Origin of the sequence: Leeuwenhoekiella nanhaiensis (assembly GCF_002744755.1) — a bacterium.
In the GTDB taxonomy this organism is placed as follows: Bacteria; Bacteroidota; Bacteroidia; order Flavobacteriales; family Flavobacteriaceae; genus Leeuwenhoekiella; species Leeuwenhoekiella nanhaiensis.
Window position 1 is genome coordinate 1 of sequence record NZ_KZ319287.1, and the last position, 230,686, is coordinate 230,686.

Sequence of the window (230,686 nt, forward strand, 5' to 3'; positions counted from 1 at the left end):
GGATTTTTTGTTCCTACAACCTTTCAACAGTCATTTTGTGTATTTCATCGATTATCAGCCAAAATTTAACAGTAATTATCCAAAAATTTAACACTTTTCAGCTATTTAAAGTGTCTTTTGTCGTTATTTGATTTTTTAGCACTAAATCGTTTAATTGAGGTTTTGTGCACTTTATCGATCGTTTTATGTATAAAAACGTCTTTTATCGATGTTTTTGATACGATGTAAGAAATTGAAGCGATGAATTAGTTTAGATTGATCACCTAATGCTTTTGATATCAGCAGGTTTAAACTCAATCACTTTTCTAAAGCACATTTCAGAAACCTCTATGCGGTCTAAAAAACGTATTTTACCTTTACGTATTTCGAGTTAAAAAACGCCCGCTGTCTATTCTTATATACGCTTTCTATGAACCGCCTTATCAAACTCCTTGTTCTTTTTACAGGCTTACTCCTCACCAGTTGTCATCAGAATCAAAAAGACGACGACAATATTTTTAAATTCAAGGAGCATATCGCCTTTAACACTTTTGGGCGCGTGTCTGTTGCAGCACCTATAAAAATTGAACTCGCAAAACCGGCGACTCAGTTTGACAGCAATCAAAACATCCCATCAGAATACCTGGTTGTTTACCCAAAGACTGAAGGCGAATTACGTCTTCAAAACGGAACCTCTCTGATTTTTATTCCGGAAGAACCCCTCCTTCCCGATACCGAATACACCGTAACACTCAAGCTGAGCCGCTTCTTTGAAGACCTCGCCCCTGAGTTTCACAGCTATACCTTCAGTTTTAAAACCATTACGCCCAACTTTAAAATCAATTTTGGCAATTTACAGTCGTACAGCAAAGAGTGGCAGTACCTTAACGGCTCAATCGAAACGGCTGACCTTTCTACCATAGACGCGGTTAAAAAATTGATAGAAGCAAGCCAGGAAGGCAAGACGCTTCCTATTGACTGGCCCGTAGATACCGCAAAAGCTTCGTTCTTCAATTTTACCATAGACAGTATTCACCGGAAAAAGGAGAATTCACAAATACGCATCAGCTGGGACGGCAAAGCCATAAAAAGCAAAAATCAGGGACAGAGTACCTTAAACATTCCCGCGCAATCGCGTTTTACGGTTGTAGATGTGACCACAGCTCTTACTCCGGAAACTTCGGTGAGTGTAAACTTTTCAGATCCGCTTGAGATGGAACAAAATTTTGAGGGCCTGGTTCAATTAGACAGCCTTCAAAACCTAAGGTACGAGGTTCAGGGCAACGTACTTACCGTTTACCCGGGACGCGCACTTACGGGTAGTGTTCAGCTTACCTTAAATAAAGGAATACGAAATGCTTACGGCTCCGTTTTAAAAGAAGATGCAATCCAGCAAATTTCATTCGAACAGCTTAAGCCGCAGGTGCGCCTCATCTCTAGCGGAAGCATTCTGCCCGGCTCTATGAAAACCCCTTTATACTTCGAAGCGGTCAACCTTTCTGCCGTTGACGTACGTGTGATAAAGGTCTATCAAAACAATATGCTTCAATATTTACAGTCGGCCTCTCTAAACAGCACAGACAGCTACGATCTCAACCGTGTGGGCCGCCGTATTGCAAAAAAGACCATTCCGCTCATAGACAACAGCATTGCACAAAACGGTCTGTGGCGTGCCTATGCCCTCGATCTTTCCGAATTCTTTAAGGCAGACCCCGGCGCATTGTACCGCGTAGAATTCAGTTTTGAACCCGGCTATAGCCTGTATCCCTGCTCTGATGCTGCTTCGGGCGATGCCCAAACCAAAAAAGAAGCCTACCTCGAAGAAGCGTACGAAGAATATTATGACACCCAAGACGATGCAGATGTGCGCGAGATGCAATATTGGGACAACCAGCGCTACTACTGGCGCAACCGTGTTTACAATTGGGAAGAGGAAGACAATCCCTGTCACCCCGCGTATTATAACGAAGACCGCTTTGCGAAAACCAACGTACTGGGATCTGATCTGGGACTTATTGTAAAAGAAAGCGAGAACGGTAGCTATGATTTTGCTACATCTAATCTCATCACCGCCCAGCCTGAAATGGGGGTCGAAATACGCCTTTACAACTATCAGCAGCAGCTTATAAAAAGCCTGAAGACTGATCTTGACGGACTCGCCAGCTACACCAGTGAGAAGCCGGTTGCTTTTGCCATTGCGCAGCAACGCACCAATTATGCCTACGCTAATCTTCAGGATGGTAATGCGCTTTCCCTAAGTAATTTTGACATCAGCGGAACCCGTTTAGAGAAAGGCCTTCAGGGCTATATTTATACGGAACGTGGGGTGCACAGACCCGGCGACAGCATTCACCTCACTTTTGTACTCAACGATCTGGCAAACCCGCTGCCGGCAGAACACCCGGTAAAACTTGAAGTAACTGATGCCCGGGGCAAACTCGTTTTGCGCAATGTGATCAGTTCGTCCTTATCTGATAAAGGAATGCCCGGTGACCGAAATCACGGGTTTTACTACTTTCCTATTGCCACTAATGACACAGACCCCACGGGTAACTGGACTGCTACCATTACCGTGGGCGGGGTTAAGTTTACCAAAAGATTACGGGTTGCGACCGTAAAGCCCAACCGGCTTAAAATCAAACTTGACTTTGAAGAGGAATACCTGTCTGCCACAGAACCGGTAAGCGGAAAACTCAATGCCTCATGGCTGCACGGTGCTCCCGCCCGCAACCTGAAAGCCGATCTGACCGCAACCTTGAGCAGTACCTCAGCAGATTTTAAAGCATTTAAAAAGTACACCTTTACAGACCCGGTACGCAGTTTTAATGAAGTTGAAATACCCATTCTTGAACAAAAAGACCTCAATGCCGAAGGCAGCCTCGATTTTAGCAAAAAACTGGAGCTTAGCAACAAAGCGCCGGGGATGCTGCAAGCTACATTCCTGACCAAAGTCTATGAAGGTGGCGGAGATTTTTCGGTAGATGTGTTTTCAAAAAAACTGGCTCCGTACACCCATTTTGCAGGAATTCGTGCGCCGGAAACCCGCGAATACGACTCCTATTTTACGGATGAACCGGTCACTTTTGATCTTGCCAGTGTCACCGAAGCCGGTAAACCCGCTCCCGGGCGGGTATTGCAGGTACAGCTCTTTAAGATTGAATGGCGCTGGTGGTTTAGCCGCTCTTCAGACAATCTTTCGCGTTACGAGAATACTTCGGTTTATAAGCCGGCGCAAAATTTTGATGTAACGACTGATGCTTCGGGCAAAGCTATAGCCAAAATTACCGTTCCTGAAGCCGAAAGCGGCCGCTATCTGCTGCGGGTAATCGACAAGAATTCAGGTCACGCAACCGGTCTTACCACCTACTTTTTCCACAACTGGAGCAATCTTCCGGCAGGTAACGGAGACAGCGCAAAAATGCTGGTTTTTTCTTCCGATAAAGAAACTTATCAGGTAGGTGATGAAGCAGTCGTGAAGTTTCCATCTCAAAAAGCCGGAAAAGCCCTGCTGAGTATCGAAAACGGCACACAGGTCCTTTCTAAAAAGTGGGTAGACACGCAGGCTGAAGAAACGGTGGTACGCATTCCGGTAACCAAAGCCATGGCGCCTAATGTCTATGTACACATCAGTTTGTTGCAACCCCACGCGCAAACATTGAATGACAGACCCTTGCGCCTTTACGGGATAATCCCGTTGCTGGTAGAAGATCCTTCGACTGTACTTCAGCCCAAAATACAAATGCCCGCTGAGCTTAAGCCGGAGCAAAATTTTAGTGTTAAAATAAGCGAAGCCGGCGGTAAGGCGATGACTTATACCCTTGCGGTTGTTGATGAGGGACTGCTTGATCTGACGCGCTACGAAACCCCAAAAATTCATAATGCTTTTTACGCACGCCAGGCACTGGGTGTAAAGACCTTTGATATCTATGATGATGTGATTGGCGCGTTCTCGGGTAGTGTTGATAATATTTTTGCCATAGGTGGTGGTGATATGGCTGCGGGAGCAAAAAACCGAAAGGCTGATCGTTTTAAACCGGTGGTTAAGTTTTTGGGTCCCTTTTATCTGGAAGCCGGAAAAACAGCCAGTCATCAGCTCCAGATGCCTAATTATGTGGGGTCTGTACGCACCATGGTAATTGCCGGAAACACCAAAACCGGAGCTTATGGCACTACCGAGGCGACCACACCCGTACGCAAACCGCTTATGGTTTTGGCTTCGCTTCCGCGAAAACTGGCTCCGGGTGAGCAACTTACGCTTCCGGTGACCGTGTTTGCAATGGATAAAAAAGTGCGTGAGGTTACCGTAAGCATCAAAACCTCTGAAGCCCTTTCGCCCAAAAACGGAAGTACGAAATCCATCCGCTTTGCGACAACCGGAGAACAATTGGTAAATTTTGACTTTGATGTCAAGCGTACCGATGCCATTCAGAAGTTTGAGATTACCGCTACCGGTGGAGGCGAGCGCGCCAGCTACTCGGTAGAAATTGACGTGGAAAACCCAAATCCCATCTCGCAACGCAGCAAACATTACACCTTAGAACCGGGCGAGACTTTAGACCTGACTTACGCCAATTTTGGAGTTCCCGGGACTAATAAAGCGGTTTTAGAGTTTTCGACGCTGCCACAAATTGATTTTACCAAACGTTTACAATACCTCATCGGTTATCCGTATGGCTGCGCAGAGCAAACCACCTCAAGCGGCTTTCCGCAGCTCTACCTCAGTTCCATTTTTGACCTGAACGCTTCGCAGCAAAAGGAAACCCAGAAAAACATCAAGGCGACCATAGATCGTCTGGGTATGCTGCAAAGACCGGAAGGTGGTGTGAGTTACTGGCCGGGAGAACGGGAAGCCGATGCCTGGGCAACCTCATACGCGGGCCATTTTATGCTCGAAGCTCAAAAACAGGGCTACACACTACCCGTTACCTTTTTATCAAACTGGCTCAGTTATCAGAAAAACGCGGCCCGCCAATGGCGTAACGGTGCCACGTCTTACAACAGCAGCCTTACGCAGGCCTATCGCCTGTATACTTTGGCTCTTGCCGGGCAACCCGAACTGGCGGCGATGAACCGCCTGCGCGAGTCGGGCGAACTCACAAACAGTTCGCGCTGGCGCCTGGCAGCAGCCTACGCCCTGGCCGGTAAAAAACAGGTAGCAACGCAACTGGCGGTAAAATCAAGTCTCGAATTTAACGATCGCCGCGAACTGCGTTATTCGTATGGTTCTATGCTGCGCAACAAGGCGATGGCTTTGGAAACAATGATTTTACTGGACGATAAACGCGAACAGCAACTGGCCGAGTCTATAGCAAAAGACCTTTCTTCCGGAAGCTGGTACAGCACCCAGACAACCGCTTTCTCCCTACTGAGTTTGAGTAAAATGCTTATCGCAAACGGCGGAAAAAGCATCGCTGTACAGGCCGGAAATCAAAAAATAAATACCGAAAAGAGCTTTGTTACCACAGACCTGCCCGTTTCGGAACAAGAGCAAAAGCTCAATCTTAAAAACCTTAAGCAAAACCGGGTTTATGTAAGTCTGGTGCAACAAGGTAAACTGCCGGTGGGTGAAGAGCTTGCAGAGCAACGCAACCTTAGCGTAAAAACCAGCTTTACAGATCAGGCAGGCAAGGTGTTAACTGTAGACCGCATACGTCAGGGAACCGGCTTTAAAGCACGGGTTACGGTCACCAACACCTCGCTTAACCCTGTAGATCATATCGCCCTGTCACAACTAATTCCAGGCGGCTGGGAGATTGTAAACACCAGTTTTACTGCACTGGGCGGCGGAGCATGCGGTAAAGCCCGTTATACCGACATACGCGATGACCGGGTGTATTTTTACTTCGATCTGAAATCAAAAGAATCCCGCACTTTTGAAATTGACCTCAATGCTTCGTTTTTAGGACAATATTACTTACCGGGTACACAGGCCGAAGCGATGTATGATAACGACTACTTCGCCCGAAACAAAGGGAGTTGGATTACGGTTTTTCAGTAATTGAAAGCGCAGTTAAAATCAAAACTTTATGCAGCTAAAACGCAAACACCTTGTAGTTACAGGCATTGCTATCGTTTTGCTGCTTTGGTATTTCTGCCTGCCTAAACCGCTTTTTAAAAATCCTACCGCCACGGTAGTTACCAGCAAAGAAGGCCATTTGCTGGGCGCACGTATTGCCGATGACGGGCAGTGGCGGTTTCCGGCGGGTGACTCGGTTCCCTTTCGGTTTAAAACGGCGATCCTGCAGTTTGAAGACGCTTATTTTTACCGGCATCCCGGCTTTAATCCGGTTTCGATGACCAAAGCCTTGTGGTCTAACCTGACTTCAGAAAACCGCCGGGGTGGTAGCACGCTTACCCAGCAGGTGATTCGGCTTTCGCGCAATAACCCGAAGCGCACCTATCTGGAGAAACTTCTGGAAACCTTTATGGCGACCCGGCTTGAAGCGGGTTATTCTAAAGACGAAATCTTAAGCCTGTATGCTTCACACGCGCCTTTTGGCGGAAACGTGGTAGGACTGGAAAGTGCTTCCTGGCGGTATTTTGGGATTCCGGCAACGCAGTTAAGCTGGGGACAGGCGGCCGCTTTGGCCGTATTGCCTAATGCCCCGGCGCTGGTCTTTCCCGGAAGAAACGAAGGCATTTTTAAAGCAAAGCGCGATCGCTTGCTGCTTAAACTTAAAACGGAAGACATCATTGACGAGACCACCTACAACCTGGCGCTCGCTGAAGACTTACCCGGTGCACCGCAGGAACTGCCCGATCTGGCTCCCCATTTTACCGAGCGTCTGGCTCAGGAACAGCGGGGTAAAAACAGTCAAACTACGATAGATTACAGCCTGCAGCAGCGACTCAACGGCATTGCCCATGAGACCCATTACCGCCTCAGTCAAAATCAAATTCACAATCTGGCCATTTTGGTTCTTGACGTAAAAACCCGCGAAGTTTTGGGCTACGTGGGCAATGCGCCTACAACCCGCGAACACGCCAGTTATGTGGACCTCATCACCAGCAACCGCAGTACCGGGAGTACACTCAAGCCTTTTTTGTACAGCGGTATGCTGAGTGCCGGCGAACTCCTGCCAAACGAACTGGTCGCTGATGTTCCCACGAGTATCAATGGTTATAATCCGCAGAATTTTGACAAAACCCATCAGGGTGCGGTACCCGCTTCGCAGGCTCTGGCCCGGTCACTCAATGTGCCTGCTGTTAACTTGTTGCGCAGCCACGGCCTAAACCGGTTTTACAACGAGCTGCATAAAATGGGCTTTACGAGTATTAATAAACCTGCAGATTATTACGGACTTTCCCTTATTCTTGGCGGTGCCGAAAGCAGTCTCTGGCAACTCACCAACAGCTATGCAGGGATGGCAGCGACGCTGAATTATTTCAATTCAACCTCGAGTGAATATCCTGCTCAGGCGTATAATCAGCCTGTTTATTTAAAGAATACAGCTTATGATTTGGGCGAAAAACAAAAACATGCCGAACTCTTTGATGCCGGGGCTATTTATCAAACCTTGCAAAGTTTACGCGAAGTCAACCGGCCCGAGGGTTCAGAAAACTGGGAGTTTTTTAGCGATGCGCAACCCCTTGCCTGGAAAACCGGCACCAGCTATGGCTTTAAAGATGCCTGGGCGGTAGGCGTAACACCGCGTTATGCCATTGGCGTCTGGGTGGGCAATGCAGACGGCGAGGGCCGGCCGGGCATAACAGGCATTCAGGCGGCGGCACCCGTACTTTTTGAGGTGCTTGATCTTTTACCGGCTTCGGGCTGGTTTAAAATGCCTTTTGATGAGCTGGTCGAAGCTGAAATTTGCCCGCAAAGCGGAAAGCTAGCCGGTTTGTACTGTCCCGAAATCCAATTGCAATGGATCCCGAAAAGAGGAATACGTACCGAAGCATGCAGCTTTCACCGGCAAATTTTCCTTAATTCAGAAAGAACCCATCAGGTAACCGCAGATTGTTATCCTTTAGGTCAAATGATTTCTCAATCCTGGTTTAGCCTTCCACCGCTGTGGGAATATTATTATGCCCCCCTGCATCCCGAATATCAATCTCTGCCTGACTTTTTACCGGGATGTTTCCGCGAAAGCGAAAAAACTATGGAGTTTATCTATCCCAAAGCCGGTGAAGCCATCCTGATACCTAAAGATTTTGAGGGCGTTGAACAGGAAACCGTTTTTAAACTGGCACATCGCGATCCTGATACGACGGTCTACTGGTATTTAGATAAGATTTATAAAGGTCAGACCAAAACCTTTCACGAGCTCAGCCTCTCCCTGCAACCCGGGACCTACACCCTTACTGTTACCGACAGCCGCGGAAACAGCCTGAGCAGAAAACTCCTGATCGACTACGCTTCAGAAGATTAAGGGTACTACAACGATGTCTTTGATTTAACAAAGGATTAAGTTTCTTTAGTTCGGTATTTTCCGAACTAATTAGAAATTTGCACTCAAGAATTAAATTATGGCAACAGAGATTGAAAAACAACGGGAGGCTCTTGTAGAACGACTGGGTGTTTTCGTGGAACAAAAAGATCAAATACCCCCTCTGGCCGCACGCATTATTGCCACATTGATCTTAAGCGGTAAAAAGGGATGTACTTTTGATGATTTGGTTACCAGCCTGCAGGCGAGTAAAAGCACCATCTCTACCCACCTCAACTCTTTACAACAGGCCGAACGCATCACCTACTTTACGGTTTGTGGCGATCGCAAAAAATACTTTGTGACCAACCCCAAGAGTCTTTTGATCAACCTTGATGAGCGTTTAAAAACCTGGGAACGCGAGCAACAGCTTCACAAAGAGGTGATGGATTATAAAAAGACCTACAATGAGCTGCATTCAGACCGGGAGGACGAGATTTTCGATTTAGAATTTCATCTCGATTACATTGATTATCTGGAACAGGCTCAGAATTCCATCAAAAAAATACGCGAAAAAGTAACCGAAAAGCTTAAACACGAATAAATCAACATGAAAAAGAAAATCTATCACTTACTTACAGTCACCCTCCTGGTGGCAATGCTTACCGGTTTAAGCTCTTGCGGAGAGGGCAAGGCAGATCAACAGGCGGGTGCATCTCAAACACCTACACTTCCTGTGATTGAGCTTCCGGTAAAAACGCTTACCGGTTTTCAATCCTATCCGGCTCGAATAGAGGGTGTGGTTAATGCTCAGGTTTTTGCAAAAATTTCGGGCTATATAACCGATGTTGCGGTTGACGAAGGTCAAAAAGTGCGCAAGGGTCAGGTGCTCTTCCGCCTGGAAACTCAGTCGCTCAATCAGGATGCTGCAGCTGCAAAAGCGAATGTAAATGCCGCTCAGGTAGAAGTTGATAAACTGAAACCTTTGGTGGAGAAAAACATCATCAGCGAAGTGCAGCTCGAGACTGCGAGAGCCAAACTAAAACAGGCTCAAAGTGCCTATAACAGTATTGCTGCAAACATAGGCTACGGTACTATTAAAAGTCCGGTAGATGGTTATGTAGGTGCGATTAATCTGCGCGCCGGTTCGTTGGTGAGTCCATCAAGCCAAACCCCGCTTACTACCGTTTCTGAAATTGACAAGGTGTATGCCTATTTTGCGATGAATGAAAAGGAATACCTCGATTTTATCATGGCAGCCACGGGTGGCGTACGTGATGAGAAAATCAAGAATCTTCCTAAGGTTACACTGACACTTGCAAATGGAGAAGAATTTCCGCAGGAAGGTACTATTGAGACTGTTAACTCTCAGGTAAATGAAAATACGGGAAGTGTAAACTTCAGAGCAGTATTTGACAATCCGCAGCGCCTGCTTACCAACGGTAGCAGTGCTACGCTGCAAATACCAAAAACCTACACTGATGTTGTTGTGGTACCAATTGAATCAACAATAGACCGGCAGGGTAGTATTTATGTCTATCAGGTAAATGAAAATAACGAGGCCACTGCCACCGAAATCAAAGTCAAAGATGAGATTCAAAATCTTTATATCGTAGATTCCGGAATCTCAGAAGGAGATCGCATCGTAGCCAAAGGTACTCAAAACCTGAAGGGAACCACTACCATTAAACCGCAGCAAACCCCGTTTGACAGTATTGCAGCCCCTATCAAAAAATCATTCAGATAAATCAAGCACCATGCTTAAGACATTTATAGACAGACCGGTACTCTCTACCGTAATCTCGGTCATTATAGTAATCCTGGGAGTTTTGGGACTTACCCAGCTGCCCATCACCCAATATCCTGATATTGCCCCACCTACCATTAGTGTAAGTGCCAGCTATCCCGGGGCCAATGCGGAAACCATACTCGAAAGTGTGATCATTCCCATTGAAGAGCAAATCAACGGGGTTGAAGGGATGACCTACATTACCTCAACTGCAAACAATAACGGTACTGCTGAAATAACAGTATTTTTTGATCAGGAAGTTGATCCGGATATCGCAGCGGTAAACGTACAAAACCGTGTGGCACGAGCCAATTCCCTGCTGCCTCAGGCGGTAATTCAAACCGGGGTAACGACTCAAAAGCAACAAACCAGTGCATTGATGTACATGTCGTTTTACAGTGAAAATCCTGATTATGACGACACCTTCATTCAAAACTACCTTAAGATTAATGTTATCCCTTCCCTACAACGTATAGATGGGGTGGGTGCTGTTAATGTGCTGGGAAGTAAAGACTATGCCATGCGTATCTGGTTAAATCCTGATAAGCTTGCAGCCTATAACCTGATTCCTTCAGATGTTTCTGCGGCGCTTAATGAGCAAAGTCTTGAGGCTGCGACAGGTTCACTTGGTGAAAATGACGGCGAGGCTTTCAGCTATGTGATTAAATACGGCGGGCGTTTTAAGACCGAAGAACAATACAGCGATATTGTAATCAAAGCCTTGGGCAATGGTCAATACCTGAGACTTAGTGATGTTGCCGATATCGAACTGGGTGCGCAATCCTATGCGGGAAGGTCGGTTACTTCCGGAAATCCTGCAGTAAATCTGGGTGTTTTCCAGACTAAAGGCTCTAATGCCCGTGATATTATCAACGAAATTGAAACCTGCTTGGACGAGGTGCGCTCAGAACTGCCTGATGGTATCAGTATTTTTGTACCCTACAACACAAACAGCTTCCTGAATGCTTCCATAGAAAAAGTGGTACACACGCTTATTGAAGCTTTCATTCTGGTATTTATCGTGGTATTTATCTTCCTTCAGGATTTTAGATCAACGCTCATCCCTGCGATTGCAGTACCGGTTTCTATTGTGGGAACCTTTTTCTTCCTGAGTCTTTTTGGGTATTCGGTTAATTTATTAACGCTGTTTGCACTGGTTCTGGCTATTGGTATCGTGGTTGATGACGCGATTGTGGTGGTTGAAGCGGTACACGCCAAGATTGATGAGGGCGAAAATAACGTGCGCAACGCTACTGTAAATGCGATGAGCGAAATTTCTGGAGCGATCATATCGATTACCCTGGTTATGGCTGCGGTATTTATTCCCGTGACTTTTGTGACCGGACCTACCGGAGTATTTTACGAGCAGTTTGGGGTAACGCTTATTGTGGCGATTATCATTTCGGCCGTAAACGCCCTTACGTTGAGTCCTGCACTTTGTGCATTATTTCTGAAAAGCCACGAAGAAAAAGTAGGCAAGAAAAAAGGAAATTACCTGCAACGCTTTTTTGCGGCATTCAATCGCGGTTTTAAAGCGACCATTAATAAATACGGTAAATCCCTAAACTTTTTATACCGTCATAAATGGGTAACTGGTGCACTTTTAGTTGTTGCCGCTGTGGGAATCTGGTGGTCTTCTTCTCAGGTAAAGACTGGTTTTGTACCCGATGAAGACCGTGGCATTGTATTCCTGAATATACAGTTGCCAGCCGGTTCATCATTAGACCGTACCGAAGAAGTGAACAAGGCCGTTTATGCTAAAATTGCCGAAATTCCCGGGGTTCAACAAGGTTCTGTAGTAAGTGGACGTAGTTTTCTAGGAGGTTCAGGAAGTAACCAAAGTTTAGGTTTTATACGTCTGGATGACTGGGAAGATCGCGAGGCAGACTCGCTTTCTATCGAAGCGATTACGGCCAAGATGTTTGGGGTAGCGGCTCAGTTTCCGGGTGCACAGATTGTATTTTTCGCACCGCCCAGTATTCCCGGTTTTGGTTCTTCGGCAGGAGTTGAAGTAAACCTGCTTGACCGTTCCGGAGGAAGTTTTATTGAGTTGGACAAAGTGAATCAGGAATTTATAGGCAAGCTTTCGCAGCGCCCTGAAATTCAATACGCACAGTCTTCGTTTAACACCAATTACCCGCAGTATAAACTGGATGTGAATGTGCCCTTGGCGAAAGAAATGGGTGTACCTATTTCCAGTATTTTCAGCACACTGCAGGGTTATATCGGTGGAATATTTGCTGCTGACTTCTCCCGTTTTGGTAAACAATACCGGGTATACATACAGGCGCTTCCCAGAGACCGGGCCAACAAAGAGGACCTTAGCGAATTGTATGTGCGCACCGGTAGCGGCGAGATGACTCCCATTACGCAGTTTGTAAATCTGGACCGGGTTTATGGCCCGCAGTCGGTTACGCGTTTCAACCTGTTCAATTCAACAAAAGTAACTGCGGCTACCAATCCCGGTTACTCTTCAGGTGACGCGATTGCCGCTGTTGAAGAGGTAGCAAAAACCTTACCCGCAAACTACAGCACGGCTTATTCCGGTCTTACGCGAGAAGAGGTAAATGCAGGAGATCAGACCACGGTGATTTTTATACTTTCATTGGTCTTTGTGTACTTCCTGCTGGCAGCACAGTATGAAAGTTATTTGCTGCCACTAAGCATCATTTTCTCCCTGCCGTTTGGGGTATTTGGAGCCTATTTCACCACTCAGCTATTGGGCTTACAGAACAATATCTATTTTCAGATTGCACTCATAATGTTATTAGGTCTGCTGGCTAAAAATGCCATTCTGATCGTGGAGTTTGCCTTGCAGCGCAGGCGAGCCGGTGAATCTCTGGTAGATGCTGCCATTGACGGTGCAGAAGCCCGACTCAGACCTATTTTAATGACCTCATTTGCCTTTATTATGGGTCTCTTGCCTCTGGTTTTTGCCAGCGGAGTAGGTGCAGCCGGTAACCGATCAATTGGTACCGGGGCCGTGGGAGGTTTGCTGATAGGTACCTTAATCGGGGTGTTTGTAATCCCCGTACTATTCATGCTTTTTCAATGGTTGCAGGAAAAAATTTCTGGAGCTCCTGAACCTAAATCTGAAGAAACGCACTAACTATGAAACGATTTACAATTTATAGAGCCCTAATGTTAATTGGCGTGCCGTTGCTTTTGGCATCGTGTTTTGCAGCCAAAGAATACGAGCGTCCTGAGGCGGTTGTTGAAGATCTCAATTACCGAACTGATAATTTACCTATAGACAGCACCAATGTCGCTCTGATCAGCTGGGACGAGCTATTCTCAGACCCAATGTTGAAAAATTTAATCGCGGAAGGGCTGGAGGAAAACATCGATATCCGGGTGGCTCTTGAAAATATCAACGCGGCCGAAGCCTATTTCAAACAGGGTAAGCTGGCGTATTTTCCAACATTAAACGGAACCGCACAGTACACCCGGCAGGAATTGTCTTCAAACAGTCAGTTTGGGGGTCAGTTTTCAACGCTTGATGTGTATCAGGTTAGCGCGGGGCTCTCGTGGGAAGCAGATATCTGGGGGAAAATACGCAGCAATAAACGTGCGTTTGCTGCATCCTACTTACAATCGGTTGAAGCGCATCGAGCGGTAAAAACGCAGTTGATCGCTTCCATCGCATCGGCATACTTTCAGCTTTTGGCTCTGGATGAGCAGTTGCGGGTGACTCAGGCCACCATCGAAACGCGAAGCAGCAGTCTCGAGACGACCAAAGCGCTTAAAGAAGCCGGTAATGTTACCGAAGTAGGCGTAAAGCAAACCGAGGCTCAGTTGTACACGGCGCAAGCCCTTAATCTGGATATTCTAAAAGAAATACGACTGCAGGAGAACAGTCTTTCGATCTTGTTAGGCCGCGAACCCGGTCCCATCAACCGAAGTGAACTGGCAGCACAAACCATAAATACCCCGCTTAAAACCGGTGTACCTGCAGAACTCCTGAGCAACCGCCCTGATGTGCGCGCGGCAGAGTTTGGACTTATTAATGCTTTTGAGCTTACAAATGTCGCCCGAAGTAATTTTTACCCTTCCCTGACGCTTAATGCGACGGGAGGTTTTCAAAGTCTTGATTTCTCTAAACTTTTTGATACCACTTCACTGTTTGCAACCATTGTGGGTGGCCTTACCCAGCCTATTTTTAATGGAAGGCAAATACGCACGCAATACGAAGTCGCACAGGCACAGCAGGAACAGGCTAAACTCCAGTTTAGACAGGCCCTTCTAAATGCAACCCGTGAAGTATCAGATGCGTTGTACAGTTATGAGATCGCTACCGAAAAACTGGAAGTAAAGCAAAACGAGTTTGACGCCTATGAACTTGCTACCGGTTATTCCGAAGAATTATTAGATAATGGTCTGGCTAACTATCTCGAAGTATTAACAGCTCGTGAAAATGCGTTGAACTCCAGCTTAGACCTCATCAATACCCGCTACAGTCAATTACAGGCTATCGTAGACCTGTATACCGCGCTGGGCGGAGGCTGGTGATAAATCAAGGCGCCTTTTTCCCCTAAAAGCAATGCCTTTAAAGCCTGTAGCCAAGTGTTACAGGCTTTTCCTATAATTTATAAACCCTCACATCCCTCATTTGAAAAGCCACTTTACTTTAATTTTACCAGGATGTGTACGGATTTTTACTCAGTTGCGAATTATAATACCGGTTATCGCCGGTAACTTCCTCCCCCAGCCAGTCTGGTTTATCAAAATGCTGATCTGCAGTTTCGAGTTCTATTTCAGCCAGCACGAGGCCCTCATTGTCGCCATAAAACTCATCAACTTCATAGGTATGCTTACCGGCCTTTACATAATATCGCGTTTTATGTATGCTTCCGGGTTCACACAGTTTAAAAAGTTCGCGGGCTTCATCAACTGAAATTTCCTTCTCCCACTCAAAACGGGTGGTCCCGCCGGCATCTGAAGCTCCTTTTATGGTCAGAAAGGCCTGGTCACCCGTGATACGCACGCGTACCGCACGAGCCGGATTGCTGCTGAGATAGCCCTGCCTGATTTCGCTTTGCGAAAAAGCCTCTGCCTTAAAACCGGGGTTATTCACCAAAAATTTACGTTCGATTTCAAGCATCGCCATAGGCAAGTTCTTTTATTTTATCAGATTCAATTCGTGCATCGGGATAGGTGCTAACCGCAAGTTTTTTCATTGCGATTACCAGTGCTTCCGGCTTAATGCTTTGGTATTTCTTAAGCGGTCCTACCAGAAACCAATTAAAAACCTTAAAGGCTTTGATGGCCAGTTTCTCCGCGGTTCGTTTTTCCTCCCGTTCTGCAGCAAGCAATGCCGGTTCCAGAAAATAGGCTTCGGGAAGATTTAAAGCTAAAATATCGCGCTCCATTTCGCCCTTAACCTGATTGTAAAACACCCGGCTATCAGGATCTGCACCCAAAGCCGAGATCACGATAAACTTTGTGATTCCGTTTTCTTTACACAGCCTGGCCGCAGCTAGAGGAATACCATAATCTATGGCTTTATACTGCTCTTTATCTTCCGTTTTAGATTGGGTAGTGCCAATGCAGCAAAAAACTACATCTGCCTTAAAAATTTCCCGGTGCTTTTTAAGCTCAAAGAGATCTATAACCTGCTCCTCAAGCTTGGGATGCTCAATGCCCGACTTCCGCCGGTGAAAACTGATGAGTTTATCGTAAGCGGCGTCAGCGAGGATAGATTGTGCCAAAAGGTTACCGGTTACTCCGGTAATTCCTAAAATGATTGCTGTTTTTCCCAAACTAAATATTTTAGTCTAAAATACAACAAGCATGTCAAACCTCAACTTGTGCGTATTTTTGTAGCGCTATGGAAGAATTCCCCGCAGACCGAAAAATCATACACGTTGATATGGACGCGTTTTACGCCTCTGTAGAACAGCTTGACAACCCCGAGTTACGTGGCAAGCCTGTAGCCGTAGGTGGCGGTTCAGAGCGTGGCGTGGTGAGTGCAGCCAGTTATGAAGCACGCAAATTTGGCGTACGCAGTGCCATGGCGGGAGGTCTGGCGCGAAGGCTATGTCCTGATCTTATTTTTGTAAAAACCCGTTTTGACCGCTATCGCGAAATAAGCGCGCAAATACGGGAGATTTTTTATGAATATACAGATCTGGTTGAGCCCCTTTCTCTTGATGAAGCTTATCTGGATGTTACCGAAAACAAAAAAGGCAATCCCAGCGCCACGAAGATCGCCCGCGAAATCCGTAAAAAAATAAAAGAGAAAACGGGCCTGAATGCTTCCGCAGGAATTTCAATCAATAAGTTTATCGCTAAAGTGGCCAGCGATATCAACAAGCCTAACGGACAAAAAACCATTCCGCCGGAAGAAGTGATTTCGTTTTTAGAAGACCTGGATATCCGTAAATTTTACGGGGTAGGCAAGGTCACCGCAGAGAAGATGTACCAGCTGGGTATTTTTACCGGAGCTGATCTCAAGCAGAAGTCACAGGAATATCTGACACAACATTTTGGTAAGAGCGGAAACCATTACTACAATGTCGTACGCGGTATTCACCGCAGTCTGGTAAAACCCGATCGCATTCGGAAATCGCTGGGTGCCGAGCGTACCTTCAGTGAAAACATTTCCTCTGAAATTTTTATGCTCGAAAGGTTAAACAATATCGCCGAGGAAATTGAGCGACGGCTGAAAAAATCTGATGTGGCGGGTAAGACAATCACCTTAAAAATCAAGTACAGTGACTTTACCCTCAAAACCCGAAGCAAAACCCTACCCTATTTTGTACGTTCTAAAGATGTGATCTTAGAAACCGCTAAAGAGCTCCTGTTTCAGGAAAAAATGGAAAACAGCGTGCGCCTGCTGGGGATTACGCTGGCCAATTTAAACACGGAAGAACACAAACAGCCCGCTAAAAAGGATTCGGAAATCGCGGTACAGCTAAAATTTGAGTTCTAGAGCATAAAAAAAGCCCTTTTGACAGAATCAAAAGGGCCTTGATCGTATTTAAATGACCTTTTTAGGTTCCTTGTATTTCGCGTACTCTCAAGGTATTTACCATACCTTTCTCGCTGATAGGCATAGCCGCCAGGCTGATTACCATATCACCCACGTTTAAGTAACCACTATCGCGTGCAATACGGTTGATGTCACGCACAGTCTCATCTGTCGAAACAAATTTATCGTAGAAGAACGCTTTTACACCCCACAATAAATTCAACTGACTTAAGATAACCCGGTTTGAAGTAAAAACCAGAATGTGTGAACTGGGTCTCCATGCCGAAATTTGGAATGCAGTATAACCGGAGTTAGTAAGCGTTGTGATCGCTTTGGCATCTATTTCATTAGCCATAAGAGCGGCATGATAGCAAATCGCCTTGGTTATGTAACGACGTGTGCGAATGTGTGGCGGTGTATGCGGTACTTTAATGAGTTTAGAATCTTCAACCTTTTTACAGATCGAAGCCATACGCTCTATTACCTGCACCGGGTATTTACCTACCGAAGTCTCCCCGCTCAACATCACCGCGTCAGCACCGTCCATTACCGAGTTGGCAACGTCATTTACCTCTGCACGGGTTGGAGTAAGACTGTCTATCATCGTTTCCATCATCTGGGTGGCGATGATCACAGGAATTCGGGCTTTTTTAGCTGAAAGCACCAATTCCTTCTGAATAAGAGGTACTTCTTCCGCTGGAATTTCAACTCCCAAATCCCCACGCGCTACCATCAAACCATCGCTATAAGCAACGATTTTCTCAATGTTTTTAACCGCTTCGGGCTTTTCGATTTTAGAAATAATAGGAATTTTATGCTCAGAATGTTCTTTGATCAGATCCTGAAGCTGAATCAAATCACCCTCGTGTCTTACGAAAGATAACGCGATCCAGTCTACTTTTTGGCTGATGGCGAAGATGGCATCTTCAATATCTTTTTCGGTCAATGCCGGAAGCGAAATATTGGTATTAGGCAGGTTTACCCCTTTTCTCGACTTAAGCGGACCTCCCTGAATAACTACAGTTTCCACTTCATTTTCATTATCGGTTTTTAAAACCTCAAAAATCAGCTTACCATCATCAAGCAGGATGCGCTCTCCTTTGTTTACGTCTCTTGGAAAATGCTGGTAATTCATATAGACACGCTCTTTGGTGCCTTCAAACTCTTCTTTTGTAGAAAAAATGATCTTATCGCCGGGCTCAACCACAACTTCGTCTTTCATCACACCAACCCGAAGTTTTGGTCCCTGTAAGTCTGCAAGAATTGCCGTGTTGTAGCCAAACTCTTCACTCAGGCTTCTGATCATCTGGATACGCTCTTTTACTGCATCGTAATCTGCGTGAGAAAAGTTGATACGGAAAACATCTACCCCTGCTTTTATCATATCGTGTAAAACTTCCCGTTTACTCGTAGCAGGGCCCAATGTGGCAACAATTTTAGTCTTTTTTGTGTCTGACATTATTCAAAAATTAAATTCTGTTTCGATTTTAAAGCGCTTACCTCTATTTGGTAAGCGGTTATAATATGGGGAATTCGGTTTAATTGCCCCAAAAGTTTTGTGCAAGGCGTGTGATCATCATCACTTTCTACCTTCAGCAGGAAATCAGCATTTTTTACCTCAGGAACCAGGTTGAAGGTTTTAGAATGCTCAGATTCTGCAAAAAGTCCGCTTTCTGCAAGCACCTGCGAATATCTTAATTTAAAATGATTTGAGATCAAGGTATAATTAAGATAATTTTTAGAATCCTCATACCTCATCGTCCCAAAGCTATACTTCAATTTTTTGGCATAAAAGTTCACATCGTCTGAACTTGCCAGTCGCAACCCCGCATATTTGTTTATCAAAAAGGCCAATCTATACTGTTCTAAAGAACAGTGAATTGCGATCAGATTGAAGTCAAAATCAAAAGCCTCGTCAAGCAAGAGTTTATAGGATCCCATAGGTATCTTCAAAGATAAGCCAACTGTGTTTCAATAAGAAGGCTTTTGCTTTATCAAACTGTAAACCTTCTTAATAAAAGGATTTAATTGAATTGTTGCAAATCTATTTTGTTCTGAAACACATAATACGCCCGTTTTGCCGCCTTTTCTTCAGCCTTTTTCTTTGAAGTTGCCCGTGCTTTAGCCACCTGCTTGCCATCTATACTCAGTTTTACTGAAAAATGACGAATGACATCCTGGCCAGAATCTTCATAGGTATTAAAATTGAATGATTTCTTTTCTTTCTGGCACCATTCAATCAAAAGGCTTTTATAGCTAATTACGCGGCCCTCCAGCTTTTCAATATCTACATACGGATCAATCACCCGGGTATTGATAAACTTTCGGGCATATTTATATCCCCGATCTTTATAAATAGCTCCCACCAGTGCTTCAAAAAGATTGCCGTGTATATTAACACCAAAGTTCTCTTTTGGAATTGCAGCCCGTATCAGATTAAGCAGTCCTAGATCGCGGCCCAGCTCATTCAGATGCTCTCTACTCACCACCTTAGAACGCATTTTAGTCAAATAGCCTTCATCCCCTCGACCTACCTCATCAAACAGATGCGCGGCGATAACGGCACCAAGCATCGCGTCTCCTAAAAACTCAAGCCGCTCGTAATTAAAGGGATGCCCTTTTTTGTTCTGAAGCCCTAAAGACCGATGCGTAAAGGCCTCTTCATAACATTTTAAATTCTTGGGCTTGAATCCGGTAATTTTTTGAATTAACCCAAAAAAATTCCCGTCCTTTTCAGAACGGGAAGTAAATATGTTGCGAATAGCACCCATAGGTGATTAATCGCTTAACTTTTTAAATAAGATACAAGCATTATGACCTCCAAAACCAAAAGTGTTGCTCATCGCCACATTAACCTCACGCTTTTGTGCATTGTTTAAGGTTAAATTAAGTGACCCGTCAATATTTTCATCAACTGTAGTATGATTAATTGTTGGAGGAACCAGACTGTGTTGCATTGCCAAAATAGAGGCGATGGCTTCGATAGCTCCTGCAGCTCCCAGTAAATGACCGGTCATTGACTTGGTTGAATTGATATTGATGTCTTTTGCGTGATCACCAAAAACTTTGGTAATCGCTTTTAGTTCTGCAACGTCTCCCAGAGGAGTTGAAGTACCGTGCGTGTTTATCGCATCTACTTCTTCGGGTTTTACGTTAGCATCGCGCAGGCAATTAAGCATTACACGCTCTACACCTATCCCGTCAGGATGTGGTGCAGTCATGTGATACGCGTCGCTAGACATTCCGCCGCCCACAACTTCTGCGTAAATTTTTGCGCCTCGTGCTTTTGCGTGCTCATATTCTTCAAGAATAAGAGCTCCTGCACCTTCACCTAAGACAAATCCGTCACGAGTTGCATCAAAAGGTCTTGATGCAGTCTCCGGACTGTCATTACGGGTGGAAAGGGCGTGCATCGCATTAAAACCGCCCATACCCGCTTTAGTAACTGCCGCCTCACTACCGCCGGTAACAATGATATCACAATGCCCTAAACGAATGTAGTTTAGCGCATCAATCATTGCATTGGCTGATGAAGCACAAGCTGAAACCGTGGTATAGTTAGGCCCCATAAAACCGTGCTTGATCGAGATATTACCGGGGGCGATATCTGCAATCATTTTAGGTATAAAAAACGGATTGAAACGCGGCGTGCCGTCACCTTCAGCGAAGTTGATCACCTCGTCTTGAAAAGTTTCCAGACCACCTATGCCGGCTCCCCAGATTACACCTATCCTAAATTTATCAACCTCATCAAGATTTATTCCGGCATCTGTTATTGCCTGATCTGAAGACACCAATGCGTATTGCGCAAAACGGTCCAGTTTTCGGGCTTCCTTTCTGTCGAAATATTCTAGAGGATCGAAATTTTTGAGCTCACAAGCGAATTTTGTTTTAAACTTCTCTGTATCAAAATACGTGATTGGCGCACAGCCACTCTTACCCGTACTCAATCCTTCCCAATACTCTTCAATATTGTTCCCGATTGGGGTAAGCGCACCTAGACCTGTTACAACGACTCGCTTTAACTCCATAAGGTAATTTGCTTTCTTCTTACTTTGCTTCTTCTATATAGGAAATAGCTTGACCTACAGTAGCTATATTTTCTGCCTGGTCGTCTGGAATCTGAATGTCAAATTCTTTTTCAAACTCCATAATTAGCTCAACTGTATCTAATGAGTCTGCTCCCAGGTCATTAGTGAAGCTTGCTTCAGCTACAACCTCGTTCTCATCAACGCCTAATTTATCTACGATGATGGCTTTTACTCTTGATGCAATGTCTGACATAATATTTAATTTTAAATTTTAATTAGGAGGCAAAAATAGCAAACTTTACCGTTTTACCACATTACCAGTCTAAAATGTGTCGTTAATTTAAGTATTTAGTTTTTAAGTATAGGCCAAAAGAGGCTTTTTAAACAAAATATTATCCGTTGTTTTGCAGCCTTACAACACTACATTTCTTATGAAACGAATTGTACTATTTGCCTCCGGAAGTGGCACAAACGCCCAGCGCATTATCGAATATTTTAAAGATCATACTGATATAGAAGTCGTTTTGGTACTTAGTAATAAGCCCAAAGCTCAGGTGCTGGAGCGCGCCACCAGACTAAAGGTTAGTGCGTTTAGTTTTAACCGAACGGCTTTTTACGACAGCAGTCAGGTTTTAGATTTACTCAAGCTCAACAAACCAGATCTTATTGTACTCGCGGGCTTTTTATGGCTGATGCCTGAATCTATCATAAAAGCTTTTTCCGGTAAAATCATCAACATTCACCCGGCATTGCTTCCGGCGTATGGTGGTAAAGGTATGTATGGCTCGCACGTTCACGAGGCTGTTGTTGCCGCAGGCGAAAAGGAATCGGGTATCACCATACACGAGGTCACCGAAGAATACGACAGGGGCAGCATCCTGTTTCAGGCTAAAACAGCACTCACAAAGGAAGAGACTCCGGTAAGCCTGGCAGCAAAGATTCACGAATTGGAATACGAGCATTTTCCGCAGGTGATCGAAACGTTTTTGAATAAATAGTGAAGATTTCCGTCGAAGCCTGTACTGAAGAATCGAAGTACACAGATAAAAGCGATTGCAGTAAGAGATTTCCGCCGAAGCCTGTGCTGAGGAATCGAAGTGCGGAAATGAAAAAAAGTTTTTAATGGGTAAGAAAGAAAAGTTTTACGTTGTTTGGCAAGGCAAAAAGCCGGGTATTTATACCACCTGGAAAGATTGCAAGGCTATGATAGACGGGTATGCCGGAGCTCAGTACAAATCGTTCTCCAGTTTTCCGGAAGCCAAAGCTGCCTACAACAAAGACTATAATGACGTAAAAGGAAGTTCGAAATCCAAAAAAGTACTTTCCGCCGCCGAAAAGGAAAAATATGGCGAACCTAATTTGTATTCCATCGCAGTAGACGCGGCCAGCTCAGGCAATCCCGGCAAAATGGAATACCGAGGGGTTGATACGCAGACCGGAAAACAGCTTTTTCATCAGGGTCCATTTATGCAGGGCACTAACAATATAGGTGAGTTTTTGGCACTGGTGCACGGGCTTGCCTACCTCAAGAAAAAAAACAGCGACCGTATTATTTATTCCGATTCCCGAATTGCAATAGGCTGGGTAAAAAAGAAGAAATGCAATACCAAGCTCACCGAAAATTCTAAAAACAAGGACGTTTACGATTTGGTACGCCGTGCAGAGCTTTGGCTTCAGAACAATACCTATAAAACGGTAATCGTAAAATGGGAAACTAAAGCCTGGGGTGAAATCCCGGCAGACTTTGGCCGTAAATAACCTGCTCAGAGTATCTTTTTGAGCCCTCAATCCCCACCAAACCTGTTGTTTTACAACGTATCAAGTTATTGACCTGGTCTTGAGGTAAGTTTAACGTCTATCTACCGACCATTGTTTACGAAAGCGCAAGCAAAACTGTATATTTGCAAAAAATTTTTTAATGCAAAAAATGGTAATTGTAGGCACCTGTGCCTTTGATGAGATCGAATCCCCTTTTGGTAAAACCGGAAAAATTCTGGGTGGTGCCGGTACCTTTATTGGTCTGGCCGCCTCAAATTTTGAAGTCGACCAGGCTATCGTGTCTGTTGTTGGTTCCGATTTTCCGCAGGAATATATTGATCTTCTAAAAAACAGAGGTATCAATATGGAAGGGCTTGAGGTAGTAAAAAACGGAAAAACTTTTTTCTGGAAAGGCCGCTATCATAACGACCTGAATTCACGAGATACCTTAATTACCGAACTCAATACGCTTGCAGATTTTAATCCCGTAGTGCCCGAAGGGTATCGCGATGCTGAAGTGGTGGTATTGGGTAATTTGCACCCACTGGTTCAGCTTTCGGTTTTAGAACAGATGAATCAAAAGCCTAAGCTTGCCATTCTGGACACCATGAATTTCTGGATGGACAGTGCTTTGGAAGATCTTAAAAAAGTAATTGCCCGAGTAGATGTGATTACCATAAATGATGAAGAAGCCCGTCAACTAAGCGGGGAATATTCTCTGGTTGTTGCAGCGCAAAAAATTTCGGCAATGGGCCCGCGCTATGTAGTGATCAAAAAAGGAGAGCACGGCGCTTTGTTATTTGAAGGCAAAAAAATCTTCTTTGCACCCGCTCTTCCCCTGGAGGAAGTTTTTGACCCTACCGGAGCAGGAGACACCTTTGCGGGTGGCTTTGCAGGCCATTTAGCCAGCAGCGGGGATTACTCATTTGAAAACATGAAACGTGCGATTATTTACGGCTCCAATCTGGCTTCGTTCTGTGTAGAAAAATTTGGTACAGAGCGCATGCAGCAGCTTAGGCCCGAAGAAATCGAGACACGCCTGCATAAATTTAAAGCCTTAACGCAATTTAATTTAGACCTATAAAAACCCGCGCCCTCTTCTTAACCGAAGGGGGCGCAAACATTACACTAAGCTATGAGTGACGCCATTAAGCATGAATGCGGAATTTCATTAATACGCCTCCTAAAACCTCTTGAGTATTACAAGGAAAAATACGGGACCGCATTTTATGGAGTAAATAAAATGTACCTGATGATGGAAAAGCAGCACAACCGCGGTCAGGACGGTGCCGGCTTTGCCAGCATAAAGCTCAATATGGCTCCGGGTGAGCGCTACATTAGCAGACAGCGCTCTGTTGCCCAGCAGCCCATACAGGATATTTTCGCTCAGATAAACACCCGTATCAACGAGGTGATGCGCGAAAACCCGGAATATGCAGAGGATGTTGCGCTACAGAAAAGACACGTCCCTTATATTGGCGAGTTACTTTTGGGTCACGTGCGCTACGGTACTTTCGGTAAAAACAGTGTTGAGAGTGTTCACCCGTTTTTAAGACAAAACAACTGGATGCACCGCAACCTTATTGTTGCCGGTAACTTTAATATGACCAATGTTTTTCAGCTTTTTAATAAGTTGGTAGAACTGGGTCAGCATCCAAAGGAAAAGGCAGATACCATCACCGTGATGGAAAAAATAGGTCACTTTCTGGATGACGCGGTTGCGAAAGTTTACAAAAAGCTCAAAAAGGAAGGCTATTCCAAATTTGAAGCCTCACCACAAATTGCAGAGCGTCTTAACGTCGCTAAAATCCTGAAGAAAGCCTCCAAAGACTGGGATGGTGGTTATGCAATGGCCGGTCTTCTGGGGCACGGAGATTCATTTGTATTGCGCGATCCTTCGGGGATACGTCCTGCCTATTACTATAAAGATGATGAAGTAGTAGTAATCGCCAGCGAGCGCCCCGTTATTCAAACGGTTTTCAATGCAAAATTTGAAGACGTGCACGAGCTTGATCCGGGTCACGCCATGATCATTAAAAAAAGTGGATCGACCTCTATTGAAAAAATTCAGGAGCCTCACGAGCGTAAAGCCTGCTCTTTTGAACGCATTTATTTCTCAAGAGGAAGCGATGCTGAGATTTATCAGGAACGAAAGGAACTGGGACGTTTGCTCATGCCCGAAGTTTTGAAGCACATTGACCACGATACACAAAACACAGTATTCAGCTATATACCTAACACCGCCGAAACTTCATTTTACGGTATGGTTGAGGCTGCACAGGCAGAGCTCGATAAGCAAAAGGCAGATGAGATTTTGTCGCGCAGAAATGAACTCGATAAAGCCGGACTCGAAGAAATTCTTTCTAAAAAACTACGCACCGAGAAGATTGCGATTAAAGATGTAAAACTGCGCACCTTCATAACCGAAGATAGTAGCCGAGATGATTTGGTTGCCCACGTCTATGATGTGACTTATGGTGTGGTTAAAGAAACTGATAATCTGGTTATCATTGACGACAGTATCGTACGCGGAACGACCTTAAAGAAGAGTATCATAAAGATGCTTTCTCGACTCAATCCAAAAAAGATTGTGGTGGTATCTTCTGCTCCGCAAATACGCTACCCGGATTGCTATGGTATTGATATGGCCAAGCTACAGGACTTTATTGCCTTTAGAGCCGCTGTTGACTTGCTTAAAGAAAACGGAAAAGAACACATTATTGATGACGTTTATCAAAAATGCCTGAGTCAGGTTGACTTTGAGGACAAAGAGGTGATCAATTATGTAAAAGAAGTGTATGAGCCCTTTACAGACGAGGAAATTTCTGAGAGGATCGCTCAATTGTTAAAAGACGAAACTATTAAACCCGAGGTAAGTGTTATTTATCAAAAAGTTGATAATCTGCACAAGGCATGTCCTAAAAACCTGGGAGACTGGTACTTTACAGGAGACTACCCAACTGCAGGAGGTAATCGCGTGGTAAACCGTGCTTTTATCAATTATGTAGAGGGAAATTTAAAAAGAGCGTATTAAAAGCACTCTTCAACTGATAATAACGCATTTGGTCTAAAAGTTTTGGTAGCTAGACCTTCATTGTAATACTTTAGTATCTGCCATAACATAAGTAGGTTAAGTTCATGGTAGATTTGGGGCAAAAAAGGTGGATTTCTTCCACCTTTTTTATTTGCACCAAATCGGCGTGGCGAGCTTACCACGACTGTATTTAGGATTAAAAGGCCCTTAAGAAAGCTCCTGAAAATCAAAAACACCAACACAAGGCAGCGAGCCGTTTCCCACTCCTGTAATTTTCCATCTTTTTTATTTGTACCAAATCGGGGTGGAGAGCTTAGCAAGACTGTATTTAGGATTATAAAGCCCATAAGAACCCTCTAGAAAACCAAAAGCCCCAGAACAAGGCAGCGAGCCGTTCCCCAATCCAGTGTTCTTCCTCCTTTTTTATTTGGCCCAAGTTGGGGTGGCGAGCAAATCGAAATCTTAATAAACTTCTTCAATTTTAACCGCAAAACAAATCTGAAACGAGAGCGAACCTTTACGGTATACCTTGATTTCTTTCTACTTGTATAAGTTATTCCCGATTTTAAAAATGCGTGAGGGATAGTAGCGGAAAGCCCGCAGCCCTCTTGAGGGGCGAGGAATTGCAGCGCATAGCCTGCCTTTACCGGCAGGCAGGCCCGACCTGAAAGGGCACGCCCTATAAAAAGAGACTTCACCAAAACTTTAATTTTGACATAAAAAAACCCGGTCATTCAACCGGGTTTTCCAAATCAGTTAGTTCTGATTATTTATTTTGAGCATAACGACTGGAAACTTCTTTCCAGTTGATTACATTAAAGAATGCTTCAACATACTCAGGTCTTTTGTTTTGATATTTTAGGTAATACGCATGCTCCCAAACATCAAGTCCAAGAATTGGAGTACCTCCACAGCCTACGCCCGGCATAAGTGGGTTATCCTGATTTGGAGTAGAGCATACTTCTACCTTTCCGCCTTCGTGAACACATAACCAGGCCCATCCTGAACCAAACTGTCCACCTGCGGCTGATGAAAATTTATCTTTAAACGCTTCAAATGAACCAAAAGCTGCGTTGATTGCATCTGCAAGTTCACCACTAGGCTCCCCACCGCCGTCTGGAGACATTACATCCCAGAACAGGCTGTGATTGTAAAAACCACCTCCATTGTTGCGTACTGCGCTATTTGACATATCCAGGTTGATCAGGATATTTTCAATGGTTTTACCTTCAAGGTCTGTACCTTCGATAGCAGCATTTAATTTGCTGGTATACCCGGCGTGGTGTTTATCGTGATGAATTTCCATAGTTTGAGCATCAATATGAGGCTCTAATGCGTCTTTTGCATATTTTAATTTCGGAAGTTGAAATGACATATGTATGATTTTTTCGTTAATATATAGTTCTAGCTCAAAGATAACAATAACAGGAGCGTATCGAAAGTTCACGATGTTATAATACTCTTAAGGTTTAGGCCCTTAGAGCCTGCAGGCTATATTTGGGTTGAGATGGCTGCAAGAATTAGTATCTTCATCCTATGGAAAATGAAGCAGCCTTTTTGATTTACAATGCTTCGGCAGGTGCCGGAAAAACATTTACGCTCGTTAAGAATTATCTGGTAATTCTGTTTAAAAGCCCCAATGAATTTAAGTACCGTCGTATTCTGGCCATCACCTTTACAAATAAGGCAGTAGCCGAAATGAAGACGCGTATCGTAGCAAGCCTTCAGGAATTTAGTGAAGATTCAATTCTTGAAAGTCCCACTCCGCTTCTACTGGCTGTTGAAGAAGAAACCGGTCTGGAGCGCCAGTTTATTCAACAGAAAGCAAAACGTTTCCTTAAAAATATCATTCAGGATTTTGCCTCTTTTGACGTGGTCACTATAGATACATTTACGCATCGCATCATTCGCACGTTTGCTTACGATTTAAAAATTCCACAAAACTTTGAAGTCGAACTCAATACTCAGGAGGTGCTTGAGCAGGCCGTAGACCGGCTTATTGATAAAACCGGGAATGATGAACAGATCACCAATATTCTTATTGACTACGCTCTTGAAAAAACCGATGATGATAAAAGCTGGGATATTACCCGCGACTTTTATGAAATCAGCAAACTGCTGCTTCGTGAAAACGACCTGAATTATCTAAAGCTGCTGGAGTCGAAAAGCCTGGAAGATTTTACAGCACTAAAGAAAAGCATCAAAAAAAGACTTAAAACCCTGGAAGAAAAAATAAGCAGCTCTGCACAAGCGATGCTTGATTTCTTCGCTCGTGAGGGCCTGGAAGACGCTCATTTTACGCGAAAATCCCTTCCTAATGCCCTGCACAAACTGGCATCTGGTGACCTCACTATAAACTTAAATACCAAGTGGGTTGAAAACCTGGGGACAGAGCCCTTATATACCAAAGCCCAAAAAGAACCTATTAAAGCTATTTTAGATGGAATAAGCGGTGAAATCGCTTCGCAGTTTGCCAGCATAAAATCTTACATTCTAAAGTATGGTCTAAATGCAGAAATCTACAAGAAAATTACCCAGCTTTCGGTTCTACAGGCCATTAATAAAGAAGTTCAACAAATAAAAGAGGAAAATAATCTTGTGCTGATTTCAGATTTTAATCAGCTTATTAACAGCCAGATTATCAATCAACCTACACCTTTTATTTATGAACGTTTGGGCGAACGCTACGAAAATTACTTTATTGACGAGTTTCAGGATACTTCTCGTTTGCAATGGCAAAATCTGGTTCCTCTGATTGATAATGCCCTAAGCACCTTTACGCAGGAAAAAAATTTAAACAGCCTGATGCTTGTGGGAGATCCCAAACAGGCTATTTACCGGTGGCGTGGTGGTGACGCCGACCAGTTTATTGCACTGGCCGGTGGAGTCAATCCTTTTCAGAATGAAAACAAAAAAGTTTTTAACCTGCCGCGTAATTACAGGAGCTATTCTGAAATCATCTCCTTTAATAACGCCCTGTTTACAGAGCTTGCTAAACTCTTTGAAAACCCCGACTACCAGACGATCTATCAAACCGGCAATGCCCAGGAAGTCAATTCACGCACAGGTGGCTTTGTTTCAATAACCTTTGTGGAAAGTGGTACAAAATCTGAGACAACTCCGCAGTATTTAGATCAGGTTGTCGCTACCATCACAAACTGTCTTGAAAACGGATTTCAACTTCGTGACCTGTGTATTTTGGTAAGACGCAATAGCGAAGGGGTCGAAATTGCTCAAAAGCTACAGGAGGAAAACATTCCTGTGATTTCAAGTGAAAGTTTATTGCTGTCTCAGTCGCCTGAGGTGGCTTTTATCACCAACGTATTACATTACATTGTAGAGCCTGCTTCCAATGCGATTGCAATTAAAATTCTAGATTATATCGCTGCAAACTATTATGATCTGGAAGACACCCACGGCTTCTATTCAAAATATATAAATCTAAAAGGACAAGATTTATTCAAAGACGCGCTGCCCGAAGATTTAAATTTTGATATGAACTTTTGCAGTTCTTTACCCTTATACGAATCTGCAGAATACATCGTAAGATCTTTCGGTCTTCAAAAACAGGGTGGCTCTTATATTCAATTCTTCCTGGATGCCATTTTCGACTTCTCTCAAAAGCACACCGGTGGTCTACCCGAATTTCTACATTGGTGGGAACTTAAAAAAGAGCGCCTGAGCATCAGCACACCTCCGGGAGCCGAAGCTGTTCAGATTATGACCATTCATAAATCAAAAGGTCTTGAATTTCCGGTAGTAATTTATCCTTTTGCAGATACTGCATTGTATCCCAATAACGCTGACAACTACAACTGGTACTTACCGGAAGAAACCGAATTTGAAGGTTTTGATGCATTACTTATAAATCAAAACGCAAAACTGAAAGATTTCAACAAGCAAACCGCCCGTTTGTATGACATTAGACGTAGCGAACAACAACTTGACAGCCTAAATATTTTATACGTTGCGCTGACCCGAAGCATCGAGCAATTACATATTATAAGTAGTACATCAAAAAACTCTGATTCCTTAAATACGTTTGCTGACTTGTTGTACAATTACGCCTCAGGACATTCTCAATTTGATCAGGAGAAATGCCGCTTAAGTTTGGGCTCTGCCAAACGTATTTCTAAGATTGAATATAAAGAAACTGATTCACAGCAATTGAGCTTAATTTCATCAGCCAAGGAAGACCATAACATTGCGATGGTGATTCAGGAGTTGAGGAATACAGAATCAGACAGAGCGGCAGCTGTAGATTATGGAAATGTTATGCATAATTTATTAGCAGAAATTATTGAGCCAAAAGATGTTGATCTGGTATTACGCAAAGCTCAAAGCAAAGGCATTATTACATCTGAAACACTTCCCAATTTAAAAATCCAAATTGAAGATTTAATAAATAAGGTGCAGCCGGAAGGCTATTTCAATACCAAAAATTTAATCCTGAACGAAAGAGATATTCAATTAGATCATCAGATTATAAGACCAGACCGCATTGAAATTAATGCCAATAAAGAAGTATTTCTGCTGGATTATAAAACGGGCCTCTCTAACGAAACACATCATCAGCAACTCGCTTTTTATGCAAAAAGTCTGGAAAAACTGGGCTATAAAGTAGTTAAGAAGGGACTTTATTATCTGAATAGCGATGCCAGATTGCTTTTAATTTAACACAGTGTTAATTGTTGTTCGGGCAAAATATCATTGAAAGGTAATAGAATTCCAAAAATTACATTTATCTCATTTTCAATAATTTAAATAGATTGTTGTATAAATAAAATATTTCATTTTAGAATTAAAATCAATTCTATTAATGCAAAGTGTGAGGTAAATGTTTAATAAAACTTTATCAAAAGCGGCTTTGCCGTGTTTTTTTAACAAACTACTTTTACCCTGAACTAACTATACTACTATGATTAAAAGAATTTTCTTACCCATTCTATTTTTTACAGCTCTTCTGGTTCCAGATCATTCATTTGGTCAAGATAAAAATAATCCCTGGTATATAAGTATTGGTGTTAATGCAGTAGACACCTACCCTGTAGATGAGGATAACAGACCTCTTACCGGAGGGTTTCTTAATGAAATGTACAATTTTGAAGATCACTGGAATATTATTCCATCTTTATCTACGATATACGTTGGGCATTACATAGGCAGTGGTTTTAGCCTCGGTGTTCGAGGTTCACTTAATAAAATAGATAAACTTGGTGATGTTTCGGTAGATGATCTTGCCTACTATGCAGTTGATGGAATGTTTACATACAGTTTCCGCGATGCAATAAATGGTGAAGGCGGCTGGTTTGACCCTTACCTGGGATTAGGTGGTGGTTATAACTTTGTAGGTGATCAACCTAGTTTTGGTACAGCAAATGGTACAGTCGGCTTAAAATTATGGTTAGGAGAATCTGTAAATCTAAATCTCTCTTCTACTTATAAACATGCATTCGAAGATAAATATGTAAAGCATATGCAGCATACTGCCGGTATTGGTTTTGTTTTTGGCGGAACGGATAGTGATGGTGATGGTATTTTCGATAAAGACGATGAATGTCCTGATACCCCAGGTCTTGAGGAATTTAATGGATGCCCAGATACGGATGGTGACGGTATAAAAGACAGCGAAGATGCCTGTCCTGAAGTTGCCGGTTTACCTGAGTTTAATGGATGTCCGGATACGGATGGTGATGGAATTGCTGATCCCAATGATGAATGCCCAAACACAGCCGGTATAGCAGCACTTAATGGTTGCCCTGATGCTGACGGTGATGGTGTTAAAGATTCTGAAGATGAATGTCCTAATGAGGCTGGTCCGGAAGAAAACAATGGCTGTCCTTATAAAGACCAAGACAATGATGGCGTTTTAGATAAAGACGACGAATGTCCTACTGTTCTTGGTACTGTTGCAAATAACGGTTGTCCTGAAGTTACTGTTGCTGTTCTGGAAGAAATTAATGTTCAGGTTAGAACGGTATTATTCGACTTAGATAAGGCAACCATCCGTAAGGAGTCTTATGAAACCCTGAACAGTGTAGCTGAAATTATGAAAGAGTATCCAAATACTCAGTTTTTAATTGAAGGGCACACCGATAGTCAGGGTTCTGATGCCTATAATATGAATCTTTCTAAGGAACGTGCTGCTTCAGTAAAAGAATATTTGGAGGGGCAAGGCTTACCTTCAAGCAGACTTTCGTCACAAGGTTTTGGAGAAACTAGACCGGTTGCAACTAATGCTACTGCTGCCGGAAGACAGAAAAACAGAAGGGTAGAAATATCTCTAATTGATTAAAACCCCTAAAAATATTGAGTAGTAAAGTCAATAGCAAATAGAATTTATTTAACACTCTTAACTGAATTTTATTAATTTTGGCTTTGCTGCTTAATTTTAACAAATTACATTTGCTTCGATTAACACTTAATTTTTACTTACTTAACATGAAAACTCTTACTAAATTATTTCTTTTTGCGGCTTTTACTCTGGCGAGTTTAAGTACTGCAAATGCGCAAGACAAGAACAATCCTTGGGGTGTTCGTATTGGGGTTAATGCTGTGGATACTTATCCCGTAAGCCCTGATAACAGACCATTCACCGGAGGATTCATTAATGAATTCTTTAACCAAAGAGATCACTGGAATATTCTTCCTTCTGTTTCTACCTTATATGTAGGTCGTTACATTGGTGGAGGTTTCGCTCTTGGTGTACAAGGTTCTATCAATAAAATTGACAAGTTAGGAGATGCTCCGGCTGATGACTTAGCTTATTACGCTATTGATGGTATGTTCAGCTACAGCCTACGTGACCTAATCAATGGTGAAGGTGGTTGGTTTGATCCTTACCTGGGTGCAGGTGGTGGTTATGTATTTGTTGGTGATATGCCAAGCCACGGTACTGCTAACGGTACTTTAGGTATCAAATTTTGGTTGAGCGACAACATTAACCTTGATTTCTCTTCAACCTATAAGCACGCATTTGAAGATCGCTATACAAAACACATGCAGCACGTAGTTGGTGTAGGTTTCGTATTTGGCGGAACTGATACTGACGGTGATGGTATCTATGACAAAGATGATGAGTGTCCTGAAACTCCAGGTTTAGCTGAGTTTAACGGATGTCCTGATACTGACGGTGATGGTATCAAAGACTCTGAAGATGCTTGCCCTGAAGTTGCTGGTCTTCCAGAATTTAACGGATGTCCTGATACTGACGGTGACGGAATCCCTGATAATGAAGATGCTTGTCCAGATGTTGCTGGTCCTGCTGCTACTAACGGATGCCCTGATGCTGATGGTGATGGCGTAATTGATTCTGAAGATGAGTGTCCTAACGAAGCTGGTCCTGCTGCTAACAACGGATGTCCTTACGCTGACAGAGATGGTGATGGTGTTCTTGATAAAGATGATAAATGTCCAGATGTTGCTGGTACTGCAGATAACGACGGATGTCCTGGTGTAGATGCTAGCGTTCTTGAAACTCTTAATGGTGAGGCTGGTCGTATCTTATTTGATACAGACAAAGCAACTATCAGAAGAAGTTCTTATGAGACTCTTGATCGTATTGCTGATATCGTGAAGCAATATCCTAACGCTCAATTTGAAGTTGAAGGTCACGCTGACAGCCGTGCAAGTAACGCATACAACATGGATCTTTCTGAAAGAAGAGCTCAATCTGTTGTAGATTACTTAACCAGCAAAGAAGGTGTTAATGGTAGTCAATTGACCATTAAAGCTTACGGTGAAGAGCAGCCTATCGCTCCTAACACTACAGCTGCTGGTATGCAACTTAACAGACGTGTAAAGCTTACCTTAAAGTAAGAAGCATTCAGATGTGAAATCTGATTAATAAATACGGAAAACGCCCTGATTCATCGGGGCGTTTTTTATTTTAGACCTATGACAACATTTATAGACGAGGTAATTGCAGACATTTTGAGTAAACACGCTCAAAACCTTGTGAATACAGTTATCGTTCTACCTTCAAAGCGGGCAGGCGCGTTCTTCAACAAACGACTTCGCGCACAACTTGAAGGAAGCTTTACATTTCTACCTAAAACCCTGAGTATTGAAGAGCTTATTGAAGATGTATCTGGGTTGACTGCTGCTTCATCGACGCAACTTCAGGTTGAACTGTATCAAATTTATCTGCAGGAATGTACCGAAACAGAACCCGATAGCTTTTTAAGCTTTCTGGGCTGGGCCCAAATTTTAATTGGGGATTTTAATGAGATAGACCGTCACCTTATTTCTCAGGAATCCTTTTTCGATTATCTGAGCGCGGTTAAAGAATTAAATCAATGGTCTGCTGATCAACCAACAGAGCTAATTTCTAATTATCTGAAATTTTGGAGATCAGTTAAGCAATACTACACGGCTTTTGCTGAGCATCTAAAAAGCAAGGGCATGGGCTATCAGGGTATGCTTTATCGGGAATCGGTATCAAACCTCGATTCGTATCTCGATAATACAAATAACACGTACATTTTTTGTGGTTTTAATGCCTTAAACCGGGCTGAGCAGCACTTAATAAAATCGTTTCTAGAAAGACGGGATACGCATATTTACTGGGATTTAGATCCTTATTTTACAGAAGACCAAAGCCATATCACTTCGCGCTTTATCAGTCAGTACCTTCATGAGTGGTCAGAATTGAAGGAAAAGAGCACCGTTTTTCCAAAAGCGAAGAGCAATTTTAATACTCCAAAAAACATAACAGCTACCGGAATTGCTCAAAATATTGGCCAGGTTAAATACGTGGGTCAAATTTTAGAAGGTTTTGCTCCCGAAGAGCTCAATGATACTGCGATCATCCTTGGAGATGAGAATCTACTCCTGCCTTTACTCAATTCACTTCCACCGCAGGTGAATGCAGTAAATGTAACCATGGGACTTGCTCTCAATCAAATTACTCAAGCTGCTTTTTTTGAGACGTGGTTTCAACTTCAAATTAACAAACGCGGATCTGAATACTATTATAAAGATGTTCTTTCACTTCTGGACCAGCCTTATACAATAGCGTTATTAGGTTCCACCCGTTCAAAGCTTAAAGCAAAAATTACCTCAGAAAATCTGATTTATGTAACTCCCCAGGAATTAATTAATAATACTGATGCCATTAATTTGCTTTTTGAAGACTGGCAGGATTCAACAGATACAGCTCTGGCAAGATCGTTAAAACTGATTTCGCTTCTAAAGGAGCAGATGCAAAATGAGCAAAAATGGCTCGAACTTGAGTTTCTGGCTGCTTTTGAACGACTCTTTAATCAATTAAGTGATCTTAACGCGCAATACCCCTATTTCAATTCGGTTAAGACGCTCAGACAATTTTACCGTGACCTGCTTCAAAAGGAAACACTTGATTTTAAAGGAGACCCCTATCAGGGGCTTCAAATTATGGGAGTTTTGGAGTCTCGCGTGATTGATTTTAAACACATAATCATCACTTCACTTAATGAAGGCACGCTCCCGTCGGGAAAAAGTCAGAACAGTTTTATTCCTTTCGATCTCAAAATCGAATACAACCTGCCCACCTACCGGGAGAAAGATGCTATTTACGCCTATCACTTTTTTAGATTGCTGCAGCGCGCCGAAACAGCACATTTACTTTTCAACAACGAAGCTTCCGGACTTAATAGTGGCGAAAAGAGTCGCTTTTTATTACAACTTGCGACAGATTCTAATGCGCAATACCGGTATTCTGAAACTACAGCTTCCGCTTCCGTAAAAATTAAACCCTCAGAACTCAAAACAGTCTTAAAAACTCCGCAGCTTATTGAGAGTCTGAAAAAACATGCACAATCCGGTTTTTCGCCATCGGCGCTTACCACCTACATCAGAAACCCAATCGATTTTTATTATAAGTACGTACTGGGGATTGAAGAGCTTGAAGAGGTAGAAGACACGATTGCCCATAATACGCTGGGTACGGTAGTACACGAAAGCTTAGAACAGCTCTATAAGCCTTACCTGAATGAGATACTTTCACCAGCTATTCTCAAAACCCTTTTAAAACAATGCGATGCCGAAGTATCCCATCAATTTGAGCTTTGTTATAATATAGGAAACATAAAAACCGGTAAAAACCTCATCATTTTTAATGTTGCCAAGCAATTTGTTCGCAATTTTTTACAGACCGAACTTAAACAAATCGAAGCCGGCTCAGAAGTTCTGATTACGGGACTTGAACTTAAGTTTGAAACTCAGATCAGACCAGATGTAAAATTAAAAGGTACGGTAGACCGAATGGATCGTGTAAATGGCACATTACGCATTCTCGACTACAAAACAGGTAGGGTTGAAGCCGGTGAGCTGGTCATTAAAGACTGGGAAACCCTAATTAGCGATTATAAGAAACAATCCAAGGCTTTTCAGGTATTGTGCTATGCGTTAATGCTAGCAAGAGAAAAAGGCATTCCTGAGCAGGCTGAGGCGGGTATTATTTCATTTAAAAATCTAGGAAGGGGCTTTCTCAAACTCAGTGAATCTAAAGAAACCTTGATTACCCCAGAACTGCTGGCTACTTTTGAAACCTACTTAAACAAGCTTATTGATGAAATTCTGGATATAAACATTCCGTTTACGGAAAAAGAGGTCTAAAACATTAAATCTTTAAGGTTGTCTTTATACCCGCGGCTCACATGAACTACAGTTCCGTTTTGGAGTGTCACATCATAGGATTTTCCGTATTTATGAATCTCTTTTACCTTTTTAATATTTATCATAGAAGAACGATGTACCCGAATAAAATGTTTCGGATCTAATTTTTCATCTAAAATGGAAATGCCGTAGTTACTTAAGAAATTATCGCTTTCCGTATGAAGCTTAGAATAATCACCATAAGCTTCAATCCAATAAATGGTGTCAAGTTCTATCGCAATAAGCTTTTTATTATGCTGAACCAAAATACGCTCAGGGTATGTGGTTCTATTCAACATCAGGCTTTCGGCCAGTGGAGCTACCGAATTAGTCTCCTGAGATGCAGGGAGACGTTCCACGGCTTTTTTAAAGCGCTCTTTAGTGTAGGGTTTCAACAAATAGTCAACTGCGTGCACCTCAAATGCCTGTAAAGCGTAGGCATCATAGGCGGTTGAGAAGATAATCTGCGGTATTTCATCTAAACGCGTAAGCACATCAAATCCCGTAAGTCCAGGCATTTGAATATCCAAAAAAACCAAATCGGGTTTAAATTCATTGATTACACGTACCGCATCTACGCCATTATTGGCTTCGGCGAGTAAAATCAAATCGGGGTAATCTTCGAGATATTCCCGAATTAGAGACCTTCCGGCACGCTCGTCATCTACAATAATTACTTTTTTCATTTTAATCAGATTGCAAATGCCACTTTAGTTCCCCGGGGTTGATTGTCTGAAATATGCAAAGAGCTGTGGTACATTTTCTCTAAACGCAAGTTGGTGTTGGTAAGTCCAACGCCTTTATCAAATAGCAGGGATTTGTCTGCGATACCTACACCGGTATCAGCCACCTCAAAATAAAGTTTATTTTCCTCTTTATAAATTTTAATCCTGATTTCTCCACCTTCCACAAGATCTGCCAGGCCGTGTTTCAGGCTATTTTCAACAAGAGGCTGAAGCAACATAGGCGGGATCTTCACATCGTACAGTGCTTGAGGAACTTCTATTTTGACAGTAAGTCGGTTTTCAAAACGCGCCTTTTCCAAGTCGAGATACGATTTTACAAAATCAAGCTCTTCCCGAAGCGGCACGAGTTCTTCTTTTGAAGCCTTAAGCTGATACCTGAATAAGTCAGAAAGCTGGGCTATCATCATACGGGTTTTTTCATTTTCGGGAGGAAGCGATGCATTGATTGTGTTAAACACATTGTATAAAAAATGCGGATTTAACTGAGCTTTTATAGCCGAGAGTTCGCTTTTTAGAGCAGCCTGTCGCAGTTCTGCTTCCAGCTTCAATTTACGCTGGTTTTCAACAAAATAGCGGTAACCAAAAATACAACCAAACTGAACCATCAGGAAAAGGGAGGGAATATACCAGTCCCAAATTTCTCCCGTACCTACCAGTCTTCCCATTTTATTGTAATCCAGATAAATATACCGCAGCTCACGAATGAAATAGGTGAATATCAGAATTAGAAAAAATGTCACTATGAGCTGTACGAGCATCCTTTTTCTTTTTAAAGAATAAACGCCAATGCTATAAATCACCAGGGATTCAATGAGGTAACAGCTGTACTGCATACCCGCTGTATACCAATAGCTACTAAAACTAAAAACTCCGTCAAGATTGCCATTGCCATTGTATCTTAAAACCACATAATACAAAACCGAAAAAAAGAGGTAAAGGCTCAAAATGGCCACTAGTTCCAAGGGAGAAATGCCCAATACGTGTTTCCGTGTCCAGTTCATATTCTAGTATTTAGGGCATTAGAAGGCCTCTCGTTTAATGTAAAATCAGCCAAAGGATTAAAATACATTAATTCTATAAGTTAAGTTATATTTCAAAAACCCACCACGTCTCCCCGGTTTTCGGTTCAAAAGAGAGTTTTAATAAACCTTCCAAAGTTTGCACCAAATAGTTGCCCTTTACATTAAGTGTTTTACCATTTTGCCAGGCTGAAATTTTTCCGGAATCATACCTTACAATCAGATTATTAGAGAATACTAGTGAAAGATTATAGGTTCCCGGGTTTAGATCTGATTTGGTAATTGTTTTTTTAACCGCAACAGGCTTTGCAGCCATTGCAGCATCAAGCGCTTCAGGATTTGCATACGTTTTACCATTATAGGTGACTTCCTCGCTTTTCCGGGTTTCATACCAGGCATTTCTACGCTGTTGTTCTGCTTCCGGTAAAATGAAAAGCTCAAGTCGGCCACCGTCGCTTTTTACGATCTCGGGACCATCTTTCCAGGGTAGTTCAATCTCCACAGTGTAATCGCCTGTGACATCAAAGGCATCATCTTTAGAAATAGGGCGCCGGTTTCCTTCTGCATCTATCAGCGTTATCGAAACATTAGACGGATAATTATAGGTAATCTGGTCGTTCTTCTTGATTAGGGCAAAATAATCCTGACCATGACCTATCAAACCAGATAAAAGTAAAAAAAGAGTAGCTATACTTTTCATAACTGTAGTTTTTTGATTCAATCAAAGCTAGATACTTCAGGATCTCTTCTCCAATACTATTCGCCGAGTGGTTCTATAACCCGCTAAATTGACCCCTCCCATTCAACCCGTTAAAAGACCGGTTATCGGAAACTGATTTTTTACACTTCTAATTACAGTCACCTTTGTCCAAAACAATCGAGATATGAAGTATTTAAAAGTCATTACAATTCTATTCTTACTGATAGGAAATTTTACAGGCTACTCTCAGGACTATACCATTACGGCCAGGGTTGTAGATCAGCAGGCACAGGCAATTCCGTATGCTACGGTTACCTTATCTCGATTAAGCGATAGCTTACTTATTAAAACCGGAATCACCAATGAAGCCGGATATTTTCAGCTTAAAAATGTGAGAAACGCTGATTACCTGCTTCGGGTTTCTTATATAGGATTACAGGCATTTACTACTCAAATAAACAATCTGAACGCTGATTTAGATTTAGAAACGCTTGTCTTGGCACCTGCAACAGAAGCGCTTGATGAGGTAAAACTGATTTCAAAAAAACCATTGGTACAGGTTCTTGCAGATAAAACGGTTTTTAATGTTGAAAGCAGTCTTACAGCAACCGGAAGCAACTCCTGGGAACTTTTAAGAATGGCTCCGGGCCTAATCATTGATAACAATGGCGGGATTATTCTTGAAGGTAAAACCGGTGTACAATTTTACTTTGACGGTAAACCTTCTCAATTGAGTGGAGATGACCTTAAAATGTATTTAGAAAGCCTGCAGAGCAATAGTATCTCGAGTATTGAAATCATCACACAACCTTCCTCTAAATACGATGCCGCGGGCAGTGCAGGCATCATCAACATTATTTTTAAGAAAGATAAAAATCTGGGCACAAATGCTTCAGTATCCGGGTCTTTTACCTACGGAGATCGCGCACGTTACAGCAGTTCGGCCTTATTTAATAATCGCAATAAAACCGGAAATCTGTATGGTAATTACAGCAACGGTTTTGGCGATTATGTTAGTTTTCTATACCTCTTTCGCACACAAAACAACACGCAATTTGACGCGCGTACCGAAACGATTTATAACTATAATAACAACAATCTCAGATTGGGCTATGACTGGTTTATAAATTCAAAAAACACCTTAGGTATTCTTGTTAACGGCAATACTGCAAATACATTTACAAATAATGATTCCCGAACCCCAATCAGAGATCTGAATTCAGCAAGCAATGACAGTATTCTAATCGCTCAAAACCGAAACCAAAGCAAGACCACAAATTACAATGCAAACCTCAATTATAAATATCAAGATACGCTGGGAACTCTTCTAAATATTGATGCAGATTACGGAAACTATGAAAATACACGAGACGCCTTTCAACCCAACTTTTACTTTGACCCCTCTGAAAGCAATATTCTCAATCAATCGATCACGCGACAACTCACACCAAAAAATATCGAAATAGCATCCTTTAAAACCGATTATGAGCAAAATCTGGCCGGTGGAGTTGCTGCAACAGGATTTAAGATTTCAAGAGTTGAAACTGATAATATTTTTGACTTTTTCGATAAAATCAACGGTCAATTTATTCTTAATCAAGAGCAAAGCAATACGTTTTCCTATACTGAAATTATACGCGCCGCCTATATCAATTACAATCGCCGGTGGGAAAAATGGAACCTGCGGTTGGGCTTAAGGGTTGAAAACACCCGTTCTGACGGAAAACTTGAAAGCGCTCAAAATAATGTAAACAACCGGGTAAAACGGAATTATACCAATTGGTTTCCAAGCGGTGGACTGACCTATCAATTCAATTCTAAAAATCAATTTGCCATTACGTACAGTAAACGCATTCAAAGACCTGATTATGCCTCGCTCAATCCTTTTGAATATAAAATAGACGAACTTTCTTCAAGCCGCGGTAATCCGTTTCTGCAACCTCAATACACAGATAACCTCAAGCTGAGCCATACCCATAACTATACCTTGACCACGGCTCTAAGCTACAGCTATGTGACCGATTTCTTTGCCCAGGTCACCCAGGCAGATGGGGAGAATAAAAATTTCATAAGTCCGCAAAACATTGCCAATCAAGAGGTCATTAATCTGAGTATTTCCTATCCTAAAAAAATCAAAGACTGGTGGAATCTGTATTTAAGTCTCAATGCCTACACCAGCAGTTATAAAGCTACCAATGAAGATTTTGTCTCCATTAATCAGGAAACTTTAAGCCTTTATGCTCAAAATACATTTAACCTGCCTGCCGACATTCAGATGGAAGTGAGTGGCTGGTACAGTTCACCTTCTGTCTGGGCTGGCACGTATAATACAAGATCTTTAGGCTCTTTAAATGTGGCTTTTCAGAAAAAGTTTTTAAATGAAAACCTCAACGCCAGACTGGCTTTTAATGATATTTTATACACTTCACCCTGGCAGGGAACCACGCGATACGGAGTGGTTTTCATAGAAGGTCGTGGGGGTAGTGACAGTCGTACCGTGACTTTTAGTCTCAATTATAAGTTTGGCAATCAAAATGTAAAAAATGCGCGTAAGCGGGATACGGGGCTTGATGAAGAAGCCGCGCGGGTTTCAAACTAGATCGTGTAACAATTTGTACCAAAGTATCACTTATAGGTATAAATCTAATAGAATCTGAAAAATGGAAACACAACCTAACAACCTGAATACACTAAAAATCCTTTTTATAGTCAAAGCGGTTCTAAATCTTCTCGCTGCACTTTTCTTTGCCGGCTATGGCTTCTTTGTCAATATGATTTTAACTGATGTGGCTCACGGGCCGCACGATACGCCTTTTGATGTGACAACATTTGTTGGTGTTATATCAGGAGTGGGCTTTGCATCCTTTTTGATTCTGGCAATTCTTACTTTTCTCGCAGGTAAATATCTGGGTGAAACCCGAAATCACACCTTTATTCTGGTGGTTTCAATACTCAATTTCTTTACCGGAATTCTGGGCATACTTCTCGGTATTTTTACACTCATTGAGATCAATAAACCCCACGTCAAACCTATGTTTGAAACTAAATAAACTCATAACGTTTTACTGGTTGAATCTAAAAGCCCCCTGTAATCACAGGGGGCTTTCTATTTAAATTGAAAATTTAAAAAACCATTCCGATTCAATTTTTAACCTCCCCAGCGTAAAAAATAATCTTCGGCGTCTGGGAAGTATAGCTTCTGTTTGATTTAAACATTCTTCTTCAGCACTGAAGGCTGAATAACTCGGAAAACCACAATACGCTAACAGCGCATCAATGATTTCTATTTGGGGTATCCGCAGTTCCCTTTGATTTTGCTTCAATGCTGTATTGTAGTAATTCAAAAGACTTTTTTCTCCGAAGGCAAAACCCGTTCGGTTCTCTACTTCTATTGATAATCTGGCGGCAAGCCGTGATTTTGATGGTTTTACATAACCTCTTTTTTCTTCCTGATTTCTCGCTTTTTCAAAGGCAAAACAAATCAATCTGCTGTGACTCATATCCTGATAGTATTAGTTATGCGCTTCAGCACATTGGGAAATCACACAGCTGTTTTTCTGAAAACTTTCCGAAGCTTTTCCATAGAATTTCTCACTTCTCCTGGCAAGGCTCCTTTCATTTGTCCCGGTAATCGTCACAGCTGCGAACTATCAGGGATTAGCACAACTGTGATTTAAAAGTGTACCAGACTGTAGGATCAGAACACCATTGAGAAGTACATGTTCTGATAACTACAGTCTCCTCTTCTCAAAAACCGGCGTTCTGCCGGAATCAGATTACTGAGTAAACACCTCGGACAGCCCTGATCATGTCCCAACATAAACAGTACAAAATGAAAAAATCAGTTTTTGCCATCCTTACGGTTTTCCTCATTCTCAGCACATTTGGGTGCAATCCGGAAAAACTTGAAGAAGAAATCGCTATACCTCAGGCGTGTTGTGGGGAAGATCCTGTAGATCCTCCGCCACCGCCTCCTCCATCAAATGACACGATTCAGAAGAATTAGAGAATTAAAATAAAACCTATTTTAGGGGGATGAAATCAAATTGCTTTTCATCCCCTTTTTTAATGTTGGTACTACTGATCACAATGGGTGTTCAGGCTCAAAAACCTGTAGAAAAGCCTATAGACAGTGCGCTTTATTTTTATGAGATTATTGTAAACCCTGATGACGCCCAAAGCTTTAGAAAAGCTGAGGACTACTATACCGGAATGTACGAGCAAAGTATGGCCAGGTCTGACTATAAAAAGGCTGCTATGTACCTGGAGCTGATTGGGTTTGGTAAAAATCAAATTGGAGATTACACCGCAAGCGAATTCAATCTCGTAAAATCTTTGGAACTGATCGAACCCTATACTGATACTGAAGCGATTGACCTGAAATTACGCCTATACAACCTTTTGGGAGTACTATATAAAAATTTGAATAATTACCCCAAAAGTCTGGAGTACTATCAAAAAAGTCTTGCTTTTGCTAATAGTACCAAAGATAGCATCAGCTTTTTTTTACGTGTAGGCAATGTACTCCGTGAAGAAGGTGAGTTTGAGCGCGCTATTGACACTTTAAAGTATGCCCTCAAGCTGACTCAGAAAAATGAACTTGAAGTACTCAAGAGTTATATATTAGACAACCTGGGCTATACACAACTTACAAATGGAGATGATTCAGGAATTTATAATCTGAATAAATCGGTTGATATTCGTAAAAAATTGGGAAATACGACAGCTTTATTTTCAAGTTACAGGCACCTAACCCAATATTATATTCAAATTGATGATACTTTGAATGCCCTCAAATATGTGCAAAAAGCTTTATCATTAACCCCAAATATAAAAGACCCAACCTTTGAACTAGAAGCCCTTAGTCTTCTGGCACAATTAGATGATGACCCACGCATCAAACGATATAACTTTTTAAACGACAGCATAAAAGAGGCCAATTTAGCAAAGCAAAATAAATACGCTGCCTTAAAATATGATGTTGCCCGCGAACAACGCCAGACCAAACTGGCCCTCGATGAACGCGATCGTCAAAAGCGGTTAAAAACCATTTATGTCCTGGCATTGTTACTGGGAGTTCTGGTGGTAATGGGATTCAGTATTTTTCTTCATTTAAAACGAAAACAAAAACAGCTGGAGGTTATACGTAAAACAGAGGCGAGTATTTCAAAAAAAGTTCACGATGGCCTGGCTAACGATACGTTTCAGGTAATTTCTGAACTGCAAAATCTTGAAAACATTCCCGATCATATCTTAAATAAACTGGACAAAATCTATCTGGAAACCCGCGACATTTCTAAAAATCACAGTCCGTTGATTGACGGTACCAATTTCAAAGATCAGCTGGTCAGCAGACTCAATTCGTATAAATCAGAAAACTTCAGTGTTATTATCCGCAACCTCAACGGTATTAATTGGGAAAAATTTAGCAGAAATAAAAAAGATGCAATTTATATGGTTTTGGGAGAATTGATGACCAATACCCGAAAACACAGTCAGGCCAGCGTTGCTCTGGTTTCTTTTGAGCAAAAAGGCAAAAAATTAGCCATTACATTCAAAGATAACGGGTTAGGAAACGAAATAAAAAAAGGAAATGGTATCCAAAATATGGAATTCCGTATTTTTTCATTAAATGGAACCATTAGCTTTGAGCCAGAGTCCGGTAAAGGTCTTAAAGTTCAAATACTGGTGTAATATGTTTAAAAAAGTTTTAATCGCCGAAGATTTGGGTTGGAATACCCAGAGAATTGAGCAACAACTCCTTGAAACAGGAGCTGAAGAAATTGTTATTGCAGAATACTGCGACGATGCCTATGTGAAATATGTTAGAGCTATTAAGGATGATGCACCGTTTGATTTACTAGTCGCTGACCTCTCATTTAAACAAGACCATAGGGAACAAAAGCTAAATAGCGGTGATGAGCTTATCGCAGCCATACGTGGGCTTCATAGACCTCTAAAAATAATTGTTTTTTCGATGGAAGAGCGCCTGCAACGCATACGCATGCTTTTTGACGAACAAAAGATTGATGCCTATGTGTTTAAAAGCCGCCGAAGCCTTGAAGATATGGCCGAAGCTTTAACTGCAGTTGCTCAACACAAACGCTATATCTCTCCGCAGGTCGCAGCAGCCTTAGGCAGCCAGAAAAATCTGGATATTGAAGAATACGATATTCTTTTATTGGAAGAAATCGCTAAAGGCCGTTCTAATCGCGAAATAAGCGAGCGTTTCAAAGCGCTTACTATCAAACCGCACGGCATCAGCTCTATCGAAAAACGCCTAAGCAAGTTGCGCATTGATTTTAAAGCTTCTAATGCCACCCAGCTTATCGCTGTTGTAAAAGATTTAGGTCTTATTTAAAACTAAGTTTTTTACCATAAAAAAACCCGAAACATTTAATGCATCGGGTTTTGACTAGGTGGAGAAGATCGGGCTCGAACCGACGACCTTTTGACTGCCAGTCAAACGCTCTAGCCAACTGAGCTACATCCCCATTTTGTTACGCCAGCGTCTGCCCGCGGCGGTTTTCAGATATTTTTCACGCTTACGTGCTTCAATCTGCGTTTCTTTCCCTCAGAATAAATAATCTTCCAAGGTCTAAACGGTTTTGTAGAAGTTACATTTCCTCGGTTATGTTGTTCCAACCGGGAATTTAAATCTTGAGTGAAACCTACATAATTCCTTCCGCAACTTAAACTCTCCAATATATAAACAAAATACATTGCCAGTCAAATATCACGCTACCCGCCCGTACCGAAAAGGTACGTTCGGGCGGGTAGCCAACTGAGCGACATCCCCGTTTAGTGGCGCAAATATAATTAAAGTTCGCTAAAATCACTTATTGTTTTTTGTTTTAAAACTTCGGCCTAAAACTTACTGATATAGATAGTGACCTGAAGCCTTTCTTCTTAATTTTCAATGCAAACAACACTTAATAGCTTTGAATAAAATGATCAAAGTCGTAGTATCTTTGCCAATAAACCTTCCATTCGTCTAAAAATTAGGTAATCAATGATAAAAAAGGCAAATAAGGATCAGCTTGATGAAATACTTGCTCTTACCCGCGCCTGTGCTGCAAAAATGATTAACGCAGGCATATTCCAATGGAATGAGCATTATCCCTCACGGGCTGCCTTTGAAGAAGATCTAAATCGCGACGAACTTTATATAATTACGCAGAGCGGAAAAATTGCAGGTACTATTGTTATCTCAGATCTAAAAGATGAAGTGTACCAACCCGTAACCTGGCTCACCCCGGCTGATACAAAAAGCATCTATATACACCGGCTGGCCGTGCATCCTGATTTTCAGGGTCAGGGCATCGCACAGCAGTTAATGGATTTTGCAGAGGATTTTGCCCGTAGAAACGGCTACGTTTCGGTACGTCTGGACACCTTTAGTCAAAATCCACGCAACAACCTTTTCTACCAAAAACGCGGTTATGCAAAGCTTGAAGAAATCTTTTTTCCTAAGCAAAGCGAATATCCCTTTTACTGCTACGAACTCGTTTTATAGTCTTTTGATCTTTAGAAAAGCTATTTTCGCAAGAAGACTGAGCTTATGTCAAAAACAAACCCGCTTTCGTTTAAAAACATCAACCGCCTGGCGGTACCGGCTTTGCTGGCCGGTATTGCTGAACCCATACTCTCTGCGACCGATGCGGCAGTGGTGGGTAATGTTCAGGTAAATGCCACAGAAGTCCTGGCCGCAGTAGGTATTGTGGGTTCGTTTTTATCTGCCCTTATCTGGGTCTTAGGCCAAACCCGAAGTGCCCTTCAGGCCATCATTGCTCAATATTACGGCGCTGATAAAATTGATGAAATCAGCACGCTTCCGGCGCAGGCTATCTACTTCAATGTTTTTCTGAGCATCGTGATTTTGGCGGGTACGCTTCCGTTTATTGAAGGTATTTTTTCGCTTTACAATGCATCGGGACTCATTTTGGACTATTGTGTGCAGTACTACTCTATCCGGGTTTGGGGCTTTCCGCTTACCTTATTCACCTTTGCCGTTTTTGGTATTTTCAGAGGACTTCAAAATACCTTTTGGCCAATGGTTGTTGCCTTAATAGGTGCCGGGGTAAACATTGTACTTGACTTTATTTTGGTGTACGGGATTGAAGGCTATATCCCGGCGATGCAGATTGAAGGTGCAGCTTACGCCAGTCTCGGGGCTCAGGGATTAATGGCGGTACTTTCGTTAATTCTGGTCCTGATCAAAACCAATGTAAGCCTGAGACTCAGATTCCCCATTCATCCGGAATTGTGGAGACTTGTGGGGATGGCACTCAACCTTTTTGTTCGCACCATCGCGCTTAATGTCGCGCTTTATTTAGCCAACTCGTTTGCGACAGATTACGGCGCTTCCTACATCGCCGCACAAACCATTTTGATCAACATCTGGCTGTTTTCGGCATTTTTTATTGATGGATATGCAGCTGCGGGAAATATTCTCGCCGGTCGTTTTCTGGGAGCCAAGGATTATGACAGTCTGTGGCAATTAAGTAAAAAACTTACCCGTTACAGTCTCTTTATTGCCGGGGCTTTGATGCTCATTTCGGCCTTACTTTATACCAGACTGGGTTTGCTTTTCACCAAAGAGCCCGAAGTCATCCTGCGCTTTACGGCTCTGTTTTTTGTGGTGATCCTGATGCAGCCGCTTAATGCGCTTGCCTTTATTTTTGATGGAATTTATAAAGGAATGGGCGAAATGAAATACCTGCGCAACGTACTGATGATAGCGACCTTTTTGGGTTTTGTACCTGCTATTTTTATAGGCGACTATTTTGGGCTGAAACTTTACGCGGTATGGATCGCCTTTTCCGTCTGGATGCTCATACGCAGCGGCGCCCTGATTCTTAATTTCAGAAAACGCTTCAGGCCCAAAGTAGCAGACAGTTAAGCTGTATTACTAGTTACTGCTAACTGCGACTGCCAGCTGATTAGCGTGTCTTCAGCCAACCTGTAATACTCAGGCGTTCTGAAGCCAGTACAGGCTTTACCTCGTGCTCCAGCACCTGACTTTCAAAAATCACCACCCGCCCCGGTCTGGGGATGATATCTAAAACCTCTTCCCGGGATTCGTTAGGTAAATAAATGGTGAGTTCACCCCCGTTACCGGCCAGCCAGGTTTCATCGTTGAGATAGCAAACTATGGAAAGCTTACGGCGATCATCGTTTTGAAAAGTGTCCAGATGGCGTTTATAAAAAGTTCCGGTGGGATAAACCGCATAATGAAATTCCTTCTGAAGGATCCCCAAAAAACAGGTGCGGTTTAGGTATGCTACCAGATCATTAATCTTGGCAAAAAACCGGCGTTCTACCGCGCGGCCTTCGGCCTCGTTGATCCAGTAAATGTAATCACCACGTATTTTTTTATCGATCTCCTCATTAAGCCTGTTGCCTATGGCTGCCTTCTTAAAGAGATCGGTTTCATAAACGGTTTTTAGAGAGTCGCGCAATTCTGCGATCTCGTCTGCATCAAAAAAGTCGTCGATGATGCTGTAATTTTGACCAAGCAAATCAGAAATAACCTGCTCATAAACAGGGTTTTCTACAAAATCAAGTTGCTCAAAAAGCTGTGTTTTCATGCGCGCAAAATAAATGAAAAAATAAATAGCATTTTCATAATTATTCTGTGTTGCCAAACACGGGTTTCACGGGTATACTTTTTATACTTTTGTTGCATTAATTTGAAACAAAATGGAATTCTTAGAGTTTTTGAGCGGCACCGGCATTTATGTGATCTTTGCAATTGCTCTAATCGTTGTGGTTCTGTACCGAAAATTTAAAGGTTAATTATGAGTAACATACGTATTACCAAGCAATTTTCATTTGAAACGGGTCACGCCCTGTACGGTTATGATGGCAAATGCCGCAATGTACATGGGCACAGTTATAAGCTTTCGGTAACGGTTATTGGTACGCCTATTTCGCAAAGCGAAAACGTGAAGTTTGGAATGGTGATCGACTTTGGAGACCTCAAGAAAATAGTCAAAAATGAAATTGTAGATGTTTTTGACCACGCTACCGTTTTCAACAAAAACACGCCACACGTAGAGCTGGCCAAAGAACTTTCAGACCGCGGTCACAATGTGCTGTTGGTAGATTACCAGCCTACCAGCGAAATGATGGTCATTGACTTTGCACGGAAAATTCAAAAACACCTGCCCCAAAATATAAAGCTATTTTCGCTTAAACTTCAGGAAACCGATACCAGTTTTGCAGAGTGGTATGCTTCTGATAATGAAGCCGATTTATCCTAAATTTAAACCATGAAGCAACCTGTTGAGCAGCTTACCATTCCACCGGGTAAAAAGGCCTATTTCTCGAGTGATAATCACCTGGGTGCGCCTAACGCTGAAGCGAGCAAGCCCAGGGAGCTCAAGTTTCTTGCCTGGCTCAACACCATTGAGCGCGATGCCGCGGCTATTTTTTTGCTGGGTGATCTCTTTGACTTTTGGTTTGAGTATAAAACGGTTGTTCCAAAAGGTTTTGTTCGGGTTTTAGGAAAGTTGGCTCAGTTGCGCGACAGCGGGATTCCCATCTATTTTTTTGTGGGTAATCACGATCTCTGGATGCAGGACTACTTTGAAACCGAACTCAACATCCCTGTTTTTCACAAACCTCAGCTTTTTCAGCTGAATGATAAACGCCTGTTTATTGGCCATGGTGATGGTCTGGGCCCCGGAGACAAAGGTTATAAGCGTATGAAAAAGGTGTTTAAATCACCTGTTTTTCAGTGGCTGTTTCGCTGGGTTCATCCGGATATTGGGGTAAGGGTGGCACAATACCTTTCCGTTAAAAATAAATTGATTTCCGGGGACGATGACCATGTTTTTTTAGGTGAAGAAAATGAGTGGCTGGCTACTTACGCAAAGCGAAAACTGGAAAGTGCGCATTACGATTACTTTATTTTTGGCCACCGCCACTTACCTATGCGCATTGAGGTAGGCGAGCAATCCAGCTATTTTAATCTGGGTGACTGGATCATACATTACACCTACGGCGTATTTGACGGAAGCGATTTTGAACTGAAAGAATTCCATACCTAGTTTAAGGCGGTTTGCATAAACTGTTGCGTTTCCATCTTTAAGATAGTTTGATCCAGTAAATCCTGAAGCCCTTCTAATTCTTCGCGGCTTACCGCAAGATCTACCGTTTCTGCCGGAGTTTTTAAAAGCAGCGATCTGCACGAAGCCGGTGCAGGACAGTCTTTACAGGTTATTTGATTGCGGGTATCCTGAGTCTGGTAGGCAAAACGCTTCAATTGATCTAGCGTAAAATAAAAACCCGTATCCCTAAAAACCAACTGCGCTTTTAATTCTTCCTGAGGTACCGATTTCCAGTAAAAGGAAATGCCGGTGTCGTTTCGATAAATAATGCTGATATGCTTCATAAACCCGATTTTACACAAATATAAAACCTTGTTTAGAATAAATCTAAATAGAATGTGGTTTTGTGAACAGTAATTTCTTGATGTATGTAAAAAAGTTATATTTAATCTCGAAATACCATACTCATTAGTATTACTATGTTATACGAAATTTATCAATATCAAAAAATTGTTGACAGTCTTGAAGAGCGCATCAATAAAAGCAAATTCAAGAAGGACTATTTAATTGATGTTTTAGGCATTTCAAGAGCTACATTTTACAAGAAAATCAAGCAGAAATCGTTCAGCACTTCAGAGCTTATTCAACTGGGAAAATTACTTGCTCCCGAAGAAGCACAGGCTCTTGAAATCAAAAGAGCTTTACAGCGCAGTGAAGCTGATTTTGAGGCCGGAAATGTACAGGATCACACAACGGTCATGAGTGATGCTTACCGCAAACTCAAACAATGAAAACGGTCTGGACGCGGGAAGCCGTAAATTCCTTCAATGCTATATTAGATTACCTCCTATTTGTATGGACCACAAAGGAGGCTCAACATTTTATTGAGCTTACTGATCGTATTGTAAAGCAGATTGAAAAGAATCCCGTTCAGTTTCCGGTTTACGAATTGCAACCTGAATACCGTAAAGTGGTTATAACAAAACAAACAAGTTTATTCTACCGACAGCAGAAAGACGTACTCGTAATTGCTTATTTCTGGAATAGTTTTCAAAACCCTGAAAAGCTATCGGTCAAATTAAAACCCTGACGTCACTCCTGAATATCCCGCAGTTTTAACTGAATACTCACATTTCCGTTCCACTCATTCAGATCGAGGGAATAGGCGGCTTTAAAGCGTTTCTTATGGGTAATCAAATCGCATTTTTCGCCCAAATTAAAACCAATAGCACCTATTTGAACGGTTGTTCCGGGCTGGGTAACGGTACATTTTAAATGCAGCTCATCTGCCCCCACGCATTTCCCGTAACCCGTATCTATGAGGTTTTTGCTCATAAAAACCGGGGTCATATTACCCGGCCCAAAAGGTGCAAACTGACGTAGAATACGGTAGAATTTTGGCGTAATATCTTCCAGATTCAATTCGGCATCAATCGAAATTTCGGGAATGAGCAGGCGCTCATCAATGCTGTTGCTAACCACCTCTTCAAATTTCGACTTAAAATCGTCATACTGGTGTTCGCCAAGCGTTAGTCCGGCAGCATATTTATGTCCGCCAAATTGTTCTATGTGCTCGCTACAGGCTTCAAGGGCTTCGTATACATCAAAACCTTTTACAGAGCGTGCACTGGCGGCTAGTTTTTCCCCGCTTTTGGTAAAGACAAGGGTTGGCCGGTAATAGGTTTCGGTAAGGCGTGAAGCCACAATGCCTATTACGCCCTTATGCCAGTTTTCCTGATAGACCACGGTGGTTTTGCGGTGTTCTTCCCGGTTTTGCTGTATTTGCTCCAGGGCTTCCTCGGTTATGGTTTTATCGAGATCTTTCCGCTCTGCGTTAAAGGCTTCAATAGCAGCGGCCATCTGTTGGGCCTGTTCTTTGTTTTGCTCGGTAAGCAATTCTACTGCGTGTAAACCGTGCTTGATGCGCCCGGCAGCGTTAATGCGCGGCGCAATGATAAACACCACATCAGTAATGGTAAGGATCTCCTTTTTTACATTTTCGATCAGCGCCTGAATGCCCGTGCGTGGCAGGGTATTGATGACATCGAGACCAAAAAAAGCCAGCACGCGGTTTTCGCCGGTAATAGGCACAATATCGGCTCCAATCGCAGTAGCAACCAGATCGAGATAAGGCACCAGGGTTTTAACGGGCAATCCTTTTTGCTGCTCCAGCGCCTGAATCAGTTTAAAGCCCACACCACAGCCGCATAGTTCGTCATAAGGATAGGTGCAATCTTCACGCTTAGGGTCAAGCACAGCCGCTGCATCGGGAAGTTCGGGACCCGGCCTGTGGTGATCGCAGATGATAAAATCGATACCCAGCTTTTTGGCATAAGCGACCTTTTCTACCGCTTTGACCCCACAATCGAGCGCGATGATGAGCGTAATGTCATTATCGTGGGCATAATCAATACCTGCATACGAAACCCCATAACCTTCGGTATAACGATCGGGGATATACGTAGCCACTTGCGGATAATGACTTAGCAAATAACTGCTCATCAGGGCCACACTGGTGGTTCCGTCTACATCATAATCCCCGTAAACCAGAATATTTTCGCCCTGCTGCATCGCCAGGTTCACGCGTGCCACTGCACGGTCCATATCTTTCATCAGAAAGGGGTCGTGCAAATCATCTAGCGAAGGCCTGAAAAAGGTCTTTGCCTTCTCATAGGTATCTATACCCCGCTGAAGGAGTAATAGGGCAACTTTTTCGGGTACTTTAAGCTGATTAGCAAAATCTTTTATGTGTTCTACTTTTGGAGTAGGCTTGAGCGTCCAGCGCATGTTAGTCTAAATTAACTTTAAGAATCCAGGCTTTTTCTAAATCTTCCATTTTACGATAACCCTGAAGGCGGCCGTAAAGCGCGTCAGGATCCTGACTAAAATCGATATAGATATAGTGATAATCGTTTTCCGGATTTACAAAATTCTTGGGGGCAAAGCCCAAATTTTCCATCTTACGAGCCCATTTGGAAGCGTTTGAAGCATTTGAAAACACGTGATTAACCACGTAATAGCCTTCCGGTTGTCCTTCTACCGTAATAGAAGCAGCACTTAGCATATTCTGAAGGTTAGGATCCCGATTTTCGGTTTTGTCAGGCTGGGTATCTGTTGGTGCTTCATCTTCAATAGTGCCGTCTTTTTCATAAGCAACGAGCTCGGGAGTTTCGGGAGCGGGTTCTGCTTCCTCTTTCGCCGGAAGCCGATCTTCTTTCCCTTCTACCACCACCCGCTGGTAATAGTCTGAACTGATTTCGGTTTGAAAAGCAGTAAAAAACACAAACAGGCGGTCTTCTTCGGTCTTAAACCGCAAGGTTACTCCGGTCGCATCATTGTCAATCAGGCTGTTGTTTGCATTAGGTATTTGAAGCTTCGCCAAGTCAAAACCCAATGTGTTATTGCTTGCGGGATTGCGGGCGAGGTATTTTCGGTCATCAAAAGTGATGCTGCTGTTGAAGAAATTGTTTGCATAACGCACTTGGGTTTTAAGCGGAACATACTCCTGATTTTTTTCGCCATAAATAAATACTGCATCTTTAGCCAGCAACAAATCCCCCTCTAAAGCTGCCAGAGTGAGTGAAGCCTTTACTTCTCCGGTTTCGGGCACTCTAAAATTTGAGAAGCGAAGCTCCTCGGGTTCATCAAGACTGATGTATCTAAAACCCTGGTAACTGGTCATATACTGCAACGGGGCTTCAGGCTGCTCATAAACCAGATACAGCATCCAGCCTGCAGAACTCCCGCCAAACATAATACCCTCGAGAGCCGTAACGTTTGCCAGGGTATAAGTCCCTGAACCTGCATTCTTGGAAGTGAGTAAATCGGTAATATCACTGTAGCAGACGTAGGGAGCCGCATTTTTCAGGTCGGTATTGGTGTCGAGAACCCCGTCGTAAACCAGCTCGCCCTGCACATCGGTATAAGCCGCACTGCCGGGTAATTTAAGACGTACGAGATCAAAAGCACGGTTTCTCTTCTTCTTAATGTCATAAACCATTCGGTCGTTACGCACTTTCTGTTTCCCTTCGGCCCCGGGATAAGTCGCAGCCCAATAAAGACCGGCATAGACGATTTTAGCATCAGCAGGAATATCGAGATTTGCACTGCTTGAGCTGAAGGTATCTGAATCGTCATCTATATCAACATATTGCATTTCGGTGCGGTCATTGAGCGATTTGGGTTTGTTGTTTACCCGCGTAGGATGATCGCTTAGGATTGAATTACCAATTACCCGTGTATCGCCGTTGATGTAAAACTCTTTTACCTTTTGAAATGAAACGCCGCCCTGGCTAAACAAAGCCCCGGAGGCTCCTAAAAAAACTAAAAACAGAAACATCTTGCGCATACCAAAAGGGATTAAGGTTTAGGTAAAAATAGGGATAAGCCGAAGTTACAAATAAGATGCAGTTTCTGCAGGACCTCGCCGATAATTTGGATCAAAATGTTCAATTTTATCTCTAAATTATTGCTCTTTCAGCGATTTAAATCATTTGTATCATTTAAACAATCAGGTTATGCCCTTAGTAACTCCTTTAGACCCCAATCACGATACTAAAACCCGGGAGCTTGCAGCTTTCTTTAATGAAACCCTGGGCTTTTGCCCCAACAGCGTGCTTACTATGCAACACCGTCCCGCGATTTCGCAGGCTTTTATCAACCTCAATAAGGCAGTGATGGCTAACGAAGGTAGAGTTACCTCTGCTTTAAAACGAATGATTGCCTGGGTAAGCAGTAACGCTACCGGCTGTCGCTATTGCCAGGCTCATGCTATACGCGCCGCCGAACGCTATGGAGCAGAGCAGGAGCAGCTTGACAACATTTGGGAATACCGCTCACACCCCGCATTTTCTGAAGCTGAACGTGCAGCGCTTGACTTTTCGCTGGCGGCAAGCCGGGTGCCCAATGCTGTTGATGAAAAGATCAAAACAGAACTTTATAAATACTGGAATGAAGGTGAAATTGTGGAAATGCTTGGTGTTATTTCACTATTTGGTTATCTTAACCGCTGGAATGACTCTATGGGCACCACCCTCGAAGAACCGGCAATAGAAAGTGGTACAACCTATTTGGGTAAGCACGGCTTTGAAGTTGGGAAACATCTTTAGTTTTGAAAAATAGAATTGATCATAAAATGGCTTCAACACGTAAAACAAACCTCACCTTCATAAATCAAAATAGCCCCTGGCGTTTGATCGTTCCTGCAATTGGATTGGTGGCTTTTTTTACCGGTGTGTTGGTATTTGAAGACACAAGCTTTGGTAAGTTATTGCAGCCTGCAGGTATGCTGCTTACCTTTCTTCCGTATTTTATACCCTTTAAATTTAAAAATACAGTCCGCTATTCTAAAAAGGGGCTTCATGTTAAACTAGATCGAGGAAGTACCAAGGCCTTTCGCTTTTCACAAATAAAATACCTGGAAGCCTTTGACAAGTACCTACTCGTTTGGAAAAACAAAAAGAAATCGGTTAAACTAGATGTGAGCGCTTACAACAAGGAAGATGTAAACCGACTTATAGACCTGATGCAGCCAGCAGCCGTACCTGCTGCGCAGGAAACATACTAATCCTTTGTCTTTCCGGCGACTACAATGACGATTTCTCCCTTAGGAGGTTTGTTTTCGTAATGCTTTAAAACCTCAGCTGCGGTGCCGCGTACGGTGTCTTCATGAAGTTTTGAATTTTCCCGCGGATTATTTTTCGTTTTCCGTGGCTATTTTGACAACCCGGTTGAAAAGAATTTCAGCCAGATTCCATTCATATCCATTAAAATTTGCTGTATTGTTGAATTGAACAACAACCAGGTCTTTATCTTTAAAGTATTTAGCAATACTTTGGTAACCCGGAAGAAGACCGGTATGCTCATAAACGTAGATCGAAGAATAAATTTCCTGTTCCCCTTCATTAAAAACCGTACCCTCGTTCAAAGCTCTGATGAATTTACCTACATCTTCTGCTGTTGCCAACATTAAGCCGGTATTTTCGTACTTAAAATCGGTTTCAAGACCCACGTAATAACCGCTCATCACATCATCCATATTTACTTCACTAATTGAACCAAAAGTATGATTTAATCCAAGTGGAATCAATATCCGCTCTTTTATAAATTGCTGATGCGAATAGCCTAAAGTTTTATCTATGAGATCTTCCAACAGCATATAATTGGTATTTGAATACCCATAATCTTCGTCAGGCTTAAAATCGGCCGGTAGATCTAAAGCATACTCAAGCGTTTCCCGTCTGTTTTTAGGCGGTGATTTCCAATAATCCGGGTGATCAACAAAATTTGGGATGCCACTACGATGTTGCACCATCATTCTCAAAGTAATTTTATCTGAATAGGCAATTCTTTCTGCCAGTTCCGGAAAGTAAAAAGCAAGTGTGTTATCTAATGACAATTGGCCTTCTTTAACCAATTTTGTTATGGCTACCGCAATATATAATTTGGTAATACTGGCAATTTTGAACAAAGCCTGTGGGTAAGCAGGTATTTTTTTATCGCGGTCGTGCCAGCCGGCAGCATAGGACTCAGGTTGCCTTCCTGCCTGATCTACATACACAATCATTCCATCAAAACCATAATCAATTCCTTCCTGAAGTTGTTCCTGAATGGTATCGGGTAGTGGAATTATCCACGATCGCACTAAAATCCACGGTACGAAATACAACGAGCCGATGCTGGCTGCAATAAATAGAATCCTGAATAGTCGTTTTACCTGTCTTTTTTTCATAACATCAATCCTTTGAGGGTGATGATTTTTATGAAGTCGCAACCCATCGAAAGGTTCAAGCTCCCTTTTTTGCTATTGATCCTTCGACTTTCCGGCGACTACAATGACGATTTCACCCTTAGGGGGTTTGTTTTCGTAATGCTTTAAAACCTCAGCTGCAGTACCGCGTACGGTCTCTTCATGAAGTTTTGAAATTTCCCGCGAAACGGAAACTTTTCGCGCTGCGCCAAAAAACTCAACCATATTATTGAGCGTCTTCAACAACTTGTGCGGACTTTCGTAAAAAATCATGGTTCGGTCTTCTTCTGCGAGGATTTGAAAACGTGTTTGCCTGCCTTTCTTGACCGGCAAAAAACCTTCAAAAACAAATTTATCATTGGGCAGACCGCTGTTTACCAGGGCCGGAACAAAAGCTGTAGCTCCGGGCAGACAATCTACCTCAAGACCGGCTTCTACACAGGCTCGGGTCAATAAAAAACCTGGGTCTGAGATCGCCGGAGTCCCGGCATCACTGATTAAAGCTATGGTTTGACCGTTTTTAATACGGTCTACAATGCCTTCGACCGTCTTATGCTCGTTGTGCATATGATGCGAATGCATCTGGGTCGTGATTTCAAAATGCTTGAGTAATTTACCACTGGTACGGGTGTCCTCTGCGAGAATAAGGTCTGCTTCCTGCAACACCTTAATCGCTCTAAAGGTCATATCGTCCAGATTGCCAATGGGCGTGGGTACAAGATAGAGTTTACCCATGATGATTAGTCAAATTTTCGGGCAACCAGCTCTTTAAAGCGGGCTTCGTAGACTTCCTTACCTTCCCAATAGTTATAATCGGGCTTTACCATCTGGTCGATGAGATTAAAGGCCTCTTCCTGAGAATTTGCTGTGTTGAGCTGAGACAACACCCGGTTATAATCGGCCGTACTGCCGTTAAATAAATGCTTGATAAAAGCGATGCGATCGTTTAAGCCAAATGAAAGTCCACGTGTAGCCCGGTCATTCAGGGTTTTGGGCTTGTCTGTCGCAGGTTTTTCCTGTTCTTCAAACTCTGCCAGACGGCCATACTCGCCAATATCATCCTTATCGTTTTTTACAGGTTGCGGTTGGGCGGTTATTTGCTGAAACATATTCTCGATGGCATCCGCTTCGGGAGGCATCTGCGCGACAATGTCTTTTATTTTTTCCATCACCGGCTCGTGTAACGAAGCCTGATTGATTTTTTCTTCGGGCTCTGCAGATTTAGATTCTGTTTTAAAAGTAGCAGGCGCCTCTTCAGATTTGCGCAGGCGTTCAAAGAGTTCCTGATTTTGTGCAGCGATACGTGCAATACGCTCCAGATCGCTTTCTTCGGCTTGGGCTTGAGAATTGGACTGAACTACCGGTGTTTCAACAACAGATTCTTCAGCTTTTGGGGCATTCTCAGTTTTTGGTGTCTCGGGTTTTGCAAGCTCTGGTTCTTCTGAAGATTCATAGCTCGCTTCAACGTAGGCCATCACTGCAAGAGCCTCATAAATTTTCTGAGCTTTTAATTTTAATGCCGTGTAATCGCTATCGGAATCAAGGTTTAAAATCTGGTTTGCAAGATGCTCCAGGTCAGATTTTAATTTCTTCTTCATAAGTTTTTAGTTTGCTCTGTTTATTGCCGGGCGTTTTTAATAAATTTGCTCAGCCCTCAAAATAGCGCGGCTTTGCCCTTTAAGAGGTTGAAAAGTACAAAATGTTTCTCGAAAATACCGTAAATCATAAAGAGCAATTTGGATGGATCGAAGTGATCTGCGGTTCTATGTTCTCCGGAAAAACCGAAGAACTCATCCGCCGTTTAAAGCGTGCCCAGTTTGCCAAACAAAAGGTTGAAATCTTTAAGCCCTCAATAGATACGCGGTATGATGACGAACTGGTTATCTCTCACGATGCCAACGAAATCCGGTCTACACCGGTGCCTGCCGCAGCTAATATTCCCATTCTGGCTGACGGCTGTGATGTGGTAGGTATTGATGAAGCTCAGTTTTTTGATAATGAAATCGTGAAAGTCTGTAACGATCTGGCCAACCGCGGTGTTCGCGTCATTGTTGCCGGTCTTGATATGGATTTTAAAGGAAATCCTTTTGGCCCTATGCCTGCTTTGATGGCCACAGCCGAATACGTAACCAAAGTACACGCGGTCTGCACCCGTACCGGAAACCTGGCGCAATTCAGTTATCGCAAAGCTGCAAGTGATAATCTGGTATTACTGGGCGAGACCGAAGAGTATGAACCCTTAAGCCGCGGAGCCTATTATAAAGCGATGCTTCGGGAGCGGCTTAAAACCCTGAATGTTCAGGATCCTGAAGAAGTTAAAACCCCTAAGAAAAAAGACTAAAACAGATGTCACATACCGTTCTTGAAATAGACCTTAACGCACTTGCACACAACTACAACTACCTGAGGTCTAAATTAAGACCCGGGGTAAAAATGCTGGCTGTTGTTAAGGCTTATGCCTACGGAAGTGAGTCGGTCGCCGTAGCTAAAAAGCTTGAAGAACTGGGCGTTGATTATTTCGCCGTAGCTTACGCTTCTGAAGGAATAAGGCTGCGGGAAGCCGGTATAGAAACCCCGATTCTGGTTTTACATCCTCAAATTGAAAGCTTTGCCTCTATTATTGAGCACTGCCTGGAGCCAAGTATGTACAGTTTCCGGGTACTTAAAGCTTTTATAGAGCTTGCTGAAGCACAAAATCTAAAAGGTTATCCGGTACACATTAAATTCAACACCGGTTTAAACCGTTTGGGCTTTAAAGATGTTAATGAGGCTGAAATCCTTCAGTATTTAAAAGAAACCGAAGCGATAAAGGTAAAATCGCTCTTTTCACATCTGGTTGCCAGCGAAGATTTAAATGAAAAACGTTTTACGCTGCAGCAGATTGAAGATTTTAAAAGCCACGCTACTCATATGACCCAAGGTTTGGGCTACAAGCCATGGTTACACCAAAGCAATACTTCGGCAATTATAAACTATCCCGACGCTCAATTTGATATGGTACGCAGTGGGATTGGCCTTTATGGATATGGCAACACCCCTGAAGAGGATCTCCAATTAAAACCGGTCGCAACCTTAAAAACAATCATTTCCCAGATTCACGAAATCGCAGTGGGCGAAACCGTAGGTTATAACAGAGCACATACAGCAGCGCGCAAAGAGCGCACGGCAACCCTGCCTTTGGGTCATGCTGACGGTATTTCGCGGGCTTACGGTAAAGGCCGCGGTTATGTGATGATCAATGGGAAAAAAGCTCCCATTATAGGAAATGTATGCATGGATATGATCATGGTAAACGTCACCAAAATTGATTGTGAAGAAGGTGATGAGGTACTTATTTTTGGTAAAGGAGCTTCGGCAGTTGCACTTTCGGCACGCATCAAAAGTATCCCCTATGAGTTGATCACTGCAGTATCACAACGGGTTGCCCGAAAAATTGTAGATCAGCCGACAAAAGAATCTTAAATTTTTTAAGAATTTAATTATCTTAGTCAGACATTAACCTTAAACCAACTAAATCATGGGATTTTTTAAAGATTTTAAAGCCTTTTTAATGAAAGGCGACATTGTTGCTCTGGCCACCGCGGTAATCATTGGTGGGGCTTTTAATAAAATTGTAGGCTCTTTAGTAAAAGACGTTATTATGCCGGTCATAGGTGTTTTAATGGGTGGTAAAAACGTCAACAACCTGTTCTTTTCACTGGACGGCGGCGAATATGAAACGGTTGAGGCCGCAGTAGAGGCCGGAGGTGCCATTTTAACCTACGGTAATTTTTTACAAGCTGTTATCGACTTCATCATCATTGGTTTTGTGATCTTCTGGCTTTTAAAGGGCTATGAAAAAACCAAGAAAAAAGAAGAAGCAGCTCCTGCGGCTCCAAAAGGTCCAACTCAGGAAGAATTGCTTATCGAGATTCGTGACGAATTGAGAAAGAAATAAACTACCTCTTTACAAGCCCACGAGGCATTCGTCAGGAACAAATTTGTAATTTAGAGGCAAGCATCGAGATATTATACCCTTTGGCGATGCCACTAAGATAAACGTGCCAAAAGGCACAGACCGCTGCACTGCAGAATTTGTTTAACTAAACCCCCGAAGCTTTCGGGGGTTCTTTTTGTTATATATTGAACAAATTGTTTTCAAAACGTACAGAATGTCACTTTTAAAACAAATGTGTATAATTTTAAGGAGAAGGGCTGCATTCTAATAAAGTGTTGCTACTTTTGGCGCCCTAATACAAGCTTAATTAATTATGAAAGTAGCTGTTGTAGGCGCTACCGGGATGGTAGGCCATGTGATGTTGCAGGTTTTAGCAGAGCGCAACTTCCCCATAACCGAATTAATACCTGTTGCCAGCGAGCGCTCAGTAGGTAAAACCGTTACCTATAAAGGTAAAGATTATACTATCAGCTCGATGGAAGATGCTATTGCAGCAAGACCTGATATTGCAATCTTTTCAGCCGGTGGAGGTACTTCTTTAGAATTTGCGCCTAAGTTTGCCGCTGTTGGTACTACCGTGGTTGACAACTCTTCAGCCTGGAGAATGGACCCCGATAAAAAACTCGTGGTTCCTGAAATTAATGCTTCAAGCCTTACAAACGAGGATAAAATCATTGCAAACCCCAACTGCTCTACCATTCAAATGGTTTTGGCACTTGCTCCATTGCATAAAAAATACAAAATTAAGCGTCTGGTAATCTCAACCTACCAGTCTATCACCGGTACCGGTGTTAAAGCTGTGCAGCAGCTTGAAAACGAGTATAAGGGCGAAAAAGGTGAAATGGCTTACCACTACCCCATTCACCGCAACGCCATCCCGGCTTGTGACGTGTTTACCGAAAACGGGTACACCAAAGAAGAGATGAAACTTGTAAACGAAACCCAGAAAATTCTTGGTGATAAAACCATCGCGGTTACCGCTACTGCAGTGCGTATACCTGTTGTAGGAGGTCATTCTGAAGCGATCAACGTGCAGTTTGAAAACGACTTTGATCTTGCTGAAGTACGTGAGTTGCTTCAGGCCCAGGAAGGCGTAACGGTACAGGACAATCCCGATACCAACACCTACCCAATGCCTATTTATGCCGAAGGTAAAAACGATGTATTCGTAGGCCGTATTCGTCGTGATTATTCACAACCCAACACGTTAAATATGTGGGTTGTTGCCGATAACCTCCGTAAAGGTGCTGCTACAAACGCCGTACAAATCGCTGAATATTTAGCCGCAAAAAAATTGGTTTAAAACCAATACACTTTTTATAAAGACATAAACCTCTGAAGCTTCGTGTTTCAGAGGTTTTTTAATTGGAGTATATTTGAAGGAATTCAATTTCCTTCATATGAAAAAAATAGCTTATCTGGGCGCCTTTACTATACTCTTCAGCGCCTGCGAAAATCAAGAAAAAAAAGAATCTGATATGGCCATGACCTATCCTGAAACTAAAAAGGTAGACACTGTAGACACGTATTTCGGCACCGAAGTTCCTGATCCGTATCGCTGGCTCGAAGACGACCGCAGTGCCGAGACCGAAGCCTGGGTAAAGGCTGAAAATGAAGTCACCCAAGCCTATTTGTCTAAAATTCCGTTTAAAGACGCGATTAAAGAAAAGCTAGAAAAAATCTGGAATTACGAGAAAATAGGTGCTCCGTTTAAAGAAGGCGATTACACCTACTATTATAAAAACGACGGACTCCAGAACCAGTATGTGATCTACCGCTATAAAACCGATGCCGATCCTTCAACTGCCGAAGTCTTTTTAGATCCCAATACATTTTCGGAAGATGGAACGGTATCGCTGGGTGGACTCAGCTTTTCGGATAATGGGAAACTGGCTGCTTACAGCATTTCAGAAGGCGGAAGTGACTGGCGTAAGGTACTGGTGATGGACGCAGAAACCAAGGAGATCACCGAAGATACTTTAGTTGATATTAAATTCAGCGGTATCTCTTGGAGGGAAAATGATGGTTTCTATTACTCCAGCTACGACAAGCCCGAAGGAAGCGAGCTCTCTGCAAAGACCGATCAGCATAAAGTATATTATCACAAGCTGAATACCCCTCAAAAAAGCGACGAACTCATCTTCGGCGGTACGCCAGAGCAAAAACACCGCTATATTGGTGCCGGTACAACTGAAGATAACAAATACCTCATCTTAAGCGCCAGCAACGCGACTTCAGGTAACAAACTGTTCATTAAGGATCTAACTAAGCCTAATGTCGATTTTGTAGCGATTGTGGATAACGAAGACACCAACACTTCCGTGATTGAAAACGTAGGTTCTAAACTGTACATTGTTACTGATAAAGACGCGCCAAACAAGAAAATTGTTACCGTTGACGCTTCAAACCCGACCCCTGAAAATTGGGTAGATTTTATCCCGGAAACCGAAAACGTGCTCTCCCCCTCAACCGGAGGAGGCTACTTTTTCACCGAATATATGGTTGACGCCGTTTCGCAGATCAAGCAATACGATTATGACGGAAAATTAGTGCGTGAAGTAGAACTTCCGGGTATAGGTAGCGCCGGTGGTTTTGGGGCGAAAAAAGACGAAAAAGAACTGTACTACAGCTTTACCAATTATACGACTCCCGGAAGCATCTACAAATACGATATCGCTTCAGGCGCGTCTGAATTATTCCGCAAACCGGCTATTAATTTTAATCCCGAAAATTACGAGAGTAAGCAGGTGTTTTACACTTCAAAAGACGGTACCAAAGTACCGATGATCATTACCTTTAAAAAAGGTCTTGAACTCAATGGGAAAAACCCGACCATCTTGTATGGCTATGGGGGTTTTAATATTTCGCTTACCCCTTCTTTCAGCATTACCAATGCGATCTGGATGGAAATGGGTGGCGTTTATGCCGTGCCTAACCTACGCGGTGGCGGTGAGTACGGTAAAGAATGGCACGATGCCGGGACCAAAATGCAAAAGCAAAACGTATTTGACGACTTTATCGCTGCAGCAGAATACCTGATTGCCGAAAACTATACCTCCAGCGATTACCTGGCCATTCGCGGCGGTTCTAACGGCGGTTTGCTGGTGGGTGCCACAATGACTCAACGACCCGATTTGATGAAGGTAGCACTCCCCGCTGTTGGCGTGATGGATATGCTGCGTTATCATACGTTTACCGCCGGAGCCGGTTGGGCGTACGATTACGGAACTTCAGAAGACAGCAAAGAGATGTTTGAGTATATCAAAGGGTATTCACCCGTACACAACGTAAAAGCCGGCGTAAGCTATCTGGCAACGCTTGTCACTACCGGGGATCACGACGATCGTGTGGTACCTGCACACAGCTTTAAATTTGCTGCCGAATTGCAGGAGAAACAGGCCGGTGACGCACCGGTACTCATTCGCATAGAGACCGATGCTGGTCACGGAGCCGGTACACCCGTAAGCAAGCAAATTGAGCAAACGGCAGATATTTTTGCCTTCACGCTTTACAATATGGGCTTTAAAGTACTTCCCGAAGAAACAAAAACTGAAATTAAAGGCTAGTTGCGGAGCCCGCAGTGGCAAAAATTAAAAATCTAGACCTCACCGGATAAAAACCTGTGAGGTCTTTATCTTTACTTTATAATCGGAATTAAACAGTTCAAAGATTTGAGTCGACAAGAAAAATTCTAAGAAGATTCAGAGGCCTTTACCTAGATTAATTAATAGTATGCTGCACGTAACAATTGATTCTTTTGCCTATGCCGAAAATCCGGTTTTAAAAGATCTTGATTTTAAAATCGAAGAAGGACAGCATATTTCTATTTTGGGCGAAAGCGGTTGCGGTAAAAGCACCCTGCTTCAAATCATTTACGGTTTACTTCACGTAGAGCACGGAAGCATTTTCTGGAAAAATCAGGAACTTTTGGGCCCTAACTTCAATCTGGTTCCCGGAGAAGCTTTTATCAAATATCTGGCTCAGGATTTTGACCTGATGCCGTTTATTTCGGTGGCCGATAATATAGGCAAACACCTCTCCCGCCGCTTTATGCAGCAGCGTCAGGAGCGTATAGATGAGTTACTCGAAGTGGTAGATATGACGGTTTATGCAGACCAGCACGTAAAAAACCTGAGCGGGGGTCAAAAACAACGCGTTGCCCTGGCACGGGCTTTTGCCAAGGAACCCGAACTGCTCCTGCTTGACGAACCTTTTAGCCATATTGATAATTTCAGGCGGAATGCTCTGCGGCGAAAACTCTACGCCTATTTAAAAAAGGAAGGGATTACCTGTATCACCGCCACTCACGATAGTGAGGAAGCGCTTTCGTTTTCTGACGAAATTAAAATGATGCGCGAAGGTACTTTTATACAAACCGACACGCCCGAAGCCTTATTTGAAAATCCTAAAGATGCGTATGTAGCTTCATTTTTTGGAGATATCAACTCTTTAGAAATCGATGACAAAATTGAGCTTTTGATGCCGCATCAAATTCTGGTTTCTGAATCTGAAACCGAGTTAAAAGCCACTGTAATTAATTCCTACTTTAAGGGAAGCTATTATTTGATTGAAGCTTTTTCTGACAAACGAGCGATTTACTTCAATCATAACACAAATCTAACGGCAAATTCAACGGTTTTTTTAAAAACTAAATGATTCAAATTGTATTGATAGCACAAATTATATTATTTTTAATATTTAAGTTATTGTCGATCAATATATATGGAGCTTATTTACAATTCGCGGTTTCTTACCATTCATCTCGAAGATGAAATATTGATTCAGGAATGGACTAATTTTCCACTCACTGAAGCTGACTTTAAAAATGAACTGAAAAACTTTCTGGAGCTGTTTAAAACACACAAACCGCAAGGGGCCTTATGGATTTTAGACAATCTTGATTTAGAAATTTCTGAGCGCCTGTATAAATGGGTTGAAGAAAATATTTTGAAAGCCCTGTATCAGGCCGGTCTGCGCAAACTCCCATCTACCGTACCTAAAGAAAAATTGATTTATTTGTCAATCATAAACTCTGTTCAGAATGTAGGACTCGTTTTAAGACCAAACTTTTTCTCCTGTAGAAAAGAAGCTCTAAATTTTATCAAACAGCCTAAAACCTCAGAAAATAACGCCTTTAATTATCAGGTAAACGAATCTAACCAAAGTGATGAGATTATTTTAGAAATGGATTACGATCAGCTGCCCAAAGTAATTAAACATCTTGATAAGCTTAACCTTGAATTGAAATTTAATAAAATCTATCAAAGCTATTTTGATCAACTGAGTTTTAGAGAAGTTGAAATTTTTAAAAGTATTGCTCAGGGTAAATCAAACAGGGAAATCGCAGAAAATTTATGCCTTTCTGAAAGCACCATTGCTACACATCGCAAATCAATAATTAAGAAGTTGAATATCAAATCTGTAAAGGACTGGCAACATTATGCCGATGCATTTCTGTAAAAATTAGTGTTTGACTAAACCGGCAAGCTTCTTCCCTACCAGACTACCTATGGCTATACCCATACCACCCAGGCGTACACCACAAAATATGTTAGCTGACAGCGGTTTTAACACAGGCTGCTTTTGATCGCCAACCCCAAGAATACCACTCCAGCGGTGCTCAATTTCCACACGGGTATCTGGTAAGATTGTCTCTGCAAGTATACGTTCTAAATACTGCTGAATTTGTGTTGTTGTGCCAAAAGAATCGGTTTGCTCGCCTTTGCGGTCCAGATTACGGCCTCCTCCCAGTAAAATGCGATTGTCTATGGTTCTAAAATAGGTATAGCCTTCATCCAAGTGATACGTTCCGGTAAGGTTTAAATTTTTAATGGGGCCGGTAATCAATACCTGATTGCGGGCGGGTTGTACCGTTGAAATTCCTAATTTTTGTGCGAAACCATTTGTGGCTATAAACAATTGTCGGGTTTTGAATTCGGCTAAAGACGTCTTAAGCACTACCGTATCGCCAAGATCCGTGTAGTTTTCTACCGTGCAGTTGTTGAGTATTTGAATAGTATGATGTTGTGCCAAATTGACCAGTGCCCGCATCATTTTTCCGGTGTCGAGTTCGCCCTCTTCTTTATTAAAAAACAATTTCGGTTGAATGTTTCCGAAGTTTTGCGCATTCGATTTTATGCTGAAAATCGCATCATTAAAGAGCGGCTGCAGTAAGCGGTTAACGTGCTCCACCGAATCTAAACAGGTTTCATACAACTCCTGCTGACTCTGGAAAAACAGTTCATAACCCCCGTATTTTTTAAAGCCTATGGCCTGCTCCCCTAATCGGTTTTTAAGCACCTCAAGGCCTTTAATACGCATTTCTACCAGATTGAGCAGTTCGTCTTCGGTATGTGTTTTAAGATCTGACAGAAGCTCTGAAACGCTCCCGAAACAGGCAAAGCCCGCGTTTTTGGTACTCGCACCCTGAGGCATAGCTCCACGCTCAAGAATGAGTATTTTGGCTTTGGGATAGATCTCACGAAGTTCTAATGCACAACTCAGGCCGGAGATGCCACTGCCCACAATAGTAAAATCAATATCAGTAAACCAGGTTTTGTATTCCCAATACGAAAGTGCCACGCAGGTAATTTTAAAAGATTACATCCAAAGATAGTTTAAACCGGTAAAGCCTGTAAGAACTTCCTTTGCTTCTGCTTTACGAGATTTCCTGCGTTAGGGATAGTAGTGGAAATCCTGTCCCGCCTTAAGCGGGGCAGATTGCAACGGATAGCCCGACCCCGCTTTTTGGCGGGGTAACGCCCTTAAAAAAGAAAACCCCAAACTTGAGTTTGAGGTTTTTCTTAGGCTTAATTTTTTATCTATTCTTCTTCAGGGGGATCCATCACAAAATCGTTCATAAACGCAGTGGTGTAATTTCCTGCGATATAATCGGGATGATCCATCAACTGGCGATGAAATGGGATGGTGGTTTTAATACCCTCAATCACAAACTCATCTAGCGCACGTTTCATTTTATTGATCGCTTCTTCACGGGTTTGAGCCGTAGTAATAAGCTTGGCGATCATCGAGTCGTAGTTAGGTACAATCGAATAACCGCTATACACGTGGGTGTCTATACGTACCCCGTGACCTCCCGGCGCGTGCAGGTTGGTAATCTTGCCCGGAGATGGTCTAAAGTTATTGTAGGGATCTTCGGCATTGATACGACACTCAATAGAATGTAGCTGTGGATAGTAGTTTTTACCTGAAATCGCCACACCTGCAGCAACCAATATTTGCTCGCGAATCAAATCGTAATCTACCACCTGTTCTGTAATGGGATGCTCTACCTGAATACGGGTATTCATCTCCATAAAGTAGAAGTTACGGTGTTTATCTACCAAAAATTCTACGGTACCGGCTCCTTCATATTTAATATACTCGGCTGCACGAACGGCTGCAGCTCCCATCTTTTCCCGAAGTTCATCGGTCATAAAAGGCGAAGGAGTTTCTTCGGTTAATTTTTGGTGACGGCGCTGTACAGAGCAATCACGTTCTGAAAGGTGACAGGCTTTACCGTTGCTGTCTCCCACAATCTGAATTTCGATGTGACGGGGTTCTTCGATTAACTTTTCCATATACATAGCGTCGTTACCGAATGCTGCGGCAGACTCCTGACGGGCAGAATCCCAGGCTTTTTGAAGTTCTTCTTCTTTCCACACTGCACGCATACCTTTACCTCCACCACCGGCAGAAGCTTTAAGCATTACCGGGTAACCGGTTTCTTTAGCGATGCGTTTGCAGTCTTCAAACGTTTCGATAATACCATCTGAACCGGGTACACAAGGTACTCCCGCTGCTTTCATCGTCGCCTTTGCCGTAGCTTTATCTCCCATTTTGGCGATCATATCAGGTGATGCGCCAATAAATTTCACTCCGTGTTCTTCACATATTCTGGAAAACTTCGCGTTCTCAGAAAGGAAACCGTATCCCGGATGAATGGCATCTGCATTGGTAATCTCTGCAGCAGCCATGATATTTGACATTTTAAGATAAGACTCGCTACTGGGCGCAGGGCCTATACAAACCGCCTCGTCTGCAAATCGAACGTGCAAACTTTCGGCATCTACAGTAGAATATACCGCAACGGTTTTAATGCCCATCTCTTTACAGGTTCTAATCACACGCAGTGCAATCTCTCCCCTGTTTGCTATAAGTATCTTTTTAAACATATCTCTGGTATTAATGGCAAACTTTGGTTGCCTAGAGCGTTTTAATCGGGTTTACAACTCGAGTCGTCTGGTAGTACAACTCTGCTGCAATCCATTACGAAGGATCAACCAGGAATAAAGGTTGGTCAAATTCTACCGGTGACGAATCGTCAACAAGGATTTTTACGATCTTACCTTTTACTTCACTTTCGATTTCGTTAAAAAGCTTCATCGCTTCGATCACACACAATACATCACCTTCTTTTACTGTAGAACCTACCTCCACAAAAACAGGCTTATCGGGTGCCGGTTTGCGGTAGAACGTACCGATGATTGGAGATTTTACGGTTATGTATTTATCATTGGCATCAGCAGGCTTTTCTGCTGGCTCTGCTGCAGGTGCAGGTTGTGGTGCAGCGGCAGGCTGAGCAGCAGGAGCGGCCTGTTGTGGTATCGCACTGCCCATCATAGGCACTTGCTGTACGATTGTAGTTTCTCCCTTACCTTCTTCGGTTGTCTTGATGGTGATTTTAAAATCATCCATCTCAAGCTTAACCTCACTTGCTCCAGACTTGGCTACAAACTTGATAAGGTTTTGAATTTCTTTTAAATCCATAATGAATAAACGTTAGTTAGATTAAAAATTAAGCATTGTAGGCCCATTTCAGGTAGATGGAGCCCCAGGTAAAACCGCCACCAAAGGCAGCGAAAATTAAATTATCCCCTTTCTTAAACTGTTTTTCAAAATCGCTTAAGAGCAGAGGTAGTGTTGCAGATGTGGTATTTCCATAACGCTGAATATTCATAAGTACCTTACTATCTTCAACCTGCATACGTCGTGCAGTAGCGTCAATTATGCGTTTATTGGCCTGGTGTGCTACAAGCCAATTAACGTCATCATTGGTAAGATTGTTGCGCTGCATAATGCGCTCGCTTACATCTGCCATATTTGAAACGGCAAATTTGAATACCGTTTTACCATCCTGATAAACAAAATGTTTTTTATTAGCCACCGTTTCCTGAGAAGCAGGCATCAAAGACCCGCCGGCCTCGATACGCAAAAAGTCACGCCCCACTCCATCAGTACGTAAATATTCATCCTGAAGACCCAGGCCTTCCTCATTGGGTTCAAACAATACAGCTCCCCCGCCATCACCAAAAATGATACAAGTGGTGCGATCTGTATAGTCAATTATTGATGACATTTTATCTGCTCCTATGAGTAATACTTTCTTGTATTTTCCCGAAGCTACATAAGCCGAAGCTGTAGACATTCCATATAAAAAGCTAGAACATGCCGCTTGTAAATCGTATGAAAAGGCATTAACTGCTCCTATTGAGGTTGCAACAAAGGCAGCTGTTGATGCTACCGGAAGATCTGGGGTTGCAGTGGCCATTATGACCATATCTATTTCTGAAGGATCTACACCGCTTTTTGCGATAAGATCTTCGGCTGCTTTAATTCCTAAAAAAGAAGTTCCTTTTGAAGGGTCTTTTAAAATGCGGCGTTCTTTTATTCCTGTTCTGGTTGTGATCCATTCATCATTGGTCTCAACCATAGTTTCCAAAATTTCGTTGGTAAGCACATATTCTGGCACATAAGCGCCAACAGCAGTTATGGCTGCAGTGATTTTACTCATATAAATCTGGTTTCTGCGAAAAAATTGCGTTTTCGCGTAAAAATGGAAGGAAAAGTACTAAAAATCGATTAATTAGCGTGGATAATTAACTTTTTTTGATACTCCTGAAAAATAAAAAAACTCCCGAAAAATCGGGAGTTTGTTAGGTTTTACAAGCTGCCGTTAAGCCACTTCTTCGTTAGAAGTCGCGTCAATTACAACCTGCCCTCTGTAATACAATTTACCTTCGTGCCAGTGTGCACGGTGGTATAAATGTGCTTCACCAGTAGTGGCGTCTACACCAATTTTAGGCATTGCAGCTTTGTAATGCGTTCTTCTCTTATCTCTTCTGGTTTTCGAGGTTTTTCTCTTAGGATGTGCCATTACCGTATTCTATTTATCTGTTAAAAAATCTTTCAATTTATCCCAACGGGGATCTGTTTCCTTAGGCGTTTGAGTTTCAGTCTCATCTGCCTCTTTATTTTTTATACTTAATTCTTCAAGTTTATCGAGTATGTCTGATTCTAAGCTACCATCTTCAACACCGGGATGTACCCGCTTTAATGGCATTGCTAAAACTATGAGCTCATAAATGTATTGCGCGATGTTAACTTCATACTCACCGTGAGGCAAGATCAAAATATCATCGATCTCATCATTGAACTCCTGACCAAACTTCACTACAAGCTTATATGTAGCTTCAATAGGATGATCATAAGGTTCATTTGTGAGGTCACAATTTACATTTACATAACCCTGAGCGTCAAAGTAAAACTCCATCAATGTGGTCTTTTTACTTAAAACTATCTTTAAATCTACGTCTATAGAATTAAAGTCGTCATACTCAAAATGCTCAAAGAACGTGTTATCAATCTTATATTGAAAATCGTGCTCCCCTTGTTTTAAACCAACAAACTGGATGGTATACGTTTTCAAATGCTTCATTACCTTCTCTTTCCTTATTCAAATCTTTCCGCAAAAGGCGGGTGCAAAGATATAAATTTTTATTTAGCTGTTAATTAAGTGTGGATAAATTTTTTATTTACCTTTCTTTCTTGCGTGAACGCCCGCCCGATTGCTTTTTACGAGGCTGCTTTTTGAGCACATTTTGGGTTAATTCTGCGTATTCTTCCCGCTTTTTGAAAATATCTAACGCCATAAACACCGCTTCTTTAAAAGAGCCGGTATCTGCAACTCCTTTTCCGGCAATCTCAAAAGCGGTCCCATGATCTGGAGACGTACGTACTTTATTGAGCCCGGCAGTATAATTTACCCCTTTTCCAAAAGCCAGCGTTTTAAAGGGAACAAGACCCTGGTCGTGATAGGCAGCAATAATAGCATCAAAGTTTTTGTAATTACCACTGCCAAAGAAACTATCTGCCGCATACGGTCCGTAAGTTATCTTCCCTTTTGATCGAAGTTCAGCCAGTGTAGGGATCAAAACCGTATCGTCTTCTTTGCCAATAACTCCGTTATCACCTACGTGGGGGTTAATTCCCAAAAACGCGATTTTAGGTTTTTCAACACCAAAATCCTGAACCAGACTATGGTGTATCGTTTCAAACTTCTTTCGAATGAGATCAGCAGTTATGGTAACAGACACATCACTTACCGGAACATGATCAGTAAGCAGACCTACTTTGAGCTCTTCAGTTACCATAAACATAAGGCTATTGCCTTCCAACTCCTGATTTAAATAATCTGTATGTCCTGGGAACTTAAAATCTTCTGCCTGTATAGATGACTTATTAATAGGAGCCGTTACCAATGTATCGATATCCCCATTTTTTAAAGCTGCAACTGCTGCTTTAAGTGATTTAATAGCATAGGCACCTGCTTCAGGTTCTTCTTTCCCAAAATGAATCATTGGGTTTTCACTCCAAACATTAACCACATTGATTTTACCTTCAATTGCTTGAGATGCGTGCTTAACTCCTTGAAAATTAATATCAAGTTCAAAGTGTTTGAGAATATAGCTTACTGTTTTTGCCGAAGCGAAAATAACAGGTGTACAAAAATCTAACATTAGGGGATCTGCAAAAGTTCGGAATACAATCTCACCGCCAATTCCATTTAAATCCCCTATACTGATACCTAATTTTATACTTTGTTCTTTCATAGTAAACCCTTTTTTGGTTTTCCTTTGTAATCAAATTGTAAAAGTAGTCAAGTAAACATCCACCTGACACATTCGCATTAATTTTATTTATACAGTCGTAAATTCAATACTACTAAATCCATTCAGTTTAAAAAAATAATACAAATGTTTACCGGAATAATTGAGAACCTTGGGATTGTAAAGTCCTTAGTACGTGAAGAGGGAAATCTACACATTACTGTAGAAAGTCATCTAACACCAGAATTAAAGATTGACCAAAGCGTAGCTCACAATGGGGTATGCCTTACAGTTGTTGAACTAAATGGAGATTCCTATACTGTTACGGCGATTGATGAAACTCTAAAGAAAACCAATCTTAACCAACTTAAAGAAGGTGATTATGTAAATCTCGAACGTGCAATGATTTTAGGATCACGTTTAGATGGCCATATCGTTCAGGGCCATGTTGACCAGACAGCGACTTGCACTTCGATTGAAGAAGAAGAAGGGAGTTGGATTTTTACCTTTGAATATGACTCAAGTCTTCAAAATGTAACTATTGAAAAAGGATCAATAACCATCAATGGTGTAAGCCTGACAGTAGTAAACTCAAAGCTCAATCAATTCAGTGTAGCAATTATACCTTATACTTACAACCACACTACATTTAAAACCTTTAAAAAAAGAACTGTAGTAAATCTTGAGTTTGATGTAATAGGCAAATACGTTAAGCGTCTGCTGGAGATTCGCTCTTAGAATTTTCAAGGTGTCCTAGAAAACAAACACCCAGAACAAGACCGATAGGAATCAAATAAGCAACGTAATCATCAATTGGAAGTGGAAGACCTACTGGTGGACTATCATCTTTGGTAGGTTGTGGGGGCTCCTTTTGAGCAAAAGCCGCACTAACATATAAAAATGCGAATAGCAGAAATAGGATAATTCTGATTTTCATAGCTAATTGACGTGGGACTTCTAGTTAACTCGCGACGAAAATACTAAAAGTTATCAACTTTTGCGGCATATTTAGCGCATATAATCGAATAAATATTATTCTTTGAAGATATTTTTATCGGAAATATTTTATCCTAATCGAATGATCCACTCGTAATTAGCTGTATTTACAAGGCATTCGAAATATACAATGTAGCTTAATTCTTACTGTGTTAATAATTTTACTAAAAGATGCTAGCAGCAAAAAGCTTACAGAAAGTATGTTATTTGCTTCATTTAATTAAAATAGATTACTTTAAAATAAACGACAGGAAAAATCTAATTACGGCATAAACAACACCTCTAGAATAAAAAAACCCCTACAAACGTACTGTTTATAGGGGTTTACAAGGACTTTATGTGGTCCCACCTGGGCTCGAACCAGGGACCACCTGATTATGAGTCAGGTGCTCTAACCAACTGAGCTATAGGACCAGCTTTTAAGGTGTATTACATCTTAAAGCGGGCGCAAAAATAGTATTAATTTTCATTTAGCGCAAGGTTTTCATTTTTCTTCTGTTCCTATTCCCGGTCCTGACACAACTCAACCAAAACCCCTTTGGTGCTTTTGGGATGTAAAAACGCAACCCATTTATGGTCTGCCCCGGCTTTAGGCTCTTCATTAATCAGCTCAAATCCTTCAACTTTCAGACGTTTTAACTCAGCTTTGATATCTGTAACCGCATAGGCAATATGATGAATCCCTTCTCCCCGCTTCTCAATGAATTTAGCTATAGCACTATCAGCATTTGTTGCTTCTAATAATTCTATTTTGCTTTCACCCATTTTAAAAAAAGAAGTGTTTACCCCTTCCGAATCAACGCTTTCTGTTTTGTAAGGAGGAATCCCAAATAACGTTTCATAAAGGCTATTAGCCTCATCCAGGTTTTTAACTGCGATTCCTATATGTTCTATCTTATTCATATTTCAAATCAGGATTTTGTAGGTCACCTCAACAGATTTTTGATTGATGAAGAAATTAGATGATAACACATCAAATCCCCCAAACAAAATGAAAATGATCTCAGGGTAAACTGTGCCAGAATTAATCTCGATTATAGAGTAAAGGTAATGCAAATTTATTGACGTATTTTTGCACCATGGAAACGAACAGACAGAAGAAAGTAGCCGGTGTTTTGCAGCGCGATCTGGTTGATGTGATTCAAAAAGCGTTAATGCAGGCCGGTGTTAAAAATATTATTGTATCGGTAAGTAAGGTAAACGTAACCACCGATTTATCTCAGGCTAAAGTCTACATCAGTATATTTCCGCACGCTAAGGCAGACGAGATTCTTAAAGAAGTTAAAGCGGTAAAGCCTTTTATCAAGCACGAAATTGCACAGCGTACGCGTCATCAATTGCGTCGTATGCCCGAGCTTCAGTTTTATGTTGATGATTCTTTGGAGTACATTGATGGTATAGACAAATCCCTAAAAGGCACCGAAGATCCTATAGAAAATCCCGATTTGCTACCTCGTCGCAAAAAATCGTAAACCGGTCTTGAAATTTTCAGTATTTATCGCAAAACGTTACCTGTTTACTAAAAGCAGCAACAATGCTATAAATATCATCACCCTCATTTCTGCTTTAAGTATTGTGGCCGGCTCGGCTGCTCTGTTTATTGTGCTTTCGGGGTTTTCAGGGCTGAAGGATTTCAGCCTTTCGTTTTCTTCACTATTCGACCCGGATATAAAGGTGATTCCCGCGCAGGGAAAAGCCATCACTTTTGATAATGATACTGCCGAAGCTTTACAAAACATAGAAGATGTAGCTTATTACACCAAGATCATCGAAGAACGTGCTTTTCTTGAATTTAGGGGGAAAAATCACATCGCCTACATTAAAGGGGTAGATGAAAATTACCTAAAGGTCAACCCTATTGATAGCACTTTACTCTACGGAAGCTGGTTAGCTCAGGACGAGCCGGTAGCTGTTATTGGTTTCGGTATTTCGAGAATTCTCTCTCTGGGCGTCAACAATTACAATGATTTGCTGCGCGTGATGGTCCCCAAGCCGGGAAGCGGCCAGATTACCGACCCGTTGCAGGCCTTTAACAGTTCGCAGCTCGTGGTTTCTGATATTTTTCAGGTGAATGAAGAACTTGACCAGAAGTATATTTTTGTGAACTTCAACTACGCACAACAGCTGCTCAAGTATGCAGATACTACGTTAAGCGCGCTTGAAGTGCGTCTTAAGCCGGAAGCAGATCCTATAAGTGCACAGGAAGAAATACAAAGGCTTTTTGGTGATCAGGCCGAGGTTAAAACCCGCTTTCAGCTGAATGATAAGCTCTATAAAATGCTTAATGCCGAAAACCTGGCAGTTTATCTCATTTTTACTTTAGTCTTGATCATTGCGTTATTTAATCTTGTAGGAAGCATCATCATGATCATTATAGACAAGAAATCTAATATCAAGACCATGCACAGTATGGGAGCTTCGCTGAAAGAAATCAAGAAAATCTTCTTCCTTCAGGGAGCGATGATGACCGTCTTTGGAGGTCTATTGGGTCTGATTATAGGCACTCTAGTTGTTGGGGCGCAATTGCTCTTTGAACTCAAAATGATTACCCCCACACTGCCCTATCCTATGCAGTTTACGATTATGAATTTCGTAGCGGTATTTTTGACCATAAGTATTTTGGGAGTTTTAGCATCCTACCTGGCATCTTCGTCAATAAGACCGAAGTTGCTGGAAGACTAAATCATTGCCTGTGTGGCAAAGTCGAAATCTGCAAAGCGCTCCTCCACCTCATCAAAGGCAGCGAAAACATCTGCTGCATCATCACTGGTTACCATTTTCATGCGATAAGGCTTAAAGTCTGGAATACCCTTGAAATAGTTAGTATAATGCCTACGGGTTTCAAACACTCCAAGCTTCTCGCCTTTCCAGTCTATAGACATCTGCAGGTGTCTGCGCGCGGCTTCAATACGCTCCTGCATTGTAGGTGGTGCCATATGCTCACCGATCTTAAAAAAGTGCTTCACCTCTCTAAAAAACCAGGGATAGCCGATACTCGCCCGGCCGATCATCGCACCGTCAAGTCCGTACTCATCGCGCATGGCTACAGCACGCTCGGGTGTGTCTACATCGCCATTGCCGAAAACAGGAATATGCATCCGTGGATTGTTCTTTACTTCGGCAATAGGACGCCAATCAGCACTGCCTTTATACATCTGGGCGCGGGTTCTTCCGTGAATGGAAATCGCCTTACAGCCCACATCCTGCAAACGTTCTGCGACCTCAACAATCTTAATGGAATCGTGATCCCAACCCAAGCGGGTTTTTACGGTAATGGGCAGGTTAGTGTGCTTCACCATCGCTTCGGTGAGCGAAACCATCAAATCTATATCTTTTAAAATACCGGCTCCGGCGCCTTTAGAAACCACTTTTTTCACCGGACAGCCAAAGTTAATGTCAATAATATCGGGCTTTGAAGCTTCAACAATTTCCACACTTTGCAACATAGATTCCAGATTTGCGCCAAAAATCTGAATACCTACAGGACGTTCCTTTTCGTAGATATCTAGCTTCATCACGCTCTTTGCAGCATCACGTATAAGGCCTTCGCTCGAGATAAACTCGGTAAACACCACATCTGCACCCTGCTCTTTGCACAATGCGCGAAAAGGTGGATCACTCACATCTTCCATAGGTGCTAAAAGCAACGGGAAGTCTCCTACATCTATATCTCCTATTTTCGCCAAATCTTTGAATTTTAGGTCAATACCGCTGAAAAACTCTAAACGCTATCGGATCTCGATTATCGCGCAAAATTAAGCAATGTTTAGTAAAGTATAGCAGAACTGAAGTTGGCAGTAAGAAATCTAGTCTTTTGCTTCTAAACGGCTTTGCTCTTCGGCATTTACTGCTCTGCTGTTATCTCTGAGCTTAAAGTTTCCGAATTTATACCGAAGGCCTACGCGTATTTTTCGGGATTCGGGCATCGCAAAAAAGGAATTGTTTTGATTTAAATAGCGTGACGTAAGCGGAATGTTATTTGTATTGAAAATATCTTCCGAGCTCAGATTAAAAATCAATCTTCCATCCATAAAAGTTTTCTGAATATCAATATTCAAAGCATACTGCGGCCTGTCGTATTGATAGGAACCTGATAAAATATTTGAAATGTATGTGTTTGACACAGTTGCGGTAAGAGTCCGTTCCTGATCAATAATAAAGTAATTCTGCGTTTGGGCATAAAAACCGGTAATACTTTGCCGATAATCCTGACCGTCACTTTCTAATGCCTGAAACTCATTTTGCATTCTAAAAAGCGATGTGTTAGCACTCATCCACATCCAATTGGTCACAAATTCAGAATAAATCAAATCCAGGCTATATTGTTGCTCGTAATTGAGATTGGTATTTACACCGCGTATTGTAAGGTTTTCATTATCCTGAAAAGGTAATCTGTTCATTATATTATCTACCCGATCCCAATATAAATTAATGAAAAGCTTACTTTTAAAGATATAGCTCAACTCCAGGTGGTTGTTTATTGCAGGCTGAATATTAGGATTTCCTTCCTGAAAGTTATTTTCGTTCAAAAAATATCGGAACGGATTTAAGCTCTGAAAACGCGGCCTTTCAATCCTGCGGCTGTACGTGAGTCCAAAAGAATGATTTTCTGAAGGATTATTCATCAAGTAAATAGTTGGAAAAAGCTCCAGATATTCCTGAGTATTTACTACTCCTAACGTACGTGAATTCCCATTGGATTCGGTATATTCCCCACGTAGACCGGCCTGAATACTCCATTTTTCCCAATCTTTTGAAAAGCTGAAATACGATGCGTAAATACTTTCGGTGTAATCAAAATTGTCATTTAGAATTGCATTGCCGGCATTGATATCCCCATTACCGTCAAAAAATTCCTGCCTGCTGTTTGAATTGATCCCCGAATATTTAGCGCCGGCTTCAAAAGCCCAGCTTCCTAAATTGCCGGTATAATCAAGCTGCCCGGTATAAATTTGTGAGTCCTGAGTAGGTAAGGTATTGAATGAATTTGCATTTAAAAGAGTGCCTTGCGGCGAAAAATACCTGGTAGCTACCGCTTGTGATTGATCGTTCGTAAAATCTATATAATTGGCATTTGCAGTAAGTGTCGCACCGTTTTCGCCAAGCTGTCGCTCATAATTCAAATTGAAAAGCAAATTATCATTTTGATTCTCGAGCCTGCTTTGTGTGGTATAAAGGGAGTCAAGTCGTCCTTGAGGATCGTAAATTTCGGTTCTACCGCTGATGTCTGAGTCGGCTTTTGGCGTGTGCAGCACATTGGCGCTCAGACTTAACATGTCTTTTTCGCTCAGCATAAAATCTAAAATGGTGTTGAAGCTGTGCGAAATTGTGCGTGTATCTTTTAAAAACAAATCATCCCAGGTTGCTTTAGTGCTTCCGTTGGGATTGAAGAATTCGATAAAGCCTTCATCGGTTTTGGTATCAAAGCGAGAATTGAAAGTATATCCGGCATAGGCATTGAGCCAGTCGGTTTTATAATACTGACTGGTTCCAGCCGCGTATTTGGGTAAAATCCCTACGGTTGCTGAAGCGTCAACGCTTCCTTTATAACCGATAGAAAGATTCTTTGAAGTTACGATATTCAAAATCGCTCCGCCTTCCGCATCATATTTGGCCGGTGGTGTGGTGATGACTTCAACCGATTTAACGTTAACCCCTGCAAAACCTTCCAGCAGTTGCTGCAGCTCATCATTGGTTAAGTATACCTTACGATCATTGATGTAAACCTGCGCCGGGCGATTTCTAACCAGGATTGTTCCCTGATTGACAATGACTCCAGGAGTGCGTTTTAAAATATCAAAAGTAGTTCCGGAAGAAATCGCTGTGTTTTCCACGTCAAACACCAGACGATCTACCCTGCGCTGTATAATCGGCCTGCGCGCAGTGACTGTAACTTCATTTAAAAACTGAGCCGATTCTCTAAGTACAATAACCGGTATGCTTAAGCTTTCCTGAAGTTCAAAAGGCTTACTATACGCATCTTCGTAGCCCACAAAGCTGGCTTTTAGCAGGTAGTTTCCGGTATTCAAATCTTCAAATTTGAACAGACCTTCTTCATTGGATACAGATCCACTTACAAAAGTAGAATCAGTGGCTTTTAAAAGTAACACATTAGTAAATGGGACGGGGTTTTGTTCAATATCCTGAACGAGCCCGTCAAGGACTAGACTTTGAGCTGATAGAAATAGGGGGGCGAAAACAAAGACGTTAAATAGTAATTTTGATCGCATAGGGCTCAAATCTAAATTAATTTTTAGGTTAATTAATTGTGTTCTTAAACATTTTCGATGATTGACAGACAATCCTTGAGGTACAGTAGATTTATTAGAAAATGCTTAACCTAAACCGTATATTTGCCCATTAAAGTTGACCCTGTTTACTTACAATAGTAAAATGCTTTTCGATTAACAGCTTTTTCAACGGCAAAAAACTGTATACAAATCGAACGAATAAGCTGTAAACCTGGCAACGCTGATGAAGAACGTCTATGAAGAACATTCGCAATTTTTGCATTATCGCTCACATTGATCACGGGAAAAGTACGCTTGCAGACCGTCTGCTAGACTCTACAGGTTCTGTTACCGATCGTGAAAAACAGGAGCAATTACTCGATAATATGGATCTGGAGCGCGAGCGTGGTATTACCATTAAATCACACGCCATCCAGATGAATTATATACACAACGGTGAGCCTTATATTCTAAATCTCATCGACACTCCGGGACACGTGGATTTCTCTTATGAAGTGTCACGAAGTATTGCTGCCTGTGAAGGTGCGCTGCTTGTAGTAGATGCCGCACAGAGCATTCAGGCACAGACCATTTCTAATCTGTATCTGGCCCTTGAAAACGATCTGGAAATCATTCCGGTGTTGAATAAGGTTGATTTGCCCAGTGCAAACCCCGAGGAGGTAACTGATGATATTGTAGATCTTTTGGGTTGCGACCCCGAAGACGTCATCCCGGCCAGTGCCAAGACCGGCATTGGTATCACCGAAATCCTCACTGCGATTATTGAGCGTATTCCGGCACCAAAAGGAAATCCTGACGAGCCTTTGCAAGCCTTGATTTTTGACTCGGTTTACAACCCGTTTAGAGGGGTTGAAACCTATTTTAGGGTATTGAATGGTGAGATTACCAAAGGGCAGAACATCAAGTTTATGGCCACCGGTAAAACGTATTTTGCAGACGAGGTAGGAACGCTCAACCTAAAACAAACACCTAAAAAAGTTATCAAAACCGGGGATGTGGGGTACCTCATCACGGGTATAAAGGAGGCTAAAGAGGTAAAAGTGGGGGATACTATCACCGATGCTAAAACGCCTACGACGAATATGATCGAAGGTTTTGAGGATGTAAAACCGATGGTATTTGCAGGAATTTATCCGGTAGACACCGAAGATTACGAAGATCTGCGTTCTTCAATGGAAAAACTGCAGCTTAACGATGCATCTTTAGTGTTTCAGCCTGAAAGTTCAGCGGCGCTGGGCTTCGGTTTTCGTTGTGGATTCCTGGGGATGTTGCACCTCGAGATCATTCAGGAACGTCTGGAACGGGAGTTTGATATGACTGTGATCACTACGGTACCTAACGTATCGTATCACGCGTACACCATAAAAGAGAAAGATACCGCAATACTGGTTAATAACCCTTCTGATTTACCTGATCCTTCAGGGATGGACCGGGTTGAGGAGCCTTATATAAAAGCTACGATTATTACAAAATCAGATTTTGTAGGTCCGGTAATGTCTCTTTGTATTGAAAAACGTGGTGAAATAACCAATCAGACGTATTTGACAACAGAGCGCGTAGAACTGTCTTTTGATATGCCTTTGGCTGAAATTGTATTTGACTTTTACGACCGCTTAAAAACGGTTTCTAAGGGCTATGCTTCGTTTGACTATTCGCCAATAGGTATGCGGGCTTCACATCTGGTAAAAGTAGATGTTCTCTTAAATGGAAATACCGTAGATGCGCTTTCAGCCTTGCTGCACCGCGATAATGCCTACGACATTGGTAAAAAGATGTGTGAGAAACTGAAAGAATTGATTCCGCGTCAGCAGTTTGATATTCCTATTCAGGCGGCGATTGGTGCTAAAATCATCGCACGTGAGACCGTAAAAGCGCTGCGTAAGGACGTTACCGCAAAATGTTATGGTGGTGATATTTCGCGTAAGCGAAAACTACTCGAAAAACAGAAAAAGGGTAAGAAACGTATGCGTCAGGTGGGTAACGTGGAAATCCCTCAGGAGGCATTTATGGCCGTACTGAAGCTTAACGATTAAGATGAAACGTATACAGCTAATTGGTCTTGGACTTATTGTGCTTTGTGGCCTTATTAGCCAATATACCAATGCCACTCAAAATCAATTTATGGTTTGGCTACTCGCTATTGGTGCGGTAGCCGGTATTTTGATGGTAATTTCTGAATACTTCAGCCGCCGGTAAACCGGAATTAAAGAAATAAAAAGCTTCCTGAAAACGGAAGCTTTTTTGTTTGGTATTCATTCGGGTATTAATACTGTTCCAGTTGAATGCGCTCGCTGTTGTTATAGCCCGACTTAAGGGCCGCCTCCACAATTTGAATATCCCGCAAACCTTCATTGCCGGGTGCAATAACAGGCGTATCGTTTAAGATCGCAAGTGCATCATCATCCATTTGCAGGGCTTGCTGATTACAATTACAGGGCGGTAACTTCTTACCGTCACTGGTGCTTCCCTGAACGCCATTATAACTCTGAAATGGAGATAACTCGTAGTTTCCATCAGCGCAGTTTACCTTTAGAAAATTGACATTATCGGCATAAGTGACCCGTGCTGTGGTTTTCAAGCCGCCGGGAAATTCCACATCCAGCCATGTAATTTCAGGTGCCTTATTGATAAACAAATCCGGTCTTTGAGTCTCGTGACGTGCGGTAAGCAATAGCGGCTCAAGCCCCGTCGCATAACGCAAGCCATTGATATTGTAAACACCCATATCGTAAATGGCGCCTCCGCCTTTAGAACCATCCAGGCGCCAACCGCCACCCGGGCCTATGCGCCAGCCTACTTCGGTGTCTACACTTTGGATGCTTCCGTAGGGCTTTGTTTTTGCCCACTTCATTATGGTTTGGGTATTTTCTTCGTGCTGCATGCGATAGCCGATGGCTAATTTGACTCCGTTTTTATCGCAGGCCTCTATGATTTCCCGGCATTCTTCAACCGTCATGGCCATGGGTTTTTCACAAAAAACATGCTTTCCGGCGTTAGCCGCCATCACACTGTATTTTTTATGTAAAAAGGTAGGCGTTACGATGTAGACTACATCTATATCCGGATTGTTTGCGATCTCAGGCAATGTCTCATAACTGTAGACATTTTCGTCCTTTATACCGTATTTCTGCTGCCATTGCGGAATTTTCTCGGGACTTCCCGTTACAATACCGCGCAGTTCGATATGTTTAGTCTGTTGCAGAGCAGGAGCCAGATTGTTAGTCGCATAACTTCCCAGTCCCAGTAAAGCCACACCGAGTTTCTTCTCGGGTTTTGAACAGGCGTAATAAGGTAAAGGCAAGGTGGATGCTGCGAGAACAAGACCTGATTTCTTCAAAAAACTTCTGCGGGAGCTCATAACTTTTTTATTTTCAAGTTAATAAATACCCTATCAATACAGAAGCGCTTTTTAAAAGCTTAGCAAAATTTTAAAGTTCGTTTTCTTCGATCTTCGGTTTGACCGGCATTTTCTCAGGATCAAAAGGTTTACCCAGATAAACAAGCTTTGTGTTTTCAAAACTGTCGATTTCAAGTTCGTTGATATTCGATTTTAAAATCTCGAGTTCGCCAGATTCCTGCTTTAAAAAGATAGGTACCATGTTTTGGTCTTCACGGGTACTCTTCACCAGCTTCTCAAAGTCCTCTTTCGTATTCACCTCAACCTCCTGAATGGTAGGATGCGCACGCGCCACCTCAGTAAGTCTAATAAAGTCATCTGTAGGCGAGAAAAGACCCTCATTTGGAGCGTCTGGTCCACGCATCTCATCAGGAGTAATGAGTCTAAACGAGCCGTTTTCACCAAAAATATCTTTAAAGCGCTTGATGGCATAGTCGTTAATGTCTCCGTTTCCGGTAAGTGCCATCAAATACCCCACATCGTTCAGTTCGATATTATTCATCAAACTATCTGAATAAATACTTTCTTCAATAGCCTCGAGACCGCGCTCCTTGGCTTTTTCAATATTATAACTGTTGCTGTCTACCAGTACCACATGGCGACCATTTTTCATCAGGTATTCACCAATGATACGCGAAGCTTTAGAAGCGCCAATGATCACGATTCCTTTAGATTCGGTAAGGAAAACTCCAACAATTTTAGCGAAAAGACGGGCTGTGGTTGCATTCAGCAATACCGTACCCAGTACGATCATAAATACCAGCGGTGTGATGTATTCTGCCCCTTCAACGCCTTCACTTACCAGCTGTAAACCAAAAAGGGAAGCAATACCCGCAGCTACAATACCACGCGGACCTACCCAGCTTACAAAGAGTTTTTCGTTAAACTTTAAACCGGAGCCCTTCGCACTTAAGAACACTCCAACCGGTCTTAGAATGAAAACCACTACAGCAAAAAGCAAGGCTGCCTTCCAGGTATACACCAAATACAGATCCTGCATTTCGATATTTGCCGATAGCAGTATGAACAACAAGGAGATAAGCAAAACGCTCAAAGACTCTTTAAAGTAGAGGAGCTCTTTGATGTTGGGCAGTTTCATATTCCCCATAATGATTCCCATCACCACCACCGAAAGCAGACCGCTTTCGTGAGCAAACAAATCGGAGAGTACAAAAACGCCAAGCACTGTGGCCAGGGTAAATACATTCAATAAATAATGCGGAATTACATTGCGTTTGATTGCAAAGGCAAGGGCGTGTGCAAAAGTAAAACCGAAGGTAAACCCAAAAAGCACAATCTTACCAAACTCTTCAAGAGCGGTTAGGGTAAATTCACTCCCGGCACCAACGCTGATAAATTCAAAAACCAGTACGGCTACTAGAGCACCTATGGGATCAATAAGGATTCCTTCCCATTTTAAAATGGCAGAAATGTCTTTTTTAAGCGGAATGTTTCTAAGAATTGGGGTTATAACCGTAGGTCCGGTTACAATAATCAATGCCGAAAATAGAAAGGATATTCTTAGACTCAGGTCAAAAATATAGTAAGCGGCTGCCCCTGCGCCAAAGAAGGTTACCAGAGAACCAATAATAATCAGTTTCGTAATTACCGGTCCCACATTTTTAATCTCGCTAAAGCGTAAGGTAAGACCTCCTTCAAAGAGTATTATTCCAATAGCCAAAGAGACAAAATTAAAAAGACGCTCCCCGGGGAATATTCCTGCCTCGCCATCCCAAATGGGTTCTATCCACTTGGAGCCGTCGTAAGTAAACAAGGTTGAAATAGGTCCCACAAAAAGCCCGATTAAAATAAGAGGTAAGATCGCAGGTATTTTAAACTTCCAGGCAACCCATTGTGCCAAAATACCCAAGATTATAATTCCGCCCAGTTCTAACATGAATTTCGATTTTTTGCTATGATACGGCTTTAAAAATTCATTTTAAAGCCTGATTTTGCTATTCTTTGTTAAATATAGCTTAATTCGCCAAGGCTTAAAATTTGATTTAACGCTGTTTTAGTATTTTGCACCACTTTGTTTATCCTGAAGCCACAAAATTTTTAGCTTCCTGCAGTAAACTACCTCAGGGCAATCCCGTGAGGCATTCGTTAGAAACAAATTTTTCATTTTAGAGGCAAGCCTGTGGTATTAATCCTTTTGGCGGTGCCAATTAAAAATCAGTAGTCCGTTTATGGTCATTCACGCAATAGAAGCCGGTAATTTTAAATTAGACGGAGGCGCTATGTTTGGAGTCGTCCCAAAATCACTCTGGACCCGCACCAATCCTGCAGATGAAAACAATATGATTGATATTGCCGCACGCTGTATGCTTATTGAGGAAGGCAATCGCCTCATTCTTATAGACACGGGAATGGGCGACAAGCAAAGCGAAAAGTTTTTTGGCTTTTACTATCCCTGGGGTGATGATACCCTAGAGAAATCGCTAAGGTCTAAAGGTTTTCATCCTGACGATATCACCGATGTTTTTCTCACGCATTTACACTTTGACCATTCCGGAGGCTGCATAAAATGGGCTGAAGATGGTAAAACTCCGGTTCCGGTTTTTAAGAATGCAACCTACTGGAGCAACAAAGATCACTGGGAATGGGCCACAAAACCCAATGCCCGGGAAAAAGCGTCTTTTTTAAGTGAAAACATCTTGCCCATAGAACAAAGCGGGCAGCTTCGGTTTATTGAAAAAACCGGAAAAACCTTTCTAGAAAATAGCGATCTGGGCTTTGGTATTTTATTTGCAGATGGACATACCGATAAACAGATGATTCCGCATATAACTTATAAAGACAAAACTCTTGTTTTCGCAGCAGATTTGTTGCCAACGGCGGGTCATTTACCCTTACCGTATGTGATGGGCTTTGATACGCGGCCCTTGCTTACTTTGGGCGAAAAAGAAGAATTTTTAAATCAGGCGGCAGATCATAACTATTATTTGTGGTTAGAGCATGATGCGCATAACCCCATAATCACGGTAAAACATACCGAAAAAGGAGTGCGACTTGATCAAAGCCTTAGAATTGAAGACGTACTCTAACGAAAACTTATACGTGACTCAAATACAAAACCTAAATTTTAAATATAAATACATACAGATAATGAAAAAATCCCTGATTGCAGCATTTGGAGCTGCATTGCTTATCGCCGGTTGCGATACACCTGCAAAACTGATAAGCGTCCCTGTTGAAAATGTTGACCAACTTCCCGTTAAAATAGCCGATCTGGATGAGGAGCAGCTCAAAGAATGGCCCGGTAAAGACATTAAAGAAGATACCATTCCCGGGATGAGTGTTGAGAAAACCTACGACGAACTCATAAAAGGTCAGGGATCTTCCGTAATTGTTGCGGTTATAGACAGCGGTGTTGATATCGAGCACGAAGATCTGGATGGTGTTATCTGGACTAATGCAGATGAAATTCCAAACAACGGAATTGATGATGACAAAAACGGCTACATCGATGACATTCACGGTTGGAACTTTCTGGGCGATATCGTTGCCGAACAACTTGAAAAAGCGCGTATTGTACAAAAATATGACGCTCAGTTTAGCGGAAAAACATTAGATCAGATTCCTACTGCTCAAAAAGAGCTTTTTAAAACCTATACCAAAGCTAAGGCAGAAGTTGAAAAAGACCGCAGTGAGCTTGAAGATCAAATCACCCAATACCAGGGTCTAATGGCTGCTGTAAAAACCGCTCATACCGAAGTTTCTCAAAAACTAAATAAGGAAGATTATACTGCCGAAGAACTTGCGGCTCTTCCTGCAGAAACGCAGATGGAGCAGCGCAACAAGGCTATTCTTACCCAGATGCTTACCTATGCAGATACTATTCCTGAATTTATGGAAATGCTTACTGAGCAATTAGAGAGTATGCAGGAGCGTCTGGATACCAATTACAACCTCAACGCTAATTACCGCAGTGTGCTGGGCGATGACCTTAACGATTTAAACGATACCAATTACGGTAATAACAACGTAATAGGTCCGGACCCGGAAGCAGCCCGTCACGGGACTCACGTTGCCGGTATTATCGCTGCAGAACGCAACAACGGTATTGGTATGAACGGGGTGGCTAACAATGCAAAAATTATGGTGGTTCGTGCCGTTCCTGATGGGGATGAGTACGATAAAGACATCGCCTTAGCAATACGCTATGCCGTAGACAACGGTGCAAAAGTGATCAACACCAGCTTTGGTAAATACTTTGCTACAAACCCGGAGTGGGTATATGACGCCATTAAATATGCGGCTAAAAAAGATGTATTAATCGTAAATGCAGCCGGTAACGAAAGTATTGACCTCGATGGCGGCGATACCGTTTATCCTAACGATCAGCTTGATAATGTAACTGAATTTGCTGATAATGTGATTACAGTAGGTGCGCTGAACTACAAATACAGTGGCAAATTAGTCGCAAGTTTTTCAAACTACGGAAAATCAAATGTTGACGTTTTTGCTCCCGGAGTTCAAATCTGGTCTACCGTTCCCGGTAATGAATACGAGTTTTTACAGGGTACCTCAATGGCTGCTCCTAATGTAGCCGGTGTGGCAGCGATGTTGCGCTCGTATTACCCGCAATTCTCTGCTGCTCAGATTAAACAAATCATTATGCAGAGCGGGATCACCAGCAATATTCAGGTATCTGCAGGTGGTGATGCTGACGTGGTAAAACCCTTCAGTGCACTTTCAAAATCGGGCGAAATGGTAAATATGTATAACGCCTTCAAAATGGCAGAGTTATCTACTAAAAAGTAATAATTATGGAATTAAAAAAAGCAATTCAATCTACCTTCTGGAGTGCTTCGATACTTGCTTTGGGTTTAATCCCTGCAAGTACTTCGGCACAAAATAACACCTCCTACTGGCAACAGCATGTGGACTATAAGATGGAGGTTGATATGAATGTTGAAGACTACAACTATACCGGTAAGCAGGAGTTGGTTTACACAAACAATTCTCCCGATACCTTAAATCAGGTATTTTACCATCTGTATTTTAATGCCTTTCAACCCGGCAGTGAGATGGATGTGCGTTCGCTTACCATTAAAGATCCCGATCGTCGTGTGATGGACCGTATTTCAAAACTCGAGCCGGACGAAATTGGTTTCTTAAAGGTAAACACGCTTACTCAGGATGGAACGCCCTTAACGTACGAAGTTGCAGGAACCGTTCTAGAGGTTAGCCTGGCGAAAGCTATTGCGCCGGGCGAAAGCACAACCTTTAATATGGATTTTAACGGGCAGGTGCCTGTGCAAATACGCAGAAGCGGTCGCAACAATGCCGAAGGTGTGGCGCTCTCGATGACGCAATGGTATCCTAAACTGGCTGAATACGACTTTGAAGGCTGGCACGCAGATCCGTATATTGCGCGTGAATTTCACGGCGTTTGGGGTGATTTTGATGTAAAAATCAGCATCGACTCTGAGTATACTGTTGGAGGTACCGGTTACCTTCAAAACACCGAAATAGGTCACGGCTACGAAGAGCCCGACCAAAAAGTAGAAAAGGCCAAAAAAGGAAAACACACCTGGCATTTTGTAGCGCCTAATGTGCACGACTTTACCTGGGCTGCAGATCCCGACTACATTCACGATAAGCTTACTGCTTCAGACGGTACGGTATTGCACTTTTTCTATAAAGACAACAAAGACATCATTGAAAACTGGAAGAACTTACAGCCTAAAACCGCTGAGCTTTTAGCCTTTTATAATGAAAACGTTGGCCCTTATCCTTACGACCAGTACTCGGTAATTCAAGGAGGTGACGGTGGAATGGAGTATGCGATGTGTACCCTGATCACGGGAGAGCGCAGCTTTGGCAGCCTTGTGGGTGTGACCGCTCACGAGATGGCACATACCTGGTTTCAGTTCTTGCTGGCTTCAAACGAAGCCAAGCACGAGTGGATGGATGAAGGTTTTACCAGCTATATTTCTGACGAGGCGATGAATGTGGTGATGGATGAAAAGAAGCCCAATCCACAAGCCGGGAATTACGCATCCTATTTTAGGCTGGCAACCAGTGGTATTGAGCAACCTCAAACTACGTATGCAGACCGTTATGAAATGAATGCCGCTTATGGAGCTTCGGCTTATTCTAAAGGCGCTGTGTTTTTAGCACAACTGGGCTACATCATTGGCAAGGAAAATCTGGATAAGACCATCAAAACTTATTTTGATGAGTTTAAATTCAAGCATCCCACGCCTAATGATGTGAAGCGCGTTGCCGAAAAAGTGAGCGGAATGCAGTTAGACTGGTATCTGGTAGACTGGACACAGACTACTAACACTATTGATTATGCGATTAAAAATGTAGAGGAAGTAGACGGTAAAACTCAGGTAACTCTGGAGCGTAAAGGTCTTATGCCAATGCCTATAGATTTTTATGTCAACGTGAAAAACGGCGACAACGCAGAAGGAATGAACGAATCTTATTACATTCCGCTTCGGATGATGCGTGCCGAAAAGCCAAACCCATTCCCAAATATGGAACGTACCCAATTGCCGGATTGGCCCTGGGCGTATCCTACCTATACGTTTACTATAGATAAGCCACTTTCTGAAATCAATGCAATGACCATTGATGCTCAGCAATTAATGGCAGACATAGACCGAACCAACAACAGCTGGAATCAGCCTGCTGAATAATCTTTCGGAATACTCTTAAAGTCTAAAGCCGTTTCCGTTTGGGAGCGGCTTTTTTTTGGCGCCGCCAAAGGGAATAATACTCTTGAGCAAATCGTGTAAATAAACATGAAATTTAGTGTATGCCAAATTCATTTTATATGTAGGATTTAAGCCTGGCTTTCTGTATAAGCATCTACATAATTGTGTTGTCTATCTTTACTCCTAATTTTTTCTTTGATGTCAGATATCAATAACACACCCACGGCTTATGTTTACTTTTCTATTTCAGGAAAAGAAGTTAACCCTGAATTATTTAAGCCCTATTTTAAGAATGCTATAATTCAAGATGGAATTTTCCGAAACGGAATTAAATATGTTCACTTCAGATATAACGCTAATGACATAAATGAGGCTTTAGACGATACATTAAGCTTAATTTCGAAACAGATTACACCATTTTCACAACAAATAGGAGAGCTGATTATTGAAAACAAACTCTACTGTAAGTTTTTCATCGTTCTTCAAAATCTACATTCATTCCGCTCCGGAGGAGTATTTTTCAACAAAGAATTTATAGCTCTTTTACATCAATTAAATACCGAGGTGGAAATTGATATGTACGAATAGAATTCATTACCCATAGCCTTAAAGCTACTTCCGTTTAGTTTGTTGTCTATCTTTACACCTAAATTTTTTCGCCTCTGGCTAAACTATGAAGCAAACTTTCCCTAAAAAAGAACACCTCAAACGGAAAAAACTTATCGATGCCTTGTTTACCGAAGGACAGAAAGTAAGTGCCTATCCCTTGCTTTTGGTTTATAAAACTTCGGCTTTGCCTGAGGAAGGGGTTTCTATACAGGCCGGGTTTTCTGTAGCCAAACGCAATCACAAACTTGCGGTGACCCGAAACCGTATAAAACGCATTATGCGAGAGGTTTACCGAAAAAATAAACAGGATTTTCAAACAAACGGCTTAACTTTTGCGTTTATGTTTATCTATACCGGCCGCGAAGTCATGACTTATGAACAGCTCGAAAAAGCCATGCTTAAGCTCATTACAAAGTTCAACGCCGCGCAAAACGAAATAGATGATTAACCGTTAAACCTATTTTTTATGAAAATACTGGGTTTTTGGCTTTTGAGTATGATTTATATGTGCTCAAGCGGCAGTTCTGATGAATCCTATGCAGCTGCTGATGCTGCCTATGAAGTTGAAATGGCTCAGCCGGAACTGGCTGATGATGTAGAAGCTGATGTGCAGCAAAAAATCATTAAAACCGGGAATCTCCGGTTTGAAACTCAGGATTTAGCCGAGACCCGTGCCCAAATTCTTAAGGCTGTAAACACGACAATGGGTTATGTTGAGAACGAACGTACCGGTAAAGACTATCGGGGCAGTTATCAGGAACTGCAACTGCGCGTTCCTGCTGAAAATTTTCAACAGGCGCTCGAACTGATCTCCCAGGGCGTTGAATTCTTTGAAGAAAAATCAATAAGTCAGCGCGATGTTACCGAAGAATTTATTGACGTGGAAGCCCGGCTTAAAGCCAAACGCGAACTCGAAAACCGGTATCTGGAGTTGCTTAAAAAAGCCTCTTCGGTAAAAGAAATTTTAGAGATTGAACGCGAACTTTCAGTTATACGCGAAGAAATAGAAGCTAAAGAGGGAAGGCTTAAATACCTTTCAAAACAGGTTTCGTACAGTACCCTCAACGTGTATTTTTATAAAACTGAAGTGGAAACCGGCGTAACCAAATCCTACGGTTCAAAAATGCTACAGGCCGTAAAAGGTGGCTGGCAGGGGATCTCAACCTTTGTTTTAGGGTTGATCTACATCTGGCCGTTTATTATTCTGGTGATTCTTGTTATCTTTCTCATTCGCCGCTGGCAAAAGCGCAAATCCCAAAAAAACACGCCTAAATCTTAATTGAAAATTGCTTCATCTATGAAAAAGAGAATCCTCATTACCGCTGCTTCACTGGCTATTTTAGTCACTACCGTAAGTTTTAAAAGTGACTTTTTTGAAATCGCCAAGCAGATCGAAATTTTCACCACCTTGTTTAAAGAGCTCAATATGAACTATGTTGACGAGGTAAATCCTGCACAACTTATGGATAGTGCGATAGAGGGCATGCTGGCTGATTTAGATCCGTACACCAAATACTGGACCGAGCAGGAGGTTGAAGATGCACGCATCAACAATTCAGGGGAATATACCGGTATTGGAGCTTCAGTATTATCCCGCAACAAGAAAATCACCATAATGGAAGTCTATGAAGACTATCCGGCTGATAAAGCCGGTCTGCAGGCGGGTGATGAACTCATTAAGATAGGGGATATTACCATTGCAGATTTTGAAGACGATGCGGGCGATTTGCTTCAGGGAGCTCCTGGAACCAGTATTCCCATTACCTACAAGCGCCAGGGTAAACTTCAGAACACCACACTTACCCGTGAGGAAATAGATATCCCGGCCGTGCCTTTTTATTCGCTTATAAAAGACAACATTGGTTATGTAGTGCTGTCCAAGTTCAATAAAAAAGCTTCCGCAGAAACCGCAGCTGCCATTAAAGAGCTGAAAGAACAGGGAGCCACTTCCATAATTCTCGACTTACGTGGCAATCCCGGTGGTTTATTAACCGAAGCCATCAACGTAAGCAATTTGTTTTTACCCAAAGGCAAATTGATCACCACCACAAAATCGGTTATTGAAAAGTACAATCAGCAATACTATACGCGCAACGAGCCTTTGGATACTAACATTCCTGTGGCGGTATTAATAAACGGTCGCAGTGCATCGGCCAGTGAGATTGTTTCAGGCTCTCTGCAGGATTATGATCGCGCGGTGATTGTAGGAGCCCGAAGTTTTGGTAAAGGTCTTGTACAGCGCCCTAAAGAGCTTACGTATGGCACGCAATTGAAGATTACCATCTCACGGTATTATACGCCCAGCGGCAGGTGTATTCAGGCGCTTGATTACTGGAACCGTGATGAGCAGGGAAATGCCATACGCACCGATGTTGCAGATTATAATGCATTTAAAACCAGTACCGGGCGTACGGTTTATGATGGGGGCGGAGTGCTTCCGGATATCGTTGTGGAATCTGCTAAACTCAGTGCGATCACCGAAGCTTTGTTGAAAGATCAGGCAATTTTTGATTTTGCCACAAACTATTTCTACGATCATAAAATCGAAAAGCTAAGCGATTTTAAATTTACTCAGGCAGATTATTCGGCTTTTAAACAATTTTTGGATAAACAGGGCTTTACTTATGAAACCCGGACCGAAAAAGAACTGGAAGAAGCCTATCTCAATTCGGAAAAAGATGATTTGCAGAATGCTATAAGTACCGAATATGCCAATCTGATGAAAGCGATTGACGCAACGAAGAAGCGTGAATTAGATGCGAAAGAAAACGAGATTTCTAACCTGATTATTGACGAACTCGTTAAGCGCTATTTCTACAGACAAGGTTTATACGAATACCAAATCAATCATAATGAGGAGATTGCAGAAGCTGCAAATGTGGTGACTGATGCTCCCAGATACCGTAAAATCTTAAATCAGGATTAATTCTATTTTATCCCAAACACACCCATTTACAACAATTTTTTTACAATACCATACATAAATGGGTGATTTTAACAGTTTTAAACCAGGTTTTAACCTCAGTTTAAGAAGTAAATGGATTAAAATACTTATACTTTAGTATGATAACTATAGATAAGGATACAGACAAGAATACACAGATTTTGGAACAGGCAATAGGATACCTGGAAGACCGCGGCTTTGAAAATATAAAAGCAGATACGGAAGGCTTCGAAAGTCCTAAATCATATATCAAAAAAGGGAGTGAAGTTAGTATTACTCCAGACATTGTAGCTGAGCGTGATGGCGAAAAACACATTTTTGAACTCAGCCTAAAGTCAAAAAAACCCCGATTACTTAAATCAAAATGGTTATTTCTGGATGTGCTGAGTAGCATGAAGAATTTCAAATTCAAAATTATGACCACCAGAGGCCATTATAAGTTTACTGATGAAACACTAAGTAGCATCAGTCTTGATAAAAAACCTATGAAAATTTAAAATACGTATCTAACATACTTGACCAAAATAGAAAATCCGCTGTAGAGCGGATTTTTTTAGTTTCTAAGCATACGTATATGCGGAATGTTGTCTTCCAGATAACCTTCACCAAATTCTTTAAAACCCAGATCATTGTAAAATTTCTTCAAATACACCTGAGCAGATAATTCAATTTCTTTGGTATCAAACTCATCTTCCAAAACCTTTATGGATGCGTTCATAATATCTTTCCCATAACCGTATTTACGGTAATTTTCTCTAACAATTACTCTTCCTATACTTGCCCGTTCAAAATAATCACCCGGTTTAAATAAGCGCGTATATGCCACAAGTTTACCATCCGCATAACCCAACACGTGCAGGGCCTTTTGATCTTTACCATCAACATCCTGATAGGGACAATTTTGTTCAACTACAAAAACTTCGGCACGCAACTGTAAAACCTCATAAAGCTTCTGCAGACTAAACTCTTCAAATGTTAGTATTTCAATATTCATCTATTTAAAATTCATTTTCCGCAACTAATCAGGACTTAAAAAATTCTGTGTACTATTTATAAATTCCGATTAAGGTCTTTCGGTTGGCAAACTTAATGCTGAACGATTAGTTTTTTATCATCTGTCTTATCAAATTCAGGCTGAATGTTCACATGATTGATTCCACATTCCCGGGCATACGCTTCAATTTGATCTAAGATCGTATCAAACTCACTCATAGTAATATCGGCTTCCAGATCTATATGGGCCTCCAGATGGGTTTGCTTTTCATTAAGCTGCCAAATATGCATATGATGAATATTTTTTACCTGCTTTATTTGTTTTACCCGGTTTACAAACGGGGAGAGCTCAATATCATCGGGACTAAAAAGCATCAGCACCTTAAACGAAGATTTCAACAGGCCGTAACCCATAACAATGAGGTATATGCTTATAGCAAAAGTTAGTAAGGGGTCAATCCAATACACTTTATAAACGCTCATCAAAATTCCGCCAACTAATACCGCTACCGAAGCCATCATATCGGTTAATAAATGCAAATAAGCCGACTTCATATTCATATTCGAGTCGCTGTCTTTTTTAATCAACAACACACTAAACCCATTTGCAACAATTCCCAGTGCAGCCATCCAGATCACAATGGAAGATTCTATAGGTTCAGGGTTTAAATAGCGAACCACGGCTTCTTTGATAAGGAGTAGCGCTACAACTAGGAGTGTGGCAGCATTGATGAAGGCGGCGAGTATTTCGGCACGTTTATAACCAAAGGTTTTATCTAGCGAAGCTTCCTTTTTAGAAAGTACACGGGCAATGTAGCTCACGATCAGGGAAAGTACATCACTGAGATTGTGTGCGGCGTCTGAAAGTAATGACAAACTCCCGGAAATGATACCGCCTATGGCCTGCGCCAGAGTTATCAGAATATTGAGACCTATGCTTATGAGTAAATTACGGCCACTAAGGTCAGCGCCGTGATTGTGTTGATGACCGTGAGCGTGACTGTGATCGTGTCCCATAGGATCTTATTAAAAGGTTGATAGCTAAATGAATTGCTTTTACAAAGATATTCATAAGCCGGTCTATGCTTTGGCAGGATTCTGTGATTAACGCTGATTTTAAATCAGTTAACATTTAGTTAACATGGTTGTTTATAAGTTGTCATCAAAAACTAACAAGCAAAATTGCTTTTTCGATAAAAAAATTCAAAGCAACACATACCCCATACTAGTCAAGAAAATCTTCTTAGTTTTTATGGAAAAGTTATGAGACAATTCACCTTTCATTTTTGATAAATGTTAGTAAGATTTTATCACAAAAAAGCTGCTTATTTCAGTTTTCAACAATTGTTGACAGCTAATTATAATTCCTTTAAAATCAAGTCTTACTGATGCTGAAAAACTATCAATAAACGGTTAATAAAAGGGAATAAGAAAAAAACCAAGACTTTATAAACCCAAGTTATACCGCTACTAACAAGCTATAATACCCATCAGTTTTAATTTTAAATTTCAAAAAAGAAAAATGATTATAATATTAGTTGTTGATAACAACTGTTTTGAAAGAATGCGATTTGTCAGTTGAGTCGGGACAAAAAAAAGACTCCTGATTAAGAGTCTTTTTGAAGTTTTAAAATGTACTGCTTAAAAGATTGAATTTACGTAGGAGATCACTCCTAAAAATCCAAGGATAAATATGGATACAAATAAAATTACGACCGAATAACGCTTAACCTGAATCAATTTCATAACAAGATTACTTGTAATTTTTACAGAACAAATTTAATAAAATTTTAACAAGAATAGTATTCTCAAAAATTATTTAAAGATGAAGCTAAGGTTAAGTTTTAGCCTGATTGTGAGGATGAAACAAAGATTAACTAAATCTTTACGGTTCAGAGCCTTATCAATAGCGTTTGAAAGTTTACTTTTACAAAAATCAATGCTCTGCTATGAGTACTGTTAAATTTCCCATACCTTGGGAAATCTTAAAATCGAATTTTAGAAAAACTAACCTCAAAACCTAAAATTCATTTCTTTCCAAATAAAAATTTAATACAACGCATTTAATGCCAAATAAGAAAAGAAGAAGATCAAAAACCGAAATAGGTGATCTTACACAAAAAATACTCAAAATACTTAAAAAGGAATCGGGTAAATCATTTAATCATAAGCAGATAGCTGCTAAACTTCAGGTTGATGATCCCAATAGCCGCAATCAGATCGTAAAAAATCTTTCTCAGCTTCAGGCTAAAAAGCATATTGAAGAGACTGATCGCGGAAAGTATACATTCAATGCTACCTCACATTACCATACCGGTACTTTAGACAGTACTACTAAGGGTGATGGTTATGTAGTGGTTGAAGGGATAGAACAGGATATTTACATCCCAAAAAATAATATGAACAAGGCCTTAAACGGAGATACGGTTAAGGTTTACGTTTACAAACAACGACGCAGTAAGAAACACGAAGGTGAAATTGTAGAAATCCTGGAGCGCAAAACCGATGAATTTGTGGGTGTTGTGCAGATGCAAAAGAATTTTGCTTTTGTAAATACGTCAGCAGAAGGTAAGATGCGTACCGATGTTTTTGTACCCAAAAATAAACTCAACGGGGCACAGGACGGGGAGAAGGTTTTGGTAAAAATTGAAGACTGGCCTGAAAAAGCCGATTCACCTTTTGGTAAAATCATCCAGGTTTTAGGAATGCCGGGTGAGCATAATACCGAAATTCACTCCATTTTAGCACAATACGGTTTACCACACGACTTCCCTCAGGAAGTGGAATCTTTTGCCAACCAGATTGATACCAGTATCAAACCAGATGAGATCAAAAAGCGTCGCGACATGCGTGATGTACTCACGTTTACAATTGACCCTAAAGATGCTAAGGATTTTGATGATGCCTTAAGTTTTCAGGTATTGGAAAATGGAAACTATGAGGTGGGCATTCACATTGCAGACGTATCGCATTATGTTGTTCCGGGAACGATTCTGGATGATGAGGCTTACGAACGTGCCACTTCGGTCTATTTAGTAGATCGTGTTGTTCCTATGTTGCCCGAAATACTTTCAAACAATGCCTGTTCGCTTCGGCCTAATGAAGAAAAGTATACCTTTTCTGCGGTTTTTGAGCTCGATAAATCTTCCGGAAAGGTAAAAAATCAATGGTTTGGTCGCACTGTAACCTACAGTGATGCTCGTTTTGCCTATGAAGAAGCCCAGCAGATCATTGAAACCCGAAGCGGAAAAATCCCTGCTGATATTTCGCTTACCGGTAGCGAGTATACCGCTGATGAAGCCATAGTTGAGGCGACTTTAGAACTCGATCGTCTGGCTAAAATTATGCGCAGGCAGCGTATGAAAAATGGTGCGATTTCTTTTGATAAGGTGGAAGTAAAATTTAATCTGGATGAAGATAATGATCCTGTTGGTGTATTTTTTAAAACTTCAAAAGATGCTAACAAACTGATTGAAGAATTTATGCTTTTGGCCAATAAAAAAGTAGCCGAATTCATTGGGAAACAATCACCTAAAAAAACTTTTGTTTACCGTATACACGATGAGCCTGATGATGAAAAACTGGCGGCACTTCAAACTATCGCCGGGCGTTTTGGTTATAAAATGAATCTTAAAGATCGTAAGAGCACAACGGCTTCTTTAAACAATCTTTTAAGTGATGTTTCTGGTAAAAAAGAGCAAAACTTAATTGATACGCTGGCTATTCGTACGATGAGCAAAGCAGTTTACAGTACCGATAATATTGGGCATTACGGTTTGGCTTTTGAATATTATACACACTTTACCTCACCTATACGGCGTTATCCTGATGTGATGGTGCACCGTCTGCTTCAGCATTATCTGGATCAGGGCAAATCTGCAAACGAGGAAGAATACGAGCAAAAATGCAAGCACAGTAGCGAGATGGAATATTTGGCTACCAGTGCAGAGCGTGACTCAATCAAGTACATGCAGGTTAAGTTTATGCAGGATCATAAAGATGAAACCTTCCTGGGCGTAATTTCAGGTGTTACCGAATGGGGTATTTATGTTGAAATAATTGACAATAAATGCGAAGGAATGATTCGTCTGCGGGATATTAAAGGTGATCATTTTGATTTTGATCGAGATCAATATGCGATTGTAGGCCGAAAAACCAAACAGGTTATCACATTAGGTGATGAAGTTTATGTGAAGGTTAAAGAAGCAGATCTGGTTAAAAAGCATCTGGATTTCACTTTGGTCAGCGTAAAATCTGCAATTGAAGATTAGGCTACTGTAACAAAGCCCATTTTGCTTTGTCTTTACAACAGACCAAAATTTTAGAATTATGAAAAATCAAATCTTAGCCCTTTTAATCTTAATTGCAGGAGCAGTACAGGCTCAGGAAAAGGTGGAAGATGTTGGGGACTTTACCGAAGTTAAAGTATTTGACCGTATGCGAGTGAACCTGATAAAATCAACCGAGAACATGGTGATTTTAAAAGGAAGGGATACCGAAGACATTGAACTGATCAATAAAGATGGGGTACTCAAAATACGTATGGATATTGATAAAATATTTGATGGCAACGAGACTTTCGTTGAGGTGTATTTCAACAATCTAAAGGTTATAGACGGTAATGAAGGTGCAGAAATTAACATCAATGAACTTCTGGAGCAGGAGGAGATTGAAATTCGTGTACAGGAAGGTGCCCGTGTTGCTGCAGGTATTGATGTAAAATCTGCCACTTTAAGAGCCGTAACCGGTGGAATTATTAAAATGAATGGTACTGCAAAATATCAAACTGTAGAAATAAATACAGGTGGTATTTATGAAGGAAAAGATCTCGAAACTACGGATACTCAGTTGCGTATTCAGGCCGGGGGAGAGGCTGAAATTTTTGCCAGAAGAACTGCTGATATCAAACTAAGAGCCGGTGGTGATGTGTATGTTTACGGAAATCCTACCGAATTAATAAAAGACAAGTTTATAGGGGGTCGTGTAAGACTGATGAATAATTAGCATCAGATTTAAACGAAAGGTATTTAATCATTTTGATTATTTTTGCGGGTATCTGCTTAAATTCTTATAAGTTTTAAGGAAATATTCAAGGTTGATTTCCTAATTTGACAATCTTTAACCCCGCAACTTTGCGGAAAGATTTTGATACTCTTAAATGCTACAAGACCTTTCAACAGCGATTCCTCTGGGTTTTCTACTCGCATTCCTGGTTGGTCCCGTTTTTTTTGTATTGCTTGAGACCGCTGCTTTAAAGGGATTTAGAGCGGCTTTTGTTTTTGATGTAGGCGTCGTTTGTGCAGATACTATTTTTATTCTCATCGCTTATTTCAGTACCAATCAACTTTTAGATAAGCTGAAAGATGATCCGGCATTGTATGTTTTTGGAGGAATGCTGCTTTCGGTATACGGAGTAATTTCGTTCTTACGAGTTCGTAAGAATAAGCTTGATGATGACGAGCATCCTACCGTAGTTATGAGCAAACGCAATTACGTGGGATTGTTCGTAAAAGGTTTTTTACTCAATTTTATCAATATCGGAGTATTGGGTTTCTGGCTGGTGATTCTTATTTCAGCCGGTCCGGCATTAGATATGAATGCAGATCGTCTACTCGTCTTTTTTGGAGCCATACTGGCTACCTATTTGATTATCGATATTTTTAAAATTCTTTTGGCTAAAAAATTACGAAGCAAACTCACGGCTACCCGTATTGCCCGTATCAAGCAGGGAATTAGTGTGTTGATGTTACTCTTTGGACTGCTCTTAATTTCAAAAGGAATTTTCCCATCAGAAGTGCATCAACTGGAGAAGCGTATTGAAGAAATCACCCCTGAAAATCAGTTCGGGATAGATAGTCTGGATCTGTAATATTCCGCAGGAACGGAGAAAAAGTCTGAGTTTAAGAAGACTTTGTTGAGATTTCGGGAGTACCGCTTTACGCTTTTGACTTTAATTTATACAAATAAAAACCCTTCCGGTTAAGAAGGGTCTTTGTTGAGGTGTCGAGCGGATTCGAACCGCTGTACGTGGTGTTGCAGACCACTGCCTAGCCACTCGGCCACGACACCCTTTTTATTCAGGACTGCAAATTTAAGTTTTTTCTTTAGATAATAAAGGGATTAACGCTTTTTAGTAAGGGTCACCCCAACTGAAGCCACATCACCACCTATAGGAGGATTGATTTTACGCACGGTTACCGTAGCTTTTTCAAGCTCTGGAATTTCCACAAAAGACCTGTCGAGTATGCGTTGACCCACGTGTTCCAGCAATTTTGAGCGGTGTGCCATCTCTTCTTTGATGATTTTATTGAGATGTACATAGTCTACTGTATCAGCGAGTTCATCAGTTACTGCGGGCTTTGTGAGATTTGATTTTACTTTGAGATCTACCAGATAATCAGAGCCTATCTGGCCTTCTTCGATCAAACAACCGTGGTACGCGTAAACCTTTACTTTGTTGAGTTTTATTATCCCCATGCTTTTATTCAGAATTAATGAGAGTCAAAGATATTACTTATGCAAGTCTTTACTTTTAAAGACTCCTTTAAATAGCTGTATAAAGACGTAACCACTGCTATTTTTACTAATTTTACCCACTTACGGGCAGATGATATCTGCTTTACTTAAAAGCACAAAAGGTTTTATGGCAGAAGAATATGTAGCGCTCAATTTTTTAGAGCAAATCGTAGAAGAAGATATTAAGAACGGTTTCCAGCAATCTAATCTAAGATTTCGGTTTCCTCCTGAGCCTAATGGGTATTTGCACATTGGTCACTGTAAGGCGATATGCATCAGTTTTGGTTTGGGCGAAAAGTACGATGCACCGGTAAATTTAAGATTTGATGATACCAACCCTTCCAAAGAAGAGCAGGAATACGTTGATGCGATTCAGGAAGATATCAAATGGCTGGGTTTTAAATGGGATCAGGTTTGTTATTCTTCAGACTACTTTCAGCAGCTATACGACTGGGCTATTCAGCTTATAAAAGAAGGGAAAGCCTATGTAGATTCGCAATCTAGTGAAGCCATGGCCGAGCAAAAAGGCACACCAACAGAACCGGGTACAAACAGTCCCTACCGCGATCGTTCTGTAGCAGAAAATTTGGAGCTTTTTGAACAAATGAAGAATGGGGAGTTCCCGGAAGGGGTTCATGTACTTCGTGCTAAGATTGATATGACTTCGCCTAATATGCTTTTGCGTGACCCCATTATGTACCGGGTTGTTAATAAGGCACACCACCGCACCGGAAGTACCTGGCATATTTACCCCATGTACGACTGGGCGCACGGCGAAAGTGATTATTTAGAGCAGATTTCACACAGTTTATGTTCGCTCGAGTTTAAGCCACACAGACCGCTTTACGAGTGGTTTGTTGATCATGTCTATACCGATGGTGTAAAACCAAAACAACGTGAATTTGCGCGTTTAAATTTGAGCTATACCATTATGAGTAAGCGAAAACTTCTTAAACTCGTAGAGGAGGGAGTAGTAAGTGGCTGGGATGACCCGCGTATGCCTACTATCTCAGGTTTAAGACGCAGAGGGTATACCCCAGATTCAATTAAGAATTTCATTGATACGGTTGGTGTGGCCAAGCGTGATAACGTGATCGATGTTTCGTTATTGGAGTTTAACGTACGTGAGGATTTGAATAAAACCGCTCCGCGTGTAATGGCCGTTTTAGATCCGGTTAAGCTGATTATAGATAACTATCCTGAAGACAAGGTAGAATGGCTTGAAGCCGAGAATAACCCGGAAGATGAAAGCGCTGGTTATCGAAAAGTGCCATTTTCCAAGGTTTTATATATCGAAAAGGATGATTTTAAAGAACAGGCAAACAGCAAATACTTCAGACTTTCATTAGGAAAAGAAGTACGTCTTAAAAACGCCTACATCATCAAGGGTGAATCTGTAGTTAAAGATGCACAGGGTAACATCACCGAAATTCATTGCAGTTACGATCCTGATTCACAAAGTGGAAGTGGTACAGAGGCCAGTCTGCGTAAGGTTAAAGGTACTTTGCATTGGGTTTCTGTAGATCACGCGATTGAGGCCGAAGTACGTTTGTACGACCGTTTATTCAATCACGAATCACCTGACGGGGATAAGGAAGTTGATTTTATGGAACATCTCAATCCTAAATCCTTAGAGGTTATTACCGGTTATCTGGAACCCAGTCTTGCTGAAGTTACTCCTTACGAGAGTTTTCAGTTTCAACGTATAGGGTATTTCAATGTAGATAAAGAAAGCACCTCAGATCGTCTTGTTTTCAACAGAACAGTAGGATTACGAGATACCTGGGCTAAAGTGGAATCAAAATCGGAAAATCAGCAAAAAGCTCAAGCTCAGCCAAAGAAAAACATACCTCAGATTCCTGCTTTAAATGAAATTAAAAAGGTAGGGAAGAAGCTGGCTCAAATTCCTGATGAGAAACGCGTAAAAGCTATTACACGCATTCGTGAGCTGGCAAAAGATGTAGATTATGAAGAGCTGAAGGATCTGTTTAATACATCGGCAAAAAAAGTAGGAACACGCCTGGCTGTTTTAGAGACCTTAATTGTACTGATAAAACTTGATAAAGCAGACACTGGCGATGCAGAAGTGGCTGATTATTTAGAAGAAATGAGAACTTCAGGAGAACCGCTTCTTGAAGAATCAGTTAAAGGCTTATAAACATATTGGCTTGAAACGTGCGTAAAAGGGTCTCAAAGACCCTTTTTTAGCATTCCTTTAAGGTTAATAGTCAATTTATTAACCGGTTATTAACGGAGAAAAGATGCATAGGTCTTTACCTTTGACAGGAACAAAAATCTAATTATCATGTCAAAAACAGGAAATACAATTCTAGCTTTAATTACAGGTGCAGCAATAGGTGCAGGTCTTGGACTTCTTTATGCTCCTGAAAGCGGAGATAAAACCAGAAAGAAAATCTCTAAGAATGCTAAAGAAGCAAAGAAAAAGCTTGAAAAGCAAATAAGTGAAACTTCTGAACAATTATCAGCTTCAGCAAAACAAGCCAAAAAATCTTTCGATTCTAAATTAGAAGATACTTTAAAAACAGCCAGTTCTAAAGCTGACGATATTTTAGTAAGTATGGAAAAAAAGCTTGAGGAGTTAAGAAAGAAAAACGCAAAAGCATCTCAGGAAGTAGTTAATGAAGTGAAAGATATTGACGTGCCAACTGCTAAAGCATAAGCCTTCATGTCTATATTCAATATATCAGAACATATAAGTAAAGTATCTGACGATGCTAAAAAGTATCTAAACAGTAGTCTGGAATACTACAAATTAGATAGTTTCAAAAAAATGATGAGCGGTGCTGTTTCTCTGGTCAATCTATTGGTTAGTGGCAGCATCTTTTTGATTTTTTTATTATTTATTTCAGTAGGTGTAGCCATCGTTATTGGAGAATCTTTAGACAGTTTGAGTTACGGTTATTTTATAGTTGCCGGATTTTACCTTTTGCTGTTCATTCTTTATAAATTGTTTGGTAAACCTTTAACCACAGAAATTGTGCTTAAGAAATACTCGAAGTTGTTTTTTAACGAGTCTACACAGGATGAAGTTTTAGATGACGAGTTTAAAAAATTACAGAAATAAATATGAAAGAGTATAAGTCATTTCAGCAAATAGAACACGATTTAAAAATACTGAAGCTTCAGCAGCAGATAGATGAAGAGCAGCTGAAGTTAAGTATAAATGATACTAAGGCAGCCTTTTCGCCCGTAAGTTTGATTGCCGGTTCTTTAGGAGCCATTGTACAAAAAGCAGTAGTTATTAAAGCGGTAAACAAAATACTGGGAATCAAAAAAGTCAAGGTCAAGAATATAGACGAGAAAAATTAAAAAAAGCCGGGTACATCCCGGCTTTTTTGTATTCTGAAGTTTCACTTCTATAAATCTTCGCTGTTATCAGCATCGGTATATCCAGACTGGGGCTTAGGTCTTTTTGTTTTTTTCGATTTATCGGCCAGACCAAGTTCTGCATTTCGCTTTTTCATTTCTTCACCTATCTGGTTTGAAGCTACAAAACTTGCAATCATATTATTGAGCATATCGCTTCCGGCCTGAGGTGAGTTAGGAAGCAAAATCAAATTACTGTTTGTCTCTTCACCTATAGATTGTAAAGTATCATAATGCTGAGTTACTACAATCAGAGCAGAGGCTTCCTGAGAATTAATTCCCACATTGTTTAAAACCTCTACAGACTCTTCCAGACCGCGCGCAATCTCTCTACGCTGGTCAGCTATACCCTGACCCTGTAAACGCTTGCTTTCGGCTTCTGCACGCGCCTTAGCAACGATTTTAATACGTTCGGCCTCTGCCTCATACTCTGCTGCTACTTTTTCACGCTCTGAAGCGTTAATACGGTTCATAGCGATTTTTACCTGCTGATCAGGATCAATATCGGTTACCAGAGTTTTAATGATGTCATAGCCATAATCTGTCATAGCCTGGTTTAATTCGCTTTTTACTGCGATAGCAATGTCGTCTTTACGCACAAAAACATCATCCAGTTTCATTTTAGGAACCTCAGAACGTACCACGTCAAAAACGTAGGAAGTGATCTGGTTTTGAGGATCTTCAAGTTTGTAAAACGCGTCATACACATTAGACTTCACTACCTGAAACTGTACCGAAATCTTTAAACGTACAAACACGTCATCTTTGGTTTTGGTTTCAACAATTACATCTAATTGCTGAATACGCAGATTTACACGACCTGCAATTTTATCTATAAGCGGTATTTTAAGCTGAAGGCCGGAGTTACGAATACTGGTAAATTTTCCGAAGCGCTCAATAATGGCAGCAGTTTGTTGCTTAACCATAAAAAAGCTGGAAATGAGAAGTAGAAGACCTACAAATAAAAGGGCTGGTAAAAAATAAGACATAGGATATTTTTTTGAATTACTAAGTTTAGTGAGGGCGTACTTATCAAAAATACAATAGATTTGTCTCAATCCTGTCAAATTCGTAACACCTTGAGACGACTAATTTTTATATGTGCGATCCTGTTGAGTTTAACTGCAAATGCGCAACGATCTAAACAACTCTATAATCGCATAGGTATTCAAGGGGTTTGTACCTTAACCAGCTTACATACCGACAACTTTCAAACAGCCCAGACAGCCGGTTTTCTTGCGGGCCTAGCTACACGTGGTGCCTTTTACAACAATTTTGATTTGATTTACGGAATTGATTTTTTGCAAACCGACCTGGAGATACAGGGTAGGGAAGAGGCTATTGCATACACGCTAAGTGGTGTGCAGGTAAAATTACTGGCCAGTTACCTGATTGCAGGAGAAAACTTAAGTGTTGAATTTGGTCCGATTCTACAAGTTAATGGCGGTTTAAAACTGGATGATCAAAACCAGGCCAATGCAGTTGTAGACGGCTATACCTTACTTCAGGCTGAAGATCTGGAAGAAATAAGCCGGGTCAACGGAGTCCTCACTGCAGGAATAACCGGAGGTTTTAACTGGTTACGGTTGACTGCAGGCTATCAATACAATTTTACCAATATCCTGAACAGGCTTAACAAAGAGGATTTAAATCTAAAAGATCCCGCAGCAACAAATTTCAAGGGTAATCTGGGGCTTATTACTGCAGGAATCGTTTTCTATCTATAGATTTTCTATCGCAAAGCGAATGCGCTCCAGGGTTTTGGCTTTGCCAATAGTTGCTGCGATTTCAAAAACATCCGGTCCTGACATAGAGCCCACCAGACTTAATCGAAGCGGTTGCATCACTTTGCCAAAGCCCAGATTTTCAGAGGTAATCCAGTCTTTTACGTTTGAAGAAAGATTTTCTGCAGTAAAGTCTTCGGTGTCATTTACAATTTTTGATACATGAATCATAATCTCACCGGTATCTTCTTTCCAGGCTTTTTTAGCGGCTTTCTCGTCGTATTCTTTTGGTCTCTCAAAGAAGAAATGACCCTGCTCCCATAAATCTTCAACAAAAACAGCACGTTCCTTAACCAGGGAAATGACTTGCTGCACGTAAGCATCATCAAAGTCCAGATGTTTTTCCTTTAGAATTTCCTGAAAAGGTTGTACCAATGCAGCTTCTGAAGTTAAATGCAGATGCTGTTGCTGAAACCATTTGGTTTTTTCAGGATCAAACTTAGCTCCAGACTTGTGTACACGCTCCAGTTCAAAATCGGCAACAAGCTCTTCAAGCGCGTAAATTTCTTTTTCGGTACCGGGATTCCATCCTAAAAAGGCGAGCATATTTACTACTGCTTCCGGCAGGTAACCATCTTCACGATATCCCGCTGAGATTTCTTCGGTCCTGGGATCTTTCCACTCTAATGGAAAAACCGGGAATCCCATTTTATCACCGTCGCGTTTGCTGAGTTTCCCTTTTCCTACCGGTTTCATAATGAGTGGTAAGTGCGCAAATTGAGGAGCTTCCCAACCAAAAGCACGGTACAGCATCACGTGTAAAGCCATAGAGGGCAACCATTCTTCCCCACGTATCACGTGTGTGATTTCCATCAAATGATCATCTACAATATTGGCCAAATGGTAGGTAGGCATTCCATCTGACTTAAACAAAACTTTATCGTCTAGCAAACTGGTGTCAACCTCTACCGTACCGCGTATTAGATCTTCAAGCTCCAGAAGTTCAGCCTGAGGAGATTTAAAACGAATTACATAATCTTCCCCGGCATCAATACGTTTGCGGGTTTCTTCTGCGGAAAGCTGAAGCGAATTATCAAGTTTGTTGCGGTTATGCCAGTTGTAAATAAAGGTTTTTCCCTGTTCTTCGTGGTCTTTGCGGTGCGCATCAAGAGCTTCGTTAGTGTCAAAAGCATAATAGGCATCTCCGGAAGCAATGAGTTTTTCGGCGAATGCGAAATATTTATCCTTACGCTCGCTTTGACGGTATGGGCCATAGCCTTTTTCTTTTCCAGGACCTTCGTCAAAAGGGATCCCGCACCAGTTTAAAGCTTCAATGATATAGTCTTCAGCGCCTTCAACATATCTATTTTGGTCTGTATCTTCTATACGTAAGACAAACGAACCTTTATGCTTTTTGGCAAACAGGTAGTTGTACAATGCGGTGCGTACACCACCTATGTGTAAGGGACCGGTAGGGCTGGGTGCAAAGCGCACCCTTACATTTTGATGCATAGTCAAATTTTAGAGCGCAAAGGTACTCAATCTACTAAACTATAGAACAGCCCTTTTTAAGCCTTTTAAACCCTGCTTCGGGTATTTTTGACCGTCTGGGGCGGGATCTGCCCTAAGTTGTGTATTTTAAGCCTATTGGCTATACTAGAAAATCGTAGTTTTAGTTATTGAATTGTATGAGATCTTAATAAGATGGTTTTGAGATGGCGTTAGAGGAAAAATTAGAGGCATTTATCAGCAAATATTATAAGAACGAGCTCCTAAAAGGGATTTTGTTTTTTCTGGCTATAGGCCTTACCTATGTGCTTTTGGTACTGGTTATCGAATATTTTTTCTGGCTGAATAAGTTAGGGAGAGGATTGCTTTTTTGGTCTTTTGTGGGGCTTGAATTGGTTTTGCTTATCCGATTTATTGTAATTCCGGTGTTTCGGTTGTTCAGGCTTTCAAAAGGAATAGATTACAACAAAGCCTCGTTGCTCATAGGAAATCACTTTCCTGAGGTTCGTGATAAATTGATCAATACCCTGCAGCTTAAGGCTAGCAACTCACAATCTGATTTACTTGAAGCAAGCATCGCTCAAAAGAGTAAAGAATTAGAACCTGTACCATTTTCACTCGCTATTGATTATAAATCAAATGCCAGATACATTAAATACGCGCTGATTCCTGTATTGATATTCGCAGCGGTAAGTTTGAGTAAGGGGACTTCTTTCTTTAGCGAAAGTGCCGAACGGGTTTGGGATTATAAAGGGGAATATATTCCTCCTGCACCCTTCGATTTTGAATTGATAAGCGCTGGTGAAAGAGCAGTAGAGGGTCAGATTTTTGAAATAGAAACTCAGGTTTCCGGTAATCAATTGCCGGAAGAAGTTCAGATTGAACTTAATGGTCAGGAGTTTTATATGAAGAGTCGCGGTGGTGGTCGTTTTGTATTTACCGTAGATCAGGTTCAGGAAGACTTGAAGTTCCAATTTGAAGGGAACGGAGTAAAATCAAGAACTTATGAAGTTCCTCTGGTTCAAACACCGGTTTTGACCGGTTTTGAGGCAGAATTAGCATATCCACAGTATTTGGGTAAGGCGAATGAGACCCTGGTTAACACCGGCTCTTTTACGATTCCGGAAGGTACACGGGTTACCTGGAAGCTTTCGGCTCGAAATGCAACGACTCTAGAATTTATTGCAGATACGGTAATGCCTTTTGATCGGGATGATGATGATTTTATTTTAGAGCGTCAGTTTTTCAGATCTTCTAATTATGCAATCGCGACCAGCAATGCTGCTTTACAGCGTTATGAAGAACTCAATTATCACATTGATGTGGTACGGGATGCTTACCCGGAGTTAGTTTTGGAGCGTAAAGCGGATACTACAGGTTCAGAACAGGTTTATTATAAAGGATCTGTTAGCGATGATCACGGTCTGCGAAGCCTTAATTTAATTTATTACATTGATAATCAGGAAGATAATCAGGAAATTGTAAATATTCCCATTTCAAATACCAATGTAGATCAATTTTATGCCGCATTTCCCGGAAAGTTGAACCTGGAGCAGGGTAAGGCGTATACTTATTATTTTGAAGTGCGCGATAATGATGCTCTTAATGGCTTTAAGGCTACGCGATCTTCACCCGAAACGTATAATGTACTTACTGATGAACGTGTCTTAGATAAGCAGCTTGAGATACAGGAAAAAACCCTTAAGGATTTGGATAAGTCTGTTTCAAAAATGCAGGAGCGTCAGGAGAGACTTCAGGATTTGCAGAATTTGCAGAAGGAGAAAAGCAAATTGGACTTTAACGATCGTAAAAAGCTTCAGTCGTTTTTTGAACGTCAAAAGGCGCAGGAAGAGCTGATGAAGAATTATTCTGAAACGCTTAAAAAGAGTTTGGAACGTATGGAAGACCTCATGGAATCACCATCGCCCACCAATGAACTACTTAAAAAGCGTTTGGAGAAAAATGAAGAGCAGTTACGGGAGCAGGAGAAGTTGATGGAGGAGATGGCCAAGCTTCAGGAGCTTATGGATGATGAGGAATTGAGCAAGCGTCTGGATGAATTGTCCAAAAACAGCAAGAGCTCCACCCGCAGTATGCAGCAGTTGCTCGAGTTAACAAAGCGTTTTTTTGTTCAGACAAAAGGGGATCGATTAGGGCGTGAGTTGAATAATCTGGGTAAGGAACAGTCTAAGGAAGCTTCGCCAAATACACCTTCAAGTTTAGAAAAGCAAAAGGAGTTAGGTGAGACTTACCAGGATTTAAAACAGGAAATTGACGAACTGCGTAAGGAGAATTCTAAACTGCAAAAACCAATGGAGATGCCGCAGTCTTCCAAAATTGATGCTATTGAGCAGGAACAAAAGGAGGCTGAAGAATCCTTGCAGAAGAATGACGCCGGTGGTGAACAACAATCCGAATTTGGGGAGGGTCAAAAGGAAGGCAAGAAGTCTCAGAAGAAAGCCGGAGAACAAATGCAGAAATTGGGACAACAAATGATGCAGAATATGTCTTCTGGTGGTGGCGGAGGGAGTACTCAGCAATTGGAAGAAGACATAGAGATGTTGAGACAGATTTTAGATAACCTTATTGTGTTTTCATTTGATCAGGAAGAACTAAAGGACAATTTTGAAAATCTCGATAATTCAAATCCATTGTTCTCAAAATATCTGGTTAAGCAGAATACCCTGCGGGAAAACTTTCAGCATATAGATGATAGCTTGTTTGTCTTAGCCTTACGTAATCCCTTTTTAGAGGAAGACATTAATGCGGAGTTGACCGAGATTAGCTACGGTTTAGATCAGGCTTTAGAGCGATTGGCAGATAATGATATAAGCAAAGGACTCGCCAGCCAGCAATATGTTTTTAAGGGGGCAAATACTTTGGCTGATATGCTTTCGGATATTCTTGATAATATGCAGGGTCAGCTTTCTATGTCTATGGGCAGTGGAAGTGGAGGTATGCCAATGCCAATGCCAAAAGGAGGTTCTGGTGAAGGAAAGCAATTGAGTGATATTATTTTGTCTCAGGAGGAACTCGCTAAGAAATTGGGAGAAGGAAAAGAGGATGGCGCCAAAGACGGAAACAAACCTGGAGAGAAGGAGGGCAAAAACGGAAAGTCAGGGGAGCAAGGTCAGGGTTCAAATGGAGAACAGGGCAATCAAAATGAGGGTAACAATGGAGAATCTGGAGGTCAGTCTGGTGAAGCTGAATTGGCTCGACAGTATGAGATTTACAAGCAGCAGGAAGAGTTACGTAACAGGTTACAGGATCTCATTAGAAAAGGTGAAGTAGACGAATCTGCGCGTAATTTACTCAAGCAAATGGAAGATGTAGAAGAGTTACTATTATCTGGAAATTCTGATAATGCCAGGAGACGAATGGAAGATCTGATTCAGCAATTTTTAAAGTTGGAGGAAGCAGAGCAGGAAAAGGATCGTAAATCAGAGCGGGAGTCTAATACCAATACCAGAAATTTTATTAATGATATACAGAATGATTTTCCCGAAATGAGGGAATATTTCAACACCGATGAGATTTTAAATCGGGATGAATTGCCACTTGAGTTACGATTCAAACAAAGGGTTAAGGATTATTTTAATAAAGCAAATGATAGAATTCAATAGTCAAAATGATTTCGTTTTAAAGGAAGAGATACAAGTCATTTCTTGGCTAGAACGTATAGCCAAAGTAGAGGGTTACGAGATTGATGATTTGGGATATGTTTTTTGTTCTGACGAGTATCTTTTGGAAATTAATAAGCAGTATTTAGACCACGATACGTATACAGATATCGTGACTTTTGATTACAGTCAGGAGGGTATTCTAAGCGGCGAATTATACATCAGCACAGATCGAGTTCGGGACAATGCCTCCGAATTTGACGTAAGTTTTGAAACCGAACTGCGACGAGTAATGGCTCACGGGCTATTGCATATGTGTGGGTATGGAGATAAAACTGAAGAACAGATTTCTGTAATGCGGTCTAAGGAGGAGGACTGCCTCAAAATGTGGGAGCAGGCTTCTTAGTTAGTTGGTTTTAATTTGATTACCTTTGCGCCCATTTTTAAGGATACTAATTAAATGTTTCACGTGGAACAATGAGTTTTTTTGATCAGACATACGATGTTATTGTAGTAGGAGGAGGTCACGCAGGTTGTGAAGCTGCTGCTGCTGCTGCCAATATGGGTAGCAGTACGCTGTTGGTTACTATGAACCTTCAGACCATCGCGCAGATGTCTTGCAATCCCGCTATGGGTGGAATTGCCAAGGGGCAAATTGTGCGTGAAATTGATGCTATGGGTGGCTACAGTGGTATCGTTTCAGACCGAACGGCTATCCAGTTTAAGATGCTCAATAAAAGTAAAGGACCTGCTATGTGGAGCCCGCGGGTGCAGAGTGATCGTATGCGTTTTGCTGAAGAATGGCGTTTGATGCTTGAGCAAACTCCCAATCTTGATTTTTACCAGGAGATGGTAAATGGGCTTTTGATAGAAGGAGATCGGGTGGCCGGAGTGCGCACCTCTTTGGGAATTGAGATAAAAGCAAAATCTGTAATTCTTACTAACGGAACTTTCCTAAATGGCCTTATCCATATTGGTGAAAAGCAATTTGGTGGAGGTAGAGCAGGGGAGCGAAGTGCTACAGGAATTACCGAACAGTTGGTTGACTTGGGTTTTGATTCCGGTAGAATGAAAACCGGAACACCGCCTCGTGTTGATGGTAGAAGTTTAGATTTTTCTAAAATGATTGAGCAGCCTGGTGATGAGGATCCTCAAAAATTTAGTTATTCAGACAGAACAAAACCGCTTACCAAACAACGTTCCTGTCAGATGAGTTATACCAGTCCTGAAGTTCATAATTTACTTCGGGAAGGTTTTGATCGTTCTCCTATGTTTAATGGTCGAATCAAAAGTACAGGCCCACGTTACTGTCCTTCAATTGAGGATAAAATCAATCGATTTGCAGATAAAGATCGGCATCAGCTTTTTGTAGAACCGGAAGGATGGGACACCATTGAATACTATGTAAATGGTTTTTCGACATCCCTTCCTGAGGATGTTCAATTTAAAGCTTTACGACAGGTTGCTGGTTTTGAGCATGTGAAGTTCTTTAGACCCGGTTACGCTATAGAATATGATTATTTTCCACCAACGCAATTGAAGCATACACTCGAGACTAAATTAGTAAACGGACTGTATTTTGCTGGTCAAATCAACGGTACAACCGGTTATGAAGAAGCCGCTTCTCAAGGTCTGATGGCTGGTATCAATGCAAGCTTAAAAGTCAGCGAGAAAGATCCGTTTATTTTAAAAAGGGATGAGGCGTATATAGGAGTTCTAGTAGACGATTTGATTACCAAAGGAACGAAAGAACCTTATCGTATGTTTACTTCAAGAGCTGAATACCGAACCTTATTGCGTCAGGATAATGCCGATAGTAGACTTACCCCGCGCTCTTTTGAAATTGGTTTGGCTCGTGAAGATCGTATGAAAGCTTTAGAGAAGAAGGAAGCAGCTGCTCAAAATCTGGTAGATTTCTTCAATTCGACCAGTATTCAACCTGAAGAAGCTAATCCGGTTTTGGAGGAAAAAGGCACTTCCCCTATGAAGCAGTCTGATAAAATGGTGAAAATATTTAGCCGTCCACAGATTGCACTAGAAGATATGCTGCAGTTTAATGATGTGAAATCCTACGTTCGGGAACACGATTTGGATACAGAAGTACTTGAACAGGCAGAGATCAGAATTAAATACGATGGGTATATAGCTAAAGAAAAAGCCAATGCAGATAAGTTGCAGCGCCTTGAGAATATCAAGATTCCAGACAATTTTGATTATACAAAACTAAAGTCTCTTTCTTTTGAGGCCCGAGAAAAGCTATCCAAAATCAGACCCACTACCATTTCACAAGCTTCTCGTGTGAGTGGTGTTTCTCCAAGTGATATTTCGGTAATGTTGGTTTATATGGGACGCTAGTTTTATAGTTCCACGTGAAACAACTTTGCACTTTAATCTTCTCTAGACCTAAGTTATTTTGAAAAAAAGCGATTTAAAAATTAAAGATCATTCCTTTTCACAGGAAGAATTTAATTTGATTTATGATGCGCAATTGGATAAATACACAACTACGCCCGTTCCAGATAATTTAGGAGATTACTACAAAGCGGAAAATTACATTTCGCATACGGATGCTAAAACCGGTTTTACAGATAAGCTTTACCAATCTGTAAAACATTTTATGCTCAACCGAAAGTTAAACCTGATTAGCAAATATGCTTCTAAGGGAAAACTTCTGGACATTGGAGCCGGTACCGGTGATTTTTTAAAATCGGCAAAAAAAGCAGGTTGGGAGGTAAGTGGTATCGAACCCAGCGAAGCTGCCCGTAAAAATTCGCTGAAGAAGGGAATTGCGCTTTTTGAGTCTGAGCAAGATTTAGGGGACCAAAAATTTGAGGTGATAAGTATGTGGCATGTTTTAGAACATGTGCCAGATACTCAAAAACAAATCCAATGGATCTTCAATCATCTTACCGAAAATGGAATTGCAGTAATTGCCATTCCTAATTTTAAATCTTACGATGCGCAGCATTATAAAGAATTTTGGGCTGCCTGGGACGTACCCCGACATCTGCATCACTTTTCTTCCAAAAGCATCCGGCTACTCTTTGAGCGAAGTGGTTTTACCTGCATTGCTCAGAAGCCACTCATTTTTGACTCCTTTTATGTGAGTATGCTTTCAGAAAAATATCAAGGTTCAAAATTTCCCCTGATCCCTGGTTTTTTTAGAGGATTGGTCTCAAATATGAAAGCTTTACCTAATGGAGAGTATTCTTCGCTTATTTATATCCTAAAAAAGCATTAAAAACTAAATAGAAGCTTTTCAAAAGGCTTTAGAGGCCAAAGTCAGCCGAATCCCTAGTCAATTTCTTTAAAGCTCTTAAAAGGGCTTATTTTAAGTCGTTTTCAATTGGTTTTAGTTATTTGTACTCAAGCATACATAGACTCGCCTTATATAAATTTATTTTGGCAAAATCTTTTTTTAATCGAAGCTAATCTTACATTTGCAGCAAATTTTAACAAATATGAAAATTACAATCCAATTAGTGCTTTTAGCATTTCTGGTATCGGCCTGTTCAAAATCAAAAACAGGTTTTGTTGATACACAAAAATTATTTGAAGAATATACAGAGCTTACTGAGGTGCAGGACAAGTACACCAAAATGAGTGATGAAGTTCGTGCAGATCTTGAACCACAAATTCAGGCATTTCAAATCAAGGTTGATTTGTATCAAAAGAACGCACAGAGTATGAGTCCTGCAGAACGTCAACAAAAAGAGCAGGAGCTGGGCGCGATGCAACAGCAGATTCAGCAGGCACAACAAGTGCGTGGAGGTCAGATTCAGCAGGAGAGTCAGGCAGAGATCGATACCATTATCAAAAAAGTGCGCGATTTTATCGCTGATTATGGTAAGAAAAATGAATATGAGTATATCTACGGTAAAAATGAAGGAGCTAACATTCTTTATGGCAAAGAAGAGTTAGATCTTACAGATGAAATCCTTAAAGCTCTTAACGATACCTATGCAGGCGGAAGTACTGAAGTTTCTGAAGAGACTGAAACAGTAAGCAAGGCAGATACCACTGCAACCGAATAGCCAAAAAATATATTCAATGAAAGCTGCTCCAGGGCAGCTTTTTTTATGGGCTAAATTTTAGGAATAGTACGTTCAAGGCCTGTCTCAAAAGCGAAACTTAGTTCTAGAAGTTTTTATAGAACGCTTGTCCGGAGGTAATTTAGGCTTTGGTGTGAAGTAGACGGGTTAATTTTATGGAAAGATCAGTAAGAATGATTTTCGCATTGCCGTTGCGTTCTATGTGATAAGCCGCGGTCTGCAATTCTTCAATCACGCCGTTTATATTATTACCGTGTACAAATGGGGCAAACTTTGCCAGCTCAAATTGAGTGCTGGGCTGTAAATAAACAAGGGAAGAAGCATTATAATTTAATAATAAGGCTTGCCTAAAAAAATCTTCACAGTACCCTAAAAAGCTTTTTTGTGTTTCTCTACCTTTTGAAGCAATATTTTCACTCCAGGCAATAAGATCGAGTATGGCTTTTTTATTACCACGTGCTTTAAAAGCAGTACGCACCCAGTCTACAAACCAGGTTTCATACTCTTCTTCCTCGCTGTTATTATGCAATAAATGCAGAGCAAGATTGTAATCGCCGTGGGCTTTTACAGCTATTTTTTTTGCCTCTGCCCGGCTTACCTGATGTTCTTGTATTAAGGCTTCCTCCAGAGCTTCCGCAGCAAGAGGAGGGAAGTGCAATACCTGACAACGGGATTTAATGGTATCTAGAATTTGATCTTCATTTTCCGCGATAAGTATAAATACCGTTTTTTGCGGTGGCTCTTCAATCAATTTCAGAAGCTTATTGGATGCCGATGAATTCATTTTATCGGCCATCCAGATAATCATCACTTTAAAGCCTCCTTCATAAGATTTCAAAGACAACTTCCGCACGATATCCTGAGCTTCATCAACTCCTATTTTCCCCTGTTTTTTTTCAATTCCCAGATGTTGATGCCAGTCGTAAAGGCTTCCGTAGGGATTTTTGCTGAAAAACTCCCGCCATTCTTTGGCAAAATGATCAGAAACCGGGTGCGATTTTACACTGTCTGTTGTAGCTACTGGGAATGCAAAATGCAGGTCGGGATGTGAAAGATGTTCAAATTTCAGATTACAGGAAGCATTTCCACCTGTATTTTCGCCATCAGCATTGGCGCAAATGAGATATTGGGCATAGGCTACCGCGCACGGCAAAACACCGCTTCCGCTGGGACCTATAAAAAGTTGGGCGTGAGCGATACGTTTACGATCTACGCTGGTAGTCAGGTGGTTTTTGATGAACTGCTGCCCTAATATCGATTGAAACTGCATCCGCCAAATATAACAGAAATGTAACGTATTTTCTGAGCCTATCTGTTATATTTGTTGGCTCCGTACCGCATATGCCGGTACATACTGAAGACCAATCACAAAAGAATAGCTAACCGTAAAATCAATTTTTTAATGAAAACTATTGACGATTTTAATTTTAAAGATAAAAAAGCCCTGATCCGTGTAGACTTTAATGTTCCACTTAATGACAATCTGGAAGTTACAGACGTTACCCGTATTGAAGCTGCTAAACCTACAATCCTGAAAATTCTGGAAGACGGTGGCTCGGCAATATTGATGTCTCACCTGGGCAGACCAAAAGATCATGAGCCTGAGTTTTCACTTAAAAACATTGCGAGTAAAGTTTCTGAAATTATCGGAGTTCAGGTTAAATTTGTAGAAGATTGCGTTGGTACTAAAGCTGAGGAAGCTTCCGCTGCGCTTGAGTCTGGAGAGATTTTATTACTTGAAAACCTGCGTTATCACGATGCGGAAACTGAGGGTAATGAAGATTTCGCGAAGCAATTGGCAAATCTGGGCGATATTTATGTAAATGATGCCTTCGGTACAGCACACCGTGCGCATGCTTCCACTACAATTGTAGCGCAATTCTTCCCTGAAAATAAATGCTTTGGTTATTTGCTGGCGAAAGAAATAGAGAGTATTGACAAGGTGTTAAACGATAATGAGAAGCCCGTACTGGCTATTTTGGGCGGTGCGAAAGTATCTTCCAAAATAACGGTTATCGAGAATGTTCTTGACAAAGTTGATGATCTGATTATTGGTGGAGGTATGGCTTATACATTTATCAAGGCTCAGGGTGGCGAAGTAGGAAGCTCCATCTGTGAAGACGATAAGCTTGATCTGGCTCTTGATATTTTAAAGCAGGCTAAAGCCAAGAATGTAAACGTGCATTTACCGGTTGATGTGCTTGCGGCAGATAGTTTTTCAGAATTTGCAAATACCAAAGTAGAGCCCATCAATAAAATCCCTGATGGATGGCAAGGTCTTGATGCCGGTCCTAAATCTTTAGAAAACTTCAAGCAGGTCGTGCTCAACAGCAAAACCATTTTATGGAATGGTCCATTAGGTGTTTTTGAAATGAAACCTTTTGCAAACGGTACTATTGAGTTGGGTAATTTTATCGATGAGGCTACCCAAAAAGGCGCATTTTCTCTAGTAGGAGGCGGCGACAGTGTGGCAGCAGTTAAGCAATTTGGTTTTGAAGATAAAGTAAGTTACGTATCTACCGGCGGTGGTGCTATGCTCGAAATGCTTGAGGGCAAGGAGCTACCGGGTATCGCGGCTATACAAAATTAACATACCACAGGTTTGGGATTATCCCGGGCGTTTTAGATTTTGATTAAAAAATACGACTTTAGCGTTTGCATCGTTGTTATACTCTATGAAGAAAAGCTTAAGTCTGGGCATCGCATTAAGTTGCGTGTCTGTTCTGGTCTTAAACGCCCAGGAAACCAATACCGAGAAACCGGCTGACAAAGTACAGCTCAGCAAATCACTACCTGTTGTAGACACGGTAGAGCTCAAACAAATTCAGCAAAGTCTGAATAAGGAATTGAAGCAGAATGCCTCAAAACCTGAGGAAAAGGTATTTCTCTACAAAGAGGTTGACGGCAATTCCACAACCTATACGCTTAAAGACCGAAAATACGCGGCTAAAATTGACGAGCGTTGGATTGAAGAACTTACCACAGGAACCCTTTACGACTCCATAAACGCGCTTGTAGACGACACCGAGTACGAAGAGGTCAATTATCCTGAACTTACCACCGAAACGCTTAAAAAGCGTCTGGCAGACCTAAATGCCCGTACACCCTTCAACATTGAATACAATCCTTCGCTTGAAAACGTTATTAAAGGCTATTTAAAGCGTCATAAGCCTACTTTAGAGCGGCTTATGGGACTTTCTGAATTTTATTTTCCGGGATTTGAAGAGACGTTTGATAAGTACGATATGCCGCTTGAACTCAAGTATCTGGCAATTGTAGAATCTGCTTTACGTCCCAGAGCCAAGTCGCGGGTGGGTGCGACAGGAATCTGGCAGTTTATGTTCAGCACCGGTAAATTATACGGCCTTGACATCAGCTCCTATGTTGATGAGCGTATGGATCCCATTATGTCTACCGAAGCTGCGGCGCAATATCTTTCTAAACTCTACGAAATTTTCGGCGACTGGGACCTTGCTTTAGCCTCCTACAATTCGGGTCCGGGTAATGTGAGTAAAGCGATACGCCGCAGCGGGGGCCGCACCAATTACTGGAACATCAGACATCATTTACCACGTGAAACAGCGGGTTATGTTCCTGCTTTTCTGGCAACGATGTACATTTTTGAGTATGCCGAAGAGCATGGTTATAAGCCTCAAAAACCCGAAATCAACTATTTTGAGACCGATACCGTTCGGGTAAAACAAATGCTCACCTTACAGCAGGTTTCTGCGTACACCGGGGTATCACTTGAAGAGATTCAGTTCTTAAACCCGGCCTATAAATTAGATGTCATTCCGTATGTTTCTGATGAAGCCTATTACCTGAGACTGCCTGTTACCGCATTGGGACCTTTCGTCAATAATGAAACCGAGATCTACGCAACCGCAAAAGAAGAATTAAAACGTGAAGAAGAAACCCTGCCCGAGTATCTGGAAGTACCATCAAGTGTGACTTACAGGGTGCGCAGCGGGGATTATTTAGGTAAAATCGCTGAACGTTATGGTGTAGGGGTTTCACAAATCAAACGCTGGAATAATCTGAGATCGAATAATTTACGAGTAGGCCAGCGACTTATTTTATATCCTTCTAAACCGGTGGCTTCAGCTGGGACTTCAAGTTCAAATTCAGGTTCTTCCAAGAAGTATGTTGTTAAGAAAGGAGATAGTTTGTGGACGATCGCGCGCAAATTTCCCGGAGTAAGTGCCGAGAACCTTAAAGTTTGGAACGATCTTAGAGGTACTAATTTAAAACCGGGAATGACCCTGGTTATCGCTAACTAACTTTAATTCTTTTACACGATGCGAAAAATTATTCTTTTATTGACACTTATAGCTTTGGTAGCCTGCGACGATAAGCCCGAAGGGAAAGTGCTTTCAGCTTCCTCGGGAGTGCTGAATGCCCTAACGGTGGTTATGCCAAACGATATGTGGGCAGGAGCTGTTGGAGAGGCTGTACGTGAGAAACTTGCAGGTCCGGTTCACGGTTTGCCTCAAATTGAACCGATGTTTGAGATCAATCAGATGCCCGATGAAGCATTTACCGGCTTCATGCGTAAACAGCGTACCTTTTTGAAAATTGAGCAAAGTGATTCTTCTGGAACTTCAATTGTAAAAGATGAATATGCACGCCCTCAAACCGGTATTATTGTGAAGGGTCCTTCTCAGGAAGTCATAATAAATCAAATAACTCAGGACAGCGCTAAGATTGTAAATGCGGTCAAAAATGCAGAGTTCACCGAAAAAATCCGCCAAATAAGCCTTTCGCTTAAGGAAGATGAACCGCTTACCGAAGCTTTCGGGATCACGATGAAGTTTCCAACGGCGTATCGCTATGCTAAAAAGGATCCTAACTTTTTCTGGATTCGTAAAGACATTCCGCACGGCGATATGAACATCACGGTTTATGAAGTGCCTTACAGCACAGTAGACAGAGATTCAAATACTGTAGGTTCTTTGATAAAAATGCGCGATTCTATTGGCGGAGATAACATAACCGTGAGTGAAGGGATGCGTTTTATTACGGAAGCTGCTTTTGCACCGTATTTGGAAGAAACCACCATTGATGGTAAACCGGCTTTCCAAATGAAAGGAATGTGGGAAGTTAAAGGCCGTTATATGGCAGGACCTTTTGTGAATTTTACCGTAGATGATAAAGAAAACGATCGTTATCTGGTGCTGGAAGGTTTTGTGTTTAAACCTTCGGCCAGTAAGCGTGACAACCTTTTTGAACTGGAGTCTATTTTACGCTCTGTTAAGTTTGTAGATAAAAAGAAATAGACAATTGATAAAAACGAAAAAAGCGCTTGAGAGATCAAGCGCTTTTTTTATTTCAAAATCAAAAAAATCGTTACGATTTTTTATCCTCTAGTTTTTCTTCAGATTTCTTAGAGCTGTCATCCTCGCGTGAGGCATCCTTAAATTCTTTGATACCACTTCCTAAGCCTCGCATCATTTCCGGTATTTTTTTACCTCCAAAAAGTAAGAGTACTATCACTACGATAAGCCCGATCTGCCAGGGACCCACCATGCCTAATATTATCGCTGGTATATTCATAATTCAAAATTTAGATGGTAAAGATAACAAGAATTAGCCAAAAAGCGTTGCAGTATCTAAAACTTTAGCAGTAGGCAAACGCCTTTTTAAATTTTATATTTGTTGGCGCATACACAAACTGCAAACGGTTGCGATATGCGATTAAAGCACGTTTAAATCATGGCCAAACCCAAAGAACGTAGAAAACTTAAAAAGCGACTCCTGCACAAATACAGGTTGTTGATTTTAAATGAAGATACTTTTGAAGAACGGGTCTCATTAAAACTGACCCGGCTCAATGTTTTTATTCTGGTGGGTTTTTCTATGATCATTCTTATCGCGCTAACCACCTTGCTCATCGCCTACACCCCTTTACGGGAATATATTCCAGGATACTCTTCGGTAAAACTCAAAAGACAGGCCACTGCACTTATGTTTGAGACAGACTCCCTAAAGCGCCAGCTTGACATCAACAAACAGTATCTCGCCAGTATCAAAAAAGTACTTACCGGTGATGTGGCTGAAGTAAATTTTAATAAAGATTCAATCGCCTTAAACGAACCAAGAGATACAGCAGGTCTGGAATTTCGGGTTTCTAAAGAAGACAGTATTTTGCGGGAACAGGTTGCTAACGAAGACCGTTATAATTTGTTTGACCCGGCCTCGCCCACGGTGAGTTTTTCGCTTTTTCCACCGGTAAAGGGTAACATCACAGAAGGTTATGATGCAGACGAGCGCCATTATGCCGTAGATGTGGTGGTACCAAAAAATGAACCGGTAAAAGCTGTGGCAGACGGTACCGTAATTTTTTCAGAATGGACGGCAGATACGGGTTATGTGCTCATCATTGAACACGGTAATAATTTAATTTCGGTTTATAAACACAATGCTTCTCTAACCCAAAACCAGGGAGATCTGGTAAAGGCGGGTGAAGTTGTCGCAATTGCCGGGTCAACCGGCGAACTATCTACAGGACCACACCTGCATTTTGAATTGTGGAATAACGGTTATCCCGTAGATCCTACAAACTATATCGCATTTGAGTAATGTCTATAAAATCAGTTTCAGCAAAGCTATTTGCCAAATACATTGTTTCCAAAACCAAAAAATGGAGCCAAAATCCCGGTGCCACCCAGCAACAGGTTTTTGAATATCTAATCAGCAAAGCTGAAAAAACCCGTTTTGGTCAGGATCATGACTTTAAGGCGATAAACAGCTACGAGGCATTTAAAAAGAACGTTCCCATAAGAGATTATGAGCAACTGAAGCCTTACGTAGAAGAAGTCGTTGCCGGTAAAAAAGACATTTTATGGCCGGGCTTGCCGGAGTATTTTGCCAAAACTTCCGGTACCACTTCCGGGGCCAAATACATTCCCATCACTGCTGAATCGATGCCCATGCACGTAAATGCTGCCCGGGATGCCATTCTGCATTACATTGCAGACACCGGTAAAAGTGATTTTGTAGATGGAAAAATGATCTTTTTACAGGGCAGTCCTGAGCTTCAGGTTAAAAATGGCATCAAGACCGGACGTCTCTCTGGTATTGTGGCGCATTATGTGCCCGGTTATCTGCAACGAAACCGTATGCCTTCCTGGGAAACTAATTGCATTGACGATTGGGAAACCAAAGTTGACGCTATTGTAGAAGAGACGCACGATAAAAATATGACCGTCATTAGCGGGATTCCTTCCTGGGTGCAGATGTATTTTGAACGCCTAAAAGCGAAGCGCAAACAGCCAGTAGGTGACATTTTCCCCAATTTTGAACTCTTTATTTACGGCGGCGTAAACTACGAGCCGTATCGTAAGAAGTTTGAGAATTTAATAGGCCGAGGGGTAGACAGTATTGAGTTATATCCCGCCAGTGAAGGCTTTTTCGCATTTCAGGATTCGCAAAGCGAAAAGGGAATGCTTCTATTGCTTAACAGCGGTATTTTCTACGAGTTTGTAAAAGCCGATTCGTTTTTTGACGAAAACCCCGAACGATTGAGCATCACTCAGGTCGAGCTGGGTGTAAATTATGTGATGATCATCTCAACCACAGCCGGTTTATGGGCGTACAATGTGGGCGATACAATACTATTTACCAGCCTTAAGCCCTATCGGGTGGTGGTTACCGGGCGTATTAAGCATTTTATTTCAGCCTTTGGAGAACACGTTATTGGTAAAGAGGTTGAAGAAGCCTTAAGCGCTGCAGCACAACAACATCAGGTTCAGGTGAGTGAATTTACGGTCGCTCCGCAAATCAATCCGGCTTCAGGATTGCCCTATCACGAGTGGTTTATCGAGTTTGAACGCGAACCTCAGGATTTTGACGCTTTCGCGAAAGCGATAGACGAAAACTTACAAAAACAGAACAGTTATTACTACGATCTCATAGTGGGCAATGTCCTAAGGAGACTTGAAATACGAAAAATCCCTAACGGTGGCTTTAATAACTACATGAAATCACAAGGAAAACTGGGGGGTCAGAACAAGTTGCCACGTTTATCTAACGACCGTAAAATCGCAGAGGCTTTAGAGCAACTTAATTTTTAAAAAGTATATTTGGCTTTATGAGTTTATTAAAACAAGAAAGCAGAACACGTGCCCAGGAATCTTCTGCGGCTATAGAACGCATGTACATCACCATGCGGCACCTGTTTAACCGCGGTTTTTACAAGCCCATGGGCGTTTCGGGAGATACACTCAGAGAATCCCTGCTCATTTTACGTCCCGAAATATACGGCACGATTGCAGACGAAAAAGTAGAACTCAACGGTTTGCTTTACGTCATAGACCGGCTACCTGAAGGTATTGAAGAATGCCGTTACATAAACCTTACCAGTGACGAGGGCTATAAAGATTCGCATTTTAAGCCTATTGTTCCACCAAAGCGTCGCCGCAATTGCTATCGCATTGACGATGAGCAAATGAATATCGAAATCACCCGGGGCCGCTCTGAGATTTATGATATTCTTACCCACCTTACCTTCCTTTTTGTGGAGTCGCACAAGATTATGAAACGTGTGGTGATCAACGAAGAAGGGCATACCACCCGCGACTGGAAAAAACTGGAAAAGGCGGTGCTTGATGAAGAACCGCTTAGCCGTCAGGATCGGGAAATAGCGCTTACACATACTGCAAATATCCTGGGTAGAACCTTTCAGGAAGTTGCAGCCATTTATGGGAAATTTTCGGTGCCCGGTAATGAAAAGCGCTTTTTAAAACTCATTTACTGGCTGGGCAAGCGTGCTATTGAAGAAGCTTTAGATAGCGATAAGCGTCTGGTTACCTTTTCGCCCTTATTGCGCGAACGTTTAGGCCATCACATACACGGAGAGATCTGGGCAAACGACATCAAGACCGAACTTGATGCAAAAGGACTTTTAAACAGACCCATTCACATTATCAGCGCAAACATGCACAGCGTGATGAACACGCTCTTTGCGCCGGTGGCCCTTGAGAAAGAAATGGCCAAAAAAGAAAACCTGGAGATTTACGAGACGCTCAGTAATCCCGGGAGTGCTAAACTGCGTGCCCGTGTAGAGAAAACCGCTCAGCAAAATGGCATGATTTTTCTGCGCGATCAAAGCGGTACCAACATCGATGTGCAGATCTTCGACACTAAAAAACTCGATTTAAAGCAGAATAACTTCTGTGACAAAGCCTCTTATCCTGAAGGAAAAGAGCCGGTAATCATCGTGATGGATTATGCTTTTGGCGAGCAGGCCTACGAGACCATGGAAGAATTGCTGAAGCCCTACGAGAACAAGCGTGAAAACGTGCATCTGGATGTAAAGTCTATTTCCATAATGGGCAAGGCCGGCATTCTGGAAGGTGGCAAGGGCGATATTATGATCCCAAAAGCCCACTTGTTTGAAGGCACAGCCGATAATTATCCGTTTGAAAACCAACTAAAAAAAGAAGATTTAGAAGGCCACGGTATTTCGGTATATGAGGGTGCAATGATCACCGTTTTGGGCACTTCCCTTCAAAACCGGGATATTCTGCGCTTTTTCTACGAAAGCACCTGGAATGTCATAGGGCTTGAGATGGAAGGCGCACATTATCAAAAAGCCATACAGGCTGCGGCAAAACTCCGCGGCAGCATCAGCGACTCGGTAAAAGTACGTTACGCGTATTATGCATCAGATAACCCACTAGAGACCGGAAGCACTCTGGCTTCCGGAGGTCTGGGGACAACCGGTGTTAAACCCACGTATTTAATTACTGAACGTATTTTAGAACAAATTTTTAGCGAGTAATGGCAGCGAAGCGCTCTAATAACGACATTGAATTGAACGACCTTAAAGAAGGTGTAAAATCGGGCTTTAATGCTGTTGGGATGTTCGTTTTTAGATGTTTGCGCTTTTTGCTAAAGCGGGTCCTGATAATTGGTATTTTACTTTTAGCAGGTATTGGCCTGGGATTAATTTGGCAGCTGGCTACTTCGACACCCCAAAAAGCAGAACTGCTTGTAAAACTAAATGCCGGCAGTACCGCCTATGTTTATAATGCGGTTGAAAATTTTGAGCAGAGCTCAGACTTTCCTCGTATTCAATCCGTACAAATTGAACCGGTTGTGGATCTTTCTGAGATACTTGAGAAATTTAAAGTGCTTGATGACGAGCAGATTATGATGTTTCTCGATGAGGTAAACAGTTCAAAGCCGCTTTTAAAGTCTGAAGAACTGCGATCTAACTACGAACTACACAAGATCGATCTGATTGTAGATGAGAATGCAAATCCAGAAGATGCAACGGGTGTTTTAAAGCTTTTTTCCCAAAGCGAATATTATCAAAAACAACTTGCTGAAACACAAAAAATCAATACTTCTCAAATTGAGTCCAATACCTTTGCGATTGCTCAGATAGACAGTATGTTGATTAACATGAACAGAAGTCTAAAGGAAACTAAAGGAGGTGGCACGTACACCAATTACGAAGATTTTGATTTGGCTTCCTTACTTTGGGTTAAGGATTCTATCTTTAAAAAGAACAGACTTTTAATTGCCCAGAACAGGGTGGGCAATTGTTTGGTTTGCGTTGTCAATACGCCCAAACTGATCCAGAATAAAACACTATTTCACTACAAGGCGCTTTGGTTACCCATTTTACTAATTACGGTTTATCTGTTATTAAGCGTAGTCATTAGATTTTATCAAAAAACCGCTTCACGTATTGATGAATGATAAAACCCCGACAGTTTTTTTCGTTTCTTAAACAAAACGTACAGGACCTTACGGCTCTCGTACTAAGAGGCGTTGGGGTAGGGGTTTTACTGGGGATTACACTTTTCATTACCAATTTTTTTGATCCGGAATATGTGGGTCAATACGAGTTGGTGCGCAGCTTATTGCTTATAGGTGGGGGCTTTGTGGTTTTGGGTTTTGATCAGGCTATTTTGCATCAGGCGGGTGTTTTAAAAGCATCGAACAATTTAGGAGGGCTGAGATTGATTTACCGAAAGATGGTCATCATGATTTTCCTGAGTTCGCTTTTGATTTTGGCACTGGTCTTCAGCCTTCCTAAAACTATTTTCACTGATTATTTTGAAGATGTGCAGGCTCAGCAACTTGTTTTGTTTACCTCCGCAGGTTTTTTCTTCTATGCCGTTTCCGCCTTAAATACAGAACTTTTCAGGGCTTACGGGCAAACCAATCGTTCGGAATTATTTAGAGGGCTGTTTAAATACGTCCCCTTTCTAATAGGGGTTATTTTGCTTAGCAGGTATGGTTCAGGATCATTTATTTATCTGGTTTTTTTAGGGAGTTTTGTATTGCTTGCTCTCGTCAGCAGTATACTGGTGTGGAAAAGACGAGAGCAATCACGCCTTGCTGAAGTTCCCGGAAGTTTTACAATTTTAAAGCAATCTTTTCCCATGGCGGTAAGTAGTTTGGGGTTCTTTCTTCTGCTGAGTATAGACGTTATAATTCTGAAAAAATACGTTGATTATGCTCAGGTAGCTTATTATGCTACCGCCGTAAAACTCGTTTTGATTGTAAGTACCGTTTTAAACACGATAAACGCGCTTTTCGCCACCAATCTGGCACATCTGTACCAAATGAGAGATAGGAACGCCTTAAAAGCGCTCTTAAAGCGTGCATCGCGACTTATTCTTGTTCTGGCTTTGCCACCCTTGTTGATACTTTTAATTTTTCCGGAGTTTATTTTAAGTTTTTTTGGTGAAAGTTATACGCAGGCTCAAAATGCGCTCAGAGTTTTAGCCCTGGGTTATCTGGTTAGCTCCATTTCGGGGATGGCGGCAATTTATCTGAATATGACCGGCAGGGCCCGCCAGTTTCAATACATCCTGCTTATCGCTGTTTTAATAAACCTTGTATTGAACCTGATTCTAATTCCATCCTACGGTATTGAAGGAGCGGCGATTGCTTCCGGTATCGCTATCACTTTTTGGAATATATGCGTGGGGGTTTATGTTTATAGAACAGATAAACTACAGGTATTTTTAAGTTAAAACTATGGCCGGCTCCAAGCAGAAAACACTTATTCTTTCTTTAGCCAGGCGCAACAGTCAGCCGCTTTATGCGCTCAATATTGCACGTAAACTGCCTGAAGGAAGCTTTGATTTAATGACCAGTAAACAGAGCACTTACGACTGTAATAGGTTTAAAAACTGCTTCAGTATTTACACCTATACCAACACACGGACCTTTTTTTTAAGCAGTATTTTTTTACTTCCGCTACAGTTTATAATGCTTTTGCCTAAACTTGTTAGAAGTTACGACCGGCTGTATCTACCCTACGGACATTTTTGGGATTTGCCATTCATACTTCTGTTCAAGATACTGCGAAAGCCGATAATCTACACCGTTCACGATGGGATCCTGCATCAGGGAGAAGGCCATACAGCAGTGCAGTACCTAGAGAATTTCAGGATTAAACGTGCAGATCATTTGATCTTCTTAACCCATTTTGTTGAACAGGAAATCAAGAACCAATTTAACCGTTCTGTTCCTTCTTCAGTTATACCTCACGGTTCCCTTGTAGCGCATTTCGATTTTCCACCTAAACTAGAAACCGACGAAACCCGCATTCTTTTCCTGGGCAGAATCAGCAGGTATAAAGGGGTTGAATTGTTGCTGGAAGCATTTGAAGAATCACAATTGCCGAATACCCGCTTGATAATTGCAGGCGAACCTATTTACCCGTTTAAAGCTAAAGAGCTCAAAGCAGTAGATTACCATCTGGAGTACCTTTCTGAAGCAAAAATAGCAGCGCTTCTACAAAACGCTGATATTTTGGTTTTACCTTATCTTGAGGGGACCCAGTCAGGTGTTGTGAGCTTAGGAATAAGTGCCGGTTTGCCTATGATTTGCACCCGTGTAGGAGGCCTGCCCGAACAATTGGAGGAGGAGGAATGCATTTGGATTGAGCCAAATAAAAAAGACTTGAAAGAAGCTCTGAAAACCATGGTCACCGACGCTGAGCTGCGGGCAAAGCTTCGTGAAAAAATGAGTTTTAAAAATCAGGATTTATCGAAGAATCAATTGGCTGAATTAAAACACCTAATTTTAGGAAGAACACCATCGCATTGAGTACATCTGATTTAAATAACAAGCCCGTTCTAATAAACAAAGACCATCTGTTTTTTATGGTTTTGGCTTTTTTGGCAGTGCTTTTAGCCATGCTGGCCCCCATGTTCTTACCGGGTCGCTTTTACAATGATGCCCGCATCATTACCCTTGATTTGTATAATGAAATTGGCTGGATTGACAGTTATCCGCTAACTATGGCGTTTTATAAATACACCGGGTTGCGCCTGTTACCGTATTGGCTGGTAGGTTTTATACAATTAACGATTCTTTTTTGGGCACTTTTTAAAATAGGCGTTCCCAATGGTTTTTCACGATTAAGTCTTAAAAACGCATTGGTCTGGATTTCCTTTTTTATTCTTGCGATTTACACCTCAATGCCTTCTAAAGAGTTTATCAACTTTTTGGTAGTGGCTCTTATTCCGGGTTTTCTTTATAAAATTTACAAATCCCAAAGCCGGTTTGCAGTGTTAAGCTGTTTGTTGCTGATCGTTTTCGGACTGTTATTTAGAGTCTATTTTGTTTTAATTCCCGTTCTGAGTCTGCTTTTTTATGGCCTGGGTAAATTGCGATTAAAAACTAAAATTGCTTTTGTATTTGGATTGGGAATTTTTGCCGTTATCGTAATGTCGTTGTCCTACAGTTTTATAAAAGGTCCTTATTTAAGTGAAATTAGCCGCGAAGCAGTAAATAATGAGAGGCGGTTCAGTCCGGAAGCGGCATCGATGATAGAACCTCCGCTTAACGTTAACACCTGGTATGGGGAAGCGGTAAGTATCTCGTACGGATTTTTCACGGTAAATGTGCCGGTTAACGGTCTTAAGTTTTTGGGTAAGCCTCAGATTCTGGCATTTGTAATCTGGCAGTTGATGCTTTTTGCGTTTCTTATATGGGGTTTTGCAAACTCTTTACGCAAGCAGCAAACCTACCCCAGAATGCTGTGGATTTTTTACTTTTTGATGGCCTATTTTATCGTGCAGGGTGTTTTTGAACCCGATTTAGGCTCGGCTATCAAACATAAAATTGGCATCCTGCCACTCATCTATGTTGCGCTCTATTATGATTATTTCAGAAAGGACATACCGGTTTAGCTACAATCTTTGGCTGGTTGTTTTGGGCACATCTTTGATTTTCAGAATGCCGGCAACGCTGTTGCTTATTCTTTTTGTGGCATACAACCTTTTGTTTTATAAGCGGATGCGATTTACAAAGGATCGTATGCTGATTATGGCGCTGATAGCAACTCCCTTTTTGCTTGATTTACTGTTTTTATGGAATAACGAAAGCCTTGCAGAAGGATTTAAACATGCCGAAAAACGCCTGTCACTGCTTATACTTCCGGTATGTTTGCTGAGTCAGACCCACAGATTTAATTCTGCGCGTGTATTGCGCTACTATGCCTGGCTTACCACGTTAATTTTAGTTATTTGTATCCTGCGCTTTGCCTGGATAGAGTCTGAATTATTTTTGAAATATCTTAGCGGAAAGGACCTCTGGGAAATGGGTTACACCTTCGCAAAATCTACCGGAAACCACGCTCCGGCACTTAATATGCATACCGCTTTTGTAGTTGTGATTAACTTCTATTTTTTGAAGGGGAAAGTCCAAAATGCCAAAATCAGAAGTATTGTTTTACCTCTTTTGTTCTTTATTGCTTCGGTAATTCTTCTCTTTTACATCAACACGAGGTTAGCGATCGCAAATGCCTTTTTTGGAATTATTCTGGTCAGTCTATACCAAAAAGCGAAGCTTTTCGACCTTAATGTATTGAAGAAACTGGGGCTGGGAGTCCTGATTTTTGGAGTTATCGGAATAGGTTTTATAAAAATGTTTCCCTACAGCATTCAGAAATTTTCTTCGGTCACGTTTGCCCATATCGACAAGGTGGGAAAACTCGACGAACTCGAAAATCCGGAAGAAACAGTTTTTAATAGTCTGGTAACCCGTTTGAGTATCTGGCAATCGGCTTTTGAAGTTGCGAAACAGCATCCCTTCATTGGGGTAGGCGCCGCCGACGGAAAACGAGAACTCATACGCTATTTTAAAACGACCAATCAACAGTTTTTAGCCAAATATGAGTTTCCGGTTCACAATCAATATCTGGATTTCTGGATCAAATTTGGAGTTTTGGGTTTGATCACAAGCCTTATGTACGTTAGCCTGTTTCTCTATTTTGGCATTAAAACCCGGCAGGTTTTGTGCGTGTTTTTCTTTGTTTTATTTGCTTCTGCAAATACCGTTGATGATTTTTTAATTCGTTTTGACGGGATTGTTTTTAGCGGACTTTGGCTTTGCTTTTTTGCGCAGGCCTACGTGCTGAACCGGGAAAGTAGGAAACGCGGTTTAGATGAGCAAACTCATTTTTAAATCAGGAAGTCTTTAAGCTCTTTACATATAAGGCCGCAAGCTTGTTGAAATTGGTAGTGCTGTCAAAGAGAAGCCGGTTGCGTTTTGCTGCTGCCTGCCCAATTTTTTCACGAACAGCTCTGGGTTCCAAAGCCTTTAAAAAAACCTGAAAATCTTCAGCATCTTCAAAAAGATAGCCGGTAATACCCGGTTTGATAATGTCTTTATTACCAATAATATTAGTGGCAATTACTGGGATTTCACGTGCTGCAGCTTCAAGAACTGCAATGGGCAGACCTTCCCAAAGCGACGTTTGCAGGTACACATCCAGTTTTTCAAGCCGTTCAAGACCTTTTTTATTTTCTTTAAACCAACCGGTAATACTGATGTTGGGCGCGGTAAGTAAATGTCTGAGTTCACCGTCACCAATCCAGACAAACTCAATTTGAGGATTGTTGAGCGCCAGACGGTTAAAAAGCTGAGGATCGCGTTGTGCCGTGGTACGCCCCAAAATCCCTATTCTTTCAATAGTTTCGGTTTTAAGCTGAGGTTGAGCAGTGATAGCTGCGTGATTAATACCATTGCGTACCAGAACCGCTTTTCCAATTTTTTTAGAATGAAAAAGCTCTGTATCACCACAGGCTACTATGGTGCCACCGCAGAGTTTCTGGGTGAAAAATTCTATCGTAAAAAAAATAGTTCTTTTCAAAAACCCCACATCCTTCCTTAAAAAGGAATATCCGTGAGGTGTATAAAATAATTTTGCACGAATGCTACGTGAAAACAAATGCGCAAAACGCCCCAATATTCCGGCTTTTGAGGAATGTACGTGTAAAATATCGGGCTTGATTTTAAGCAGTTCTTTTCGTATAGACTTAAACGCTTTATAATCTCCAGAGGGGCTGATCTCCCGCATCATAGGGATGACGATGAGTTTTGTTTGGGGATGAAAGTCCTGCGCCACGCGACCCGGATCAATTTGCTCCCGCCTGTCGCTATAGATAACGGTTACTTCAAAACGAGGGTCAGCTGCAAGAACGTGAGTAAGATTTATAAAATAGGTGTACACACCGCCTCCTAAAGCTTCAACAAGGTGTACAATCTTAATTTTCTGCATAGATAAAGGTTCAGTTTCTGAAAGGTCCTTTCAGGCTTTAGGAGCTTTTTCGGGGCGAAAAGATATTATCATAATTTGAAATAGCACTGTTCCTTTCGGTTTAATTTGAATTTGTATTTCAAGGTTTGGCACTTACCGAAAATCTTTTAGTAATTTTAGCTCGTTTGCCCCTTTGGGAATATGTGTATTTATGAACGAAAAATCCATCAGACACAATTACCTGCTGCAACCGGCTATTGCACTTTTTGATCTTGTTGTCATCACGGTAAGTGCACTTTTATTGAGCTTGCCTACACGTGCTTTCCTCATTTTCGCGGTTTACAGTGTGTTTGCCTGGCTTATTACTACAGTAGGTTTTGGTTTTTATAAAGTGTATAGATTTACTCCGCTGGTGCGTATTCTGGGATTGATAAGCCGCCAGATTTTTCTTGTTTTACTATACACGCTCTCGTTCTTTGGCATTTTTAACGAAATCGATATCGAGCTGACAGATATTCTCAACTATCTGCTGGTTTCGTTGCTTATCATAGCGCTATTTAAAATTCTTGTTTTTAACCTTCGCAAGAAATTCAGGACTCGCCTGGGAGCAGATTATGTGCGTGTAGTAATTATTGGGCGCAATGCTAAAACCGAAAAACTCAGAGATTTTTTCAATTACAACCGCGCATACGGCTTTAAAATGCTTCAGAATTTCGATCTTAAAAATGATGAAATCAGTTTGGGTGAAATTCAAAATTATGTTTTAGAAAACAGGATTGAAGAAGTCTTTTGTTCTATCGCTGAACTCTCCAATAGCGAAATCAAACAGCTCATCGACTTTGCAGACAATCATTTGGTTAAACTAAAATTCCTGCCAGACAATAAGGACATCTTTACCAAAAAGATGGATTTTCAGTACTACGGGTATACGCCTATTCTTGCCTTGCGCACGCTCTCTCTTGATTCTCCTATCAATATGTTTCTAAAGCGTTTGCTGGATGTTATCATTTCGGTTCTTGTGATTGTTGGTGTTTTATCCTGGTTAACCCCCTTGCTTGCAGTAGTTATATATTTCGACAATAAGGGTCCGCTGTTTTTTAAACAATTACGGACGGGTCTTGACGGCAGGGAGTTTTACTGCTATAAATTCAGGTCGATGGCCGTCAATTCTGACGCCAATAAGCAACAGGCGAGCCGCAATGATTGCCGTACCACGCGTGTGGGTAGATTTTTAAGACGTACCAGTCTTGATGAGTTTCCGCAATTTTATAATGTCTTGATGGGTAATATGTCTGTAGTTGGGCCAAGGCCACATATGCTGAGTCATACCCTGGATTTTGCTTCACAGATCGATAAATTTATGTTGCGCCATTTGGTAAAACCGGGAATCACAGGTCTCGCCCAGATTAGCGGCTATCGTGGAGAGATTGAAACCAAACTTGATATCAAAAATCGGGTACGCCTCGATATCTTTTATGTGGAAAACTGGTCTATCTTGATGGATCTGCGTATTATCGCTAAAACATTTTTACAGGTCATCTATGGCGATAAAAAAGCCTATTAACACTCCGCTAATCTCGATTGTAACGCCCTGTTACAATTCGGCAGCCTATATTGAAGCGACTGTAAAATCCATTCAAAACCAAAGCATCATAGGCTGGGAGTTACTGCTCATTGACGATGGCTCTACAGATGCAACTCTTGAAATTGTAAGCCAACTGGCTGAAGCAGATGCGCGTATTTCTTATTTTCAACAGCCTAAAAATTTGGGCCCTGCGGCGGCACGTAATCGCGGTATCGAGATGGCTCGTGGCAGTTACCTCACTTTTATTGATGCCGATGATTTGTGGTTTCCGTACTTTCTAGAGCGCAGTCTAAAGGCCACAGAGGATCACGCTTTTGTATTTAGTTCGTATCAACGCCTAGATGAAAATCTGCAGCCCTACCTTTCTGATTTCATTGTACCGAAACGGGTGAGCTATACCGATATTTTAAAGAGCAATTCCATCAGTTGTCTTACGGCTTTTATTGACATTTCAAAGCTTGGAAAAAAGTACATGCCCTTGATTAAAAAGCGTCAGGATATGGGTTTGTGGCTGCAGTATTTAAAGGAAACCGGTTATGCTTATGGCATTCAGGAGCCGCTCGCGGTGTACCGAATACGACAGGGTTCGCTTTCGCGTAATAAATTAGCCCTGCTCAAATACCAATGGCAGTTTTACCGGGAATTTGCAAACTTAAATCCCTTACAATCGGCGTACTATATGGCTTGCTGGGCATATAACGGATATGTGAAATACCGCAATTAAAAACTTCGGGTGAATTGTTTCAGCTTACCGCGCTTGCTTCGGTCTAGCTGTTTTTTTTGTTCTATTTTGACAGTAACTTCCTGTCCCAGATAATGCAGTAATGCACGCTTTATTTTTTGGAGTTCCGCTTCCGCGAAAGCGTTATCAGCCACATATGCAATCTCAAAGCGATCAGGCTTAGACTGATGAATCACAAATTCTTTGACCGAGCCGGTGTCAGAAATGATTTCTTTGGTCACATAGTAAAACGCCAGCGCCGGAATCTTTTTTCCGTCAGGTAACAGCGCATAATCGCCCACCCGACCTTCCAGTTTGCTTAAAACCGGCAAGCCCTTTTCAAAACTCAAAGCTCCAAGATCTCCTATTTCATAGCGGATAAAAGGATGCGCCTTATTGAATAGTGCCGTAATCACGATTTTCCCCGAAACACCTTCAGGTAACGGCTTATTGTGCTCATCCAGAATTTCCACAAAAATCAGTCTGGAGTCTATCTGTAAGTCGCTTCCGGCATTGCCGATTGCAATAATTCCGGTTTCTGAAGCGCCGTATTCATTAATAACGGGAACGCCAAACTGCTTTTCAAGCAACGCCAAATCTTCCGGAAACAGCATTTCGGCAGTGACAATGCAGTGGGTAAGACTTGGGCAAATACGTTTCAGAACCAGATTTTTTTCAGCCAAATATTTTGCAAACAGCAGCAGCGAACTCGTGTAACCGTTGAGGTAGCTGTAAGCCCTGGTTTTAAAACGGTGTATAAAGGTTTCAAAATTTTCAGGCGAAGCGTCAAAAATGGGAAAGCGATAGCGATTGCCTAAAAAGTCTTTTAAACGCTCCCCATAATGATCGATACCGCTTTTTGGGATTCCATAAAAACGTGCTTCCGTTAGGCCCGTGTTAATCCCCAGCCCGGTATATAAATCCTGAATAGAAGCCCAGGTAAGTGCGTGGGCGAATTTGTCTTTAGCAAAAATAAAGGGATGACCCGACGACCCGGAAGTCTTGTGTTTGTGAATCGTTTTTTCAGAAAAGTCTTCAGAAAGACGTCTGGAAAGCGGTTGCTGCAAATCACTTTTGGTCAATACAGGCAGGGAATTCCAGTCTTTGACCTTTCCGGCCAAATTCTTGTAAAAGGGATTTTCAGCAAGATGATGCCTAAGAATTTCTGCCTTTCGGGCTTCTGTATAGGCGGAAAAATCCTGTTCTATTTCAGCCTGTAATTGCTGCAATTTGCGTTTCGCGGCCGCGATAGGATAGCCGTTAAGGCGCAGACTGAGGTTGGTTAAATTCACAAGACTAAAATTAGTAGGTCAATTTACAAACATTTATTTTTGAGGCTTAATTAATTTTTAAGCTCATCTGATGCATATTCTTATTCTGGGCGCCGGCGGGCGTGAACATACATTTGCCTACAAAATTGCTCAAAGTCCTAAATGTGAGAAGCTTTTTGTGGCTCCGGGTAATGCTGGTACTGCCGGTATCGCGACTAACGTTGATATTTCGGTAACCGATTTTGAAGCGATAAAAAAACTGGTTTTAGACGAAAATATAGATATGGTGGTTGTAGGCCCTGAAGATCCGCTGGTACACGGGGTATACGATTTCTTTAAAAATGATAAGGAATTAGCGCAGGTTGCGGTAATTGGTCCGTCAAAACGCGGGGCATTACTGGAAGGTAGTAAAGAGCGGGCTAAAGAATTTATGGCGCTGTACAACATTCCCACAGCGGCTTATGAAAGTTTTAAAGCCGAAAGTCTTGACGCCGGAAAAGCATTTTTAGAAGACTTGAAGCCACCTTATGTGTTGAAAGCAGATGGTTTGGCCGCCGGAAAAGGCGTTGTGATCTTAAATGATCTTGAAGATGCTAAAGCCGAATTGACCGATATGCTCACCAATAAAAAATTTGGTGCTGCCAGCGAAACCGTGGTAATCGAAGAGTTTTTGGATGGTATTGAGCTCAGTGTTTTTGTGCTTACAGACGGTAAAAATTACATCACCTTGCCTACGGCGAAAGATTACAAGCGTATTGGTGAAGGCGATAAAGGGCTGAACACCGGCGGGATGGGAGCAGTTTCTCCCGTTCCGTTTGCAGATGCGACCTTTATGGAAAAAATAGAAAATCGAATCGTAAAACCTACGATAGAAGGGCTAAAGGCCGAAGAAATTGATTACAAAGGCTTTATCTTTATCGGACTCATCAAAGTAGGGGATGATCCTAAAGTGATTGAGTACAACGTACGTATGGGCGACCCTGAGACTGAAGTCGTGCTGCCGCGTATCAAAAATGATCTCGTAGACGTTTTTGAAAAAGTTGCCGCACAAAAACTAGATGAGGTCGAGCTGGACCTAGATCCCAGATCTGCAGCTACCGTAATGCTTGTGAGCGGCGGTTACCCCGAGGCTTATGAAAAAGGAAAGGTTTTAACCGGCTCCGAAGCTGTTGAAAGTTCTCTGGTATTCCACGCAGGTACCCATCTAAAAGATGGAGAAGTGGTTACCTCCGGAGGGCGTGTGATGGCGGTGACTTCGCTTCACGAGGATTTTAAGGAAGCGCTTAAAACATCTTATAAAAACATTGAGAAAATCAAATTTGATAAGATGAACTACCGCAAAGACATTGGTTTTGATTTGTAAAACCAAAAGCATAGAACTAAAAAAAGCCCCGTAATTCGGGGCTTTTTTAATATGATTAGGGAACAAAAACTAGCTGTTAAGGTTGTGGTGTTCCTGACTGTCAAATTTATTGAGCTGTATGCACCAGTACACAAACGCAACTGAAACTACAATGATAAACACAATATTAATGAGATTTGCGGCTAACCAGCTGCTGTCCTGTAACTCACGCAACCAATCAAGTGGTGCAAATGCCACATCAACAAAAAAATCCTGAATTCCGTAAAATAAATCTTTCAATTCCATAATTGTATACTTTTACATCCTGATTACGAATGCCGCACCCGTTATTTTGAGTTGTGCGTTGCAAAAATAGAAAAAACTACAATGCTAACAAGCTTTTTTGGCGCTTCAAAACCTATAAATTTCGCAGTAATCGTGCTGGGTGTGATTCTGTTTCTAACAGGATATTACACACTTTCAGAATATTATGAGTTAACGGCTCTGGGTATTTTGAGTCGGTTTATGGTTTTACTACTGTATTTGTTTTCGCTGGGAGTGCTCAATTTTGTGGTAAAACGCAACACCCTAACTCGCAGAACGACTTACATTGTATTCTTTTTCGCCTGCTTTACCCTGGCTATTCCGCAGACTTTTTTTAACACAAACACCATACTTTCGGGCTTGTTTGTGCTTTTAGCCCTACGCCGAATCATCAGTTTAAAGTCAGAAAAAGACCAAAAAAAGAAAATTTTTGACGCTGCCTTCTGGATTGCCATCGCCTCGCTGTTTTTCTTCTGGAGTCTTCTTTTTCTGGTGGTACTCTATTTTGCCATACTGTTTTACACGCCTAACGAATACCGGAACTGGTTGCTTCCGTTTGCGGGTTTATTTACCGTTTTCATCCTGACATTTACTTTCAGCCTGTATTACGAAGGGGCAGCTGTATTTGCGCGTAACTACGTGCAATTACCCACCTATGATTTTTCGGCCTATAACAACCTGAGACTTTTACTGCCCACATCGTTTATTATTACGCTTTACCTGTGGTGCGGCTTTCGGTATATATCGCAGATTAGTGACGTGAGCCAAAAATTGAAAGCTTCGTATCTGCTTACCTTTATCAGCTCTGTGGTGGCTCTGTTTATCGCAATTATTCTGGCCCCTGACCGCGACGGCAGCGAATTGTATTTTCTGTTTGGTCCTTTAGCAATTATCACAGCAAATTATATCGAAACCAGCACGGGTTTTTGGTTTAAAGAAATGATGATGTGGCTGGCGCTGCTCATTCCGTTTATGGCAATCTTATGGGGTGCTTAGATTTGCCTACCATTGAAGACCAACTTAAAAGGCGCTGGACCTATCCTGAACACTGGTTTCAAAAGCAGAATGATCTCTGGGATTCTCGCAGTAATTTTATTTATGATTTACCTGATTTTGAAGTTTTGATTTCACGCATCAAGCTTGAATCTCAGGCTCACAATCTGGATTATCAACACTTTTTTCAGTATGCGATCAACCGCTGGTACAACTACTGGAGCGCCCGCGCTGTTGAACAGGTTTTTTGCGAGCAGCGGGGAGTAGTCGCTGCACAAAATGCCAAAGACCGTCTGGTTGATTTTAGCATAAACAGGATTAATTTTGACTTGAAAACTTCCGTTTTTCCAAAGGCTTTTAATCAGGATCTCGCTTTCGCGAAAGCAAACCCCGCACAACTCATCAACTGGCTGTATACGCATCAAAGCACCGGCAGGCGCTTTCATCTGGAAAACCGGCTCTTTATAATCGTGCATAAAGCGGACGGAAGGCATTACCGGTTAAAGGCAGAAATATCCTGGTTGCAAGGGCTTATTGCAGATTATGTGAGTACTTTTGATGCCTCAAAATTAGTTGCAGTTTCAACAATTAACTCAAAAAGCGTTTTTGCGGATATTATCTGGGCAGTACGATGAATTATATAGGCTCAAAACATAAACTTTCTTCTTGGTTGCTCAGCAGCATCAGTGACGTGTGTGGGCCTGATTTATCGAAGTTTGTTTTCTGTGATTTGTTTGCCGGTACGGGTAGTGTGGGGCGCACGTTTAAGCCTTTGGTTAAAGGGGTTATCGCAAACGATCTGGAGTTTTACAGCTATGTCCTAAACCAAAATTACATCGGCAACAATGAGCCGATTGATGCTTCGGCCTATATTGAAGAATTAGAAAATCTACCACCAAAAGCAGGTTTTATCTTCAATACCTATTGCGAGGATGGAGCATCGGGGCGTTTGTATTTTTCGGCCGAAAACGGCAAAAAAATTGATACGATCCGCAGCCAAATTGAAGTATGGTTTTCGCAGGGCGAAATAAACGAAGACGTGTATTTCTTTCTGTTGGCCAGTTTGCTGGAGAGTGCCGATAAGGTTGCCAATACGGCTTCGGTTTATGGCGCGTATTTAAAAAAACTGAAAAAATCGGCTCAAAACACCCTGACCTTAAAACCTGCTGATTTCGAAATCACCCCGGGTAATCATTCGGTCTATAACCAAAACAGCAACGAACTCATCAAAGCTATTTCGGGCGATATTTTATACCTCGACCCGCCTTACAACGCGCGGCAGTATGGTGCCAATTATCATGTGCTTAATACTATTGCAAAAAAAGATACCTTTGTACCCAAAGGGAAAACCGGGTTGCGGAGCTATAAAAAAAGTGCCTTTTGCAGTAAAATTGAGGTTGCAACCGCTTTTGAAGAATTGATAAAGCAGGCAGATTTTAAAACGATTTTCCTGAGTTACAATAATGAAGGCTTAATGCCCGCTGAAACCGTAAAAGCGATTATGCAGCGGTACGGCAAATACGATTTGGTCACCACATCGTATCAGCGTTTTAAAGCCGACAAGACCGAAAACCGCAATCATAAAGCAACCGGTACAACCGAATATTTACACATTTTAGAAAAATAACCAGCCATGATAACACATACCGCAAAACGTATATTTGAGCGCGCTGTAGACGATTACCACATAAAAGACCGCGTTGATCAGCCTTTTGACAACCCGTACGACACCGATGTTGATTTTTTAGAGCATTTGCTCTACCGCAAAGCCTGGATCGATACGGTGCAGTGGCATTATGAAGACCTTATTCGCGATCCGCAAATCGATCCCGTTGATGCGCTGGAGCTCAAGCGAAAAATCGACGCTTCAAACCAGGATCGTACCGATATGGTGGAGTATATAGACAGCTATTTCTTAAAGCTTTACCGCGATGTAGAGCCTAAGGATTCGGCAACCATCAATACCGAAAGTCCGGCCTGGGCATTAGACCGTCTCGCCATTCTCACCCTTAAGATTTACCATATGGAAGAGGAGGCAAATCGTGAAGATGCCTCAGACGAGCACAAAATCGCCTGTCAAAACAAACTCGACGTACTTATTGAGCAGCGTGTAGATTTATGTACGGCTATAGACACGCTGGTGCGCGATATCGAAAACGGTGACAAGTATATGAAGGTCTATAAGCAGATGAAAATGTACAACGACGAGGAACTCAACCCCGTGCTGCGCAGCCAAAGCAAGAAGTAAATGCCGGTTGCCCAAAATCCCCATATTCTGTGCATACGCCTTTCTGCAATGGGGGATGTGGCGATGACCGTACCCGTATTAATCGCCTTGACACGTACCTATCCCAATTTGGAGATTACGGTGGTGTCGAGGCCTTTTTTTGCGCCTTTTTTTGAACCGCTGGAGCGTGTGCATTTCTTTGGCGCAGATGTTAAGGGCAGGTATAAAGGAGCCGTAGGACTCTATAAACTGTATAAAGACCTGCAGCCCGGCCGTTTTACTGCGATTGCCGATTTGCATAACGTAATCCGCTCTAATGTGCTAAGATCTTTTTTTCGCTTACGCGGAAGTGAATCGGCACAAATTGATAAAGGCAGGGCCGAAAAGAAAGCCTTAACCCGGGAGATTGATAAGGATTTCAGGGCCTTAAAAAGCACCCACGCGCGTTATGCCGAAGTCTTTAAAAAATTAGGATATCCCGTGCAATTAACGGGCAACGAATTCCTACCAAAACAACCTATTACCGACAGTATTCGGGAGCATATAGGTCACGAACCTTACAAATGGCTGGGCGTTGCGCCTTTTGCCGCACACGCCGGTAAGCACTATCCACTGGAGTTGATTGATGTTGTTCTGTCTCAATTGAACCGCGAATCCTATAAAATCATCCTGTTTGGTGGTGGGGAAGAAGAGACTCAAAAGCTACAATCTTTTGCCGATAAATATCCCAATTGCGTTTCGGTAGCAGGTACATTCAGCTTTGCTGAAGAACTCGCGTTGATTTCCCATCTCGACGCGATGCTGGCGATGGATAGCGGTAACGGGCATCTTGCCGCGCTTTTTGGTATTCCGGTAGTTACAATTTGGGGAATGACGCATCCGTATTTGGGTTTTACGCCCTACGGTCAGCCTCCCGAAAATCAGTTATTGGCAGACCGGGAGCAATTTCCGGCGATTCCCACTTCGGTTTATGGCAATAAAGTCCCTGCCGGCTACGAGAAGGCGATGTACAGCATTAAACCGCAACAGGTAGTTGATTGCATCAAAACGGTTTTAGCGTAAACTATCCAGTACAGGTGCTCTCTTTTTTTACTTCTGATTTTCAGGTTTGGGCGTGACCCTGCGGGTCGGGCCATTCGCTGCAATTCCTCGTCCCGATCTGTCGGGACTGCGGGATTTACGCTGCTGTCCCTCACGCGGTTTGCAACTACCATTTTAAAGACTGCTTTTTAATACGCTTTTAAAACAGGAAAGCTGATTAAAAAACTAACTTTAGAAATCAATAAATTGACCATGAAAGCATCCCTTACGCAGTTACTCCCTATTCAGCATCCCATTATTATGGCGCCTATGTTTCTCGTGTCAAACGTGGCTATGGTTAAAGCTGCTATGCAGGCCGGGATCGCAGGCTGTATCCCGGCGCTCAACTACCGTACTTTACCTGAATTACGGGAAGCAATTAGCGAACTTAAAGCCGCAAAAGCAGATGGGGAAGCCTTTGGCTTTAATCTCATTGTCAATAAATCAAACACCAAATACCCCGATCAGTTGGCAGTTTGCTGCGAACTGGGTTGTGATTTCATCATCACTTCCCTGGGTAATCCCAAACAGGTAATTGAAGAAGCGCATAAAAAAGGAATTCTGGTGTTTTGCGATGTGGTCAATCTTGAGCAGGCCAAAAAGGTAGAAAGCTTGGGCTGCGATGCCATTATAGCCGTAAACAACGAAGCCGGCGGCCATCGTGGAGACATTTCGCCCCAAAAACTAATCGAAAGCCTCAATGCAGCGGTAACGATTCCTGTGATTTCTGCAGGCGGGGTAGGAACCCGTGCAGACCTGGAAGAAAAAATGAGCTATGGAGCAGCCGGGGTCAGCATCGGGAGTCCGTTTATTGCATCAGAAGAAGCGGGGGTTTCGCAGGATTACAAGCAGGCCTGTGTAGATTATGGGGAACAGGATATTGTGATGACCCAAAAGATCAGCGGTACACCCTGTACGGTGATCAATACGCCTTATGTGCAGAAAATAGGCACCGAGCAAACCTGGATAGAAAAGCTGCTCAATAAAAACAAATGGCTCAAAAAGTATGTAAAAATGCTTCGCTTTTTAAAAGGAACCAACATGGTAACCAAAGCCGCCACCGAAGCCACCTACAAAACAGTCTGGGTCGCCGGTCCCACTATTGAACATACCAAAGCCATTGAACAGGTAGCAAAAATCATTGCGCGCTTTACTAAATAATAGCAAACTATGAAAGCAAACGACTTAACTCCTAATGAACCTGAACCATCTGAAAGCTATAAAGCGATGATGGATGAGATGTTGTTGAAACATAAGGAAGGCAAATTGGAGTATACACCGATAGAAGAGGTTTTAAAGAAATATTCCTAACAAAAAATTCTCACCCGTTTTTAAAACGGGTGAGAATTAATTCAAAATCGTAAGATTTTATAATTCCCCCTTCGGGGGTTAGGGGGCTGGGCTTTATATTTCGTCGTAATCAACTGTAAGGGTTGCTGAGGTAGCCAGAGCCTGGCAGGTCAGGATCAGACCTTCTTCAACCTCATCATCGGTAAGGATCTGGTTTTTGCGCATTACTGCGGTGCCTTCGGTAATGCGGGCAATACAGCTGCTGCAAATACCTCCCTGGCAGGAGTGCGGTGCATCAATATCCTGCTCTAAAGCTGCGTCAAGAATCACCTTATCCTGAGGGATTGTGAATTCAAATTCTTCATCGTCGCAGATGATTTTTACCTGGGTTACTCCGTCAAGGGCTTCAGCGATCTCATCCCCTTCATCAGAACTGGTAAAGAGTTCAAATTTCACCTTATCGTCTGCAACTCCGTTTTCTTTTAAAACGCCTTTTACACCATTGATCATTTCTTCAGGTCCGCAGAGGAAAAACTGATCAAAATCGTGCGATTTGAATTTGTTTTTCAGCACAAAATTGACGGTAGCTTTTTCGATTCGGCCAAAATGCGCATCGGTTTCCTGCTTACGACTGTATATAAATTCGATAAACAAACGCTCGGGGTACTTCAGCTGTAATTCCAGCAATTCTTTGTGGAAAATCGTCTCTTCAACTGCTCTGTTTCCGTAAGCTAAAACAAACCGACTCTTAGGCTCCTGCTCCAATACGGTTTTAAGGATTGAAAGTACCGGTGTGATTCCGCTTCCGGCAGCAAATGCGGCGTAATCCTTCTGATTTTCGGGATTGGTTTCTACGATAAATTTTCCTTCAGGCGGGTGTACTTCAAGCGACTCACCAACCGTAAGTTTATTATTGGCTAAAACGGAAAAGGTTCCGCCTTCAACCTCTTTTACGGCAACTTTCAACATTCCGCTTTGCGGAGTAGAACACAGCGAATACGCACGGCGCACTTCTTTACCGTCAATTTGTGTTTTAAGGGTGATGTACTGGCCGGCTTTAAAGCTGAACTCCTCTTTTAAGTTTTGAGGGACTCCAAAGGTGATGCTCACTGCTTTATCGGTCTCGCGGGTAATATCCTGTATGGTTAGTGCGTGAAAATCGCTCATAGTTCAAAAAATTTGGGCAAAAATACGAAGCACAGGCGTTTTGCGCTGTAACAATTCTATAATTTTCGCACTAATGCGATGACAATACGTTCAAAAAAAGGCAATACAATGATCAAACACTTTATCAATCTGGAATGGAAGAGCTTTTTTAGATCTGCAGCTTTTCAAACCAATCTGGTACTCAAAATATTTATGGCCCTCGGGGCGCTGTATTTTATAGGTCTTTTTACACTTGCGGGTGTCGGAGCCTATTTTGGTCTTGAGGAAGCAGGTTATGAGCCCTTGCAAACGCTTAATAGGTTTATGATTTATTATGTGGTGCTTGATTTGATCGTAAAATATATGCTGCAAAAGATGCCGGTGGTCAATATTAAACCCCTGCTTTTACTGCCCTTTAATAAGTCTAAGATTGTAGATTTTGCGCTAGGCAAAACCCTGCTTTCGTTTTTCAATATCGTACACGCGTTTTTCTTTATTCCATTTAGTGTGGTGTTGCTGGCGCAGGGTTACGATCCGCTGCACGTGATTACCTGGCACCTGGGGATGATGGCGCTTATTTATGTAAACAACTTCATCAATGTGTTTCTTAACGATGCGATGGCTCTGGTTGTAGGTTTAGGTTCTATTATCCTTGGACTTGGAGCCCTTCAGTATTACGGAATTTTCGATATCACGCCCTACGTAGCGCCCTTTTTTCAGGGATTGTATGATACGCTATGGATGTTTGCCATCCCGGTAATTGCTGCAATCGCGCTCTATAAAGTCGCGCACGGCTATTTTCTGAAGCGTCTGTATCTGGATGCCGGTCTGGCCGTAAAAGCTCAAAAAGCATCAACCGAAAATCTAGATTGGCTGGATCGTTTTGGGAAAACCGCAACCTTCTTAAAGAACGACATCAAACTCATTAAGCGCAACAAGCGGTCTAAAACTACTGTGATTATGAGCGTGGTGTTTTTATTTTACGGTTTGCTCTTTTTTACCGGTGGTATTGAAAGTTATGACAACCCGTTTATGAAGATTTTTGCCGGAATATTTGTTTCCGGAGGGTTCCTGTTCAGTTTTGGGCAGTTTGTACCCAGTTGGGACAGCGCGTATTATCCACTGATGATGACTCAAAACATCCGTTATCAGGAATATTTAAAGTCTAAATGGATGCTGGTGGTGCTGGCAACGGCAGTATCAACCATTTTAGGTCTGGGCTATTTGTATTTTGGTTGGGAAGCTTATGCCGCTGTTTTGGTAGGCGGAATTTACAATATGGGCGTAAACGGACACGTCGTACTGCTAGGTGGCGCATACATCAAAACTCCTATTGATTTGACCAGCAACAAAAAGGCTTTTGGTGACAGTTCGGCATTTAACGTGAAAACCCTGCTGATTACGATCCCTAAACTGGTACTGCCTATAATTTTATACACTATTGGTCATTTCACTCTAGGACCGGTATTTGGTTATGCACTGGTCGCTTTGGCCGGTGTCGCGGGCTTTGCGTTCCGTGATTTTATGTTCAGAAAAATCGAATCGGTTTATAAAGCCGAAAAGTATAAAACCATAGCTGCGTATAAGCAGAAAAACTAATATCCCATCCCTAACCCTTCCAACAGGGGAGGGAATTATTAAAAACATATAATTATGATTCAGATTCACAACTTATCGAAGACCTATAGCGGCGTAACTGTTTTAAATATCGAAGAACTTCATATTCCTAAAGGCGAATCTTTTGGCCTTGTGGGGAATAACGGAGCCGGAAAGACCACACTGTTTAGCGCGTTACTGGATCTGATTCAGCCTACAACCGGTTATATTCAAAATGGGGAAAGCAAGGTTAATGAAAGCGAAGCCTGGAAATCGCACACGGCTTCCTTTATTGACGAAAGTTTCCTGATTGGGTATCTTACGGCTGAAGAATATTTTTACTTCATTGGCGAACTGCGGGGGCAAAACAAGGCTGATGTGGATGCTTTACTCGCCGGGTTTACTGACTTTTTTAATGACGAAATCCTCGGTAAGCGTAAGTATTTACGCGATTTGTCTAAAGGAAACCAAAAGAAAGTAGGCATTGTGGCTACGCTAATTGGTAATCCTGATGTGATTATTTTAGACGAGCCTTTTGCGAATCTCGATCCTACGACCCAGATTCGTTTAAAAGGTATTATTAAAAAACTGGCAACTGACCGAGACATAACCGTGCTGGTCTCAAGCCACGACCTCATTCATGTAACCGAAGTCTGCGAGCGTATTGTAGTACTCGAAAAAGGGAAACTGGTAAAAGACATCAAAACTTCTGAGGCAACACTTAAAGAACTGGAGGCGTATTTTAGTAAGGAGGAGCCTTTGGTGAATTAGTTCTGATATAATGCATCAGAAGACTCCCAACCTTTGAAGGAAGGCTTGGGATAAATGTTTTACTTGTTATCCTGTAAAAATTTATCGCTAATTTTACGGTAAACACTTGCTTATGGACTTACAGGCTGATATTAAATGGATTATACGGGAATTACAGGATGTAAACGACCCTAAGCTTATAGCGATATTTAAGGATCTTCTCAAATCCAGATTATCAGATCAAGAGCCTGAGATCACGAAGGAACAAAAAGAGCTATTAGACAGGCGTCTGGAAGACCATTTAGCCAATCCCGATGCAGGAACTGACTGGCAGGAACTCAAGCAGAGTTTGTTTTCAAAATATGGAATATAAACTAATCATTAAGCCTGAAGCCGAACAGGATTTGGTTGAGGCTTTCGAATGGTTATATGAGAATTCTAACGTAGCTCCAGATTTTCTTCAAGAGGTTGATGAATCCTTGCAACGCATACTTCAGAATCCATATAATTTTCAAAAAAAGTACAGGGAGATTCGTGTTGTTTTCACCACGAGATTTCGATATGGAATACATTACTTAATTGAAGATACCACCATTTTTATATTGGCTTTCTTGCATACTAGTAGGAGACCTCTTGAATAATTTGAAAAATTTATTGGCTCATTTAGGTAATCAAGAGCCTTTAGTTGACTAGTGCCATTAGAATACTGCAGTAGACTACCTTCCTTTGAAGGAAGGGTTGGGGATGGATGTTTTAAATCGAAGAAAGTGGCTCGCTTAGATATTTTTAAGACTGAAATAATTTTAATTTTACTGAAAAATTGAAATACTCCCCGGATAGTACGGCAATTCCGTTTTACTTAAAACTTCAGAGTCCATCGTTACAAACGCAACACCGTAATGAGGATTATTTGAAGAATCGTAATATCTATAGCCAATAACAGCGATTTCAAATTTCAGGTGTACTTCATATTGTACTATTTCCAGGTTGTTTGAACTTTCTATCGTATCGAATTGACTCAAAAGTTTATTGCGGTCAATGAGAAGCGTTTGTTTTGAAGAGAAATCGAAAATTCCTGGTGTATAACCAATATTAGAACGGTAGTCGTGAATGGCAATTTTGTTATTAATAATCGGGCTTGGAGTAAAAAACTGCCCTTTTCCTCCACCAATAAGGCGTTCCCCTTCAGAAAGCACCCTATCGTTTACAAAATCGTAAAGTTTATAGCCCGAACTTCCGCCCATTAGAATCTTGTTTTGGTCTATACCAAATCCCTCATAAGGATCAACATTTATAGTTCTTACCTTGTTTAAAGAAGACCATTCATAAATATCGATAAACCGCGATGGGTTTTGATTTTCCAGTCTTATGTTATAATCGTCATACCCAAAAAACAGATACTTGCCACGCACCACCAGTGTGTTTGATCCCCAACCTGATTTATTTTCTCCGGTAAAAGCTTTTTGTATCCGGTTATTAGAATAATCATACGAAATTACAGATTCCTGATTATCCATAAAACAAGTGGTAATTAATTTATTGCCAACGGGAATAGGATACGGGAAGCTACATTCTGCCAGGGGTATTTTAAGGGAAATTTCCTCCCTCCCTAGAATTTGATTGGTGGCTAAATTTTTCCTCCACAGGTTTAAGACATCCCCTTCCTGTAATTGAAAACTTATTGTGTTATCAATTAAACGAGAAGCTGCATTTCGAGGAAATCCCAGTTGCTCATTCATAAATACTGGTGTTGAGGCAGAAGCAGCCCCTTTCTCCAGGTCGATTTGAAAACGATTTTTGGTATCTATATTATTTTCAATCTCACTCGCCAATACAGTCACCTTAAACGGAAATCCCGTTTCAGCAATTTGTTCCGTTTCATCAGAATCACTAGAACAAGACAAAGCGACAAGGCTAATGAAGAGTAGTTGTAATTTTCGCATTAGTAGAAAAAAGTTAAGCGCTCAAATTGAGACATTGATAGAAATGCGTAGGGGAGATTGATAATTTCGTGAAATATAACAATTAGTTTTTATAATAAATTAGCTAAATGACTGTCTGCTTAAACTAAATGGATTAAGTCATTCTAAATTTTCAGCTTAAAATTATTTTCTCACCATTTAAACCCCTTCATACTAATTTTGCTACTTTGCAGTTATTGCTCTATAATCAATTAAGATTTGCAGACTTCGGCACAAAAAATACTTCTCGTTACCCTACTTCTGGCTGTTTTGGCAGGTTGTTCGCGTAAGAAAGATAAATTTCTGAGTAGAAATTTTCACGCGATTACCGCAGAGTATAACACGCTGTTTAACGGTAGACAGGCTTTTGAGCAGGGGCGTGATGCGCTTATTGAGGGCTATCAGGATAATTTTTGGGAGATTTTACCGGTAGAACGCCTGGATTCTCCAGATTTTATACCGCTTCCCGGTGATGCCGTAGATCCCAGTTTTGAGCGTGCCGAAGAAAAGGCCATAAAAGCCATACAAAAACACAGTATGGAGATTGACGGCACCGAGCGTAATCCCCAGATTGACGAGGCTTTTATGCTTTTAGGTAAAGCCCGATATTACGATTTGCGGTATGTACGCGCCCTTGAGGCTTTTAATTATATTCTGGCGTATTATCCTGCCAGCAATAACATTGCTCAGGCCAAAATCTGGAAGGCCAAAACAAACCTGCGTCTCAGTAACACCAAAATCGCAATTGAAAGCCTGCATAAGCTCCTTGACGAGGAAGATGCTTTAGATCAGCAGGATTTTGCTGATGCTTCGGCTATGCTGGCTCAGGGTTATATTGAAGAAAACCGCCTGGACAGCGCTTTGGTTTATATTGAAAAAGCCGCGTACCTCACCCGTAAAAATGAAGAGAAAGGTCGTTATTACTTTATAAAAGGGCAGTTGTACGATAGAGTAGGTCAAACGCTGCTAGCCAATGCCAATTACGATAAGGTAATTGACCTGAATCGCAAGTCGCCGCGCAGGTATATGATCAATGCGTATGTAAATAAACTGCGCAATTTCAATTATGAAGATCAGGATCCACAGCTTGCCTTCAATCTTTTGACAGACCTGGAAGAGAATCGGGAAAACAGACCTTATCTCGACATCATTCAGCATCAGTTTGCACAATTTTACCTCAATGTAGGACAACAGGATTCTGCAGTTTCTTATTTCAATAAATCCATTCGGTCTAACAGCCCCGATAAATACCTCACGTCACGCAATTACCTGAGTCTGGGAGATCTTAATTTTGACAATTCAGAATACCTGATTGCAGGGGCATATTACGACAGCACGCTAACTTTCGTACCTGAGAATACCCGGGAGTATCGTGGCATCAGCAAAAAGCGTGAAAATCTAAACGATGTCATCCTTTATGAAGGTATAGCAACCCGCAATGACAGTATTTTAAGTCTGGTGCGTATGAGTGACGCCGAGCGTACGGCGTACTTTGAGGCATACATAGCAAAACTGAAAGAAGAGCGCGCAAAAGATTCAATCGCAGCAGAAATCGCTGAGGCTACTCTGGCAAATAATGAGTTCTTTGTTCCTGATAATAGCAATGGGCCGCCACAGGCAGGAGGCTTTTATTTTTACAATCCTACGCAGGTAGCTCAGGGTAAACTCGATTTTAAAAATAGGTGGGGCTCACGACCCAATGAAGATTACTGGCGTATTTCTGACCGGCAGGGAACTTTACCGGAAAATACAGTAACTACAGGAGCTGATGAATTACGGGACGTTGAAGAAGACCGGCTTTTTGTGGTGGAGACCTATACCAGTCAAATTCCCACCGCACCGGCGGCGATAGACAGCATTAGTACGGAGCGTAATTTTGCGTATTATCAGTTGGGACTCATTTATAAGGAAAAACTGCGCGAACCCGATCTTGCCATTCAAAGACTGGAGAATTTGCTGGCCAGTAATCCTGAAAAGCGATTAATTCTTCCGGCTAAGTACAATTTATACCAGCTTTATGAGGCCGAAGGCGATACGTTTAACAGCGATAAATACAAGTTTGATATTCTTCAAAACTATGGGGAGACGCGCTATGCGAGCATCATTAAAAACCCAAATAAAGCTTTAGAGCAGGACGCCTCTGGCCCTGAAGCAGTCTATAACAACCTGTACAGGCAGTATGAGAATCAGGAGTACGAGGCGGTAATCGCAAAAGCTCAGGATTATATTGACGAGTTTGCAGGCGATGCCTTTGTGCCAAAATTTGAATTGCTTAAGGCTCTAGCCACTGGTAAACTTAAGGGCTTTGAGGCCTATGAAGAGGCGCTTAATTATGTAGCGCTCAATTATCCCAATCAGGAGGAAGGAAAGCAGGCTAAAGAATTGATTGAAAAAGGATTGCCGGCGGTTAAGAGCAGCACTTTTGTACCTGATGCGGAAGCTTTCAGCTTTAAACTGGTTTATCCGTTTTCAAAAATAAATCATTTGGAAACACTTAAGCTGAAAGATTCTACAGAGGTATTTCTGAATCGTCAGTCACGTAGCGATCTAAGTATTTCTGTGGATGTTTACGATGAAAGCACCGAATTTTTGGTTTTCCACGGATTTGTATCTGCTGCGGAAGCTTTAATTTTTTCAGAAACCTTAAACCGGGAAAAGCTTATCGCGTTGAAAGAAGAGGAACCGGTTATTATAAATTCGCAGAATTACCGAACCATTCAAATACACAAGAATCTGCAAGCCTATAAAAATCTAGAGACGAAGTGATGAGAAAAGAAAAAGGAAGAAACGAAATCGAAGACGGAAGCAAGCAAAACAGAATCAGTAAAGGAACCTCTATTACCGGAGAAATCAAATCTGAAGGTGATTTTAGGATTGACGGAACCCTTGACGGAAAAATAGAAAGTACCGGCAAGGTGGTGATTGGTAAGGCAGGTAAACTCAAAGGTACTCTGGTGTGTAAAGAGGCAGATCTTGAAGGTACGGTTGACGGCACCTTGACTATTGACGGACTTTTAAATTTGCGCAGCTCGGCTGTGGTAAAGGGAGAAGTGACCACCGGCAGACTTTCAGTAGAGCCGGGAGCCGATTTTAACGCAACCTGCAGCATGGGAGCAGCAGGTAAGAATGGAGAAGATGTCAGAAAAGAAACCGGAAAGTCCGCTTAAGAGCTGGGCAAAATTTTCAACCATAGCCATTCAGATGGGAGTTACCATTTGGTTAGGAAATCTCTTTGGCGCCTGGCTGGACCGTAAATTTGAAACCGAATTTTTGGAGCCCGTTGTTTCGCTTCTGGCGGTTTTTCTATCTATGTACGTGATCATACGCGCCGTAAAAAGCCTCAATTCATGAATTTAACGAAACCACTGGTTTTAAATGCTGTACTTATAGTCGTACTGGGCATTTTGGCCTATTTTATACACACCGCTGTTTTAGGGTATTTTGAAGTAGAACTTCCATATGCTTTAATCAACTTTTACCTCTTTGCAGGTATCAGCAGTCTCATTATTTGTCTCACATTTATCAGCCTTCCGGCTTTGGTTCCGGAGTTTTACGATAAGCTCGGCTTTATTTTTTTATTCACAATTTTTGGAAAGCTTCTTTTTATGGGATTAGTCTTTAAAGATTTGTTGTTTCAGGAGACCGTTTTTACGCGTCTGCAACGTCTTAGCATGTTGATACCCATATTTATATTCCTGATTTATGAGGTTCTGGTGCTTGTGAAAATCTTAAATAAAAATTCCTGATTTTATATTTGCGCAAAAAGGGTGCAATTGTGAATAAAATGATTAGTTTTGCACCAAATTTTAGCAAGCCTGATTTTTTAAAAAATAATAATGAAGATAAGTTCTTTACGCATTCATTTTCTAGCTGTTATCAGTTTTTTATTGATAGGATCATTTGCAAGCGCACAAGAGCACGATGTTGCAGAACATCATGGTGGTGGGGCTGTAGATACGCAGGAAGAGATTACTGAATATACCAACCATCACTTAAAAGATGCTCACGACTTCCATTTGTTTTCGTACACAGATGCAGCAGGGGAGCGTCAGCATGTAGGCTTCTCACTTCCGGTAATTGTTTGGTCAAGCAATGGTCTGGTTTCGTTTATGTCTTCTGAATTTCACCACGATACAGATGGGGAGGTAATTGTTGAGGCTAATGGAAGCCGTTTCGTAAACCTACACGAGCATATCTATGAGCTTGAGGAAGGAGCAGAAGCAGTTGTTATGGATGAAGAGCATCATCCTATTAACGCACACAAGGTTTTTGATATTTCAATTACTAAAAGTGTCTTCGGGATTATCCTTGTTGGACTTTTACTATTATTCTGGTTTGGTTCATTAGGAAGACAATACAAAAAGAAAAATATCCCTACCGGTTTTGGCCGTGCATTAGAGCCTTTAGTGATCTACGTGCGCGATGAGATCGCACGTCCTAATATTGGTGAGTTCAAATACAAGAAGTACATGAGCTTCCTGCTGACTGTGTTTTTCTTCATCTGGGTTTCAAACCTGTTGGGAATGACTCCTTTTGGGTTTAACATCACCGGGCAGATTGCAGTTACCGTATGTTTGGCACTATTTACTTTTGTAATTGTGCAGTTTAGCGGAAACAAAGACTACTGGAAACACATTTTCTGGATGCCAGATGTGCCGGTTATCATGAAAATCATCTTAATTCCTATTGAACTTTTAGGAATACTTACAAAGCCTTTTTCCCTGCTTATTCGTCTTTTCGCTAACATCACTGCGGGTCACGTAGTTGTGATGGGATTAATTGCTTTGACAATCACATTAAGAGAACAATTTGGCGCAGTAGGTTCTACAGGACTTTCTCTTGTACTTACCTTGTTTATCTCGCTTATAGAAATATTAGTTGCATTCTTACAGGCATTTATCTTTACAATGCTTTCGGCCCTGTTTATTGGTATGGCGGTTGCAGAACACGACCATCACCACGAGCACGATGCTGAAGGTCATGAGATTGATGATGTGGAGGATGTAAGAGAAAGTTTTGTTTAATTTTTAAATCAATTGTTATGTACAATTTAATTGGAGCTGGATTAATCGTTATCGGTGGTGGTATCGGACTAGGACAAATCGGTGGTAAAGCGATGGAAGGTATCGCTCGTCAACCTGAAGCGGCTGGAAAGATTCAAACTGCGATGATTATCATCGGTGCACTATTAGAAGGTCTTGCTTTCGGTGCGTTGATCTTAGGTAAATAATCCCAGTTTAAACAACTAAGCAATTCCTGCAACGGTTGGTTGCAGGAGTTGTTTTATTTAAAACATTAAATACACAGATGGATCAGTTATTAAATGATTTTTCGCCGGGCTTGTTCTTAATGCAGGCTGTTATATTGATAATTCTCATCTTATTGATGAAGAAATTTGCCTGGAAACCTATCCTAAACTCACTAGACGAACGTGAGCAAGGTATTCAGGGTGCTTTAGAAGCTGCTGAAAAAGCACGCCTAGAGATGAAAAATCTTCAGGCAGATAATGAAAAAGCGTTGCAGGAAGCTCGTGTAGAGCGTGATGCTATGCTTAAAGATGCACGCGACATAAGAACTAAAATGATCGCAGAAGCTGAAGAAGATGCTAAGGCTCAGGCTTCAAAAATCATCACCCAGGCACAGGAAGCAATCGCTGCAGAAAAGCGTGCTGCCGTTGCTGAATTGAAAAGTCAGGTAGCTGCACTTTCATTGGAGATCGCAGAAAAGGTGGTTAAAGATGAACTTTCAGATAAAAAGAAACAAATGCAGTATGTAGAGAAAATGCTGCAAGACGCTACCCTTAATTAATAAAAAAGCAGTTCATGTCTTCAAGAGCAGCAATACGTTATGCAAAAGCCGTTTTAGGTCAGGCCCAGGATAAGGGTACTGCTGAGGTGGTTTTTGGTAACATGAAATCTATAAGCGCTACCCTTAATTCCAGTAGAGAATTGCGTAGTGTGCTTAAAAGTCCGGTGGTTAAAGCCGAAGATAAGCGCGCTTCCTTACACGCTATTTTCAAAGGTCACGATGTAAGTACGTTAAGTCTTATTGATCTTTTGGTTGAAAAAAACCGTTCTGCTATCTTAGGCGATGTTGCAGAGTCGTATCAGGAGCTTTACAATGCTTCAAAAGGTATTGTGTCGGCAAAAGTAACTACGGCAGTAGAACTTGACTCGGCGCTTGAGGCTAAGATTTTAGCAAAGGTAAAATCTATTACCGGCAGTGAAGAAGTGTCTCTGGAGCATCATATTGATCCAAGTATTCTTGGTGGGTTTTTGTTGCGGGTAGGAGATGTACAGTACGACGCAAGCGTGAGTAATCAGCTTGAACGCGTACAAAAAGAATTTAGTAAACGTATATAATTAAAATGGGCTTTAATTTTTTAAAGCTTGCTTAGATATCAAACAAAATGGCAGAAGTAAATCCAGCTGAAGTTTCATCAATTTTAAAGAAACAACTTTCAGGTTTTGAAGCCTCGGCTTCTTTAAATGAAGTAGGTACCGTACTTACCGTGGGTGATGGTATTGCCCGTGTTTACGGTCTTTCTAATGCTCAATACGGCGAACTTGTAGAGTTTGACGGTGGTCTAGAAGGTATCGTACTTAACCTTGAAGAAGATAACGTAGGGGTTGTACTCTTAGGTCCTTCAAAAGAAATTAGAGAAGGTGCAACCGTAAAACGTACTCAACGTATTGCTTCAATCAATGTAGGTGAAGGTATTGTAGGCCGTGTGGTAAACACTCTGGGTCAGCCTATAGACGGTAAAGGAGCAATTCAGGGAGAAACTTATGAGATGCCGCTTGAGCGCAAAGCTCCTGGGGTAATCTATCGTCAGCCGGTAAACGAGCCGCTTCAAACAGGTATTAAGTCTATTGACGCGATGATTCCTGTAGGTCGTGGTCAGCGTGAGCTTGTTATTGGTGACCGTCAGACCGGTAAAACAACGGTTTGTATTGATACCATTTTGAATCAAAAAGAATTTTACGATGCAGGTGAGCCTGTTTATTGTATTTATGTTGCTGTAGGTCAAAAAGCTTCAACAGTAGCCGGTATTGCCAGCGTACTTGAAGAAAAAGGCGCTATGGCCTATACCACTATCGTAGCTGCAAACGCTTCAGATCCTGCTCCTATGCAGGTATATGCTCCTTTTGCAGGTGCTGCAATTGGTGAGTACTTTAGAGATACTGGTCGTCCTGCTTTGATCATCTATGATGATTTATCTAAGCAAGCGGTAGCCTATCGTGAGGTGTCACTTTTGCTTCGTCGCCCACCGGGTCGTGAGGCGTATCCTGGAGACGTTTTCTTCCTGCACTCGCGTTTATTAGAGCGTGCAGCAAAGGTTATTGCAGATGATGATATCGCTAAGAATATGAACGATCTTCCAGATAGCTTAAAGCCTATCGTAAAAGGTGGTGGTTCTTTAACTGCACTTCCTATCATTGAGACACAGGCAGGTGACGTATCAGCATATATTCCTACTAACGTGATTTCGATCACTGATGGTCAGATCTTCTTGGATGGAGATTTGTTTAACTCGGGTGTGCGTCCTGCAATTAACGTAGGTATTTCGGTATCTCGTGTGGGTGGTTCTGCTCAGATTAAATCAATGAAGAAGGTTGCAGGTACCTTAAAACTGGATCAGGCAGCTTTCCGTGAATTGGAAGCTTTTGCGAAATTCGGTTCTGACCTCGATGCGGCTACATTAAGCGTAATTGAGAAGGGTAAACGTAACGTTGAAATCCTAAAGCAGGCAGAGAATGATCCATATACCGTTGAAGATCAGATCGCTATTATTTATGCAGGTTCTAAAAACTTAATGCGTAATGTGCCTATCGACAAGATCAAGGAATTTGAGCGCGACTATTTAGAATTCTTAAATGCCAAGCACAGAGATGTATTGGATGCGCTTAAAGCCGGTAAACTTACCGATGAGGCTATTGATACCTTAACTACAGTAGCTAACGATCTTTCATCGCGTTATAAAAAATAATTTAAAAGTTAGGAAGGCAGAGTAGCGAGTGCAGAGTTATGTAATAAAGTGAACCAAAATGAGTAATAATGAAAGCCCTATTCGATTAAAGAGTTTTCTTTTTGCTTGTGAAATAGTTCATTATTGCGATGCGCTGAAGGTCAATAAAGACTATGAAATCGCTTCCCAACTTTTAAAAAGTGGGACCAGTATAGGTGCTAATACTCGCGAGGCGCAACGGGGTGTTAGTAAAAAGGATTTTAAAAATAAAATGGGGATTGCCCTTAAAGAAGCTGAAGAAACAAAATATTGGTTAGAGATTCTTCAGGCCACTGGCAGGGATGTTCCTTTAAAAATGATTGAAAGTTGTGAGGAGTTGATACGAATTTTAGTAGCAATATGTAAGAACTCTTAACTCAGCATTCTTAATTCATAATTTCAAAAATGGCCAATTTAAAGGAAATACGTAACCGCATTTCATCAGTATCTTCTACGATGCAGATCACCAGTGCTATGAAAATGGTATCTGCTGCTAAGTTAAAGAAGGCTCAGGATGCGATTACGGCAATGCGACCTTATTCTGATAAACTTACTGAGTTGTTGCAAAACTTAAGTGCTTCACTTGAAGGCGACAGCGGTAGCCGTTTTGCAGAAGAGCGCCCGATACAAAAAGTACTTGTCGTGGCAATCTCTTCAAACAGAGGTCTTGCAGGTGCTTTTAACTCAAACATTGTAAAAGAGTCAAAAAACATCGTTGAGAATGTTTATCCCGGCAAAGAAGTACACTTCTTAACCATCGGTAAAAAGGCTAACGATATTCTTAAAAAGTCATACCAGATCATCTACAACAACAATGTTGTATTTGATGAGCTGACTTTCGAAAATGTAGAGGAGATTGCAGAGCGCATTATGAATCTGTTTACTGAAGGGGCTTACGATAAGGTAGAACTGGTTTACAATTCCTTTAAAAACGCTGCGACTCAGGTTGTGATGCGTGAGCAGTTTTTGCCAATCGTTCCACTTAAAGAACAGTTTGAAGATGTAGCTCCCAGCAATGTTGATTATATCTTTGAACCTTCAAAAGGCGAGATCGTAAAACAGTTGATCCCAAAATCCTTAAAGACACAATTTTTTAAAGGAATTAGAGACTCTGTAGCTAGTGAGCACGGTGCTCGAATGACTGCGATGCATAAAGCGACAGATAATGCCAAGGAATTAAGAGATCAGCTTAAGTTGACCTATAACAAAGCAAGACAGGCTGCTATTACCAATGAAATCCTTGAGATTGTAGGTGGTGCAGAAGCGCTTAACAATTAAGAAAATAATTTTTATCTTGAAGCCTCGCAACTTGCGGGGCTTTTTGGTTTTATCCCTATACCATTCTGACGGCTTTCGCGTTTATTCAAAAAGCAGTTTATGATGAACTTAAAATGGGTGTCACTTTTTTTATTGATTATAATTACTTCCTGCGGTGGAAGTTCAGATCTGGTAAGCAATCCTCCCTTTAAAATTTTAAATCCGGAAAAACAGACGCTAAAGGCAAACGGACATAAAATTCTATTCCAAACTTCCGTATTGCCCCGTAATGTAGCTTTTAAAAGCCTGTATTTTGGTCAGCGAAAAGCCACCGTTTTATGGGATTCTGAAAATACTTACTATGCAGATTTTCCCCTTTTTAATTCGGATGGTGAAAAAATACTTTCTTCAGATATGAGCGAAGAAGCGAATAATCCCTTACCGGTTATGCCGGTGGAAGTTCCCTACGAGTTAGAGGATAATGAAGCCCTGTTGCACTATTCCGAAGGTGAAGAAACCTATTACACTATTTTTGAAGTGCAATAAAGCATTACCTCTAAGCAGAATGCTACTTTTGCAGTGTTAATTCGGCTTTCCAATTAATTTCTAAAAAGCTATTACTTGAGCATCCTAAAGCGTTTTGTAAAAGATACTGCGGTCTATGGCCTGGCAACCATTCTGCCGCGTATTATGAGCGTGGTGCTGGTTTATCTGCATACTGATAAGCTGGAGACTTCAGGCTACGCCGAAAACACTTCATTTTACGTTGGAGCCGCGTTTCTTAACGTGATGCTTACTTACGGTATGGAAACCGCTTTTTTTCGTTTTTTTTCAAAGACGGAAGATAAACAGAGGGTGTATAGTACCGTCCTGATAGCACTTACCACAACAACATTGATCGCTTTCGGCATCCTTTGGCTGTTTAAAATACCCATTTCTGAAGCCTTAGAGCTGCCTGTGCGCTATTTCGGTTATCTCTTGGGGGTAGTTATACTTGATGCGCTGGTTGTGGCTCCATTCGCATATTTACGCGCCAAAGGCAAGGCGCTGCGTTTTGCAGGAATCAAGCTTACCAATCTGGCAATCTATGTAGTTCTAAATGTAGGCTTGCTTTGGGTAATACCACATTTCGGATTAAACTTCAGCTGGTATAGTACAGACGAGTATTTGGTTTATATATTTTTTGCAAACCTGATGGCCAGTGCGGTGACCTTTCTGCTCATTTTACCTGACTTTTTTACAACCAAACTTATTTTTGACAAACAGTTGTTTGGTCAACTCTGGCGCTATGGCTGGCCGGTTTTGGTCGCAGGGCTGGCTTTTGTGGTCAATGAAAACCTGGATAAGCTTCTGCTGGGTGATATGCTTGATAAGAATATTATGGGAGCCTATTCCGGCTGCTACAAGCTGGCTGTATTCATGACCATTTTTATTCAGGCATTCAGGCTGGGGGCAGAGCCCTTCTTTTTTAACCACGCCAGCAGTAAAAATGCCCCGGCCACCTATGCCACCATTCTGAAGTATTTTACAATAGCCGGTGCGTTGGGCCTTATGATCATCGTATGTTTCATCGATTTTTTTAAAGACTTGCTCATCGGTAATGCTGATTATTTTATCGCGCTTGAGATTGTTCCCTACATTCTGCTGGCCAATCTATTTCTGGGTATTTACCACAATCTTGCGGTGTGGTATAAACTCACCGATAAAACGCTTTACGGTATGTATTTCTCGCTGCTTGGTGCCGGGCTAACCATTGGCTTAAACTGGTATTTTATTCCACGAATTGGTTTTATGGCTTCGGCTTACGCCACCGTGGCGGCTTACGGCGCGATGATGGGTATTTCTTATTATTTCGGGCAACGTCATTACCGCATTCCTTATAACAGCCTGCGAATTATACTATATCTGGTTTTGGCAATGGGAAGCGCCCTGCTTTCGTTCTATATTTTTAGAGGAAATTACCTTGTCAATACCCTATTTATTTTACTTTTCTCAGGAATCACATTTGCGCTGGAAGGCCGCGAACTCAAACGAATTTTAACCAAAAAATCAGCATAAATATGCAAATCAATATCATCAACAAGTCCAGTCACGACCTGCCCCATTACGAAACCGAAGCTTCAGCAGGAATGGACCTTCGCGCCGAGCTTAATGCGCCCGTAACCCTTAAACCTTTGGAGCGTGCCATCATCAAAACCGGACTTTTTATAGAGCTTCCCGTTGGGATCGAGGCGCAGGTGCGTCCACGTAGCGGTCTGGCGGCCAAAAAAGGCATCACTGTTCTCAACGCACCCGGAACCATCGATGCCGATTACCGTGGGGAAATAGGAGTGATTCTGGTAAATTTATCCAACGAAGATTTTACCATCGAAAGCGGGGAGCGTATCGCCCAGCTGGTGATCGCCAAACACGAGCGCGCCGAGTGGAATCCTGTAGAGATCTTGAGCGAAACTGCCCGCGGAGCAGGTGGCTTTGGAAGTACCGGCACAAAATAGTATTAGCTATTTTTGTCTTTTCCGCCCTTCGGCTATCGCTCAGGATAAACTTCGGCGGAAAACGTTCAATAATAAACCAAGAGCTTCATCGTGCTATCGCTCCCTATAAACTTTGGCAAAAAATCCCTTACAAACTTGAATCAGCCCACAATACAATCGCTTTATACCTATCCGCTTAAATCTGCGGGAGCTGTTGCCTTGCAAAAAACACAGATAGGCGACCTGGGTTTTGCACACGACCGGGAGTTTGCACTGGTCAATGCTGAAAACAAAATCCTAACTGCCCGAGAAAAGCCTCAATTGCTGCAGGTAGAGGTTGCCTTAAAGGCTGATGTGATGCTAGTTTCTGCGGAAGGAACTGCAATCGAAATTCCTTTAAATGCCGAAGAAGAAAGCGTTTACGAGTTAGAGCTATTCAAAAAACCGGCATTTGGGAAAGCGGTTTCCGGGAAAGCTGACGAATGGTTTAGCGGACTCTTTGATGAACCTTTGCGTTTGGTGCGGCTGTATCCTCAAAAACTGCGTCAGGTAAGTGCGAAATACGCGTTAAACGAGGAGCATGCCATTTCGTTTGCAGACGGTTTCCCCATTCATTTGATCTCAGAAGCTTCGGTAGCTGATCTTAATACCCTATTAGAAAAACCCCTTCCGGGGGAACGCTTCCGGCCAAACATCGTGATTTCAGGAGTTGAAGCTTATGCCGAAGAAGCCTGGAAAAAGATTATAATTGGCGATTGTGTTTTCGATGTGATTACCGCCACGCCGCGCTGTTCGCTTATTACCATCAAACCCGAAACTGCCGTTTTTGACTCCAATCAGGAACCTTTACGCAGTCTTTCCGCCTATAAAAAAGAGGGAAACAAAATTAATTTTGGCGTATACCTGATCCCAAAAACTACCGGGACTATTGCTCTAACTGATGCCGTACATCTTAAATAGCTGTTAGTGAATTCGGCAAACAATCAAATCCTTTGTATTTTGCAACATCGCCGGCTGATTACCAGAAGCAGTCGGTGTCTTTACCTACAATTAAAACACAAAAAATGAAAATCATTGTCCCTATGGCAGGCCGCGGTTCCCGACTGCGACCGCACACCCTTACAATACCTAAACCCCTGATTCCCATTGCCGGTAAACCCATTGTACAGCGACTGGTTGAAGATATAGCCGGTGTTTTAGAAGAAAAAATTGAAGAAATTGCTTTTATCATTGCCGAGGATTTTGGCCCTGAAACCGAAGAAAACCTCAAAGCAGTGGCTCAAAGTCTGGGTGCAAAAGGCACGATTTATTATCAGGATAAACCCCTGGGTACCGGGCACGCCATTATGTGCGCTCAGGATTCGCTAAGCGGACCTTGCGTGATCGCTTATGCCGATACACTTTTTAGAGCCGACTTTACGTTAGACAAGGAGGCAGACAGCGTAATCTGGGTAAAACAGGTTGCAAATCCCCAGGCTTATGGTGTGGTGTCGCTTAATGAGGCTGATGAAATTACCGGTCTCGTTGAGAAACCGGCCGAGTTTGTATCAGACCTTGCAGTGATTGGTATCTACTATTTCAAACAGGGCGAAGTGCTTAAACAGGAACTTCAGGCGGTTTTAGATGCGCAATTGATGCACGGGGGTGAGTACCAGATCAACGACGGTATCAAGCAAATGCAGGCTAAAGGCTACGTCTTTAAGCCCGGAAAAATTGACGAGTGGATGGATTGCGGAAATAAGAATGTGACGGTAGAGACCAATGGCAGAATGCTTCAGTTTTTGCATAAAGAAGGGAAGCATCTCGTTTCAGAAACCGCAAAACTGGAAAACGCATCGATTATTCCGCCTTGTTTTATTGGCGAAAACGCGGTGATTAAAGACAGCACTGTGGGACCTAACGTGTCTGTAGGTGCCGGAACGGTAATTAAAAACAGCACTGTTTCTGAAAGTTTGATTCAGAATTTCAGCACAATTACTAATGCGCAGTTAAAAAATGCGATGATAGGTAATCATGCCAAATTCGATGGTAACTTTACCGCGATAAGCATCGGGGATTACTCAGAATTGATTTAGATTTTAAAGATGAAATGGCTCTCGCTCGTACTCGTATTATTTTTGTTTTCGCCTTTGGCGGAAGCACAGGAGCCCAGTCCCCTGCAGGATGTAAATGTGGATGAGCTTGAGGATGTGACCGATGATTTTCAGGAGCTTTTTTTTGAAGCCCTGAAGCAAAAAGGCATCGAAAACTACGACCGGGCCATCACAGCTCTGGATAAATGCATCAATCTGCGCCCGCAGGAACCCTTTTTATATTTTGAAAAAGGGAAAAATGAAGCTGCATTAGGCAATCTGCAGCAGGCTGAAAATAATTACCTCAAAGCGCTTCAGCTTAAGCCCAATCAACAGGACATTATGGAAAGCCTGTACGAGGTCTATTACGCCCGTCAGGATTTTGAGAAAGCGATTGATCTGGTGAGGGATCTGGCGAAATTTGATTTGCATTACGAGGAAGATCTGGCACGTATTTACGTGCTTAAAGGAGATTTTGAGCAGGCGATTAAGGTGCTTGATAAACTGGATGCCGAGTTGGGTAAAGATGCCTATCGCAATCAGATTCGCACTCAGGCTTTAGCCCTGAGTGGTGGGGATTTTAAAGAGCAGATGCTTCTGGAAAAAATAAAAACCAGTCCGCAGGAGGAGCAAAATTATCTGAACCTGATCTATGTGTACAGCGAGCAGGGCAAGACTGACAAAGCTTATGCCACTGCTCAGAAATTGCTTAAGGTGAATCCGCAGGCAGATGAGGTGCATTTGGCGTTGTATAAATTTTATTTGGAACAGGGCTCGGTGCCTCAGGCTTTAAAATCGCTCGAAAAGGTGATGAAAAGCAAGCGAATTGATCCAAAAGCCAAACACAGTGTACTCAATGATTTTTTGATTTTCGCAGATCGCAATCCCGAGTATCAACCCGAACTGGAGGAAGCTATCGCGCTGTTTTCTGAGGAAGAAAATACCGATGTAAGCGAAGAATTGGGCGCCTATTATCTGAAAAATCAGGAAACCGATAAAGCCTTATCGTATTACGAGTCTGCTTATACAAATGAACCTACAGATCTGGGTGTCCTGCGTAATTTAACCCTGCTTAAACTAGAAGCCGGGCAAAATAAGGAAGCTGCTGAGTTGAGCGAAGAGGCTCTAAGCCTGTATCCTGCTCAGGCCGTGTTTTATTTGGCTTATGGTGTGGCTCAAAATGAGCTGGGCAATTTTAAAGACGCTGTAAGCTATCTCGAGATGGGGATAGATTATGTAGTGGAAAACCCAAAAATGGAGGCCGATTTCTACCGGCAACTGGCTCGTGGCTATACCGGTCTGGGCGATGCCGTAAAAGCGGAAGCCTATCAAAAACGCCTCACAAACCTGAATCAATAGATGCAAATAGTATATAAAATTTTCATTCTTGCTTTAGTTATCACTCTTTCGGCTTGTAAATCTACCCGAAGCGTAGCCTCAACCGAAGACCTGGAATCTGCAAAAATTATCGCCTCCCATTACGATACCCATCCGCAGTTTGAAACCCTGGCGGCACGTTTAAAAATTCGTTATCAGGATCCCGAAACCAATCAAAGTGTCACCGTAAGTCTGCGTATGAAAAAAGGAGAAGCCATCTGGATGAGCGCTTCAGTGCTTGGAATTTCGCTGGCTAAGGCGATGATCACACCAGATCGGGTGCAGTTTTATGAGAAAATAGACGGTTCGTATTTCGACGGAGACTTTGAATTACTCAGCGAGGTGCTGGGCACCGAACTCAATTACGAGCAGGTAGAAGCTCTGCTTCTGGGGCAGCCTATTTACGATTTACGCAGCGGCGGTTTTAGTGCCGGGCCTACTTCTACGCGTTATGTGATCGCTCCGCGAAAGCAATCTACATTGTTTGATCTGTTTTTCTATTTGAATAGCGGGTCGTTTACGCTTCAGCAGCAACGCCTAACGCAGCGGGAAGAAAGTCGGGATCTGGTGATTGATTATGGAGATTTTACTCTGGAACAGGCCGGTTATTTTCCGTCAGAAATACACGTTAAAGCTCAGGAAGGCGATAAAATCACCTTGATTGATATTGAATACCGCGGTTTAGATTTTAATACGCCGGTAAGTTTTCCATTTTCAATACCTTCGGGGCTTAAAGAAATCGAATTGTAATGCAGTCATCCCGCTTTTACAAACTCCTCATTTTTATGATGCTCCTGTTGGGGGCTTCTACGCTTTTCGCCCAAAACGACCGTCAGGCTGAACTTGAGCGTCAGCGCCGGCAGTTGATGAGCCAGATTGAAGAGCTGAGCAAATTGCGCCAAAACAACAAAAAAGACGAGCGCAACGTACTGAGTCAGGTTGAAGATTTGGACTCTAAAATCAAAACCCGTCAAAACCTGATTAAGGTTACAAACAGTCAGGCCAATTTGCTCACCCAGAAAATAAACCAGAACATAAACAAAATAAGCGATCTGCGCGACGAACTCGAAAAGCTGAAAACCGATTATGCCGCAATGGTTGAAAAGTCATACAAAAGCAAGAGCAGTCAGAGCCGGATTATGTTTTTGCTGTCTTCGGAAAGTTTTTTGCAGGCCTATAAGCGGGTGCAGTATATGAAGCAGTACAGCAATTACCGCAAAAAACAGGGCGATCAAATCAAGGAGCGCACCGAATTGCTGAAACAAACCAACAACGACCTCATAAAGCAGAAGGAAGAAAAGCAACAACTTATTGCCCAAAACCGCGAAGAGCAGGAAAAACTGGAGGCCGAGAAAAAGCAGCAGGATGCACTTATTGCTAAAATCAGGGAGAAAGAGTCAACGTATGTGGCACAAATTCGCGAAAAGCAAAAAGCCGCAGACCGTATTGATAAAGAAATTGACCGACTGATTCGCGAAGCAATTGCCGCGTCTAAAAAGGAAACCGGAGCAGAGCCCACTAAAGTTGAAAAAGCAGGGGAGATGCCTACCTTTAACCTGACACCGGCAGCTAAAGCCCTGGCAAGTGACTTTGCGTCCAACAAAGGACGAATGGACTGGCCCGTAGAACGAGGCAGGGTTTACAAGCGCTTCGGGACTTCTCAGCATCCTACTTTACCAAATATTACGACCTACAACAGTGGGGTAGAGATTGAAACTGCTCCCGGAAGCGTTGCACGTGCTGCTTTTAAAGGTACGGTTCAACAAATACAATTGATACGTGGTGGAGGTTACACCGTACTTATACGCCACGGAAATTACCTTACCGTATATCAAAACCTCAAAAACCTCAAAGTCAAAGTAAATGATGAGGTGTCCACTAAACAGGCTTTGGGCGAAATCGCAGTAAACTCATTTACCGGTAAAACCATCCTAAAATTCCTGGTTTATAAAGATTCTCAGCGCCTTAACCCTGAAGAGTGGGTTTATAATATGTAGATAGATTCTCAGTTCATAAAAATTGATTGTTGTATTTTTAAATGAGCAGAAATACTTCAATCTTATTTTTATGAAAAAAGCGACCTTTCTTTTTTACTTCTTAACGCTTTCCGGTGTTCTTTTGGCACAGGAAACGCAGTCCAAACTTATTGCTGAACTGGATGACCATACTGAAACTTATGGCGAAATAGCGCATAAAATTTGGTCTTTTGCTGAAATGGGATATCAGGAAGAACAAAGTGTAGCCCTACTTCAAAAAACTTTAAAAGAAGAAGGATTTAGTATTGAAGCCGGCGTTGCGGCTATGCCAACGGCCTTTATTGCCAGTTATGGTTCGGGTAAACCTGTGATTGCAGTTTTAGGTGAATATGATGCTTTACCAGGCTTGTCACAGAAAGCTATCGCACAAAAAGAATCAAATGGAGGTGAAGCGGGTCATGCTTGTGGGCATCACTTATTTGGCACAGCATCTTCTGCTGCGGCAATAACTATTAAAAAATACCTTGAGGAAACAGGAAAAACGGGGACAATTCGCTTTTATGGTTGCCCTGCAGAAGAAGGTGGTTCCGGTAAGGTATATCTTACCAGAGCGGGACTTTTTGATGATGTTGATGCTGTGATTAACTGGCATCCCGGTAATTCTAACGGGGCCAACCCTGGTGCTGCATTGGCAAATAAATCGGCAAAATTCAGATTTTATGGAATTTCTGCTCACGCTGCCGCCGCACCAGAGAAGGGCCGCTCAGCCTTAGATGCTGTAGAGGCTATGAACTATATGATAAATATGATGCGCGAGCACGTACCGGAAGACACCCGAATTCATTATGTAATTACCCAAGGAGGAAAAGCACCAAATGTAGTTCCTGATTTTGCAGAGGTATATTATTATGCCCGGCATACCACAAGAGATGTGGTCATAGACGTCTTTGACCGCATGGTTAAGGCTGCTGAGGGAGCTGCTTTAGGAACAGGAACGAAGATGGATTATGAAATGATTGGGGGTACACATGAATTATTACCAAACCTCACCTTGCAGAAGCTTATGTATGAAAACCTCAAAGAGGTGGGCGGTTATACATATACTCCCGAAGAGCTTGAATTTGCAGAGGAAATTGCTTCAAGTCTTAATACAGAACTTGATGTCAAAAATGTTGAAGGCATATGTGAGTACAATCTCAATCCAGAGGCAGGCGGCTCTACAGATGTGGGCGATGTAAGTTTTACAGTGCCTACTGTTGGATTATATACTGCAACCTGGGTTCCCGGCACACCGGCACACAGTTGGCAGGCCGTAGCTGCAGGTGGAACCAGTATTGGCGTAAAAGGGATGATGGTTGCTGCAAAAACAATGGCAATGACCGGTATGGATCTTTTTGATGATCCTGCTATACTTAAAGCTGCAAAAAAAGAATTTGAAGAAAAACGTGGGGCAGACTTTGAATACATTCCATTGCTGGGAGATCGGGAGCCCGCATTAGATTATAGAAACTAGAATAAAATCAGATAAAAAAGGGAAGCCTGTGCTTCCCTTTTTTTAGTTTAAGATCCTATTTACTCAAACAACGCCTTCAGCTCTGTGGCATCCTGAGCTTTCATTTTTCCGGCAAGTACCAGACTGAGTTGTTTTCTGCGTAGAGCAGCAGCATAACGTTCTTTTTCCTGTTCCGTTTCGGGTTTAATTTCAGGGATGGGTACAGGTGTACCGGTACGGTCAACAGCTACAAAGGTATAAATGGCGTCATTTGCCTTAGATCTTAGGCCGCTTTCCCGATCTTCTACCCATACGTCTATGATGACCTCCATAGAGGTCTTAAACGCTCTTGAAATGGTTGCTTCAACCGTAACAACGCTTCCTAAGGGAATAGCCTTGTTAAAGGCGACATGATTTACTGAAGCGGTTACTACAATCCTTCTGCTGTGACGGCGGGCAGTAATACTAGCCACACGGTCCATACGCGCCAGCAACTCGCCCCCAAACATATTGTTTAGCGGATTGGTCTCATTAGGCAGTACGAGGTCGGTTTGTACCGTTTTCGATTCAGAAGGTGTTTTTGCGTCCATCAGGCTTTTATTTTCGGCAAAAATAGGAAGAATACAGGCAATACAATCAAAAAAGCCTCCTGAGTTAGGAGGCTTTCAATGCGTTTGTTCGGTATTTAGTTAAGCTTAGTCGAGCTCCTGTACTAACATCCAGGCATTCGGGTTGTCTGAATTGCGCACTTCACGCAAGACTTTCGCGGCCTCGCTGCGATCTGCATAACTACCATAAACTACCTGATGTAAGCCGTATTTGTTTTCACCAATAAGTCGTGCTTTATAGCCCGCTTCTCTGAGCTCTTCTACTTTTACCTCTGCGTTTTCGGGAATGCGAAAAGCTCCTGCGACAATATGATAGTTACCTCGGGGTTTAAAGACGTTTAAGGTTACTGCGGGCAACGGGTTTTCTATAGTAAATGTCGCTTTCTGTATGGTCTCATCTACAACCTGCTTGGCTTTTTGCTCTTCGGCTAAATTGTGATCTGCGATGTCTTTGAAATATAGGAATCCCAGAGAACCGGAAAGTCCTATTGCAAGTAAACCTACGGCTGCATATTTCAGCCAGGGCGAATTGTGCTGCTTTTGCTCTAAAGCTACCACTTTGGGTTCTTCCGCAGGCTCTTCAACAACAGGTGTTGTACGCGATAATGCATCAAAGCGATAAGTGGCAAGGCCAAATGCTTCCGTTAAGAAATTAGACTCACCTGCCGGCTCAAAATTGATTTTACCGGCTTCATTTTTTGAAAGTGTTCCTATTTTATCAAAAACCACCTCATTACCGGCCTGCAAGTCGGCATTCAGTTGTGCCGCAAATTCCTGCACATTTTGAAGTGCTTCTCCATAACTAATTTGTTCTGCAGAGGCAGCATAATTAGCTAATAAACCATCATTTTGCGTGAGTTGGGCATTAAAGGATAAGCGCTTGTAAGGTGGGAAAAAGGTGTGCGTTTCTGCGTCATGTCGCGCTGCAACGCGATGGCCTAAAAAGGCTCCAAAACCGGGTATGATTACACATTCATACCGGTATAGTAAATCGCTGATGTAGGTTGTAAAATGCATATCGTAAAATTATAAAAAAATGCCAGTGGGCTAAACTTATAAACCGTGATTTGTTAACAATTTTATAATACCTTTAGGCTAAGTTGCTTAGCGCCCCCGAAAACCTAACCAACCCACGGTTTTTATACATGACGCAAGACGAACTTCTGGCTTATTTGATTCTGCAACGCATTCCCAATCTGGGGGATACTTCCATTAAACGGCTCATCAACCGCTTTGAGACGGCCGAAAATGTTTTGAGGCAGAAGAAAGAAACCCTTCTCAAAATTGATGGGATTGGGGAGATACGGCTGAAAGAATTCTACGAAAAAAGCCATAGGCAGGCTGCCGAACAGGAATTACATTTCATTGAAAGAACGGGAATTTCCTGTTGTAATTTTAGGGAAGCACATTACCCTGAGCGTCTGAAGCATTGCGTTGATGGCCCCATCTTGCTTTTTAAACGCGGTGATGCGGGTTATGAGAATAAGCGGGTTTTGGCAATAGTTGGTACCCGTAAAGTCACGACTCACGGTCTTCAATTTATTAGAAAGTTCATAGAAGACTTAGCTCCCTTGCAGCCGCTTATTGTATCGGGTTTTGCCTATGGAGTGGATATCGCAGCGCACACCGCAGCATTAGATAATGGTCTCGATACGCTTGCAGTTTTGGCTCACGGTTTAAACCAAATCTATCCAAAAGTGCACGCTAAATATCAAAAGGCGGTAGAACGTCAGGGTGCTTTTATGACCGATTTTTGGAGTTCTGATGCTTTTGATCGAACAAATTTCTTAAGGCGCAACCGCATTATTGCGGGTATAGCCGAAGCTACTCTGGTCGTAGAAAGTGCCGAAAAGGGTGGTTCTTTGGTTACAGCTGAAATTGCAAATTCCTATAATCGTGATGTGTTTGCGGTTCCCGGAAGGGCAGATGATTTGCAAAGTGTAGGCTGCAATAATTTAATTAAAACCCAAAAAGCACAGTTGATAACCAGCGCGGCAGACCTGATTTATCAGCTAAACTGGCAACCAGAAGAAATTTTCAAACCGGTGCAAAAGCAATTGTTTGTAGAACTTACCGATGAGGAAAGAATCGTCTGGCGCCTGCTTTCAGATCGCGGTAAAGAGGAACTTGATCTCATCGCATTAAACTGCAATCTGCCTACGTACAAAACGGCTTCACTGCTTTTAAATATGGAACTTAAAGGAGTGGTTCGTCCACTTCCGGGTAAATTATTTGAGCTGATTTAGTAGCCCAATTTTTCGCGTACGCGATTTAAAACAGCATTGGCCGCTTCTCGGGCTTTTTCCGCTCCTTTTTCAAGAGCAGCGTCGACTTCTTCAAGATTATTCATATAGTACGTGTAAGCCTCCCGTTGCTTGGCATATTTCGCTACAAGAAGTTCGTAAAGCGCTTGTTTCGCGTGACCGTAACCGTAATTTCCACCTAAATAATTTTGACGCATCTGGGCAACTTCGGCTTCTGAAGCAATTACTTTGTAGAGATTGAAAACATTACAGGTATCGGGGTTTTTCGGTTCTTCAAGAGGCGTACTGTCTGTCTGAATGCCCATCACCTGTTTCCGCAATTGCTTATCGGGCAAAAAGAGGTTGATGTAGTTATCACGCGACTTACTCATTTTTTCACCGTCTGTACCGGGAATGTATTTGGTATTTTCCTCAATCTTAGCCTCCGGAAGCACAAAGGTTTCACCCATCTGGGCATGAAAACGGGAAGCCACATCGCGGGTCATTTCAATATGTTGCAACTGGTCTTTTCCTACCGGTACAAATTCGGCATCATACAACAGGATATCAGCCGCCATAAGCATCGGGTAGGTAAAAAGCCCTGAGTTTACATCGGCTAACCGGTCTGCCTTATCTTTAAACGAATGCGCGAGAGTAAGTCTTTGATAGGGAAAAAAGCAGCTCAAATACCAGGTAAGTTCGGTAGTTTGCGGTACATCGCTCTGACGGTAGAATACGGTTTTCTCTATATCAAGACCAAAGGCAAGCCAGGTCGCTGCCACTGAATAGGTGTTTTCTTTTAAGACTGAAGCGTCTTTAATCTGCGTGAGCGTATGCAGGTTGGCAATAAAGAGAAACGACTCGTTGTTAGAGTCATTTGCCATCTCAATTGCAGGTATAATAGCTCCCAGTAAATTACCTAAATGCGGGGTTCCTGTACTTTGAACACCGGTTAAAATTCGTGACATGCCTTTAATTTAATTTGGCGCAAAGTTACCCCTTTTGAGCAATTAACTCTTTTTAAAATGCCTATTTTTGAACTAACCAAAGCCCGAAAGGGCATCCTAACCTAGAACCAACCTGAATGATAAGTATCTTACGTAAAATACTGATTTTGCTGTGGCGCATTTGGTTTTATGTGATTCTTATCGTCCCGATCCTGATTCTATTTCCCATCCTGCTTATATCGGTTGCTAAAGATTCGTGGTATCCGTTTTTCTTCAGGTTGGCCCGTTTTTGGGCTCGAATTATTCTCTATGGAATGGGCTTTTGGCCAAAAGTGGAACGGCTTGAGAAAACCGAGCGTGGCAAAAGTTACATGTACATCGCCAATCACACTTCGATGACAGACATTATGCTGATGTTGCACAGCGTGAGAAACCCGTTTGTATTTGTAGGCAAGCAGGAACTGGCTAAATTTCCCATTTTTGGATACTTCTACAAGCAAACCTGTATTTTGGTTGATCGCGGAGACCCGAAAAGCAGACGTGCGGTTTTTGAAAGCGCTCAAAAGCGTCTCAATCAGGGATTGAGTATTTGCATCTTTCCGGAAGGCGGTGTGCCGGATGATACTTCAGTTGTTCTCGATACGTTTAAAGATGGGGCATTCAGGCTAGCGATTGACCATCAGGTACCTATTGTTCCCATGGTTTTTTACGATAATAAGAAGCGTTTTTCCTATGATTTTTTTACCGGTTCGCCGGGCGTGATGCGGGTTAAAGTATTGCCTTTTATAGAAACGGAAGGCAAAGATCCTAATGATCGTCGTGATTTGAGAGATGAGGCCTACAAAGCCATTCACAGCGAACTACTCAAAGATAAAACCACACCTCAGGCCTTAAAAGGATGAGGTTTATTCCACAAAAAAGCTGCCTCTACCCGGGCAGCTTTTTCTGTCATCATCTACACGATGACTAACCTAACCAACTAATAAAATCTAATTTTTCTTTTTCAAAACTTAGAACCTTAGGTTTATACCGGTGTATAGCCCCATATAATAGGGCTTAAAGTCGCTTACGCCTTTAGTATAGGCATTGAGCTGATATTTAAACATAGGCTCCAGATTAAATTCAATCGCAGGAGTAATGCGATAATCAAAGCCCAGACCTATGTTAGTGCTAAAACTGGTGTTATTTAAACTATTTGACGAGCCCAATTCGGTAGAAAAACGCGAACCCTCTTCTAAAATAACGGAATCATTATTCAGAAATAGCGTACTGAAACCCCCTATAATCTGCATCCCGAATTTGTTGTCAACCAATGCATATTCAGCCTCAAGCGGAACTTCAATATAGCCCAGCTGCTGGCGTAATGTACTTGATGACTCTGAAGTGTTCATAATGAAAGCCGATGAAAATTCTTCGGCAGCAGGGGCATTAGGAATTGAATTTGCGGTATTCATCCTGTTGCTAAACGTGGAAACCTGCACCTGAGATGCACTCTTATTATAATCAATACTGCGCAATGAACTTGCCTGAATACTTGGGGTGAAAGCCACTTGCTCGGTGCGGTAACCCAGATCTACGCGGTTTACACCCGCTCTCAGCTTCAACTTATCATTAAGGGCATAACTTACCTGAACGCCATAGCTCAAATTAACATCACCGCGTTTTGCATTATCTGCAAATTGGGGATCAATACCTGAGCCTCCAAAGTCACCGTAATACACAGGAGCAACTAAAGGAGCGATGCCCCAACGATTCGCTTTTTGAGTTTCAGGGTCTTCTGTATTTGTATCAGCAATTGCTTCTTCTCGGTTTGCCAGACGCAGTAATTCGTCAGGATCTTTTGCGGTCTCCTGATCTTTTTCCTGCTCTTGAGTAGTTGCAGCCACCGCGTCCTGAGTTGTATTTGTTTCGGTATTTAAACCAGCATCTGAAGATTTAGAATTTGAGGTCTCAGTGTTGTTAGTATTGTTGACTGCGTTCTGGGGTTTATTGTTTCCGCTTTGCGAAAAGGCTACAGCATCATTGCTTTTTGAATTATCAGAAGGTTGATATGGGGCAGGTGTGTTTGTTTTGGGTCGATTTGCGTTTGCAAACTGACTTTCGCCCGAAGCTTTAGAATTGGAACTCACCTGCTCTTCCTGCTCAGTCCTGATTTCTTCACTTGCAACGGCATTAGACTGACCCGAAACAGAGTCAGTTGATTCATCTTCCGTTCGCTGATTTGGCGTTTGTTCCGCAGCAACCTCAGTTGGTGAATTTGTGCTTTCGCCTGATGCATCAGTATCTTTAGACGGTTCTTCCTGAACCAATTTGGGTGAGCCCGTATGCTGCGTATCAAAAACGAAATTACCTGCAAATAGTAATAAGGCAAGAACAGCGGCAACACCACCCAGTTTCATCCAGAGCGGGATCACGCGCTTGCGCTTTTGTTTTTCACGCGCAGCGATAGACTCCCAAACGTGAGGGCCGGGTTGTGCTTCAAAGTCTTTAAACTTCTCCTGAAACAGTCTGTCTATGTTCTTCTTTTCTTTCACAGAGTGAAAATCTAATTTTTATGCGTTATGAGGTCCTGGATTGCGTTTGAAAGTGTTCTACTTTTTGTTTCAAAATCATTCGGGCACGTGCCAGATTTGATTTTGAAGTCCCTTCACTAATCTCAAGCATAGTTGCAATTTCTTTATGCGAATAACCATCTAGGGCATAAAGGTTAAAAACAAGTCGGTACCTGTCGGGTAATTCCTGTACGATTTTGAGTAAAAATTGTAATGAAACATCTTCTTCATCAACCAGAACATCTTCCTGTTCAATTTGCTCTTCATTTACAATATTAAAAACACGCTGCTTTCTATAGCGCTGCAAAGCGGTATTAATTACAATACGTTTTAGCCAGCCTTCAAACGAACCTTTGTGTTTGTACTGAGCTATTTTGTCAAAAATTGTGATAAACCCATCCTGCAAGATATCTTCTGCTTCGGTATAATTACGAGCGTATTTCAAAGACACAGAGAACAGTGTATTTGCGTAACGCCTGTACAACTGAGCCTGTGCCTTTGTATCTTTTTTAATGCATTTCTTGATGAGTTCGTCCAGACTCACATTTTTGTGGTGTTTAAGCCATTAACCCTTCACAGGTATGGTGTCTGTTATAAATAGATCTTCACCATTTTCGTCTTCACCTGCATAGAATTTAAAGATATAATCGTAATTATATCGGGTTTCAAAAGGCAGATAAACAGATACGGTATCTGTTGGGGTATCTGTACACATTTCTTCCTCATACACCCCTTCAAAAACATAAATTAAACGCGTACTATCCTGACGCGCATAGTCAAAATCATAAAAGTAATTACAGCTTGTAGGGGAGACATAACGAATTTTAAAGTTATAACGCTGACCCCAAACCAGTGTGTCTGGCAACTCATAATCAACTACAGGTTGTAATTCATAATTGATCTGTACACGGTCATCATCAAGTGAACAGGAGGTGATTAATCCCAGTAGGGCTAAAATTAAAAAAACCTTTTTCATCATTTAAATATTTACCTGGTAGATACCTAAAGATGAAAAAGGTTGCGTCAAAGGCTGAATTTTTTTCCTAAGCCTGATTTGCAAGTTTAATGGCTTCTTTGATTTTGACCTCAAGCTCTTCTAAAAGATCGGGATTGTCTTTTAAAATCGCTTTTACCGCATCACGACCCTGACCCAGCTTCGTGTCTTCATAGCTAAACCATGAACCACTTTTCTTGATGATCTCATAATCAACGCCAATGTCAAGTATTTCACCAACTTTAGAGATTCCTTCACCGTACATAATATCAAATTCTGCCTGGCGGAAAGGCGGCGCTACTTTATTCTTAACCACTTTTACTCGGGTTTTGTTACCCTGTACCTCGCCATTTGAATCTTTTATTTGAGTAGAACGGCGTATGTCAAGACGTACCGAAGCATAGAACTTAAGTGCATTACCACCGGTTGTGGTCTCCGGGTTTCCAAACATCACCCCGATTTTCTCACGCAACTGGTTGATGAAAATCACGGTACAGTTGGTTTTGCTGATAGAGCCGGTAAGTTTACGCAATGCCTGAGACATCAGACGGGCGTGAAGTCCCATTTTAGAATCTCCCATCTCGCCTTCAATCTCACTCTTAGGAGTTAAAGCGGCAACCGAGTCGACAACAATAATGTCAATAGCTCCGGAGCGAATCAGGTTATCGGTGATTTCAAGAGCCTGCTCGCCATTGTCGGGTTGTGAGATAATCAGGTTTTCAATATCTACACCTAATTTTTCAGCATAAAAGCGGTCAAAGGCGTGTTCTGCATCTATAAAAGCGGCGATACCTCCCTTTTTTTGAGCCTCCGCAATCGCGTGCAGGGTTAGGGTTGTTTTACCTGAAGATTCCGGACCGTAGATTTCAATGACACGACCTTTAGGTAACCCACCTACTCCTAATGCAAGGTCAAGACCCAGTGACCCGGTTGAGATGGCTTCAACTTCTACTATGGCGTTATCACCCATTTTCATAACCGTACCCTTACCGTAGGTTTTATCCATCTTGTCAAGGGTAAGTTTAAGGGCTTTTAACTTGGCTTCTTTCTCTGAACTCATAAGATTTAATGTCTTTACCCCTGTGACGGGGATTTTAATTTTGAAGTTTTCTAAAAATCTAATGTTTCTGTATTAGACCTGAAATAACCTCATTTTACAAGCCGCTAAAGTACTATTTCTTTTTAATCGAAACAATGAAAGCAGACTTAAATATTGGAAAAATTCCGTAGAAAACAGCTATAGGCGAGAATATTTCTGATAAAAATGGAATAATTCCTAGTTTAAAAAAGTTTTTACTCTCATCAGGCAACCTTTTGAGTATTTGTGCATCTCTACATCAAACGTAAAATCTGTAAAGCTATGATGCAGAAATTACAAACCCTGTGTTGCGGTAGTTATGCGTTTACGCGTATAAGTATGTATTGCAACTTTAAGCTGGACGGCGGTTAATAGTGCTTTTTGAGATAATCAAAAAATATTAACTGAATTAGCCGTTCAAGAAAATGCCCCCAGGTGATACCTGCGGGCATTTTTTTATTGCCAACGTACGCATATTATCATCGGTTTGCCCTAAACGTCTAAAAACTGTACTTTTGCAGCGTTTTTTAATCCCTTTCCGGGGATTTGAATACTACATTGTTATAAATCACGCTCCGGGGGCATACCTCGGGGGTTCTTTAATCTTAAATCGCGTATAGCATGCAACTGTACAACAAATTAAGTGCAAAAGAACGTGCAGCTCTCATTGACGAGGCCGGAGAAGACCGGCTTACGCTCTCGTTCTATCAATATGCCAAAATTGGCAATCCGCACCTGTTTCGCAATCATTTATTTATCGCCTGGGACGAACTTGAGGTTTTGGGCCGAATCTATGTTGCCCACGAAGGGATCAACGCGCAGCTTTCGGTACCCGCAAAAAACTTTGAAAAGTTTAAAGCCTTTCTTGATGGAATTTATTTCCTCGAAAATGTGCGTCTCAACATTGCCATTGAGCAGGATGCGAAATCCTTTCTTAAACTTAAAGTCAAGGTACGCCCTAAAATTGTGGCAGACGGTCTTAACGACGAGACGTTTGACGTGACCAACAAAGGAATTCACGTAGACGCTGTTACGTTTAATGAACTTATAGAGAGCGAAGATGTGGTTTTGGTAGATATGCGCAACCATTACGAGAGCGAAATCGGCCATTTTAAAAACGCGATTACTCCAGATGTGGACACTTTTCGCGACAGCTTAGACCTGATAGAAGAAGATCTTAAAGATCATAAGGAAGATAAAAAACTGGTGATGTATTGCACCGGCGGCATTCGCTGCGAAAAAGCCAGCGCATACTACAAGCATAAAGGTTTTAAACAGGTGTATCAGTTAGAGGGCGGAATCATTGAATATGCCCGTCAGGTTGAGCAATTGAAGCTTGAGAATAAATTTAAAGGAAAGAACTTTGTGTTTGATCACCGTCGTGGCGAGCGCATTACCGAAGATATCATTTCCAATTGCCATCAATGCGGAAAGCCTTGCGATACGCACGTAAATTGTGCTAATGAAGCCTGTCATTTACTGTTTATACAATGTGACGAGTGTGCTGAAGCGATGAATCATACCTGTTCAGATGACTGTAAGGAAATTGTAGCTTTGCCCGAAGAAGTTCAAAAAGAACTGCGCAAAGGCATTCCGAACAGTAACAAAATCTTTAAAAAAGGAAGGTCTGAAAAGCTGAAATTTCAGCGGAAATAACACCAATCCCGAAGTAACCGCTTCGGGATTTTTTAGTTTGCGTTTAGCGGTTTTGTATCAGGCAGAGCGTATGCAGGGAGCATCAGATTTTACAAGAGGTTTAAAAATGTAATAGGCATTCCCGCTTTTGCAATTTAGATTTACTATATTTTTGCATAGCTAAAACGCTATCTTTAGCAAGACATTAAAACAGAATAGTTCTGTTTGAAAACATCAAACCCTGACGTTTTTCAGAGGTTTACTAAATATATAGGGTACATGGCGTGTGGAAATTGTGGTACGACCGTTAACGGTCAACCGCGTGGTTGTCAAAATAATGGTACTTGTGGTACCGATGGTTGTAATAAATTAACGGTTTTTGACTGGCTTTCTAATATGAGTTTGCCTGAAGGTCAGGAGCCTTTCGACTTTGTTGAGGTACGTTTTAAAAACGGTCGCAAAGAGTTCTATAAAAATGTAGATAAGCTACAAATCAATGTAGGCGAGGTGCTGGCTGTACAGGCACAATCCGGCCACGATGTGGGCATTGTGTCCCTTACCGGGGAACTGGTGCGCATACAGATGAAAAAGAAAAAAGTGCCTTTTGACACTGATGATTTTCAAAAGATCTACCGAAAGGCCAATACCCGGGATATTGAAGTCTGGGAAGAAGTAAAAGGCCGGGAGGAAGCCATTAAGGTAAAATCCCGCCAAATAGCAATCCGTCTGGGGTTGCAGATGAAAATATCAGATATTGAGTTTCAGGGTGACGGTTCTAAAGCCACCTTTTATTATACAGCCGAAGATCGTGTCGATTTCCGGCAACTGATCAAGGAGTTTGCTCAGGAATTCAGAACCCGTATCGAAATGCGCCAGATCGGTTTCCGTCAGGAGGCTTCCCGTCTGGGAGGCATCGGCTCTTGCGGCCGCGAACTGTGCTGCTCTACCTGGCTTACCGATTTCAGATCGGTCACAACCAGCGCTGCGCGTTATCAGCAGCTATCCCTCAATCCACAAAAACTTGCGGGACAATGTGGGAAGCTCAAGTGTTGTCTAAATTATGAACTTGACGCCTACCTTGATGCGTTGAAGGACTTTCCGTCAACAGATCAAAAGCTCAAAACCGAAAAAGGAACGGCTGTTTGTCAAAAGATCGACATCTTTCAGGGACACCTGTGGTATGCCTATGAAGGCGAGTGGATGAACTGGCACAAGCTCACTACCGAGCAGGCTAATGAGATCCTTGAAAAAAATAAGACTAATCAACCTGTAGCCAGTCTTGAGGAATACGCCGCAGACCTGGTAACCGATACTAAAGTTGATTTTGGTAACGTTGTGGGGCAGGATAGTCTTACCCGTTTTGACACGCCTAAAAACAACAAAAAGCGATCTAAAAATCGCAGAAAGAAAAAGAATTACCGCAAACGAGGCCCTAAGAAAGATGCATAAATTCCTTTTGATTTTGGCTGCGTGTTTGTTGCTCTCATCCTGTGACGATGATGCGGTATTTCACGAGTTCAAAGAATTACCTGGCAGCTGGCAACGCGATTCGGCTGTGGTTTTTAAGCTTCAGGCACCAGACACGCTTCAGCCCTACAATGCTTTTATCACCTTGCGCAATGACAACACCTATGCGTTTAGTAACCTATTTTTAATTACCCAAATGCAATTTCCTAATGGAAAAACAGTTACAGATACGCTGGAGTATATGATGGCTGAACCTGACGGAAGCTGGCTCGGGGAAGGTTTTGGAGATCTGAAGGAAAGCAAGCTCTGGTATAAAGAAAACATTCGGTTTAATGAAGCCGGAACCTATCAATTTAAAGTAATGCAGGCCATGCGCCGCAATGGAGATATAAACGCTATACCTGAACTCAACGGCATCAGAGACGTAGGTTTGCGGATAGAGCGTATAAAAGAATAAACACATGGCGACACCAAAAAAGAAGGTTTCAAAAAAGGAAACCAAGTCAGATTTTAGCACCTACATCAAAGGATTTTGGATTCTGTTTTTAGGAGGATTAGGCGCCCTTGCGCTCGTTTTCCTGTTGGCTTCCTGGGGTGTTTTCGGGAAACTGCCCACCTTTGAAGAACTTGAAAACCCCGAGAGCAATCTCGCTACCGAAATTCTTTCGTCTGACGGAAAAACTTTGGGTAAATTTTATAACGAAAACCGTACCCCAGTAAAGTATGACGATCTGCCTCAAAACCTTATTGATGCTGTAGTTGCTACCGAGGACCGCCGGTTTTACGAGCATTCAGGTATTGATGTGCGAGGTACCGCCCGTGCTGTGGCCTACTTAGGTTCAAAAGGAGGAGCAAGTACAATCACCCAGCAGCTTGCCAAGCTGCTGTTTTCAGACGAGCCCAGTAACAAGCTGGAGCGTGTGATTCAAAAGGTAAAAGAATGGATCATCGCTGCACGTCTGGAGCGCCAGTATACCAAAGAAGAAATCATCACGATGTACCTGAACAAGCAGGATTTCCTGTTTCAGGCCGTGGGAATTCGTTCGGCTTCAAAAATTTATTTTGATAAAGAGCCCATAGAATTACGTCCCGAAGAATCTGCGGTGATTGCGGCGATGCTTAAAAATCCGCGACAATTCAATCCCTATCGCGAAATTTCAAAAGACAAGTCTTTAGAGCGTCGCAATACGGTGCTTGCCCTTATGGCCCAGACCGATAAAATTACGGAAGCTGAAAAAGACAGCTTGATTGCGATGCCTATGAAGATCAATTTCTCTCCGGAAGGGCACGCAGACGGGATTGCGACGTATTTCAGAGAATACCTGCGTGCGTTTATGGCAGACTGGATTCAGAAAAATCCAAAAGGTAAAGATGCAGACGGTAACGACGAGTATTACAATATTTACCGGGATGGTCTGGTCATTACCACAACACTAGACTCGCGTATGCAGCGTTTTGCAGAGCAGGCGGTAACCGCACATATGGAAAACCTGCAGCGGGAATTTGACAAGCAAAACGAGAAAAATAAGACCGCTCCGTTTAGAGATATCACTGTAGAGGAAGAAGATAATATTATTAACCGAGCAATGCGTAATTCAGACCGCTGGCGAAAAATGGCTGCGCGGGACATTGATGTGGAGCAAATAAAGGCCTCATTCAATAAAAAAACGGATATGCGTGTGTTTGTTTGGGATAATGGTCCTAAAGAGAAAGATACGATCATGACTCCGCGCGACAGTATTCTCTATTACAAACGCTTCCTGAGAGCAGGTTTACTCAGTATGACGCCACAAACCGGAGAGGTTAAGGCCTGGGTGGGCGGTATTGACTACAAGCATTTTCAGTACGACCACGTCAAAACCGGAAGACGCCAGGTGGGATCTACCTTTAAGCCTTTCTTATACGCTACGGCGATTGATCAGTTACACCTTTCGCCTTGCGATACGATTCCAGATAACCCGTATTGTATTCCTGCAGGTGAGATGGGTACGCAAAAAGACTGGTGCCCGGTTAACTCAAGCGGAGGTTACCGCGGGATGGTTACGTTGAAAAAAGCATTGGCTGAATCTATCAATACCGTTTCTGCGAGACTGATGCACCGTGTAGGTCCCAATACGGTTATTGATCTGATCAAAAAGTTAGGAGTTGATACTAAAGAAATTCCTGCGGTACCATCTATTGCTTTGGGTACAGCAGATTTAAGTTTGTTTGAGATGGTTTCGGCCTATTCGGCCTTTGCTAACAAAGGTGTCCACGTAGACCCGCAGATTGTATCTACCATTGTTGATAAAAACGGTACGGTTTTGTACCAAAGCGTGCCAAAAGCTCAGGATGTATTGAGCAAAGAATCGGCTTATGTAACCGTAAACTTAATGGAAGGGGTTACGCAATACGGTTCAGGAGCTCGTTTACGCTCGGGAGCTATTAATAGTTATGTCTATAAAAACGTTATAACCGGGCACCCTTATGGCTTTACAAATCCTATTGCAGGTAAAACCGGAACGACACAAAACCAGAGTGACGGCTGGTTTATGGGGATGGTTCCTAATCTCGTAACAGGCGTTTGGGTAGGCGGTGATGATCGTTCGGTTCACTTTCCTACTATCACCTATGGACAGGGAGCGACTATGGCGCTTCCTATCTGGGCCAGTTACATGAAGAAGTGTTATGCTGATGAGGATTTAAAAATCTCACGGGACGCCTTTGAGCGTCCCGAAGAGCTTTCCATCCGTATAGATTGCTCGATCCCTGCAGGAGGAAGTCAGGAAATTGAAATACCTGACGAACTTGATTTTTAGGAGGTTTCGTATTGTTTTCGCCAAGACGGAAAAACAGCTTTATGAATTCTATAAAATCCTGCTAAAAGATTGTCACTAGACCGGGTATTTTGTAATTTTCTTATTCTAAAATGAGAAAATGATAACAAAAAAAGTAAACTCGGTAACCGAAGCTCTCGAAGGGGTTCACGACGATATGACCCTGATGCTGGGTGGCTTCGGCCTAAGCGGTATTCCTGAAAATGCCATTTCAGAACTCGTAAAACGTAATGTAAAGGGTTTAACCTGTATTTCAAACAATGCAGGGGTTGATGATTTTGGCCTGGGCTTACTGCTTCAAAAGAAGCAAATCAAAAAAATGATTTCTTCTTATGTGGGCGAAAATGCTGAGTTTGAACGCCAGATGTTGAGTGGTGAACTTGATGTCGAATTAATACCGCAAGGCACGCTGGCCGAACGTTGCCGTGCTGCGCAAGGTGGCTTTCCGGCAATATATACTCCTGCAGGATATGGTACCGAAGTAGCCGAAGGCAAGGAAACCCGTGAATTTGATGGCAAAATGTACGTTCTGGAACGCGCATTTAAAGCGGATTTTGCTTTTGTAAAGGCCTGGAAGGGTGACACCGCAGGGAATCTCATTTTTAAAGGTACTGCACGCAATTTTAATCCTGTGATGTGTGGCGCAGCGACTATTACTGTTGCTGAGGTTGAAGAGCTGCTACCGGCCGGGGAGCTTGATCCTAATCAGATTCACATACCGGGCATATTTGTTCAGCGCATCTTTGAAGGTAAGAACTATGAAAAGCGCATAGAACAGCGTACCGTACGGAAACGCGAAAACTAAAAACCAACAAAAACCAAAATACAATGGCACATTTAAGACTGGGCGACACCGCCCCCGATTTTAAAGCAGATACAACAGAAGGAACCATTAATTTTCATGAATGGCTGGGCGACAGCTGGGGGATTTTATTTTCACACCCCGGCGATTATACGCCTGTTTGCACTACCGAATTAGGAACTGTGGCTAACTACCACGGCGAGTTCAAAAAACGTAATGTAAAGCCTATCGCAATAAGTGTGGATAGTGTGAAAGATCATATGGACTGGATTAAAGATATCAATGAGACCCAGAACACCACAGTAGATTATCCTATTATTGGAGATGAAGATCGCAAAGTCTCTGAACTGTATGACATGATTCACCCCAACGCCAGCGAAAAAGCTACCGTCCGTTCGGTATTTGTTATAGGCCCTGATAAGAAAATTAAGTTGACCATAACCTATCCGCCTTCAACCGGTCGTAATTTTGATGAGATTCTTCGGGTGATAGACTCGCTTCAATTGACGGCTTATCACAAAGTGGCTACACCTGCTAACTGGAAAGATGGTGAAGACTGTGTGATTTCGCCCAGCGTAAGCAATGAGCAAATCCCTGAGTTTTTCCCTAAAGGACATCGTGAAATCAAACCCTATCTGCGTATGACGCCGCAGCCTAATAAATAATTTTATGCTAGACAAGAACGGAATCGCAAGACGTATTGCACGGGAAGTACAGGATGGCTTTTATGTCAATCTGGGCATAGGGATACCTACGCTGGTTGCCAATTATGTGAGAGATGATATCGAAGTGGAATTTCAGAGTGAAAACGGTGTCTTGGGAATGGGGCCTTTTCCATTTGAAGGTGAAGAGGATGCAGATATTATAAACGCCGGTAAGCAAACGATCACCACGCTTAAAGGTGCTTCGTTTTTCGATTCTGCTATGAGTTTCTCTATGATCAGAGGTCAGCACGTAGATCTTACGATTCTGGGTGCGATGGAAGTCGCAGAGAATGGGGATATCGCAAACTGGAAAATCCCCGGAAAGATGGTAAAAGGTATGGGAGGCGCTATGGATCTTGTGGCTAGCGCCGAAAATATCATTGTCGCGATGATGCATACCAATAGAGCAGGGGAGTCTAAGTTGCTGAAGCGTTGCACCTTACCACTTACAGGTGTAGGTTGTGTGACTAAGATTGTGACTAATCTTGCTGTGCTGGAAGTAACCGAAAAGGGTTTTAAACTATTGGAACGCGCTCCGGGAGTTAGTGTGGAAGAAATTAAAAAGGCAACCGAGGGAGCCCTCGAAATTCCTGATGACGTACCCGAAATGGTACTGGCCTAGTTTTACCAGATACAAAAATAAGAGGAGCCTGAAAGGGCTTCTTTTTTTATGCCATTAAATGCAGCTTAAGCCCGTTGAAAAGCCTTTTTCAACTGAAGACACGTTCAAAATGTCTTTTTTGACGTCTAAAAACGTTAAAAATTAACATTTATTGTATAAATTTTAAGTTTTCTCTTGTATAAATCAAATTTTAAAGTACTTTAGCAAAACCCCAAATTCAAAACACTTAAAATTCAGATTCGGGAGGAGTCCCGGATGTGTATGTAACTTCAGAATAGGAGTATTTTGATGTTGTGATTTGTTAGAAACCGCGGGGGGAGCCCCGCGGATTTTTTTGTAGTATTTGAACTAATAAAAATCCCTTATAATGATTTCATCCCTACGTAAAACAAAGCATTCATTACTTGAATTTTTTAAGACAACAGCCAAATTAGCCTATGTTGCTAAAAAGGTATTTCTTTTTATGATCTAAATTCCTTTCGGGATTGCCTCTATAAGCGCTTTTGTATAGTCGCTTTGCGGATTTTCATAAACCGCATCTGCCTCTCCGGTTTCTTCAAACTGCCCTGCGCGCATAACCAGTAAACGGTCTGACAGGTATTTTACCACAGCAAGATCGTGTGAGATAAATAAGTAGGTGAAGTTATAGCGCTCTTTTAGCGAGTTAAGCAAATTAAGCACCTGCGCCTGCACCGAAATATCGAGAGCAGAGACTGACTCGTCACACACAATAAATTTTGGTTTTACCGCAATTGTACGCGCAATACCTATACGCTGACGCTGCCCACCGCTAAATTCGTGAGGATAACGGTCAAAATGCTCCGGTAATAAGCCCACTTCTTCCAATAGTTTTAATGCTTCGGCTTTGCGCTCTTGTGCTGAGTTGTACAGTTTATGTACCTGCATAGCTTCTGTAATGGCACGCCCTACGGTAAGCCTGGGGTTAAGTGATGAGTACGGATCCTGAAAAATGATCTGAATATCTTTACGCAGATTGCGCAATTCTGAGCTACTTAATTTCGTAAGATCTTTCCCCTTATAGAAAATACTTCCTTTAGTGACCTTGTCTAATTGAAGAATGAGATTTCCCAATGTTGATTTTCCGCAACCGCTTTCGCCCACCAGTCCCAGCGTTTCGCCTTCGTAAATTGCAAAACTTACATCATTAACTGCCTTGACGCTTTCGGCTTTGCCAAAAAAAGACACCGAGCTGTAGTATTCTTTTTCGACATTTTTAATTTCGAGTAGCGGTGATTTCTCGTAAATCCGTTGGTGCTCTGACTCTCGCTCGGCAGAGGTAACGGGCTTAGAGAGTGGTTTGTTATTTAGAAAGTCAGCTACGGTGGGTAATTTTTTCAAACGCTCTTTGGTAGAAGGCCTTGCATAAATAAGGGCTTTGGTATAATCTTCTTTAGGATTTTCAAAAATAGCTTTCGTGTTCCCGCTTTCAACAATTTTGCCTTTATACATCACAATTACCCGGTCTGCAATTTCACTTACCAGTGACAAATCGTGTGAAATAAAGAGAATACTCAAGGCGGTCTGCTGCTGCAGTTCTTTGAGTAGCAAAATAATCTCTTTTTGAACGGTAACATCAAGTGCAGTAGTGGGTTCATCAGCGATAAGCAATTTAGGTTTGCAGGCAATAGCCATCGCAATCATCACACGCTGCTTTTGGCCCCCGCTGATCTCGTGGGGATAGGAATTAAAAACGGCTTCGGGTCGCGGTAATTTAACCTGATTAAAGAGCTGTATAACCTGAGATCTAGCTTCTTTCTTTGTAATTGAGGTATGCCTGAGTAAAATTTCGGCTACCTGTTTGCCGCATTTCATTGAAGGATTGAGCGAACTCATAGGCTCCTGAAAAATCATGGAAATGTCCTTGCCGCGCAGGTCTCGCATTTCATTTTTAGGGTATTCCAGAAGGTTTTGACCTTCAAAATAAATAGCACCCTTGGTAATTCTCGAAATGCGCTCAGGCAGCAGTCCCAAAATCGCGAGACTGGTCACCGATTTACCGGAGCCAGACTCCCCAACTACTCCTAATATTTCATTATTATTAATAAAGAAGTCTATGCCGTGAAGCACGTTATTAACGTCTTTACCACTTTTAAACGCAACGTCCAGGTTATTTATGTGGAGCAAGGTGTTTCTCATAGCGCTAATTTACGACGTTTGAAACGCTTAACTGCGCAGTTAAATATCTGATTATCAGAATTTTGATTTAAAAGTTAAACTTTACAATGTGTTTTAACGAAAATATTTGTTTTATGTCAATAAAAGAGGCAATTTGAGACAATTCTTTAACAAGAATAAGGGTAACATTAACATTTTTAACAAGCATTTATGAAAAAAAACTACTCGAGGCACATTCTTTTGGCTTCTGTTCTTAGTTTGAGTTTGTGTGGTCTTCACGCTCAAAAGAAGAATGCAGAACAAACTTCAGAGAAAAAGCCCGTTCAGGCTTTGGGTCTCTTCAAATTAGATCGCGTGCAGTCTAAATCGATGACTGGTCCACGTGCTATTCTGGGCTCTCAGCTGGAGCTCACTGATGCAAATACCTTTACTCAGGTTGACCTGATTTCTGAAAAGTCAGGGATGCAACATCAGCGTTTTGATCAGTATTACGATAAGGTACGTGTAGAATTTTCGAGCCCGGTGATTCATTCAGAAAAAGGAATACCTGTCGCAATTAGTGGGGAGTTTTATGCTGTGAAGGACTTAAGCACAACTCCTGCAATCAGCGCTCAACAGGGTTTTCAAAATGCGTTGCGCCAGGTTGGGGCACAACAGTATTTATGGGAATATCCTGATGCTGCTCAGGAAATTGACTATCAAAAACCGGAAGGCGAACTGGTTGTTCTGCCCTATATAACCGATGCCGGGACTACAATGAAACTGGCCTATAAGTATGATATCTATGCCACCTATCCGCTAAGCAGAGGTGAGGTTTATGTAGATGCACAAAAAGGCGAGGTGTTATTTTACAACAGTATTATTAAGCACGTAGATAGTTTTGGCCACGTGGGTGAAATCGCTGCAACTGTAAAAACTGCTGACGAAGCTAAAAAGGCTTTGGAGAATTACGATGCTTTAGCCTACATTACCGGTAGTGCCGCCACCCGTTATAGCGGTACGCGTTCTATAGAAACTGCTCTAAGTGGCGGAAGCTATATTCTTGCCGATGCAGGAAGAAAACTATACACCCGTGATGCTAAAAATCAGGCGCCGGGCTCAACCTATCCCTACATTAACAACTACGACCAGTTTACAGATAACGACAATAACTGGACAAGTGCAGAACACAGTGTAAACAAAGATGACGCGGCATTAGATGCACACTGGGGTGCGATGATGACCTATGACTACTTTTTAAGTCAGCACAACCGCAACTCCTATGACAATAACGGAGCTCAAATACGCAGTTATGTGCACGTAGATGTGAACTACGACAACGCATTCTGGAATGGTTCGGTTATGTCTTATGGAGACGGTTCTTCAAACGGACAGGAAGGTAACGGCTATTTTGATGCCTTAACTTCTCTTGACGTGGCAGCTCACGAAATAGGTCATGCAGTCTGTACCTATACGGCAAACCTGGCTTATCAGCGCGAATCAGGGGGTCTTAATGAAGGCTTCTCAGATATCTGGGGTGCTGCTGTTGAATTTTATGCTAAAGGAAACGGCAACGAGACCAATCCCAATCCTGAAATTTGGCTGATTGGTGATGAGATTGACCGCAGAGCAGGCTCAGCAGCCCTGCGTTCTATGTCAGATCCAAAATCTTTAGGGCAACCCGACACCTACGGCGGTACATACTGGAAAGAGCCTAATTGTGGTACACCTACCCGAACTAACGATTATTGCGGGGTACATACCAATTCCGGGGTTTTAAATCACTGGTTTTACCTGACTTCTGTGGGAGGAGCAGGCACGAATGATGTGGGAGATTCTTATTCGGTTAACGGAATCGGCGTTACTAAAGCTGCATGCATCAGCTACAGAACCGAGTCGCTTTACCTTTCTTCCAACTCAACCTATGCAGATGCACGTGCTGCGAGTATTCAGGCGGCTATAGATCTTTATGGTGCCGGTGGTGCCGAAGAGCAGGCCGTAACCAATGCCTGGTATGCGGTCAACGTGGGCAGTGCCTATGGAGAAACACCTCCGGTAGAATACTGTACGTCTCAGGGCAATAGTGTAGCAGATGAGTACATAGGCCGGGTACAGTTGGGAAGCATTGATAACACCAGTGGCGCTTCAAGCGGATATACCAATCATACAGCAATCAGTACCGAATTGACTCGTGGAAGCGCTGCAACCATAACCATCACTCCGGTTTGGAGGGGAACTGTTTATGCGGAAGGTTATGCGGTATGGATAGATTACAACCAAAACGGAAGCTTTACCGATAACGGCGAATTGGTATTTAGCCGTGCGGCTTCAACCAGCACTTCAGTTAGCGGAAGCTTTACCGTTCCTGCTTCAGCATTAGATGGTTCTACCCGTATGCGTGTTTCTATGAAATACAATGGAATTCCATCTTCTTGCGAAACCTTTAGCTACGGGGAAGTGGAAGATTATACCATCACTTTTGGAGGTGGTACTGCAGATACTGAAGCTCCATCAGCCCCCACAAATCTTGCTGCCTCTAACATAACCGAAACCACTTTAGATTTAAACTGGAATGCTTCCACAGATAACGTGGGTGTAACCGGTTATGATGTATATCAGGGAGCCAGCCTTTTAGGGACCGTAACAGGTACTTCGGCTTCTATTACAGGTCTTACTGCAGATACGGCTTATTCATTTTCGGTACAGGCTAAAGATGCAGCGGGTAATGTTTCGGCATCAAGCAATACGGTTAATGTTACTACTGCGGGTGGCGTTACAGCAGATACTGAAGCTCCATCAGCCCCCACAAATCTTGCTGCCTCTAACATAACCGAAACCACTTTAGATTTAAACTGGAATGCATCCACAGATAACGTGGGTGTAACCGGTTATGATGTATATCAGGGAGCCAGCCTTTTAGGGACCGTAACAGGTACTTCGGCTTCTATTACAGGTCTTACTGCAGATACGGCTTATTCATTTTCGGTACAGGCTAAAGATGCAGCGGGTAATGTTTCGGCATCAAGCAATACGGTTAATGTTACTACTGCGGGTGGCGTTACAGCAGATACTGAAGCTCCATCAGCCCCCACAAATCTTGCTGCCTCTAACATAACCGAAACCACTTTAGATTTAAACTGGAATGCATCAACAGATAATGTGGGCGTAACTGGTTATGATGTATATCAGGGAACCAGCCTTTTAGGGACGGTAACAGGAACTTCGGCTTCTATCACAGGTCTTACTGCAGATACGGCTTTTTCCTTTTCGGTACAGGCTAAAGATGCAGCGGGTAATGTTTCGGCATCAAGCAATACGGTAAATGTTACAACTGCCGGTGGCGTCACAGCAGATACTGAGGCTCCTTCAACACCAACAAACCTTGCAGCTTCTAATGTGACAGAGACTACACTTGATTTATCCTGGAATGCTTCTACAGATAACGTGGGTGTAACCGGTTATGATGTGTATCAGGGAAGCAGCCTATTGGGTAGCGTAACAGGAACTTCGGCTTCAATAACCGGCCTGACTGCTAATACTGCCTATACCTTCTCGGTACGTGCTAAAGATGCAGCAGGTAATGTTTCTACTGCAGCATCGGTAAATGTGACCACTGCGGGCGGCGGCGGGCCTTTAGACGACACGCTGATTGCCAGTTATTTTGAAACCGGCTGGGACGGCTGGATTGACGGTGGTGGAGACTGCGCCCGCTATGCGGGGTCTCGCTCTCCTGAAGGGACCTATTCAATTCAGTTGCGTGATAACAGCGGCGTTGCTTCATCAATGACGAGCCCGGAGTTTGACCTTTCGGCTTACGACAATATCGAAATCAGTTTCTCACTATATGCCTATAGTATGGAGTACGGTGAAGATTTCTGGGTACGGTATAATGATGGTTCGGGCTGGCAAACTGTTGCTGCTTACGCGCAGGGAACCAGTTTTAACAACAATACCTTTTACACAGCGACAATCAATCTGCCTGCAACCAGTTATAATCTGACTTCTACCGGAAGCTTCCGCTTTCAGTGTGATGCCAGCGCAAATGGTGACCTGGTATATATAGATGAGGTGGTGATACGCGGTACCGCGACAGCAGGTGTAAATGGCATTGTAGAAGCTGCTGCTCCTCAAACTTTTGGAGGCGAAAGCTTTGCTGATCAACCTGATTTTGAGGGTGACTTTGTAGTGTATCCTAGTCCGGCGGTTGACCTTGCCCGTGTACAGCTAATGCTTGATATTGAAGACAAGCCGGTTGATGTAATGCTTTCGGTTTACGATATCAAAGGAAGTCGTGTTCTTACTAAAGAATACAGCAACCTAACTGAAGCTGCATTTACAGAAGAACTGGACGTGACTAATTTCAAATCAGGAGTATATTTTGTAGAAATTACTTCGCAAAGCGGAATGAAAGAGACGGCTAAATTTATCAAGAAATAATCTTACTGGTTTCTTTAAATCAAGGCCCGGTGCGTTTGCACCGGGCTTTTTTTGTGCTAAACTGAAGTGACTTCGCTTTCTTCTAATAAGGGTTCGTTGCGCAGGCGTAATACAATTTGAGCCACAGCAACCACATCACGCTCACAATATTCTATTATGCGTTTGATATTTTTATGTTTGTAATACACCTCACGTACCTGACTGCCGTCAATGTCTGTTTTTGGAGAAGGAATATCCAGAATTTTAGTAAGTAGTTTAAGAGACGTATAGTGTTTGTAGTCGCCAAATTTCCACAACTCCAGTGTATCCAAATGCGGAATTTCCCAGGGTTTTTTACCAAATAGATCCAGCTTAAACGGAAGCTTGATACCGTTTACAATCATTCTTCGGGCAATAAACGGAAAATCAAATTCCTTCCCGTTGTGAGCGCAAAGTACATGCTGTGGCTTGTTGTAATGTTCGCTGAGTAATTTTTTAAACTGAAGTAGTAATTCTCTTTCGGTGCCTGAAAAGGTTGTGGTCCTGAAGTTTCTTTTTTCGCCTTCTATCTTAAAATAACCCACAGATATGCAGACAATTTTCCCAAATTCGGCCCAGATACCCGCCCGCTCGTAAAATTCTTCGGCGCTAAACTCGTCCCGGCGTTGGTATTCGGTTTTGTCAGCATACAACTGTTGCATAGTTTCATCCAGATCGCTAAAGCGCTCGTGTTGCGGCACCGTCTCGATATCGAGAAACAGAATGTGTTCTAAGTTGAGGCGACTTATCATCTCAATTCATTTTATAAGCTTCATCAAAATAGGTTTCCAGCTCGGCCGGATACCCGTTTTCAGCCAGCGGACCATGGTTGTGACCCAGTCGTACCACAATGAGATTATCTTCAGGTAGCACCATCACATATTGGCCCAGATGCCCGCGCATCATAAATACGTCTTTGCCTTTATAATCCATCAACCAAAAGCCGTAACCGTAGGGTTCCCCTTCAAACCGGGGCTGGATTGATTTCGCCACAAAAGAAGAATCCAAAATCTGCCTGCCATTCCACCTCCCATAATCTTTGTACAACTTACCCAGACGTGCAAAATCGCGTGCGTTTGACGCGATACAGCAATAAGCTTTTACGAGTCCGCCGTCTTCACTATCCAGTTGCCACAAAGCATCTTCCTGAGCGCCGAGGGGTTTCCATAGATTTTCCGAAAGATAGTCTGCCAGTTTTTTACCTGTTGCTTTTTCGAGTACCATAGCGAGGAGTTGGGTATTTCCGCTGAGGTAAGTAAATCCCTTTCCGGGTTCGCCTTTCATTCCCAGATTGCGCATCACGGGATCGAGATTGTCATCAAAATACGCCCGTGTGGTAACTGAAAACGGACTATAATACGACTCATCCCAGTTGAGGCCGCTGGCCATCGAGGCAAGATCGCCTACGGTCATTTGAGCTGCCGTTCCGGTAGCATATTCCGGGATGAAATCGCCTACCGGCTGGTCGAGACTTTTGATGTGCCCCTGCATTATGGCTTTGCCCAGCAATGCCGAAACGTAACTTTTAGCCATCGAAAACGAGTTGCTTTTTGAGGTCTGCCCAAAGCCATCGTAATATTCTTCGAAAACAATACTGTCGTTTTTAATAACGAGAAAGGCCACAGAGCCGTATTTCTGATGAATTTGCTTGAGCTGTTCGCTCGGCTCATGGGTGTTGTAATTTGCAGCTTCGGGCCAGGCCTGGGGCGTACCATGCGCAATTGTGGTGTTGTCAAACTTTTTATAATCTTCCAGATAGGCAGTGGTGTGCCCGGTAAAATAGATGGTGCGCACGGCTTTGAGCAAATAGTCGTAATCAAACACATACAATGCGATGACGAGTACGACGATCAGGCTTATCAAACCTAAAAAAATGCGTTTGAGTAGTTTCATACTCTAAAGATACCGAAAAAGGATTAGGATTTTTTAAGGAAATCCGTAGATCTAAAAAAGAGATTGTTGGGTCACCGGACTCTCGTGTTCCAATAGCCATTTTTTACGCCAAATCCCGCCAGCGTAGCCGGTCATAGACTGGTCGCTGCCAATCACACGATGACATGGAATGATGATAGCGATGGGATTTTTTCCGTTTGCGGAGGCTGCTGCACGAATGACTTTGGGATCACCCAGATCTTTAGCCATTTGTAAATAGGAAGTGGTTTTTCCAAAAGGAATTTCAGCCAGTTGCTGCCAGACCCGTTTTTGAAAGTCGGTACCTTGTGGGTTTAATTTAAGGTTGAACGCTGTGCGTGTTCCGGCGAAATACTCTTCTAATTGTAGGACCGTATTGGTCAATGCTTCCGGTATGTTTTCGCTTTGCGGAAGTTTTTCATCTAAAAATGCAACGCGTTGCAATCCTTCTTCATCCCCTTCAATCTGAATGCTTCCCAGAGGCGAAGTGAGATAAGCTACATTCATTCTGAATCTTCGTCGTTGGTTTCAGAAGTTTTCTTTTTGTCTTCGATATTGTGCTGCGGATCGAGCTTGACGTTTTCGGCAGGTTTTGGAGCTTCTTCCAAAACGATTCCCATGCGTTTTGCGCGGCGTTCCCAATTTTTACGAGCCTGCACCTGCATATCTTCAATAGTGTCGCTCTCGTCCATTATTTCGAGTCCCAGAAGGGTTTCAATGATGTCTTCCATGGTCACTATCCCAATGGTGTTTCCAAATTCATCGGTAACCAGAGCCAAATGCCCGCGACTTTTGATAAAGGTGTCAAAAAGTTCTGGTATAGGTTGGTCTGCATTGACTATGAGAATATCTCTTTTGATGTCTGAAAGCAGTTTGTCACCGTGTTCTTCCACAATTTCTTCAAGCACATCGTCTTTAAGAATAAAACCGGTAATGTTGTGAGTTTTGCCGTGATAAACGGGAATCCGCGAAAATTTAAGATGACGGTGTTCTTTATGGAATTCTTTCAGCGACTTGGTTTCATCTTCCAAAACCACAACCGGAAACGGCGTCATCACGTCTTTAGCCAAAACCGATTTAAAAACCAGCAGGTTTTTAATAACTGTGGTCTCGTTGTCTTCAAAAACGCCTTCTTTTTCGGCAGCATCGGTAAGTGCCATAAATTCTTCGCGGCTCATCGTACTCACATGCGCTGATTTGCCCACCAGTTTGGTTACCTGCATTAAAACCCAAAGAATCCCGGTGTATTTCAGGACGAGAAGAATGATGGTCAAACTTTTCGCAGTAAAATTACCCAGAGATTTCCAGTAGGTCGCACCTATGGTTTTTGGGATGATTTCTGACAAGACTAAAATCGCAAGAGTCATAATGGTAGATACCAGACCTACAAAGTTGATTCCAAATAAATTGACGTCATAGCCCGATTCTGCGGCCATCGTACCGGCCTGATCCCCAACCAAAATCGCACCTACGGTGTGCGCAATGGTATTGAGCGTAAGAATCGCAATTAAGGGCTTGTCAATGTCTTTTTTAAAGTTGGCCAGGGTTTCTGCATAGCCTTTGCCTTCTTTGGTCTTGATGCGGATAAAGTTTGGCGTTATACTGAGTAAAACGGCCTCCAGAATAGAGCATAAGAAGGAAAAAAATATCGAAATAAACGCAAATGCGATAAGTAGTGCCATCGGTTAGTTTGGATTTGCGATAAATATACTATAAATCACAGGGTCTCGCCAAGAGGTTAAGAAAAGCTTAGGTTATAGCAACCGGAAACAGATTTACCAATTACCAGCCGCTGTATTGGGGTGGTTTCAAACCCTTTAAGTTAAGGTACACAATGAGTTGCCCGCGATGGTGGGTGATATGATCCTGAAGCAGATTGAGAATTTGCAAACGCGATTTTTCACCCGCAAAAAAGTCTACTTGTTCTGCAAAGCGCTTTTCAGGATAAGCTTTAATCGTCTCCAAAATCAAATCAAATGAGGATGCGAGATTGGCAATGATGCGTTCTTTGGAGTTGGTAGCGGTACTCACTTCAGCTTCCGGTTTATCAAAATAGGTAGTTGCCAGCCATTCCATATTACCGTTTATGTGCTGGAGTTGCTCCTCGAAGCTCATTTCCCGCTCGGTAGGTTTGTAATCGTAAAGGGAGTCGGGCATTTGCTCAGCGATCGCGATCAAATAGGCTTTAGAATTTTGCCATTTTTCAAGCCAGGCTTGTTTATACAGATTTTCCTGAGCCTGAAGGGTAGTCAGGCTCAGGAGAAAAATCAAAATTGAAAAGATGCTGCGCATGTTTAGGAAATCAATTTAACCACATCCTTTGCAAAATAACTCGCGATAAGACTGGCACCTGCGCGTTTGATCGCGAAGGCCTGTTCTAAAACTACTGCATCGTGATCGAGCCAGCCGCGTTCTGCCGCAGCTTTGATCATCGCATATTCGCCGCTCACCTGATACACCGCAACGGGGACATTTACCGCGTTTTTAATATCACGTACAATATCGAGATAGCAAAGTCCGGGTTTTACCATCACGATATCGGCGCCTTCGTCAATGTCCATCAGAGTTTCTTTTATAGCTTCCTCGCGGTTTGCATAGTCCATCTGATAGGTTTTCTTATCCTTCGGCACATCTTTTAAATCTACCGGTGCACTGTCTAGCGCGTCGCGAAACGGACCGTAAAAAGCTGAAGCATATTTTGCGGAATAGCTCATAATGCCCACATCGTGATGCCCTTCATCTTCAAGCAGGGTACGCATTTCAAAAATACGGCCGTCCATCATATCGCTGGGCGCCACCATATCTGCACCGGCGTTGGCGTGCGAAAGTGCCATTTCAGCTAACACGGCGCTGGTATCGTCGTTTACGATTTTACCGCCGCCCACAATGCCGTCGTGGCCAAAAGATGAAAAAGGATCCAGTGCAACATCGGTCATCACGACCATTCCGGGTAAGACATCTTTAACGGCTTTGATGGAGCGCTGCATCAAACCGTTGGGGTTTAAAGCTTCGGTACCGCTGTTGTCTTTCAGCTTCTCATCTACTTTTACAAACAACAACACGCTTTTTAAGCCCAGTTTCCAGAGTTCTTTTACTTCTTTCTGCAAATTATCAAGACTCAGTCGGTAGTAACCCGGCATCGATGCGATTTCGTCTTTAACTCCTTTTCCTTCCACAACAAAAAGGGGAACGATAAAGTCATTGGGCGATAGGGTGGTTTCGCGTACCAGAGCGCGTACAGCTTCCGTGGTGCGTAATCTGCGATTTCTTCTTAATGGAAACATAGTTGTATTTTTTATTCCAATTGTTATTTCTATTTACACCCACTCTCTGGGGTTTTTTAAAACATCGACCAGCCGGGATTCCGGACTTCCGGGAGCGGGATGATGGTCGTAGCGCCATTGCACGTGCGGGGGCAGACTCATCAGGATACTTTCAATTCTTCCGTTTGTTTTAAGGCCAAAAAGTGTGCCTTTATCGTGAACCAGATTGAATTCTACATACCGGCCCCGGCGCACTTCCTGCCAGTCGCGCTCCTTTTCGCCGTAGGCTAGATCTTTTCGCTTTGCTAAAATAGGGGCATAGGCATCCAGAAAACTGTCGCCTACCTGAGTGACAAAATTATACCAGTCCTGCATAGATCGCTCTTCGGTGGCTTTGAGGTAGTCAAAAAACAAGCCGCCTATTCCCCGCGCTTCGCCTCGGTGGCTGTTGTGAAAATACTCGTCGCAACGGGCCTTGTAATGCGGGTAAAAATCGGGATCGTGCGCGTCGCAGGCTGTTTTGCAGGTCTGGTGAAAATGCACCGCATCTTCTTCAAAAAGGTAATAGGGCGTTAAATCCTGCCCGCCGCCAAACCACGAGTCGACCAGTGTACCGTCTTTTTCAAACATCTCAAAATACCGCCAGTTGGCGTGAACTGTAGGCGCATACGGATTTTTGGGGTGTATGACCAGGCTCAGACCGCAGGCAAAAAAATCAACATCCCCCACTTTAAAATACTTCTGCATTGCCGGCGCGAGCGGACCATGCACTTCAGAAATATTAACGCCACCTTTCTCAATCGCTGCACCGTCTTCGATCACACGGGTACGTCCACCGCCACCTTCGGGACGCGTCCAGAGGTCTTCTTTAAAAGTTGCAACCCCGTCAAGTTCTTCCAGTTTTGAGGTGATTTGATCTTGTAAGTTCTTGATATAGCTTACAAACTGCTCTCTCATGCTTTATTTTTTAAGGATGTAAAGCTCCATGTCTTTGGCTTTACCGCGTGCCGGTTTAAATTCGTTTTCAAGGGTGCTGTGCCATATAAAACCACTGCGCTGTGCCACGCTGATGCACTTCTCATTACTGCTGTGCGTGATGATTTTGAAGGTCGAAATCTGATGGTTGATGTATCCAAAGTCTGAAACCCGCTCTACTGCCTGAGTGATCCATCCGCGGCCGTGGAAACGTTTGTCCAGGCAATAGGCAAATTCACCTTCGGCTTTTTCAGAATCTATTTCTTTTAGAATGACCAATCCGGCCATTTCGGGGTGAATGGTCGTATTCAAAGCAAAATGGAAGGATTTTTTGGCTTCCGAAAGCGCGATGGCTTCTTCGATATAGGCCTTTGAGGCTTTTATCGTTTTTGTTTTTTTGAAGGTTTCGGGGAAATAGGTCTTAAAAATATCCTTATTGCCTTTAAAAAGGGTATTGAGCGCCTTGGCATCCTCAAGGGTGAGTAGTGCCAGGTTGAATTCAGTTTCTGTAGTCATCAGGATAAACAGTTTTTTGGTCTAACAATTCGAGCGTGGTTTTGCTGGCTGCTGTTACCGAAATGGGCAAAACCAAAATAATACCCACAACCGGGATCAATAAAAACAGCATAAAAACAATGCCGTTTCCTATCGCATAACCCCGATGGCGTTTTACAAAGTTAACGCTTTCCCGATACGGAAAATGCCGTTCTAGGGTGTAATCCATATTTCCAAAACCGGCATAATAGGCCTGAATCAAAAAGAGAATGGCTGTGGCTGCGATCCCTATCACGGGAATGAGACTTAGAAATAAAAACGGAATACTGAGCAAAAGTTCCCAGGCCAAATTCCTTAGGTTGATTTTGAGACCGCGCACGAGTTGGCCGGCGTTTGAGGTATTTCTGTGCTGATGCACTCCGCTGTAAAAATGAGCTTCCAGTTTTTCAGAAACCGGACTCATAAAGGGCGCAGAAAATGCCATAATGAGATGTTTGTAAGCAATAAGCCCCAGAGCGATGATGATCAAAGCGCCTACGATGGTACTAAGCATAGCCACGGTTTGCGCGCCCCATTCCCAGATCCACAACTTCGAAATTAATGCCCCAATATTATCTGAAAGTCCCCAGGCGCTTACCCCAATGAGCAGGGCAGTAAAAAAACTAATCGCCATCGGGATGGCAAAATACTTCCAGAGCTTGAGTTTGCTGATGAGCCCGAGGCTGTCTTTATAGGCTGCGAGACCTTTAAAAATAGATTTTATCATTTTTCTGAAATATAGACCAGACGCTTTCGATTTTGATGCGCTTCAGGGGCCGAAATGCGGATTGCTTTTTCGGCTTCAGTTTTCAAAAAACCAATTACTTCAGCTTCTGTAGCCTGCACATAATGTGGTAAAGCCTCGATGCCAAAATGGTTGTTGTGCAAATCCATCTCCCGATCAAGCGTCCTATTCACAAACAATTCTTCGTGTAAATTAGTGAATTTTAGGGCCCAGTCCTGCGCTTTTTTTACATCTGAAGTTTTGCGATAAACGGCTTGCCCTAACAACATAGCCCATAAAGCATGGCGAAAGGCATTGGCCTTGTTGCTTTTATGATGCGTTTTACCATACTTCGCAGTAGCAACCTGCATCGCTTTTTTAGAAGCTTTGATGCTGAGCGGGATGTAAAAAGGTCGCGTGGCAAAAAGCCGGGCAAGTTTAAAAAGCTGAGGGATACTCAGGGTTTTTAGCGTTGCCCAGATTCTCATCGCTCGGCTTTGTATTCTTTTACCGCTTCAATAAACGCACCTGCATTTTCTAGCGGAATATTCGGTAAAATCCCGTGGCCCAGGTTTACGATGTATTTGTCCTTGCCAAAAGCGTCAATCATTTCGGTAACCATACGTTTGATTTCGCTCGGGGGCGAAAAGAGGCGTGTGGGATCAAAATTTCCCTGAAGCGTAATGTTGCCACCGGTTAGATAACGGGCATTTTTAGGGCTACAGGTCCAGTCAACACCAAGGGCTGAAGCACCACTTTTAGCCATTTCGCCCAAAGCAAACCAGCAACCTTTACCAAAAGCGATCACAGGAGCTTCGTCTTTTAAGGCATCGATGATTTGCTGCATATACTGCCAGCTGAACTCCTGATAATCTGTGGGCGAAAGCATTCCGCCCCAGCTGTCAAACACCTGAACGGCGTTAACCCCGGCCTTTACTTTTTCTTTGAGATACAGAATCGTGGTATCGGTGATTCTCTGAAGCAGGGCATGTGCGGCTTCGGGCTGGGTAAAGCAAAATTCTTTAGCCAGATCGAAGTTTTTGGAGCCCTGTCCCTGTACGCAATAGCACAGAATCGTCCAGGGGCTACCCGCAAAACCGATTAATGGAATCTCGTCGTTGAGTTTTTCTTTGGTCATCTTGATGGCCTCCATCACATAACCCAGGGTATCATTGATGTCTGGAACGATCACACGATCTAATTGCTCCATAGACCGAATGGGATCTGGCAACCAGGGGCCCACACCGGGTTTCATTTCTACCTCAATATTCATCGCCTGCGGAATCACCAAAATATCACTAAAGAGGATCGCTGCGTCCATCCCGTAACGGCGTATGGGCTGTACGGTGATTTCGCTGGCCAATTCGGGAGTCTGGCAACGGGTAAAAAAGTCGTATTTAGCCTTGATTTCCTGAAATTCGGGCAGGTAGCGACCGGCCTGACGCATCATCCAAACGGGTGGGCGTTCTACGGTTTCGCCTTTAAGTGCTCTTAAAAATAAATCGTTTTTGATCATAATTTCGGTATCATCCCGAGTAGGGTCGGGAGGTTCTTATTTTAATGCTTTTACGGCTCTCGCGATCACGCTTTCAATCGTGGTCGCGTTTGCAATCGTATACTGGTCTGTATGATTTTGAACTTCGTTTGCCGTGGTTTGACCAATGCAAACTGCAAGCGTATCTTTTAAATCGTTTTGTTTTGTAAAGCTCTGCACTCCGCTCGGACTAAAAAACAAAACGGCGTCAAATTTTTGCTCAAATTTTTTAGCGTTTAAGCCGGTTTGATATACTTCAATCTCCTGAAAAAGTATCTGGTTTTCTTTTAAAATTTGAGGCAATTCGTCTCTTCGCTTATTGCCGCAAAAAAAGCAAAAATGCGCGTCTTTGTGGTTTTTTGCGATAAAATCGGCTAAATCTGCTGCGTTTTGAGCACTTTTTGCCACGTTGAAGCCATTTTTTAAAAGCAAGGCTTCGGTTTTGGTGCCAACGCAATAGCACCTCAGCCCAGGCCTCATCTCCGGCCCTTCTCCCGCCGGAGAAGGGAGCTTTTTGTCGTTCGCGAGCTCACTTTTTTTAAGGCGAACTTTGTTTAGAAAAGCCTGGACTGCATTTTTACTGGTGAAAATGAGATTTTCTAGTTGCTGCGGAAGTTCAAAATCAAGAAATTCAATGTGTATCGCATCGTATTCTACCACTGAAAAACCGGCTCCCAGAATCAGGTTCTTTTGGGAGACAGAAAGTCTTTTAGTAGAAAGAACCCTCACCCCAACCCCTCTCCCGCCGGAGAGGGGTGAGGATTCTTTTATTTCAACTATGGCCTTGATTATCTCTTTAGGGTCTCTAAAAACGGTTTCGTTTTCAAACCGAAGTACTTTATAGCCTAGTGCTTTGAGGTGTAAATCACGGATTTCGTCTTTCTCTTTTTGTTCAGGGTGGTTGTGATAGCCTCCGTCTAACTCAATGACGAGGTTGAGCTCGTAACAGAAAAAATCAACTATATAATTTTTGAGTGGATGCTGTCTGCGAAATTTGAGGCCCTTTACTTTGCTATCACGAAGCAACTCCCAAAGCACTTTCTCTGCTTCGGTAAGCTCTTGCCTAAGCAAGCGAGCGAATTTTATGTGATTGCTTCTCTTCATATAGCTTCCTTCTCCATTTGGAGAAGGATTAAGGATGAGGGTTAGGGTTAAAGTTCTTTCTTAATAGTTTCCATCAACTCGCGGCCACCGCTTTCAAGGATTTTTAGGGCGCACAAAGCGCCAAAATCCTGAGATTCACGTACCGGAATGGTTTCCTCGATTTCCATCTTTTGGCTTCCGTCAAGACTGAAAAGGGCACCATGAAAATGAATGTGTTCATCTTTGATTTCTGCATAAGCGCCAATGGGTGCTGTGCAGCCACCTTCCAGTTTTCGCAGGAATTCGCGTTCTACGCGTGTGGCGAGTTCGGCATTTTTATCGTTGAGTTTGGCGCAGGCTTCTCTGCAAAACGAGTCGTCTTCCATCACCGCAATTACCATCGCACCTTGAGCCGGTGCCGGAATCATCCAGTCGAGCACAATATGATTTTCAGGTTTGAGGTTGATGCGCTCCAGGCCTGCTTTCGCAAAAATGGCTCCGGCCCAGTCGTTATCGGCTACTTTTTGAAGCCGGGTATTTACATTACCGCGTAAATCAACAACCTGATGCTTCGGATATTTGTGCAGCCACTGCGCCTTACGTCGCAAACTGCCTGTGGCAATGGTAGTCGCATCTTCAAATGCAGCTTCGGTTTTTTCGCCCTTAAAAACAAAAATGTCTTCCTGTGCCGCACGGGGTAAAACCGCTCCCTGAACGATGCCTTTTGGCAATTGCGTGGGTACATCTTTCATAGAGTGCACCGCAATATCAACCGTTCCGTTAATCATTGCAACATCGAGGGTTTTCGTAAAAATACCGGTGATACCCAGTTCGTAAAGCGGTTTATCGAGTATGAGATCGCCGGTAGATTTAACCGAAACCAGTTCGGTTTTATAACCCAGTTTGTTGAGTTGATCCTGCACGGTATGGGCCTGCCAGAGCGCGAGTTCGCTATCGCGGGTGCCTATGCGTATGGTTTTTGCCAAAGCTTAGTTGTTTTGAAGATTGAACACTTTTTGAATGAGATCCAGACTTTCGGTGCTGGTAAGGTCCTCGGTTTTTAAGTGTTTTGCAAACTGTGTGGTAATTTTCTGAATGATGCGCTCGCTGATGATCTCGGCCTGTTCTTCGTTAAAATTGGCGATTTTGCGACGCTGATTGTCAATTTCACCGGCTTTCATATCGGCCAGTTTCAATTTAAGGGCTTTAATGGTAGGAGCAAACTGGCGCGTGGTGAGCCACTCGTAAAACTCTTCCTTAATTTCATCAATGATCGCCTGTGCCTGAGGCAGTTGTTTTTTACGGCGGTTAAGCGTATCGTTTGTGATTTGCGAAAGTTGGTCCAGATGCACCAGGCTCACGCCTGCTACTTCCTCCACATTTTCATTCACATTTTTCGGAATACTCAAATCCAAAATAAGCAGCGGCTTTTTGAGGTAGAGCAATTCCCTGGAAATCGTGGGTTTCTGCGCGCCGGTTGCGACGATAAGCACGTCTGCAGCTGCGATTTCAGACTGAATATCTGCGTAATCTTTAACGATGAGGTTAAACTTACCCGCGATTTTTTCGGCTTTATCCTTGGTGCGGTTGATGAGCGTGATGTGATCGTTTTGGGTGTGTTTGACCAAATTTTCACAGGTATTACGCCCAATTTTTCCGGTGCCGAAAAGCAAAATGTTTTTTTCGGAAACAAAAGGAACCCGGGATAAGATATACTGTACCGAAGCAAAACTCACCGAAGTCGCTCCACTTGAAATATTGGTTTCGTTTTTTATGCGCTTGCTTGCCTGAATAACGGCATTGATGAGGCGCTCCATAAACGGATTGACGAGTTTGAGTTTTTTCGCTCTGCGAAAACCGTTTTTCAACTGACTGATGATCTCAAAATCTCCCAGAATTTGGCTATCGAGACCGGTGCCCACTTTAAACAGGTGTGCCACCGCGTCCTCATTTTTATAGAAATAGGAAACGGCCTCAAATTCTTCAATGGTACCGCGGGTATGCTCGCACAACAATTTTACCAGATCGAGCGGCTCCTGGGCAAAACCATACAATTCGGTGCGGTTGCAGGTAGAAATGATGCTCAGACCTTCAATGCCCTCTTCTTTAGCACGAAGTAAAATTTGATCCTGAATTTTGGCATCCACAGCGAAATGCCCGCGTGTTTCGGCATCTGCTTTAAGATAGCTTAAGCCAATGGCGAAAAAATCCCCGGGATAAGCCGGATAAAAATGTCGTTTGCCGTTTGTATTCATAAGATAGGCTGCAAAAGTATTTCCTGCACTGCTGAAAAAATAACGCTGGAAGCATGATTTTTAACGATGCCTGAATAAAAGCGGTGTTTTTTGACTAAAATGCTGAAAAAGCGCTAATTTAGTGGGGTAATTCGATTTTTATAAAATCGGTTTGTTTAGAATAAATCTAAATAATAGAAGAAATTCACAGGATGGAAACTTTAGAAAATAACGCTTCAGGTTTATACCGGGAAACCCGTATTGAAGAAGGGTTTTTTATTTTAAAATTTAATAACGAAACCGCTGAAAAACAGGTGGTCACGCGACAGGTGGACAGCAGCTACATTCAGTTTCATTTTTGTGCTAAAGGGAATTCGGTATTTCTCTTTAATGAAGGCAATTACCGCCTGCCGTTGAGTGAAGAACACTCGCTTTTACTGTACAATCCGCAGCGGGATTTACCTATAAATCTGGAAATCGCACCCGAAACCTGGGTGATTTCAGTATTTATTTCGATCAAAAAATTCCATTCCCTGTTCTCCCGTGAAGCTGATTTTATAACCTTCCTCAGCGATGAAAACCGGGATCGTAAATACTATAAAGACGGATTGATCTCGCCTTCGATGGCGATTGTGCTCAACCAGTTGATGAACTATAATTTGCATCCTTCTGTCAAAGCCCTGTACTTTAAAGGCAAGGCCTATGAATTGCTGAGTCTGTATTTTAACCGCCCATCAGAAGCCGATACCGAGCAATGTCCGTTTCTTGTAGATGAAGATAATGTGGCCAAAATTAAAAAGGCCAAAGATATCGTGATTGCCCGTATGGCTGAACCGCCGTCTCTGCAGGAGCTGGCAGATGAGATCAATCTGAGTTTAAATAAACTTAAGGAGGGCTTTAAGCAGATTTACGGCGATTCGGTTTACAGTTTTTTATTCGATTACAAGATGGAAGTCGCCCGCCAACTGCTCGCGAGCGGTTCGCATAATGTAAATGAAGTAGGGCTGAAAATAGGTTATAGCACAGCCAGTCATTTTATCGCGGCTTTTAAGAAGCAATTTGGCACTACGCCTAAGAAATACGTTCAATCTTTAAACTAAAATTAAATGCTATGAGAACACTGGGACTGCTATTAACAATCGCCATCCTAATGCTGAGTTGCAATTCGGCTCAAAAACCCATGTCAAAAGGTACTAAAAACGTGCTGGTTTTTAAAAAAACAAATGGTTTTAGACACGCATCCATCGAAACCGGAGTGGAGACGCTTCGCGAAATAGGTCGTGAAAACGTTTGGGCGGTACAGCATTCTGAAGACTCGTTGATTTTTACGCCTCAAAACCTGAAGAATTTTGACCTCGTGGTGTTTTTAAGCACCACCGGGGATATTCTGGGTGAGGAGCAGCAGGAAGCATTCAAAAATTATATGGAAAATGGGGGTAAGTTTTTCGGAATTCATGCTGCAAGTGATACCGAATACGGCTGGCCATGGTATGGGGAATTTATTGGCGGGTATTTTATGAGCCATCCCAAAACCCAAAAGGCAACTGTGGTTAAAAAAGAAAAGCATCCAACGGTTGCGATGTTTCCGGAGCGTTTTGAGCGCACTGATGAATGGTACAATTTTAAAAACTTAAGTCCTAATGTACACGTCACCCTCACGCTTGATGAGTCTTCTTATGAAGGTGGTGCAAACGGGGATTACCACCCCCACGCCTGGTTTCATAAAGTAGGTGAGGGGGAAATGTATTACACCGGAGGCGGTCATACGGAAGAGGCCTATGCTGAGCCGCTGTTTAGAAAACATCTTGAGGAGGTGATGAAGTGGTTGATGGAGTAGGAAACAAAGGCATTTGCAAAAATAGCAGTCCTCCAAACCTTCTTCCAAAGGAAGGGCTGGGGGGATGAATGTTATGACTTTTCTAAATAATAAAAGTGTAAATTTAATACTCCTAAATACCTAAGCTATGGATCTGGATGTACGGAAATATAAATTTATAAAAGAGCTTTTAAGGGTCGAAAGTGATGATGTTATGGATAAGCTGGAACGTATTTTGGGTCAGGAGCGCGATTACGCAGAAGAACTTTCCCCAGAGAACAAGGCCGAATTAGACCGGCGTCTTAAAGCATACGAGAACAATCCACAAGACTTCTTAAATTGGGAAGAAGTCAAAAAGGACTGGTGATGAAATACCGGGTCATTTTACTTCCGAAAGTACTTGAAGATTTAAAGGAAGCTAAGAAATGGTATGCTACCATAAATCCCACATTAGCAAAAGATTTTAAAATACAGGTCAATAAGGAAATAGATTATATAGCTGAATTTCCTGAACACTATCAACGTAGGTATAAGGAACTAAGACAATCTCTGGTCGCTCGCTTTCCATACTCCATTTTCTATTTAGTGCAAGATGACCAAAAGCAACTTGTTGTTTTCGCGGTTTTACATTTTCGGAGGAACCCGGAGTTGGCACGCAAACGAATAAAATAAATTTTACCAATACCCTCCTACAAGAACCCTTATCACTTTTGCTTCCCAAACAAACGATAAGTCGTAATTTTAGCACTTAAAAAAAGGAAACGATGAAAAAAGGAGTACTTATGGTCAATCTGGGTTCGCCAGATAGTACAGACCCTAAAGATGTGAAGAAATACCTGGGTGAATTTTTGATGGACGAGCGCGTGATTGATGTGCCACTTTGGGCACGAACACTTCTTGTAAAAGGCATCATCTTGAATACCCGTCCTAAAAAATCTGCTGAAGCCTATTCCAAAATCTGGTGGGACGAAGGTTCGCCGCTTATTGTTTTAAGTGAAATGCTTCAGGAAAAAGTCGCTGATAAGGTTGATGTTCCGGTAGAACTGGCGATGCGCTACGGAACGCCGTCTCTCAAAGAAGGATTACAAAAATTAGACGATCAGGGCGTTGATGAGGTGTTGATCATACCCTTGTATCCCCAGTTTGCCATGGCGACTACAGAAACTATTCTGGTTTTAGCCGAAGAATTGCGCAAGGAGCACTTTCCGCATATGCGTTTTTCAGATATTCCTGCCTTTTACAACAAGCCCGAATATATTGAGGTATTATCCCGAAGCATCAACGAGAAAATTGAGAATCTTGATTATGAGATGCTGGTTTTCAGTTATCATGGGGTGCCTGAGCGCCACATTCGTAAGAGTGATGTGACTAAGAGCCATTGCAAGATAGACGGCAGCTGCTGCAAGACTGCATCAGCAGCGCATCAGTTTTGCTACCGCCATCAGTGTTACGAGACCACGCGGCAGGTGGCTGAAAAGCTAAACCTGAAAGAAGGCACCTATTTTACTTCCTTTCAATCCCGCTTGGGTTTTGATCCCTGGTTACAGCCCTATACAGACCGAACCATAGAGCGTTTTGGTAAGGAAGGCATTAAGAAAATGGCGATTGTAACTCCGGCATTCGTTAGTGATTGCCTCGAGACTTTAGAAGAAATCGCGATGGAAGGCGAAGAAATTTTTCACGAAGTGGGCGGAAAGGAATTCACCACCATTCCCTGCCTTAACGACCGCGACGACTGGGTGCACGTAGTAGCCACCTGGATTAACGATTGGGCACTGGTTGAAGCCTCAAAAGCTATAGCGTAATTTCATTCCCGCGAAGGCGGGAATCTTTTTTTAATACAGCACAAAAATTGCTCAAACCCAATAAATCTGAAGCCTTAGGAAGCGAACCCATCGCCGGCCTGTTGATCAAGCAGGCGGTTCCCGCGTCAATCGGGATTCTGGTGATGTCGCTTAATATTCTGGTTGATACCATTTTTGTGGGCAACTGGATCGGCAGTATCGCCATCGCGGCGATCAATGTGGTGCTTCCGGTTTCCTTTTTTATCGCGGCTTTGGGGATGGCAATCGGGATTGGCGGTTCTTCGATTATTTCGCGGGCTTTAGGAGCCAACGATTCGGGCAAAGCCCTTAAAACCTTTGGCAATCAAATCACGATTACCCTGTTGCTTACAGTAAGTATGGTAGTCCTGGGTCTGGTCTTTATCAACGATCTCATTCCGGCTTTTGGCGGAAAAGGCGACATTTTTGAACCGGCTAAAATCTATTATCGTATCGTCTTGTACGGCGTGCCCGTATTGGCTTTATCGATGATGGGAAACAATGTCATTAGGGCCGAAGGCAAGCCTAAATTTGCCATGATCGCGATGATCATTCCGTCGGTGGGGAATTTAATTTTAGACTATATTCTTATCAATTTGCTCGATATGGGGATGGAAGGTGCCGCCTGGGCAACCACAGCCTCCTACATTTGCTGTTTCTTTTATATTTTCTGGTATTTTTTAAGCGACAACTCTGAGTTAAAAATAGACATCAGTCATTTTGGTCTCGACTGGCCCATTCTCAAAGAAATGTCTGCACTGGGCTTCGTTACGCTGGCCAGACAGGCGGTGGTGAGTGTGACCTATTTGTTGATGAATAACATCTTGTTTGATCTTGGAGGCGAGGCCTCGGTCACCGTTTATGGTATTATAGGCCGAATGCTCATGTTTGCCTTGTTCCCGGTTTTGGGAGTAACTCAGGGTTTTCTGCCCATTGCAGGATACAATTACGGCGCAAATAATTATTCCCGCGTTCGCGAAAGCATTAAGCTGGCCATCACCTATGCGTGTGGGGTTGCCTTGCTGATTTTTATACTCATTATGGCCTTTCCGGAAGCTATTGTTTCCGTATTTACTCAGGATGAAGCGGTTCTAAAAGATACGCCAAACGCCATGCGCTGGGTGTTTGCTGCTGTTCCCATTATTGGGATTCAGTTAATAGGTTCGGCGTATTATCAGGCGATTGGTAAGGCGGTTCCGGCATTGCTACTAACGCTCACCAGACAAGGCTTTTTCTTTATTTCGTTGGTGCTTATTTTACCGAACTATTTTGGAGAAATCGGTGTGTGGATTTCTTTTCCTATTGCAGATACCCTTTCTACCGTGGTAACAGCTTATTTCCTTTGGCGTGAAACCCGTCAGAATCTGGAAACCGAAACTTAAGAGCAGAAATGCTTATCTTAGTTTGCTACTAACTAAGTTTTTTCGATCATGCACAACTTTTTACGCGGCGTTGTTTGCGCGCTGGTTTTTCTTTCTACTTTTTCGTTTCAGGCTCAGGATGTTGATGAGTCTTTATATTCCGCTTTAGAATACCGTCTTATCGGTCCGTTTCGAGGTGGCCGAAGTGCCGCAGTTACAGGCGTTCCCGGCAAGCCCAATCTTTTTTACTTTGGCGCTACCGGGGGCGGGGTTTGGCGTACCAAAGACGGCGGGCGCTCCTGGGAAAATATCTCTGATGGCTATTTTGGCGGAAGTATCGGCTCTGTTGCCGTAGCGCCCAGCGATCACAATATTATCTATGTGGGCGGGGGCGAAAATACGCTGCGCGGAAATGTTTCTTCCGGTTACGGAATGTGGAAAACTACAGACGCCGGTAAAACCTGGGAGCAGGCCGGCTTGCCCAAAAGTAGACACATTTCAAAAATCGTGATTCATCCCGATAATCCCGATGTGGTTTATGCGGCGGTTTTGGGAGATATCTATAAGCCGACACAAGAACGCGGAGTTTATAAATCTACAGACGGCGGTAAAAGCTGGAATAAAGTGCTGTTTGCTACCGAAGATGCCGGTGCGGTTGACCTTACGTTTGACCCGAATAATTCACGGGTTTTGTATGCGTCTACCTGGCACAGCCGAAGAACTCCCTATAGTTTTATAAGCGGAGGTACGGGTTCAGCCTTGTGGAAAAGTACCGACAGCGGAGCTACCTGGAAGGAGATATCTAAAAATGAAGGTTTCCCTCAGGATACCCTGGGAATTATCGGCGTGGCCGTTTCGCCTGTAAATTCAGAGCGTGTTTTTGCAATGGTCGAAAATAAAGATAAGGGCGGCCTGTACCGAAGCGAAGACGCGGGTGCCACCTGGAAACTCATTAACGACGACCGAAACTTACGTCAACGTGCCTGGTACTACACCAAAGTTTATGCAGATACTGAAGACGAAGATGTGGTTTACGTACTTAACGTAAGCTATCACAAGAGTACTGACGGCGGTAAAACTTTTGAAAGTAACAATGCTCCCCATGGCGATCATCACGATTTGTGGATTGCGCCGGAAGATCCTATGCGTATGATAATGGGTGACGATGGTGGCGCGCAGGTAACCTACGATGGTGGTGAGACCTGGAGCACCTATCACAACCAGCCTACCGCCCAGTTTTACCGGGTGACTACAGACAACCAGTTTCCGTATCGTATTTATGCTGCCCAGCAGGATAACTCTACCGTACGCATCCCGCACCGTACAGACGGGTATAGCATTACTGAAGAAGACTGGGAAAGCACCGCAGGTGGCGAGAGCGCCCACATCGCAGTAGATCCTGAGAATCCCGATATTGTGTATGGTGGAAGCTACGACGGCTTTTTGACCCGTGTCAATCACGAGAATAACAGCGTACGTTCCGTTTCGGTATGGCCAGATAATCCTATGGGTCACGGTGCCGAGGATATGAAATACCGCTTTCAGTGGAATTTTCCCATTATGTTTTCCCGCCATAATCCTGATGTGCTCTACACCTTCAGCAATCACGTGCATAAGACTACCAATGAAGGCCAAAGCTGGGAAGTAATCAGCCCCGATTTAACTACAGACGATAAGTCAAAGCAAAAATCTTCGGGCGGACCCATCACACAGGATAACACTTCCGTGGAATATTATTGTACCATTTTCGCAGCAAATGAAAGTCCGCTTAAAGAAGGACTGTTGTGGACGGGTAGTGATGACGGCCTCGTGTACGTCACCCGTGACGGAGGCGAAAACTGGGAGAATGTAACACCCAAAGGAATGCCCGAGTGGATGATGATCAACAGCATTCAGCCTTCGTATTTTGACGAAGGTACCTGCTACATTGCGGGTACCAAATACAAATCGGGTGACTTCGCGCCCTATTTATACAAGACTACCGATTACGGCAAAAGCTGGAAAAAAATCACAAACGGCATCGAGCCTGAGCATTTTACCCGCGTGGTACGCGAAGATCCCGCTCAGGAAGGTCTGTTGTACGCCGGTACCGAAACCGGAATGTACATTTCCTTTGATGCGGGAGCCAACTGGAAGCCTTTTCAGCTCAATCTGCCTATCGTTCCGGTTACCGATCTGGCACTTAAAAACAACAACCTGATCGTTGCCACACAAGGGCGCAGCTTATACATCATTGATGATCTGAGCGTACTGCACCAGCTGGATGGAAACACCAAAACCGGCGCGGTTAAACTATTTAAGCCAAAAGACACCTATCGCATGGATGGCGGCAGTCGTAAGTCCAATTCAGCAGGCACCAATCATCCTTCCGGCGTGATGACCTATTTCTATTTACCCGAATACGACGCGGAAAAAGACAGTGTTGCGCTGACGTATTTTGATGCGAAAAACGATACGATTAAGTCGTACAGTACCAAAGGGGAAAAGGACAAACTGGAGGTTAAAGCAGGAGGAAACCAGTTTAATTGGGATATGACCTATGAAGGAGCAGAACGCCTACCCGGAATGATTTTATGGTGGGCCAGTACCGAAGGACCTAAGCAGATACCCGGCACCTACACCGTAAAACTGAATGTAAACGGAACGGATTACGCACAACCTTATACCGTTGTGGCCGATCCGCGTTCGGAAGCGTCTCAGGCCGATATGCAGGCGCAATTCGACTTTATAAATGATGTAAACAAAACCGTTGACCGCGCACACAAGAGTATTAAGAAAATACGCAACATCACCGGCCAGTTGAGCGCTTTTGAAAAGCAATACAAAGACAACCCGGCGACCAAAGAACTGCGCGAAAAGTCTAAAACGCTTCGGGAGAATTTAGAAGAAATCGAAAAAGCCCTGTATCAAACCAAAAACCGAAGCGGTCAGGATCCACTAAACTTTCCAATCCGTTTGACCAATAAGCTGGCGCATTTAAATTCGCTTGTGGGTATGGGTAATTTCGCGCCAACCGATCAGGATATCGCGGTCAAAAACGAACTGACCAAACAGGTAAATGCTGAGCTTACTAAGTTTGACCAACTCGTAAGCGATGAGGTTGCTGCGTTTAATAAGGCTTTTAACGCGATGCAATTGAATTATTTATTTGTTGAAGAGGAATAAATAATAAGAACTTAACAAACTAAAAACTCCCGAATTCATCGGGAGTTTTTTAGTTTTATCTAAGCGACTTCAAATTCAACATCGTTCATTTCTACACGAAATCGAACGTTTGCCTCAAGTGCCTGAAAGACTTTTAAAATGGTCTCGACCGTAACATTTTTAGTGTTACGTTCCAGCTTAGAGATTTGAGATTTTTGAACCCCAATTAATTTTCCAAGTTCTTCCTGAGTTAAATTCCGTTCTTTGCGAACAGATTTAATCGTATCTCCCAGTATTTCCATTCGCAGATCAAACTCATAAGTGTCACGTTCCGGAGTGCCTACTTTTCCCAGATCCTGATCTTTCATTTGGTCAAGGGTCATCATCTTCATTTTTCTATTTTTTGCTGCCATGATTCTTAGTTTTTTTGATTAAAGTATTCAGCCTTAATTTTTAAGGCTTTCTCAATCTCCGTTTTTGGAACTTTACTCACCTTTTTAATTATTCCGTGGGTCGATAGAACCAGCGTATCTGTTTTATCGGTTTTATCCCAGAAAGCGAATAACCGGTATTGTATTCCTTGGTAAAGTGTCCTAAATTCCCAAATATCATCTGTAAGCTTTTTGAAAAGCTTCGGGTCTCGTTCAAATCTCGCTTTATCCAAATTGTAATAGATTTTCTTTTTAGACTTTGCGTCTAGTTTTGACATAAAATCTATGGCCTGTTCAAGAAAAATAATTTCAAATTTAGGTTTCACAAAAGCAGATTATAAATGCAAATATAGTAACAAAGTTGATTTATATGGAAACTTTTGAAATTTTACTTAATGTATCAGTAACCGGCAATTAGCTTTACCTTTGCCTTATGGAAGCCTATTACCTCTATTTTAAATCCCTGCACCTCATTTTTGTCGTGACCTGGTTTGCGGGGCTGTTCTATATGCCGCGTTTGTTTATGTACCAGATTGAAGCTTCCGAAAAACCGGAGCCCGATCGCAGTATTTTAGGAAAACAGCTCGCACTGATGGCCAAGCGCCTTTGGAAAATCATCACCTGGCCTTCGATGATTCTGGCAAGTGTATTTGCGTTTATAATGCTGCACATTCAGCCGGGTTGGCTTAACGCCCCGTGGATGCAGATCAAACTGGGGTTTGTGGTGTTGTTGTATGTGTATCACTTTAGAAATCATCAGATTTTTAAGCAACTACAGGCGGGCAACTTCAAGTATACGACTCGGTTTATGCGTATTTGGAATGAAGCACCCACGCTCATCCTCTTTGCCGTCATTTTTTTGGTCATTACTAAAAGTGCAACCAACTGGATCTGGGGACTGGCCGGTTTAATCGTGCTTGCTATCCTCCTGATGTTGGGCATAAAACTCTATAAAAGCATTCGCGAAAAAAATCCGGAAGCCTAACGGCGCGGTTTTTGATTAGCTTTAAAGTCATGAAATTTCACAAGCTTTCTCTTCGCCTGCGCATCTTTTTTGGGATGGTTTTTCTCATTTTGGGAGCCTCTATCCTGATAGGGATTATCAGTGTGTTGCAGTATAGGGAGGAGGCCAAAGATTACCACCGCGACCGCTTGCTGCGCAAAGAAGATCAGATACGGGCCGAAATTGATTACGTCCTCGACCAGACCACTTATGAGGTAAAGTCTGAAAACATTCCGTTGATTTTAAAATTCAACTCAGACATCTACCGCATCGCAGACGTTCATGAGTTGCCTATAAATATCTACGATTTAGACGGTAATCTTTTAGTCAAGTCTAAAGAATCCTTTACCGAAGATACGCTTGAAACCCGCCTGAACCCGGGAATTCTCGACGGTCTCGCAAATACACCTACCAAACGCTGGGTGGTGCCCTCCGAAATTGATGGCGTCAAATACCAGTCTTCCTACACCTACATCAACGACAACCAGTTTAAGCCGTTGGCGATTATGAATCTTCCCTACATTCAGGACGATGATTTCATTACCCGCGAGCTTGAGGAGTTTTTGCGTCGCCTGGCGGAAGGCTATTTGTTTATGTTGCTCATCGCAACGGCTTTGTCTTATTTTCTGTCGCGCTACATCACGCGTAGTCTTAAGACGATTAGTGATAAAATGATTGAAACCCGGCTTGATAAACGCAACCAGCGCATTGAGATTGAAGATGCCAGCGAAGAGATCAGCAATCTGGTCAAGTCGTATAACGGGATGATAGACGAGCTTGAGAACAGTGCCGCAAAGCTGGCCCAGAGCGAGCGGGAGGCCGCCTGGCGTGAGATGGCCAAGCAGGTGGCGCACGAGATTAAAAATCCGTTGACGCCTATGCGGCTTACCGTACAGAGTTTTCAAATGCGCTTTGACCCGCAGGATCCTGATATTCGCAAGAAACTCGATGAATACAGCCACACAATTATTCAACAGATAGATACGATGAGCTCTATTGCAGAGGCTTTTTCCAATTTTGCCAAAATGCCGGCGCAGCAAAACGAAACCCTAAATGTGGTTTTTGTGACCAAACTGGCGCTTGATATTTTTACCGAGCCCTATCTTACGTTTGCCAGCGATGCCGAAGAAATTACGGCAAAGTTAGACCGCACCCAACTGATCCGCGTGGTGACTAACCTGGTGAAGAATGCCATCCAGGCGACTGAAGATACCGAAGATCCACACATTCGCGTAGAGATCAAGAGCGAACCCGACGAAGTGTGTATTTTGGTTTGCGATAACGGGCACGGCATTTCAGAAGAAAATGCAATCAAGGTGTTTGAACCCAAATTCACTACCAAATCCAGCGGAATGGGTCTTGGCCTGGCAATGGTTAAAAATATTGTGGAAACCTATAACGGAACCATTACTTTTACTTCTAAGGCAGATCGCGGCACCGTATTTAAGGTGACTTTTCCGCGGGTAGAAGAACACTAAAAAACGCATCTTATGAATTTTGAAAACCTCATTTATGAAGTGGATGATCAATTGGCGATCATCACCATAAACCGACCTAAAAAATTAAACGCCCTCAATAAAGAAACCATTCAGGAGCTTCACGACGCGTTTGCGGAAGCGGATGCCGACGCAAACATAGGCGTCATCATTCTTACCGGAAGCGGGGAGAAGGCCTTTGTGGCCGGGGCAGACATCAGCGAGTTCTCCGAATTTGAAGAGGAAGAAGGGGCGATGCTGGCGCGAAAGGGACAAAAACTCCTTTTTGATTTTATCGAAAACCTGAGCACCCCCGTAATCGCTGCGATCAACGGTTTTGCGCTGGGTGGCGGTCTTGAGCTGGCGATGGCATGTCATATACGCATAGCGAGCGACAATGCCCGTATGGGATTGCCCGAAACCTCTCTGGGACTCATTCCCGGTTATGGCGGTACCCAGCGCTTGCCGCAACTGGTAGGCAAGGGTCGCGCTTTTGAAATGATTATGACCGCGAGTATGATCAATGCAGACCAGGCCCTGCAATACGGCCTCGTCAATCACGTGACCACGCAGGAAGAGTTGATGGCACTTGCCGAAAAAGTCGCTTCAAAAATCCTCGATAACTCCGGCGTTGCCATCGCGACCGCGATACAGGCTGTAAATGCCGGTTTCAAAAACGGGGTAAATGGCTACGAAGCCGAAATTGAAGGTTTTGGCGCCTCATTTGGTACCGAAGATTTTAAAGAAGGTACCAGCGCCTTTTTAGAAAAGCGCAAAGCGGAATTTCCGGGGAAGTAAAGGCTATGTCAGTCTGTCCCGAAACGTCGGGAGTCGAAGACCTATAATTTAAAAAACCGCTATTAAGCGGTTTTTGTGTTTAAATTTATATCAGGCTCTGGTAATCAGCATTAAAATTATTGATAACCGTAAATTACATAGGTAAACGGCTATATTTGTTTTAATATGATTATTTGGCAACAAGCCGAAAAAACAAAACTGATAGTATGAAATTGAAGTTTCAAGAAAATATTGACAAAATAAAAAACTGTCCATCGCAAAACGAAAAAGGAGAAATGAATTTATTCCGTTGCGTAGAAAGTGAGATTTCGGAAAAATCATTTGTTCCACAAGCGGTATTGTTAAAACCAAAATATCAAGACATGTGTATTGCTTGGGGGATATCAGTTTTCAACAGCTTTGATTCGGCTAATCAAATGCTAAAGAACTTGTCGAAAAATAAGAGAAATAACTATTCGAAAATTGCTCGTGGAATTATAAACGATAGTCACGGAATTAAACATGGTGGAAATAACAAAAAGCATTATACGTTTTTCCCGACAGAAGAGTTTAATATCCTAGAAAATTTCGAAGTTGTGAACCGAAATGACTAGCCAAAACAAAAATATAGATTTCGACCTAAGCCAATTTCAAAGGATTGAAGACATTATTTATTTGGATGAACCAATATTAAGTCATCTGATAAAAAATAATAGACACTACCTACTCTATCTTGTTGATACTTTAAAAAATAGCGATATATATTTACTTCTTGAATTAGAGGAGCAAATAATTTTTGAATACCTAACAAAACAAACTACATTAAGAGAAGTAATTTTTTCGAATCAAAATTTCATTTATAAAATTGAACAAGATTTTTATGGAAAGATTATTGGTGTCAATATTACTCAAAGTAAATTTTTGCCGGAAAATTACCTTCCTACTCAAGACTCTTATTTAAACTACGAGCCAACAGTTCAATCATATTACTATGATTTTATCAAAAACTTTGAAACCAAAGCTTATTTACATTTACTTCGTGAACAAGCCTTTTATATCAAGTTAGCACCAACGAATAGTAAATATTCTGATACTATTGGATTTAATGAGCTTGTGAGTGAACTTCTAAAGAATATTTCAACTTCATTTAAAAGCTTCTTGAAAGCTGATTTTTTCGAGTCCTTTAAGGAAATAATAACTGATGAAAGAAAACTAAATGCGTCATTCAAAAAACTTGCGCCTGATTTGGATTATAGAATGGTAGATTTAGATTTCGGAAGTTTTGAAATTGGACTTGCAGTTGACAAATTAATGAAGCAATCAATTGAGAATAAGGAAATAAGAGATTGGGCAATTGATGTTGGTTACAAATATCAAAATATAGTTTTAGATGAAGATTATGATGAAGAAAATGTATCAAGAATAATTTCAAGTTACAGTCCTGAAGATAGAAAGAAAATATTTGAACCGATTTTCAAAATCACAGAGAACTCTAATTTTGATTTCAAAATTAAGGATTCAAAAAGTAAAGAGTATTCTAAAATACTAATCAAGGATAAGGCAAAAATTGAGAGAATTTTACCGAGTAAATTAGAAGTTGTGGAAGATGAAAAATCGAAGGAATTTGAGATTATTCAAGTCACAACTATAAAAGAGAAAGACAAGATTCGCAAAATAATAAGACTTGACGAGAATACCCTTTTTGAATCGACTGATACAAAGCAAGTAATTCTTAAGAAAAAAGACTTTGCGAAGTTTGATTATGACTTGGAATATGACGTAGAAATTCCATTAGACATTTCGACTGAAAAAGGACAAGTAATATTTGAAACTGAATATGATGGAATCGAATTTAAAAAAGTATTGGACACAGGAAAATTCGATGACGGGATCAGACAAATAATTGCTTCGATTTACGAATACATATTAAATAAATTGGAATAAAAGCCAGTTGCAATTAATGGCTATTAGTAATTGCTTTTTCCCGCCTAATTCTTAAAATTCTCGCGTCCCGAGGCTTCGAGATTCAATATAACGACATTAACTTAATGGAGGATTAATTGCCTGTATCAACCAATCAATGAAATTTGAAATAATCGATAAAAAATCTGGGCAGTTTCTGTTAAGTTCTGATATTGATAAAAATACACTTAAGAAATTAAGCAAACATTCAAATCTAAATAGCATCCAATTTAGTGAGCCTGTGACTGATGTGAATGTCTGGATTAATTTTAGAGATTTACTATTTTCTAAAAATCCAGATCTAGAATTATATATTTATTCAAATCATAACAAACCCTGGGATTTATCTTTTTTAGAGTTATTTCCCAATCTTAAGACTTTTGGAGTTGGTGGTTATATGGACTGCCTGAATATCGATTCTATAGGAAGTTTGGGAGCCCTTAAATCACTTTCTATTAACTCTTACAAGTTTGAAAATTTTGATTTTTTAAACAAGGTTAATCCAAATCTTATTTCACTGATTTTAGGATCTACAAAAACAAAAAAAATTGATATATCCAGTATATCAAGATTTCAAAATCTGGAAAATTTATCTGTTTGGGGACACAAGCGGGGGATTGATCAGGTTTCAAAATTATCTGCTTTAAAAAAACTTCATCTTTCTGTTAATCTTGAAAATCTGGATTTCATTTCACAGTTGGATAAATTGAAATCTGTAAAACTTAGTTTTTCTCAGATTAAAAATCTTGGCGCTTTAACTCAACTAAAATCGCTTACACACCTCGATATTTTACAGGTGAGAAGGCTAGTAAGCCTTGAATTTATTTCAGGACTAAAAAATCTTAAAAATCTCATATTGACCAATTTGCCAAATGTTGAAACATTTCCTGAATTGAGCTACAATAATCAATTAGAACTAATTGATATTGAAAATTTGAAAGGATTAAAACACCTTGAAAGTTTGGAATTTGCAGAAAGTCTTAAGGAATTTAGTTTTGTCAATTGTAGTCATCTACAGCCTGAAGATTTCCTTCCTGTTTTAAGAAATAAGAATATTCAAAATGTAAACGTGGGATTTGGAAGTGACAAAAAGAATAACAAGTTCGAGGATCTTAAATTAATTTATGGATTTAAATAGATCGATCTAGGTGGTATAACTTTGGTTTAAAGCAAGATCTGTTTTTGCAATGTGAAATAAGATAAAAGAAAACATTTCGCCAAAACAAAATAGGAAATATTCCATATATTTGTAATAAATCCAATTATATGCAGGCCGAAGGAGAACATTTAAAGGGGCGTGGGGCGCAAAAAAATATTGCCAACAAGTTTGATAAGCATCAGCACGAAATCCGTGCCGATTTCCTCAATTACTGCGCGCACGAAGGCGACGAGCCCCAAAATCTCAAGACGCTGTTTATAGATACCTTCCCCAAAAGCATTGTCAACAAAGTAGAAAGCCCCGATGTGGGGATGGGTTTTTCGCTCAATCCCTATCAGGGTTGTGAGCATGGCTGCGTGTATTGCTATGCCCGCAATTCCCACGAATACTGGGGTTATGACGCAGGGCTCGATTTTGAAAGCCGCATTCTGGTAAAACGCAATGCGGTACAGCTGCTCGAAGCCTATTTTATGCGAAAAAGCTACAAAGCTGCGCCCATCGTGCTTTCGGGAAATACAGACTGCTACCAGCCCGCCGAAAAGGAGTTCCAAATCACCCGTCGCCTGCTCGAGACGTTTTATAAATACCGCCATCCCGTGGGTATCATCACCAAAAACGCGCTTATACAGCGCGATCTTGATATCATCAGGGAGTTGGCCAAATGCAATTTGATTCAGGTGAATATGTCTATCACCTCGCTTGAAGAAAAGACCCGTCGCCTGCTCGAGCCGCGCACCGCCAGCATTAAAAAGCGTCTGGAGACGGTTAAAAAACTTTCGGAAGCCGGCGTGCCGGTTAATGTGATGACGGCACCCATCATACCGGGCATTAACAGTCACGAGGTATTGCCGCTTATCAAAGCCGCTGCAGATCACGGCGCCCGCTCGGTAGGCTATACCGTTGTGCGGCTTAATGGTGCCATTGCGGGGATTTTTGAAGACTGGCTGAAGACCGCAATGCCCGATAGGGCAGATAAGGTGCTCAACCAGATTGCCGCTTGCCACGAGGGCAATCTCAACGATTCGCAGTTTGGCCGCAGAATGCGCGGCAGCGGTGAGTTTGCCACCCAAATAAAAGCTCAGGTAGAACTGGGCCGCAAAAAGTATTTAAAGGGCCGCGGTATCGATCCGCTGGACTGCAGCCTGTTTGAAAAATATCGGCCAGGGCAGTTGTCGCTGTTTTAGCGGGTTTGTTGGCACAGTTTCTGCATTTTTAGAGGTGCTATGAGAAACTACCCGATTGCCTTATTGATGTTGCTTGCCGTGCTGCTCACCAGCGGTTGCAGCAAACTCACCCGTGTCACAGACGTGATCACTCAACCCACAGCCCGTGAGGTGTATGCGCGTAATTTTGATAACGATTCGCTGCCCTATCTCAACTGGAACCGGGCTTTTAGCAGGGCCTTGCAAGACAGTCTTGCGGTTGATCTGCCTTACGCCGAACAGGGAATTTTCAATACCCAAAGTCTGCCCGTTTACGCGTATAATCTCGAACTGGAGCTGGGTCGTAACTATCATTTTGAAGTGCTTACCGACACGCTAAATCCATTGGTTTTTATAGATCTCTACGAAAAAACTTCAGACAGCATTTCACCCTTTAAATTACTGGAACAAGCCGATTATGAAAGCAAATCTTTAAGCTTTTCGCCTAAAAAAGCCGGAAACTACAAACTGGTACTGCAACCACAGCTGGGAGCAAAGGGCGAATTTTCGATGCGGTTTAGCAGCAGTCCGGCCTATGCTTTTCCGGTGTCGGGCTTGTCGTCAAAAGCGGTACAAAGCTTTTGGGGAGCGGCCCGAGATGGCGGCAGGCGCAGTCACGAAGGCGTAGATATTTTTGCAGACCGCGGTACACCCGTGCTGGCCGGTGTAGACGGTTATGTAAGCAGTACCGGGAACCGCGGCCTGGGCGGTAAGCAGGTTTGGCTGCGCGATGGTCTGTTTGGAAGCAGTTTGTATTATGCGCACCTGGACAGTATTATTGCCAGAACGGGACAACGCGTAAAAATCGGTGATACGCTGGGTCTGGTAGGCAACAGCGGTAACGCGCGCACCACGCCCCCGCACCTGCATTTTGGAATTTACCGAAGGGGAAGCGGCGCGATCAACCCGTTTCCGTTTATTCAGGAAGCTCAGCTTCCCGAGGCTTCAAGTGATTCAGAAACACCCGTTCAGGTTGTTGTGAAAGCATCAAAAGCCAATTTACGATTGGGACCTTCGGCTAAAGCCGAAAAGGCAACCACACTAAGCAGACGTGATACCCTCACGGTTCAGGGGCGCACCACCGACTGGCTACATATCAAAACTTCCGAAAACCAACATGCTTTTATACATGAGAGTCTGGTGAAAAATCAATAGTGTTTTAAATACTTCTTATATGCAAGAGGTTACCTGTAGGTACTATGATTATCAATAAATTTTTAAATCAAGGGGTAAATTTTCTTCTTTAGTGATCTTTTTCTTCAGCATAGCAAGAAGTCCCCGTTAAAAATTTTTGAAGCCTTGGAGAAAATTTAGGGGACTTGTTGCGGTTTTGCCTGATAAGGCAAAAATGCCTAAGAAAAAGTGTCTTTTCTTTTGTTACTTTTCTTTGGACAAGCAAAGAAAAGTAAAGGACTAATTTTAGAAACTATATTTTACTTGGCACAACTGGTTACAGTGAATATAGTTTACCGTGTAATTAACAGTTTTTTGGGTGCTATGGCCTTAAAAGCTTGGTATTTTTAGGTGTTAAACAAAACACGCAAACGATGTCGATATTCGGAAAAGTAAAAAATACCATTGGCCTTCTAAAATCTATTGATTTAGATGCTTTGGCCAAACTCTCTCAAAAAGTAGATTTATCTCAGGTGATGAGCGCAGTGGGCAATCTAGACGATCGCCAGCTGAAAGGTCTGATGAAAATGTTGAATTCACAGGCTAAAAAAGGTCAGCATAAACTTCCGCCCATAGACGGGGATTTTTACAATTTGGCGCAAAAGTTAAGTCCGGAAGAGCGCGAGCTGCAGATGAAGATGCGCAATTTTATGGAAGATGAGGTAAAACCCATCGCAAACCGATATTGGAACCGAGCCGAATTTCCTCACGAAATCATACCCAAATTTGCCGAACTCAATATGGCAGGTATCGCCTACAAAGGCTACGGCTGTCCCAATCAGAGTTTCCTGATGGAAGGCATTCTGGCGATGGAGCTCGCCCGTGTAGATGTGTCTATCTCTACTTTTTTTGGCGTACACAGCGGCTTGGCCATGGGTTCGATTTACCTCTGCGGAAGCGAGGAGCAAAAAGAATATTGGTTGCCCAAAATGCAGAAATTTGAGAAAATAGGCGCTTTTGGTCTTACCGAACCCGAAGTAGGATCTGGAGCCGCAGGCGGACTGGGAACAACCTGTAAAAAAGACGGTGATGCCTGGGTACTTAACGGTCAGAAAAAATGGATTGGTAACGCGACCTTTTCAGATATAACCATCATCTGGGCGCGTGATTTGGATAGCGGTCAGGTAAAGGGCTTTATTGTGCGTAAAGAAAATCCCGGCTTTAAAGCCGAGAAAATGGAAGATAAAATGGCGTTGCGTACCGTGCAGAACGCCCTGATTACTTTAACTGATTGCCGCGTGCCCGAAAGCGATCGTTTGCAAAATGCAAATTCGTTTAAAGACACTGCAAAAGTATTGCAGATGACCCGTGCGAGTGTGGCGTGGCAGGCCGTGGGCTGTGCCCGTGGTGCTTATGAAGCAGCGCTGAAGTACACCAAAAAGCGGGAGCAATTTGGCCGTCCTATCGCCAGCTTCCAGCTGATCCAAAATCACCTGGTCGAGATGGTTTCCAACCTTACCGCAATGCAAACTTTGTGTTTCCGCCTTAGCGAAATGCAGGATGGCGGTTCGCTTACGGACGAGCACGCGTCTTTGGCCAAAGTATTCTGCTCAATGCGTACACGTGATGTGGTGAGCCGTGCCCGGGAGGTAATGGGCGGTAACGGTATTTTGCTTGAGTATGATGTGGCGCGTTTTGTGGCAGATGCCGAAGCGATTTACAGCTATGAGGGGACTAAAGAGATCAATTCGCTTATTGTAGGACGGGCGATTACAGGTTACAGTGCGTTTGTGAGTTAATTGCTCAGGATTGAGTAAATTGGCGCTTCAAAATAAACCTACAACCTATGAATATTAAAAAGTTTGTGTTGGCGTCTGCTGCGGCTCTTGCTTTAGTCAACTGCGGCACACCCCAAAAAACCGTGACACAACCCGAAACCTTTCAGCTTAAGACTTTTCAGGACTCTATTTCCTATGTAATGGGGATAAATAGCGGGGAGAATTTGCGTGATATCCCTGCGGGAATATTCGATTTTAAAGCTTTTGAAAAAGGTCTGAAAGAATCGTTTAAAGATTCTGTTGTTTATAAGCTTGATGAGGCCGCTTCGCGAAAGCTTTTTCAAACGCTTAATGATACCATGCAGAAGATTGAAAAAGCTAAGATCGAAGAACAAATAGCCGCAAATAAAGCTGAAGGCGCGGCATTTTTAGAAGAAAATGCGAAAAAACCAGGAGTGGTTACCACAGAAAGCGGTTTGCAGTATGAAGTCTTGCGTGAGGGAGATGGCGAAAAACCGGGGCCCGGTGATCGTGTGAAGGTGAATTACGAAGGAAAATTAATTGACGGAACCGTCTTTGACTCGTCTTACAAACGCGGCGAACCTCTGGTTTTTGGCGTAAGTCAGGTAATTAACGGCTGGACCGAAGGTTTGCAGTTGATGCCCACAGGCAGTAAATACCGTTTTTACATTCCGCAGAATTTAGCTTATGGCGAGCGCGGTGCAGGTAAGGATATCAAGCCTTATGCCACCCTGATTTTTGATGTGGAATTGCTTGAAGTTTTAAAATAAGCTAGATAGATTGCTGACTTTCATCAGGCAAATACATATTAACGGGCTCAGGATTTTTGTAAACCTTTAAATATCCCGTTATTTGCACACGAAAATTAAAAACCTAAAACAATGAAATTAAATAAAGTATTTTTCGCGCTTCCGGTTGTAGCACTTACACTGGTAAACTGCGATAATTCTAAAATGAGTTCTGGTGATGCAGAGCTTAAGACCTTTAAAGATTCTGTTTCGTATATGATTGGTGCCAACAGTGGTGCTCAGTTTAAGCAGGCATTGGGTGACAATCCTGATGAGTTGTTTGATCTGGAAATGTACGAAGCTGGTGTACGCAAAGGATTTACAGACAGTCTGGAGTTTTCGCCACAAACAATGCAAGCTTTGATGACCCGTTTCCAGGAAGAGCTTCGTGCCAAGCAGGAAGAAGCAGCAATGGCTAAAGCAGCTGAGGCTAAGCAAAAAGGAGCAGAATTCTTAAAAGAAAATGCGACTAAAGAAGGCGTTCAAACAACAGATAGCGGTCTTCAGTACATCGTGATTGAAGAAGGTACTGGTGATATGCCAACAGCTACAGATCAGGTTGAAGTAAAATATGAAGGAAGCCTTATCGACGGAACCGTTTTTGACGGAAATATGGGATCAGATCAGACAGCTACTTTTGGTGTAAGCCAGGTAATCAAAGGCTGGACTGAAGGTTTACAATTGATGAAGGAAGGAGCGAAATACAAGTTCTTTATCCCTTCTGATCTTGCTTACGGAGATCGTGGTTCAGGTCCTAAAATTGGTCCCGGTGAAACTTTGATTTTTGACGTGGAATTGATTGACGTTAAAGACGCTACACAGGAGTAAATTGAATTTAATTGTCATAGCCGTAGTTTCCGGAGCCCTTATTCTGGGTGCGGTCTGGGGTATTTATGGCAATCTTTCTAAACAAACAGAGGGCTTTCTCGTTGCACTTGCAGGAGGAGCCCTTATTGTTTCTGCCGTACTCGAACTCATCAATCCCGCGATTGAAAAAGCCCAAACTGGCATAGCCTTATCAATTGTTTTTGCAGGTGCTTTGGTCTTTACCGGCTTAGATTATGTCGTCAAGAAAAAATGGGGTTCAGATAGCGGGGGCGGCCTTCTTGCGGCCATTACTTTAGACGGAATTCCTGAAAATCTCGCTCTTGGCGTTGCACTGATTGGCGCAGATGCGCTTGCCGTGGCAGCACTTTCGGGCTCTATATTTTTATCAAATCTTCCCGAAGCTGCAGGTGGTGCCAAAGAAATGACTGAAAACGGGACTTCAAAAAAGAAGGTGCTGTTGCTCTGGTGCGTTACCGCATTGATCTTGTCTCTGGCGGCCTATCTGGGCAATCAATTACTCGCCGGTGTGGCTGAAGAAACCTTGGCATACATCCGGTGTTTTGCCGGAGGTGCGGTTGTGGCCTCACTCGCGATAGAAGTATTTCCCAAAGCATTTAAAAACGAGCAGTACTGGACCGGTCTTGCTGCTGCTCTGGGGCTTATTCTTGCTTTTTTCCTTAACAGCCTGGCGTGATGCTTGCGCTTTCGCGAAAGCCAAACAAATTCATTTTCAAAACGGACAAAATTCTAACTAAATTTTAGAATTATCCCGGTACTGCTTTCGCCCTTATCTGGTTAACTTTAATTCATAGTTTGAAATGAAATACATGCTATGGCGTATATAGATTATTATAAAGTGTTGGGCCTTGATAAAAGCGCCACGGAAGCCGAAATTAAAAAGGCGTACCGAAAGCTGGCCCGTAAATACCATCCCGATGTAAATCCCGGTGATTCCGAAGCTGAAGAAAAATTCAAGCAGCTTAACGAGGCAAACGAGGTTTTAAGCAATCCCGAAAACCGAAAGAAATACGATAAATACGGCAAAGACTGGCAACATGCAGAAGCCTATGAGCAGGCCGAAAGGCAACGCGGTCAGTACGCCAATGCCGGCGGTGGAAGCAGGGCGCAATACAGCGGGGGCTTTGACGAAGATGATTTTTCAGACTTTTTCAGTTCGATGTTTGGTGGTGCTGGAGGAGGCGGCTTCAGAGGCAGCGGGAGGCAGGCACAGTTTCGCGGGCAGGATTTTAACGCCACACTCGAGTTAGATTTGCGCGATGTGTATGAAAAACACAAGCGTACACTTACCGTAAATGGCAAGAACATTAGATTGACCATCCCGGCCGGGGTTGAAAACGGGCAGACCATTAAAATCAAGGGCTACGGCGGCGAGGGCGTGAATGGCGGTCCTAACGGGGACCTATACCTCGAATTCCGCATACGCAACAACACCGCTTTTAAACGCGACGGTGCTAATTTGTACAAGACGGTCAAACTCGACCTCTATACCGCTGTATTAGGCGGAGAATTGTTTGTTGACACCTTTGACGGCAGTGTAAAGCTCAAGATTGCTCCCGAGACGCCTTCCGGAAAGCAGGTAAAGCTCAAAGGCAAAGGCTTTCCCGTTTATAAGAAAGACGGGCAGTTTGGGGATTTATACATCACCTACGAGATCGAAATGCCCACCAATCTTTCGGCACAGGAAAAGAAATTATTTGAAGAACTGGCAAAACTCAGATCCTGATGAATACACCAGAATTTATACCCGTAGCGCATCTCAGCAAGCAGTACCGTATTGAAGAAACCTTTATCACCGAACTGCACGAGAAAGGCGTGCTTCAGCTTAAAATCGTTGAACAAACCTATTGCCTGCATTGCGACAGCATGCCGGTTTTTGAAAAAATTATGCGTATTCATGACGAGTTGCACATCAATATCGAAGGTATAGACGTTATTCTTAATCTTTTAGATAAAATTGACGACCTCAATCGCCGGCTTGTTAAAACCCAAAACCGCTTGCGACTTTACGAGTAATCACCTAACCACTTAAAAAATAGTATTTTGAAGCATCTGAAAATCGCACTCGACTGGACGGCAAATACCAATCATTTGGGCTTTTTTATTGCCCGTGAACTGGGCTATTACAAGGATAGAAATCTGGAAGTTAGTTTATTGACGCCGGCAGAAGATGATTATCAGGTAACCCCGGCGAAGAAAGTAGAGCTCGGTATTGCAGATGTGGCGCTTTGCCCGCTGGAAAGCATTATCAGTTACCAAACCAAGGAAAAACCCTTCAATCTTAAAGCTATTGCGGCCATTTATCAGGAAGATTTAAGCGCGATTGCTGTAAAAGAGGATTCCGGAATTAAGAGTCCGGCAGATTTAGACGGAAAGTCATACGCCTCATACGAAGCGCGTTACGAGGATAAAATCGTGGAGCAATTGATCAAAAATGACGGCGGGGAAGCCAATCTGGAAATTTCCTATCCCAAAAAACTCGGTATTTGGGAAACCCTGTTAAAAGATAAGGCAGATGCTACCTGGATTTTTCTCAACTGGGAAGCCTACCAGGCCGAAGCTCAGGGAGAAAAAATGCGCTATTTCAGATTGAAGGACTACAACATACCCTATTCCTACTCTCCGGTTGTTGCGGTAAATGGTAATACGGTTGAAGCGAATCGGGAAACCTATTCCGAATTTTTAAAGGCTACCAAAGCCGGATTTTTCTATGCGGAAGATCACCCACAGGAAGCCGCTGAAATCTTACGCAAATACATTCCTGAAACCGAAAAGGAACTCGATCTGGTCGCCAGTATAAATTACTCCGTAGCCTATTTGGGTGCCAAAGAAAATTGGGGACGTCTTGATCCGGTGTTGATAGGTCGGTTTGTAAAATGGCTTGATGACCATCAGCTGGAAACCGAAACCCTGAAGACGTATGACCTGATTTATAAGATCCTGGACTAAAGCTTAAGGCGCCGGATTTGGGATTGCTTTATGCACGGCTTCGATTTCTTCTAAAATCGCTTCCGAAAGCTGAACGTCAATACTGCCTATGTTTTCTTTAAGCTGCTCCATGCTCGTAGCACCAATAATGTTAGACATCATAAAATCCCGGTCGGTTACAAAAGCTAAAGCCATTTGTGTGAGGGATAGACCGTGCTTATCGGCAATTTCCTGATACTTTTGGGTTGCCTGTACCGCAAGGTCGTTTGAATACCTGCTGTACTGCGGAAAACGGTTTATGCGCGATGCTTCGGTATCTGTGCCTTTGATGTATTTTCCGCTCAGGGTACCAAAACCAAGTGGCGAATAGGCCAAATAACCCACCTCTTCCCGAAGCATAATTTCGGTCATTCCTATTTCGTCTTTGCGATTCAACAGGTTGTAGGGGTTTTGAGCGCTGATCATTTTAGGCTTGCCCTTACGTGCTTCTTCGAGATAGCGTGATAGTCCGTAAGGCGTTTCATTACTTACCCCGATGTGACGTATCAAACCTTGCTGAATAAAACTGTTCAAATCGTCCAGAATCTGGGCGAAATTATCTTCCCAGCGCTCTTCAGAATCGTGCGTGTAGCCCAGTTTTCCAAAGTAGTTGGTATTGCGCTCCGGCCAGTGCAGTTGATACAGGTCAATATAATCGGTTTGCAGGCGCTTCAGGCTTTTGTGAATGGCGTCTTTAAACTCGGCTTTGGTATAACCCCCGGTGCGAATGTGTTTTGACATTTCGGCCGGACCGGCAATTTTAGAAGCGATAACCAGATCGTCCCGTTTTTTGCGCTTATTCAGCCAGGTGCCGATGATGCGCTCGGTGCTTCCGTAGGTTTCTGCTTTTGCGGGAACGCTGTACAATTCGGCCGTATCAATAAAATTGATGCCCTGCTCCACCGCATAATCCAGTTGGGCATGACCTTCGGCCTCGGTATTCTGCTCACCCCAGGTCATCGTGCCCAGGCAAAGTTTAGAGATTTGGATATCCGTTCCGGGAAGTGTTGTATAGCGCATAAGGGTATTTTTGAGACGCGAAGGTATTGCAAAAAATAAAAAAGCCTTGAAGGGTTTCAAGGCTTAGGATAAGTTTAAGAGTGATACTAGTTTTCGTGCATTCTTTAGGAAGGTATGGGCTGAATTTGAATTTGTCCGCCAATAGCTTTCAGGACCTTGACAATGGTTGCGAATTGGGGTTTAGAACCTTCAGATAATGCTTTATACAGGCTTGGTCTACTCATTCCTGTTTCTTCTGCAATTTTAGTCATCCCTATTGCTTTTGCAACATTCCCAATAGCCTCAATAACATCTTCCTGATCTCCTTCCTCCAGAGCAGTATTCAGGTAAGCAGCAATAAGTTCTTTATTGTCCAGATAATCGGCAATTTCAAATTTTGAGGTTTTCATATTCAGAAATTTTGTTCTTTCCAGATTTGCTTAGCTTTTATAATATCTTCTTGTTGAGAAGATTTATCACCTCCAATTAATAGGATGATGATTTTATCCTCTTTTTTGTGGAAATAGATGCGATAACCTTTACCTGTATCGATACGCATTTCGCTAATACCATTTCCAACAGGTTTACAGTCTCCAAAATGACCATCACGCTGTAGTTTTTGAAGTCGAAATAGAATCTTAGCCTTGGCCTGCAAATCTTTAAGCTTGCGTAGCCATTTATTGAATTCAGTCGTTTTCTCCAAAAAGACCATTGCAAATGTATCTAGTCGGATACAAAATTACTTCTTTTTTTATTTAAAACTAAACCCGATAGTACGAATTTTCAGCAGATTACTTTTCTAAATATCATTCAACAATTTAGTCACTTCATCCAGTTTTGGAGTTAAGATGACCTCGATACGGCGGTTCTTGGCTTTGCCTTCGGCGTTATCGTTTGTCGCTACCGGTGCATATTCTCCACGACCGGCAGCAGTGAGGTTTTTAGGATCTATGCCCGAGTTCTGACTCAAAATCTCAACAATTGCGGTTGCACGTTTCGTAGACAAATCCCAGTTGTCTTTAATGGGGCCGTTGCCACCATAGGGCACATTATCGGTATGGCCTTCTATAAGCACTGCAATTTCCGGGTTTTGTGCCAAAACAGAACCCAATTGGTTCACGGCTTTGCGGCCATTGGCGCCCACAGTCCAGCTTCCGCTGTCAAACAACAGCTTGTTTTCTAACGAAACATATACTTTACCATCGCGCTGCTCAACGGTAAGACCGTTTCCTTCAAAGTCGATCAGGGCTTTTGAGATGGCATCTTTCAGCTGGCGCATTTTCGCATCTTTCGCAGCAATCATAGACTCGAGTTCTTCCACACGGCGGGAACGTTCGGTAAGATCGCGTTGTAGTTTTTCGAGACGGGTTTGCTCAGCAGCCAGTGCCGCCTGCTTTTCGTCAAGCTCAGCGATTAATTCGCGGTTTTTCTGTGAATTTTCGGCTATGCGTTTAGAACTGTTGGCTTCAAGAGCGTCATACGAATTCTGTAAATTTTCGAGATTGGCTTTGGTCGCTGCATAATCACGTTGTAGCGCGTCGCGCTCGGCGCGGGTACTGGCGAGTTCGTCTTCCAGATTTTGGGCCTCTTCTTCAAACTGCTTCCGCAGGCGTTCAGACTGGGCCAGATCGTGACTGAGTTCTTGATTATCCGATTTTAAATCGGCATAACGTGCTTCCAGGTCTTTATAGACTTTCGCAGAAACACAAGAGGTGAGTGTTGCGGCACTCAGGGCAATTAAGCAAAGCTTTTTGATCATAGTTAATGAGGTTGTTTAAACTAGCTAACGTTCGGTACCTGTTGATTATTGAAAGTGGCCAAAAAAATTAAAAGCTATGATCCAGCTCCAGAAGTGCCGGGCAGTGGTCACTGTGTTTGGCTTCGGGCAAAATCACCGCGCGTTTAATTTTAGCTTTTAAGGGTTCGCTTACCATATTGTAATCCAATCTCCAGCCTTTATTATTGGCACGGGCATTGGCGCGGTAACTCCACCAGCTGTATTGCTCAAGATCGGGATTGAGATGGCGGAAACTGTCTGTAAATCCGCTGTCGATAAATCCGCTGAGCCACTCGCGTTCCACCGGTAAAAAGCCACTTACATTTTTAAGACGCACGGGATCGTGAATGTCAATAGGCTCGTGGCAAATGTTGTAATCGCCACCGATGATGAGGTTAGGACGGGTTTTGCGAAGCTCTTTGGCATACTCGTGAAAATCTGCCATATAGCGCAGTTTAAACTCCAGGCGGTCATCGTTAGTCCCGCTGGGCAAGTACATACTCATAATGCTGAGGTCACCAAAATCGACCCTCAGGTTGCGACCCTCGCGATCCATATAATCGATGCCTGTGCCGTGAATGACGTTATCGGGTTCTTTTTTGCTGAAAACGGCCACCCCGCTGTACCCTTTTTTTTCGGCGCTAAACCAGTAATTGTGATAGCCGGTTTCTTCCAGAATTTCAGAATCCAATTGTTCGGGATGCGCTTTGGTTTCCTGAAGCAGCAAGACATCGGGATTAGCCGCTTTAAGCCAGTCTAATAAGCCTTTGCGCACTGCCGCACGAATTCCGTTTACGTTATAGGTGATTATTTTCATAGTGTATGTCCAGTTTGTGGCGAAGTTAGTGTTCCTGAGCTATAGATGAAAGTAGGAAGAGTAATATTCAGTGGGCGGTTTGCAGTAGCAGTTTGCAGTATAAATACGAAATATAAAATCGGAAATACAAAATCACTTGATCGTGATGATTCTGGATTAGACGAAACTTTCAAAAAACATCCCTCTAAATCTCCCTTCAAAGGGAGACTTTTACATTTTAGTTGATAATAAGCTCCCTTCTCCGGCGGGAGAAGGGTTGGAGATGAGGTGGTTTTTAGATGCCGGCAATAAAAATAATACTAACAATAAATCTTAGCTTTATGCCGTATGCGTAACCTTTTTACTGTAGTGGTTTTTTTGATGACGGCGGCGGCGTTTTCGCAGGAGTTGCGCTTTGCAGAAGACCGACTCAAAACATTGGTTGTACGCGATAGTGTGGTGCTCGATACGGTAAGCCTTAATCCGGTGCGGTTTGAGGTGCGCACAGCCGACGGAGCGATTTTGGATTCCACTTTGTACAGCATAAATTATCCCACAGCGGTTTTTAAGTTGAAAAGTCCTGCAAATCCGCCGGACAGTCTAACCTTCGATTACCGTGTGTTTCCTGATTTTATGACCCGGCGTTATTTTGCTTACGATGCTGATAAGATCGTGAACAGCAACGGCAATTTAAGCCGTGTGTACGCCTTGAAGCAGGAAACTTCCAAGCCGGAATTCACCCCTTTTGAAGGCCTTACCACCACGGGTAGTCTGGTGCGGGGTGTCACTTCGGGAAATAACCAAAACAGCACCTTTACCAGCGAACTTGACCTGCAAATCAGCGGTAAGCTGAGCGAAAAGGTGTCCCTGCGGGCCTCGCTTCAGGATGCCAATATTCCCCAGCAAAACGGGGGCTATTCGCAGCGCCTGGATGAATTTGACCAGATTTTTATTGAGCTCTACAGCGATACCTGGAACATCAGGGCGGGAGACATCAATCTGGCCAATACCACTTCGTATTTTGGGCGCTTCGCGAAAAAAGTTCAGGGGCTTTCGCTAAGCGGAATTCTGGAAGGGGAGCAGACTACTTCAGACTTTTTTGCCACTGGCGCTCTGGTGCGCGGGGTGTTTGCTCAAAGCCGGTTTACCGGGCAGGAAGGCAATCAGGGTCCGTATAAACTCACGGGTCCTAATGGCGAACTCTACGTGCTCATCGTCAGCGGGAGCGAGCGCGTCTACGTCAACGGCGTTTTGCTTGAGCGAGGCGAGACGGCAGATTATGTGATAGATTACAACGCCGGCGAACTGCGGTTTAATCCCACTTTTCCCATTACCAGCGAGATGCGCATCTCGGTCGAGTACCAGTAC

At 42.4% G+C, this 230,686-nt stretch carries 213 protein-coding genes, 3 tRNA genes and 1 pseudogene (1 of these 217 cut by a window edge); 139 read left to right on the forward strand and 78 right to left on the reverse strand.

Going from position 1 to position 230,686, the window contains the following annotated elements:
- Positions 1-409 precede the first annotated feature (409 nt).
- The 6 genes from CJ305_RS00005 to CJ305_RS00030 all read left to right on the forward strand — a co-directional run bounded on the left by CJ305_RS00005 (position 410) and on the right by CJ305_RS00030 (position 14,646).
- Positions 410-5,977, forward strand: coding sequence for an alpha-2-macroglobulin family protein (locus CJ305_RS00005; RefSeq protein WP_099644194.1), 5,568 nt, complete (start codon positions 410-412; stop codon positions 5,975-5,977).
- Between the two features lie 28 nt (positions 5,978-6,005).
- Positions 6,006-8,351, forward strand: a complete 2,346-nt coding sequence (pbpC, locus tag CJ305_RS00010; RefSeq protein ID WP_099644195.1) for a penicillin-binding protein 1C — start codon at positions 6,006-6,008, stop codon at positions 8,349-8,351.
- 97 nt (positions 8,352-8,448) lie between these two features.
- Positions 8,449-8,952, forward strand: a complete 504-nt coding sequence (locus CJ305_RS00015) for a GbsR/MarR family transcriptional regulator (RefSeq protein WP_099644196.1) — start codon at positions 8,449-8,451, stop codon at positions 8,950-8,952.
- A gap of 6 nt (positions 8,953-8,958) precedes the next feature.
- Positions 8,959-10,095, forward strand: a complete 1,137-nt coding sequence (locus CJ305_RS00020) for an efflux RND transporter periplasmic adaptor subunit (RefSeq protein WP_099644197.1) — start codon at positions 8,959-8,961, stop codon at positions 10,093-10,095.
- Positions 10,096-10,105: 10 nt separating this feature from the next.
- Entirely contained in the window at positions 10,106-13,246 is a 3,141-nt protein-coding gene (locus CJ305_RS00025) for an efflux RND transporter permease subunit (RefSeq protein WP_099644198.1), read from the forward strand.
- 2 nt (positions 13,247-13,248) lie between these two features.
- The gene (locus CJ305_RS00030; protein WP_099644199.1) at positions 13,249-14,646 is read left to right on the forward strand and encodes an efflux transporter outer membrane subunit; all 1,398 of its coding nucleotides are present in this window, start codon (positions 13,249-13,251) and stop codon (positions 14,644-14,646) included.
- Between the two features lie 124 nt (positions 14,647-14,770).
- Here CJ305_RS00030 and CJ305_RS00035 read toward each other — a convergent pair whose 3' ends face one another.
- Both CJ305_RS00035 and CJ305_RS00040 read right to left on the reverse strand, forming a co-directional pair.
- Positions 14,771-15,238, reverse strand: a complete 468-nt coding sequence (locus tag CJ305_RS00035) for a CYTH domain-containing protein (RefSeq protein WP_189319375.1) — start codon at positions 15,236-15,238, stop codon at positions 14,771-14,773.
- Positions 15,231-15,896: an NAD(P)H-binding protein gene (locus CJ305_RS00040; protein WP_099644201.1), complete on the reverse strand. Its 666-nt coding sequence runs from the start codon at positions 15,894-15,896 to the stop codon at positions 15,231-15,233. The genes CJ305_RS00035 and CJ305_RS00040 overlap by 8 nt, the downstream gene beginning before the upstream one ends.
- Positions 15,897-15,964: 68 nt before the next feature.
- On the opposite strand from CJ305_RS00040, the gene dinB reads away from it, so the two are divergent.
- The gene (gene dinB, locus CJ305_RS00045) at positions 15,965-17,068 is read left to right on the forward strand and encodes a DNA polymerase IV (RefSeq protein ID WP_099644202.1); all 1,104 of its coding nucleotides are present in this window, start codon (positions 15,965-15,967) and stop codon (positions 17,066-17,068) included.
- Positions 17,069-17,129: 61 nt separating this feature from the next.
- Here the strand turns inward: dinB and pyk are convergent, their stop codons facing one another.
- The 5 genes from pyk to CJ305_RS00070 all read right to left on the reverse strand — a co-directional run bounded on the left by pyk (position 17,130) and on the right by CJ305_RS00070 (position 21,391).
- Positions 17,130-18,566, reverse strand: coding sequence for a pyruvate kinase (gene pyk / locus CJ305_RS00050; protein WP_099644203.1), 1,437 nt, complete (start codon positions 18,564-18,566; stop codon positions 17,130-17,132).
- Entirely contained in the window at positions 18,566-19,048 is a 483-nt protein-coding gene (locus CJ305_RS00055; protein ID WP_099644204.1) for an IPExxxVDY family protein, read from the reverse strand. Before CJ305_RS00055 ends, pyk begins: the two co-directional genes overlap by 1 nt.
- Before the next feature lie 83 nt (positions 19,049-19,131).
- Positions 19,132-19,878: a ribonuclease III gene (gene rnc / locus CJ305_RS00060; RefSeq protein WP_099644205.1), complete on the reverse strand. Its 747-nt coding sequence runs from the start codon at positions 19,876-19,878 to the stop codon at positions 19,132-19,134.
- Positions 19,879-19,884: 6 nt separating this feature from the next.
- Positions 19,885-21,138 carry a beta-ketoacyl-ACP synthase II gene (gene fabF, locus CJ305_RS00065; RefSeq protein ID WP_099644206.1) on the reverse strand — a complete coding sequence of 418 codons (1,254 nt, stop codon included), beginning with the start codon at positions 21,136-21,138 and terminating at the stop codon, positions 19,885-19,887.
- 19 nt (positions 21,139-21,157) lie between these two features.
- Positions 21,158-21,391, reverse strand: coding sequence for an acyl carrier protein (locus CJ305_RS00070; protein WP_009778413.1), 234 nt, complete (start codon positions 21,389-21,391; stop codon positions 21,158-21,160).
- A gap of 178 nt (positions 21,392-21,569) precedes the next feature.
- On the opposite strand from CJ305_RS00070, the gene purN reads away from it, so the two are divergent.
- From purN to CJ305_RS00090, 4 genes are all read left to right on the forward strand, one after another.
- A complete protein-coding gene (gene purN, locus CJ305_RS00075) occupies positions 21,570-22,136 on the forward strand; it encodes a phosphoribosylglycinamide formyltransferase (protein WP_099644864.1) in 567 nt (188 codons plus the stop codon).
- A gap of 124 nt (positions 22,137-22,260) precedes the next feature.
- A complete protein-coding gene (locus CJ305_RS00080; RefSeq protein ID WP_099644207.1) occupies positions 22,261-22,896 on the forward strand; it encodes a ribonuclease H1 domain-containing protein in 636 nt (211 codons plus the stop codon).
- A 160-nt stretch (positions 22,897-23,056) separates the two neighbouring features.
- Positions 23,057-23,980, forward strand: coding sequence for a PfkB family carbohydrate kinase (locus tag CJ305_RS00085; protein WP_099644208.1), 924 nt, complete (start codon positions 23,057-23,059; stop codon positions 23,978-23,980).
- A gap of 51 nt (positions 23,981-24,031) precedes the next feature.
- Positions 24,032-25,930 carry an amidophosphoribosyltransferase gene (locus CJ305_RS00090; RefSeq protein WP_099644209.1) on the forward strand — a complete coding sequence of 633 codons (1,899 nt, stop codon included), beginning with the start codon at positions 24,032-24,034 and terminating at the stop codon, positions 25,928-25,930.
- Positions 25,931-26,286: 356 nt separating this feature from the next.
- Here the strand turns inward: CJ305_RS00090 and CJ305_RS00100 are convergent, their stop codons facing one another.
- Positions 26,287-26,664 (reverse strand): hypothetical protein, encoded by a 378-nt coding sequence (locus CJ305_RS00100; protein WP_099644211.1) that lies wholly within the window; start codon positions 26,662-26,664, stop codon positions 26,287-26,289.
- A 32-nt stretch (positions 26,665-26,696) separates the two neighbouring features.
- Positions 26,697-27,305, reverse strand: a complete 609-nt coding sequence (locus tag CJ305_RS00105; protein WP_099644212.1) for a superoxide dismutase — start codon at positions 27,303-27,305, stop codon at positions 26,697-26,699.
- A 161-nt stretch (positions 27,306-27,466) separates the two neighbouring features.
- Here CJ305_RS00105 and CJ305_RS00110 point away from each other — a divergent pair, with 161 nt between their 5' ends.
- The 4 genes from CJ305_RS00110 to CJ305_RS00125 all read left to right on the forward strand — a co-directional run bounded on the left by CJ305_RS00110 (position 27,467) and on the right by CJ305_RS00125 (position 36,526).
- Positions 27,467-30,607, forward strand: coding sequence for a UvrD-helicase domain-containing protein (locus CJ305_RS00110; RefSeq protein WP_099644213.1), 3,141 nt, complete (start codon positions 27,467-27,469; stop codon positions 30,605-30,607).
- 241 nt (positions 30,608-30,848) lie between these two features.
- A complete protein-coding gene (locus CJ305_RS00115; protein ID WP_099644214.1) occupies positions 30,849-32,225 on the forward strand; it encodes an OmpA family protein in 1,377 nt (458 codons plus the stop codon).
- Between the two features lie 488 nt (positions 32,226-32,713).
- Positions 32,714-33,748: an OmpA family protein gene (locus tag CJ305_RS00120; protein ID WP_317043976.1), complete on the forward strand. Its 1,035-nt coding sequence runs from the start codon at positions 32,714-32,716 to the stop codon at positions 33,746-33,748.
- A 78-nt stretch (positions 33,749-33,826) separates the two neighbouring features.
- Positions 33,827-36,526 carry a PD-(D/E)XK nuclease family protein gene (locus CJ305_RS00125; RefSeq protein WP_099644216.1) on the forward strand — a complete coding sequence of 900 codons (2,700 nt, stop codon included), beginning with the start codon at positions 33,827-33,829 and terminating at the stop codon, positions 36,524-36,526.
- Here the strand turns inward: CJ305_RS00125 and CJ305_RS00130 are convergent.
- The 3 genes from CJ305_RS00130 to CJ305_RS00140 all read right to left on the reverse strand — a co-directional run bounded on the left by CJ305_RS00130 (position 36,523) and on the right by CJ305_RS00140 (position 39,030).
- A complete protein-coding gene (locus CJ305_RS00130) occupies positions 36,523-37,251 on the reverse strand; it encodes a LytR/AlgR family response regulator transcription factor (protein WP_099644217.1) in 729 nt (242 codons plus the stop codon). The genes CJ305_RS00125 and CJ305_RS00130 overlap by 4 nt on opposite strands.
- 5 nt (positions 37,252-37,256) lie before the next feature.
- Positions 37,257-38,312 carry a sensor histidine kinase gene (locus CJ305_RS00135; protein WP_099644218.1) on the reverse strand — a complete coding sequence of 352 codons (1,056 nt, stop codon included), beginning with the start codon at positions 38,310-38,312 and terminating at the stop codon, positions 37,257-37,259.
- An 85-nt stretch (positions 38,313-38,397) separates the two neighbouring features.
- Positions 38,398-39,030, reverse strand: coding sequence for a hypothetical protein (locus tag CJ305_RS00140; RefSeq protein ID WP_099644219.1), 633 nt, complete (start codon positions 39,028-39,030; stop codon positions 38,398-38,400).
- A 184-nt stretch (positions 39,031-39,214) separates the two neighbouring features.
- Between CJ305_RS00140 and CJ305_RS00145 the strand changes: the two genes are divergently transcribed.
- Together CJ305_RS00145 and CJ305_RS00150 are read left to right on the forward strand one after the other, a co-directional pair.
- Positions 39,215-41,629: an outer membrane beta-barrel family protein gene (locus CJ305_RS00145; protein ID WP_099644220.1), complete on the forward strand. Its 2,415-nt coding sequence runs from the start codon at positions 39,215-39,217 to the stop codon at positions 41,627-41,629.
- 61 nt (positions 41,630-41,690) lie between these two features.
- Positions 41,691-42,080 (forward strand): hypothetical protein, encoded by a 390-nt coding sequence (locus tag CJ305_RS00150; RefSeq protein ID WP_099644221.1) that lies wholly within the window; start codon positions 41,691-41,693, stop codon positions 42,078-42,080.
- 60 nt (positions 42,081-42,140) lie between these two features.
- Here CJ305_RS00150 and CJ305_RS00155 read toward each other — a convergent pair whose 3' ends face one another.
- Positions 42,141-42,530, reverse strand: coding sequence for a hypothetical protein (locus tag CJ305_RS00155; protein ID WP_099644222.1), 390 nt, complete (start codon positions 42,528-42,530; stop codon positions 42,141-42,143).
- Positions 42,531-42,862: 332 nt separating this feature from the next.
- Between CJ305_RS00155 and CJ305_RS19350 the strand changes: the two genes are divergently transcribed.
- From CJ305_RS19350 to CJ305_RS00170, 3 genes are all read left to right on the forward strand, one after another.
- Positions 42,863-43,036, forward strand: a complete 174-nt coding sequence (locus CJ305_RS19350) for a hypothetical protein (protein ID WP_189319348.1) — start codon at positions 42,863-42,865, stop codon at positions 43,034-43,036.
- 62 nt (positions 43,037-43,098) lie between these two features.
- Positions 43,099-44,724: a tetratricopeptide repeat-containing sensor histidine kinase gene (locus tag CJ305_RS00165; protein ID WP_189319349.1), complete on the forward strand. Its 1,626-nt coding sequence runs from the start codon at positions 43,099-43,101 to the stop codon at positions 44,722-44,724.
- Position 44,725: 1 nt separating this feature from the next.
- Positions 44,726-45,391: a helix-turn-helix domain-containing protein gene (locus CJ305_RS00170; protein WP_099644225.1), complete on the forward strand. Its 666-nt coding sequence runs from the start codon at positions 44,726-44,728 to the stop codon at positions 45,389-45,391.
- 59 nt (positions 45,392-45,450) lie between these two features.
- Here the strand turns inward: CJ305_RS00170 and CJ305_RS00175 are convergent.
- Positions 45,451-45,524 (reverse strand) — tRNA-Ala (locus CJ305_RS00175).
- 34 nt (positions 45,525-45,558) lie between these two features.
- The gene (locus CJ305_RS00180) at positions 45,559-45,753 is read right to left on the reverse strand and encodes a GIY-YIG nuclease family protein (RefSeq protein ID WP_223248762.1); all 195 of its coding nucleotides are present in this window, start codon (positions 45,751-45,753) and stop codon (positions 45,559-45,561) included.
- Positions 45,754-46,042: 289 nt separating this feature from the next.
- Between CJ305_RS00180 and CJ305_RS00185 the strand changes: the two genes are divergently transcribed.
- Positions 46,043-46,546 carry a GNAT family N-acetyltransferase gene (locus tag CJ305_RS00185; RefSeq protein WP_099644226.1) on the forward strand — a complete coding sequence of 168 codons (504 nt, stop codon included), beginning with the start codon at positions 46,043-46,045 and terminating at the stop codon, positions 46,544-46,546.
- A 45-nt stretch (positions 46,547-46,591) separates the two neighbouring features.
- Entirely contained in the window at positions 46,592-47,932 is a 1,341-nt protein-coding gene (locus tag CJ305_RS00190) for an MATE family efflux transporter (protein WP_099644227.1), read from the forward strand.
- A gap of 40 nt (positions 47,933-47,972) precedes the next feature.
- Here CJ305_RS00190 and CJ305_RS00195 read toward each other — a convergent pair whose 3' ends face one another.
- Entirely contained in the window at positions 47,973-48,620 is a 648-nt protein-coding gene (locus CJ305_RS00195) for a 2OG-Fe(II) oxygenase (RefSeq protein ID WP_099644865.1), read from the reverse strand.
- 210 nt (positions 48,621-48,830) lie between these two features.
- Here CJ305_RS00195 and CJ305_RS00200 point away from each other — a divergent pair, with 210 nt between their 5' ends.
- The gene (locus tag CJ305_RS00200) at positions 48,831-49,295 is read left to right on the forward strand and encodes a 6-pyruvoyl trahydropterin synthase family protein (protein WP_099644228.1); all 465 of its coding nucleotides are present in this window, start codon (positions 48,831-48,833) and stop codon (positions 49,293-49,295) included.
- 9 nt (positions 49,296-49,304) lie between these two features.
- On the forward strand, positions 49,305-50,084 hold the full coding sequence (locus CJ305_RS00205) for a UDP-2,3-diacylglucosamine diphosphatase (protein WP_099644229.1): 780 nt from the start codon (positions 49,305-49,307) through the stop codon (positions 50,082-50,084).
- Here the strand turns inward: CJ305_RS00205 and CJ305_RS00210 are convergent.
- On the reverse strand, positions 50,081-50,428 hold the full coding sequence (locus tag CJ305_RS00210; RefSeq protein WP_099644230.1) for a hypothetical protein: 348 nt from the start codon (positions 50,426-50,428) through the stop codon (positions 50,081-50,083). The genes CJ305_RS00205 and CJ305_RS00210 overlap by 4 nt on opposite strands.
- Positions 50,429-50,563: 135 nt before the next feature.
- Here CJ305_RS00210 and CJ305_RS00215 point away from each other — a divergent pair, with 135 nt between their 5' ends.
- Positions 50,564-50,875: a hypothetical protein gene (locus tag CJ305_RS00215; RefSeq protein ID WP_099644231.1), complete on the forward strand. Its 312-nt coding sequence runs from the start codon at positions 50,564-50,566 to the stop codon at positions 50,873-50,875.
- Positions 50,872-51,174, forward strand: coding sequence for a type II toxin-antitoxin system RelE/ParE family toxin (locus CJ305_RS00220; RefSeq protein WP_099644232.1), 303 nt, complete (start codon positions 50,872-50,874; stop codon positions 51,172-51,174). Before CJ305_RS00215 ends, CJ305_RS00220 begins: the two co-directional genes overlap by 4 nt.
- A 2-nt stretch (positions 51,175-51,176) precedes the next feature.
- On the opposite strand, the gene recJ is transcribed toward CJ305_RS00220, so the two are convergent.
- Positions 51,177-52,871, reverse strand: a complete 1,695-nt coding sequence (recJ, locus tag CJ305_RS00225) for a single-stranded-DNA-specific exonuclease RecJ (RefSeq protein ID WP_099644233.1) — start codon at positions 52,869-52,871, stop codon at positions 51,177-51,179.
- Position 52,872: 1 nt separating this feature from the next.
- Entirely contained in the window at positions 52,873-54,432 is a 1,560-nt protein-coding gene (locus tag CJ305_RS00230) for a hypothetical protein (protein WP_099644234.1), read from the reverse strand.
- A gap of 169 nt (positions 54,433-54,601) precedes the next feature.
- Here CJ305_RS00230 and CJ305_RS00235 point away from each other — a divergent pair, with 169 nt between their 5' ends.
- Complete coding sequence (locus CJ305_RS00235; protein WP_099644235.1) at positions 54,602-55,192, forward strand: carboxymuconolactone decarboxylase family protein; 591 nt, start codon at positions 54,602-54,604, stop codon at positions 55,190-55,192.
- A 2-nt stretch (positions 55,193-55,194) separates the two neighbouring features.
- Entirely contained in the window at positions 55,195-55,650 is a 456-nt protein-coding gene (locus CJ305_RS00240) for a hypothetical protein (RefSeq protein WP_143469326.1), read from the forward strand.
- Here CJ305_RS00240 and CJ305_RS19545 read toward each other — a convergent pair.
- The 4 genes and pseudogenes from CJ305_RS19545 to CJ305_RS00260 all read right to left on the reverse strand — a co-directional run.
- A pseudogene (locus tag CJ305_RS19545) lies at positions 55,647-55,772 on the reverse strand (16S rRNA (cytidine(1402)-2'-O)-methyltransferase); the annotation flags it as partial. The gene CJ305_RS00240 and the pseudogene CJ305_RS19545 overlap by 4 nt on opposite strands.
- A 4-nt stretch (positions 55,773-55,776) precedes the next feature.
- Entirely contained in the window at positions 55,777-56,814 is a 1,038-nt protein-coding gene (locus CJ305_RS00250; RefSeq protein ID WP_099644237.1) for a serine hydrolase domain-containing protein, read from the reverse strand.
- 72 nt (positions 56,815-56,886) lie between these two features.
- Positions 56,887-57,567 (reverse strand): 16S rRNA (cytidine(1402)-2'-O)-methyltransferase, encoded by a 681-nt coding sequence (rsmI, locus tag CJ305_RS00255; RefSeq protein WP_099644238.1) that lies wholly within the window; start codon positions 57,565-57,567, stop codon positions 56,887-56,889.
- Positions 57,568-57,572: 5 nt separating this feature from the next.
- Complete coding sequence (locus CJ305_RS00260) at positions 57,573-58,430, reverse strand: hypothetical protein (RefSeq protein WP_099644239.1); 858 nt, start codon at positions 58,428-58,430, stop codon at positions 57,573-57,575.
- A gap of 101 nt (positions 58,431-58,531) precedes the next feature.
- On the opposite strand from CJ305_RS00260, the gene CJ305_RS00265 reads away from it, so the two are divergent.
- The 7 genes from CJ305_RS00265 to CJ305_RS00295 all read left to right on the forward strand — a co-directional run bounded on the left by CJ305_RS00265 (position 58,532) and on the right by CJ305_RS00295 (position 66,229).
- Entirely contained in the window at positions 58,532-59,173 is a 642-nt protein-coding gene (locus CJ305_RS00265; RefSeq protein WP_099644240.1) for a thymidine kinase, read from the forward strand.
- Positions 59,174-59,178: 5 nt separating this feature from the next.
- Positions 59,179-60,294 (forward strand): alanine racemase, encoded by a 1,116-nt coding sequence (gene alr, locus CJ305_RS00270; RefSeq protein WP_099644241.1) that lies wholly within the window; start codon positions 59,179-59,181, stop codon positions 60,292-60,294.
- A gap of 55 nt (positions 60,295-60,349) precedes the next feature.
- Complete coding sequence (gene mscL, locus CJ305_RS00275) at positions 60,350-60,769, forward strand: large conductance mechanosensitive channel protein MscL (protein ID WP_099644242.1); 420 nt, start codon at positions 60,350-60,352, stop codon at positions 60,767-60,769.
- A 313-nt stretch (positions 60,770-61,082) separates the two neighbouring features.
- Positions 61,083-62,072: an aspartate-semialdehyde dehydrogenase gene (locus CJ305_RS00280; RefSeq protein WP_099644243.1), complete on the forward strand. Its 990-nt coding sequence runs from the start codon at positions 61,083-61,085 to the stop codon at positions 62,070-62,072.
- Positions 62,073-62,169: 97 nt separating this feature from the next.
- On the forward strand, positions 62,170-64,335 hold the full coding sequence (locus CJ305_RS00285; RefSeq protein WP_099644244.1) for a prolyl oligopeptidase family serine peptidase: 2,166 nt from the start codon (positions 62,170-62,172) through the stop codon (positions 64,333-64,335).
- Between the two features lie 166 nt (positions 64,336-64,501).
- The gene (locus tag CJ305_RS00290) at positions 64,502-65,425 is read left to right on the forward strand and encodes an ABC transporter ATP-binding protein (protein ID WP_099644245.1); all 924 of its coding nucleotides are present in this window, start codon (positions 64,502-64,504) and stop codon (positions 65,423-65,425) included.
- A gap of 66 nt (positions 65,426-65,491) precedes the next feature.
- On the forward strand, positions 65,492-66,229 hold the full coding sequence (locus CJ305_RS00295) for a response regulator transcription factor (protein ID WP_099644246.1): 738 nt from the start codon (positions 65,492-65,494) through the stop codon (positions 66,227-66,229).
- Positions 66,230-66,232: 3 nt separating this feature from the next.
- Here the strand turns inward: CJ305_RS00295 and CJ305_RS00300 are convergent, their stop codons facing one another.
- The 7 genes from CJ305_RS00300 to pdxA form a co-directional block, all read right to left on the reverse strand.
- Complete coding sequence (locus CJ305_RS00300; protein WP_099644247.1) at positions 66,233-67,351, reverse strand: NAD(P)/FAD-dependent oxidoreductase; 1,119 nt, start codon at positions 67,349-67,351, stop codon at positions 66,233-66,235.
- Between the two features lie 239 nt (positions 67,352-67,590).
- Positions 67,591-68,943, reverse strand: a complete 1,353-nt coding sequence (accC, locus tag CJ305_RS00305; protein WP_099644248.1) for an acetyl-CoA carboxylase biotin carboxylase subunit — start codon at positions 68,941-68,943, stop codon at positions 67,591-67,593.
- A 94-nt stretch (positions 68,944-69,037) separates the two neighbouring features.
- Entirely contained in the window at positions 69,038-69,538 is a 501-nt protein-coding gene (accB, locus tag CJ305_RS00310; RefSeq protein WP_099644249.1) for an acetyl-CoA carboxylase biotin carboxyl carrier protein, read from the reverse strand.
- 28 nt (positions 69,539-69,566) lie between these two features.
- Complete coding sequence (locus tag CJ305_RS00315) at positions 69,567-70,562, reverse strand: beta-ketoacyl-ACP synthase III (RefSeq protein WP_099644250.1); 996 nt, start codon at positions 70,560-70,562, stop codon at positions 69,567-69,569.
- 162 nt (positions 70,563-70,724) lie between these two features.
- Positions 70,725-70,925 carry a 50S ribosomal protein L32 gene (rpmF, locus tag CJ305_RS00320; RefSeq protein ID WP_099644251.1) on the reverse strand — a complete coding sequence of 67 codons (201 nt, stop codon included), beginning with the start codon at positions 70,923-70,925 and terminating at the stop codon, positions 70,725-70,727.
- A 9-nt stretch (positions 70,926-70,934) separates the two neighbouring features.
- On the reverse strand, positions 70,935-71,486 hold the full coding sequence (locus CJ305_RS00325; RefSeq protein WP_099644252.1) for a YceD family protein: 552 nt from the start codon (positions 71,484-71,486) through the stop codon (positions 70,935-70,937).
- 97 nt (positions 71,487-71,583) lie between these two features.
- Positions 71,584-72,660, reverse strand: coding sequence for a 4-hydroxythreonine-4-phosphate dehydrogenase PdxA (pdxA, locus tag CJ305_RS00330; protein WP_099644253.1), 1,077 nt, complete (start codon positions 72,658-72,660; stop codon positions 71,584-71,586).
- A gap of 144 nt (positions 72,661-72,804) precedes the next feature.
- Between pdxA and CJ305_RS00335 the strand changes: the two genes are divergently transcribed.
- Complete coding sequence (locus CJ305_RS00335) at positions 72,805-73,395, forward strand: riboflavin synthase (protein WP_099644254.1); 591 nt, start codon at positions 72,805-72,807, stop codon at positions 73,393-73,395.
- 598 nt (positions 73,396-73,993) lie between these two features.
- Here the strand turns inward: CJ305_RS00335 and CJ305_RS00340 are convergent.
- Both CJ305_RS00340 and mce read right to left on the reverse strand, forming a co-directional pair.
- Positions 73,994-74,067 (reverse strand) — tRNA-Ile (locus tag CJ305_RS00340).
- Between the two features lie 87 nt (positions 74,068-74,154).
- Complete coding sequence (mce, locus tag CJ305_RS00345) at positions 74,155-74,556, reverse strand: methylmalonyl-CoA epimerase (protein WP_099644255.1); 402 nt, start codon at positions 74,554-74,556, stop codon at positions 74,155-74,157.
- A 176-nt stretch (positions 74,557-74,732) separates the two neighbouring features.
- On the opposite strand from mce, the gene rbfA reads away from it, so the two are divergent.
- Both rbfA and CJ305_RS00355 read left to right on the forward strand, forming a co-directional pair.
- Positions 74,733-75,125, forward strand: a complete 393-nt coding sequence (rbfA, locus tag CJ305_RS00350) for a 30S ribosome-binding factor RbfA (RefSeq protein WP_099644256.1) — start codon at positions 74,733-74,735, stop codon at positions 75,123-75,125.
- 7 nt (positions 75,126-75,132) lie between these two features.
- Positions 75,133-76,335: an ABC transporter permease gene (locus CJ305_RS00355; RefSeq protein ID WP_099644257.1), complete on the forward strand. Its 1,203-nt coding sequence runs from the start codon at positions 75,133-75,135 to the stop codon at positions 76,333-76,335.
- Here the strand turns inward: CJ305_RS00355 and dusB are convergent.
- A complete protein-coding gene (gene dusB, locus CJ305_RS00360) occupies positions 76,332-77,339 on the reverse strand; it encodes a tRNA dihydrouridine synthase DusB (RefSeq protein WP_099644258.1) in 1,008 nt (335 codons plus the stop codon). The two genes, CJ305_RS00355 and dusB, sit on opposite strands and share 4 nt — an antisense overlap.
- A gap of 120 nt (positions 77,340-77,459) precedes the next feature.
- Positions 77,460-79,883: an outer membrane beta-barrel family protein gene (locus CJ305_RS00365; RefSeq protein WP_099644259.1), complete on the reverse strand. Its 2,424-nt coding sequence runs from the start codon at positions 79,881-79,883 to the stop codon at positions 77,460-77,462.
- A gap of 257 nt (positions 79,884-80,140) precedes the next feature.
- On the opposite strand from CJ305_RS00365, the gene lepA reads away from it, so the two are divergent.
- Both lepA and CJ305_RS19355 read left to right on the forward strand, forming a co-directional pair.
- Positions 80,141-81,937 (forward strand): translation elongation factor 4, encoded by a 1,797-nt coding sequence (gene lepA, locus CJ305_RS00370; RefSeq protein WP_099644260.1) that lies wholly within the window; start codon positions 80,141-80,143, stop codon positions 81,935-81,937.
- A 1-nt stretch (position 81,938) separates the two neighbouring features.
- On the forward strand, positions 81,939-82,100 hold the full coding sequence (locus CJ305_RS19355; RefSeq protein ID WP_189319350.1) for a hypothetical protein: 162 nt from the start codon (positions 81,939-81,941) through the stop codon (positions 82,098-82,100).
- A 67-nt stretch (positions 82,101-82,167) separates the two neighbouring features.
- Here the strand turns inward: CJ305_RS19355 and CJ305_RS00375 are convergent, their stop codons facing one another.
- Positions 82,168-83,262 (reverse strand): Gfo/Idh/MocA family protein, encoded by a 1,095-nt coding sequence (locus CJ305_RS00375; RefSeq protein WP_099644261.1) that lies wholly within the window; start codon positions 83,260-83,262, stop codon positions 82,168-82,170.
- 70 nt (positions 83,263-83,332) lie between these two features.
- A complete protein-coding gene (locus CJ305_RS00380; protein WP_099644262.1) occupies positions 83,333-85,198 on the reverse strand; it encodes a cation:proton antiporter in 1,866 nt (621 codons plus the stop codon).
- 292 nt (positions 85,199-85,490) lie between these two features.
- Here CJ305_RS00380 and CJ305_RS00385 point away from each other — a divergent pair, with 292 nt between their 5' ends.
- The 8 genes from CJ305_RS00385 to CJ305_RS00420 all read left to right on the forward strand — a co-directional run bounded on the left by CJ305_RS00385 (position 85,491) and on the right by CJ305_RS00420 (position 94,025).
- Complete coding sequence (locus CJ305_RS00385) at positions 85,491-86,348, forward strand: MBL fold metallo-hydrolase (RefSeq protein WP_099644263.1); 858 nt, start codon at positions 85,491-85,493, stop codon at positions 86,346-86,348.
- Between the two features lie 61 nt (positions 86,349-86,409).
- Positions 86,410-88,068 carry a S8 family peptidase gene (locus CJ305_RS00390; protein WP_099644264.1) on the forward strand — a complete coding sequence of 553 codons (1,659 nt, stop codon included), beginning with the start codon at positions 86,410-86,412 and terminating at the stop codon, positions 88,066-88,068.
- Positions 88,069-88,073: 5 nt separating this feature from the next.
- Positions 88,074-89,957: a M1 family metallopeptidase gene (locus tag CJ305_RS00395; RefSeq protein ID WP_099644265.1), complete on the forward strand. Its 1,884-nt coding sequence runs from the start codon at positions 88,074-88,076 to the stop codon at positions 89,955-89,957.
- 216 nt (positions 89,958-90,173) lie between these two features.
- Positions 90,174-90,563 carry a hypothetical protein gene (locus CJ305_RS00400; protein ID WP_099644266.1) on the forward strand — a complete coding sequence of 130 codons (390 nt, stop codon included), beginning with the start codon at positions 90,174-90,176 and terminating at the stop codon, positions 90,561-90,563.
- An 85-nt stretch (positions 90,564-90,648) separates the two neighbouring features.
- Positions 90,649-91,032 (forward strand): ribonuclease P protein component, encoded by a 384-nt coding sequence (rnpA, locus tag CJ305_RS00405; RefSeq protein WP_099644267.1) that lies wholly within the window; start codon positions 90,649-90,651, stop codon positions 91,030-91,032.
- A gap of 18 nt (positions 91,033-91,050) precedes the next feature.
- Positions 91,051-91,863, forward strand: coding sequence for a DUF4349 domain-containing protein (locus CJ305_RS00410; protein WP_099644268.1), 813 nt, complete (start codon positions 91,051-91,053; stop codon positions 91,861-91,863).
- Between the two features lie 18 nt (positions 91,864-91,881).
- Positions 91,882-93,510 carry a S41 family peptidase gene (locus tag CJ305_RS00415; protein ID WP_099644269.1) on the forward strand — a complete coding sequence of 543 codons (1,629 nt, stop codon included), beginning with the start codon at positions 91,882-91,884 and terminating at the stop codon, positions 93,508-93,510.
- A 137-nt stretch (positions 93,511-93,647) separates the two neighbouring features.
- Positions 93,648-94,025: a hypothetical protein gene (locus CJ305_RS00420; RefSeq protein WP_099644270.1), complete on the forward strand. Its 378-nt coding sequence runs from the start codon at positions 93,648-93,650 to the stop codon at positions 94,023-94,025.
- A 56-nt stretch (positions 94,026-94,081) separates the two neighbouring features.
- Here the strand turns inward: CJ305_RS00420 and CJ305_RS00425 are convergent, their stop codons facing one another.
- Together CJ305_RS00425 and CJ305_RS00430 are read right to left on the reverse strand one after the other, a co-directional pair.
- Entirely contained in the window at positions 94,082-94,522 is a 441-nt protein-coding gene (locus CJ305_RS00425) for a GNAT family N-acetyltransferase (protein ID WP_099644271.1), read from the reverse strand.
- Between the two features lie 92 nt (positions 94,523-94,614).
- Entirely contained in the window at positions 94,615-95,538 is a 924-nt protein-coding gene (locus CJ305_RS00430; RefSeq protein ID WP_099644272.1) for a cation diffusion facilitator family transporter, read from the reverse strand.
- Between the two features lie 1,049 nt (positions 95,539-96,587).
- Between CJ305_RS00430 and rnr the strand changes: the two genes are divergently transcribed.
- From rnr to CJ305_RS00445, 3 genes are all read left to right on the forward strand, one after another.
- Positions 96,588-98,792 carry a ribonuclease R gene (gene rnr, locus CJ305_RS00435; RefSeq protein WP_099644273.1) on the forward strand — a complete coding sequence of 735 codons (2,205 nt, stop codon included), beginning with the start codon at positions 96,588-96,590 and terminating at the stop codon, positions 98,790-98,792.
- 58 nt (positions 98,793-98,850) lie between these two features.
- Positions 98,851-99,525, forward strand: a complete 675-nt coding sequence (locus CJ305_RS00440) for a head GIN domain-containing protein (protein ID WP_099644274.1) — start codon at positions 98,851-98,853, stop codon at positions 99,523-99,525.
- 154 nt (positions 99,526-99,679) lie between these two features.
- A complete protein-coding gene (locus CJ305_RS00445; RefSeq protein WP_099644275.1) occupies positions 99,680-100,390 on the forward strand; it encodes a LysE family translocator in 711 nt (236 codons plus the stop codon).
- 129 nt (positions 100,391-100,519) lie between these two features.
- On the opposite strand, the gene CJ305_RS00450 is transcribed toward CJ305_RS00445, so the two are convergent.
- A tRNA-Cys gene (locus tag CJ305_RS00450) sits at positions 100,520-100,590 on the reverse strand.
- Between the two features lie 51 nt (positions 100,591-100,641).
- Positions 100,642-100,998, reverse strand: a complete 357-nt coding sequence (gene folB / locus CJ305_RS00455) for a dihydroneopterin aldolase (protein WP_099644276.1) — start codon at positions 100,996-100,998, stop codon at positions 100,642-100,644.
- Between the two features lie 166 nt (positions 100,999-101,164).
- Between folB and CJ305_RS00460 the strand changes: the two genes are divergently transcribed.
- The 4 genes from CJ305_RS00460 to CJ305_RS00475 all read left to right on the forward strand — a co-directional run bounded on the left by CJ305_RS00460 (position 101,165) and on the right by CJ305_RS00475 (position 104,367).
- Complete coding sequence (locus tag CJ305_RS00460) at positions 101,165-103,195, forward strand: glutamine--tRNA ligase/YqeY domain fusion protein (RefSeq protein WP_099644277.1); 2,031 nt, start codon at positions 101,165-101,167, stop codon at positions 103,193-103,195.
- Between the two features lie 147 nt (positions 103,196-103,342).
- A complete protein-coding gene (locus CJ305_RS00465) occupies positions 103,343-103,717 on the forward strand; it encodes a YtxH domain-containing protein (RefSeq protein ID WP_099644278.1) in 375 nt (124 codons plus the stop codon).
- Positions 103,718-103,723: 6 nt separating this feature from the next.
- Positions 103,724-104,122 (forward strand): hypothetical protein, encoded by a 399-nt coding sequence (locus CJ305_RS00470; RefSeq protein ID WP_099644279.1) that lies wholly within the window; start codon positions 103,724-103,726, stop codon positions 104,120-104,122.
- A 2-nt stretch (positions 104,123-104,124) separates the two neighbouring features.
- Positions 104,125-104,367: a DUF6327 family protein gene (locus tag CJ305_RS00475; protein WP_099644280.1), complete on the forward strand. Its 243-nt coding sequence runs from the start codon at positions 104,125-104,127 to the stop codon at positions 104,365-104,367.
- A gap of 47 nt (positions 104,368-104,414) precedes the next feature.
- Here the strand turns inward: CJ305_RS00475 and CJ305_RS00480 are convergent, their stop codons facing one another.
- A complete protein-coding gene (locus CJ305_RS00480; protein WP_099644281.1) occupies positions 104,415-105,413 on the reverse strand; it encodes an SPFH domain-containing protein in 999 nt (332 codons plus the stop codon).
- A gap of 90 nt (positions 105,414-105,503) precedes the next feature.
- Here CJ305_RS00480 and CJ305_RS00485 point away from each other — a divergent pair, with 90 nt between their 5' ends.
- Positions 105,504-106,151, forward strand: a complete 648-nt coding sequence (locus CJ305_RS00485) for a hypothetical protein (RefSeq protein ID WP_143469327.1) — start codon at positions 105,504-105,506, stop codon at positions 106,149-106,151.
- Here the strand turns inward: CJ305_RS00485 and gltX are convergent.
- The gene (gltX, locus tag CJ305_RS00490; protein ID WP_099644283.1) at positions 106,146-107,660 is read right to left on the reverse strand and encodes a glutamate--tRNA ligase; all 1,515 of its coding nucleotides are present in this window, start codon (positions 107,658-107,660) and stop codon (positions 106,146-106,148) included. The two genes, CJ305_RS00485 and gltX, sit on opposite strands and share 6 nt — an antisense overlap.
- 203 nt (positions 107,661-107,863) lie before the next feature.
- On the opposite strand from gltX, the gene CJ305_RS00495 reads away from it, so the two are divergent.
- The 5 genes from CJ305_RS00495 to CJ305_RS00515 all read left to right on the forward strand — a co-directional run bounded on the left by CJ305_RS00495 (position 107,864) and on the right by CJ305_RS00515 (position 115,311).
- A complete protein-coding gene (locus CJ305_RS00495; RefSeq protein WP_099644284.1) occupies positions 107,864-111,280 on the forward strand; it encodes a DUF4175 family protein in 3,417 nt (1,138 codons plus the stop codon).
- Complete coding sequence (gene ybeY / locus CJ305_RS00500) at positions 111,264-111,683, forward strand: rRNA maturation RNase YbeY (protein WP_099644285.1); 420 nt, start codon at positions 111,264-111,266, stop codon at positions 111,681-111,683. Before CJ305_RS00495 ends, ybeY begins: the two co-directional genes overlap by 17 nt.
- A 71-nt stretch (positions 111,684-111,754) precedes the next feature.
- Complete coding sequence (mnmG, locus tag CJ305_RS00505; RefSeq protein ID WP_099644286.1) at positions 111,755-113,632, forward strand: tRNA uridine-5-carboxymethylaminomethyl(34) synthesis enzyme MnmG; 1,878 nt, start codon at positions 111,755-111,757, stop codon at positions 113,630-113,632.
- 58 nt (positions 113,633-113,690) lie between these two features.
- Positions 113,691-114,518 carry a class I SAM-dependent methyltransferase gene (locus tag CJ305_RS00510; RefSeq protein ID WP_317043977.1) on the forward strand — a complete coding sequence of 276 codons (828 nt, stop codon included), beginning with the start codon at positions 113,691-113,693 and terminating at the stop codon, positions 114,516-114,518.
- Between the two features lie 220 nt (positions 114,519-114,738).
- Positions 114,739-115,311: an OmpH/Skp family outer membrane protein gene (locus CJ305_RS00515; protein ID WP_099644288.1), complete on the forward strand. Its 573-nt coding sequence runs from the start codon at positions 114,739-114,741 to the stop codon at positions 115,309-115,311.
- A 139-nt stretch (positions 115,312-115,450) separates the two neighbouring features.
- On the opposite strand, the gene CJ305_RS00520 is transcribed toward CJ305_RS00515, so the two are convergent.
- Positions 115,451-116,599: a DNA polymerase III subunit gene (locus tag CJ305_RS00520; protein WP_099644289.1), complete on the reverse strand. Its 1,149-nt coding sequence runs from the start codon at positions 116,597-116,599 to the stop codon at positions 115,451-115,453.
- Positions 116,600-116,731: 132 nt separating this feature from the next.
- Here CJ305_RS00520 and CJ305_RS00525 point away from each other — a divergent pair, with 132 nt between their 5' ends.
- The 3 genes from CJ305_RS00525 to CJ305_RS00535 all read left to right on the forward strand — a co-directional run bounded on the left by CJ305_RS00525 (position 116,732) and on the right by CJ305_RS00535 (position 120,605).
- Positions 116,732-117,919, forward strand: a complete 1,188-nt coding sequence (locus tag CJ305_RS00525) for a phosphoglycerate kinase (protein WP_099644290.1) — start codon at positions 116,732-116,734, stop codon at positions 117,917-117,919.
- A gap of 85 nt (positions 117,920-118,004) precedes the next feature.
- Positions 118,005-119,609, forward strand: coding sequence for a LysM peptidoglycan-binding domain-containing protein (locus tag CJ305_RS00530; RefSeq protein WP_099644866.1), 1,605 nt, complete (start codon positions 118,005-118,007; stop codon positions 119,607-119,609).
- An 18-nt stretch (positions 119,610-119,627) separates the two neighbouring features.
- The gene (locus CJ305_RS00535; RefSeq protein ID WP_099644291.1) at positions 119,628-120,605 is read left to right on the forward strand and encodes a DUF4837 family protein; all 978 of its coding nucleotides are present in this window, start codon (positions 119,628-119,630) and stop codon (positions 120,603-120,605) included.
- Between the two features lie 70 nt (positions 120,606-120,675).
- On the opposite strand, the gene CJ305_RS00540 is transcribed toward CJ305_RS00535, so the two are convergent.
- Positions 120,676-120,882, reverse strand: a complete 207-nt coding sequence (locus tag CJ305_RS00540) for a Sec-independent protein translocase subunit TatA/TatB (RefSeq protein ID WP_189319351.1) — start codon at positions 120,880-120,882, stop codon at positions 120,676-120,678.
- A gap of 159 nt (positions 120,883-121,041) precedes the next feature.
- On the opposite strand from CJ305_RS00540, the gene CJ305_RS00545 reads away from it, so the two are divergent.
- From CJ305_RS00545 to CJ305_RS00580, 8 genes are read left to right on the forward strand one after another with little or no spacing between them, the layout of a single operon-like run.
- On the forward strand, positions 121,042-121,908 hold the full coding sequence (locus CJ305_RS00545) for a M23 family metallopeptidase (RefSeq protein ID WP_099644292.1): 867 nt from the start codon (positions 121,042-121,044) through the stop codon (positions 121,906-121,908).
- Positions 121,908-123,401, forward strand: coding sequence for a GH3 auxin-responsive promoter family protein (locus CJ305_RS00550; protein ID WP_099644293.1), 1,494 nt, complete (start codon positions 121,908-121,910; stop codon positions 123,399-123,401). The genes CJ305_RS00545 and CJ305_RS00550 overlap by 1 nt, the downstream gene beginning before the upstream one ends.
- A gap of 17 nt (positions 123,402-123,418) precedes the next feature.
- Positions 123,419-125,110 (forward strand): DUF6909 family protein, encoded by a 1,692-nt coding sequence (locus CJ305_RS00555; RefSeq protein WP_099644294.1) that lies wholly within the window; start codon positions 123,419-123,421, stop codon positions 125,108-125,110.
- Positions 125,110-126,036, forward strand: a complete 927-nt coding sequence (locus tag CJ305_RS00560; RefSeq protein ID WP_099644295.1) for a hypothetical protein — start codon at positions 125,110-125,112, stop codon at positions 126,034-126,036. Before CJ305_RS00555 ends, CJ305_RS00560 begins: the two co-directional genes overlap by 1 nt.
- On the forward strand, positions 126,033-127,322 hold the full coding sequence (locus CJ305_RS00565) for an MATE family efflux transporter (RefSeq protein WP_099644296.1): 1,290 nt from the start codon (positions 126,033-126,035) through the stop codon (positions 127,320-127,322). Before CJ305_RS00560 ends, CJ305_RS00565 begins: the two co-directional genes overlap by 4 nt.
- A 4-nt stretch (positions 127,323-127,326) precedes the next feature.
- A complete protein-coding gene (locus CJ305_RS00570; protein ID WP_099644297.1) occupies positions 127,327-128,403 on the forward strand; it encodes a glycosyltransferase family 4 protein in 1,077 nt (358 codons plus the stop codon).
- The gene (locus CJ305_RS00575) at positions 128,400-129,491 is read left to right on the forward strand and encodes a hypothetical protein (protein WP_099644298.1); all 1,092 of its coding nucleotides are present in this window, start codon (positions 128,400-128,402) and stop codon (positions 129,489-129,491) included. The genes CJ305_RS00570 and CJ305_RS00575 overlap by 4 nt, the downstream gene beginning before the upstream one ends.
- Positions 129,460-130,767 carry an O-antigen ligase family protein gene (locus CJ305_RS00580; RefSeq protein ID WP_189319352.1) on the forward strand — a complete coding sequence of 436 codons (1,308 nt, stop codon included), beginning with the start codon at positions 129,460-129,462 and terminating at the stop codon, positions 130,765-130,767. Before CJ305_RS00575 ends, CJ305_RS00580 begins: the two co-directional genes overlap by 32 nt.
- 1 nt (position 130,768) lies before the next feature.
- Here the strand turns inward: CJ305_RS00580 and CJ305_RS00585 are convergent, their stop codons facing one another.
- Positions 130,769-131,863, reverse strand: a complete 1,095-nt coding sequence (locus CJ305_RS00585) for a glycosyltransferase (protein ID WP_099644300.1) — start codon at positions 131,861-131,863, stop codon at positions 130,769-130,771.
- Positions 131,864-132,053: 190 nt separating this feature from the next.
- Here CJ305_RS00585 and CJ305_RS00590 point away from each other — a divergent pair, with 190 nt between their 5' ends.
- Together CJ305_RS00590 and CJ305_RS00595 are read left to right on the forward strand one after the other, a co-directional pair.
- Entirely contained in the window at positions 132,054-133,406 is a 1,353-nt protein-coding gene (locus CJ305_RS00590) for an exopolysaccharide biosynthesis polyprenyl glycosylphosphotransferase (RefSeq protein ID WP_099644301.1), read from the forward strand.
- Positions 133,384-134,151, forward strand: coding sequence for a glycosyltransferase family 2 protein (locus CJ305_RS00595; protein ID WP_099644302.1), 768 nt, complete (start codon positions 133,384-133,386; stop codon positions 134,149-134,151). The genes CJ305_RS00590 and CJ305_RS00595 overlap by 23 nt, the downstream gene beginning before the upstream one ends.
- Here the strand turns inward: CJ305_RS00595 and CJ305_RS00600 are convergent.
- Positions 134,148-135,440 carry a phenylacetate--CoA ligase family protein gene (locus tag CJ305_RS00600; RefSeq protein ID WP_099644303.1) on the reverse strand — a complete coding sequence of 431 codons (1,293 nt, stop codon included), beginning with the start codon at positions 135,438-135,440 and terminating at the stop codon, positions 134,148-134,150. The genes CJ305_RS00595 and CJ305_RS00600 overlap by 4 nt on opposite strands.
- A 70-nt stretch (positions 135,441-135,510) precedes the next feature.
- Between CJ305_RS00600 and purD the strand changes: the two genes are divergently transcribed.
- A complete protein-coding gene (gene purD, locus CJ305_RS00605) occupies positions 135,511-136,782 on the forward strand; it encodes a phosphoribosylamine--glycine ligase (RefSeq protein ID WP_099644304.1) in 1,272 nt (423 codons plus the stop codon).
- A gap of 69 nt (positions 136,783-136,851) precedes the next feature.
- On the opposite strand, the gene CJ305_RS00610 is transcribed toward purD, so the two are convergent.
- A complete protein-coding gene (locus CJ305_RS00610) occupies positions 136,852-137,067 on the reverse strand; it encodes a DUF6341 family protein (RefSeq protein WP_099644305.1) in 216 nt (71 codons plus the stop codon).
- A gap of 81 nt (positions 137,068-137,148) precedes the next feature.
- On the opposite strand from CJ305_RS00610, the gene CJ305_RS00615 reads away from it, so the two are divergent.
- From CJ305_RS00615 to CJ305_RS19360, 7 genes are all read left to right on the forward strand, one after another.
- On the forward strand, positions 137,149-138,081 hold the full coding sequence (locus tag CJ305_RS00615) for a DUF6427 family protein (protein WP_099644306.1): 933 nt from the start codon (positions 137,149-137,151) through the stop codon (positions 138,079-138,081).
- On the forward strand, positions 138,069-138,713 hold the full coding sequence (locus CJ305_RS00620) for a hypothetical protein (RefSeq protein ID WP_099644307.1): 645 nt from the start codon (positions 138,069-138,071) through the stop codon (positions 138,711-138,713). The genes CJ305_RS00615 and CJ305_RS00620 overlap by 13 nt, the downstream gene beginning before the upstream one ends.
- The gene (locus tag CJ305_RS00625; protein WP_099644308.1) at positions 138,710-139,705 is read left to right on the forward strand and encodes a DNA adenine methylase; all 996 of its coding nucleotides are present in this window, start codon (positions 138,710-138,712) and stop codon (positions 139,703-139,705) included. The genes CJ305_RS00620 and CJ305_RS00625 overlap by 4 nt, the downstream gene beginning before the upstream one ends.
- Before the next feature lie 6 nt (positions 139,706-139,711).
- Entirely contained in the window at positions 139,712-140,326 is a 615-nt protein-coding gene (locus CJ305_RS00630) for a DUF4254 domain-containing protein (protein ID WP_099644309.1), read from the forward strand.
- Entirely contained in the window at positions 140,327-141,367 is a 1,041-nt protein-coding gene (locus CJ305_RS00635) for a glycosyltransferase family 9 protein (RefSeq protein ID WP_223248763.1), read from the forward strand.
- A gap of 231 nt (positions 141,368-141,598) precedes the next feature.
- The gene (locus tag CJ305_RS00640) at positions 141,599-142,546 is read left to right on the forward strand and encodes an NAD(P)H-dependent flavin oxidoreductase (protein ID WP_099644310.1); all 948 of its coding nucleotides are present in this window, start codon (positions 141,599-141,601) and stop codon (positions 142,544-142,546) included.
- Positions 142,547-142,555: 9 nt separating this feature from the next.
- Complete coding sequence (locus tag CJ305_RS19360; RefSeq protein ID WP_189319353.1) at positions 142,556-142,696, forward strand: hypothetical protein; 141 nt, start codon at positions 142,556-142,558, stop codon at positions 142,694-142,696.
- A gap of 93 nt (positions 142,697-142,789) precedes the next feature.
- Here the strand turns inward: CJ305_RS19360 and CJ305_RS00645 are convergent, their stop codons facing one another.
- Positions 142,790-143,842: a ferredoxin--NADP reductase gene (locus CJ305_RS00645; protein WP_099644311.1), complete on the reverse strand. Its 1,053-nt coding sequence runs from the start codon at positions 143,840-143,842 to the stop codon at positions 142,790-142,792.
- A gap of 108 nt (positions 143,843-143,950) precedes the next feature.
- On the opposite strand from CJ305_RS00645, the gene CJ305_RS00650 reads away from it, so the two are divergent.
- From CJ305_RS00650 to CJ305_RS00665, 4 genes are all read left to right on the forward strand, one after another.
- A complete protein-coding gene (locus tag CJ305_RS00650; RefSeq protein ID WP_099644312.1) occupies positions 143,951-145,420 on the forward strand; it encodes a DUF5687 family protein in 1,470 nt (489 codons plus the stop codon).
- Between the two features lie 54 nt (positions 145,421-145,474).
- Positions 145,475-146,188 (forward strand): ABC transporter ATP-binding protein, encoded by a 714-nt coding sequence (locus CJ305_RS00655; protein WP_099644313.1) that lies wholly within the window; start codon positions 145,475-145,477, stop codon positions 146,186-146,188.
- Between the two features lie 112 nt (positions 146,189-146,300).
- Complete coding sequence (locus CJ305_RS00660; RefSeq protein ID WP_099644314.1) at positions 146,301-146,540, forward strand: addiction module protein; 240 nt, start codon at positions 146,301-146,303, stop codon at positions 146,538-146,540.
- Entirely contained in the window at positions 146,530-146,808 is a 279-nt protein-coding gene (locus tag CJ305_RS00665) for a type II toxin-antitoxin system RelE/ParE family toxin (protein ID WP_189319354.1), read from the forward strand. The genes CJ305_RS00660 and CJ305_RS00665 overlap by 11 nt, the downstream gene beginning before the upstream one ends.
- 168 nt (positions 146,809-146,976) lie before the next feature.
- On the opposite strand, the gene CJ305_RS00670 is transcribed toward CJ305_RS00665, so the two are convergent.
- Complete coding sequence (locus CJ305_RS00670) at positions 146,977-148,110, reverse strand: hypothetical protein (RefSeq protein WP_143469328.1); 1,134 nt, start codon at positions 148,108-148,110, stop codon at positions 146,977-146,979.
- A 237-nt stretch (positions 148,111-148,347) separates the two neighbouring features.
- Between CJ305_RS00670 and porW the strand changes: the two genes are divergently transcribed.
- The 20 genes from porW to CJ305_RS00770 all read left to right on the forward strand — a co-directional run bounded on the left by porW (position 148,348) and on the right by CJ305_RS00770 (position 166,805).
- Entirely contained in the window at positions 148,348-150,894 is a 2,547-nt protein-coding gene (porW, locus tag CJ305_RS00675; RefSeq protein ID WP_099644317.1) for a type IX secretion system periplasmic lipoprotein PorW/SprE, read from the forward strand.
- A complete protein-coding gene (locus CJ305_RS00680) occupies positions 150,894-151,295 on the forward strand; it encodes a bactofilin family protein (protein WP_099644318.1) in 402 nt (133 codons plus the stop codon). Before porW ends, CJ305_RS00680 begins: the two co-directional genes overlap by 1 nt.
- The gene (locus CJ305_RS00685; RefSeq protein ID WP_099644319.1) at positions 151,264-151,479 is read left to right on the forward strand and encodes an AtpZ/AtpI family protein; all 216 of its coding nucleotides are present in this window, start codon (positions 151,264-151,266) and stop codon (positions 151,477-151,479) included. Before CJ305_RS00680 ends, CJ305_RS00685 begins: the two co-directional genes overlap by 32 nt.
- Entirely contained in the window at positions 151,476-151,874 is a 399-nt protein-coding gene (locus tag CJ305_RS00690) for a DUF6168 family protein (protein WP_099644320.1), read from the forward strand. The genes CJ305_RS00685 and CJ305_RS00690 overlap by 4 nt, the downstream gene beginning before the upstream one ends.
- Positions 151,875-151,964: 90 nt before the next feature.
- Entirely contained in the window at positions 151,965-153,152 is a 1,188-nt protein-coding gene (gene atpB / locus CJ305_RS00695) for a F0F1 ATP synthase subunit A (protein WP_099644321.1), read from the forward strand.
- A 17-nt stretch (positions 153,153-153,169) separates the two neighbouring features.
- The gene (atpE, locus tag CJ305_RS00700) at positions 153,170-153,358 is read left to right on the forward strand and encodes an ATP synthase F0 subunit C (protein WP_004569351.1); all 189 of its coding nucleotides are present in this window, start codon (positions 153,170-153,172) and stop codon (positions 153,356-153,358) included.
- A gap of 77 nt (positions 153,359-153,435) precedes the next feature.
- Complete coding sequence (locus CJ305_RS00705) at positions 153,436-153,936, forward strand: F0F1 ATP synthase subunit B (protein ID WP_099644322.1); 501 nt, start codon at positions 153,436-153,438, stop codon at positions 153,934-153,936.
- Between the two features lie 14 nt (positions 153,937-153,950).
- The gene (atpH, locus tag CJ305_RS00710) at positions 153,951-154,490 is read left to right on the forward strand and encodes an ATP synthase F1 subunit delta (RefSeq protein WP_099644323.1); all 540 of its coding nucleotides are present in this window, start codon (positions 153,951-153,953) and stop codon (positions 154,488-154,490) included.
- A gap of 47 nt (positions 154,491-154,537) precedes the next feature.
- Positions 154,538-156,118, forward strand: coding sequence for a F0F1 ATP synthase subunit alpha (gene atpA, locus CJ305_RS00715; RefSeq protein ID WP_099644324.1), 1,581 nt, complete (start codon positions 154,538-154,540; stop codon positions 156,116-156,118).
- Between the two features lie 58 nt (positions 156,119-156,176).
- The gene (locus CJ305_RS00720; RefSeq protein ID WP_099644325.1) at positions 156,177-156,512 is read left to right on the forward strand and encodes a four helix bundle protein; all 336 of its coding nucleotides are present in this window, start codon (positions 156,177-156,179) and stop codon (positions 156,510-156,512) included.
- Positions 156,513-156,541: 29 nt separating this feature from the next.
- Positions 156,542-157,414 carry an ATP synthase F1 subunit gamma gene (atpG, locus tag CJ305_RS00725; protein WP_099644326.1) on the forward strand — a complete coding sequence of 291 codons (873 nt, stop codon included), beginning with the start codon at positions 156,542-156,544 and terminating at the stop codon, positions 157,412-157,414.
- Positions 157,415-157,513: 99 nt separating this feature from the next.
- Positions 157,514-157,939: a hypothetical protein gene (locus CJ305_RS00730; protein WP_099644327.1), complete on the forward strand. Its 426-nt coding sequence runs from the start codon at positions 157,514-157,516 to the stop codon at positions 157,937-157,939.
- Between the two features lie 75 nt (positions 157,940-158,014).
- A complete protein-coding gene (locus CJ305_RS00735) occupies positions 158,015-159,451 on the forward strand; it encodes an oligosaccharide flippase family protein (protein ID WP_099644328.1) in 1,437 nt (478 codons plus the stop codon).
- 2 nt (positions 159,452-159,453) lie between these two features.
- On the forward strand, positions 159,454-159,888 hold the full coding sequence (gene dut / locus CJ305_RS00740; protein ID WP_099644329.1) for a dUTP diphosphatase: 435 nt from the start codon (positions 159,454-159,456) through the stop codon (positions 159,886-159,888).
- A gap of 135 nt (positions 159,889-160,023) precedes the next feature.
- Complete coding sequence (locus tag CJ305_RS00745) at positions 160,024-160,827, forward strand: MOSC domain-containing protein (protein ID WP_143469329.1); 804 nt, start codon at positions 160,024-160,026, stop codon at positions 160,825-160,827.
- Between the two features lie 104 nt (positions 160,828-160,931).
- Complete coding sequence (locus tag CJ305_RS00750; RefSeq protein WP_099644331.1) at positions 160,932-161,942, forward strand: sugar phosphate nucleotidyltransferase; 1,011 nt, start codon at positions 160,932-160,934, stop codon at positions 161,940-161,942.
- 9 nt (positions 161,943-161,951) lie between these two features.
- Positions 161,952-163,298, forward strand: coding sequence for a tetratricopeptide repeat protein (locus CJ305_RS00755; protein ID WP_099644332.1), 1,347 nt, complete (start codon positions 161,952-161,954; stop codon positions 163,296-163,298).
- On the forward strand, positions 163,299-164,066 hold the full coding sequence (locus CJ305_RS00760) for a lipoprotein insertase outer membrane protein LolB1 (protein ID WP_099644333.1): 768 nt from the start codon (positions 163,299-163,301) through the stop codon (positions 164,064-164,066).
- Positions 164,066-165,313, forward strand: a complete 1,248-nt coding sequence (locus CJ305_RS00765; RefSeq protein WP_099644334.1) for a murein hydrolase activator EnvC family protein — start codon at positions 164,066-164,068, stop codon at positions 165,311-165,313. Before CJ305_RS00760 ends, CJ305_RS00765 begins: the two co-directional genes overlap by 1 nt.
- Positions 165,314-165,383: 70 nt before the next feature.
- On the forward strand, positions 165,384-166,805 hold the full coding sequence (locus tag CJ305_RS00770) for an amidohydrolase (RefSeq protein WP_099644869.1): 1,422 nt from the start codon (positions 165,384-165,386) through the stop codon (positions 166,803-166,805).
- Between the two features lie 59 nt (positions 166,806-166,864).
- On the opposite strand, the gene CJ305_RS00775 is transcribed toward CJ305_RS00770, so the two are convergent.
- Positions 166,865-167,374, reverse strand: coding sequence for an acyl-CoA thioesterase (locus CJ305_RS00775; protein WP_099644335.1), 510 nt, complete (start codon positions 167,372-167,374; stop codon positions 166,865-166,867).
- Positions 167,375-167,479: 105 nt separating this feature from the next.
- On the reverse strand, positions 167,480-168,409 hold the full coding sequence (locus CJ305_RS00780; RefSeq protein WP_099644336.1) for an HU domain-containing protein: 930 nt from the start codon (positions 168,407-168,409) through the stop codon (positions 167,480-167,482).
- Between the two features lie 128 nt (positions 168,410-168,537).
- Between CJ305_RS00780 and dprA the strand changes: the two genes are divergently transcribed.
- Positions 168,538-169,638, forward strand: coding sequence for a DNA-processing protein DprA (dprA, locus tag CJ305_RS00785; protein ID WP_099644337.1), 1,101 nt, complete (start codon positions 168,538-168,540; stop codon positions 169,636-169,638).
- On the opposite strand, the gene trpS is transcribed toward dprA, so the two are convergent.
- The gene (trpS, locus tag CJ305_RS00790; protein ID WP_099644338.1) at positions 169,635-170,603 is read right to left on the reverse strand and encodes a tryptophan--tRNA ligase; all 969 of its coding nucleotides are present in this window, start codon (positions 170,601-170,603) and stop codon (positions 169,635-169,637) included. The two genes, dprA and trpS, sit on opposite strands and share 4 nt — an antisense overlap.
- A 116-nt stretch (positions 170,604-170,719) precedes the next feature.
- Between trpS and CJ305_RS00795 the strand changes: the two genes are divergently transcribed.
- Positions 170,720-171,484: a lysophospholipid acyltransferase family protein gene (locus tag CJ305_RS00795; RefSeq protein ID WP_099644339.1), complete on the forward strand. Its 765-nt coding sequence runs from the start codon at positions 170,720-170,722 to the stop codon at positions 171,482-171,484.
- Between the two features lie 108 nt (positions 171,485-171,592).
- Here CJ305_RS00795 and CJ305_RS00800 read toward each other — a convergent pair whose 3' ends face one another.
- From CJ305_RS00800 to recA, 4 genes are all read right to left on the reverse strand, one after another.
- The gene (locus CJ305_RS00800) at positions 171,593-173,116 is read right to left on the reverse strand and encodes an outer membrane beta-barrel protein (protein ID WP_099644340.1); all 1,524 of its coding nucleotides are present in this window, start codon (positions 173,114-173,116) and stop codon (positions 171,593-171,595) included.
- Between the two features lie 25 nt (positions 173,117-173,141).
- A complete protein-coding gene (locus CJ305_RS00805; RefSeq protein ID WP_099644341.1) occupies positions 173,142-173,678 on the reverse strand; it encodes an RNA polymerase sigma factor in 537 nt (178 codons plus the stop codon).
- A 21-nt stretch (positions 173,679-173,699) separates the two neighbouring features.
- Complete coding sequence (locus tag CJ305_RS00810; protein WP_099644342.1) at positions 173,700-174,110, reverse strand: hypothetical protein; 411 nt, start codon at positions 174,108-174,110, stop codon at positions 173,700-173,702.
- A 67-nt stretch (positions 174,111-174,177) separates the two neighbouring features.
- A complete protein-coding gene (gene recA, locus CJ305_RS00815) occupies positions 174,178-175,188 on the reverse strand; it encodes a recombinase RecA (RefSeq protein WP_099644343.1) in 1,011 nt (336 codons plus the stop codon).
- 639 nt (positions 175,189-175,827) lie between these two features.
- Between recA and trhO the strand changes: the two genes are divergently transcribed.
- The 7 genes from trhO to CJ305_RS00855 all read left to right on the forward strand — a co-directional run bounded on the left by trhO (position 175,828) and on the right by CJ305_RS00855 (position 183,252).
- Complete coding sequence (trhO, locus tag CJ305_RS00825) at positions 175,828-176,862, forward strand: oxygen-dependent tRNA uridine(34) hydroxylase TrhO (RefSeq protein ID WP_099644345.1); 1,035 nt, start codon at positions 175,828-175,830, stop codon at positions 176,860-176,862.
- A gap of 258 nt (positions 176,863-177,120) precedes the next feature.
- Positions 177,121-178,290: a PSP1 domain-containing protein gene (locus CJ305_RS00830; RefSeq protein WP_099644346.1), complete on the forward strand. Its 1,170-nt coding sequence runs from the start codon at positions 177,121-177,123 to the stop codon at positions 178,288-178,290.
- Positions 178,283-178,765, forward strand: coding sequence for a gliding motility lipoprotein GldH (locus CJ305_RS00835; protein WP_099644347.1), 483 nt, complete (start codon positions 178,283-178,285; stop codon positions 178,763-178,765). The genes CJ305_RS00830 and CJ305_RS00835 overlap by 8 nt, the downstream gene beginning before the upstream one ends.
- 4 nt (positions 178,766-178,769) lie before the next feature.
- Positions 178,770-181,106, forward strand: coding sequence for a penicillin-binding protein 1A (locus CJ305_RS00840; protein WP_099644348.1), 2,337 nt, complete (start codon positions 178,770-178,772; stop codon positions 181,104-181,106).
- 118 nt (positions 181,107-181,224) lie between these two features.
- Positions 181,225-181,929, forward strand: a complete 705-nt coding sequence (locus CJ305_RS00845) for a CoA transferase subunit A (RefSeq protein WP_099644349.1) — start codon at positions 181,225-181,227, stop codon at positions 181,927-181,929.
- A gap of 23 nt (positions 181,930-181,952) precedes the next feature.
- Positions 181,953-182,591, forward strand: coding sequence for a peroxiredoxin (locus CJ305_RS00850; protein ID WP_099644350.1), 639 nt, complete (start codon positions 181,953-181,955; stop codon positions 182,589-182,591).
- Positions 182,592-182,595: 4 nt separating this feature from the next.
- A complete protein-coding gene (locus CJ305_RS00855; RefSeq protein WP_099644351.1) occupies positions 182,596-183,252 on the forward strand; it encodes a CoA transferase subunit B in 657 nt (218 codons plus the stop codon).
- A gap of 468 nt (positions 183,253-183,720) precedes the next feature.
- On the opposite strand, the gene CJ305_RS00860 is transcribed toward CJ305_RS00855, so the two are convergent.
- Complete coding sequence (locus CJ305_RS00860; RefSeq protein ID WP_099644352.1) at positions 183,721-185,409, reverse strand: ABC transporter ATP-binding protein; 1,689 nt, start codon at positions 185,407-185,409, stop codon at positions 183,721-183,723.
- Positions 185,410-185,598: 189 nt separating this feature from the next.
- Between CJ305_RS00860 and CJ305_RS19550 the strand changes: the two genes are divergently transcribed.
- A complete protein-coding gene (locus CJ305_RS19550; protein ID WP_223248764.1) occupies positions 185,599-189,804 on the forward strand; it encodes a M4 family metallopeptidase in 4,206 nt (1,401 codons plus the stop codon).
- Between the two features lie 56 nt (positions 189,805-189,860).
- On the opposite strand, the gene CJ305_RS00890 is transcribed toward CJ305_RS19550, so the two are convergent.
- From CJ305_RS00890 to hemA, 14 genes are all read right to left on the reverse strand, one after another.
- A complete protein-coding gene (locus CJ305_RS00890; RefSeq protein WP_099644353.1) occupies positions 189,861-190,574 on the reverse strand; it encodes a 3'-5' exonuclease in 714 nt (237 codons plus the stop codon).
- 1 nt (position 190,575) lies between these two features.
- On the reverse strand, positions 190,576-191,715 hold the full coding sequence (locus CJ305_RS00895) for a serine hydrolase domain-containing protein (protein ID WP_099644354.1): 1,140 nt from the start codon (positions 191,713-191,715) through the stop codon (positions 190,576-190,578).
- A gap of 51 nt (positions 191,716-191,766) precedes the next feature.
- Complete coding sequence (locus tag CJ305_RS00900) at positions 191,767-192,240, reverse strand: methylated-DNA--[protein]-cysteine S-methyltransferase (protein ID WP_099644355.1); 474 nt, start codon at positions 192,238-192,240, stop codon at positions 191,767-191,769.
- On the reverse strand, positions 192,237-193,415 hold the full coding sequence (locus CJ305_RS00905) for a CNNM domain-containing protein (RefSeq protein ID WP_099644356.1): 1,179 nt from the start codon (positions 193,413-193,415) through the stop codon (positions 192,237-192,239). Before CJ305_RS00905 ends, CJ305_RS00900 begins: the two co-directional genes overlap by 4 nt.
- A 100-nt stretch (positions 193,416-193,515) precedes the next feature.
- Positions 193,516-194,025, reverse strand: coding sequence for a DinB family protein (locus CJ305_RS00910; protein WP_099644357.1), 510 nt, complete (start codon positions 194,023-194,025; stop codon positions 193,516-193,518).
- A gap of 2 nt (positions 194,026-194,027) precedes the next feature.
- Complete coding sequence (gene hemB / locus CJ305_RS00915; protein ID WP_099644358.1) at positions 194,028-195,017, reverse strand: porphobilinogen synthase; 990 nt, start codon at positions 195,015-195,017, stop codon at positions 194,028-194,030.
- A gap of 33 nt (positions 195,018-195,050) precedes the next feature.
- Positions 195,051-195,953: an oxygen-dependent coproporphyrinogen oxidase gene (gene hemF / locus CJ305_RS00920; protein ID WP_099644359.1), complete on the reverse strand. Its 903-nt coding sequence runs from the start codon at positions 195,951-195,953 to the stop codon at positions 195,051-195,053.
- 3 nt (positions 195,954-195,956) lie between these two features.
- Complete coding sequence (locus CJ305_RS00925) at positions 195,957-196,487, reverse strand: GNAT family N-acetyltransferase (protein WP_099644360.1); 531 nt, start codon at positions 196,485-196,487, stop codon at positions 195,957-195,959.
- Positions 196,471-197,232: an EI24 domain-containing protein gene (locus CJ305_RS00930; RefSeq protein ID WP_099644361.1), complete on the reverse strand. Its 762-nt coding sequence runs from the start codon at positions 197,230-197,232 to the stop codon at positions 196,471-196,473. The genes CJ305_RS00925 and CJ305_RS00930 overlap by 17 nt, the downstream gene beginning before the upstream one ends.
- Positions 197,229-197,717: a DUF6973 domain-containing protein gene (locus tag CJ305_RS00935; RefSeq protein WP_099644362.1), complete on the reverse strand. Its 489-nt coding sequence runs from the start codon at positions 197,715-197,717 to the stop codon at positions 197,229-197,231. The genes CJ305_RS00930 and CJ305_RS00935 overlap by 4 nt, the downstream gene beginning before the upstream one ends.
- A complete protein-coding gene (gene hemE, locus CJ305_RS00940) occupies positions 197,714-198,745 on the reverse strand; it encodes a uroporphyrinogen decarboxylase (RefSeq protein ID WP_099644363.1) in 1,032 nt (343 codons plus the stop codon). Before hemE ends, CJ305_RS00935 begins: the two co-directional genes overlap by 4 nt.
- 36 nt (positions 198,746-198,781) lie before the next feature.
- Positions 198,782-199,867 (reverse strand): DUF559 domain-containing protein, encoded by a 1,086-nt coding sequence (locus CJ305_RS00945; protein ID WP_223248765.1) that lies wholly within the window; start codon positions 199,865-199,867, stop codon positions 198,782-198,784.
- Between the two features lie 47 nt (positions 199,868-199,914).
- Positions 199,915-200,832, reverse strand: coding sequence for a hydroxymethylbilane synthase (gene hemC / locus CJ305_RS00955; protein ID WP_099644364.1), 918 nt, complete (start codon positions 200,830-200,832; stop codon positions 199,915-199,917).
- Positions 200,833-200,835: 3 nt separating this feature from the next.
- Positions 200,836-202,101 carry a glutamyl-tRNA reductase gene (gene hemA / locus CJ305_RS00960; RefSeq protein ID WP_099644365.1) on the reverse strand — a complete coding sequence of 422 codons (1,266 nt, stop codon included), beginning with the start codon at positions 202,099-202,101 and terminating at the stop codon, positions 200,836-200,838.
- Between the two features lie 191 nt (positions 202,102-202,292).
- Here hemA and CJ305_RS00965 point away from each other — a divergent pair, with 191 nt between their 5' ends.
- The 7 genes from CJ305_RS00965 (at position 202,293) to CJ305_RS00995 (ending at position 210,245) form a co-directional block, all read left to right on the forward strand.
- Positions 202,293-203,180 carry a helix-turn-helix transcriptional regulator gene (locus CJ305_RS00965; RefSeq protein ID WP_099644366.1) on the forward strand — a complete coding sequence of 296 codons (888 nt, stop codon included), beginning with the start codon at positions 202,293-202,295 and terminating at the stop codon, positions 203,178-203,180.
- An 11-nt stretch (positions 203,181-203,191) separates the two neighbouring features.
- Positions 203,192-203,917: a ThuA domain-containing protein gene (locus tag CJ305_RS00970; RefSeq protein ID WP_223248766.1), complete on the forward strand. Its 726-nt coding sequence runs from the start codon at positions 203,192-203,194 to the stop codon at positions 203,915-203,917.
- A 127-nt stretch (positions 203,918-204,044) separates the two neighbouring features.
- Positions 204,045-204,263, forward strand: coding sequence for an addiction module protein (locus CJ305_RS00975; RefSeq protein ID WP_099644368.1), 219 nt, complete (start codon positions 204,045-204,047; stop codon positions 204,261-204,263).
- Positions 204,236-204,568, forward strand: coding sequence for a type II toxin-antitoxin system RelE/ParE family toxin (locus CJ305_RS00980; protein ID WP_223248767.1), 333 nt, complete (start codon positions 204,236-204,238; stop codon positions 204,566-204,568). The genes CJ305_RS00975 and CJ305_RS00980 overlap by 28 nt, the downstream gene beginning before the upstream one ends.
- Positions 204,569-204,660: 92 nt before the next feature.
- Entirely contained in the window at positions 204,661-205,701 is a 1,041-nt protein-coding gene (gene hemH / locus CJ305_RS00985) for a ferrochelatase (RefSeq protein ID WP_099644370.1), read from the forward strand.
- 47 nt (positions 205,702-205,748) lie between these two features.
- Positions 205,749-207,101, forward strand: a complete 1,353-nt coding sequence (locus tag CJ305_RS00990; protein ID WP_099644371.1) for an MATE family efflux transporter — start codon at positions 205,749-205,751, stop codon at positions 207,099-207,101.
- A 48-nt stretch (positions 207,102-207,149) separates the two neighbouring features.
- Complete coding sequence (locus CJ305_RS00995) at positions 207,150-210,245, forward strand: WD40/YVTN/BNR-like repeat-containing protein (RefSeq protein ID WP_099644372.1); 3,096 nt, start codon at positions 207,150-207,152, stop codon at positions 210,243-210,245.
- 59 nt (positions 210,246-210,304) lie between these two features.
- Here CJ305_RS00995 and CJ305_RS01000 read toward each other — a convergent pair whose 3' ends face one another.
- Positions 210,305-210,637 carry a helix-turn-helix domain-containing protein gene (locus CJ305_RS01000; protein ID WP_099644373.1) on the reverse strand — a complete coding sequence of 111 codons (333 nt, stop codon included), beginning with the start codon at positions 210,635-210,637 and terminating at the stop codon, positions 210,305-210,307.
- A gap of 5 nt (positions 210,638-210,642) precedes the next feature.
- Complete coding sequence (locus CJ305_RS01005) at positions 210,643-210,981, reverse strand: type II toxin-antitoxin system RelE/ParE family toxin (RefSeq protein ID WP_099644374.1); 339 nt, start codon at positions 210,979-210,981, stop codon at positions 210,643-210,645.
- Between the two features lie 107 nt (positions 210,982-211,088).
- Between CJ305_RS01005 and CJ305_RS01010 the strand changes: the two genes are divergently transcribed.
- From CJ305_RS01010 to CJ305_RS01080, 15 genes are all read left to right on the forward strand, one after another.
- Positions 211,089-211,640 carry a CopD family protein gene (locus tag CJ305_RS01010; protein WP_099644375.1) on the forward strand — a complete coding sequence of 184 codons (552 nt, stop codon included), beginning with the start codon at positions 211,089-211,091 and terminating at the stop codon, positions 211,638-211,640.
- 29 nt (positions 211,641-211,669) lie between these two features.
- Entirely contained in the window at positions 211,670-213,136 is a 1,467-nt protein-coding gene (locus tag CJ305_RS01015) for a sensor histidine kinase (protein ID WP_099644376.1), read from the forward strand.
- Positions 213,137-213,148: 12 nt separating this feature from the next.
- Entirely contained in the window at positions 213,149-213,931 is a 783-nt protein-coding gene (locus tag CJ305_RS01020; RefSeq protein WP_099644377.1) for an enoyl-CoA hydratase/isomerase family protein, read from the forward strand.
- Between the two features lie 206 nt (positions 213,932-214,137).
- Positions 214,138-214,524, forward strand: coding sequence for a hypothetical protein (locus tag CJ305_RS01025; RefSeq protein ID WP_099644378.1), 387 nt, complete (start codon positions 214,138-214,140; stop codon positions 214,522-214,524).
- On the forward strand, positions 214,517-215,854 hold the full coding sequence (locus tag CJ305_RS01030; RefSeq protein ID WP_099644379.1) for a hypothetical protein: 1,338 nt from the start codon (positions 214,517-214,519) through the stop codon (positions 215,852-215,854). Before CJ305_RS01025 ends, CJ305_RS01030 begins: the two co-directional genes overlap by 8 nt.
- A gap of 136 nt (positions 215,855-215,990) precedes the next feature.
- Positions 215,991-217,010 carry a leucine-rich repeat domain-containing protein gene (locus tag CJ305_RS01035; protein ID WP_099644380.1) on the forward strand — a complete coding sequence of 340 codons (1,020 nt, stop codon included), beginning with the start codon at positions 215,991-215,993 and terminating at the stop codon, positions 217,008-217,010.
- Between the two features lie 128 nt (positions 217,011-217,138).
- Entirely contained in the window at positions 217,139-218,215 is a 1,077-nt protein-coding gene (locus CJ305_RS01040) for a PA0069 family radical SAM protein (protein ID WP_099644381.1), read from the forward strand.
- Between the two features lie 39 nt (positions 218,216-218,254).
- The gene (locus tag CJ305_RS01045; protein WP_099644382.1) at positions 218,255-219,388 is read left to right on the forward strand and encodes a M23 family metallopeptidase; all 1,134 of its coding nucleotides are present in this window, start codon (positions 218,255-218,257) and stop codon (positions 219,386-219,388) included.
- A 392-nt stretch (positions 219,389-219,780) separates the two neighbouring features.
- Complete coding sequence (locus CJ305_RS01050) at positions 219,781-221,145, forward strand: acyl-CoA dehydrogenase family protein (RefSeq protein ID WP_099644872.1); 1,365 nt, start codon at positions 219,781-219,783, stop codon at positions 221,143-221,145.
- 47 nt (positions 221,146-221,192) lie between these two features.
- On the forward strand, positions 221,193-221,915 hold the full coding sequence (locus tag CJ305_RS19720; RefSeq protein WP_099644383.1) for an FKBP-type peptidyl-prolyl cis-trans isomerase: 723 nt from the start codon (positions 221,193-221,195) through the stop codon (positions 221,913-221,915).
- A gap of 111 nt (positions 221,916-222,026) precedes the next feature.
- Positions 222,027-222,761: an FKBP-type peptidyl-prolyl cis-trans isomerase gene (locus CJ305_RS01060; RefSeq protein ID WP_099644384.1), complete on the forward strand. Its 735-nt coding sequence runs from the start codon at positions 222,027-222,029 to the stop codon at positions 222,759-222,761.
- A gap of 1 nt (position 222,762) precedes the next feature.
- Positions 222,763-223,455 carry a ZIP family metal transporter gene (locus tag CJ305_RS01065; RefSeq protein ID WP_099644385.1) on the forward strand — a complete coding sequence of 231 codons (693 nt, stop codon included), beginning with the start codon at positions 222,763-222,765 and terminating at the stop codon, positions 223,453-223,455.
- Between the two features lie 138 nt (positions 223,456-223,593).
- Positions 223,594-224,505 (forward strand): DnaJ C-terminal domain-containing protein, encoded by a 912-nt coding sequence (locus CJ305_RS01070; RefSeq protein ID WP_099644386.1) that lies wholly within the window; start codon positions 223,594-223,596, stop codon positions 224,503-224,505.
- On the forward strand, positions 224,505-224,795 hold the full coding sequence (locus CJ305_RS01075) for a chaperone modulator CbpM (protein ID WP_099644387.1): 291 nt from the start codon (positions 224,505-224,507) through the stop codon (positions 224,793-224,795). Before CJ305_RS01070 ends, CJ305_RS01075 begins: the two co-directional genes overlap by 1 nt.
- 27 nt (positions 224,796-224,822) lie before the next feature.
- Positions 224,823-225,728: an ABC transporter substrate-binding protein gene (locus CJ305_RS01080; protein WP_099644388.1), complete on the forward strand. Its 906-nt coding sequence runs from the start codon at positions 224,823-224,825 to the stop codon at positions 225,726-225,728.
- A gap of 3 nt (positions 225,729-225,731) precedes the next feature.
- Here CJ305_RS01080 and CJ305_RS01085 read toward each other — a convergent pair whose 3' ends face one another.
- The 5 genes from CJ305_RS01085 to CJ305_RS01105 all read right to left on the reverse strand — a co-directional run bounded on the left by CJ305_RS01085 (position 225,732) and on the right by CJ305_RS01105 (position 229,339).
- Positions 225,732-226,766: an aldo/keto reductase gene (locus CJ305_RS01085; RefSeq protein ID WP_099644873.1), complete on the reverse strand. Its 1,035-nt coding sequence runs from the start codon at positions 226,764-226,766 to the stop codon at positions 225,732-225,734.
- A gap of 104 nt (positions 226,767-226,870) precedes the next feature.
- A complete protein-coding gene (locus CJ305_RS01090; RefSeq protein ID WP_099644389.1) occupies positions 226,871-227,155 on the reverse strand; it encodes an addiction module antidote protein in 285 nt (94 codons plus the stop codon).
- 2 nt (positions 227,156-227,157) lie between these two features.
- Positions 227,158-227,457: a type II toxin-antitoxin system RelE/ParE family toxin gene (locus CJ305_RS01095; RefSeq protein WP_099644390.1), complete on the reverse strand. Its 300-nt coding sequence runs from the start codon at positions 227,455-227,457 to the stop codon at positions 227,158-227,160.
- Between the two features lie 87 nt (positions 227,458-227,544).
- Positions 227,545-228,504: an OmpA/MotB family protein gene (locus CJ305_RS01100; RefSeq protein WP_099644391.1), complete on the reverse strand. Its 960-nt coding sequence runs from the start codon at positions 228,502-228,504 to the stop codon at positions 227,545-227,547.
- A 67-nt stretch (positions 228,505-228,571) separates the two neighbouring features.
- On the reverse strand, positions 228,572-229,339 hold the full coding sequence (locus tag CJ305_RS01105) for an exodeoxyribonuclease III (RefSeq protein WP_099644392.1): 768 nt from the start codon (positions 229,337-229,339) through the stop codon (positions 228,572-228,574).
- Between the two features lie 327 nt (positions 229,340-229,666).
- Between CJ305_RS01105 and CJ305_RS01110 the strand changes: the two genes are divergently transcribed.
- Positions 229,667-230,686: the 5' end (the start) of a TonB-dependent receptor gene (locus CJ305_RS01110; RefSeq protein WP_099644393.1), read on the forward strand. The gene runs 2,391 nt beyond the window's last position; the window shows 1,020 of its 3,411 coding nt (coding positions 1-1,020); it begins with the start codon at positions 229,667-229,669; its stop codon lies off the right edge, out of view.

Coding starts and splice junctions, on each gene's coding strand:
- CJ305_RS00900 (WP_099644355.1), bottom strand. CDS start 192,240: ATGAATGTAGCTTATCTCACTTCGCCTCTGGGAAGCATTCAGATTGAA.
- CJ305_RS00655 (WP_099644313.1), top strand. CDS start 145,475: ATGATTCAGATTCACAACTTATCGAAGACCTATAGCGGCGTAACTGTT.
- CJ305_RS01020 (WP_099644377.1), top strand. CDS start 213,149: ATGAATTTTGAAAACCTCATTTATGAAGTGGATGATCAATTGGCGATC.
- mce (WP_099644255.1), bottom strand. CDS start 74,556: ATGAATAAGATAGAACATATAGGAATCGCAGTTAAAAACCTGGATGAG.
- purD (WP_099644304.1), top strand. CDS start 135,511: ATGCATATTCTTATTCTGGGCGCCGGCGGGCGTGAACATACATTTGCC.
- CJ305_RS00860 (WP_099644352.1), bottom strand. CDS start 185,409: ATGAGAAACACCTTGCTCCACATAAATAACCTGGACGTTGCGTTTAAA.
- CJ305_RS00610 (WP_099644305.1), bottom strand. CDS start 137,067: ATGGAATTGAAAGATTTATTTTACGGAATTCAGGATTTTTTTGTTGAT.
- CJ305_RS01030 (WP_099644379.1), top strand. CDS start 214,517: ATGACTAGCCAAAACAAAAATATAGATTTCGACCTAAGCCAATTTCAA.
- CJ305_RS00155 (WP_099644222.1), bottom strand. CDS start 42,530: ATGAGTCACAGCAGATTGATTTGTTTTGCCTTTGAAAAAGCGAGAAAT.
- CJ305_RS00970 (WP_223248766.1), top strand. CDS start 203,192: ATGAGAACACTGGGACTGCTATTAACAATCGCCATCCTAATGCTGAGT.
- CJ305_RS00630 (WP_099644309.1), top strand. CDS start 139,712: ATGATAACACATACCGCAAAACGTATATTTGAGCGCGCTGTAGACGAT.
- CJ305_RS00480 (WP_099644281.1), bottom strand. CDS start 105,413: ATGTCTTATTTTTTACCAGCCCTTTTATTTGTAGGTCTTCTACTTCTC.
- purN (WP_099644864.1), top strand. CDS start 21,570: ATGAAACGAATTGTACTATTTGCCTCCGGAAGTGGCACAAACGCCCAG.
- rnpA (WP_099644267.1), top strand. CDS start 90,649: ATGAAGCAAACTTTCCCTAAAAAAGAACACCTCAAACGGAAAAAACTT.
- CJ305_RS00555 (WP_099644294.1), top strand. CDS start 123,419: ATGAGTTTATTAAAACAAGAAAGCAGAACACGTGCCCAGGAATCTTCT.
- CJ305_RS00130 (WP_099644217.1), bottom strand. CDS start 37,251: ATGAAAAAAGTAATTATTGTAGATGACGAGCGTGCCGGAAGGTCTCTA.
- CJ305_RS00005 (WP_099644194.1), top strand. CDS start 410: ATGAACCGCCTTATCAAACTCCTTGTTCTTTTTACAGGCTTACTCCTC.
- CJ305_RS01025 (WP_099644378.1), top strand. CDS start 214,138: ATGAAATTGAAGTTTCAAGAAAATATTGACAAAATAAAAAACTGTCCA.
- CJ305_RS01015 (WP_099644376.1), top strand. CDS start 211,670: ATGAAATTTCACAAGCTTTCTCTTCGCCTGCGCATCTTTTTTGGGATG.
- pyk (WP_099644203.1), bottom strand. CDS start 18,566: ATGTCAGACACAAAAAAGACTAAAATTGTTGCCACATTGGGCCCTGCT.
- dprA (WP_099644337.1), top strand. CDS start 168,538: ATGACGCAAGACGAACTTCTGGCTTATTTGATTCTGCAACGCATTCCC.
- CJ305_RS00210 (WP_099644230.1), bottom strand. CDS start 50,428: ATGAAGCATATCAGCATTATTTATCGAAACGACACCGGCATTTCCTTT.
- CJ305_RS00760 (WP_099644333.1), top strand. CDS start 163,299: ATGCAAATAGTATATAAAATTTTCATTCTTGCTTTAGTTATCACTCTT.
- CJ305_RS00235 (WP_099644235.1), top strand. CDS start 54,602: ATGCCCTTAGTAACTCCTTTAGACCCCAATCACGATACTAAAACCCGG.
- CJ305_RS00890 (WP_099644353.1), bottom strand. CDS start 190,574: ATGATAAGTCGCCTCAACTTAGAACACATTCTGTTTCTCGATATCGAG.
- CJ305_RS00730 (WP_099644327.1), top strand. CDS start 157,514: ATGATGAACTTAAAATGGGTGTCACTTTTTTTATTGATTATAATTACT.
- CJ305_RS00020 (WP_099644197.1), top strand. CDS start 8,959: ATGAAAAAGAAAATCTATCACTTACTTACAGTCACCCTCCTGGTGGCA.
- CJ305_RS00395 (WP_099644265.1), top strand. CDS start 88,074: ATGGAATTAAAAAAAGCAATTCAATCTACCTTCTGGAGTGCTTCGATA.
- mnmG (WP_099644286.1), top strand. CDS start 111,755: ATGAGTTTTTTTGATCAGACATACGATGTTATTGTAGTAGGAGGAGGT.
- CJ305_RS00615 (WP_099644306.1), top strand. CDS start 137,149: ATGCTAACAAGCTTTTTTGGCGCTTCAAAACCTATAAATTTCGCAGTA.
- CJ305_RS00030 (WP_099644199.1), top strand. CDS start 13,249: ATGAAACGATTTACAATTTATAGAGCCCTAATGTTAATTGGCGTGCCG.
- CJ305_RS00750 (WP_099644331.1), top strand. CDS start 160,932: ATGAAAATCATTGTCCCTATGGCAGGCCGCGGTTCCCGACTGCGACCG.
- CJ305_RS00375 (WP_099644261.1), bottom strand. CDS start 83,262: ATGAGCTCCCGCAGAAGTTTTTTGAAGAAATCAGGTCTTGTTCTCGCA.
- CJ305_RS00170 (WP_099644225.1), top strand. CDS start 44,726: ATGTTTAAAAAAGTTTTAATCGCCGAAGATTTGGGTTGGAATACCCAG.
- CJ305_RS00965 (WP_099644366.1), top strand. CDS start 202,293: ATGGAAACTTTAGAAAATAACGCTTCAGGTTTATACCGGGAAACCCGT.
- CJ305_RS00905 (WP_099644356.1), bottom strand. CDS start 193,415: ATGGCACTACTTATCGCATTTGCGTTTATTTCGATATTTTTTTCCTTC.
- CJ305_RS00620 (WP_099644307.1), top strand. CDS start 138,069: ATGGGGTGCTTAGATTTGCCTACCATTGAAGACCAACTTAAAAGGCGC.
- CJ305_RS00195 (WP_099644865.1), bottom strand. CDS start 48,620: ATGAAAACACAGCTTTTTGAGCAACTTGATTTTGTAGAAAACCCTGTT.
- CJ305_RS00335 (WP_099644254.1), top strand. CDS start 72,805: ATGTTTACCGGAATAATTGAGAACCTTGGGATTGTAAAGTCCTTAGTA.
- trpS (WP_099644338.1), bottom strand. CDS start 170,603: ATGTCACGAATTTTAACCGGTGTTCAAAGTACAGGAACCCCGCATTTA.
- CJ305_RS00290 (WP_099644245.1), top strand. CDS start 64,502: ATGCTGCACGTAACAATTGATTCTTTTGCCTATGCCGAAAATCCGGTT.
- CJ305_RS00440 (WP_099644274.1), top strand. CDS start 98,851: ATGAAAAATCAAATCTTAGCCCTTTTAATCTTAATTGCAGGAGCAGTA.
- dinB (WP_099644202.1), top strand. CDS start 15,965: ATGGAAGAATTCCCCGCAGACCGAAAAATCATACACGTTGATATGGAC.
- CJ305_RS00660 (WP_099644314.1), top strand. CDS start 146,301: ATGGACTTACAGGCTGATATTAAATGGATTATACGGGAATTACAGGAT.
- CJ305_RS00200 (WP_099644228.1), top strand. CDS start 48,831: ATGAGTAACATACGTATTACCAAGCAATTTTCATTTGAAACGGGTCAC.
- trhO (WP_099644345.1), top strand. CDS start 175,828: ATGCAACTGTACAACAAATTAAGTGCAAAAGAACGTGCAGCTCTCATT.
- CJ305_RS00930 (WP_099644361.1), bottom strand. CDS start 197,232: ATGATAAAATCTATTTTTAAAGGTCTCGCAGCCTATAAAGACAGCCTC.
- CJ305_RS00680 (WP_099644318.1), top strand. CDS start 150,894: ATGAGAAAAGAAAAAGGAAGAAACGAAATCGAAGACGGAAGCAAGCAA.
- CJ305_RS00380 (WP_099644262.1), bottom strand. CDS start 85,198: ATGTTAGAACTGGGCGGAATTATAATCTTGGGTATTTTGGCACAATGG.
- CJ305_RS00925 (WP_099644360.1), bottom strand. CDS start 196,487: ATGACTACAGAAACTGAATTCAACCTGGCACTACTCACCCTTGAGGAT.
- CJ305_RS00260 (WP_099644239.1), bottom strand. CDS start 58,430: ATGAAGAAGAAATTAAAATCTGACCTGGAGCATCTTGCAAACCAGATT.
- CJ305_RS01035 (WP_099644380.1), top strand. CDS start 215,991: ATGAAATTTGAAATAATCGATAAAAAATCTGGGCAGTTTCTGTTAAGT.
- CJ305_RS00365 (WP_099644259.1), bottom strand. CDS start 79,883: ATGCGATCAAAATTACTATTTAACGTCTTTGTTTTCGCCCCCCTATTT.
- CJ305_RS00315 (WP_099644250.1), bottom strand. CDS start 70,562: ATGAGTAAAATCACTGCAGCCATAACTGCTGTTGGCGCTTATGTGCCA.
- CJ305_RS00145 (WP_099644220.1), top strand. CDS start 39,215: ATGAAGTATTTAAAAGTCATTACAATTCTATTCTTACTGATAGGAAAT.
- folB (WP_099644276.1), bottom strand. CDS start 100,998: ATGGGGATAATAAAACTCAACAAAGTAAAGGTTTACGCGTACCACGGT.
- CJ305_RS00855 (WP_099644351.1), top strand. CDS start 182,596: ATGCTAGACAAGAACGGAATCGCAAGACGTATTGCACGGGAAGTACAG.
- CJ305_RS00280 (WP_099644243.1), top strand. CDS start 61,083: ATGAAAGTAGCTGTTGTAGGCGCTACCGGGATGGTAGGCCATGTGATG.
- CJ305_RS00975 (WP_099644368.1), top strand. CDS start 204,045: ATGGATCTGGATGTACGGAAATATAAATTTATAAAAGAGCTTTTAAGG.
- CJ305_RS00895 (WP_099644354.1), bottom strand. CDS start 191,715: ATGAAACTACTCAAACGCATTTTTTTAGGTTTGATAAGCCTGATCGTC.
- recA (WP_099644343.1), bottom strand. CDS start 175,188: ATGAGTTCAGAGAAAGAAGCCAAGTTAAAAGCCCTTAAACTTACCCTT.
- CJ305_RS00645 (WP_099644311.1), bottom strand. CDS start 143,842: ATGAGCGATTTTCACGCACTAACCATACAGGATATTACCCGCGAGACC.
- CJ305_RS00840 (WP_099644348.1), top strand. CDS start 178,770: ATGGCGACACCAAAAAAGAAGGTTTCAAAAAAGGAAACCAAGTCAGAT.
- CJ305_RS00580 (WP_189319352.1), top strand. CDS start 129,460: ATGATTATTTCAGAAAGGACATACCGGTTTAGCTACAATCTTTGGCTG.
- CJ305_RS00810 (WP_099644342.1), bottom strand. CDS start 174,110: ATGAAAAAGGTTTTTTTAATTTTAGCCCTACTGGGATTAATCACCTCC.
- CJ305_RS00670 (WP_143469328.1), bottom strand. CDS start 148,110: ATGCGAAAATTACAACTACTCTTCATTAGCCTTGTCGCTTTGTCTTGT.
- CJ305_RS00230 (WP_099644234.1), bottom strand. CDS start 54,432: ATGCGCAAGATGTTTCTGTTTTTAGTTTTTTTAGGAGCCTCCGGGGCT.
- CJ305_RS00520 (WP_099644289.1), bottom strand. CDS start 116,599: ATGCAGTTTCAATCGATATTAGGGCAGCAGTTCATCAAAAACCACCTG.
- CJ305_RS00770 (WP_099644869.1), top strand. CDS start 165,384: ATGAAAAAAGCGACCTTTCTTTTTTACTTCTTAACGCTTTCCGGTGTT.
- CJ305_RS00665 (WP_189319354.1), top strand. CDS start 146,530: ATGGAATATAAACTAATCATTAAGCCTGAAGCCGAACAGGATTTGGTT.
- CJ305_RS00755 (WP_099644332.1), top strand. CDS start 161,952: ATGAAATGGCTCTCGCTCGTACTCGTATTATTTTTGTTTTCGCCTTTG.
- CJ305_RS01095 (WP_099644390.1), bottom strand. CDS start 227,457: ATGGTCTTTTTGGAGAAAACGACTGAATTCAATAAATGGCTACGCAAG.
- CJ305_RS01000 (WP_099644373.1), bottom strand. CDS start 210,637: ATGGCAGCAAAAAATAGAAAAATGAAGATGATGACCCTTGACCAAATG.
- CJ305_RS00445 (WP_099644275.1), top strand. CDS start 99,680: ATGCTACAAGACCTTTCAACAGCGATTCCTCTGGGTTTTCTACTCGCA.
- CJ305_RS00220 (WP_099644232.1), top strand. CDS start 50,872: ATGAAAACGGTCTGGACGCGGGAAGCCGTAAATTCCTTCAATGCTATA.
- CJ305_RS00090 (WP_099644209.1), top strand. CDS start 24,032: ATGAGTGACGCCATTAAGCATGAATGCGGAATTTCATTAATACGCCTC.
- CJ305_RS00530 (WP_099644866.1), top strand. CDS start 118,005: ATGAAGAAAAGCTTAAGTCTGGGCATCGCATTAAGTTGCGTGTCTGTT.
- CJ305_RS00845 (WP_099644349.1), top strand. CDS start 181,225: ATGATAACAAAAAAAGTAAACTCGGTAACCGAAGCTCTCGAAGGGGTT.
- CJ305_RS01075 (WP_099644387.1), top strand. CDS start 224,505: ATGAATACACCAGAATTTATACCCGTAGCGCATCTCAGCAAGCAGTAC.
- rnc (WP_099644205.1), bottom strand. CDS start 19,878: ATGGGTGCTATTCGCAACATATTTACTTCCCGTTCTGAAAAGGACGGG.
- CJ305_RS19550 (WP_223248764.1), top strand. CDS start 185,599: ATGAAAAAAAACTACTCGAGGCACATTCTTTTGGCTTCTGTTCTTAGT.
- CJ305_RS00250 (WP_099644237.1), bottom strand. CDS start 56,814: ATGAAAAAAAGACAGGTAAAACGACTATTCAGGATTCTATTTATTGCA.
- CJ305_RS00590 (WP_099644301.1), top strand. CDS start 132,054: ATGAACGAAAAATCCATCAGACACAATTACCTGCTGCAACCGGCTATT.
- CJ305_RS00265 (WP_099644240.1), top strand. CDS start 58,532: ATGTTTCTCGAAAATACCGTAAATCATAAAGAGCAATTTGGATGGATC.
- CJ305_RS00415 (WP_099644269.1), top strand. CDS start 91,882: ATGAAAAAGAGAATCCTCATTACCGCTGCTTCACTGGCTATTTTAGTC.
- rsmI (WP_099644238.1), bottom strand. CDS start 57,567: ATGGGTAAACTCTATCTTGTACCCACGCCCATTGGCAATCTGGACGAT.
- CJ305_RS00830 (WP_099644346.1), top strand. CDS start 177,121: ATGGCGTGTGGAAATTGTGGTACGACCGTTAACGGTCAACCGCGTGGT.
- CJ305_RS00190 (WP_099644227.1), top strand. CDS start 46,592: ATGTCAAAAACAAACCCGCTTTCGTTTAAAAACATCAACCGCCTGGCG.
- atpE (WP_004569351.1), top strand. CDS start 153,170: ATGTACAATTTAATTGGAGCTGGATTAATCGTTATCGGTGGTGGTATC.
- CJ305_RS00180 (WP_223248762.1), bottom strand. CDS start 45,753: ATGTATTTTGTTTATATATTGGAGAGTTTAAGTTGCGGAAGGAATTAT.
- CJ305_RS00420 (WP_099644270.1), top strand. CDS start 93,648: ATGATAACTATAGATAAGGATACAGACAAGAATACACAGATTTTGGAA.
- recJ (WP_099644233.1), bottom strand. CDS start 52,871: ATGCGCTGGACGCTCAAGCCTACTCCAAAAGTAGAACACATAAAAGAT.
- CJ305_RS00595 (WP_099644302.1), top strand. CDS start 133,384: ATGGCGATAAAAAAGCCTATTAACACTCCGCTAATCTCGATTGTAACG.
- CJ305_RS00560 (WP_099644295.1), top strand. CDS start 125,110: ATGGCAGCGAAGCGCTCTAATAACGACATTGAATTGAACGACCTTAAA.
- CJ305_RS00400 (WP_099644266.1), top strand. CDS start 90,174: ATGTCAGATATCAATAACACACCCACGGCTTATGTTTACTTTTCTATT.
- dut (WP_099644329.1), top strand. CDS start 159,454: ATGCAAATCAATATCATCAACAAGTCCAGTCACGACCTGCCCCATTAC.
- hemE (WP_099644363.1), bottom strand. CDS start 198,745: ATGATCAAAAACGATTTATTTTTAAGAGCACTTAAAGGCGAAACCGTA.
- pbpC (WP_099644195.1), top strand. CDS start 6,006: ATGCAGCTAAAACGCAAACACCTTGTAGTTACAGGCATTGCTATCGTT.
- CJ305_RS00585 (WP_099644300.1), bottom strand. CDS start 131,863: ATGCAGAAAATTAAGATTGTACACCTTGTTGAAGCTTTAGGAGGCGGT.
- CJ305_RS00640 (WP_099644310.1), top strand. CDS start 141,599: ATGAAAGCATCCCTTACGCAGTTACTCCCTATTCAGCATCCCATTATT.
- accC (WP_099644248.1), bottom strand. CDS start 68,943: ATGTTTAAAAAGATACTTATAGCAAACAGGGGAGAGATTGCACTGCGT.
- CJ305_RS01085 (WP_099644873.1), bottom strand. CDS start 226,766: ATGCGCTATACAACACTTCCCGGAACGGATATCCAAATCTCTAAACTT.
- CJ305_RS00285 (WP_099644244.1), top strand. CDS start 62,170: ATGAAAAAAATAGCTTATCTGGGCGCCTTTACTATACTCTTCAGCGCC.
- CJ305_RS00635 (WP_223248763.1), top strand. CDS start 140,327: ATGCCGGTTGCCCAAAATCCCCATATTCTGTGCATACGCCTTTCTGCA.
- CJ305_RS00525 (WP_099644290.1), top strand. CDS start 116,732: ATGAAAACTATTGACGATTTTAATTTTAAAGATAAAAAAGCCCTGATC.
- CJ305_RS01105 (WP_099644392.1), bottom strand. CDS start 229,339: ATGAAAATAATCACCTATAACGTAAACGGAATTCGTGCGGCAGTGCGC.
- CJ305_RS19720 (WP_099644383.1), top strand. CDS start 221,193: ATGAATATTAAAAAGTTTGTGTTGGCGTCTGCTGCGGCTCTTGCTTTA.
- CJ305_RS01100 (WP_099644391.1), bottom strand. CDS start 228,504: ATGATCAAAAAGCTTTGCTTAATTGCCCTGAGTGCCGCAACACTCACC.
- hemH (WP_099644370.1), top strand. CDS start 204,661: ATGAAAAAAGGAGTACTTATGGTCAATCTGGGTTCGCCAGATAGTACA.
- atpB (WP_099644321.1), top strand. CDS start 151,965: ATGAAGATAAGTTCTTTACGCATTCATTTTCTAGCTGTTATCAGTTTT.
- hemB (WP_099644358.1), bottom strand. CDS start 195,017: ATGTTTCCATTAAGAAGAAATCGCAGATTACGCACCACGGAAGCTGTA.
- fabF (WP_099644206.1), bottom strand. CDS start 21,138: ATGGAGTTAAAGCGAGTCGTTGTAACAGGTCTAGGTGCGCTTACCCCA.
- pdxA (WP_099644253.1), bottom strand. CDS start 72,660: ATGAAAGAACAAAGTATAAAATTAGGTATCAGTATAGGGGATTTAAAT.
- CJ305_RS00080 (WP_099644207.1), top strand. CDS start 22,261: ATGGGTAAGAAAGAAAAGTTTTACGTTGTTTGGCAAGGCAAAAAGCCG.
- CJ305_RS00295 (WP_099644246.1), top strand. CDS start 65,492: ATGGAGCTTATTTACAATTCGCGGTTTCTTACCATTCATCTCGAAGAT.
- CJ305_RS00835 (WP_099644347.1), top strand. CDS start 178,283: ATGCATAAATTCCTTTTGATTTTGGCTGCGTGTTTGTTGCTCTCATCC.
- atpG (WP_099644326.1), top strand. CDS start 156,542: ATGGCCAATTTAAAGGAAATACGTAACCGCATTTCATCAGTATCTTCT.
- CJ305_RS00935 (WP_099644362.1), bottom strand. CDS start 197,717: ATGAGAATCTGGGCAACGCTAAAAACCCTGAGTATCCCTCAGCTTTTT.
- atpH (WP_099644323.1), top strand. CDS start 153,951: ATGTCTTCAAGAGCAGCAATACGTTATGCAAAAGCCGTTTTAGGTCAG.
- hemA (WP_099644365.1), bottom strand. CDS start 202,101: ATGAATACAAACGGCAAACGACATTTTTATCCGGCTTATCCCGGGGAT.
- CJ305_RS00470 (WP_099644279.1), top strand. CDS start 103,724: ATGTCTATATTCAATATATCAGAACATATAAGTAAAGTATCTGACGAT.
- CJ305_RS00465 (WP_099644278.1), top strand. CDS start 103,343: ATGTCAAAAACAGGAAATACAATTCTAGCTTTAATTACAGGTGCAGCA.
- CJ305_RS00390 (WP_099644264.1), top strand. CDS start 86,410: ATGAAAAAATCCCTGATTGCAGCATTTGGAGCTGCATTGCTTATCGCC.
- alr (WP_099644241.1), top strand. CDS start 59,179: ATGTCACATACCGTTCTTGAAATAGACCTTAACGCACTTGCACACAAC.
- CJ305_RS00690 (WP_099644320.1), top strand. CDS start 151,476: ATGAATTTAACGAAACCACTGGTTTTAAATGCTGTACTTATAGTCGTA.
- CJ305_RS00430 (WP_099644272.1), bottom strand. CDS start 95,538: ATGGGACACGATCACAGTCACGCTCACGGTCATCAACACAATCACGGC.
- CJ305_RS00570 (WP_099644297.1), top strand. CDS start 127,327: ATGGCCGGCTCCAAGCAGAAAACACTTATTCTTTCTTTAGCCAGGCGC.
- CJ305_RS00565 (WP_099644296.1), top strand. CDS start 126,033: ATGATAAAACCCCGACAGTTTTTTTCGTTTCTTAAACAAAACGTACAG.
- rnr (WP_099644273.1), top strand. CDS start 96,588: ATGCCAAATAAGAAAAGAAGAAGATCAAAAACCGAAATAGGTGATCTT.
- CJ305_RS00055 (WP_099644204.1), bottom strand. CDS start 19,048: ATGGGATCCTATAAACTCTTGCTTGACGAGGCTTTTGATTTTGACTTC.
- CJ305_RS01070 (WP_099644386.1), top strand. CDS start 223,594: ATGGCGTATATAGATTATTATAAAGTGTTGGGCCTTGATAAAAGCGCC.
- CJ305_RS00085 (WP_099644208.1), top strand. CDS start 23,057: ATGCAAAAAATGGTAATTGTAGGCACCTGTGCCTTTGATGAGATCGAA.
- CJ305_RS00115 (WP_099644214.1), top strand. CDS start 30,849: ATGATTAAAAGAATTTTCTTACCCATTCTATTTTTTACAGCTCTTCTG.
- CJ305_RS00125 (WP_099644216.1), top strand. CDS start 33,827: ATGACAACATTTATAGACGAGGTAATTGCAGACATTTTGAGTAAACAC.
- CJ305_RS01010 (WP_099644375.1), top strand. CDS start 211,089: ATGGAAGCCTATTACCTCTATTTTAAATCCCTGCACCTCATTTTTGTC.
- CJ305_RS00775 (WP_099644335.1), bottom strand. CDS start 167,374: ATGGACGCAAAAACACCTTCTGAATCGAAAACGGTACAAACCGACCTC.
- CJ305_RS00385 (WP_099644263.1), top strand. CDS start 85,491: ATGGTCATTCACGCAATAGAAGCCGGTAATTTTAAATTAGACGGAGGC.
- CJ305_RS01040 (WP_099644381.1), top strand. CDS start 217,139: ATGCAGGCCGAAGGAGAACATTTAAAGGGGCGTGGGGCGCAAAAAAAT.
- CJ305_RS00910 (WP_099644357.1), bottom strand. CDS start 194,025: ATGCGCAGCATCTTTTCAATTTTGATTTTTCTCCTGAGCCTGACTACC.
- hemF (WP_099644359.1), bottom strand. CDS start 195,953: ATGAGAGAGCAGTTTGTAAGCTATATCAAGAACTTACAAGATCAAATC.
- CJ305_RS00100 (WP_099644211.1), bottom strand. CDS start 26,664: ATGACCGGGTTTTTTTATGTCAAAATTAAAGTTTTGGTGAAGTCTCTT.
- gltX (WP_099644283.1), bottom strand. CDS start 107,660: ATGCATCAAAATGTAAGGGTGCGCTTTGCACCCAGCCCTACCGGTCCC.
- CJ305_RS01060 (WP_099644384.1), top strand. CDS start 222,027: ATGAAATTAAATAAAGTATTTTTCGCGCTTCCGGTTGTAGCACTTACA.
- CJ305_RS01090 (WP_099644389.1), bottom strand. CDS start 227,155: ATGAAAACCTCAAAATTTGAAATTGCCGATTATCTGGACAATAAAGAA.
- CJ305_RS00945 (WP_223248765.1), bottom strand. CDS start 199,867: ATGAAGAGAAGCAATCACATAAAATTCGCTCGCTTGCTTAGGCAAGAG.
- CJ305_RS00035 (WP_189319375.1), bottom strand. CDS start 15,238: ATGCTTGAAATCGAACGTAAATTTTTGGTGAATAACCCCGGTTTTAAG.
- CJ305_RS00540 (WP_189319351.1), bottom strand. CDS start 120,882: ATGAATATACCAGCGATAATATTAGGCATGGTGGGTCCCTGGCAGATC.
- CJ305_RS00535 (WP_099644291.1), top strand. CDS start 119,628: ATGCGAAAAATTATTCTTTTATTGACACTTATAGCTTTGGTAGCCTGC.
- CJ305_RS00650 (WP_099644312.1), top strand. CDS start 143,951: ATGATCAAACACTTTATCAATCTGGAATGGAAGAGCTTTTTTAGATCT.
- CJ305_RS00685 (WP_099644319.1), top strand. CDS start 151,264: ATGTCAGAAAAGAAACCGGAAAGTCCGCTTAAGAGCTGGGCAAAATTT.
- lepA (WP_099644260.1), top strand. CDS start 80,141: ATGAAGAACATTCGCAATTTTTGCATTATCGCTCACATTGATCACGGG.
- rpmF (WP_099644251.1), bottom strand. CDS start 70,925: ATGGCACATCCTAAGAGAAAAACCTCGAAAACCAGAAGAGATAAGAGA.
- CJ305_RS00105 (WP_099644212.1), bottom strand. CDS start 27,305: ATGTCATTTCAACTTCCGAAATTAAAATATGCAAAAGACGCATTAGAG.
- CJ305_RS00495 (WP_099644284.1), top strand. CDS start 107,864: ATGGCGTTAGAGGAAAAATTAGAGGCATTTATCAGCAAATATTATAAG.
- CJ305_RS00545 (WP_099644292.1), top strand. CDS start 121,042: ATGGCCAAACCCAAAGAACGTAGAAAACTTAAAAAGCGACTCCTGCAC.
- CJ305_RS00550 (WP_099644293.1), top strand. CDS start 121,908: ATGTCTATAAAATCAGTTTCAGCAAAGCTATTTGCCAAATACATTGTT.
- CJ305_RS00850 (WP_099644350.1), top strand. CDS start 181,953: ATGGCACATTTAAGACTGGGCGACACCGCCCCCGATTTTAAAGCAGAT.
- CJ305_RS01045 (WP_099644382.1), top strand. CDS start 218,255: ATGAGAAACTACCCGATTGCCTTATTGATGTTGCTTGCCGTGCTGCTC.
- rbfA (WP_099644256.1), top strand. CDS start 74,733: ATGGAAACGAACAGACAGAAGAAAGTAGCCGGTGTTTTGCAGCGCGAT.
- CJ305_RS00475 (WP_099644280.1), top strand. CDS start 104,125: ATGAAAGAGTATAAGTCATTTCAGCAAATAGAACACGATTTAAAAATA.
- CJ305_RS00625 (WP_099644308.1), top strand. CDS start 138,710: ATGAATTATATAGGCTCAAAACATAAACTTTCTTCTTGGTTGCTCAGC.
- CJ305_RS00015 (WP_099644196.1), top strand. CDS start 8,449: ATGGCAACAGAGATTGAAAAACAACGGGAGGCTCTTGTAGAACGACTG.
- CJ305_RS00795 (WP_099644339.1), top strand. CDS start 170,720: ATGATAAGTATCTTACGTAAAATACTGATTTTGCTGTGGCGCATTTGG.
- CJ305_RS00720 (WP_099644325.1), top strand. CDS start 156,177: ATGAGTAATAATGAAAGCCCTATTCGATTAAAGAGTTTTCTTTTTGCT.
- CJ305_RS00780 (WP_099644336.1), bottom strand. CDS start 168,409: ATGCATTTTACAACCTACATCAGCGATTTACTATACCGGTATGAATGT.
- CJ305_RS00765 (WP_099644334.1), top strand. CDS start 164,066: ATGCAGTCATCCCGCTTTTACAAACTCCTCATTTTTATGATGCTCCTG.
- CJ305_RS00215 (WP_099644231.1), top strand. CDS start 50,564: ATGTTATACGAAATTTATCAATATCAAAAAATTGTTGACAGTCTTGAA.
- CJ305_RS19355 (WP_189319350.1), top strand. CDS start 81,939: ATGAAACGTATACAGCTAATTGGTCTTGGACTTATTGTGCTTTGTGGC.
- CJ305_RS00995 (WP_099644372.1), top strand. CDS start 207,150: ATGCACAACTTTTTACGCGGCGTTGTTTGCGCGCTGGTTTTTCTTTCT.
- CJ305_RS01050 (WP_099644872.1), top strand. CDS start 219,781: ATGTCGATATTCGGAAAAGTAAAAAATACCATTGGCCTTCTAAAATCT.
- CJ305_RS00515 (WP_099644288.1), top strand. CDS start 114,739: ATGAAAATTACAATCCAATTAGTGCTTTTAGCATTTCTGGTATCGGCC.
- CJ305_RS19350 (WP_189319348.1), top strand. CDS start 42,863: ATGAAAAAATCAGTTTTTGCCATCCTTACGGTTTTCCTCATTCTCAGC.
- CJ305_RS19360 (WP_189319353.1), top strand. CDS start 142,556: ATGAAAGCAAACGACTTAACTCCTAATGAACCTGAACCATCTGAAAGC.
- CJ305_RS00025 (WP_099644198.1), top strand. CDS start 10,106: ATGCTTAAGACATTTATAGACAGACCGGTACTCTCTACCGTAATCTCG.
- CJ305_RS00460 (WP_099644277.1), top strand. CDS start 101,165: ATGGCAGAAGAATATGTAGCGCTCAATTTTTTAGAGCAAATCGTAGAA.
- CJ305_RS00705 (WP_099644322.1), top strand. CDS start 153,436: ATGGATCAGTTATTAAATGATTTTTCGCCGGGCTTGTTCTTAATGCAG.
- CJ305_RS00140 (WP_099644219.1), bottom strand. CDS start 39,030: ATGAAAAGTATAGCTACTCTTTTTTTACTTTTATCTGGTTTGATAGGT.
- CJ305_RS00410 (WP_099644268.1), top strand. CDS start 91,051: ATGAAAATACTGGGTTTTTGGCTTTTGAGTATGATTTATATGTGCTCA.
- CJ305_RS00135 (WP_099644218.1), bottom strand. CDS start 38,312: ATGAACTGGACACGGAAACACGTATTGGGCATTTCTCCCTTGGAACTA.
- CJ305_RS00425 (WP_099644271.1), bottom strand. CDS start 94,522: ATGAATATTGAAATACTAACATTTGAAGAGTTTAGTCTGCAGAAGCTT.
- CJ305_RS00325 (WP_099644252.1), bottom strand. CDS start 71,486: ATGAAGCATTTGAAAACGTATACCATCCAGTTTGTTGGTTTAAAACAA.
- CJ305_RS00070 (WP_009778413.1), bottom strand. CDS start 21,391: ATGTCAGACATTGCATCAAGAGTAAAAGCCATCATCGTAGATAAATTA.
- CJ305_RS00165 (WP_189319349.1), top strand. CDS start 43,099: ATGTTGGTACTACTGATCACAATGGGTGTTCAGGCTCAAAAACCTGTA.
- CJ305_RS00205 (WP_099644229.1), top strand. CDS start 49,305: ATGAAGCAACCTGTTGAGCAGCTTACCATTCCACCGGGTAAAAAGGCC.
- ybeY (WP_099644285.1), top strand. CDS start 111,264: ATGATAGAATTCAATAGTCAAAATGATTTCGTTTTAAAGGAAGAGATA.
- CJ305_RS00185 (WP_099644226.1), top strand. CDS start 46,043: ATGATAAAAAAGGCAAATAAGGATCAGCTTGATGAAATACTTGCTCTT.
- CJ305_RS00120 (WP_317043976.1), top strand. CDS start 32,714: ATGTTCAGCTACAGCCTACGTGACCTAATCAATGGTGAAGGTGGTTGG.
- CJ305_RS00150 (WP_099644221.1), top strand. CDS start 41,691: ATGGAAACACAACCTAACAACCTGAATACACTAAAAATCCTTTTTATA.
- accB (WP_099644249.1), bottom strand. CDS start 69,538: ATGGATTTAAAAGAAATTCAAAACCTTATCAAGTTTGTAGCCAAGTCT.
- CJ305_RS00110 (WP_099644213.1), top strand. CDS start 27,467: ATGGAAAATGAAGCAGCCTTTTTGATTTACAATGCTTCGGCAGGTGCC.
- mscL (WP_099644242.1), top strand. CDS start 60,350: ATGGGATTTTTTAAAGATTTTAAAGCCTTTTTAATGAAAGGCGACATT.
- atpA (WP_099644324.1), top strand. CDS start 154,538: ATGGCAGAAGTAAATCCAGCTGAAGTTTCATCAATTTTAAAGAAACAA.